We start from the raw sequence: 230,686 nt of genomic DNA, 5'->3' as shown, positions 1-230,686 counted from the left end.
ATGGTCAGGGTATTGCCCTCGAAGATTTCGCGGCTGAAGCGCAGATCGTCGGTGAAGCTTTCGATATCCTTGTCGACCGACCAGAGGCCGGCCACGATCACCTGCGTGTTCAGGTCGGTGATGGCCCCGCCGCCATTGGCGAAGCTGGCGCTGCCGGCCGTCGCGGCGGAACCGGCGGCGGCCAGCACGGCGGCATTGCCGTTTGCCGACGTGATGGTCTCATTGATGAAACTGCCCAGCGTCTGCGGGTTGGCGCCGGAGAACAGGCCGCGGGTATTCGCCTGGCCGCTCAGGTAGTTCATCTTGTTCGACACGGTCCATTCGCCGAATGTCAGGTCGAAGGTGGCGCCCACGATGCCGGCATCCACGCCGCGCCCCTCGCCGAAATCGCGGGAGATGGACTGGCCCGGCGCCACTTCCAGCACGACATTGCGCAGGTCGTTGCCCAGCAGCGTGCCCTTGCCGGGGCTGAAGCCGGGGAAGGCGCTGACATCCTTGCCGTTATTGCTGCTCATCAACGGAATGGCGGTGTAGAAGGCGTTCTTGTCCTTGGTATAGCGGCCATAGAAGGTCACCTCGCCATTTTCCAGGATCTTGGTGACATTGCCGCTGACCTGGCCACCCCGGTCGGCGGGATATTCGGTGTCGCGGATACCGTCAGAGGTGCGGTAGAAGCCGCCGACGGAGAACAGCAGATCCTGGTCCAGCTTGCCCTGGTAATAGGTGTCGACGCGGTACAGCCCCTCGTCACCCACGGTCAGCTTCATGCTGCCTTCCGGGTTCTCCTTGCCCTTGCGCTGGATGAAATTGATGGTGGCGCCGGGCTGGCCGTTGGAGAAGATGGGCGACGGGCCGCCACGCAGCACCTCCACCCGCTCCACCGTGTCGTCCAGGCGGAACAGGGAACTGTTTTCCAGGAAGGAAAGGGTCGGCGGCGGGAAGATGGCGGAACCATCCAGCTGCACCGTGATGAAGGGCGCATCACCATCGGCCGGGAACCCACGGACGGAAATGTTGGCGCCGGCCGTGCCGCTGGTGCTTTCCACCCACACGCCGGGGACGATTTTCAGGAGGTCGGCCGTGCTGCTCGGCTGCTGTTCGGCGATCTGCTCCGCCGTGGCGGTCGTGATGGAGAAGCTGGCATCCAGCTTCTTCATGCCGTCGGAACGGGCCACACCCGTCACGATGATCTCCTCCAGCATGTCGGCGCCGGCGGCATCCTGTGCGCGGGCAGCCGTCATGGCCGGCATCAGCAGGGCGGCAAGGGCCGCACCCGTCAGCAGCTTCTTCTGATAATTGGCAGTCATAGGGACCTCCCGTATGAGCATCACCCGGATGCTTCTTGTTGATGGGTTGGTTCGGGGGCCGGTGACCGCCCCTGACAAGGGGCGGGTCCGGGTTTAAGCCGGGCGGACGAAGCGGTCCAGCCGGAAGTCGCGGATATGGCCGATGACGGCATCAGCCTCTGTCAGGATGGCGGGATCACCGATACCGACGGCCGGCATGCCGGCCTGCCGGATGGCGGTGATGCCGGCCATGCTGTCCTCGATGCCCAGGCACAGGGGGGCCGGGACATCCAGGGCCCTGGCCACCGACAGGAAGATGTCGGGGGCGGGCTTGGGATTGGGGATGGCGCCCGCATCGGCGACATGGTCGAACAGGTCGATGATGCCGAGCCGGGTCAGCAGGGCGGGCGCGTTGCGGCTTGCCGAGGCCACGCCCAGCTTCAGGCCGGCCTGACGGGCCGACAGCAGCAGGTCGCGCACGCCCTCGAACAGGTCTTCGGGCGTGAAGCGGGCGATCAGGTCCTGGTAGTAGCCGTTCTTGCGGCTGGCCGCTTCCAGCTTTTCCGCCGCAGTCAGCATCTTGCCGGAACCGGCCAGGATACGTTCCAGGCTGCCCATGCGGTCGATGCCCTTCAGCGCCTCGTTCCGTTCCCGGTCGAACGGCACGCCCAGCTCGTCCGCCAGCCGCTGCCAGGCTTGGTAGTGACCTTCCGCCGTGTCGGTCAGAACGCCATCCAGGTCGAAGATCAGGGCCCTGACGGGCGCCGGAAACGGACCCGCGGCGACATGCCGGTCGCTGCCGACGGCCAGCATCACGGCGCCGCCATGATGGTGGATGGTCAACTCGTCGCCGGACAGCAGGCAGTAAGTGGTGCCGGCCGCATCCACGGCCACGCGCAGCCGGCGGCCGCGCCAGCGGATGCCGAATTCATAGCGCGCCCAGCCTGGCGGCAGCACAGGCGCGAACCGCAGTTCCCCGCCTTGCCAGCGCATCCCCCCGAAGCCCCAGGCGACTCCCAGCCAGCTTCCGGCCATGGCGGCCATATGCACCCCGTGGCTGGCATTGCCATGCAGGTCATCCAGGTCGATGCGGGCCGTTTCGGTGAAGTAACGAATGGCCTTATCACTGTCGCCCAGCTCGGCCGCCAGGATGCCGTAAGTGCTGGGAGACAGCGTGCTGTCATGTACTGTTACGGCTTCGTAATAATCAAAGTTCCGCTGCTTCAGGCCACGATCGAACCGGTTGCCGGCCAGCAGCATGGCCAGCACGACGTCGGCCTGCTTGCACACCTGGTGGCGGTAGATGGCCAGCGGATGGTAATGCAGCAGCAGGGGGTACCTGTCCGCCGGCGTATCCGCGAAAGGCCAGACGGGTTTGGAGAGGAAATCATCATCCTGCGGGCTGACCCCCAGATCGGGGTCGGTCGGCAGGTACATGGCCGCGGCGGCCCTTGCCCAGAGCGTCACCTCCGCCGCCGTCAGCCCGATGCGGGTCGCGACGGTGGCCAGTTCCGCAGGGGCCTGGGTCTCCATGCGCCGGTACAGGTCGGCGGCATGGGCCAGATGGGCGGCGGCCATGGCATTGGTGTAGAAGTTATTGTTCACCAATGCGGTATATTCGTCCGGACCCGTCACCTCGTGAATGGTGAAGGCGCCGCCCTTGCGGGCGTTGAAATGCCCGACCTGCGGCCAGATGCGTGCCGTTTCGAACAGCATCTCGGCAGCGTGGGCGTAAAGGAAGGCGCTGTCGCCCGTCGCTTCCTCATAAAGGCGGGTGGCAAAGGCGATATCGGCATTGATATGGTACTGTGCCGAACCGCTGGGATAATGGGCCGAGCATTCATCCCCGGCGATGGTGCGCCAGGGAAACAGCGCGCCGGCACGATGGCCCATGCCGCGTGCATGCGCCCGGGCGCGGTCCAGCCGGCCGATGCGATATTCCAGCATGCGCCGCGCCAGTTGCGGCGCCGTGAAGGCCAGCACGGGCAGAATGAAGGTTTCCGTATCCCAGAAATAATGACCCTCATAGCCTTCGCCCGTCAGGCCCTTGGCCGCGATGCTGGTCGCCCCGTCGCGGCCCGTGGACTGGTACAGGTGGAACAGGTTGAAGCGGATGGCCTGCTGCAGGCCGGCATCCCCCTCGATCACCACATCGGCATCGGCCCAGAACCGGGCCAGATCATCGGCCTGTTCCGCCGCGATCACCTCCCAGCCCGCTTCCTTCGCCGATTGCAGGGTGGCGGCTGCCTCCTGCATCAGGCGGTCTTCCACCGCCGCCCCGTCATTGTCCCTGTCGCCATCGGCCCAGGCATAGGCGGCGAACTTGACCAGCGTTACAACCCCGCCCGGCGCCAGGTCGGCGTGGAAGGCTTGGGAAATGCTGTCCAGTGACAGGAAAGGCTCTTCGGCGGTCAGGCCAGGACCAGCTACATGGTCCTGCCGCAACAGTGCCGTGCGCCGGGAAAGCCGGGCCGTCTGGCGGACGGCAACAGGCCGGCTTTCCGGCAGGATAGGCTGGAAATCGACACCGCCGCTGCCCAGCGACACCCCGATGCGCGGGTCATCACCCTGCCCTTCGGCCCGGCGGCCCCAGCGCAGGTCGGACAGGCAGGTGACGGGCCCCGTGTAATCAATGGACCGGATCGTCAGGCGCAGAGCCAGCAGGCCCGGCCGCGCGAAGCTGACCAGCCGCTCCGTTGCAATCTCCACCGCCCCGCCCTGTGCCGCCATGAAACGGTGCAGGGTGCGCAGGCGGCCCGTGGCCAGATCCAGCTCGCGGGTCAGCGGCGCGTCGGGGCCCGGTGCCACACCGACGGTTTCCCCGTTCAGCACGACGCGGATATGCTTGGCATCGGCCACCGGCACCCGCGTGTCGGTCGTAAAGGCAAAGCCCGTGAATTTCTCGTGATAATGGATGGGCGCCTGTTCAAAGAAGGCGGCCAGGAAGGCGCCATCGGTGGCGCTGTCGATCCCATCCACGCCACCACGAACGCCCAGCGCGCCATTGGCCAGCGCGAACAGGCTTTCGTCGCGCGCCGCCGTCGCCGGATCGAATCCCTGGACACGGATGGTCCAGCCATCCCCTGCATCGGCACGCACGTCACCGGCGCGGACGTGAGAGAGCCTCTCCGCCACGGTCATCCTCCCCGAAATACGCTTGATCCCCGCGCCCTACGCGGTGGTTGGCCTTTAAGCTACCATCAATGATATCGATGTCAAGATATCGATATCATTTTTCTGGCTACGTATGCGGGAAGGGTTGCACGGGGGGTCCCCTCTTGGAAAATGGCGGGCTTCATGCCAAGGTTGCGACCTCCAACCCATTGCGCCAACAAGGTTCCCCCGCGATGAGCAAACCTGCCGCCGAACGGCCCGCCATGCCGGACGCCAAGGCCCCGGCCGCTGCCGGCCGCCTGACCATGGCCGATCTGGCGGAACTGGCGCAGGTTTCCAAGATCACGGTGTCGCGCGCGCTGCGCAACAGCCCGACGGTGAAGCCCGATACGCGGGCCCGCATCCAGGCGCTCGCCAAGGAGCATGGGTACAAGTTGAACCTGTCGGCGCGCAGCCTGCGCCTGCAGCGGTCCAATACCGTGGCGGTCGTGGTGGAGATGAAGCCCAGCCCCGACCGGCCGCTGTCCGACCCGTTTCCCATGGCCCTGATGGGCGGCATCTGCCAGGAACTGACCAGCATCGGCTATGCCGTGGTGCTGACGACGCGGGACGGGGTGCAGGCACCGGCCGTGCAAACGGCGGACGGGATCATCCTTCTGGGCCAGGGCAGCCATGATGAGGCGGTGGCGCAGTTGGCCGATGGCGACGTGCCGCTGATCGTCTGGGGGGCGGAGGCGGCAGGCCACGATTATGTGACCGTGGGGTCCGACAACCGGCAGGGCGGCATCCTGGCCGCCCGCCACCTCCTGTCGTCCGGCCGCCGGCGCGGTCTTTTCCTCGGCGACACCAGCCATGCAGAGATCGAGCAGCGCCACGGCGGTTTCCGCGACGCCCTGGCACAGGGTGGCGGCATCCTGGCGGGAACCGTCTCCTGCCCCTTCGCCATCCAGGCAGGTTCGGATGCCATCGCCGGCTGGATCGATGGCGGGGGCGCCCCGTTCGACTGTCTGCTGGCGGCCAGCGACATGCTGGCCATCGGCGCCATGCAGGCCTTGCAGGAGCGCGGCCTGCCGGTGCCCGAGGCCGTGTCCGTCATCGGCTATGACGATACGCCGCTGGGGGCCTGCCTGACCCCGCCCCTGTCATCGGTCCATCAGGATTGGCAGGCGGGCGGCGAACTGCTGGCGCGCAACATCCTGGCCATGATCAACGGGGAGGATGTGCAGTCGGTCAGCCTGCCCACCCGTCTGGTCGTCCGCGGGACCTGACAGGGACCACCCGCCATCCAAGTACCCTTGTGCATCCGTATAGGATGGCCCGGTGCCCGAGCCCGGGCGTTTCGCGCTATGGACCTGTTTTATAAGTGTTTCCTTCCGGAAAATCATGACGCGCGCTGAAAAGCCTATCCCTCCGCATGAATAGGAGCCCCAACGCCGGTCGGTTAGCGTGAACCCATTGTCGGACAGGACGCCCTGTCCCGATCCGTCAGGGGTGAAGGCAATGCCGGTCGATATCGGAATGATCAAAGCCGCCACGGGAACGGCGCGCCGTTCCATCCTGGTGGTGGATGACATCCAGGCCAATCGGGCCGTGGCCCGGCTGATCCTGGAGGAGGCAGGCTTCGACGTGGGGGAGGCTCTCCACGGCGCCATGGCCGTGCAGATGCAGGTGGCCAGCCCGGCCGACCTCGTGCTGATGGACCTGCAGATGCCGGTGCTGAACGGCTTCGGCGCCACCGAGCGCATCCGCAGGGCCGAGAGCGTGGCGGGCCGGGCGCGGGTGCCCATCCTGGCCGTCACGGGCGTCACTCATGGCGGCATCCGCGAGGAATGCTTGGCCCGCGGCATGGACGACCACCTGCCCAAACCCTACGAGCCGGGCCAGTTGCTGCGCCTGGTGGTCCGGTGGACCGGGTTGCCGGTGCAGGGCGGGAACGGCGACTGCACAGGGACGACCAGCCAGGACCTGGATGAGCGCAAGCTGCTTGATCTGGCCGCCGTCCTGCCGGAACGGCTTTTCATCGAGCTGATCGGCGATTTCGTCCGTATCGGGCTGGAACAGGCCGACGCCCTGGCCCGCGCGGCGGCCGACGGGCGCGTCACGACCGCCCGCACCTTGCTGCACGATCTGGTGGGGACGGCCGGCAATGCCGGGTTGATGCTGGTCTCCCGGCGGGCGGGGGAAACCCTGCATCAGTTCCGGACCGGGCGGAACGAGGCCGGCCTGGCCGATGCCGCCGCCCTGGCCGTCCTGTCGGCCTGCGGCTGGCGCCTGCTGCGCGACCGGCTGCTGGACCGGTCGGCGATGCGCGCGGCCGGCTGATCCCCTAGCCCCAGGCCCCGGCCCTGGCCACCCCCGGCAGACCGGTCAGGCAGGGGTCCCCGGCACCATGATCTCCGCGAAATCCTCCATTTCGTAGAGGGGGCGGATCTCGATCTCGCTGGGTCCCGGCATGGGATTGGGGCAGCGTTTCACCCAGGCCACGGCCTCTTCCATATCCTTCACCTGCCAGAGCCAGAAGCCGGCGACCAGTTCGCTGGTGGCGGCGAACGGGCCGTCGATCACGCTGCGATCCGCTCCGTTGAAGGCCACGCGGCAGCCGTTTGCGGAGGGTTTCAGCCCGTCGCCGGCCAGGATGATGCCGGCTTCGGCCAGTTCGGTGTTGAACCTGCCCATGGCTTCCAGCAGGTCGCCGGGGGGCATGAGGCCGGCTTCGCTGTCCGCGGTCGCCTTGACGAGAACCATTACGCGCATTGTCGTGATCTCCTTTGCCAAAAGGTCCGGGCCGCGTGCCCTTTCCCTCCCCAGGACGTGCCGGCCGCCCCGGCACCGACAAGGGGGATGAGAAAACAGCCCCGGTGCATGCGCCCTGCGACAATGCGCGACGGGACAGGGCCGGGAATTGAATGTATGGATCGGACAATCGCCATACAAAACGGCATCAGGCGACCCATACAATGAGGATATCATGGCCGGCCACGAACGCACCCATTTCGCCAGCACGCCCCTTGGGCTGGGCCTGCGGGGCCTGTGCCCGTCCTGCCACCAGGGATCGATCTTCGACGGCTATCTGCGCCTGGCCAAGGCGTGCCCGCAGTGCGGGCTGGACCTGTCCTTCGCCGACCCGGCGGACGGGCCGGCCTTCTTCACCATGTCGATCGTCAGCATCCCGCTGACGGGCTTTGCCATCTGGCTGGAGATGGCGTTCCAGGCGCCCTATTGGGTGCATGCCTTCACGACGCTGCCGCTGGCGGTGCTGTCCTGCATGGCGCTGCTGCGGCCGCTGAAGGGCTGGCTGGTCTGCGCGCAGTACCTGAACAAGGCCGAGCAGGGCCGGCTGGAGGATGCGGCGGAGACGGACGGGCGCGGGCGCGGGGACGGGGAATGACGGGCTGGACCCCGCCGGACCTGCCGCAGGGCATCCCGCTCTACCGCGCCATCGCCGACGCCATCGCGGCCGACGTGGCATCGGGCGCGCTGAAGCCCGGCACCCGCCTGCCCACGCACCGCGCCCTGGCGGAGAGCATGGGCGTGGACCTGACCACGGTGACCCGTGCCTATGCCGAGGCCCGCGCCCGCGGGCTGGTGGCCGCCGCCGTGGGGCGCGGCACCTTCGTGGCCGAGCAGGGGGACCGCCCGCCACCCCCGCCCGTGCAACTGGACCTGTCCATGAACCTGCCGCCGCAGCCGCCCGGCGCCGACCTGGCAGCCCGGCTGGCCCGCGCCATGGCGGGTCTGACACGCCGGCCAGACCTGGCCAGCCTGCTGAACTACCAGCCCATCGGCGGGGGCGAGGCCGACCGGCGGGCCGGTGCGCGCTGGCTGTCGGCCGCCCTGCCCGACCTGCGGGCCGAGCGGGTGCTGGTGGCCGGCGGCGGCCAGGCCTGCCTGACGGCGCTGCTGTCGCTGCTGGCCTCGCCGGGATCGCATGTCATGACCGATGCCTTCCTTTATCCGGGATTCCGGCTGGCCGCCCAGTCGCGCGGCCTGTCGCTGCTGCCTGTGGAGGGGGACGCGGAAGGCATGCTGCCCGATGCCCTGGCGGCCGTGGCGCGGCACAGCGCGGCGCAACTGCTCTATCTGACGCCCAGCATCCACAATCCGACGACGCGCACCCTGTCGCAGGCCCGGCGCGAGGCGCTGGTGAAGGTGGCCCGCAGCTACGACCTGATCGTGATCGAGGATGACGCCTACGGCCTGCTGGCCGCCGACGCCCCGCCACCGCTGGCGGCCCTGGCCCCGGAACGGGTCTGGCATGTCGCCACCCTGGCCAAGGGCCTGACGCCCGCCCTGCGGATCGCCTATCTGGTGGTTCCCCAGGGCGGCGATGTCCGCGCGGCCAGCATCGCCCTGCGCGCCACATCACAGATGGCCCCGCCCCTGTCCATGGCCGTGGCCACGAGCTGGATCGAGGATGGCACGGCCCGCGCCATCCTGGCCGCCATCCGCGAGGAGGCGGCCGAGCGGCAGCGCATCGCGGCGCGCATCCTGCCGCTGGGGTCCTTCCAGGCGCATCCGAACGGCCATCACCTGTGGCTGGACCTGACACGCTCCTGGACCGACAAGGCCTTCGTGGAAGCCGCCCGCCGGGCCGGGGCCGCCCTGGTGCCGGGATCGGTCTTTGCCGTGGCCGGAGAGCCCCCGCCCCATGCCCGCGTATCCCTGGGCGCCGCTCCGGACCGCGCCAGCCTGACCCACGCCCTGGACCGGCTGGCCGTGCTGCTGCGCCACGGTCCACTGCCCGACGGGGAAGTCGTGGTGTAGAAGGCCTTTCCAGAATGTCTGGCGCCTCGTTTCACGAATGGGACCCCGGCCTTCGCCGGGGTGATGGTGTGAAGACACCCGGGGTGATGGTGTGAAGACATTGACATGTCGCGAAAGACGAAACCGTCCCGTACCGTCGGCGCGGGCCGCGCGGCGGCGGCGGCCGCCGTACCCAATTACGATAAGGTCCACTGATCGCGATTGGGTATCGTATCAGCCCTTGCGGGGGCCGTAGCGTTTGCGCGGTGCCCCGCGGAAGCCGGGGGGCGGCTTTCCCGGCTTGGAGCCGGCCGGCCGGCCGCCGCCGGGCTTGCCCAGCCGCTGACGCCGGGCCGTGCTGGCCAGCAGTTCGGCCAGGCGCCCGGCCACCTGGGCACGGCGTTCCTCCACCGGCTTGCGGTCGGGGAACAGGCGGGCGAACTTGCGGCTGGCCCAGTAATAGAGGTCGCAGGACCGCGACAATTCCTCCAGTCCGTAATCGTCCAGCCGGTCCATGCGCAGCGGCACGACCAGCCCCAGGGGCACGGGCTCGTCCTTTTCCACGGCGCGCAGCATCTGGTGGAAGAAGCGGGCATCCACCTCCTTTTCCAGGTCGCAGGGCATGAACAGCAGGGACAGCTTGTCCTCGAACGCGACATCGCGTTCATCCAGCGCCTGGGCCAGCCGGCGCAGCGACGACAGGTCGGCCACGCGGTAGGGGCTGCCCGTGGTCCGCGCCGCCGCGAAGCAATCGACCAGCAGCACCATGCTGTCCGTGCCGATGCGCGTCGCCAGCCGTGCCACCATGGCGCGGGTGGGCCGCACCGTCAGCGCCGTGCGCGGCCCGAAGGACGGATCGGTCCGCGTCCACAGCGTGCGGAGCTGGGCCGGCGTGCCCTTGCCGATCACGCCGAATTCCCCGACCTCGTGATGGCCATAGCGGCCGGCACGCCCGGCAATCTGCTTCACCTCCGCCGGAGCCAGCTCGCGCTGTTCCGTCCCGTCGAATTTCTCCAGCGTCGTGAACAGCACGCGGCGGATGGGCAGGTTCAGGCCCATGCCGATGGCATCGGTGGCCACCACGACATCGGCCCCCCCGCTGGTGAAGCGCTCCGCCTCCCGCCGCCGCACCTCCGGCGCCAATGCGCCATAGATGACGGCGGCCGTCAGCCCGAGCGCCTGCACCATGTCGCGGACCATGTGGACATTGCGGCGGGAAAAGGCGATCAGCGCGTCCCCCTTGCGCACATCCTCATATTCCAGCCGCTGTTCCAGCATGTGCAGCGGCTGCTTGCGGTCCAGGCGCACGACCTCCAGCGGTTCCCCCAGATAGGCGGCCACCCGTTCGATCAGGGGCAGCGCCTCCGGCGCGCCCAGCAGATAGACGGTGCGGGCCGGCACACCCATCAGCGCCGCCGTCCAGGCCCAGCCGCGGTCCTTGTCGGCCAGCATCTGCACCTCGTCGATGACGGCGACATCCACGACCTGCTCGGGGTCCAGCATCTCGATGGTGGAGGCCAGATGCCGGGCGCCGGGCACGCGGATCTCCTCCTCCCCCGTCAGCAGGGTGGTGGGTGTGCCCTCCCGGTTCAGCCTGTCCATCACCTCCAGCGCCAGCAGGCGCAGCGGCGCCAGATAGATGCCCTGCTCCGCCCCGTGCAGCGCCTGCATGGCGCGGTGCGTCTTGCCGGAATTGGTCGGGCCGACCACGGCCACCAGACGGCGCCCCAGGGCGCGGGCCGTGGGGAACAGCCGTTCGAACCGGGCGAAATCGAACTCGCTGTTCACGAAGCTGCGCCCGCGCGCCACGGCGCGTTCCCGCATCCAGGTGTCGGCCGTTTCCTCCCACCGGCGCAGGATGTCGTTGGGCTGATGGTTGGTCCGGGCGATGCGGTAGAGCCGCTGGACCAGATTCTCGAAGGTCCAGCTATCGTCGGCCTCGCCCGTCAGTTCCCGCAACTGCCACAGGCGGGCGGACACGTCCGACAGGGCCTGGTCCATGGCCTGACGCAGTTGCGGGTCGTCCACCAGCCGCTGCCGCAGCGTGTCATCCTCCAGCCCTGTCAGTTCATCGATATCGAAGCTGCGGGACACTTCCAGCCGCAGCGGGCCGGGCAGGTCGGGGAAGGACAGCGTGTCATGGGCCCGGGCGCGCACCCGCGCCTTGGCCTCCGCGGCCAGCAGGTCGACATGCGTGCCTTCCAGCGCGCGGCGCCCCTGCTGAAGCAGTTCCATGCGCCGGACCAGACGGGCCACCAGCCCCTCGATCTCCAGCGCCACGGCGTCCCGCCGTTCGGCCAGGACGACCAGATCGCGGCGGCCCGGTGGCAGCGGCAGGCCCAGCGGCACCATGCCATAGGCCGCCGCCTGTTCCACCCGGTCCAGACCCAGGCGCCCCACGCTGGTGATTTCCGGATGATGGCGGGCAACGGAAAAGACGAGGTCCGGTTCCATGGGGGCGGAGGGTTCCGGGGGCAGATTGTCCATGGAAGGGGGTCACCAAAGCCGATAAAGATATTTTCGCACCCGCACAATATGCGCCCGATCACGCCATTTGCCCAGAGGGGCACGGGCGGGGACAGGGGCGCGGGGCGGACAAGGCATCTGGAAATCACCGGCCGGCGCGATCATTATCGTCACCCCAAGCAGCGGTGCCCCGACAATGACCGATACACCCGCCTCCCCCGTACCCAACCACCTGGACGCGCCGCGCACCAACCTGCTGATGCGGTCGGGACGCTGGGTGAACCTTTACGACCCCTCCCCCGCCGATATCGTGCTGGAGGATTGGGTGACGGGGGCGTCGCGCGTGGCGCGGTGGGGCGGGCAGACGCGCGGTGCCGTGGCCTATAACGTGCTGCAGCATTCGGTGCTGCTGGAACGGGTGCTGGTCACGCTGCTGGCGCCCGATGCCTCCCCCATCCTGCGCCGCGCCGCGCTGATGCATGATCTGCACGAAGGCGGCGGGCTGGGCGATGTCGTCACCCCCTATGGCAAGCTGTTCGCCACGGCCGGGCTGCGCGAGGTGAAGGCCCGGCTGGACCGGGCCCTGTTCCTGGCCGCCGGCCTGCCCTGGCCCCTGCCGGAGCCGCAGGCCGCCCTGATCAAGAAGGCCGACCGCATCATCGCCGTGTCGGAAGCCATCCAGTTGATGGGCTGGCCCGAACGGCTGGCCCGCCGCGATATCGGCGGCAATTACCGCGGCCGGCTGTGGACCGACCCGATCGAGGTCGTGGACGAGGCGGGGGCCCGCGCGCTGTGGTGGGAAAGCCATCGCCGCATCGGTGACCCGTGATGCTGCCCGGTCCTTCCCCCTGTCGGAACCGGGAAGAACGGGGAAAGGGGAAGAACATTCATCGAAATGCAACCGGAAAGCGGTTATGGTGCGCCGCTGCCCGCCATCGGAGGTCCCCGCCGCATGCGCCTGTTCACCGCCCTTGCCCTGATGGCCGTGCCGCTGCTGGCCATGGTCCCCGCCCGCGCCATGGAGGTGCAGCCGGCCACGCAATGGAGCGAGCGGGTCTTTGAGCAGGGAACCCGCTTCGCCGACACCGTCTTCGACGGCCATCCCGCCCTGTCGGTCGAGGCGGACGGGGCGGGCACGATGAAGGGCGGACGGCTGGATGTGGACCTGCGGGCCCGTCCGATGGTCGATCTTCTGTGGGCCGCCACCTCCACCCTGGGCGGCAATGACGAGCGGTCGCAGGCCGGCGATGATTACGTGGCCCGGGTCATGTTCAACCTGCTCGACGAGGACGGAAGGCGGGGCGGCATCAGCTATGTCTGGTCGACGGCCACGCCGGTGGGCACCTGGATCGACAGCCCGTTCAGCGGCTCCCGCAACCTTGTCGTCCAGACGGGGCCCGCCCGGTCCACGGGCTTCTCGCGCGTCACGCGCGACCTGCTGGCCGACGCGCGGGCCGGGCTGGGCATGCGCAATCCGCGTCTGGCCAGCCCGGCCATCATGTCCGACACCGACCAGACGGGGGCCAGCACGCGCGCCTGGTACGGCCGCATCCGCTTCGAACCGCCATCCGCCCCGCCACGGCCCGCCGATGACGGGGTGCCGACAAGCTGAGGCGGGCAGGGAGGGGAAACCGCAGACAGGGGCGACTGTTTGCGGTAACATGGACGATGCCGCCAGCCAGTGGCCGATAATACCCTGTGCCCGGCGGCGCGGATACCGAGGGGTATTGTTCATGCCCTCGGTATAAGAGGTTGATAAGGCCGTCGCCCTGGCGCATCCTGAGTGGAAACAATCAGACAACGTTGTCCGACGGGGAGGACAGTTCAATGACGACAGCCCAGCTCAGCGTCGTTTTCTTCTTGCAGATGGCGGTGATCATCGCCGCCTGCCGGGCCGTGGGCTGGCTGGCCCGCCGCTATCTGGGCCAGCCGCAGGTGGTGGGGGAGATGATCGCCGGCGTCATCCTGGGCCCGTCGCTGCTGGGCCTGCTGGCGCCCGACATCCAGGCCATGCTGTTTCCCAAGGAATCGAAGAACATCCTGTTCGTGGGCGCGCAGCTTGGCGTGGGGCTCTATATGTTCCTGGTGGGGCTGGGGTTCCAGTCCAGCCATTTCCGCAGCAATGCCGGCAGCGCCGCGGCCGTGTCGCTGTCGGGCATGGCGGCCCCGTTCCTGCTGGCCATCGTCATCACGCCCTGGCTGATGGGCCATCCCGGCCTGTTCAATCCGGCTCTGTCCACGCCACAGGCCACGCTGTTCATGGGCGCCTGCATCGCCATCACGGCCTTCCCCATGCTGGCGCGCATCATCCATGAACGCGGCCTGTCGGGCACGCCGCTGGGCACGCTGTCGCTGTCGGCCGGCGCCATCGACGATGCCGGGGCCTGGGCCGTGCTGGCCATCGTGCTGGCCACGTTCGGCGACGGGTCCATCGTGGCCGTGAAGGCCATCGGCGGCGGGCTGGCCTTTGCGGTCTTCATGCTGACGCTGGGGCCGCGCCTGCTGGCGCCGCTGGGCCGCTGGGCCGAGCGGGAAGGCAGGGTGACCCATTCGATGCTGGCCGTGACCCTGGGCCTGTTCCTGCTGGCGGCCTTCACCATGGATGCCGTGGGCATCCATGCCGTGTTCGGCGGTTTCCTGCTGGGCGCCGTCATGCCCAAGGGTTTCTTCGCGCAGGAGATCCGCCGGCAGCTGGAGCCGTTCACCGTCGTGCTGCTGCTGCCCATGTTCTTCACCTATTCGGGCCTGCACACCCAACTCACGCTGGTGGACAATTGGGGACTGGCCCTGGTGACGCTGGCCATCCTGGCCGCCTCGGTGCTGGCCAAGGGCGGCGCCTGCTGGGCGGCGGCGCGCCTGACGGGGCAGGACAATGCCACCGCACTGGGGATCGGGGCGCTGATGAATGCCCGCGGGCTGATGGAACTGATCATCATCAATATCGGCCTGCAGAAGGGCATCATCGGCCCGGCCCTGTTCTCCATGCTGGTGCTGATGGCCATCGTCACCACCCTGATGGCATCACCGCTGTTCGAACTGGTCTATGGCCGCAAGGCCCGGGCGCGCGGCGAACTGGGCGCGCTGCAGGAGCAGGAGGGCGATGGTGCGGAACTGCGCACGGCGGGGGGCAAGGCCGGCTCCGCATAGCGCCAGCCTGCCGCCCCGCAGGGCCGGCGGCGATGGCCGCAGGCCGCCCATACGCCCGCGGTGTGCAGCCCCGCCCGTGCGGCGGCGGTGGCGCGTCAGGCCGCCCGTGCGAAGCGGGCCGCAAGGCTGGCCGCCAGGGCCTGCTGCTGGCCCTCGTCCAGCAGGAAGGCTAGGCCATTCTCCCCGCCATGCTTCGCCGCCGCCGCGGGGCCGTCTGTGGCAGCGCCATCCGTGGCAGTTGCCACGCGGAAGGCGATGGGGCCGGGCAACCCGGCCAGGACCAGGCGGCCCTGCTCTCCCACGGTCAGGCCCGCCCCCTCCACCAGCGCGCCGCCGGCAGAGATGTTGCGCAACCGGCCCTGGCGGGGGCCGGCGGCGGTTTCCACCGTCACCGGCTCGTCCACGGCGTGGCGTTCATCCTGGCGGCGGTCCACATCGGCCGTGGCCGTGCGCACCACGCGGACCAGGGTCTGGCGCAGTTCGCTGACCGATCCCACGATGCGGGTGGCCACTTCGCGCATGGCCACCGCCTTCTGCCCCGTGCTGCCCGCCTCCTGCGACACGGTTTCGATGCGGGTGGCCACCTCCTGCGCGGCTTCCGCCGTTTCCGTCACATTGCGGGAGATTTCCCGCGTGGCGGCGGCCTGTTCCTCCATGGCGCCCGCGATGCTGGCAGATACGTCATCCATGGCGCTGATGGCCCGGCCGATCTCCTCCACGGCGGCGACGGCGGTGGCCGTGACGTTCTGGATCTGGATGATCCGGGCCGATATCTCCTCCGTGGAGCGGGTGGTCTGGGTGGCGAGGTTCTTCACCTCCGACGCCACGACGGCGAAGCCCTTGCCGGCATCGCCGGCACGGGCCGCCTCGATCGTGGCGTTGAGCGCCAGCAGGTTGGTCTGCTCCGCGATCTCCCGGATCAGGCCGGCCACGCCGCCGATCTGCTCCACCACCTCCGACAGGCTGTCGATGGTGGCGCGCGTGTGGTTGCTGCGCTCCACCGCCTGGCCCGACAGGCTGGTGGCGTGGGCCACCTGGGCGCTGATCTCGTTGATGGAGGCCGTCAGTTCCTCCGTGGCACCGGCCACGGCCTGGGCATTGGCCAGAGCGTGCATGGCGGCCGTGGCCACGTTGGCGGCGCTGTCGCGCACCTGTGCCGCGCTCTCGGCCATGGCCGATGCCGCGCCATCCATGGCCCGCGTCTCCACCGCGATGCCGTCGACGCTGGCGCGGCTTTCCGCCTCCACCGTCTCGGCCATGTTGCGCAGGGCGCCGCGGCGCTCCCGCTCGGCCGCGGCCTCGCCATTGCGCTGCGCATCGCGCAGGCGGGCATTCTCCTCCGACCGCTCCCGCAGGCTGGCCACGGCATGGGCCATGTCGGCCAGCTCGTCACGGCGGCCCTGCATCGGCGGCACCGGCACATCCAGGTCGCCGCGCCCGATGCGGGTCAGCGCATCGGTCAACCGCACCAGCGGGCGCACGACATTCTGGCGCAGGGCCAGCAGCACCAGCCCGGCGATGGCCACCCCGATGCCGGCCAGCACCACCACCAGCCAGGCCAGCCGGGCCGCGATGCCCGCCGCTTCGTCCAGTTCGCGGCGCATGCCGGCGGCGGCCTTATCGGCCACCTTGCGCACATCCTCCACCACGGCGTCCAGTTCGGCCGTCATGCCGTCAGTCTCGCCCACGAAGGCGCCCATCAGCATGTTGCCCACCTCCGGCCCGCTATTGACATAGGCCTGCGCCATGGCCTTGCCCTTGGCGTAGAAATTGCCATAAAAGCCCTCGATGCGGGACAGCGACGCCTCAACCTCCGTAAGCCCCATGGCGGCAGCCTGACGGCGGGCGGCGGCCGTGTCGCGCAGCAGGTCGGCCTGAGCGCGCTCCGCCTCCTCCAGCCCGGTATCCAGCCCGTCCAGCCCGCGCGTGGCCGAGATGTCGGTCAGCCAGAGCTGCACCCGCATCACGCCGGAGCGGACATCCTTGATGACCGATACCAGCGCCATGGCATCCACCGCCGCGCGTTCCGCCGCCAGTGCCGCGACATCGACCTGGCGCTGCTGGCGGCCGGTGCCCAGCACCATGATGACGGCCGCGACCAGCAGCAGGGCCAGGATCGACAGGTTGGCGAGCAATATCTTCAGGCTGAGGCTGAGACGCACAGACCCTGTCCCCCATCGACCGGATGTTTTCCCACCCCGGTTGCGTAACATACATGCCCCCTGAATTGAAGCGTGCAGGGCGGCCGGGACCGATGATGGGGCTCGACCTTGGTCGCAGGCCGGCGTAACGTCGCGCCCAAGCCCGGCGATGACCGGGCATCCGGGGGGGACATGAGCGGGCGGTGATGCGGACATTGGGGCTCAAGGCCAAGCTCGGCTACGGGGTCGGGGATTTCGGCCTCAATCTCTACTGGCAGTCGATCCTGCTGTTCATCCTGTTCTTCCAGATGGATGTGCTGGGCCTGTCGGCCGTGGATGCGGGGCTGTGCTTCCTGATCGCATCGGTCTGGGATGCGGGCATGGACCCGCTGATGGGCATCATTTCCGACCGCACGCGCACCCGCCTGGGACGGTACCGACCCTTCATCCTGTTCGGCACCGTGCCGCTGGCCCTGTCCTTCTGGCTGTGCTTCACGCCGCCCGGCTTCCTGGACCCCGGATCGGTCGGGATGATGGTGTTCGCCACCCTGTCGCACATGCTGCTGCGCACCTGCTATGCCGTGGTGGGCATCCCCTATTCGTCGCTGACGGCGGCCATGACGCGCGACAGCGACGAAAGGGCCAGCCTGACAGGGTGGCGCATGCTGCTGGCCTTCGCCGGTGCCACCTCGGTGTCCGCGCTGCTGCCGCTGCTGGCCCGCTGGTTCGGCGATTACAGCCCCGCCGCCGCCTGCATCGGCGCGCTGGCCGTGCTGGCACACCTGGCCTGCGGGCTGAGCGTGCGCGAATTGCCACCCCCGGTGCGGTCGGAGGCGCCCGGACGCATGGATCTGGGCGCCGATCTGGGCGGGTTCCTGCGCATGGTGGGGCGCAACGGGCCGCTGCTGCGGCTGATGCTGGCCACCGTGGCACTGCACCTGTCGCTGGGCATCCTGATGCGCAACATGCCCTTCATGCTGAAATATGACCTGGGCGGCGATGCCGACCTGACGGCATCGGCCCTGACCTGGTTTTCCGCCGCCGGCGTGGCGGCCGTACCGGTCTGGGTCTGGACGGCGCGGCGCTGGTCCAAGGCGGCCGCCTGGCAGGCTGGCAGCGTCATGACCATCGCCGGCAGCCTTTTCCTGGCGCTGGTGCCACCCGGCGCGCTGTGGTCCACGCTGGCCTGCCTGACCCTGATCTCCTTCGGCCATGCGGCCCATGCCGTGGCCATGTGGTCCATGCTGCCCGACGCGGTGGATTACGCCCATTGGCGCCACCGCCGCCGCGATGAGGCCAAAATCTACGGCCTGTCCTCGCTGATCCTGAAATTGTCGCTGGGCGGCTCGGCCTTCGTGGGGGGTATCGTGCTGGACGGGGTCGGCTACCGGCCCGGCGGCGCCCAGGCGGCCGAGACGCTGGAAGGCTTCCGCCTGCTGGCGGGACTGGCGCCGGCCCTGGGGCTGGGCCTGTCCATGCTGGCCATCGCCGGATACAGGCTGGACGCCGCCCGGCACGGCCGCATCCAGGCCTTCCTGGGCCGCCGCGCCGTGCGGGAAAGCTGAACCGCGCCGGAACCCCATCGCCAGCCGATGCCCGCAAACAGGGGGGGCGCCCTGCGGCCCGTGATGGCCAGGGGCCGCTGCGCGGGACACTTTTCAGGGAGCCGCTGCGCGGGACACTTTTTCAGGGGGCCGCTGCGCGGCCCTGGCGCAGGGCCATGACGGGGGCCGTGGACTGGCGGCGGATCAGTTCGAAGGCCAGTTGCCGGGGGCCCGCCTCCCCCTCCCCGATCAGCAGATCGACGGCGGCGGCGGCCATTTCCATGGTCGGCTGGCGGATCGTGGTCAGCGGCGGCCAGATGACGCGGGCGATGGGGCTGTCGTCGAACCCCACGACGGACAGGTCGCGCGGCACCTGCAGCCCGTGCTTGTTGGCGGCCGCCACGGTGGCGGCCGCCATGTCGTCGTTGCAGGCGAAGATCGCCGTGGGGCGGTCCGGCAGCGCCAGCAGCGTTTCCGCCGCCGCAAAGCCGCCGGGAAAGCTGAAATCACCCTGCATGATATGGGCCGGCGCCGGCGTGATGCCATGGGCGGCACAGGCGGCCAGAAACCCCCGCTGGCGCAGTTCGGCCGCGCCATGGTCGGGATGGCCCAGGATCATGCCCAGCCGGCGATGGCCCAGCGCCACCAGATGATCGGCCGCCAGCCGGGCCGCCGCCTCGTCATCCATGTGGACATGCTGGGTGCGGCCGGGATCGATGCGCGGCGCGATGCGGATCAGCGGCACGCCCGCCAGGGCCACCGCGTCCAGCACATCGGCACGGTCGACCAGCGGCGGGGTCAGGATCAGCCCGTCCAGGCGGAAGCGGGTGGCCACCCCCACCATCAGCCGGGGCAGGCCGGGGTCCGTCGCCTCGCACGGTTCGGTCAGCAGGTGGTAACCGCGTTCCTGGCAGCGGCGGATGGCACCGGCCTTGATATCGGCCATGTAGTTGCTGGACGGATTGTCATAGAACAGACCGATCAGATAGGAACGGCGGCCCGCCAGGCTGCGGGCATTGGGATTGGGCCGGTAATCCAGATCGGCCACGGCGGCACGCACGCGGGCCAGCGTATCCTCCGCCACCCGCGCCTCGTTGTTCAGCACCCGCGAAACGGTCTTGGTCGACACACCCGCCAGGCGGGCCACGTCGAAGATTGTGGCGGGCCGCACGGACCCGTGCGGGGCTTCGGCATGCTGGTAATCGGTCAAGGATCACTCCCTATGGCCGGGGTCCGCTTTCCCTGGTGCCAGGATGCCATGGCGCCGCCCCGTTTCGCCCTTCGCATGTATCATACGCAATCCTATCTGACAACGTTGTCCAATCATTGGATGTCCGTCAGATGGACAGGAACGCGCCATCGGGTCCGAAGTGCAAGCCGGCGCCAGGGCCCGACATGTGAAACATCTTCGCATTGACACCGGTATCATCTATCCTCGCGACGTGAAGGGAACCGGGCCGGGGGGTGCAGGATGATGAGAATGACGCGGCGGTCGCTGCTGCTGGCCGGACCGGCCGGCCTGGTGCTGGCGGGCGCGGGGACGCCCCCGGGAACCCTGGCAGCAACGCAAGCGCGTCCCATCGTGCGGACCAGGGCGGGACGTGTGCGCGGGCGCACCCTGGACGGTGTGCATGTCTTCAAGGGTATCCGCTATGGTGCCGATACGGCCCCGCGCCGCTTCATGGCCCCGCTGCCGCCCGTGCCCTGGGACGGGATCGCCGAGGCCGCGGCCCCGGGCGCGGCCAGCCCCCAGACGGGACAGGAACCCGGCCAGTCTGAGGATTGCCTGTTCCTGAACGTCTGGACCCCCGGCCTGGGGGACGGGGCGCGGCGGCCCGTGATGGTCTATATCCATGGCGGCGCCTATGCCCACGGGTCGGGCGGCAACCCGCTTTACGACGGCACGCGCCTGGCCCGCCGGGGTGATGTCGTCGTCATCACCATGAACCACCGGCTGAACCTGTTCGGCTATCTGTATCTGGCCCGGCTGGCGGGGATGGACGACCCGGCCTTCGCCGACAGCGGCAATGCCGGCCAACTGGACCTGGTGCTGGCCCTGGAATGGGTACGCGACAATATCGCGGCGTTCGGTGGCGACCCCGGCAATGTCATGCTGTTCGGCCAGTCGGGCGGCGGCGCCAAGATCGCCACGCTGATGGCCATGCCGGCAGCCCGCGGCCTGTTCCACAAGGCCGCGACCATGAGCGGCCAGCAGGTGACGGCCGGCGGGCCCCGCAACGCCACGGCCCGGGCCACGGCCCTGCTGCACAGGATCGGCCTGACCCCCGACCGGGCCGGGGCCGAGGCGGCCCGCCGCCTGCCCGTGGCCGACCTTCTGGCCGGCATGAAGGCCACCGACCCGGTGGCCGGCACCGGCGGCGTCTATATGGGACCCGTGCTGGACGGGCGCGCCCTGCCCCGTCATCCGTTCTTCCCCGACGCCCCCGCCCTGTCGGCCGATATCCCCATGATCATCGGCAACACCCGCGACGAGACGCGCAACCTGATCGGCCGGGGCGACCCCGCGACCTTCACGCTGGACTGGCAGAGCCTGCCGGCAAAGCTGTTCCCCGCCCTGCGCGTGGACATCCCGCCGGAGATGGTGATCGCCGAATATCGCCGCCTCTATCCGCACTACAGCGCCTCGGACCTGTTCTTCGCCGCGACGACGGCCGGCCGGTCCTGGCGGGGCGCCGTGGAGGAACTGGAGGCACGGGCCCGCCAGCCGGCCGGGGCCGCGCCCACCTGGGCCTATCAACTGGATTGGGCCTCCCCCCTGGATGGCGGGAAATGGGGCGCACCGCACATGCTGGACATCCCGCTGGCCTTTGACAACATCGCCCAGCCCGAAAGCCTGACGGGCGTCTCCGCCCGCGCCCAGGCCCTGGCCGACCGGCTGGCCGATGCCTTCATCGCCCTGGCCCGCCATGGCGACCCCAACCATCCGGGGCTTCCACGCTGGGAGCCCTATGGGCTGGACCGGCGGCAGACCCTGCTGCTGGACGATGAATGCCGGCTGACCGACGATCCACGCGGCGCCGAACGCCGGCTGTTCGCCCAGGTCCCCTTCATCCAGTTCGGGACGTAAAGGCGGCCCACAGCGACCGCACCTCCGCCGCCATGCCCATCAGGTCCAGCGGCTTGGTCATGACGCCCGCCGCCCCCAGCGCCAGCAGCGACGAACGTTCCTCCGGCTGGTCACATGCTGTTACGAAGATGACAGGCGTTTCCACCGTGACCGGATACGCCCGCAGCGCCTTCAGCGTGGCCGGCCCATCCATACCGGGCATCAGCACATCCAGCAGCACGAGCTGCACCCCATGTTCATGCGCCAGGGCCGGTGCCGACGCCCCGTCATCGCACAGCACGACCCGCATCCCGCCGACCCCGGACAGGGCCAGTTCGGCCATGGCCCGCAGATCCGGGTCATCATCGACATACAGCACGGTTTCCAGCACGGACATGCTTTCTCCCTTTGCGGGCATAGCCGAATGTTCATATCCCGTGGCTCGACACGGCTCAACCCGATCACATAGGGTAAGCACAATATCCAAAAGAGAACATTTGGACACCCCTATGGCTGAGACGCCTACCCCGGCCGACATCGTCACACGGCACCGGGAAATCCGCGAACAATATATCGTCACCCTCCCGGACCGTCTGGCGGCACTTGCCAATGCCGCCACCCGGCCGGCGGAACTGGCCGCCCGTGCCCACGCGCTGATCGGTTCGGCCAGCACGTTCAAGCTGCTGGAACTGGCTGCGGCCGCCCGGCAACTGGAACATGTGGCCCGTGCGCAGGACGACGGCGCGCACGGCGGGGCGCCGGCCCTGGAAACCGCGCTGGCCCTGGTGCTGCGCCTGGGCGAGCAGGCCGCCAGCCTGCCGCCTCTGCCCGACCCGGATCTGGTGGTGCCGGACCTGTCCGACGAGACGCTGGTCTACCTGCTGGAAGACGATCCGGTCCAGGCGGGCGAGATGGTCGTGCAGCTTCAGCCCTATGGCTATACGCTGGTCAGCTTCGACGATCCCGACCGGTTCCGGGCCGCCGTGCGGCAGGACCGGCCGGCTGCGCTGCTGGTGGACATCATCTGCGGCGACAATCCCGATGCCGGCTGCCAGACCGTGGCCGCCATGGGGGCCGAAGGCACGCTGCCGCCCACCATCTTCCTGTCGAGCCGCGATGATTTCCAGGCGCGGCTGGGGGCCGTGCGGGCCGGCGGCCTGGGCTATCTGGCCAAGCCCGTGGACCCGGCCATGCTGGCCGAGCGGCTGGACCAGGTGATCGGGCGCGATCTGGCCCGGCCCTACCGCGTGCTGATCATTGATGATGACGAGATTGTCAGCGCCGAATATGCCACCGCCATGGGGGCCGCCGGGATGGAGGTGCGCACCCTGTCCGATGCGGCCGGCGCCGTGGAGGCCATCCGCGGCTTCCTGCCCGACCTGCTGGTGCTGGACCAGCGCATGCCGGGCTGCACGGGCCTGGAGCTGGCCGCCGTGCTGCGCCAGCAGGAGGGCATGGCGTCGCTGCCCATCCTGTTCCTGACAGCGGCAACCGAACTGGGCGACAAGCGGCTGGCCCTGGATGTGGGGGCGGAAGACCTGCTGCTGAAGCCCGTGGCGCTGCCATTGCTGGTCACCCAGGTGCGGGCCCGCATCCGCCGCGCCCGGCTGTTGCAGGCCATGATGGCCCGCGACAGCCTGACGGGCACCCTGAACCATGCCATGGTGCAGGACCATCTGGTGACCGAGGTGGCGCGCGCCCGGCGCGAGGGCAAGCCGCTGTCCTTCGCCATGATCGATGTCGACCGGTTCAAGCGCGTCAATGACGAGCATGGCCATGCGGCGGGCGACCGGGTGCTGCGCGCGCTCGCCCGGCTGCTGCGCCAGCGGCTGCGGCGCAGCGACATCGTGGGCCGCTATGGCGGCGAGGAATTCGCCGTGGTCCTGCCCAACACGACGGCGGAAGAAGCCGCACTGATCCTGGACGGGCTGCGCCGCGGCTTCCTGGCCATCGGGTTCCGCGGGGCCGATGATGCGCTGTTCCATGTGAGCTTCAGCGCCGGGATCGCCCCGCTGCGGCCCGACAGCGATGTGGCCTCGCTGAACCTGGCGGCCGACGCCGCGCTCTATTTCGCCAAGCGCGCGGGCCGCGATCGCGTGCATGTGGCGGGCTCCCTCTCATCGACCACGTGACCCCCATGGGCAAATAGCGTTAGAATCCTGTGCCGGTTGCCCTTAAAACAGGGCGAGCCAGACCCCGTTGCCCCGGCCGGGCGCGGGGATGCCGGCAATCAGGGCAGAGGATTTGATGAAGACGGACATGCCGCATCTCCTGATCGTGGAGGATTCTCCCACCCAGGCGCTGCAGCTTGAGCTGATCCTGGCCGCACAGGGCTGGACCGCCGATGTCTGCCCCACGGCGGAAGCCGCGCTGGAAAAGTTGAACGGCGCCCTGCCCGATCTGCTGCTGGTCGATTATCACCTGCCCCGCATGAGCGGGGACGAGTTCATCCGCCGCGTCCGCCTGAACGCCCGCACCCGCGCCCTGCCCGTCGTCATGCTGACCGACGAGGTGACGCAGGAAGCCGAGTTCAAGGGCATCGAGAGCGGCGCCGACGCCTATGTGCCCAAGACCGCCGACCGCGACGTGCTGCTGCTGCGCATCAACGCGCTGCTGCGGCGGACCAATGGGGGCGGGCACAACGACATCCAGGCCGCCGCCCAGGCGCTGCGAAGCTGCCGGCTGATGATCGTCGATGACAGCCCCACCTTCCTGGAATTCCTGCGCATCCTGCTGGAGGAGGAAGGGCACGAGGTCGACGCCCTGTCATCCGGGCTGGACGCGCTGGACCGGGCCGAGCGCGAGAGCTTCGACTGTATCATCGTCGATCTGCACATGCCGGAGATCGACGGGGTGGAACTGTGCGCCCGGCTGGACACGATCCGCCGCCGGCGCGAGGAACTGTTCCAGATCGTCATGCTGACCGCCAGCGACAGCAAGGCCGATCTGATGCGCGGGCTGGAGGCCGGGGCCGACGATTACGTCACCAAGGCCAACGATATCGAGATCATCAAGGCCCGCATCCGCGCGCTGTTGCGCCGCAAGCTGCTGCACGAGGAGAATCTGCGCATCTCCATGGAGTTCCGGCGCAAGGAACTGGAACTGGAGCGCGCGCGGGAAGAGATGCGGGTGGCCGAGGCCAAGGCCTCGCTGGTGGAAGCGCTGGAACGGTCCAACCGCGAACTGGCCGAGACCAACGCCCGCCTGACCCAGACCCAGGTCGAACTGACCCGCGCCAAGGACCAGGCAGAGGCCGCCAATCACGCCAAGTCGGAGTTCCTGGCCAATATGAGCCACGAACTGCGCACCCCGATGAACGGCATCATCGGCATGAACGCGCTGCTGCTGACCACCGACCTGACGGCCGAGCAACGCCACTCGGCCGAACTGGTCGGATCGTCGGCCAAGCTGCTGCTGAGCCTGCTGAACGACATCCTGGACATCTCCAAGCTGGAGGCCAACCAGGTCACGCTGGAGCAGATCCCGTTCGATCTGGCCGAACTGTTCGAGGAAACCGTGCTGCTGATGGCGCCCAAGGCCGCCGAGCATGGGATCGAACTGGTGCTGGACCTGGACGCCTCGGCCCGCCGCCACGCGATCAGCGACCCGCTGCGCCTGCGCCAGGTGGTGCTGAACCTGGTGGGCAATGCCATCAAGTTCACCAGCCGCGGCGGGGTGACCGTAGCCGTCGCCGCGCATGAGGACGAGGCCCGCTGCCTGACCCTGCATGTGCAGGTGATCGACAGCGGTATCGGCATCGCGCCCGACGCCGTGACGCGGCTGTTCGAGAAATTCGTGCAGGCCGACAGTTCCGTCAGCCGCCGGTTCGGCGGCACGGGCCTGGGCCTGGCCATCTGCCGGGAGACGGTGAGCCTGCTGGGCGGGCATATCGGCGTGGACAGCACCATGGGCCTGGGCAGCACCTTCTGGTTCACCGCCAAGCTGACGGCCGTGGCGGAAAGTCTGCCGGCCGGACCCGTGCCGGAACTGGCCGGCCGCCATGCCCTGCTGTTGGTGCCGGAAGGGCTGGTCCGCGCGCCGCTGGCCCGCGATCTGGCCCGGCTGGGCCTGTCAGTCGTGGCGGAGGAGCCGGCCGACGCGCTGGCCGAACTGGCCGCCGGACGGCTGCGGGCCGACATGGTGCTGCTGGACATGGTGCTGGTGGCCGACCCGGCCCTGAATGTCGTCAGCCACCTGCGCGCCGCCCTGCCCCATGCAAGGCTGATCATGCTGCGGCCCCTGACGGGCGCCGTGCCCGCCCCGCCCGACATCGACGGCACGCTGGACAAGCCCGTCCTGCGCCACAATCTGGCGGCCGTGCTGTGCGGTGCCACGGCCGGGCTGGCCCAGATCACCGGCATCAGCCCGCCAGCCGCCAAATCCATCTCACCAGCCGGACCGGTTACGGCCACCAGCGGGCGTATCCTGTTGGCAGAGGATAATTACGTCAATCAGCAGGTGGCGCTGCACATGCTGGCCGCGGCGGGATACGATGTGGCGCTGGCCAACCATGGCGGCGAGGCCGTGGAAGCTGTGGAGGCCGCAGATTACGACCTGATCCTGATGGACGTGCAGATGCCCGTCGTGGACGGGCTGGAGGCGACGCGGCGCATCCGGGCCATGGGCGCACCCGCGGGCACCATCCCCATCATCGCCATGACCGCCAATGCCATGACGGGCGTGGAAGCGACCTATCGCGCCGCCGGCATGGATGATTACATCTCCAAGCCCGTCGATCATCAGGAATTCCTGGCCAAGGTCCGGTCCTGGATCGGCCGCCCCCGCCGGGCCGATGCCGGCACGGCCGCCGCACCGCCCATCCCCGCCGCACCGGCCGACGAACTGGACCTGACCCCGGCCCGGCAACTGCGCCAGATGATGGGGGAGGAGGCCTTTGCCGGGCTGCTGGAACGGTTCCTGGTCAATTCCCGCAGCCGCCTGGCCCGCATCGATACCGCCCTGCAGGGCGGCGACCTGGCGCAGGTGAGCCGGGATGTGCATGACATGATCAGCACGTCGGGCGGCTTCGGCTGCCGCAGCCTTGTCAGCCTGGGCCGCGCCATCGAGCAGGCCATCCGCGAGAATGACGGCAAGGGGCTGAACGGCCTGTGCCGCCGGCTGGCGCAGGAAGCGCCCCTTGTGTGGGAACGGCTGCGCAACGGTCTGGCCGAAGCGGCATAGAAACTCTCTTTCCTTCTCCCTCACGCGCCGGGCACCGCCATCCGGCGGCTTGGGCTTGGCGCGGGCACGGGCCCGCGGGCCAGCGGTCGCTGGCCTGCAGGGGTCATGGGACATGACCCCTGGCGTCACACGAGGGAAACCAGCTTCGCGGCGATTTCCTGGGGGGGCAGGATGAAGCGGGCGCCGCCACGTTCGATGGCAACGCCGGGCATGCCATGCACGACGGAACTGGCGGCATCCTGGGCGATGGTCGCAGCGCCCAGCGCCCGCAACTGGCACATCTCGTCGGCGCCGTCGGCCCCCATGCCGGACAGCAGGACCGCCACCGCCCGCCCGCCATGATGGGCGGCCACGGCGCGGAACAGATGCGACACGGCGGGGCGCAGGCCCGCCTCCGGCGGTCCCTTCTCCAGCCAGATGCGGCCATGGGCGTCCAGGCCCATATGCCGGTCGTCGGGCGCCACATAGACGTTGCCGGGCAGCGGTTCCACCGCGTCGGTGGCCACATGCACGGGCAGCGCACTGCCGCCGCCCAGCCAGTTGGCGAAACCATGGACGAAACCATGGGCGATATGCTGCACGACCAGGATGGGCAGCGGGAAATCGGCCGGCAGCATCGACAAGATGGTCTGCAGGGCAAGCGGCCCTCCCGTCGAGGCGCCGATGGCCACGACGCGGGGCCGTTCGGTCTGGATGACGGTGCCCGGCAGCGAGGGCAGGCCCGGCCGGCGGGCCGTGGGCGGACGCTTCCAGCGCCGCACCACCTTCACCTCCGACATCAGGCGCACGGCCGTCACCAGGGCATCGGCCTCCGCCTCATGATCATCATGCCCCAGCCCGGCCGGCCGGCGCACGAAGGCCAGCGCCCCCGCCTCCACAGCCTTGAAGGTGGCCACCATCTCGTCCTGGACGGCCCCGCTGACGATGACGATGGGGACGGGCGACGTCTCCATGATCTCCCGCGTGGCGGCAAAGCCGTCCAGACCGGGCATGTGGATATCCATGGTCACCACATCCGGCTTCAGGCGCTGGACCTGCTCCACGGCGGCCAGCCCATCGGCTACGGCGGAAACCACCTTGATATCGGATTCGCTTTCCAGGATCGCGGCCAGAAAGGCCCTGATCGTGGGTGAATCCTCGGCGACTAATACCCTGATCAAAACACTGCCCCTCAGATCAGGCGACCGATGATCTCCAACAGGTCGCTCTGGTCGAAACTCTTCTTAACGATATAAGCACTGGCGCCAACATCAACCCCACGCTCCCTATCCTCTCGAGACTCCAACGATGTAATCAGGATGACCGGGATATCGGCCAGACGCGCATCCTGACGAATCCGTTCGGTCAGTTCGAACCCGCCCATCCTGGGCATTTCCACGTCGGACACGACGAGATCGAAAATTTCCCCGCCCAGCACCGTCCAGGCCTCCATCCCGTCCACGCAGGTGCGCACACGGAAGCCGGCGGCCTCCAGCACATGCTTGAACAGGGTCCGGGCCGTGATGCTGTCCTCCGCGATCAGGATGGACTTGCGCGCCGGCGCCAGGCTGGCCATGACGGGCCGCGCCGCCCGCACCTGGAATTCCGGGTTCAGCGCCGTGCGCAGCAGGTCATGCACGTTCAGCACGAAGCCCAGCCGGCCGGACGGCAGCACGATGGCCCCGCCCACCCCCGGCACGCGCGACAGCGGCCAGGCCAGCGGCTTCATCAAAATCTCCGTCTCGCCCTGGATCTGGTCCACCTCCACGGCCAGGCGCTGGCCGGCCGCCGACATGACAAGGTAATGACGGTAATCACCCGACGGCAGCAGCGGCGTGGAGAGGTGCAGCAGGTCCGACAGGCGCACCAGCCCGATGGGCCGCCCATCCAGCCGCAGCATCTCCCGCCCGTCGACCTGCTGCACATCCTTGCTGGCGATGCGGCCCACCCGTTCGATCCGGTTGGTGGGCATGGCATAGCAACGGCCCGCCACCTCGGCCATGACGACACGGAAGGCGGCCAGCGTGACGGGCAGCAGCAGGCGGAACGTCGTCCCCTGCCCCAGCCGCGATTCCACTGTCACCGAACCGCCCAGCCGTTCCACCACCTCCTGCACGATGGCCAGACCCAGGCCCCGGCCGGAAATGTCGGTCACGCTGCTGCTGGTCGACAGGCCCGACTGGAAGGCCAGGGACATCACCTGCTCGGGCGTGAGCCGGGTCGCCTCCTCCTCGTCCAGCAGGCCCAGGGACAGGGCGCCGGACAGCAGGCTGCGCATGTCCATGCCGCCGCCATCGTCGCTGATGGCAATCTCCGCCCGGCCGCCATCGCGCTGGATGACAGTCAGGTCGATCGTGGCGCGGGCTGGCTTACCCGCCGCCTGCCGCTGGGCCGGCGTCTCGATCCCGTGATCGACGGCGTTGCGGGCCAGATGCAGCAGTGCCTCGCGGAGTTCCTCCTGCACCCGCCGGTCCAGTTCCAGTTCCTGGCCCGACAGGTTCAGCAGCACATCCTTGCCCTGGGCGCGCGACAATTCGCGGATATCCTGGGCCACCGGCTCCAGCAGCCGGGCCGCCGGGAGCATCAGCACCTGCTTGGTCCCCGACAGCAGGTTGTCGACGCTCTTGGCCAGGGTGCGGACATCGTGGTCCGCCTCCCGCGCCAGGTGCGACAGGCGATTGCCGATCCAGGCCAGGGTCTGCGTGTCGTGCTGGCTCTGCGATGGCAGGTCCAGCCGCTGGCGCAGCCGGGTCCGTTCCAGCAGCCCCAGCCCGATCGACCGTATCTCCGCCAGCCGCTCGCTTCCCGACAGCTTGGCCGCGATCAGTTCTTCCGCCTGATGCAGCAGATAATCCAGCCTGTCGATGGCCACGCGCAGGGTCTGGCGGGTGGCCGGACGCAAGGGGCCCGGCTGTTGTTCCTCCACTGCCGCCGCTGGTCCGGTTTCCACAGCCGCCTGTGCCATGGCGCCCGCGGCGGCGGCCGGGACCGCCACCGGGGCCGCCGGAGCCGCCGGGGCCGGCGGCGGAGATGGCAGCGGCTGACCCCGGCTGACCCCTTCCAGCCGGGCGATCAGGGCGTCCAGATCCGCCACCGGGGGCGGATTCTGTCCATTCGCCTCGTTCGGAACCATCTGGCGCAGGGCCGTGAAGCCCTGGGCGAAGACCTCCACGACGGCGGGGCCCAGCTTCACCTCCCCCCGCTTGACCAGCGCCAGAAGCGTTTCCAGCGCGTGGCAAAGGGCGACCAGATGGGTCAGGTTGACGGTGCGGGCCGCCCCCTTCAGCGTGTGGACCTCGCGGAAGGTCTTCTCGACCAGCTCCTTGCCGCGCTGCTCGGTGACCCCGGCCTCCAGTTCCCGCAGGCTGCCGGCCAGCGAGCCTACATGCTCCTCCGCCTCCACCATGAACATGGCGAGCAGGCGCTGAAGAAGCTGTTCGTTCCGGCTGTTCATCGCGTCGGCTCCGGCAGGCGAATCAGGCCTTGTAGTGGCTGACCAGCGATTTCAGCTTATGCCCCAGCGCATTCAGGTTATGCGCCGCGGTTTCCGCCTGCTTGGTGGCGATGGTGTTCTGGCTGCTGGCCTGCCGGATGCTGTCCATGGCCAGCGCCACCTGATCGATGCCCACCTGTTGCTGCTGGTTGGACGCCACGATCTGGACGCTGGCCTGGGTGGCGACCGCGATGTTCTGGGCCAGCCGTTCGATGGCCTGCCCGGCCTCCTGCGCCTGGCGCACGCCGGCATCCACGGCCTTGCTACCCTGTTCGGCCGCCAGAACGGCCGTGGCGGTGGCCTTCTGGATGTCGCCCAGAATGGCACGGACCTGCGACGTCGCCTCCTTGGACTGTTCGGCCAGGCTTTTCACCTCGGCCGCGACGACGACGAAACCCTTGCCCTGCTCCCCGGCGCGCGCCGCCTCGATGGCCGCGTTCACAGCCAGCAGGTTGGATTGTTCGGCCAGATCATTGACCGATGCGACGATGGTGCCGATGGCCTGGCTCTGTTCGGACAGCTTGATCACGGCCTCCGCGATCGACCCGATCTGCTCTCGCACGGCCGTGATACCGGCAACCGACTGTTCCACCGCGCGCTTGCCCGTGGCGGAAATCTGCGCCGTGGCCTGGGCGGTGTCGGCCACATGGCGGGCCTTTTCCGTGGAAAGCTGGGAGGTCTTGCGCACCTCCTCCATGGTGGAGGAGGTTTCGGCCAGGGCCGTCGCCGTCTCTGCCGCGGAAGCCGCCACCTGGGCGGTGGTGGAGACGATCTGGCTGCCGGCCGTGCCCAGCACATTCACGCCTTCCGACAATTCCTGCATGAGCTGGCGCAGGCTGCGCGTCATGTCGCGGAAGGTGTTGGACAGGATGCCCACCTCGTCCTGACGGCCGCTGGTGGCGATGTCCGTGGTCAGGTCCCCCTTGCCGATACGCTCGGCCGTCTGGGTGATGTCACGCAGCGGGGCCGCGATATTGGCGCTGAGGAACAGTCCGGACAGCAGGACGATGACCGAAGCCGCCAGCGCGCCGCCGATGATGGCGGTATTGGCCAGTTCGACATTGCGGTCCTTGGCCGTTTCGCGCAGCGTCAGCAACCGCTGCTCCACCGTGCGCATCTCGGCCAGGACGGCGCGGAAATCATCCATCGCCTGGCGCCCGCGGTCACTGAGGATCAGGGCCTGGGCCGCGGCGAAACCATCCGCCTGACGCGCCTGGCGCGCCAGGCGCACCTCCTCCAGCTTGGCCTGCATGGCCCTTTCCAGCCGCTCCATGTTGCGCAACTGGTCGGGATTGTCGCGCAAGAGGGTGCGCAGGTCGGCCACGATGCCATCCACGCTGCGCAGCGCCGCCTCGTAGGGCTGCAGGTAGCGCACCTCACCCGTGATGACATAGCCGCGCTGGCCCGTCTCCACATCCTGCACGGCCGACAGCAGGTCGCCCAGCCGGGATTCGACGCGATGGGAATGGACGGTCCAGACGGACGCATCCGTCAGGTCGTTCATCGTCTTGAGCGAAACGGCCCCAACGCCCAGCAGGACGAACAGGACGAGGCACAGGCAGCCCCAGATCTTGGTTCCGACCATCATCTTCATGTCAACCCTCCGCCCCCCTGTCCCGGCCGCCAAGGCCGGGTAGGCCGTCTTCTTCGAAAAATCCCGCGCTGTCCAGCACCAGGGCCCCGCCGGGGGCAACCCCCTGGTAGTAGCGCCGCGTGCCCTGCACCGTGGCCGGCACATTCCCCATATCGCCGCGCGACAGGGCATTCAGCCCATGGATCGGTCCCGCCAGCAGCCCCAGGGCGCGATTGCCCTGGTGCAGCACGATGATATGCGACGCCTCGTCCCGGTCGGCGGTGCCGGCACCCGACAGCCTGTCGAAATCCACGACCGTCAGCACCTCGCCGCGCAGATAGATGACGCCGGCGACCCAGGCCGGCACATTGGGCACCGGCGCGGGCATCAGATCGGCGCAGACCTCCCGCACCCAGCGGCTGTCCACGGCCAGAACCCGGTCACCCAGCGCGAATTCCAGCAGGCGCATGTCACCCTGGACATCGCCTGCCGCCTCATCCCCGCGTGCCAGCCGCGCCGCACGCTCACGCAGGCGGCGATCCACCTCCGCGGCCCCCGGCTCGAACCCGCGTGCCAGCCCGGCCATGGCGGCCGCGACGCGGGCATGCATGCCCTGCCAGTCGATGGCCACCTGTCCCGCCTCCCCCTTGGGGGTGCCGCCTGCGCCCTGCTCCCCGGCCCCGCTCATACCCTCACCTCCGCACTGGCGACGCGAATGATCTCCACCAGGCGGCCCGCCGTCAGCCCGTCGCCTTCCGGCAACGTATCATCTGAATTGCATTCGCGCAGCAATGCCAGCGCATTGCGATAGCAGCGCCGCGCCTCCGACGGTTTGCCCTCCGCCTTGGCCAGCCCGGCCAGGGCGACATGAGCCAGGATGAAATCGGGGTCCAGGAACAGGGCACGCTTCAGCGATTCGGTGGCGCCGCGCGCGTCGCCGCATTCCTGCCGGATCATGGCCAGCAGGTAATGCCGCTCCGCCGACAGCCGGTCGATCAGCAGGGCCCGCCGGCACCAGTCGGCCGCGAGATCGAGCTGCCCCTCGTTGGCATAAAGCCGGGCCAGCAGCGTCTGGGCCCGCGCATCATCGGCCAGCGCGGGATCGGCCAGCAGCAGTGCGATGGCCCCCGCATTCTCCCCCTTCTGGTAAAGCCGCGTCGCCTCATCCAGCAGGGCCTGCCCCTGCTCGCCGGCCACCTGATGTGACGGCGGCGGCAGACCCGGATCCGGGGGTTCCGGCAGCAGGGGGGATGATGCCAGGGGCGTCGGGGGATGCGGCGGCGGGGACACCATGGGCAGGGTGAAGGCCGGCTGCTTGCGGTAGATGGTGGCACCCGGCGCGCCGGAATTGACCAGCGGCGCGAACAGTTCCGACGACCCTTCCACCGCCGCCGCGACCAGCCAGCCCCCTTCCACCAGCGAATGCTGCAGGGCCGCCGATACGCGGCGCGCCCGTTCCGCACTGAAATACATCAGCACATTGCGGCAGAAAATGATGTCCATGGCGTTGGTGTTGTTATGCACCGCCGGATACTGATCCTCCGCCAGGTTGTGATAGGCGAAGGTCACCATGCGCCGGATCTGGGGCGCGATTTCCCAGCGCCCGTCGCGCAGGGTGAAATAGGCGCGGCGGATTTCCGGATCGATACCGCGGAAGGACCATTCGCCATACCGCCCGTCGATCGCCTTGCGCAGCGACCGCGGATTGATGTCGGTGGCCAGCAGCGTGATGTTCCAGTGCTGGATGTCAGGGATCAGCCGGTGCAGCAGGATGGCCATGCTGTAGGCCTCCTCCCCCGTGGAGCAGGCGGCGCTCCATATCCGCAGATGGCGATGGGACGCCGCGCGCCGCTGTTCCAGCAGATCGGGCAGCACGCGCGTTGCCAGGGCATCGAAGCTGGCCGGCTCGCGGAAGAAATAGGTCTCCCCGATGGTGAGATAGCTGGCCAGCGTCTCGATCTGCGTCCGCTCCACCTGGGCGGACAGGAAATGCCGCATGCAGGCATCCGCATCGGCAAAACCCAGCTCTGCCGCCATCTGCGTGACGGCACGCTCAAGATCGCCCCAGCGCTCCGGCGGATAGTGCAACCCCATGCGGTGGGCCAGGAAGGCGCTGAAATCCGCCAGGCGCTGATGGCTCAGCAGGCTTTGCATCATGCGCCCGTCCCGTGCTCGCCCACACCCCGGGCCAGGGCGGCATCCAGTGCCTGTTCTTCTGCCAGCGACAGGAAACGATCCACGTCATGGATGAACAGGGGACCGTCGGGAAGCGCCGTCACGGCATCGAAATAGCCGCCGGCCGCAACCACCTTCTCCACGGGAACCAGGTCATCGGGCGCACGGCTGATGGTGCCGTCCACATGGTCGACCCACAGGGCGACGGACCGGCTCTGCAGGCGCACGATGACCAGCCCGTCCGTCAGCCGCGGGGCATGGACCGCCAGGCCCAGGCGGGCGCGCACATCCAGGACCGGCAGGAACCGGCCGCCCAGATTGATGACGCCCGCGACCACCGGCGGCGCACCCGGCATGGGCACCACGGCCGCCATGGCGACCACGCGCTCCACCCGGTCGATGCGGATCGCATAGGGCCGGTCTTCCAGCGAGAACAGCAACAGCTCGATCAGCGCATCGTCCGTCGCCATCGCCGCGGCCTGCACCGCGTCCATCCATCCCCCCTTCTTCATGGCCTCGCCCCCATCGGTGGCGGGTTCATTCCTGAAAGCCGTTTTCCCTAGAAACCGCAAAAAACCGCCGCCCGCCAGCCCTTTCATGATGAACCGACGAATAGCCTGTTCCATGATCGCCCGGTGCCCGCCGAGAGGGAGCCCCCGCGACGGTTCCACTGTGACCTGTGACCTGCCATGTCATCGTCAGCCCTTTCATCGGCTGTCGGGTGTCTGGCCTGTTTTCATTTTTCTGTCCCTGTTGCCTCAAACTACCCTCAAACCCCCTGTTCTGTGGATTCCCTTTTTCAGGATTCTTTGTTCAGGGAGCGGTTTCAGGTGTGATTGCAGGGGGTTGAGGTGCCTTTCTGTGCCGGGGGACACGGGTTTCTGTGCCATGGCTTGCGAGTCCCTGTGCCGGATTGGCCGGGTTCATGTGCCCTGGAATACGGCTTTGCGGGACGGATTGCACGGGGCATGCGGCTGGCTGTGCCGGATGTCACGGGCGGAGCGAAGGGTTTGTATTTTTATCAATGGGTTAATGGGCGGTCATCTTCTTATTGTGCCAGATTGCACGGGCACAACGCGGCCGGATGAGGGGGTGGCGCCCGTCGGCTTGCTTCATGTGCCGGATTGCACGGGTGGGGAGGGGCTGAGTGTGCCGGATCTCACGGGCGGGGTGCCGGGGGTCCGATCGGGGTGATTCCCCCCGTCGGACCTGCACTGGATGTGGAGTCGTGCATTCTGTACCCGATCTCACGGTTGCCGTGACCCTCAAGCCTTGTCATTGTGCCGGAATGCACGGGCGAGAATCGGCCAGATCACCCCTTTCTGTGCCTTCTTGTACGGGGCGGGTGATTCCCGCTTGATCCTGTGCCCCATCGGGTGATGCTGTGTCACAGTGACATGGGACAGGCTCTTTTGGCACTTAAAGCGTGTCGGGTGGGGGAGATGATGGTAGCGCAGGCCAATGCGGTGAAGGCGGACTTTGTCCGGCCGCGGATCAGCGGCAATGTGCTGGACCTGTCCACGGACCCCACCCTTCCCAAGCCCCGCACCCAGATCGAGGTGATGGAGACCGGCAACGGTCTGACCCTGGCCGATCGTAAGCTTTTCAATGTCTTGCTGGCCTATAGCTGGGACAGGCTGGCCGATCCCGATGCCCCCCTGCCCCCCTTCCGCGCGTCCACCGCCGATCTGCGGCGGGCCATCGGCGATGATACGGAAAGCAACAATGTGCGCCTGCGCCAGTCCTTCGACCGGCTGATGCAGACGCTGGTGCGCTTTCCGTACTGGAGCGAGGCGGACCAGCAATTGAAGGAAGGCGGCTCGCCGCTGCTGTCCTTCCGGGCGCTGCCGCGTGGTGCCGGCTATGCCGAGTGGGAGTTTCCGCCGAAGCTGCGGCCGCTGCTGGCCAAGCCGGGAGCCTGGGCGCGCATCCATCTGGCCATCTGCGCGCAATTCTCCTCCAAATATTCCCTGGCGCTGTACGAGTTGCTGAGCCTGCGTGTCAACCTGCGGGAGCCGCGCTGGGAAGTGGCGCTGAACGATCTGCGCGACAGTCTGGGCTGTGCCGACAAGATGCCCAACTATGCCCATTTCCAGCGCCGGGTGCTGGACCCGGCCGTCAGCGAGATCAATGAATTGTCGGGCCTGCTGATCGCCTATCAGGAGATCCGGTCCAACGGGCGCGGGCGCAAGGTCGAACGGCTGCTGTTCGACGTGAAGAAGAAATCCAACAGCGATCTGGTGGCCACGGCCCGCATGACGGAGTTCGCCAAGGCGCCCGTCGGCCGGCCCACCGCCGGCGGCACGCGCGACCAGGATACGCCTGATCTGGAGGATGGCCGCACCGACCGGGAGCGGGGGCCCGCCGGCACGCTGGGGCTGATCCAGCGCGTCTCCCTGTCCGTGATCGAGGAACTGGTGGCGCAATATCCCGATGTGGACATGCAGACAGCCATCTTCAGCTGGGCCGAATGGGCCATGCGGCAGAAGGAACCCTGTCGCAACCCTTCGGCGGCGTTCCGCGCCTGGCTGGAGAAACTGCACCCCGCGGCGTCCGGCCCGGTGCGGCTGGCCCCGGAAGGCGCCGAACCCCCTGCCCTGTCGCCGTCGGCACAGCGGGCCCTGCACTGGCTGACGGGCGAACCCTATGCCGTGCGAGCCCGCTGGTATCGCAAGGCCCTGACCCTGGGGGCCGCGGAGATGCGGGCGGCGACGGCGCCGGAGAATATCACCCGCTGGGTGGAACTGGTCGCCGAAGAGGTTGCGAAGGGGTTGCGGGGATAGGGCCGGACCCGGACGGGACGGACAATCGGCGTTAACGGGCGGCGTCATCCAGGCCGCCCGTTCTGTTTCTGCCCGTTCTGTTTCTGGAGGATGTTTCCGGCCACCGGAGACAGAGGCACCAAAGGTCAGCCCAGCAGGTCGCCCAGAGCCTGTTCATAGGCCGCCAGCTTGGCCTTCAGGGCCAGCAGACGGGCCCGTTCCTCCGGCTTCAGCTTGGCAGAGCCCTTGGCGGCGACGGCATCCAGGCCGGCCGACAGGCTCTCTTCCAGCTTGGGCAGGCTGGCCAGGAACTTCTTTGCTGTAACAAGTCTCACGGGGGCAGGAGAGACAGCCCCGGCCGGGCGCTGCAGGCGGGCCCTGGCCTCCCGAGCCTCTCGCGCGGTCAGCCCGTCCTTCTTGACCTTGAGCCAAAGGCTCAACTGGTCGGGCTCCTCCATGCGGGCCAGTTCCAGCAGGACGGCCTTCGGCACCTCGCTGTGTGACGTCACACATTCGTGACGCACGGTGGGATGCAGCTTCAGCAGGGTCAGGGTGGTGTTCACCTCCGTCCGGGAGCGGCCCAGCAGGTCGCCGACGGCTTCCTGATTGTAATCATGGGTTTCGATCAGGCGGCGGATGCCCTCCGCCTCTTCCACCGGAGACAGGTCGACGCGCTGCAGGTTCTCGATCAGGGCGATCTGATCGGTATTGACGTCGGTCGGCAGGATATGGGCCATGATCTTGGTCAGACCGGCCATCCCCGCCGCCCGCCACCGCCGCTCCCCCGCCACCAGCTGGAAGCGCTTGGGCTCCGTCGGGTGGGCGGTGACCAGGATCGGGGAAAGCTGCCCGACCTCCCGCAGGGAGAAGCTGAGGGCCTGCAGCTCCTCCTCATCGAAATGACGGCGCGGCTGGTAGGGATTGGGTTCCACATCCGTCAGCCGCAGCAGCACGGTATCGCGTAGCCCGTCGGCCGCGCCGAAGATCAGGTCGGCGCCCGGCCGTTCCAGCGTCTCCCCGATGCTGCGGGCCACCGGCTGCTGTCCGCCGGCCTTGCGCCAATTCTTAACCATTGACGATCTCCTGCGCCAGGGTGCGATAAACGGACCCGATCGGGTGGTTCTTCGACAGCATCTTCAGCGGCACGGCGCCGGCATAGGTGGCCTGGTCGATCTCCGTGGAGCGCGGGACGGGGGGGAAGATGCGGGCCTTGTCCCCCAGGCTTTCCTGCAGGTCGCCCAGCACCTGCTGTTCGACGGCGAAATTGCGGTTGAACATGGTGGGCAGGATGCCCAGCACCTTCAGGCTGGGATTCTGCCGCCGCTGGATCTTCGACACGGTATCGAAGATCAGGGGGATGCCGCGCACGTCGTAACGGCTGGCCTTGGTCGGGATCAGCAGGAAATCCGCCGCGATCAAGGCCGTCACGGTGATCAGCGCCAGTTCCGGCGGGCAGTCGATGACAATGAAATCATAGTCGCGCAGAATCTCGGTCAGCTTTTCCCGCAGGACATAGCGGCCATCATCGGGGTCCAGCAGGATCTTGATCTGCGCTTCGGCCAGGGCGATGGTGCAGGGCAGGACATCGAACGCATCGCGGTGGACGATGGCGTCATGGATGGCGGTTTCGCCGAACAGCACATCTTCCAGCCCGCCACGGCGGTCCTGAACCTCCAGCGGGTCCAGCCCGGCGCCTTCGGTGGCCGTCGCCTGCTGGTCGGCATCGATGACCAGCACCTTCTTGCCCAACTCCCCCAGGGCATAGCCGAGGTTCAGCGCGGTGGTTGTCTTGCCGACGCCGCCCTTCTGGTTGGCCACGGCGATGATGCAGGCCGTGCGCTGGCTGGCCGCGGCCAGAAATTCCGCCACGCGCACGGGCAACCGCTCCGCCCCCGATTCCCAACGGCTGATGGTGGCATTGTCATATTTGCGGCCCAGCTTGGTATTGACCCAGGCGGCGAAGGCGGCCTGGCTTTCGCCCCGGCGTTCGCGGAATTGGCGCAGTTCATCGGGTGTCATGGCACCGGCCCGTTGGGGAAGGGGAGTTTGAGGGTTTGAGAATTGGCTCAAATCGCCCCTGCCGTCAATGATTGTTGCGGCTGGCGCTCTCTGTGCCATATCGCACGGCCTTTCGAATGGGTTCATGTGCCGGAAATCACGGGGTACCGACGCCCTTCCTGTGCCGGATTGCACGGGGTCGCGGCGCCCCTGTGTGACGTCACACAGCAGGTCCGTGCCGCAAGGATCACGGCCGGGACGGGTTCGGCTGGGCGGATGGGGGAGGCCCGCCCGTTCCTGTCGTGGCGTGCCTTATCTTCAGCCGTTTCGGCTGTTGCCGCCTGTCATGCTGGAACCAACACGAGCATCAAGCCGAAAACCAGACGGAAAGGGATGATCATGGACATGCGAACCAGCCTGAACACCGATGCCATCAAGGTGGAGGAGCGCTGGTGCGCCCATAATTACAAGCCGTTACCGGTTGTCATCTCCCGCGCCGAAGGGGTGTGGATGTGGGACGCTGAGGGGCGGCGCTATCTGGACATGATGAGCGCCTATTCCGCCGTCAATACCGGCCACGGCCATCCGCGCGTCCTGAAGGCACTGGTGGAACAGGCGGGCCGCGTGGCCGTCGTGTCCCGCGCCTTCCATACCGACCGGCTGGGCCCCTTCCTGGCGCGCCTGTGCCAACTGGCCGGGCTGGACGGTGCCTGCCCCATGAATACGGGGGCCGAGGCCGTGGAAACGGCCATCAAGGCTGCCCGCCGCTGGGGCTATCGCGTGAAGAACATTCCTGCCGACCGGGCCGAGATCCTGGTGGCAGAGGGAAATTTCCATGGCCGGACCACGACGATCGTGGGCTTTTCCGCCGAGGCGGCCTATCGCGACGGGTTCGGCCCCTTCGCGCCGGGCTTCCGGCTGGTGCCGTTCGGCGATGCGACCGCCATGGAAGCCGCCATCACGCCCCATACCGCGGCCATCCTGGTCGAACCGATCCAGGGCGAGGCGGGGATCGTGGTGCCGCCCGCCGGCTATCTGAAGCGGCTGCGCGAGATGTGCGACCGGCATAATGTGCTGCTGATCCTGGATGAAATCCAGTCGGGTCTGGGCCGGACGGGCCGCTGGTTCGCGCACCAGCATGAGGAGATCCGCCCCGATGGCCTGTGCCTGGGCAAGGCGCTGGGCGGCGGCGTGATGCCGGTTTCCGCCTTTGTCGCGCGGCGCGACCTGATCGACATGTTCGTGCCGGGCAACCATGGATCGACCTTCGGCGGCAACCCGCTGGCCGCCGCCGTGGGGCTGGCCGCGCTGGAGGTGATCGCCGATGAGGGGCTGGTGGAACGGTCGGCCGAACTGGGCGCCCATATGATGGCGCGCCTGTCGGCCCTGAACAGCCCCGCCATCCGCGCCGTGCGGGGCCGGGGCCTGTGGGTCGGGGTCGATATCGATCCCGCCTTCGCCACGGCGCGGGCCGTGTGCGAACGGCTGATGGACAAGGGCGTGCTGTCCAAGGAAACCCACGAGACGGTGATCCGTTTCGCGCCGCCGCTGGTCATCAGCCGGCCGGAACTGGACTGGGCCATCGACCGTTTTGCCGAAACGCTGGACGGCATGGCGCGCTGATCCGGCCGCCGGAATTCCAGGATAAAGACAGGGAAGGGGAGGGCGCATGAGCGGATGGTACGGGCTGGTGGGGGCACCCACCGATGTCGGCAATGTCGATTGCGGGGCCGCGGAAGGGCCGGGCGCCCTGCGTGCCATGGGCCTGCCGCGCCGTATGGGCATGGTGGACCGTGGCGATGTGCGCGGCCCCGCCTATGATGGCCGGCCCGATGCCACGGGCAGCCGCAGCGTGCGCGAAACGGCTGCCTGGTGCGCCGCCGTGCGGGACGGGGTGGCCGGCGTTCTGGCCGATGGCGGGTTCCCCCTTATGCTGGGCGGCGACCATGCCATGGCGCTGGGCTCCATTGCCGCCGCCGCCGCCCATGCCAGACAGGAGGGGCGGAACTTCTTCGTGCTGTGGTTCGACGCGCATCCGGATTTCAACACGCCGGAAACCACGCCGTCGGGCAACACGCATGGCTATCCCGCCGCCCTGGCCTGCGGCATCGGCCATCCCGATCTGCTGTCGGTCGGGGCCTTTACGCCGCTGATCCGGCCGGACCGGTTGATCCAGTTCGGTGTGCGCGACATCGACGCCGGGGAGCGGGCCAACCTGTTGCGCATCGGCGTGGAATTCCATGAGATGGATGCCGTCCGCGAAAAGGGGCTGGAGGCGCTGGTCGCGCATACGATCGCCCGCATCCAGGCAGCCGGTGGCGGGCATGTACATGTCAGCTTCGATATCGATGCGCTGGACCCGGCCGCCGCCCCCGGCGTCGGTACGCCGGTGTCCGGGGGACTGACGCCGGCCGAGACCGTGGGGGCCATGCGGCTGCTGGGAGCGTCCGGGCTGGTCCGGTCGCTGGATATCGTCGAATTCGCGCCCCGCCATGACCGGGACGGCATGACCGCCCTGACCGTGGAACAGGTGCTGGCCGGTTTCATGGCGGGCCGGACCGGGCAGCGGGCGCTGGTGGCATAGCGGCCGCATACCTGAGGGACCGGGGCCGTGCCAGGGCAGTGTCATTCTGGACCCCGATCTTCGCCGGGGATAGATTGCCCCGACCCCCTATCCTTATCCTTGCCATCGGAACCCGACCCGCCATGCGCCGCCGCCTTGATCAGATCGACCTGCGCATCCTGGCCGAGCTGCAGCTCGACGGGCGCGTCACCAATCAGGCCTTGTCGGAGCGGATCGGCCTGTCGCCGCGGCCCTGCCTGGAACGGGTCCGGCGGCTGGAACGGGAAGGGCTGATCCTGCGCTATCAGGCCGTGCTGGATGTCCGTCGGCTGCAAAGCTGTATCACCGTGCTGACCCAGATCGCCATGGAGCATCATGGCCGGCATGGCCGGCAATTGTTCGAGCGCCGTCTGGCCAATACGCCCGAAGTGGTGGAGTGTTTCGAGGTCAGCGGCGAGTTCGACTATATCGCCAAGCTGATCTGTCCCGATGTGGACGCCTATCAGGAACTGACCCAGGGCTGGATCGACGATACCGAACTGGGCGTCAGCCGCGTGACCAGCAATATCGTACTGCGCCCCGTCCGCGATCTGGCGCCCACACCCCTGTTCGGGCGGGAGGAGGAATAGGCCGGCGGCTTTCCCGATAAAAAGTTCGGCGTCGATTATATCGTGCGAGATATTATCGCGCTTGCTATCTTGAACCGGCCGGGGTCGTGAAATATCGCCACTACACAGCAATCCTGTTGTGATTTCCCCGCCTGACCTATTTCCTGCACCCGGCATCCGCGCTAAACAAACGTCCGGTTTCCCCGGATGAGGGTGCGGCGGCATGAGCAAGGCCTGGGTCAACGAGAATGCGCGCGAAACGGCGGACGATGATGACGGCCCCGACGATCCGCGCCCCCTGCCGCCCGGCACCAAGAACCACATCACGCCACAGGGTTTCCACCGGATGCAGCAGGAACAGCAGCAATTGCTGCGTGTGGAGCGGCCAAAGGTGGTGGAGATCGTGCATTGGGCGGCCGGCAATGGCGACCGGTCGGAAAATGGCGACTATATCTATGGCAAGAAGCGGCTGCGCGAGATCGACAGGCGCCTGCGTTTCCTGTCCAAGCGGCTGGAAATCGCCAATATCGTTGATCCGGCCCAGCAGAAACATCGCGATCAGGTGTTCTTCGGCGCCACCGTAACCTATGCCAGGGAAGATGGGGCGGAAAACACCGTCACCATCGTGGGCGTGGACGAAACCGACATGGCCCCGGGCCGCGTGAGCTGGGTTTCCCCCATTGCCCGCGCGCTGCTGAAGGGGCGGGAAGGTGATCTGGTGACGGTCCGCACGCCGACGGGGCCGGAGGAACTGGAAATCCTGTCCATCCGCTACCCCCCGCCCGGTTAGAGCCCGTATTCCGCTGACCGGAAACAGGGGGGCCTCCAGCTTTCAGTTCCACCCAGCGCCGGGGCGGCTCTCTGGCCAAAGGAAAGCCGCTTCGGGCCATGTCCCGCCCCTGAAAGCGAGGCCATCCGACGTCGGATAAGGGGACATGTCTGGGTTTCCGCAGCGCCCCCCGACCTAACCTTCTGCACCCCCCCGCGGTGCGGTACATTTGTTAATCAAGAATGGTGTCCTGATGTGACGAACCCTGCCGGGGTCTCGATGCCCTTCGCGTCCAGAAGGTTGCCGCTCGTTTTCCTGATATCCCTCGCCCTGTTATGGAGCGGGGTGGGGTTCCTGCTGCTGCTGGAGCGCGACCGCGTCATGGAACAGGCGGAGCGCGATGTCGCCAATCTGGCCCTGGCGTTCGAGGAGCAGTCCTATTGGGTGCTGTCGAGCGTCGATAACCTGTTGCATACCGCGAAGGCGGAATATGAGGGCGATCCCGGCGGGTTCGATATCCCCGTCTTCCTGCGCGAGCATGCGCTGCCGGCCGGCTTTTCGGTGCAGATGTCCATCGTGGGGGCCGACGGTTATCTGCTGATGTCCAGCCTGGGCATGGGGCCGGACGCACGCATCACCAACTATCTGGACCGGCCGCACATCATTGTGCATGCCCACCAGGATACGGGCCGCATCTTCATCGGCGCCCCGATCGTGGGGCGGCTTTCCGGCAAATGGTCGCTGCCGATCAGCATCCGGGTCAATGATGGCCAGGGCCGGTTCGCCGGGGTCATCACGCTGGCCGCCGATCCCTTCTATCTGTCCGGCTATTACCGGCGGCTGGATCTGGGGGCAGAGGGGGCCGTGTCCATCCTGGGCACCGACGGGATATTGCGGGCCCGTTCCACCCCGTCCGCCAGCCCTGATGGCCCGGCGGGCCTGGGCCGGACGCTGAACAGCATGCCCGTTGCGCGCCTGACGGAACAGGCACCCGCCGCCGTACTGGAACAGGTCAGCGACCTCGACGGGATCGAGCGGGTCACGGCCATGCGCCGTATCCGGTCCTACCCGCTGGTGGCCACGGTGGGGCGCGGCGTGGACGAGGTGCTGCGCCCCTGGTGGTCGCTGGTCTGGCGGGCCGTGGGCGCAGCCGGGCTGGCCAGCCTGGGCCTGACCGGCCTGTTCTGGATGCTGTGCCGTGAGGCACAGCAGCGCCTGCGGCAGGATCGCGATATAGCAGAGGCCAACCGCCTGCTGCGCCTGGCCGAACAGGTGGCGATGGTTGGCCATTGGCGGCTGGAGATCGCCAGCCGCCGTCTCACCTGGTCGGACGAGGTCTATCGCATCCATGGCCTGTCGAAGGACCTGTTCCAGCCGACCCTGGAAAAGGCGCTGACCGCGTATCATCCCGATGACCGGGGGCGGGTGCGCGAACTGGTGGCAAGCGCCATGCAGACGGGCAGTTCCTATGAGATAGCGCTGCGGGTGGTGCGGCCGGACGGGGAGATCCGCCATGTCGTCACGCGCGGCGTGGTGGAATTCGGGTCCGGTGACCGGCCCATGGCCCTGTTCGGCGCGCTGATCGATGTCACCGACCGCACCCATCAAGAAGAGGCGCTGCTGGCCGCGCGGCGCGAGGCGGAGGCTGCTGCCCGCGCCAAGACCGACTTTCTGGCTACCGTCAGCCATGAATTGCGCACCCCGCTGAACGCCGTGATCGGCTTTGCCGACCTGTTGCTGACGGCCGACCTGCCGGAGGCCGAACGCCGCCGTTACATCCGCCTGCAGGCCGAGGCGGGGCGCACGCTGCTGACCGTCATCAATGATGTGCTGGACTTCTCCAAGATCGATGCCGGGCATCTGGCGCTGGAGGAGGTGGCCACCGATACGGTGGGCGTGCTGCTGACCTGTGCCGAGCTGGTCCGCCCCATGGCGCAGGAAAAGGGCCTGAACCTGCAGGTGGACCTGGCACCGGACCTGCCGCCCTGGCTGCTGCTGGACCCCACGCGGGTGCGCCAGGTGCTGCTGAACCTGCTGAACAATGCCACGAAATTCACGCAGGCCGGCTCGGTCTCGCTGACGGCCGGCGTGCTGCATGATCCGATCGGCGGCGACCGGTTGCGCTTCACCGTGGCCGACACCGGCATCGGCATCCCCCAGGACCGCCAGGCCCACCTGTTCGAGCCGTTCCATCAGGCCGATGCCTCCACGGCGCGCCGTTATGGCGGCACGGGCCTGGGGCTGGCCATCTGCCGCCGTCTGATCGGGCTGATGGGCGGGCAGATCGGCTTTTCCAGCGAAGTGGGGCGCGGCAGCCTGTTCTGGGTGGAGATCCCCCTGCGGCCAACGGAGCCGCCGGCCCATGCCCCAATGCTGCCGACACCAGGGGCAGGGGAGGCGACGGCGCCCGGCCGGCCCCTGCATGTGCTGGTGGCCGAGGATCTGCCCGTCAACCAGATCCTGGTCCGGGCCATCCTGGAACGGGCCGGCCACCGCGTGGATATTGCGGTCGACGGGCAGGCGGCCCTGGACGCCGTGCAGCGCCAGTCCTTCGACCTGATCCTGATGGATGTGCAGATGCCGGGCATGGACGGGCTGGAGGCCACGCGCGCCATCCGCGCCCTGCCATCGGCTGTCGGGCGCATCCCCATCGTGGCGCTGACCGCCAATGCCCTGGCGTCGGAGGTGGAGCGCTGCCGCAAGGCCGGCATGAACGACCATATCGCCAAGCCGATCGAAGCCGAGCACCTGCTGGTCACGCTGTCGCGCTGGTCGCAGCGCATCCATTCCGTGACAGGCGAGCCAGGGGACGGCGGCGACGGTGCGGATGTGAAACCGGGCGGCCCGCCCCGCCTCGCCGTGCTGTCCGCCGATCTTCAGGCCCAGTTGGAAACCCTGATGGGCCGGGGCGCGCTGCTGCCCATGATGCAGGAACTGATTTCCACCCTGCGCACCCGGTTGACGGTGGCGCTTGACCCGGCCACTCCGCTGGATGTGGTGCGCACCCACAGCCATGCCACGGTGTCCCTGGCCGGCAATTTCGGCCTGATGGAGCTGTCGGCCACGGCGCGCACGCTGGAACAGGCCATCGATAACGGGGAGGACCGTGCCGCCGTCACGCTTCTGCTGGACGGGCTGGCGCCGGTGGCCGAACGGGCCCTGTCCGCGCTGACCGCACGGATCGAGGAATTGTCGGCCCCGCTGCCGGCCGGGAGCTGATACCCTGTGCCTTTGATCTCGACGTAATCGAGATCAAAGGCTTTGGCGGAACAAGCCGCCGCGGCTTTGGCGGCACAAGCCGCCGCCGCGTCCGTCGGCGCGGATATCAAGGGGCATTCTCCATGCCCCCTGGTATGAAACCGGCCGGGCCGTCCAATCAAGGACTTGCCATCCGGCGCCGGAGCGCCCATGAAAGGGTGATCGTTCCGGGCCGGGAAGCAAATTGCGATGCTGACACAACGGGCCAAATACGCCCTACGCGCCTGTATCCATCTGGCAGACCATTTCGAAGACGGTACGACTGTCCAGATTGCGGAGATTGCGGCGGCGGAGAATATTCCCGCCAAGTTCCTGGAGGCGATCCTGCTGGACATGCGCAAGGCCGGGCTGCTGCAGAGCCAGCGCGGCCGCCATGGCGGCTACCGTCTGGCCCGCGCGCCGGAAAAGCTTTCCGTAGGCGACATCATCCGTGTGATCGACGGTACGCTGGCCCCCATCCGCTGCGCCAGCCGGCTGCGGTTCGAGCCGTGCGAGGATTGCGAGGATGCGGCGACCTGCGTCATTCGCTGGGCCATGCTGAAGGCCCGCGATGCCATGGCCACCGTGCTGGACCGCTGCACCCTGGCGGAAGCCTCCCGCCGCCGCCGGTCGATGAGCCATCCGCTGGATTTCGTGATCTGATCCCGGCGGCGGGGTCACGCCCCGCCATGGTGACGGTTCCACAGGCTGCGCACCTGATTGGCCAGGTTCATCGGCTCGAACGGCTTGGCGATGACATCGATGACGCCCAGCGCCCGGAAGGCCTCGATCTCCCGCGGCTGGACCTTGGCGGTGATGAAGATGACGGGGATTTCCGTGGTTTCCGGATCGGCCTGCAGCGCGCGCAGGGTGGACGGACCATCCATCCCCGGCATCATCACATCCAGCATGATCAGGTCGGGGCGGAAGCGCTTGGCGGTGTCAACGGCCTTGGTGCCGCTGTCGCAAAGCTCCACCGTGAAGTTGCCGATGCGGGTCAGGGCCAGATTGGTGACGACGCGCAACATTTCCTCATCCTCAACATAGAGGATACGGTCCAGCGCTGGGATCATGGTCCAATCTCCACTGAGGCCGAAGGTATGACGACACCTTCCGCAGGCGTCATCCTATGTATCAGGCTGCGGATGGTTTGAACCAGTTCTTCGTTGCGGGCGCGCGATTTCACCAAGGTGGCCGCCACCTGGCGGAGACGGACGGGTCCGGCATCGGCCGCCGTGAAGACGACGATGGGGACCGGCCCCCCCTCCGCATCGCGCAGATGGGGGATCACGTCCAGGCCGCAGCCATCGGGCATGTCGATATCGACGATACCCACATCGAACGGGCCGGCGGCGGCCAGGCGCAGCGCCTCGCCCAGGGTGGGCGCGGCCACCATTTCCGTCTGCCCGGACAGGAGATGGCGGACCACGGCGCGCACATCCTCGTCATCCTCCACATGCAGCAGGCGGGGGCGCTGTCCCGGCCGGGAAATGGCGGCTGCGCGGCGCAGGGCAGAGAGAAGGCGCGGCTCCTCGATCGGCTTGGTCAGCCAGTCGATGATCCCCACCGCATCCCCTTCCACCGCGGCGCGGCCGGCATCACCGCTGGCCGTCACCACGATGATGGGCAGTTCGCGCGTTTCCGCCCGGTCCCGGACGGCCCGGAACAGGGTCAGCCCCGGCAGGTCGGGCAGCATCAGGTCCAGGGTCATGGCATCGAACCGGTGCCGTTCCAGCATGTCCAGCGCTTCCGCCGCCGTGGAGGCCACGCTGGTGGCATAGCCCGCCCGGCCCAGCATCAGGGCCAGCAGCCGCCCGATATCGGGGTCATCCTCGCAGATCAGGACACAAGGGGCATGATCCGCCGCTGACGGTGGCAGGGCCGGCAGATGCAGCACGGGCGGCAGGGCCGCCGACGGGGCCGGTGGCAGGTCGATATGGAAACGGCTGCCGGCTCCGGGCTCGCTGTCGAAGCCGATGCGCCCGCCATGCCGCTCCACAATCTCGCGCGTGATGGCCAGCCCCAGCCCGGTGCCGCCCCGGTCGCGGCTGTCGGACCCGTCGGCCTGGGCGAAACGCTGGAATATCCGCTGGCGGAACGAGGGATCGATGCCGATACCCTGATCGGCAATCGTTACGCGAACGAAATGATCCCGAAGCGTTTCGGCCGACAGGGTTACGGTGCTGCCGGCGGGCGAGAATTTCACGGCATTGCCGATCAGGTTGGCGAAGGCCTGGGCCATACGGTCGGCATCGGCCCGTACACGGGTGCGGAGGCGCGTGCCCGGTTCCAGCCCCGGACCGGGCAGCAGCCGGATGCCGGCCTTCTCCGCCAGGGCATTGTTGTCCCGTACGGCCCTGTCCAGCAGATCGTCCAGCGCCTGCGGCGCCCAGTCGAAGCGCATCTTGCCCGAGGCGATCTTCTCGATATCCAGCAGATCGTTGATCAGGCGGATCAGGCGCTCGGTGCTGTCCTGCGCGATATCGGTCAATTGCCGTGCCTCCCCCGGCAGGGGGCCGAACAGGTCGGAATTCACCATCCCCAGGGCCGCGCGGATAGCCGTCAGCGGCGTGCGCAATTCATGGCTGACGGTGGAGATGAATTCCGATTTCAGCCGGTCCATCTCCTTCAGATGGGCGATGTCGTTGGCCACGCCGAGGAAACCCTGGATCTCGCCCCGCCCGTCGCGGATGGCCGTAACGGACAGCAGGACGGGCACCCGTTGCCCGTCGCGCGCGATATAGGTCCATTCACGCTGGTCCGGCTTGCCCTGCCTGGCGCGGTGGACCAGTGCCTCGAACGGATCGGCCACGGGCCGGCCCAGGCTGGCCACCAGCTTGGCGAGGGCCTCCGCGATTTCATTCTGGTCATGGAACAGTTTCGGCGTTTCCTTGCCGACAAGGTCCTGCGCCCGATAGCCCAGCATGCGCTCGGCCCCGCGATTGAAGGCCCGGATGATGCCGACGGGATCGGTCGCGATGATGGCATTGTCGGCGCTGTCGACGATGGCCTGAAGCTCCGCGGTCAGGCGCCTTGTCTCGGCCTCAGCCCGCTTGCGGGCCGTGACCTCCTCGGTGAACATCACGATGCCGCCGATGCCGCCATCCAGGTCGTGCCAGGGATGCACCTCCCAGCGCAGCCAGACGGTGCTGCCATCGGGTTGGGGAAACGGGTCCTCGGCCGCCGCCGCCTCCCCGGCCAGGCAGCGTTCCAGCACGGGCCGCCAGTGGGCGGCCGCGGCGGGAAACATGTCGTAATGGCAAAGACCTGTCAGGTCCCGGTCCTCCAGCCGGTAATCCTTCTGCCAGCGCCGGCTGACGGCCACAAAGCGCATCTGGGTATCCAGCATCGCGATGGCCGTGGGCGCATGACGGATGAACAGGTCCAGCAGCCGCTCGCGCCGGCGCAGCGCCTCGGCCAGGGCCTCTCCTGCCAGATGGACAGCACGGAAGGCGGTGGCCGCCCGCGTCAGGTCGCCGATTTCATCAGCCCGCGTGATGTGGGGCAGGGAGACATTGGTCTCGCCCCGGGTAATCTGCTCGAACAGGCGGGTGACCCCTGTGAGTGGTCGCAGCACACGGCCATGGACCAGCAGAAGCGCCGCCACGCCGCCCGCCAGGGCCAGCAGGCAGATGACGGCGCTGCGCACCAGCAAGGACGCGGCATCGTCGGACAGGGTGCGGGCCCGGTCGGTCACGACGCGCAGCGTGGCCGATTCCACCTGCCGCAGCGCATCCACGGCGAGGGAGGCGGCTGTATTCCATTCGTCCACCACGGTGGGATCATGTGCCCCGGACGCCAGCAGGGCGATGGCGCGCCGCCGCTGCGGTTCCAGATGGGTACCGATGAGCCTGTCGGCCCTTTCCACGGTCTGACGGACCAGGTTCAGCCCGTCCGCATCCTGCCCGCCATCGTTTCGTGCCACGCGCTGGCGCAGGCTGTCCCAGGCCAGGGTGAAGCGGGTGCCGCTTTCTGTCAGGGTCTGCAGGGTCGGCACGGCCCCCCGCGCGGTCAGCGCCCCCGTCAGCAGGGGGCCGGCCCGCTCCACCTGCTCCGCCGCGTCCGATGCGGCATAGCGCAACGCGATCTGTGCAGCCAGCACATCATCCATCACCACCGTGTGGTCATCCAGCATCTGGTGCAGCAGCAGGGCATGGCCGACCATGCCGTTCATGGCACCGAACCAGCGGTCGGCCCAGGCCTGGGGCCGGTCTTCCCATGGCAGGGTCAGGGTGTCGTCCATCTCCTCCCGCTGGGCGGCCAGACCGCGGCGCAGGCTCGCCAGCCCGGCCCGCAGGTCGCCGATCCCGGCTTCCGACAGTTCCGATGCGGGCAGACCGGCCGTCAGACGGTCCAGGGCGCCATCGGTACGCCGGCGCACCTCTTCCAAAGCAGGGAGATCAGGGATGTCCTCCGGCGACCGGTGGGCCAGACGGTCGTAGCCGTCGCGCCGTTCCGCGGCCATGGCCGAAACCGTTTCCACCAGCAGCGCATGCAACGGGTCGGCAGCCAGCGCGCGGTCGGCCGCATGTTTCAGCGCCCATTCCCGCGATAGCCCCAGCACGGCCAGCGCCGTCATGGCGCCAGCAAGCAGCAGGATCAGCAGCGGGATCAGCACACGAAGACGCATGAACGCCCGTTCCGGTCGGTGGGAGCTGCGGAATGCCGGCCTGGGGATGCCGGCTCCCGGTCCGACCCGTCCCAGGGACCATAAACCTTACCGACCGGCATACGCCAGACGAGAGGATGAACCCTATCCGGAAGCTTATGTCGTGCATAGGCGCCCAGGGCGCCCATGCGAGAAAAGGCCAGAATCCCTGAACCCGCAATCCCTGAACCCGCCGGGGGTGCGACCGCCGCCTGCGGCGTTATTCCAGGTAGCCATCCACCTCGGCCGCGGCCCGTTCCAGGGGCCAGTTCAGGCGCTCGATGATCTCGTCGATGGCGTCTTCCGCCGTCAAGGACCCCCGGCCCAGCCGTTCCAGGATGGCATCCAGGGTTGCCTCCTCCTTGGGGCTCGGACGTCCATAGGGCTTCAGAATCTCCAGAATACTGCTCATCAACTCCGCCTGTCCTTCAGATGGCCGGTTCCGGTTTCGCCGGAAGAGGGGGGAGATTACACAGGACCATCGCCGCTTGGCCAGAGAAGTTCGGACTGTTCCACCTGTGAATCAGCCCGGGGAAAGGTCCATCAGGTCCGGCGCCTCGCTGGCCAGCCGCTGCGACAGCTGCTCCACCCGCTCCAGCAGGCCGGCATCCAGGCGGCGCGCCACCGCCTCCTCCTCCTGCCGCAGGGCCACCAGCCGCTTCACCCAGCGTTCCGCCACGAAGCGCGTGCCGATGGGCATATGGGCGATGCCGGCAACCATGCGCTGCAGCCGCGGTTCCACCGCCGCCAGGTGCAGGTTCCACAGCGCCACGGTCAGTTGCGCCAGTTCCGCCTCCACCTGCCGGCGGCGCTCCTCCTCCATGGACCGGACATTGACCTGAAGGACCGAGGTGAAGGCGGCCACAGCCTCGAACGCAGGGGCCAGCGCCTTGAACTGCCGCAGTGCGGTGGTGACGTCCGGCGGTATGGGCAAGCCGGCGCACCGCCCCTGCAGACGGACCAGATCCTCCTGTAGCAGTGCCAATTGCAGCCGGATAGTCCGGTCGCTGGACTTCTTCTGCATCGGTCTATCTCCTTTGATATAGGTATAAACCGAATCGCCAGGATGTTCAGCGTAGAAATGGCGCGTGATGGCGACAGGCACGGCCAAGTAATGGCGACGGATGTTCAGCCGCCCGGCCGGCGCCGAGTGCCGTTGCGGCGCGGCAATGATGACGATTATGTGGTAGACCCCTGGGGGCAGCATTGCGCAGCCCGCTTCCGCACCAGCCACGCCATGCCGGGGGTTGAACATATATTTTCATTTATTTTCAATATGTTATATCATGTTTCCCGAGGAAACGAAAAACCCTTGCGCGCCCGTTGATTGTGGCTTTCCGGGCAGCCTTGTGGAAATTTCAACATCGCTTCTCTCAAGAACCCTCTCGCAACGCGAAAAAGAAATGGTATAAGGCTCAGCAGTCCAACCTCTGGGGAATTTTGCCAATGAAAAAGGAACTCCTGGCCCTGACGTTCGCCATCGCCCTGGGTGCCGCTCCGGGTGTCGCCAACGCACAGACCACGACTGAGGCCGCTCCGGCCGCCGCGTCCACCGCTTCCGGCTCCGCCGCCGGCGCTGGCGCTTCCGGTGTCGCCCTGGGTTCCCTGGGCACTGTTGCCGTTGTTGGCGCCGTTGCCGTTGCCGGCATCGTGGCCGCCGCTTCCGGTGGCGGTGATGAAGAGGCCCCGGGCCCCGGCCCCGGCCCCGGTCCGGGCACCCAGACCACCCCGCCGGCCACGGCGACGACGACAGCGTCGAACTGATCGTCGGTCGTTCCGCACAGGGTTCGCACCAAGGGGCTGTGGACTTGGACATGGAATTGGGACCTCCGGCGTCATGCCGGGGGTCCTTCCTCTTTTCAGGCCTGCCTCTCTTCCGCCGGTATCCTGCCGATCTTTCATGAGGGTCCTGGGTGAAGGTCCTGACCGACATGCCAGCGGATCGACACCGCAGGTCGATGCCGGAAACAGCATCTGGCGCATTCCTGTCGGGAATGCCGGTGGAACGGGGTCTTTCCTGCGACCCTGCAGGCCCGGCCCCGCTGCGGAAAGGCCCTGTCACCGGTCAGCCGGCGGGCTTCGTCACCTCGATATTGACGGCGCCGGTGCGGTCGTGGATGTGCTGGCGCGATTTCCAGCAAAAGCCCGTCTGCGGGTCGATCCAGTAATGGTTCTCGAACGGCTTCATCCCGGCGATCTCCACCTGCTCACGCAGATGAGACAGCCTGTGGGGCCGGTCCAGGATCGTCACCGTCTCCTCCCCCAGATCCGTCCATCGGCCGCGAACGGCAAGATCGAACAGGCCGGCCGCCTGGATGTCGATGAACCGGACCCATTCCTGACCGGCCAGCCGGCGCAGATCGGGCACCTTGTCATCGACAAAGCGGGTGCGGGACAGATCGCCGGGCAGGCCCACGGTCTGCACCAGGAACGGGCCGCGCGTCACCAGAACCTGGCGGGTCTGGCTATAGTAATAGTGTGCCCCATTTCCGCCGATTTCGCCCAACACCATGAAGGCCTTGCTGCTATCTTCCAGCCAAGCCAGAATCGATGCATAAGGCAGGGCGTCCGCCTGTTCACGGGTAACAGGCGACCCACCGCCCACACCGCCGACCGCCGCCACAGTTGCCCAGTACGGAGATTCAGTGTTAACCAGGGCACATCCAGACAGGGCGCTGGCCGGTAGCGTGCTGGCCGCGATCAGGCCCAGGCACTGGCGGCGGCTCAACCGGGCCGGAATGTCTGCCGGATTGTCTGCCAGAATGTCTCTGGGGTCGCACTTGGGAAGTGTCATGGAGAACTCGATGCGTCGTGTGTTCAGGGGGGCCGTCACCGGACGGCGCCTGGGGTTGGGTCTAGCATGTGCGGCCCTGCTTGTCAGTGTCGCGATGCCGGTATCGGCCCAGACCATCGAGTTGCCGAACGGCACCATCGATCTGCAGCGGCTCCAGGGACAACGCGGTGACATGGATGGGAACTACACTGTCCCGTCCGCCCTGGACCGTGCCCGGTCGGGCAGCCGGTATGACGATCCGCGCCTGACCGACCCGTCGCGCGGCACCCCGTCCCGCTTCGATACGCGCGACCCCGCCGGCTATTACGGGGCCGACACCGAGCTGGCGCGCCCGTCCGCCCTGGAGCAGCAATATTCCCAGCGCGCCGGCCGCAGGCTGGAACAGTTCGGCTATGACTGGCGCCATGACGGGCGGCTGGTGGCCACCGGCCTGCTGAACGGTGCCGTGCCTGAAGATTACGTGCTGGGAATCGGCGACGAGCTGGTCGTCACCCTGCGCGGCCAGGTCAACAGCACCAGCAGCGTGCGCATCGACCGCGAGGGCCGCATCGTGCTGCCCAACATGGCCCCGGTCACCGCCGCGGGCCGTTCGTTCGGTGAATTCCGCGACGATCTGACGGCCCAGGCCCAGGCGGCGTTCCTGCAGACCAACGTGTTCGTTTCCGTCGGTTCGGTGCGCAGCATCGGCGTGCTGGTCACGGGGGAGGTGAACCTGCCCGGCCGCTATACGCTGACCAGCTTCTCCAGCCTGATCGACGCCCTGACCCAGGCCGACGGCATCCGCAAGTCGGGCAGCCTGCGCAACCTGCGCATCATGCGCGGCGGCCGGACGGTGGCCATCGACCTTTACGACGTGCTGCTGGGCACGCGCACCGTCAACGACCTGCGCTTGCAGGACGGCGACCAGATCATCGTGCCCGCCATCGGCGACACGGTGGCGGTACAGGGCGATGTGGTCCGCCCCGGCATCTATGAATTGAAGTCCGGGCAATCCACCGTGACCGGCGTGCTGGAACTGGCCGGCGGCGCGCAGCGCGCCCGCGGCAACCGGCTGGATATCCTGCGGCTGGACCGGTCGGGCCGCAACCAGGTGCTGCGCAACGCGGCGCAGGGCGCCCGCATCCTGGCCGGCGACATCCTGCGCGTCGAGCTGCCGCGCGACGCCTTTGCCGTGGAAGGTGCCACGGAGCTGCCCGGCGGTCGTGGCCTGGCCGAGACCAAGACCCTGCGCGACCTGTTGTCCGATCCCTATGTGCTGACGGCCAACCCCTATCTGCCGCTGGCGGTGATCGAGACGGAGGACCCGGCCACGCGGCAGCGCCGTTATGTGCCCGTGGACCTTCTGCGGGTGCTGGACGGCTCGATGAACGTCTCGCTGCGCGAGCGCGACAGGGTGATCTTCCTCAGCCAGACGGATATCCGCTATCTGGGATCCGCCGATGTCCAGGCCGTGCTGCGCGGCGAACAGCCGCCCAGCCTGAAGCTGGCCATGGACAACCAGTTGATGGGCGAGAAGCTGGCCGTCAGCGGTGTGGCCGGCGCCGCCGGCGCGGCCTATCCCGGCACCGCGCAGGCGGCCGGGAACAATGGCGCTGCCAACCGCACGCGCGGCGAGGCGCAGCAGCAGCCATGGCGCGGCAGCGACGATGCCTATCGCGGCGACCGTCCGCTGGACCCGCTGCTGGTCAACCCCGATCTGGCGGCGGCGCGGTCGTCGCGCCGGCTGATCGGCACCTATGCCGACCCGCAGAATCCGGCGGGTATCCGGCTGATCGAATCCGATATCGAATGCGGCGGTCTGCAGACGCTGGCGGCGCTGGCGTCGGAGGGCCTGCAGCAGCGCTATTCCGTGGCCATGCGCTCCGGCGCGCGCCGGTCGGAAGACAGTTCGGTGATCGATGTCCGGGCCTGCCCCGCCGTCTTCAACCGCCATCCCGACCTGCTGCCCTTCCTGCTGGAATATGCCGTGTCCGTGGAAGGCGAGGTGCGCATTCCCGGGGTCTATCCCGTGGTTCCGGGCGCCCGCGCCGACAGCCTGCTGAAGGCCGTGGGCGGCGTGACGCTGGATGCCGACGGCGAGGCGGTGGAGGTCACGCAGGCCAATGGCCAGCGCGCCACGGGCATCAGCCTGCAGCAACTGGCCACCAGCACCGTCGGCCCCGGCGATGTGATCCGCATCAGCAGCCGCGTGTCCAGCCGCGAGGTCGGCGTGGTCCGCGTGGCGGGCGAGGTCGTGCGCCCCGGCCGGTATGACATCAAGCGCGGGGAGCGCCTGTCGGAATTGCTGCGCCGTGTCGACGGCCTGACGGCCGAAGCCTATCCCTACGGCGCCATCTTCACGCGCGAACGGGTGCGTCAGGCCGAGGAGGCCGGCTATCGCCGTGCCGCCCTGGAACTGGAACAGTCGCTGCCCAGCGTGCTGGCCGCATCGTCGGGTCAGGAGGCCGAGCAAGCCCGCCAGGCGCTGCCCTTCCTCCAGGGGCTGATCGGCAGCCTGCGCGCCGCGAAGGCGGTGGGGCGTGTCGTGATCGAGGTCGATCCCACGGTCCTGGCGGCCCGTCCGGAGCTGGATTTCGTGCTGGAACCGGGTGACACGCTGCTGATCCCCAAGCGGCCCTCGCATGTCACCGTCTCCGGCGAGGTGCTGAACTCCAGTTCGGTGATGTTCAGGAGCGGCCTGTCGGCCCGCGATTACCTGCGCATGGCCGGCGGTGCCACATCGGCGGCGGAACTGTCCGATGCCTTCGTCATCTATCCCAATGGCGAGTCCGAGCCGCTGCGCCTGGGCCGCTTCAGCGATGGCAGCGTTCCCATCCCGCCGGGGGCGACCATCGTTGTTCCCCGCGATCCGCAGCCCTTCAGCTTCATGACCATGACCCGCACGGTCGTCTCGCTGCTGAGCGATCTGGCCCTGACGGCCGCGTCGCTGGCCGTCATCAACAACAACTGATCGGGCGGAACATATTGTGAGGATCTATCGGTCCGGTGCGATGGCCACGGCCGCCATCGCCCTGATGGCGGTGGTGCCGGCGGCCAGCGGGCAGGAAAACCCTTTCCTGCCCTGGCGCCCGCCGGAAATCGTCAATGATTTCGGTGGCACGGGCCTTATCCAGACCCCGATCGCCCGCGCGGCGGAGGACGGGCAGGCCTATGCCGGCTTCACCTATGTCTGGCCCTACTCGCGTTACTTCATCACGGTGCAGGGACTGCCCTGGCTGGAAGCGACGCTGCGTTACACCAGCGTTGCCAACCGCTTTTACGGGCCGATCGATTTCTCGGGCACCCAGTCCTACAAGGATCGCGGCATTGACGTGAAGGTGCGGCTGGTGAAGGGCGATGCCAACTGGCCCAACATCGCCGTCGGCCTGCGCGACATCGCCGGCACGGGCCTGTTCGGGTCCGAATATGTCGTGGCCGACCAGAGCTTCGGCGATTTCGACATCTCCTTGGGCCTGGGCTGGGGCAACATGGGCACCCAGGGGCATTTCCGCAATCCGCTGAGCCTGTTCTCCAAGAAGTTCGACAGGCGGACGGACAGCTACACGCCGGGCGGCGGTGCCCTGTCGACCGATTTCTTCCGCGGCCGCGATGTGGCGCTGTTCGGCGGTGTCAGTTGGCGCACACCCCTGGAGGGGCTGACGCTCAAGGTCGAGTACGATCCCAACGATTACCAGCACGAGCCGCTGGAAAACAATCTGGCCCAGGACATTCCGGTCAATATCGGCATCGATTACAAGCCCTGGGACTGGCTTCAGGTCGGTGCGGCACTGGAGCGGGGCAACCGCGCCATGCTGCGCTTCGCGACCACTACGAATTTCCATAAGGCCAAGGGGCCCGGCAAGCTGGACCCGCCGCCCCCGCCCCTGATGCCGACAGGGCCGCAAGGCGGGCAGGCGACCACCGCCACCCCCCTGCCGGACAGCATGAGCCCGGCCGCCGCGGCACCCGTGGCGGGGGACGAGGCATCGGTGCGCACCGGCCTGGGCCGGCAGGCCGCCATGGACGGCATTTCGCTCCAGCATTTCGCCCGTATCGACGGAGAAATCCGGATCACCGTGGCCGGCACTCCGATGCGCGACGGGGCCAGTGTCGCCTATGACCTGGCCCGCCGTGCCGTGGAACTGGCGCCCGACTTCCAGGGCAGGGTGCATGTGACCCGGGTGGAATACAATCTGCCCTGGATGGAAGCCAGCTTCGACGCCGGCGCCCTGCGCGAGGGGATGCCGCTGGCCGCGGCCCCGGAAGCGGAGATGGTGCCGGCGGTGCAGGGTGCGGCCCCGGACGAGGAGGTGCGCCAGGAACTGGCCAGCCAGTTGCGGACCCAGGGTTTCTTCCTGTTCGCCGCCGACTATACGCAGCCGCGCGTCACCCTGTTCCTGGTCAATGGCCGCTATCGGCAGGTGCCCAAGGCCATCGGCCGGGCGGCCCGCACCGCCGCCGCCGTGCTGCCGCCCGAGTACCAGCAGATCCGCGTCATCTTCGTCGACAATGGCATGGAAATGCTGTCGGCCACACTCTACCGGTCGGACCTGGAGCGCGCCCTGTCGCCCCACGGCGGATCGATCGAGGAAGCCTGGATGCGCACCGAGATCGACCGGCCGGACATGCGCATGGAGGAGGCAAGCCATCCGGAGGAGATGAGCTTCCCCTCCTTCGCCTGGAACCTGCGTCCGGCCCTGCGCCAGACGCTGGGCCGTCCGGAAGCCTTCGTGCTGTATCAGGCATGGGTGCGCCTGAACGGCAGCGTCGTCGTGACCCCCGGCCTCAATGTCGCCGGTGGTCTGGGCATCAACGTTTCCAATAATTTCAACCGGATGCGCATCCCCTCGGACAGCCAGCTTCCGCATGTGCGGTCCGATATCAAGAATTACCTGCAGGAGGGCACCACGGCGATGACCTACCTGCAGGCCGACTATACCCAGCGCCTGGCCACCGACACCTATGGCCGCGTCTATGGCGGCTATCTGGAAGAGATGTTCGGTGGGGTCGGCAGCGAGGTGCTGTACAAGCCGTTCGGCCGGGAATGGGCCATCGGCATCGACGTCGCCTGGGCCAAGCAGCGCGATTATGACCAGTGGTTCAAGTTCCGCGACTATGATGTCGTGACCGGGCACATCACCGGCTATTATCATTACGAACCGATGGGCGTGGATGCGCGCGTCAAGGTCGGCCGTTACCTGGCCGGCGACAAGGGCGCGACGTTCGAGCTGTCGCGCACCTTCGACAGCGGCATCACGGTCGGCGCCTTCGCCACCTTCACCGATGTGTCGGCGGAGCAGTTCGGAGAGGGCCGCTTCGACAAGGGCATCTATTTCATCTTCCCGCTCGACAATCTCTATGTGAAGTCGACACGCGGCAGCCTGGGCTGGCTGTGGCGGCCCCTGACCCGTGATGGCGGCCAGACGCTGAACAACCGCCGGCCGCTGATCGGTCAGGTGTCGACAGCCGACGGCACGGCCTTGCGCCGCAACTGGAACCTGTTACTGGATTGAGGACGGGACCGGCCCGGGACCGGCTTGATTTAGCCGGGGCGTGTGGATCATGGTGGCCCGCCAGCCTGTTCCACACGCCCCGGAAATGGTTGATATCACACCGGGTGCCCGGGCACGGATGTTGATCATCATATCGGTTCCGGATCCACATCCGGGTTGAGCATTCGGTGTCTGAGCATGATCGAAATTCTCCTGGCCACCTACAATGGTGCCCGCTACCTGCCGGAAATGATCAGGTCGCTGGACGGGCAGGATGCACCGTCCTTCAGGGTGCTGGTGCGCGATGATGGCTCCACCGACGGCACCCAGGCGATCCTGATGGCCTGGCGGGACCGCTGCCCTGACCGGGTCGCCATTCTGGAAACAGGCGCGCCGACAGGATCGGCATCCGGCAATTTCCGCCGCCTGATGGAAGCCGCGTCGGGCGAATACATCCTGTTTGCCGACCAGGATGATTACTGGCACCCCGAAAAGATCAGCCGGACGGTGGCGGCGCTGCGCCAGGCCGGTGGTGACGGCAACCGGCCCGTGATGGCCTTCTGCGACCTGGTCGTGGTGGACGAGCAGCGCCGGCCCATCGCCGGCAGCTTCCGCCGCTTCCAGCAGCTTGATATCGGGCAGGGACTGACGCTGCCGCGGCTTCTGGTGCAGAATGTCGTGACCGGTTGCGCCATGGGGATCAATAACGCGGCCTTGCGGCTGGGCCGGCACGTGCCCGATGCGGCCCTGATGCATGATTGGTGGCTGGCGCTGATCTGTGCCGCCTGCGGAACCATCGTGCCCATGCCCGAGGCCCTGATCGATTACCGCCAGCACGGCGCCAACGTCGTGGGGGCCCAGGCCTACTCCACCAGGCGGACATTGCGAAGCTGGCTGACCGTCTGGCTCCGGTCGGAACGGCGCCATCGCTTCCAGCGCAACTATGCCCGCCTGATGGAGCAGGCTGCCGCCCTGGCTGAGAAACTCGGCTCCGCCTGCCCCCCGCAGGCGGCCCGCCAGATTGCCGGATTCCGCAGCCTCCCCATGGTCGATCCCGTGACCCGGCGGTTCCGCGCCCTGCGTGGCGGCTATCACCCATCAGGGGTATTGCGGGTTATGAGCTGGCTTGTAAGGATCTGAGAGGGCGCGTGTCCGGGCCGGGAGAATCAATCGCATGTGTGCCCGGCGCGGTGCGTCCCGTCCCCTGAAGGCTTCCGCCGGTTGCATCGGCATTGGCCGCAGGCCGCTTTTGCCGCCTGGTGTTGCATTTCAGCCAAGATTTTAGTCGCTTCAAAAAAAATCTTCGATATCAGTCGCTTGCGGGAATTTCTTAATCAAGGGCCGCTGATCAGCGAACCCATGTTAAAGAGTTGGTGAACATTTTGCGTGCCCCTTTGGATTTCCTTCGCATTTGCTGCTTGCATCACGCGGATAGCTCGCATAAAGAACCTAACGACGCATAACTTCGTGGGGGAGCGTTCTAGGGGCATGGTGTGGCCGAGCAAAATGTCTTCTGTCAGCTTTTTGCCTGTGCGCGCCGCCCAGATTTCGGCGGATGCCAACGTTTTATCCTATCCTTTGCGGACGGTGATTCGTCTGCAAATAGGCTCTTTGGCTCGCCGCATACCATTTTCCCAGAACACGCCTCTCTCAAGGTTAAGCGCGACCAAGCCTACTCACGGAGATTCATAGATGGCTGGACCCTCCATTTTCGTGTATAACGAAGCCTACTATCTGGCGCAGAACCCGGATGTCGCCGCTGCCGTTCAGGCTGGCGTGATCGAGAACGGTCTGCAGCACTGGCAGGCTTTCGGCGCGGCCGAAGGGCGGAAGGCTTCCGCTTTCTTCGATTGGGAAGTTTATCGCGACAACAACCAGGATCTGGTTGAGGCCGGTCTGACGACCGAAGCGGCCCTGACGCAGCACTTCAACCTGTACGGTCACAACGAACCCCGCGTGTTCCTGAGCTCGGCCGTCTTCGACGCCACCATCTATGCCGCTCAGAACCCGGATCTGGCCGTTGCCGGCGTGACCGGCGCCTATGCGCTGGAGCGTCACTTCGTGACGAACGGCGTGGGCGAGGGCCGCGTCGCGGTGGCCGGCCTGGACGGCGCCGCCTATATCGATTCCTTTGCCGATCTGAAGGCCCTGCTGGATGCCGGCGGGAACATTGCCGGCTTCACCGCCGCCCAGAAGGCCCAGGCCGGTATCTGGCACTATTACAATTACGGCATCTCCGAAGGCCGCCCGCTGCCGACGCCGGCGCCGGTCGTGACCATCACGCCGGCCAGCACCACCGTGCAGGAAGGCGCCGACCTGGTCTTCACCGTGAAGCTGTCCGTGCCGCTGACGACCGACACGGTGTTCACCTACAACATCACGGGCGATACCCGTGATGGCGCGCTGAACGCCGCCAGCCCGAACGACTTCACCTCCGTGACGGGCACCGTCACCATCCCGGCCGGCTCGACCAGCTATTCCTTCACGGTCACCCCGGTTGCCGACGGCATCGCGGAAGGCCTGGAAGGCTTCAAGGTCACGCTGTTCAACCAGAACCTCGTCGTGGTCAAGACCAGCGACGTGGTCGGCATCATCGACGCCCCGGCGCCGGTCGTTCCGCAGACCTTCACGCTGACCGCCGGCACCGACAATTTCGTCGGCGGCACCGCCAACGACACGTTCGTCGGCACGATCCGCACCGATGATCCGACGCTGTCCACGCTGAACGCGGGTGACACGCTGAATGGCGGTTCGGGCATCGATACGCTGACCGTCAACGTCGCCGGCAGTGGCACTGGCAGCCCGGCCATCTCGCCGACCCTGATCGGTGTCGAGCGCGTGCTGGTCTCCAACTCCGCCTCGTCGGGCACCGCCTCCATCGACCTGTCGCTGGCCGACAGCGCGCTGACCACCGTCGGCACGACCGCCTCGCTGAGCTCGGGCGTGAAGACGGAGTTCGTCGGTCTGAACAAGATCGTCGACGTGGTGGCCCGCGGCGCCGGTGACCTGACCGTGAACTTCGCCGCTGGCGTCGTTGCTGGTTCGGGCGATGCGCTGAACCTGTCGCTGAGCGGCGTGGGTTCCTCCGGTTCCGGCATCATCTTCGATACCAACGGTATCGAAACGCTGAACATCTCGTCCTCCGGCGCTGCGAACAGCCTGAAGTTCGGTACCGGCATCACCGGCACGGGCGGCACGCAGACCATCAATGCGTCGGGCGCTCAGGCCCTGACCCTGGACGGGATCGGCGGTGTCACGACCGTCAATGGCGCTGGTCTGACCGCGGCTCTGACTGTCAGCGGCATCGGCAGCGGCGGCGTCAGCATCACGGGTGGCGCTGGCAATGACGTGTTCGATTTCGGCAACACCTTCAACGCGGCGACCGGCACGGGCAATGACATCATTGCCGGTGGCGAAGGCACCGACACGCTGAAGATCACCAGCTCGGCTACCAACATCGCCGACGCTGCTTTCGCCAACGTGACCTCGATCGAAGTGCTGAACGTCGCCAGCGGCGGCACCGGCACCCTGACGCTGGGCGCCAACGCCGCCGCCGCGGGTATCACCACGCTGACCGAATCCGGCACCGGCGCGCTGAGCCTGACGGTTGCCAGCGGCTATACCGGCACCCTGACGGTCAACCTGAGCGGTTCCGGCAACTCGGTCTCGGTCGCTTCCGGCTCGACCGCCAATGTGGTGGTGAATGCCAGCGTCGCCAGTGTTTCCGGCCTGACCTTCGCCGGCTCCACCGGCACCGGCTCCACCGACACGCTGTCGGTCACCGGCACGGGCTCGGTCACGATCGGCACGGGCGTGACGGACATCGACGTGCTGAAGCTGACCAGCACGGGCGCGCTGTCGGTCACGACCAGCAACGCCAATGTCGGTTCCGGCCGCATCCTGTCGGTCGATGCCTCGGCGGTCTCCGGTTCCACCGGCACCGGCGCCAATGGCCTGACCTTTGACGGCACTGCCGAGAATGATGGCCGTTTCTCCATCACCGGTAGCGCCGTCAATGACAGCATCACGCTGAGCAGCGGTGCGCACACCGTTGTGGCCGGCGCCGGCAATGACACGATCGACGCCACGGCTGGCGGCAATGTCAGCCTGGATGGTGGTGCGGGCAACGACACCTTCGTCGTCGATCTGACCACGCTGGGCACCGGCGCCACCATCAATGGCGGCGAAGGCTCCGATACGCTGTACGTCCAGGGCACCGGCACGGTCACCTCGGCCAACCTGGCCAATGTGTCCAATGTCGAGCGTCTGGTGTTCGATGGCAACGCCACGCTGAACACGGCGATCCAGTTCTCCACCTTCGATCTGAGCGGCTCGACCGGCGCCAACACGCTGACCCTGGCCTCCGGCTACACCGGCGCCACCACGGTCACGCTGGGTTCCGGTGACATTGTCGACAATACCGGCGCGCGCGTCGACCTGACGGTCAATGTCACGGCGGCCGATTATGTCGCCACCAAGGGCGACGTGATCCGCGGCGGCAGCGGTTCGCACACCGTTACCCTGAACCTGGAAGCCAGTGTCGAAGGCACCGGCAGCCAGGTGGTCCTGGGGACCGGCGCCTATGTCGACGTGCTGAACATCGTCGATGGCGGTGACGTGGCCTCCGGCACCGGCGCCAATGCCGGCAAGGATGTCTCGGTCCAGCTGGCTTCGGGCTACAGCAACAACATCATCGTGAACGCCTCGGCGCTGGACGCCGGTACGTTCAGCACCGGTGGCTCGCCGAACGCCGACTTCGAGAACCTGCTGTTTGACGGTTCCCAGGCTCTCGGCACCATCGTCGCCACGGGCGGCGCCGGTAACGACACCATCTCCGGTGGCATGGGCAAGAACACCCTGCTGGGCGGTGACGGCGCCGACTACCTGTATGCCGGCAACGGCGGCACGGGCAGCTTCGACAGCATCAATGGCGGCAATGGCGACGACATCATCGTCTTCACGTCCGGCAATTTTGACGGTAACGACACCGTTGATGGCGGTGCGGGCAACGACATGCTGGTCGTGGCGCCGGGTACCGGCGGCATCCAGGATCTGGCTTTCCTGAATGTCAGCAATATCGAGACGCTGGGCCTGAGCGGTGGCGGCACCGGTACGGTCGTTCTGGATACCCGTGCGCAGGCTGCCGGCCTGACCGGCATCAAGCTTGCGGCGACCGGAAACTTCGTGGTCAACGCTGCCGGCTTCACGAACGGCCTGACCTTCGACGCCACCTTGAGCACCGGTGACGTCAGCCTGACCGGTGGCGCTGGCAACGACACGTTCGTCTTCGCCGGCTCCGGCCTGAATAACAGCGACCTGATCGTTGGCGGCTCCGGCACCAACAATCTCGTCCTGTCGAACAGCGGTGGCGGGGTCTCGGCCCAGATCGGCACCAACATCTCCGGCATCAGCGAGATCGTGGTCCGTGACGACGCGACCGGCACCGGTAGCACCGCCGGCGCCACCATCACGCTGAGCGGCTACACTGGTTCGGCGCTGAAGATCGATGCTTCGGCCCTGAACGCCACCGGCGAGACGCTGACCTTCACCAACAACACCAGCGTGGTCGTCACGGTGGTCGGTGGTTCGGGCAACGACATCATCACTGGTGGTTCGGGCAACGACGTCCTGTCGGGCGGCGCTGGCAATGACAGCATCATCGGCGGTGCGGGCAATGACCTGATCGTCGGTGGTGCCGGCAATGACACGCTGAGCGGCGGCGTCGGTGTCGACACCCTGACGGGTGGCGATGGCAACGATGTGTTCGTGTTCACCCCCGGTGATAACACCAGCACGGGTGCCGACGTCATCACCGACTTCGGTTCGGGTGACGTGATCGTCCTGAAGCACACGGTTGGCGCCAATGCGTCGATCGATGCGAACTACAAGGGCGCTGCCAACACCTACGCCGACGCCCTGTCGCTGCTGCAAGGCTCGACGGGCACCAACGCCGGCCAGTACGTCTACATCAACAGCCTGAACCAGCTGGTGATCGACGTGGACGGCAATGGCCTGATCCAGGCGAACGACCTGTACATCACCCTGCAGGGCACGAGCGGCTTCACCAGCGGTTCGGTGGCACTGGACCTGACCGTGACGGGCGCCGGCTCGACCATCTCCGGTGGTGCGGCGGATGACACCATCACCCTGTCGGGTGCCAGCTCGGCGACCATCGTCGGTGGCGCTGGCAATGACACGCTGAAGGTTGCCGGTTCGGGCAATACCGGCAGCTTCACGGGCGGTGCGGGTACCGGCGATGCCGTGATCTTCCTGAGCGGGGCCACCAGCGGCGCCGTGACGGTGACCACGGTGGAGACCGTTACCCTGGCGTCCGGTGCGGGCGCTGGCAATAACGTCACCTTCGGTGCCACCGGCAGCAGCCTGACCGTGTCCAACCTGAACGGTACGGGCACCTTGCTGACCGTCAATGGCTCCACCGGTGCGGACAGCCTGACGATCGCCTCGGGCAGCAGCGGCGCTGTCGGCGTCATCAACACCGGCGGTACCATCACGGTGACCGGTTCGGATGGTAACGACTACGTTGCCTTCCGCGGCACGGGTGGCACCATCAACCTGGGCAGCGGTGACGATACGCTGCTCCTGACGGGCGCCAGCTCCGTCACGATCTCCGGTGTCGAGCACGTTTCCGGCGCCACGGGCACCGGTGACATCTTCACCGTGACCCTGGGCAACACCGGCAGCGATGTTGTCCTGCTGGGCGGTGCGACCGGGTCGGGCGCCACGGTGTCCTTCAGCGGCTTCAACAGCGGTGACACCATCGACCTGGGTGCTTCCGGTGGCAGCGACACTGTGGTGTTCGGCACGGGTTCCACGGGTTCCGGCCCGGCGATCTCGAACTTCGACGCCGGTGCCAGCGGCGACGTGCTTGACTTCTCCGCGCTGAACGATGCCGGTTCCATCAACAACATCGGCGCGGCCTACAACCTGTCCGGTACGGGCGCCGACCTGTCGGTCGGTACCGGTGACGGTGTCGTGCTGGTGTATGGCAACGGCGGCGTGCTTTCCGAGGCCGATTTCACGGGGGTGGCGGGTGCAAACTCCGCGCTGGTTGTGGATGCGGCCAACAAGTTCATCGTGCTGTCCGCGGCTGACACCACCTCCACGTCGCTCAACGTCTACCTCGTTGATACGTCGCTGGCTGGTGGCGGTGCGACGGTCGATGCGGGTGATGTCCAACTCATCGGGACTATCAACCTGCTGACCGGTGACAACATCAACAGCTTCGTCGCAGGCAACTTCGGCGGCATCGTCTAAGTCGTCGGTTTGTTCACGAAGACTGAGTGACGTTTCTACCTCCGCCGCCCCTTACCGGGGCGGCGGATTTTTTTCGAGATGATGACGGCGGGTGCCGGTGGCGGCCGCCGACCAAGAGGTTTTCCGCATGCAGGCTTTTCTTCCCAGCGAGGACCATACGCTGTCGACCAACCGCTTCGTCCGTCATTATGTCGGCGGCAGCATCGACAAGGAGGTGCCGGTCGATCGGTTGATCATCGATATCGGGGGAGAAGCAGATATCCTGAAGAAGGCGCTGCTGCAGGCCCACAAGGAGCGGCATGCAAAGGACGAGGTCCTGCAGATCGGCAGCGGAGAGGCCGGCACGGCGGCGTCCGGTGCCGACGCGGCGTCCGGCGCTGCCGCGGATGGTTCCGGCGCTGCCGATGGGGCCACGGCCGATCAGGACGCACCCAAGGTGCATGTTGTGCAGGAGCATATGCTTCTGCCCTGGAGCGCCTTCCCGCCGCGGCTTGGCCGGGTTTCAAGCCGTTACGTCAATGACGGCCTGTTCCGGCATCCCGATGAGGGGGATGTGCTGTCCGGGCAGTTGACCGCGCTGAAGGCCCGCCATCCGGCCAAGAAACATTTCCGCCTGGCGGTCGTGAATGCCTTCGGCACCAATCTTGGCGACTGCATGCTGGGCATGACGGCGATGCGGCACATTGCCGGATATCTGCGCCGCCACCTGGACAGCGTGACCATCGATCTGCTGCTGGGCGCCAATTCCGGGGCCACCAATTTCGACATTGCCGGACATGAGGACTGGGTCGGCGAGCAGCACCTGCTGGGGCCGACACTGAATGATTTCGCCCGGTATGATGCCTATTTCGATTTCACGGGGCTGATCGGCCTGCCCCGGATCACCGAGCTTGCCATCGGCGACTGGTATCTGTGGTGGAGCGGCCTGGACCCGGCGACGGTACCCGTCCAAGAGAAACGCAACATCATGTATCATTCCTGGCCCGTCTGGCAGGAGGTGAGCCAGCACCTGCAGGGGATCAAGGGTCGCAAGGTCTTCTTCAACCCCAAGGCCAGTGTGCCGCTGCGCACCTTCCCCGACGAGCAGGCGGCCAAGTTCGTCAAAAGCCTGCTGAAGGCAGCACCCGAGTTGCATATTGTCGTGGACCGCGAGTTGAAGGTGAGCCACCCGCGCCTGATCGACCTGTCGAAGGAGATCAACTCCGCGACCAAGTTCGCGGCCCTGGTGGCCCAGATGGACGGCATGATCAGCGTCGACAGTTTCGCGCTGCACGCCGCCGACGCCGCCTCGGTGCCCAGTGTCGGGCTGTTCGCGTCCATCGATCCCTACGCTTATCCCTACTATCCGCATCACAAGGGGCTGCTGATCCCCGGCGGGGAAACGCTGCCCGCCTATAAGCGGTTCAAGATCGATGACGAGCAGGAATGGGCCAAGATGAAGGATGCCTATACCGGCGCCTGGGCCCAACTGAAGGCGGCCGATGTGCTGTCGGTTCTGCAGGACCGGATGAACGCCCGCAACGGCGTGCCCACCCATAATGGCATCCGGTTCGCCAATACCCCCCACGCCGTGCGTCGCCATGTGGAAACACCGCAGGGCCGCACGCCGCCGCATGAGAACGTGCCGGAGATCTGGCAGAAGGGGTACAATCGGGTGATGGAGATCGCCCGCACATTGGTGCGTCCCCGCACCAATACGATCCTGGTGACACCCGGTTCAGCCCCGCTGGCCGTTCAACTGGCCAACAATGCCGGCCTTGAAGGCCAGTTGCATATTTTCGAGCCGCGCCGCTTGCGCCGGGAACTGCTATCCCTCGACCTGATGGAGCGGGCATCGCAGGCGCGGGTGCATTGGCACGACACCATTCCCAGCAATGCCGAGCTGTTTGGCATGCCGCTGGATGACGAACTGTCGGAGACCAGCCCCGCCGCCTGGGGCAATCTGCGGCAGAAGCGGCAGATGGTCGGTGGCAGCATCGACAAGCTGGGGCTGACACCGCTGAATGCCATCATCATGGTGGCGCCCATGGCCTTCAAGATGGGGCTGGAAACCGCATTCCAGTCCTTGGAGACGTATCAGCCTGCCATCCTGTGCGGCCCGATCATGCAACTGGACGAGGTGCGCCAGATGGCGGCAATGCTGCATCCCCGCAAGTACCAATGCTGGATCGAGCAGATGCAGGCCGGCAACGCGCAGGCGTGCATCATGCTGGCTGTTGCGGCACATGTGAAGGTGCAAGGCCTGAAAAAGGTGCAACTGGACTGACCCGGCGGGCCGATCCCGTCTGACCATGGAGTTGAGTACATGTCCGCGAACTGGACCGATATTCCGCAATTGCCCGTCGCCTGGGGCGAGGTCTTCGACAAATGGACCATCCTTGTCATCAAGGAGGAGCGCATCGGCGATGCCGCGAAAATGCGCAATGTCCAGCGGGAACGGGTGGAGATCGAGAAGGTGATCGGCGACCGCACCCGGTTTCCCGCCGGGCTGGACGGGCTGGTCGAGGGGCTGCACGCGATCAATGCCGCGCTGTGGGATATCGAGGATGGCAAGCGCCGCTGCGAGCGGGAGAAGCAGTTCGATGACGGCTTCATCCAGCTGGCCCGCCAAGTCTATATGAAGAATGATGAGCGCGCCCGCCTGAAGAAGGAAATCAACCTTCTGCTGGGCAGCGCCATTGTGGAGGAGAAATCCTACAAGCCCTATTGATCCGGCCCGGCCCGCCGGGCCCTTTTTTCGTCCCCGTCGGGAGCCGACCCGTGCCTGCCAATACCGCAATCCTGTTTCATCCCGAAGCCTTCGACACGAACAGTCCGACGCTGATGGGCCGGCATGCGGCGGGCGAGGGTTTCCTGAAGGCATGGGCCCGGCATGCAGGGCATGAAAGGCTTTACTGCTATATCCAGCAGGCTCCCCATGCCGACGCATTCTTGCAGGTAGCAGCAAGCGCCGGCTGGCGGGGCCAGGTGGAGGGGATCGGTTGGGACAACCCGGCCGCCCTGGCGGGGCCGGGCGGTCTTTTCATACCGGGTCCCGGTCTGGACCGGCAGGCGTGGTTCCGGCATAGCCATGGCCTGTCGCATGCCTATTCGCTGGTCGGGATCACCCATACGACCGCCTCCGCCATGGCGCTGGACGATATCGGCAGCCTGCTGACCGGACCGGTGGAGGAATGGGACGCCGTCATCTGCACATCCGAGGCGGTCCGGTCGATGGTGGAACGCACCCTGACGGACCAGTTGAACCATCTGCGCCAGCGGCTGGGTGTCACCGGCACCCCGTCCGCCCCGCGCCTGCCGCAACTTCCCGTCATCCCGCTGGGCGTGGATTGCGATCAGTTCACCCCCCGGCCCGCCGCCCGTCAGGCCTGGCGGGAACGGTTGGGTATCGCCGCTGCGGATGTGGCCGTGCTCTTCATGGGCCGCCTCAGCTTCCATGCCAAGGCGCATCCGGTTGCCATGTACAAGGCCATGCAGGCCGCACTGCCGTCGTTGCCCGCCGGTGCCCGCCTGCACCTGATCGAAGCGGGCTGGTTCGGCAATGATGCGATCCGCGAGGCCTTCGACGCGGCCGCAACCCTGCACTGCCCCAACATCGTCCGGCATGTGGTGGATGGAAGGCAGGCGGATGCACGGCAGGAGATCTGGCACGCGGCCGACATCTTCTGTTCGCTGTCCGACAATATCCAGGAAACCTTCGGGCTTACACCCGTGGAGGCCATGGCGGCGGGTCTGGCCTGTGTCGTTTCGGATTGGAACGGTTACAAGGAAACCGTGCGCGACGGCATTGACGGGATGCGCATCCCCACCTGGATGCCGCAGGCGGGAATGGGTGCGGATTTCGCGCTGTACCACGCCATGGGTTTCCTGGAGTACGACCTTTATTGTGGTGCTGCCTGTCAGTTCGTGGCGGTCGATATCGCACGGGCCACCGACGCCTTCCGCGCACTGATCGCCGATCCCGCCCTGCGCCGGCGCATGGGGGAAGCAGGGCGTGCCCATGCCCGTGCCCGTTTCGACTGGCGGGTCGTGATCCCGGCCTATCAGACGCTGCTGTCCGGTCTGGAAGCACGCCGGACGGCAGCGCGGCAGGCCAGGGGCGAGGGGCCGCGGCGGGCCGGCACTTGGCCGTTGCGCGCCGACCCTTTCCATGCCTTCGCGCACTATTCCACCCATCATCCCGACGCCGATGTGCGGGTGGCCCTGGCACCGGACAGCACCACCGCCGATCTGGACGGGCTGCTGTCCGGTGCCATGGTCCGATATGCCGCCCCCCTGTTGCCGAAACGGGCCGACATGGCGCATGTGATCGCCACGCTGTCGGCCGCCGGTGGCATGATGACGGTGGCCGGTCTGCTCAACACCGTTCCAGCGGGACGCAAGGGCTTCTTCCTGCGTTCTCTTCCATTCATGGCCAAGCACGGCCTGTTGCTGTTGGCCCCACCCGACGGGCCGAGGGGACCCGCCTGATGCGCATACTTTTCGTCCACCAGAATTTCCCGGGACAGTTCAAGCACCTGGTTGCCGCCCTGGTCGATACCGGGCATGAGGTCGTCGCCCTGGCCATTACCGGCCAGAACATGCCCGGTGTCAGACTTGTCGACTACAAGCCCACCCGCGGCACCACGCCCGGCATGCATCCCTGGGCCGCCGACACGGAGACCAAGGTGATCCGGGGCGAGGCCTGTGCCCTGAAGGCGCAATGGCTGAAGGAACAGGGCTTCACACCCGATGTGATCGTCGGGCATCCGGGCTGGGGGGAGATGCTGTTCCTGAAGGATATCTGGCCTCGCGTGCCGCAACTGCATTTCCTGGAATTTCACTACAGCCCGGCCGGCGCCGATGTCGGTTTCGATCCGGAATTTTCCCAGCAGGGCTGGCGGGCACAGGCCCGCATCCGGGCCAAGAACGCCGTCGGCCTGCTGTCGCTCAACAGCATGGACGCGGCCTACAGCCCCACCCAATGGCAGAAATCGAGCTATCCCACGCTGTATCACGGCAAGATCGATGTCGTGCATGACGGCATCGACACCGATGCGCTGACGCCCAGCCCGCAGGCATCCGGCAAGCTTGGGGACCTGCCGGTCCGCGCCGGGATGGAGATTGTCACCTTCGTCAACCGCAACCTGGAACCTTATCGCGGCTATCACAGCTTCATGCGCGCCCTGCCGCGGATGCAGGCCCTGCGGCCGGAGGCGATCTTCATCGTTGTGGGGGCGGACGGCGTTTCCTATGGTGCTGCCGCGCCGGCAGGCCAGACCTGGAAGAACATCTTCCTGGAGGAGATGGGCGACCGTATCGACCGGTCCCGCCTGTTCTTTCTGGGCACTGTGCCCTATACCGCCTTCATCACCATCCTGCGCATGAGCGCCGTCCATCTCTATCTGACCTATCCGTTCGTACTGAGCTGGTCGATGATGGAGGCCATGAGTTGCGGGGCACTGGTCGTGGGCAGCCGGACGGAGCCCGTGGAAGAGGTTCTGGAGCATGGGCATAACGGCCTGCTGGTCGATTTCTTCGATTATGACGGCATCGCCGACACCGTGGCCGAGGGGCTGGCCAACCCCCAGCGGTATCTGCCATTGCGCGCCAACGCCCGGCAGACCATCATTGACCGCTATGACCTGCGGCGGCATTGTCTGCCGCGCCAGGGCAAGCTGATCGAGAAATTGCTGGCGTGACCGGCTGGTGCGGGTTTCAGGTGCTGTATGGATTTTTTTGAGGCGACGGCCATCGACATCCGCTTCCTGGTCGAGGAAGACCGGATGCATTTCACCCTGCGCACACCGGAGCAGGCGATCGACCTGCTGATGACCCGGCGTCTCACCCGGATGATGCTGGGCGGGATCGTCGAATTGCTGATGCGGTCCAATGTCGATATCGCCAATGCGGCCGCCACGCATCGCAACGATGTCCTGCTGTTCGAGCATATGTCGGCCGCCACCGCCTGGGAGCGGCAGAGTGCCGCGGCAGGGGCGGTTGCCGGCACGCCGGATACCGTCCCGGAACCTGGCCCCGCCGCCCCGTCCGCGATGGCCGGCAGCCCGCGCCTGATCACCAAGATCGACCTGACGGTCAAGGGCGGGGGGCTGAATTTCGTCTTCCACGACGCCGATGGTCCCCGCAGCACCATCGATCTGGTGCGGGATAAGGCCCATCACCTGCTGTCCTTCCTGCTGGAACGGTCGGTGGAGGCGCAATGGGACCTGCAGGAGCTTTACTGGCTTCACCGCCGCACCCATATCGTGGTTCCCGACAGGCCGCACCTGTGCTGACACCCATGCATGGCGTATGGGGGAGGGCACGAAAGTGCCGATGGATGTCAGTGAGTCACTGATGTTGCTCCGCACTATGCGTGGCTGTAAGATAGGATTTGTGTAGCTGTATGCCGCGGACCCGCGGCGCTACGTTTCAAAGCAGGCGATTGCAATGAAGATAAACATGCCCAACCGTCCGGCTGGCGCCACCTCGCCGTTGCGACAGGCGCTGCAGAAGTCGGCCCGGGCTTTCGCGTTTGTTGGCGTGTTCAGCTTTTTTGTGAACCTGCTGATGCTGGCGTCCCCCATCTACATGCTTCAGGTCTATGATCGGGTGCTGACCTCGCGCAGCGAGGCGACGCTGCTTTATCTCAGCCTGATCATCGCGGGCATGATGCTGGTGATGGCGATCCTGGAGGTCATCCGGTCGCGCGTGCTGGTCCGTGTTAGCGGGCGGCTGGATCAGGCGCTGGGCGGCCGCGTGTTCGACAGCATCTTCGCCCTGAACCTGCGCAGCCCCGCCGCCAATCGCAGCCAGTCGCTGCGCGACCTGGACAATCTGCGCCAGTTCATCACCTCGCAGGGACCGTTCGCCTTCTTTGATGCACCCTGGGCGCCGATCTTCATTGCCATCGTCTTCGTTCTGCATCCGATGCTGGGGCTCGTGGCCCTGGGCGGTGCGGTCATTCTGTTCGTGCTGGCCTATCTTCAGGAAGTGTCGACCAAGAAGCCGCTGTCGGATGCCAGCGGTCATGCCATCCGCGCCGCCTCCTTCGCGGAAGCCAGCCTGAAGAACAGCGAAGTGCTGGCGGCCATGGGCATGCTGCCCGCCATCCGCCGCCGCTGGCGCACCGCGCACAACAAGGCGCTGTACCTGCAGGCCGTCGCCAGCGATTCCGCCGGCACGATCTCGGCCTTCACGAAATTCTTCCGCCTGGCCATCCAGTCGGCCATCCTAGGGCTGGGTGCGTTCCTGGCGCTGGAAGGGCAGATCACCCCCGGTGTGATGATCGCCGCGTCCATCATCATGGGCCGTGGTCTGGCCCCGGTGGAACAGGGTATCGGCTCCTGGAAGCAGTTCATCAACGCCCGCGGGTCCTATGCACGGCTGAATGACCTGCTGATGGCTTTCGGTCAGGAGACCGAGGCCATGGAACTGCCGCCGCCCAAGGGCAACCTGACGGTCGAGCGCGTGGTGGCCGTGCCACCCGGCGGTACGAACCCGACGATCAAGGGTGTCAGCTTCGCCCTGGCCGCCGGCGAATCCCTGGCCCTGGTCGGCCCCAGCGCCGCCGGCAAGTCGACGCTGGCCCGGCTGCTGGTGGGCGTGTGGCCGCCGCATTCCGGTTCCGTCCGTCTGGACGGGGCCGATGTGTTCGCCTGGAAGCATGAGCAACTGGGCCCCTATATCGGCTATCTGCCGCAGGATGTCGAAATCTTCGACGGCACGATCAAGGACAATATCGCGCGCTTCGGCGAGGTCGATCCGGCCAAGGTCGTGGATGCCGCACAGTTGGCCGGCGTGCATGACATGATCCTGCGCCTGCCGCAGGGGTACGACACGCTGATCGGGCCGGGCGGTATCGCCCTGTCCGGCGGCCAGCGTCAGCGCATCGGCCTGGCCCGCGCCGTCTATGGCAACCCGCGCTTCCTGGTGCTGGACGAACCCAATTCCAACCTCGATTCCGAGGGGGAGGCGGCGCTGGTCCAGGGGCTGGCCAAGCTGAAGGAGCGTCAGGCCACGGTGGTGCTGATCTCCCACCGCCCCAGCATCATGAACCATGTCGACAAGATCCTGGTTCTGCGTGACGGCATCGTGGAGATGTTCGGGCCCAAGCAGGAGGTGCTGAGCCGCCTGACCCGGCCCGTGGCCCAGCCGCAGGTGCAGCAGGCAGCCGCCCCAGGCCAGATCGCCCCCAGCGCCGGCAAGGGCGCCTGACGCCGGTTGTCCCTTCAGAAGGTGAAAGTCCGTACCATGTTCAATCTTCTCACCAGTCCCAAGGGCAACCTGCCGGCCAAGACGGACGGACAGACGGAGGAGGGACAGAACGTCGTCCCCACCGACGATACGGCCGTCATCCGCGCGGGGCTTCTGGTCATTGCCATCGCGTTCGGCGGCCTGCTGATCTGGTCGGTATTCGCGCCGATCGCCAAGGGCGTCGTGGCGCCGGGATCCGTCGTGGTCGACACCAACCGCAAGACCATCCAGCATCTGGAGGGCGGCATCGTCGCCGAGATCCTGGTGCGTGATGGCGATCAGGTGAAGGCCGGACAGGTGCTGATGCGCCTGGACGAGGTGACGCCCCAGGCCCAGCGCGACGTGCTTTATGGCCAGTACCTGACGGCCAGGGCCCAGGAGGCGCGCTTCATCGCCGAACGCGAAGGCGCCAAGGCCGTGACCTTCCCCGAGGAACTGACCGGCGAAGGCGTCCATGGCCGCAATGCCGCCATCCGCGCCACCGAGGAAGAGGTCTTCCGGTCGCGGCGCGAAGCCATGAACGGTCAGCTTTCCATCTATGAACAGCGCATCCGCCAGCTTCAGGAACAGATGAAGGGCATGGAGGCGCAGGTCGAGGCCAATACCCAGCAGATCACCCTGATCGATGGCGAGCTGGAAGGCCTGCAGCAATTGTTCGAGAAGGGCTATGCCTCCAAGACCCGGCTGCTCCAGCTTCAGCGCGAGCGGGCCGAACTGGACGGCAACCGCGGCAATTACGTGGCGGAAATCGCCCGGTCGCGCGTCGCCATGGGCGAGGCGCAGTTGCAGATCCTGCAGATCCGCCGGGCGTTCGAGGAGGATGTGGCCAAGGGCATGCAGGATGCGCGGTCCCGCATCTATGATCTCCAGGATCGGTTGACCAGCGCCAACGACGTGCTGAGCCGGCGGGAGGTGCGCGCGCCCGGTGACGGCATCATCGTCAATTCACGGGTCCATACCGTGGGCGGCGTGGTTCGGGCCGGCGACCCGCTGATGGAACTGGTGCCGATGGAAGATGAGCTGATCATCGAGGCGCATGTCTCACCCATCGATATCGACGTGGTCAGCGTGGGCATGATGTCGGAGGTCCGTTTCTCCGCCCTGGCCCAGCGCAACATGCCCACGCTGATGGGCACGGTCATGACCGTGGCGGCCGATGTCACAACCGACCAGAACGGTGCCCGCTACTATGTCACCCGCGTCCGGGTGGACGAGGATGAAATGGTTAAGCTGGGTGACCAGAAGCTGGTGCCCGGCATGCCGGCCGACGTGCTGGTCAAGGCGGGCGAGCATTCGGTCGTGGCCTATCTGCTGATGCCGATCGCCGACGGCGTCTTCCGCGCCTTCAAGGAGATGTGAGACTGGGCGTATCGACCGCGATGACGGCCGGACAGGGGCCGTCGGGACTGATCTGGCGTTTGCAGGCGGCCCCGCGTGATCTGGCGCGGGGGCTCGATATCTGCGGGCTTTCCCCCAATTGCCTTGTCGTGCCCGATGCCACCTGGATGGACATGGTGCCCGATGCCGCCTATGTCGAATGCCCGACCTATTTCCTGGAGGACAAGGCCGGCTTCGTCGCCATGCTGGCCTTCTTCGTGACCAATGCGCTGCGCTTCCGGCTTTATGCCCGCGCGCCCAGCAGCGAGGCGGAAGGCCTGCTGATGGCTTATCCCCGCCTGGATGACGCGACCCTGGACATGCTGCGCCAGTTCGATCCACGGTCCGCATCGCAGATCGCGCTGCTGTGGGAGCGGCTGGAAACCTTCCTGGGCCGGATTTCCCGGCAATTGCCCTGGGACGAGGATTGGGAGTGAGACCAGGGGCATGAATTATGCCCCTGGTATGGGCCGGCGACTGCCGGCCCGGCGCTTGAGGTGCCGGAAACCTTGACCTTCGGCGGTTTGGTGGCCGCCGGATGGCAGCGCCCGGCACATGAGGGGCGCCTTGAGGTTGACCGACGGTCAGCCTCAAGGCGGATTGATATGATCAGGAGGGCCCCGGACTTGGACCCGGTGCCCGGCCGGCCTACTGCACGAGGATGCGGGGCATCTTGTCGATGGGGGCCAGGGTGATGCGGCGGAAATAGGTCACCGCCCCTTCCGACTGGAACTGGATGCGGCCGCGGGTCAGCGGCTCGCTCCCACCATCGGGCAGCAGACGGACGATGCCGGTCACTTCCATGACGGGCACGCCGTTGACCACATGGATCGCCCGGTCGCCCAGCACGTAGAGATCCAGGACATTCCATTCACCCACGGGCTTTTCCGCATCCGTGGCGGCCTCCACATTCCAGACGGGCGGCTTCACCGTGACGGGGCGCCCGCCGACCATGAACCGCCGCTGCAGCTCGACCAGCTTGGGGTCGCGCCCGACCTCGGTGTCGACCGTCACCGCGGTGCCGACGGGAACGACCATGCCCGTCGAGCCATACATGATCTCGAACTCCACCGATGGCATCCAGGTGCCGAAGACCGACCCCTGCTCCCCATGGGAGTGGTAGAGAAGGCCGTTATTCTCCGGCAGGTCGAGGCGGGGGGCGTAGCGCTCCCCGCTCCATTTGAACTCCATGCGCAGATGATAATCGCCATAATCGCCGCGATGCACGATGGCGCCCCAGGTCTTGCCATCCACGCGCATCGCCGGTTCCCCATCCTCCACAACCACCGTGAACATCGGGTCGCCGTCCGGGCGCGCCCCGATGGGCTTCGCCGGGTCGGGCAGGAAGGTCAGGGCCGGGTCCTCATACCCCAGCCAGATGTCCCAATCGGCCAAGTCGCGGCCGTTGAACAGGCTTTCCGCCGGGCCCGTATGGGTGGGGATATCGACCAGGACCAGCCGCTGCGGCGTGAAGGCCGGATCATCCGCCATCACCTGTTCCACGGTTTCCTCGGCCATGGCCTGAATGGGGGATATCATCAGCAACAGGGCCAAAAGGCCCGAACCCTTCATATGTCTCATGCAACTGCCTCCCTGTTTTGTTGCGGTCATTAGGCCCTTCAATAGACAGCGCTGTCAATCCCCTCGGCGTATCGATGGCGGGATAAGGGTTTTGCTTGGCGGCGCGGCCCGGTTGAAGGAAGGTGAGGGGGATCAAGATCACAGCCGGTTCGAGCATGCCCATGAAATCCGTCCTGTTCGTCTGCACCGGCAATATCTGCCGTTCCCCCACGGCCGATGGCGTGTTCCGCCAGATGGTGGCGGCGGCGGGACTGGCGGGGCGGGTGCGGGTCGACAGTGCCGGCACCCATGGCTATCACATCGGTGATCCGCCAGACCCGCGCACCGTGCGTGCCGCCGCGACACGCGGCTACGACCTTTCCCCGTTGCAGGCCCGCAAGCTGATGGCGGCCGATTTCGACCGGTTCGACCTGCTGCTGGCCATGGACCGGGGGCATCTGGACATCATGCGGCGCATGGCGCCTTCCGGCGGCACGGCCGAACTGGCCCTGTTCACGGCCTGGGCCCCCGCGCCCTTCACGAACCGGGATGTGCCGGACCCCTATTATGGCGGTGATGCCGGGTTCACCGAGGTGCTGGACATGGTGGAGGCCGGGGCTCGGGCCTTGCTGCGACGGGTCGTGGACTAGGGTTGCCGGCGGGACCGGCCCCCGGTCGGCACCCCTGCCGCGCGGTTGTCCTTCATGCTATCAAGGGTGCTTCCGGTTTCAACCAGATGCGGGGGGGCATTCGGGCATGGAAGGGGAGCGGCGCAGGGCGGCGACGGGCCTGCTGGATGCGGTGGCGGATTTCCGCGCCGCCACGGACAAGGCGGACCTGTGGTCGCGGCTGGACAGGCATCTGGCGCCCTTCGGCATCGGGGGCAGCATCTATGGGGCACAGGCCATCGCCTGCCATGACACCACGCTCAACCATATCGCCAACAGCATCCGGACCGACTGGCTGGACAACAAGTTCGCGCAGGACCTGTTCTATTGCGATGATTTCGTGCGCCATGCCCGCGTGGCCCACCAGCCGACCCTGTGGGCCGATGCCAGCCGCCTGCCGCACCTGACGCCGGAGGCATTGCGGTCGCTGGAGATGGATTACGATTATGGAGTGGTCACCGGCGTCACCATTCCCATGCGGTTTGCCGACGGATTGGGGGTCAGCGCCCTGGGCTGCCACGCGCCGGACCTGTCCTTCGCGGCGTTCGAAGCCGTCTGGCACCGCTGCCGGACCCGGATATCGCGGGTGGCCAGGGCCTTCGACCTGTGCCTGCGATGCCGCCTCAAGGAGGAGATGTTCACCTTGTCCCTGCGGGAGAAGGAATGCCTGCTGCATGTCGCCGCGGGGCATCGCGCCGCGCGGATCGCCGCGCGCATGGGCCTGACGGAAAAGCAGGTGCGGGCCGTGGCGGGCCACGCTTGCCGCAAGCTGAATGCCACCACGCTGTGTCAGGCCGTGACGGTGGCCCTGGTCTTCGATCTGATCCTGCCGTGAGGGGATCAGGCCGGCTCCTGCCCGTTCTCCTCCATGCCCGGGGTGTCGGGATGCAGGGATTGCGGGGCGATCAGCCGTTGCATGACGGCGATGGCCACCGCCTGCTCATTGGTCAGCGCCCCCAGCCGTTTGCGCGCGTTGCGCAGCGTTTCGTCGATGGTCTTGCGGGCGATGCCCAGCCGGGTTTCGATCTGTCCGATCCGCAACCCGCATGCCAGCAATTCCAGACATTGCCGTTCCCTGGGGGGTAATCGCGGCCGGGCCGGGGGTTCTTTCGTCGGTAAGGCATTGGTCATCGGAAAGGGCTTCTTGCTTGGGAGGGGCCGGCCGGTTCACCGGAATGGCCGACCCGGCAGGCAGAACATTATTCCGGCAGCCGGTCTTCCCGCCATTAGGGCATTTTTCCCGGCCGCCTGGCAGGTCAGGGGGTGATGAGGCCGAAAATCAGCGCCGTTGCGATGGCCTGTTCCGGCGAGGCGGCCCGCAGCTTATGGATGGCCCCGGCCAGCAAGGAACGGATCTGCCGTTCCGTCCGCCGCATCCCGTGGGCGATCTGCTTGATACGGCTGCCCGTGGCCAGATATTCCAGGCAGGAGCGCTCCGCCTCGTCCAGGGGGAAGATATCCGCCGCGAACCGTTCGCGCAGGGCCGTGTCGAAGGCATGGACGATGGCGCTGATCGTCCGGCCATGCGCATGCCACATCGCATCGAACTCGGCAAAAGAGGTGCCGGCCGCATGGCAGCCGATGCTGCTGCCCCCCAGCCCGCCGGCGAAGCGCATCGGGATGGTGACCCCGGCCAGGATGCCGTGATCGAAATCCAGTTCCACGGAAGCCCGCGCCGCCGGCGACAGGTCCGACAGCAGGGTCGTGTCGCTCCACAGCACGGGTGAGGGCTGGAACCGGGCCACGCTGACATACTGGTCGCAATAAAACAGGTCCTGGTCGATCTTCTCCGCCAGCCAGCCGCCCTGGATGGAATTGATGATCAGGCACGCCTCCTTGTCCCGTTCGGGGAAGGCGTCCGTCCCGTAAAGGCTGCCCGTGATGCCGAAGCCGGCCAGATGGGCATTCAGCGATGTCCACAACCCGTCCCTGTCGCGCACATCCGCGAAATCCTGCGCCGCGTCCAGGGCCGCGTGCGTCGATGGAGATGCCCGTTTCCGCATGCTCCTGCCCCCTCTCTCATCCCATCCCCGCCTGATCGATCCCCTTCCCCCGTCAGGGATCGATCAGGCCATAGACCAGTGCCGTGGCGACCGCCTGTTCCTGCGTCAGGGATTTCAGCTTGCCCCGCGCCCTTGTGGCGATTGCCCGCATCTGCCGTTCCGTGCAACGCATCCGGTCGGCGACCTGCTTGATCAGCAGGCCGGAGGCCAGATATTCCAGGCAGGATTTCTCCTGCACGCTCAACCCGAACATCTGTGCCGCGAAGCCGGTGCGCAAGGTGGCGTCGAAGGCATTGACGATGGTGGTGATCGCCGTTCCCTGCTGCCGCCAGAGATGCGCGAAACCGGCCAGCGACAGGCCCGCCGCATGGCAGCCGATGCTGCTGCCGCCCAGCCCGTCGCAAAAGCGCATCGGCACCGTCACGCCCGTGATGATGCCGTAATCATAATCAAGCGCCAGCGAGCGGCGGGCCGCATCGTCTATATCGTGCAGGTTGTCGATGGCGTCCCACAGAACCGGCGTCGGGTCGATGCGGGCGACACGCACATACTCGTCGCAATAGAACAGTTCGTGGGCGAACTTGTCGCCCAACCATTCATGGCCGATGCTGTTCAGGATGAAATTCGCTTCCCGCCCGGGACCGGGCAGCGCCTCCGTCCCATAAAGGATGCCGGTGATGCCGAGCCGGCCCAGATGCGCGTGGAGAGCCTGCCACAGCCCGTCGCTGCTACCGGCCGCCCGGAACGCCTCGATTGCCGGTAACAAAGGGCTCATGCCCGGACACCCCCCAAACCGCGCCACGGCAACAGGATGGCGCAGAACGCGGCCAGCAGCAATGCGGCGCTGATGAACAATCCATCGGGCGGCCATGCATCCATTGCCAGCCCGTGGGCCAGCGGCCCCAGCAGGGCGCCCAGAGCATAGAGCGTGCCGAACGTGGCATTGCCGGCCGCCAGTTCCGGGCCGGAGAACAGATCGGCCAGCAAGGCCAGCGACACGACATAGAGCGTGCCCGCCACCCCGCCCCAGGCCAGCATCATGGCAGCCAGCAGGACGAAATCCGTGCCCGCCGCGGGCACCAGCACCGCCAGGGCCAGGGCACCGGCCGCGCACAGCGCCAGGACCCGCCGTTTGCCCAACCGGTCCGCGGCCAGGCCGAGCGGCACCAGCAGCAGCACCTGTCCCAGCAGGAAGGCACTGGCCAGCCAGGCGGCCTCCGTCTCCGCCAGACCGGCGCGCACGGCATGCACGGGCATCAGCGTATAGGGCACCGCCTCGAACATGCCGAACAGCAATGCGCCGGCCATGGCGACCATCCCCAGGCCGGCCAGGGCGCGCAGGGGCATGGCCGGTGCCCGTTCCACGGCCGGCGGGCCGGAACGCAGGGCCGCGAACACCGCAAAACCGGCTGAGGCCAGGGCCAGCATGAACAGCACGGGTGGCCATCCCGCCAGACCCACCAGAGGCAGCACACCGGCCCCGACCGCGGCCCCGCAGCAGAAACAGACGCTGTAGATACCGACATTGCGGGCGCGGTGCCGGCTGTCGGAGCCGGCACTGATCCAGTATTCCACCAGCCGGAACACCATGCCGCACCCGCCGCCGAACAGGAAACGCAAGGCCAGCCAGGCGCCCTGATGATCGGTCAGGGGAAACAGGCAGACCGCCAGGGCCGCCACCCCCAGCAGCAGCAGGACCGCCCGCGGCGGGAACCGCCGCAGGGCCCAGGGCATCAGCGGTGTGGCCAGAAGCCAGCCCAGTGCCGGCATGGCGCCGTTCAATCCGATCGCCGCGGCCGTGGCGCCCATGCGGTTCAAGGAAAGGTCGACATAGGCGTAGGACGCGCCGACCGAGGCAGCCAGAAGTGCCGACGCGACGCAAAGTGCGGGCAGGGGCAGACGTGCTGGATATTGCATCGCGTCCACAGTGATATACGTTTTGGGCAGTTCCCGGACGGAGGAAGCCGGAAAACCCTTAGGGGAGAAAATACCGGGATATACTGCGGCCCCGTTCTGGGCAACAATGGATTGGGGTGAGTGGAAAATAAACCGCCGGCCATGTCGCATGCGCGGAAGGTAAAAATCCCCTAATTGACCGATTGCGTCGGTCCAGTATATTTTTATTTCTCCGGATGCAGAATTTCGCAAATATAAATCCGGGATAGAAAAACAATCCAGGATGCGGAGAGATTCCATGAAGAAGAAAATGGGATGTTTAAGTGTAGCGCTGGTCGGCGTCTCTATGCTGTTTTCGCCGGTGGCGGCCAGTGCCGCCACCATTATCTCCGCCGCCAATCCCCAGGCGATCTATGAAGTGGCGCGGGGGTTCGGCGCAGCGGAGATGGGCAAGGATTCCACTGGCGATCCGAAGATCACGGGGATGATCGAGGGCCGCAAATACAACATCATCTTTTCAAGCTGCAAGAATAACAAGGATTGCAAGGTCATCCAGTTCTGGGCCGCCTGGAGCGCCAGCAATGTCACGCAGTCCCAGATGAACGAATGGAACAAGGGCCGCGTCTTCGGCAAGGCCTATCTGGACAGTGACAATGACCCCAATCTGGAACTGACCGTCAACCTGAAGGGTGGCGTCACCAAGGAGAACCTGGAGGATACGTTCGACTGGTGGCGGGTGGCCCTGAAATCCTTCGCCAGCTTCATCACGGATTGATGCCGGGCGCCTGTCTTTCCGGCTGATCCGCCCTTGTGGGGAGGGCGGGGCAGCTGGGACCGTGACGGGCACGACGGCCCTTTTCGGAAGGTTTCGCAGCACGGATGCCGGCCGGCCTGGCCGGCATTTCCGTTTCCGCATTTCCGTTTCCGGCGGAACCTGTCCGCAGGCACTGCTGGCGGGAGGCCCTTCGCGTCCCGGCCCTATCCCTGCCCGCGCAGGGCTGCCAATGCTTCGGGAAAACGGCGGGACAAGGGGGCTGACTGCCCGCCCGACAGGGTCAGGGTCTGGTCACCCGACCCGTCCGGCGCCACGGCCCGGACATGCGCGGCATTGACCAGCCATGACCGGTGCGTGCGCAACAGGCCATGGGCCGACAATTCCCCCGCCAACTGGGTCAGTGTGGACCGCATCAGCAGCCGGCGGCCATCGGCCAGCAGAAATTCGGCATAATTGCCGGCCGACCGTACCGCCAGGATGTCGGCCACATCCACACGCCACAGCCGGGCCCCGTCGCGGATATCGAAAAGGGGCGGCCCCGGCATTGTTTCCTGCGCGCGCGCCGGGTTCGGCGCCGGCCCGGCTGTGCCCGCTATCCCTGCCGCGTCCGGTGCCCCGCCCGGCTCCGCCAAGTGTGCCGCCGGCCGGCCGTGGCCGAACAGCAGGAAGATGCCGGCCAGCAGCAGATAGGTCATGAAATCCTTGCGCGCTTCATAGACCAGCACGCCGCCCGTGATGGGAAAATCATATCCAAGGTCGAACAGGGCCGATGCCCCCTCCCGCAGCAGGCCCATGCCGGCCGTGTGCAGCAGGGTGAAGGCCAGGAAGGCCGGCCCATGCACCAGCGGCACCCGCCACCAGGGCCGGCCCAGCGGTGCGCGGGCCAGCGCCAGCCCCGGCAGCCAGGCCAGTGCCAGGATGACCACGCTGCTGCTGGTCTCGGTCAGGACCGGCAGCCAGACCGGCCAGTTCCGGTCATCCCAGGCCGACAGGATGTTGACCAGGCAGAAGGCCAGCGTCAGCAGCACTATCATCAGATAGGGCATCAGATAGGGCATCAGATAGGGCCGCCAGCCGCCCGTCCCGGATGGGGTGCCGTTCGTCCCGGCCGCGTCGCCGCGGGTGCCGTCCGTCACCGGCACCTTGCCCCGCCGGTGCCGGCGCCGCCAGAAGCGGGAGCCGGCACCCGTTTCCCGCGAACCCGATGATGATGAAGATGACGACGACAAGCCCTGCCCCATCCGTCACGACCGCCAGCGGCCAGCGCCTGCCCTTCCTGGACTGGGTCCGGGTCGGCGCCTTCGGCCTGCTGATCCTTTACCATGTCGGCATGTTCTATGTGAGTTGGGACTGGCATGTGAAGAGCCGCCATGCCGGTCCGACGCTGGAGCCATTGATGCTGCTGTCCAGCCCGTGGCGCCTGTCATTGCTGTTCCTGGTGTCGGGCGTGGCCACGCGCTTCATGGCCGACCGCATGGGACCGGGCACCCTGTCGCGCACCCGGCTTTCGCGCCTGGGCATCCCGCTGCTGTTCGTCATGGCCGTGCTGGTCGTGCCGCAACCCTACTTCGAGGTCGTGGAGAAGCTGGGCTATGCTGACGGGTTCGCCGCCTTCTGGGTACGCTATCTCAGCTTCGATCAGTCCTTCTGCCGGGGGGAGGATTGTCTGATTCTGCCCACCTGGAACCATATGTGGTTCGTGGCCTATCTGCTGGTCTATACGCTGCTGCTGGCCTTGCTGCTGTCGCTGGGCGCCGGGCGCTGGCTGGCGCGGCTGGGACAGGGCGTCCGCCTGCGGGGGCCTGGCCTGCTGCTGGTGCCCGTCATCGTCCTGGCCCTGCTGCGCATCGCCCTGCTGGACCGGTTTCCCATCACGCACAATCTGGTCTGGGACTGGTACAATCACGCCCTTAGCTTTGGCATGTTCGTGACCGGATATGCCATTGCCCGTAACGCGGACCTGTTCGACAGGCTGGCCGTGCTGCGCTGGGCCAGCCTTGGCCTCGGGCTGCTGGCCTGGGCGCTCTATGTCTGGTACGCGCTGACCTTCTGGCATGACGCCGCAGAGCCGCCGGGCGAGGGGCTGCGGATGGCCAGCCGCGTGGTCTATGCGGTCCAGCAATGGTGCATGATCCTGGCCGTGCTGGGCTTTGCCCGGCGCCACCTGAACCGGTCGGGCCCCGTGCTGCGCTATCTGTCGGCGGGGGTCTTTCCCTTCTATATCATCCATCAGACGGCCATCGTCGTGGCGGGCCACATGCTGACGCCGTTCGCCCTGTCCGGGGTGGCCGAGTTGGGCCTGATCATCGCCGCCACGCTGACGGCCTGCCTTGCCACCTATGAGCTGGCGCGGCGGGTGGGGGTGTTGGGCCCGTTGCTGGGCGTGCGGTGATAGCCGACATCCATCAAGGGAATCTTTACACCTCGCCCCGCATGATGGGCACCGGCCGGTTCGGGGTTGGAACCGGCAATGGGCCAAGAACGGGGCCGGGGGAATGCGATCGTGACAGGCGTGGCCGACATGCAGGACAGGGCCGTTGCGCGGCCGGCCGGACCCGCCGGGGACCGGCGGTTGCGCGAACTGGTCGACTACTGGGCCGGCAAGCGCGGGCCGGCGGGGGATGCCCCCCGCCGTCACGATCTGGACCCGGCGGAGATGCGGCCGCTGCTGCCCTGGCTGATGCTGCTGGATGTGCTGGAGGATGACTATCGCTACCGGCTGGTGGGGACGGGCCTGGACGGGCTGTTCGGCCGCCCGCTGACGGGGCTCACCCTGCGCGCGGCGTGGCCGGCGCGGCTGGGCGACCATTGGCGCCACTGGATGGACCATGCCAGCCGCACCGCGACCCCCGTGGCCACGTCGGCCACGCTGCATGGGCCGCGCGGGCCCCTGCGGCTGGATGCCGTGTTCCTGCCTTTGTGCAACCGGCCCGGCCGGGTGGACATGCTGCTGTCGGGCATCAGCGGCACCTGCCTGCGCCGCGCCACACCCATGCTGCTGCTGCGCCCCGGGGTGGAGGTGCTGGAAGATGCGGTGACGGGCTTCACCGCGGAAACGCTGACGGTTTGATGCGGGGTGCATCCCGGTGCTAGGGTGGCGGCCCTTCCCGGCACCGCAGATGATCCCCCGCCCGTGACGACCAGCAGCAAAACCCGTTCCGATGGCGGCTCCGCCGCCGCCATTTCCCCCATGATGGCCCAGTATCTGGACATCAAGCGGCAGCATCCCGGCTCGCTGCTGTTCTACCGCATGGGCGATTTCTACGAACTGTTCTTCGATGACGCGGTCCAGGCGGCCGGCGCGCTGGATATCACCCTGACGCGGCGCGGCCAGCACCAGGGGGAGGATATCCCCATGTGCGGCGTGCCCGTCCACAGCCATGAGCAATATCTGTCCCGCCTGATCCGGGCCGGATTCCGCGTGGCCATCTGCGAGCAGACCGAGGATCCGGCCGAAGCCCGCAAGCGCGGCGGCAAGTCGGTGGTGCGGCGCGACGTGGTGCGCGTCGTCACCCCCGGCACCATCACCGAGGACGGGCTGCTGGATGCCCGGTCCAACAATTACCTGGCCGCCCTGGCCGAGGCCGGGGGGGAGGGCGGCCTGGCCTGGCTGGACCTGTCCACAGGCGAACTGACCCTGTGCCCCGTGGAAAGGGACGGCCTGGCCTCGCTGCTGGCCCGGCTGTCGCCGGGGGAACTGCTGTTGCCGGAACGGCTTTTCGCCGCCGAGGGGATGGGGCCGCTGTGGGATGAATGGCGCGCGCGCCTGACGGTGCAACCCAATCCCCGGTTCGACAGCGAGAACGGGCGCAAGCGCCTGCTGTCGCTTTACAATGTCGGTACGCTGGACGCCTTCGGCGCCTTCAGCCGGGCCGAGGTGGCGGCGGCCGGCGCGCTGGTCGATTACGTGGAGCTGACGCAGAAGGGCCGCCTGCCGCGCTTCGACATCCCCCGCCGCCAGCCCGCCGGCCAGGTGATGGAGATCGACCCCGCCACGCGCCGCAACCTGGAACTGACCCGCACCCTGACGGGTGACCGCAAGGGCAGCCTGCTGGCCGCCATCGACCGGACTGTGACGGGGGCGGGCGCGCGGCTGCTGGCCGGCCGGCTGTCGGCCCCGCTGACCGACCCGGCCCGCATCGACCGACGCCTGGACATGGTGGCCCATCTGGCCGGCGAGACGGCGCTGCGCGTCGATATGCGTGAAGAACTGCGCCGCACGCCGGATGTGGAGCGCGCCCTGTCCCGCCTGACCCTGGACCGCGGCAGCCCGCGCGACCTGGCCTGTGTGCGCGATGCGCTGGAACGCGCCGTGTCGCTGCGCGGGCGCCTGGCCTACGGCGATGGTGGCCTTGCCATGCCGCTGCCGCCGGGGCTGGCGCGCATCGCTGTCGGCCTGGCCGGCGGTCCGGGTGCCGATCACGAGGGGCTGATCGCCCTGCTGTCGCGCGCGCTGGGACCGGACCTGCCGTTGCTGGCGCGCGACGGCGGGTTCGTGGCGTCCGGCTATTCCGCACCGCTGGACGAGTTGCGCATGCTGCGCGACGACAGCCGCCGCCATATCGCCAACCTGCAGGCGCAGTATGTCGAGCAGACGGGCATCCCGTCCCTGAAGATCCGGCACAATAACGTGCTGGGCTATTACATCGAGGTGACGGCCGTCCATGCCGACAAGCTTATGTCGGAAAAGCACAGGGCCGATTTCATCCACCGCCAGACCATGGCGGGGGCCGTGCGGTTCACCACGGTCGCCCTGTCCGAACTGGAACGCAAGGTGGCGGAGGCCGGTGACCGGTCGCTGGCCCTGGAACTGGAGATTTTCGCGCAACTGGCCCGGGCGGTGATCGATCTGGCCGATCCCATTGCCGTGACGGCCCGCGCGCTGGCCACGCTGGATGTCACCACGGCGCTGGCCGATCTGGCCGTCGATGCCGGGTGGTGCCGGCCCGAAATGGCCGCTGACCTGTCGTTCGAGATCAGGGGCGGCCGGCATCCCGTCGTGGAACAGGCCCTGGCCGAGGCCGGCGGCGGCCCCTTCGTGGCCAATGATTGCGACCTGTCGCCGGGCGGGCGGCTATGGCTGCTGACCGGCCCCAACATGGCGGGTAAATCGACCTTCCTGCGCCAGAACGCGCTGATTGCCGTGCTGGCGCAGATGGGCAGCTTCGTGCCCGCCCGCGCCGCCCGCATCGGCACCGTCGACAAGCTGTTCAGCCGCGTCGGCGCCGCCGACGATCTGGCCCGCGGCCGGTCGACCTTCATGGTGGAGATGGTGGAAACGGCCACCATCCTGAACCAGGCGACCCGCCATTCCCTGGTGATCCTGGACGAGATCGGGCGCGGCACGGCCACATTCGACGGATTGTCCATCGCCTGGGCCTGCGTGGAGCATCTGCACGAGGCGGCGCGCTGCCGGGGCCTGTTCGCCACCCATTACCATGAGTTGACCGCCCTGTCCGCCAAGCTGCCCGACCTGTCCTGCCACACGATGCGGATCAAGGAATGGAAGGGCGAGGTGATCTTCCTGCACGAGGTGGCGGCCGGCGCGGCCGACCGATCCTATGGCATTCATGTCGCGCGCCTGGCCGGATTGCCACAGGCAGTCATTTCGAGAGCGGAACAGGTGTTGCAGATACTGGAGAAGGGGGATCAGGCCAGCGCCGCCGCCCGCCTGGCCGAGGACCTGCCGCTGTTTGCCGCCATGGGGGCGCGGCCGCCGCCGCGGCAGGTCGTATCGGAACCGGAATCATCATTGGTGGAGGCCGAGCTGCGCGATATCAATCCGGACGAGTTGACCCCGCGTCAGGCGCTGGACGCGCTGTACCGGCTGCGGGGCCTGCTGGGAGCCGGCGGGGGTGGCCAACCTGCTTGACAAGCGTCGGGCGGGAAAATCATATGGGGATTGCAAGGATTGCCGGCGCCGACATCCGTCGGCTTGGCTTCACGCGACATGGGCCGCGCGGCGGCGGTCGCCGCCATGCCGAGCGTCGATGAGTTCTACTCATCGACGCTCGGCATGAGCATCTCAGAATGGGCGATTGCATGACGCAAACACAGAAAATCTTCCAGGACGTTTACAAAAGCGAGATTTGGGGAAAAGACAAATCCGGATTTTGCAGCGGCCTGGGCAGTGTCGACCCGGATATCGTGCTGCCTTATTGCCGGGCCGTGCTGTTTTTCCTCAACGCCATCGGCCAGAAGCAGAGCGTGGTCGATTTCGGCTGCGGCGACTTCAAGGTCGGTTCCAGGCTGCGTCCCTATTTCGCGGCATACACGGCCTGCGACATCGTGCCGGAACTGATCGAAAGCCATAAGCAGCAGTACAAGGATCTGAATGTCGATTTCCGTTGTATCGATGCGACAGTGGAGGAATTGCCGCAGGCGGAAATCATCATCATCCGCCAGGTGCTTCAGCATCTGAGCAATGCCGATATCCTGAAGCTTCTGCCGAAGTTCAAGAAATTCAAATATATCATCTTCACCGACCATACACCGGTTCACCGGAAATTCACGCCCAACCTGGATATCACGACGGGCGGCTATACGCGCATGCAGGCCGGGAGCGGGCTGGACCTGCTGTCCCATCCCTTCTATCTGGAACCCCGGGTCGAATATCTGCTCTGTGCCGTCCCGTCGGAAAGCGGCATCATCAAGACCAGCGTCTATCAGATGCATTGAGCGGGTGCAGCGCGGCTTTCGGCTTCGACCCTGCAGGATCAAAGCCGGAAGCCGCTGCCTTCATGCGGTTTTCAGTACCGTGGCGGCCGCGCGCAGTGCCATGGCGGCGATGGTCAGCGTGGGGTTGGCCGTGGCGATGGTGGGAAAGGTGGAACTGCCCAGGATATAGAGATTGCGATGGTCGAAGCAGCGCAACTCGCTGTCGACCACGGCTGTCTTCGCATCGTCGCCCATGCGGCAGGTGCCGACGATATGGCCGGCCCCCGAATAGGCGTATTTCTGGCCATTATAGGTGAAGGTCTGCGGCCCGTCGGCGGGGTTCTTGTCGGTCGCCTGCTCGGCCCCCATCCAGTCGAACAACTGGTCTGCCGCCTTGCGCGCCGCCTCGAACCCCTTCTTGGTATAGTCGGACAAGCTGTAATGGATTTCCGGGCGGGGCAGGCCCAGATGGTCGCGGTACTGCGCCGACAGGGTGACGCGGTTGTCGGGATCGGCCGTCTGTTCGACCAGGAAGCCGATGCGGAACTGCTTGGTGTAGAGCCCGTTCAAGGCCGCGACCAGCGCCGCCCCGCCGATGCCGGGGCCCGTGCGGTTGCCCTGATTGTCCTGGCCCGTGACCAGTTGCATCAGCGACCGGTCGGGGTCGCCATAGGGGAAATTCCAGCCCTCGTTCCCGATCTCGATCCGGAAGGCCGCCCGATCCTTGCGGAAGGCGCCGTCGCGCAGGCTTTCGATGCCCGAGGTCGAAAGCGGCCCGCGATAGGGATAGATATCCGACGAGGCCTTGGCCCAGGCCAGATAAAGCGGGTGGTCCATCAGATTGCGGCCCACCTGATCGCTGCTGTTGCCCACCCCGCCCGGCGTGCGGCCGCCATTGGTGGACATCAGGAGCAGTTTGGGCGTTTCGATGGCATGGGCCGCCAGCACATAGGTATGCGCCGTGGCGGTGCCGCGGGCCACGACGGGACCGCTGGCGCCATCATAGCGCACCCAGTCGATGCCCGTGATGTCCTGGCCATAGCCGCCCGTATTCACCGATACGGCGACACTGTTGTACTGGATCGTGACATTGCCCGTCTGCAGCGCCGCCTTCAGCGTCACGGACGGGTCATATTTGGCCTGGATGGGACAGATGGGGATGCAGTTGGTATTGCCGCCGCAGGCCCGCCGCCCCTGATAGGGGCGGGAATTGCGGGCGGCGGGCGTGATGGTGACCTTGACCGGATTGCCGTCGAGCGTCTTGCCATCCACCCCGGCGGCCACATACTGATCCACCATCGTGTTGGGCAGGGCCGGCATGGGATATTCATAGCCGGCCGGAAAGGTGATGCCGAGATAGGTCTGGTCCGCCTTGTCCGCCGAAACCCCGATCTCCCTTTCCGCCTCGCCGTACCAGACGTCCAACTCGGCATAGGTGACGGGCCAGTCGGTTTCCACGCCATAGGCCGTCTTCATCTGGAAATCATTGGGCACGTGTCGCAGGCAGGTGCCCAGCCAGTGCCGCGCGGTGCCGCCATTGATCCGTTCATAGGTGCTGCCGAAGGCCAGCGGCCCCTTCTGGATCAGATAGGCCTGCCGCGCATTCTGCCAGTTGCGGGCCCCGTTGGTCAGCACGGTCGGCCGCGGCGCGTTCAGCGTGGTGGGATCGGTCAGCGTGAAGGTGGCGTTATCGCTGAACAGGTCCGGCGTATAGGGCGATTCCGGCACCTTCGCGGGCGACAGGAAGAACCGCTCCATATAGTCATTAACGTTGGGCGGCATCTCGTCGCCCGCTTCCAGGATCAGGACCTTCCGGCCGGCCAGGGCCAGTTGCTTGGCCATCATGGCCCCGGCGATGCCGGACCCGATGATGACGGCGTCATAGGCGGGGGTGGCGGTGCTGTTGCTGCTGTCGGTCATCTTGCGGTCTCCCCCTGGCGTCACGACGTGACCGTGATGAAATCGGACAGCGGCGGCGGCGGGCTGTTCCAATAGCCGAACGGATAATCGGCCGAGCCCATGGGATGCGCCTGCGCCACCTGCCACATGTAGCCGGCCGTATAGGCATCGGCCGACAGGACATAGCTGATGCCGCCCTTGTACAGGCCGGCCGGCCGGTGCCATGTCCCGCTGTACCAGGCCAGGATGATCGATCTGGCCAGCAGGCCCCTCGGTCCCGTGTCGCTCAGTATCTTTTCCACAATCGCCGCGTCACTCATGTGGGTGGCGCGATCGATCTTGAAGACATCGATCAGCAGCTTGTAGACCATGCCGTCGGACCGGGCCGCATTCATGATCTGCAGGTACACGTCGTTGACAGGAAAGGCCGGCTTCAGCAGGCCCGGATCGATACCGGTCAGGACACCCGACAGGGCGATGAAATCATCGATCTCCGCCGGGGTTGGGGGAGTGGAACTGGTCATGTGGGGGCTCTCCGTCGCGCATCGGGGCGTGGGGGTGTGACGGGAACGCGCGCGGGCTCAAGGGGCCGCGCGCTCCAGGATATAGGTGAAGTCGGACGGCGTGCCGGCCGTGTCCACGGCATTGTTGTGGCAGAAGATGCAGGAACTGCTGCTCTGCGGCACGGTGCCCTGGATGTAGGTTTCCATGGTCGTGTTGGCCAGGAATTGCGGGAAGGGGAAGCCCGTGGGGTTGGCCTTGTTGTTCTGCTGCGTCGGCCATTGCGTGCCGATCAGCATATAATGGGCCCAGACCGACCCTTTCAGCGGTGCCTGCCATTTGGCATTCATCTGCTTGTAGGCCTCCACCAGGGCGATCACACGGGTCACCTGGCTCTTGTACCCGTTGGGGAAGGGCTGGACGGCGGGGTTCCAGGGGTGCGGCGGCGGCTTGTTCACGGGACAATCCGCCGGCGAACAGCCGACACGGTAGAAATTGAACGTGTCCGTGGATTTCAGGCGCGCCACATCATCGGCCTGCGGGACGTTGCGCACATGTTCGAACGTGGACCAGACCCATTGCGGGAAGCGCTGGACCTTATTGCCGATATGCAGGCCCACCAGCCCCATCTTCTGCTTCTGGCAGGTATCCTTGTCCGGTGTGGCGCCCTTTGTGTAGACCAGCGCATCCATGGTGTGGAAGGTGGCGGGATCATCGGTGCGGCCCATCACCTTCCAGGCCAGCTTCAGCATGACGGCACCGTCATAGCCGGGGGCGGTGGCCACGGGCTGGCCCGGCGTGACGGACCCCGTCACCAGCCCGCCGGGAAAGGTCATCATCGGCCGGGTGGCATTGGGCGGTGTCTGCGTCGGCTTGTAGGCGGCCTGCCCGGCGCGGGTGTTCAGCTTGTTGCCGATGATGAAATCGTACATCGGCTTGTTGATCAGGATCTGATAGCGGACGTAAAGCCCGTTCTGGTCGATCAGGGGACCGGTGTCGAAGGGCTGGTCGGCCGCCTCCAGCAGATCGGGGGTCTTGCCAACCATGCTCATCATCGGCGTCGTGCCGTCCACCAGCGCCGCGCAGGCGGCCGGCGGCGGCGCCACCTGTCCCCAGGCCGGCGGGTCGGGCGTCATGATGGTCAGCGCATCGGCCCAGCCCTGCCACGCGGCGGGCGCATCACCGCCGGGGCCCGCCCCCTGGCCGATCGCCGTCCGTCCATCCAGCGGCGAGGCGAGCGCCACGAAGCTCTGCCAGGAGAAGGTGTCGAAACTCTGCTGGATCAGCGTCGGGTCGTTCTTGTCGCCGCTGGTCGGCACGTCGCAGGGCATCAGCGGCGACAGGGCCGCCGGGTCGGCGCGCGTGTTTGCGTTGCAGGTCGCCGGCTGGGAATAAGGGTCGGGCGTGCCGGCCGCCAGGGATGCGGCCGGGCCGGACAGCAGCAGCCCCAGGCCCGTCAGGGCCAGGGCCGGCAGGTTGAGCATGCGCACCTTCGTTCCCTCCGATGGATTGGATATACGAAAGGTGGCATGAATAAGGGGATATATGCAAGTTTAGCGTTTAAATGGTTTTATGATTATTCAAACCCTTTGTTGTTGATGTGGAATCATATGAACCCGATTCCGGCCCATGGCGCCATGGCGGGACGTACCGCAGCCGGGCCGCCGCCGGCCAGCAGCACCGTCAGCAGCAGCCGTGCCTTGCGCGCGTCCAGGTTGCCGCCATCGATCAGTCCGCTGGCCAGCAGATGCGCCGCCGTGCCCGTGCCCCGGTAGGTGCCATGCGGGTCGGTGTCGCCCTGGGGACAGCGGCTGACCAGCAGCACCGGCCGGGTCGCGGCAATGGCGGCCAGCGGGGCGGCCAGCGCCTCGGGCACATGGCCGGACCCCATGGCTTCCACCACCAGCCCGCCCCAGGCGGGGTCCTGGAAGGCGGCGGCGTGCAGCGCATCGGCGTCCAGCGTCACCGATAGCAACCCCACACGCGGGATGCGGGCACCGGCCGGCCAGGATAACGGGCCGGGCGCCGGCAGAGGGGCCTGGGACAGGCGCAGCCGGCCTGTGACGATGGTGCCCGCGGGGCCGAAGCCGGGTGATGCGAAGGCCCCGACCCGCCCGGCATCCATCTTGCGCACGAAGCGCGCCGCGTGCAGTTCACCGGCCATGCAGACGAAGGTGCCGGGCAGGTGCCGGGGCAACGTCCGGGCCGCGACCAGCGCGTCGCGCAGGTTGCCGGGCCCTTCCGCCCCCGGCGCATCCGCCGTGCGCATGGCACCCGTCAGCACGATGGCCGCATCGGCCGGGACCAGCAGGGACAGCAGGAAGGATGTTTCCTCCATCGTGTCTGTCCCCTGCACCACAACGAAGGCGCGTGCGCCGGCAGCGTGCCGGTCCGCGATGTCGGCGGCCAGGCCTGTGATGTCGGCCAGGGTCAGGTTCTGGCTGCCCACGGTGCGCCGGGGCACGATGGTTACATCCGCATCGTCGGGACCATCGGCGGTGACGCCCGCCGCCCGCAACAAGGGCGCGCTGTCGGCCGGGCTGGCGCTGCCGGCCACCGAAAGGATTGTGCCGCCCAGAAGGTAGAGGATCGTCGGTCCGGCCTGGCCGTCCATGATAAGGGGGCTCCCCATATAAGCGGAAAGTGGCTTGTTTGTCGGACAGTATGACAAAATAAGACTAAAGGCCAGCGCGCGGGCCGTGGAAACCTGCCGGGCCGGCACCCTCATCCACCGGTGCCCCGCCCCAATGTCTCTTCAGGCGGGGGCGGGATCACCGCCGGCCACACGGTTGCGGCCGCGGGCCTTTGCCTGATACAGCGCGCGGTCGGCATCGGCGACAAGCGTATTGGCATGGGAGGTCCACGCCTCTGTGCCGGCCAGTGGCGGCAGCATGGTGGCGACCCCGATGGAGACCGTGACATGCCCCTTGCCCGGCCGCGCGGCATGCGGCAGGGCAAGGTCGCTGACCGTGCGGCGCAGCCCCTCCGCCATCGTCCGGGCCTGGGCCGGGTCGCACCCGGGCAGCAGCACGGCGAATTCCTCTCCGCCGAAACGGGCGACCAGATCGCCGGCCCGGCGGGCCGTGCCGGCCATGGCGCGGGCCACGGCGCGCAGGCAGTCATCCCCCGCCTGATGGCCATAATGGTCGTTGTAGAGCTTGAAATGGTCGACATCCAGCAGGGCCAGCGACAGCGGCGCCGTGCCGCGTGCCAGACGCCGCACCTCCTGCACCAGCACGGCATCGAACTGCCGGCGGTTGGCGATGCCGGTCAGCCCGTCGATGGTGGCCAGCCGCAGCAGGGCGTCGCTGCGCTGCTTCAAGGTCAGATGGGTGCGCACGCGCGCTTCCACGATGCGCGCGTTGAAGGGCTTGGCGATGAAATCGACCGCGCCCGCCTCCAGCGCCCGCACTTCCGATGCGGCGTCGTTGTGCGCCGTGATGAACAGGATGGGCACGCCCTCCATTCCCGGCATAAGGCGCAGAGCCGCGCAGGTCTCGAACCCGTTCATCCCCTCCATCTCTGCATCCAGCAGGACGATGTCGGGGCTTTCGTCGCGGGCGGCGGCCAGGGCATCGGCCCCGCCCGTGGCGAAGACGACATCACCCAGCCCCGTAACGACCTGGGCCAGCAGACGGATGGTGCCGACATCGTCATCAACGATCAGGATGCGGGATCGCGGTGCGGCACCGTGCGCCATGAAGAGAAGGGCGGTCACAGGGAAAACTCCGCGTCCAGCAGGGCCAGCGCCTCGCCATAGCGCAGCCCGTCAACAAGCTTTGACAAGGCTTGCACCTTGTCGGCGCCCAGCCGATCGGTCAAGGCATGTTCCTGTCTGGACAATATATCCAGGGCTGAAAGACTGCGCGACCGCAGGGAAAGCCGCAGCGCATCGAGGTCCAGCGCGGCATCCCCGGCGGGGACGGCCGGCGGGGGGCGCTGAGCCCTGGGGCGGGCGCGGATGGCCTTGCACAGCGCCTCCATCTCCAGGATCAACCGGTCGGTTGCCGGTCCCAGCTCGCTGTCATGGGGATCCCGGCGCAGCGCGGTTTCCAGCAGCGATGCCTGGCGGCTGATCTCCACGGCGCCGATATTGCCCGCGGCACCGCGCAGGTCATGCAGCTTGCGTGCGGCCTGTTCCCAATCCCCTTCGGCCAGCCTGCCCTTCAGCCGCCCCCCAAGGCTGCTGAACCGTTCGGCGAAATGGTCCAGGACGCTGTCCAGCAGCGCACGGTTGCCCAGCACGCGGCCCATGGCCTGTTCCAGGTCGATGCCGGGAATGACGGGGGACGCGGCCGGCTGCTGTCCGGGTTCCGGTGCCGGCTCCTGGCCCCCCGCCGGCGGGGCCTTGGACCCGGCATCCCCGGCTGTACCGGAAACGCGGACAGCACCAGCCAGCCAGCGGCGCAGGGTGGACAGGAGTTGCTCTGGCGCGAAGGGTTTGGGGATGTGGTCATTCATCCCGGCGTCCAGGCAGCCCTGCAATTCGCTTTCCTGCACGGCCGCCGACAGGGCCAGGATAGGGATCGCCTGACCGTTGGGCAGGGCGCGGATGGCACGGGTGGCCTCCAGCCCGTCCATGCCGGGCATCTGCACATCCATCAGGATCAAGTCGAACGCCGCACGGGTGACGCAAGCGATGGCCGCGGCCCCGTCATCGGCCAGATGCACCTCGGCACCGGCCTGCTGCAGAAAGCCGCGTGCGATCATCTGGTTCAGTTCGTTATCCTCCACCACCAGGATGCGCGCACCGGATAGGACATCGGCAGCGGCGGGAGCCGGTGGCAGCGGGGCCGGATCGGCGGCGACGGGCAGGCTGAGATCGATGGTGAAGCGGCTGCCCTGGCCCTGCCGGCTGTCGACACGGATGCTCCCACCCATCAGCACAACCAGCCGGTAGGTGAGCGCCAGACCCAGCCCGGCGCCGCTATGGTTGCGCTGGTGGCTGGCGTCGCCGGGGTTGAAGGGCTGGAACAGGCGGGCCGTCTGGTGCGCGCTCATCCCGATGCCGGTATCGCTGACCTGGATGGCAAGCCCCACCCGGCCGCCGGCGCGGCCCGTCTGGCGTACCCCGATGGCGACGGATCCGGTGTGGGTGAACTTGGCGGCGTTGCCGACCAGATTGTCCAGGATCTGGCGCAACCGCCTGGCATCACCCGTGACATGACCCGGAAGGGCCGGGTCCAGGTCCAGTTTCAGCGCGATGTTGCGGGCCTTCAGGTCCGGTGCGACCTGGTCGACGACGCCGTCCAGCGGGTCGCGCAGGCGGAACGGCTCGTCATTCAGCCGCAGCAGGCCGGCATCGATGCGCGAATAATCCAGGATGTCGTTGATGATGGCCGAAAGGGCCGTGGCGGACCGCAGAATATTGCCGGCCAGCACATGCTGGGTACTGTCCGCAGCCGCCTCGCGCAGCAGCAGGTGGGACGATCCGACGATGCCGTTCAGCGGCGTGCGGATCTCATGCCCCATATTGGCCAGGAAGGCGGATTTGGCCCGCGCCGCCGACTGGGCGGCGGTCAGCGCCTCACGCAGGCGTTCGGCCACCTGCCGCTGGGCCGTCAGGTCGCTGATGACGGCCAGATAGCCCGTGACGGTCCCGCCGCCGTCCCGCAGGGCCGTGGCGGCCAGCAGCACGGGCACGCGCAGCCCGTCCTTGCGCAGCAGGGTCCATTCCCGTGTATCCGGCCCGCCCTGTCCGGCCCCGGCCATGAAGCTGCCGGGGCCCTGTGCCGGGTCGATCCGCCGGGCCGACAGCTCGGCCGGGTCGCACAGCATGGCTGGTGTCGCCTTGCCCACCAGTTCCCCGGCACTGTGACCCAAAAGCCGCTCAGCGGCCGGGTTGAACAGGCTGATCGTGCCCGACCGGTCGGTCGCGATGATGCCGGACCCGGCATGTTCCAGCACGGCGTTGCGCAGAGCGGCCAGGGACTCGATCTCCTGCGTGCGGTCGCGCACCTGCTGTTCCAGCCGTGCGTTCAGCATCCGGATGTTCTGCTCGGCGGCGACCTGCCCCGTGATGTCACGGATGATCATGGCGGCGCCCGACACCCGGCCCTGGTCATGGACCGGGCTGATAGACACGCTGACATCGATGATGCGGCCGTCGGTATGCCGGCGGCGGGTGGTGAGGTCCAGCACGGGCGTGCCGCGGATGACCTGGTTCAGCGCATCCGCCTCCTCCCCCGCCAGGGCCGGGGGGACGATCAGATCGGTCGTGGCCCGGCCCAGGGCACGATCGGCCTTGATCCCGAAAAGGGCGGCGGCGGCCGGGTTCCAGCTTGTCACCTCGCCGTCGCGCGACAGACCGATCATGGCGTCGTGCGCACTTTGAACGATGGCGCCCAGCCAGGCGTCGCGAGTGCGTGAACGCCGGCTGCGCTGCGCCGACCCCCGCCAGAAACCCAGCAGCAGGCCGACCACCCCGATCAGGATCACCCCGAAGGTGACGACCCACAGGCGCGCAGTCTGTACGTCGGTTTCGATCATGGCATCGGGGACCGCCACGGCAATGGTCAGGAAGCGGCCGGGGTCATTGTCGTCCAGCGCCACACGGTGACGCACGGCATGCACGAGGCCGTCCGGCGTCTCGTAGCTGACCATGGCCGATCTTTCGTTCAAGGCATCCACGGGACGGAACTCTTCCGTCCAGCGGTGGGGCTGTCCGAAGGCCCAGCCGAAGGTCTGTGCGGCATCGGGATGGATCAGGAAATCCTCCCGCGCGTTCATGGCATAGAAACGCAGTGAGGGGTTCAGGTCGGCCGTTGCCTCCGCCATCAGGCGGCGGGCGTCGATGGCGATGACGAGGACGCCATACATGTTCCCGTCCGGGCCGGGAACGGCAAGGGCCACGCGCAGCAGCGGCAGGCGCGGCAGATCCACCGCTTTGTTGCGCCTTGCCAGCTCCAGGTCGGATACGAAGGCGTCCCGGCGGTCGCGGTGCAACAGGTCTGGTATCAGATAGGCATCGCCATCCCCGCCATCGGCCATGCCCATGTCCATGTCCGAGGCATCAACACGCACCAGTTCGGCCCCGGTCGCCGTGGCGATGTAGCTGATGCGCACCACGCCCTGCCGCGAGGCGACAAAGCCGGAGAAGATGGCGCCGAGCCGCTTTCGCCATAAATCCGCGCTGCTGTGCTCCTGTTCGTCGAACCCGTTGCTGGCGGCGGCACGGGCAAGGCCGGCCACGGGGGGCGTCAGGGACATGAAGCGCACCTGACTGCGCCAGTCATCGATGGTGCGGACCATCTGGTTCGCCCGCTGCTGGGCCAGAACGCGCAGACGCTGTTCCGTTTCCGCCAGGCGCTTTTCCCGGACGGCGTGACCGGCCAGCCCCGCCGCCGCCAGAACCAGGAACAGCAACCCGCCCACCAGCAGCAAGGTGAGGCGGGGGCTGACCCCTTCCTCGTCGATACGCCTCAGAAAACGCACAACACCATCCCCCGCATCCGGTGCCACGCCCCGGCCGCCAATCGTCCATGATCACTACCCATGGTCACAAGGTGGCGCGAAAACACGTCGAAGGGTAGATATCCGGTGGGCTAGGATCGGGTTTCGAAAATGTCGACCGCCCCCCAGTCAGGCGCCGGCCGCCAGCAGGCCGGCCAGCCGCCGGATGGCGGGATGGTCGGCGCCGTCCTGCCCGGCGGCCAGCCGTGGCAGCGCCACGGCCGGCACATCGGGCAGGAAGGGGGCCAGCGCCGCCAGCGTGGCATCCACCGGCACGGTGGCCCCCGGGGTGGTGCCCGGCGTTTCCGAAAGGACAAGGGCGGCAACCCGCAGCCCGCGCCCGGCCAGCACGGCATGGGCCGTCAGGATATGGCTGATGGTCCCCAGATAGGTGCCGGCCACCAGCAAGGCGGGCAGTCCCAGGTCGCCCATCCAGTCCAGCACGGTGCGACCATCATCCACGGGCGCCATCACGCCGCCCACCCCCTCGACCAGCAGCATCCCGTCGGTGCGGGCCAGCCGGCGGCGGCAGGCGGCCAGGACGGCCGGATAATCCACCTGCCGCCCTTCTGCCCGTGCCGCCATGTTGGGTGCCAGGGGGGCGGCGAACCGCCAGGGCGACATGCTGTCCAGGTCGGCCTGCGACGACGGGTCCCGGCCCAGGGCTTCCAGCAGCACCGCCGGATCGCTGCCGGCCGGGTCGGCGGGGTCGATGCCGCTGACCAGCGGCTTGAACGCATCGGCCGGCACACCGGCCGCGCGCCAGTGGCGCAGCAGGCAGCTTCCCACGAAGGTCTTGCCGATATCGGTGCCGGTGGCGGTGACGAAAAAGGCGGGCATGGGCTTTCCCTCCGAAACAGGTCACGGCATTCATGGCGATGACGGGGCGCGCCGTCATCTTCCCCTGCGCTCAACCCTGGCATACGTCATTTGACGGATCAGCGGTGAAACAAGTCTGTGCGGGCCACGTAACAGCCATTATACCACTACCCGGAACTTCGACCGTCCTTGTGGGAAGGGAACAGACATGAGCATCGCGTCCTTCGCCGAACACGCCGCCCAGGCCGGCAATCCGATCCGCACCGATTGGACGCAGGCCGAAGTGGAGGCGCTGTTCAACCTGCCCTTCATGGACCTGCTCTATCGCGCCCAGACCCTGCACCGGCAGTTTTTCGACCCCAACGAGGTGCAGATTTCCACGCTGCTGTCGATCAAGACCGGCGGCTGCCCGGAGGATTGCAACTACTGCCCGCAATCGTCGCAGTTCGATACGGGCCTGAAGGCATCCAAGCTGATGCAGGTGGAAAAGGTGCTGGCCGAGGCGCGCGCCGCCAAGGAGCAGGGTGCCTCGCGCTTCTGCATGGGGGCCGCCTGGCGCTCGCCCAAGGACCATGATCTGGAGACGGTCTGCGCCATGGTGGAGGGCGTGAAGTCCATGGGCATGGAGACCTGCGTCACGCTGGGCATGCTGCGCCCCGATCAGGCGCTGAGGCTGAAGGATGCGGGGCTGGATTACTACAACCACAACCTGGACACCTCGCCCGAGCATTACGACAAGGTCATCACCACCCGCACCTACCAGGACCGGCTGGACACGCTGGATGCCGTGCGGTCGGCCGGCATCAATGTCTGCTGCGGCGGCATCATGGGGCTGGGGGAAGGGCGGTCGGACCGGGCGGGCCTGATCCGCACGCTGGCCACGCTGCCGCAGCATCCCGACAGCGTGCCCATCAACCTGCTGGTCAAGGTGGAGGGCACGCCGCTGGATCAGGCCGACAGTGTCGACCCCATCGAATTCGTGCGCACCATCGCCGTCGCCCGCATCACCATGCCGGCCTCGGTCGTGCGCCTGTCGGCGGGGCGTGAGGACATGAGCGACGAGATGCAGGCCCTGTGCTTTGCCGCCGGTGCCAATTCCATCTTCTACGGCGAACGCCTGCTGACCACGCCCAACCCGGCACAGCAGCGCGACGGCCTGCTGTTCGACAAGCTGGGCCTGCGTCCCATGCAGGTAGAGGCGGGCGGCGAGGAATGACGGGGCCGCTGTCCGCGCCCGGCTGGCTGACGGACGGGATGCGGCATGTCTGGCTGCCCTATTGCCAGATGAAGCATGCCGACCCGCCGCTGCCCGTCGTGGCGACGGCGGGCACCCGCCTGCATCTGGCCGATGGGCGCGAACTGATCGACGGCATCGCGAGCTGGTGGACGGCCTGCCACGGGTACAACCATCCGCACCTGCGTGCCGCACTGGAGCGCCAGGCGGCGACGCTGCCGCATGTCATGTTCGGCGGCCTGGCGCATGAACAGGCGTTGGTGCTGGCCCAAAGGCTGGCGGCACTGCTGCCCGGCGATCTGGAGCGCGTGTTTTTCGCCGAAAGCGGGTCGGTCGCCGTGGAGGTCGCCATGAAGATGGCGACGCAATACTGGCTGAACCGGGGGGAGCGGGGCCGGACCCGCATCCTGTCCTTCACAGGCGGCTATCACGGTGACACGATCGCCACCATGGCCGTGTGCGACCCCGAAGAGGGGATGCACAGCCTGTTCACCGGCCTGCTGCCCGAACATCATGTGCGCCCCCTGCCGCGCGACCCGGACAGCCTGGCGGCGCTGGAGGCGTTCCTGGAGCGGCACGCGGGGGAGATCGCGGCCATCCTGGTGGAACCGCTGGTCCAGGGTGCCGGCGGCATGCTGTTCCATGATGGCGCGGTGCTGCGCCGCCTGCGGGACTTGGCCGACCGGTACGGGCCGCTGCTGATCTTTGACGAGATCTTCACGGGCTTCGGCCGCACGGGCACGATGTTCGCCTGCGAGGCGGCGGGCGTGGTGCCCGACATCGTCACCCTGTCCAAGGCGCTGACGGGCGGCACGCTGCCGCTGTCGGCCGCCGTGGCGCGGACGCGCGTCTTCGATGCCTTCTGGTCCGACGACCCCATGGCCGCCCTGATGCACGGCCCCACCTATATGGGTAACGCGCTGGCCTGTGCGGTTGCCAACGCCTCGCTGGACCTGTTCGAGCGGGAGCCGCGGCTGGCCCAGGTTGCCGCCATCCATGGCTGGCTGTCGGCGGGGCTGGAACCGTGCCGCGGCCTGCCCGGCGTGAAGGATGTGCGCACGCTGGGTGCCATCGGCGTCGTGCAGATGGAGCGGATCGGCGACCTTCGCGCGCTGAAGCGCCGGCTGGTCGCAAAGGGCGTGTGGGTCCGGCCCTTCCGCGATATCCTTTACCTGACGCCGGCCTTCACGGCGACGCAGGAGGATGTGATGCGGCTGTGCGGGGCCATCACCGATGTCGTGCGGCAGGGTGTGCCATGACCGGCCCCGCCGGCCTGCTCGACATGGCGGCGGCGGCGGCGCTGTCCGCGCTCGACAGGGCCGGCCGGCGGCGCGTCCTGCGTGCCTATGACCGCGACGGCATCCGGCTGCGCCTGCCCGACGGGCGCGTGCTGGTCGATGTGGCCTCCAACGATTATCTGGGCCTGGCGCAGGACCCCGGCATCATCGACCGTGCTGCGGAATTCACGGCCCGGTACGGCGCAGGCAGCGGCGCCTCCCGCCTGGTCTGCGGCACGCTGACGGCGCACCGGGAGGTGGAGGAGAAGCTGGCCGCCTTCCTGGGGACGGAGGCGGCCCTGCTGATCGGCACGGGATATCAGGCCAATGCCACCCTGCCGGCCGCCCTGGCCGAACTGCTGGGCGGCGATGTCGATCTGCTGGTCGACCGGCTGGCCCATGCCAGCCTGTTGCAGGGCTGCTTCGGCCAGGGGCTGAAGGCGCGGCGCTTCCGGCACAATGACCTGGACCATCTGGAGGATCTGTTGCGCACCTCCACGGCGGCCGCCCGGATGGTGGTGACGGAATTGGTGTTCAGCATGGATGGCGATGCGGCCGACCTGGGCGCGCTGCTGGATCTGGCCGACCGCCACGGCGCGCCCGTCTATCTGGACGAGGCGCATGCCATCGGCGTGCTGGGGCCGCAGGGGCGGGGGCTGGCCGCGCATTTCCCCGGCCGGGTGGCCGTCACCATGGGCACGCTGGGCAAGGCGTTCGGCGGGTTCGGCGCCTATGTTGCCGGTTCGCGCCTGCTGATCGATTATCTGGTCAACCGCTGCGGCGGCGTCATCTATACCACGGCCCCGCCGCCGGCCGTGCTGGGCGCCCTGGATGCGGCGCTGGACGTGATGCCTTCACTGGACATGGAGCGCATGCGGCTGGCCGGCATGGGCGATGCCGTGCGCATGGCCGTGCGCGGCGCCGGATATGACACGGCGGCCAGCAGCACGCAGATCATCCCCGTCATCGCCGGTGCCGAACAGGCAGCGCTGGACCTGCAGGCGCTGCTGGAACAGGCGGGCTTCCTGGCCGTGGCCATCCGCCCCCCCACCGTGCCCGCGGGCACCGCCCGGCTGCGGCTGTCACTGTCGTCCGCGCTGGACGACCAGACGGTCGGGCAGTTGCTGGGCGTCCTGACCTGCCTGCCGCCGCGGGGGATGGACGGGGTACCATGACAGGGCCGCTGCTGCTGTTCGTCCATGGCTGGGCCGGCACGCCCCGCCTGTGGGACCCCGTCCGCGCCGCCTTGTCGGCGCGCGGGGTGGACTGCGCCGATATGGCCTGTGTCGACCTGAACGGGCTTTACGGGACGCTGCCGGCCGGCGGCATCCGGTGGGACGGCCAGGGCGATCATGAGGGCCGGCCCGTCATCGGCATCGGCCATTCACTGGGCAGTGCGCTGCTGCTGGCCCATGGGCCGGTGCTGGCCGGGTTCGTGGCCCTGAACGGCTTCACCCGTTTCACCAGCGCGCCGGACTTTCCGGCCGGCACCCCTCCGCGTGTCCTGGCCCAGATGCGCCGGCGGCTGCTGGCCAATGCGCCCGCCGTGCTGGCCGATTTCCACGCCCGCGCCGGCCTGCCCCCACCCGCCGGCCTGCCGGGGGCGGATGTGCTGGCATCCGGGCTGGACCTTCTGGGCGGGATCGACGCGCGGACGGCGCTGGCCGCGCTGGACGTGCCCTGGGTGGCGCTGGGCGGTGCCGATGACGCCATCGTGCCGCCGGACCAGTCGCGCGCCAGCTTTCCCGCGGTACTTTTGGTGCCGGGTGGCGGCCATGCCCTGCCGGTCCTTCAGCCGGACCTGTGTGCTGCGCATATCCTGTCGGTGGCGGCACGATGCTGAAGCCCGCCGACAAGCTGGCCGTGGCGCGGCGCTTCGGGGCCGCCGCCGCGCAGTACGACGCCTCGGCCCGGGTGCAGGCCCGCATCGCGCAGGCCATGGCCGACCGGCTGGCCGCCCTGGCCCTGCCGCCCGCGGCACGGGTGCTGGAGATCGGCTGCGGCACGGGCCTGCTGACGGCGGCCGCCCTGGCCCGGCTGCCCGGCGTGGGCGCCTGGCTGGCCAGCGACATCGCGCCCGCCATGGCCGGCGCCTGCCGTGCCCGCCTGGGCGGCGATCCGCGCCTGATGGCCGCCGCGATGGACGGGGAAGTGCCGGCCGTGACCGGTCCGTTCGACCTGATCTGTTCCAGCCTGGCGCTGCAATGGTTTCCCGATGCCGGGGCGGCGCTGGCCCGCTGGCGCGGATTGCTGCGGCCGGGCGGGGTCCTGTGCGTGGCCACGCTGGGGGCCGGCACCTTCAGCGAATGGCGGGCGGCCCTGGCCATGGCCGGGGCGCCGGCTGCGGGGCCGGCCTATCCCGATGCCGCGACGCTGGCCGGCTGGCTGGGGCCGCAGGGCCGGGCGGAGCGGCAGGGCTTCGTGGAACATCACCCGGATGCGCGGCACTTCCTGCTGTCGCTGCGGGGCATCGGGGCCGATTACGCCCCCGGCCGCCTGTCCGCCCCCGTCCTGCGCCGCGCCATGCGCGCGCTGGAGGCGGCGGGGCCGGTCGGCGTGACCTATGATGTCTGCTGGCTGACGGTTCGCGGGTAACAAAGCGTCGCCGGGGTGACGGTGTGAAAACAGGCATCCCATCGGCCTGCTTTTCGGCCTGCCTTGACGCAGGTCATGGCCGGGCCATTGTTCCGCTGCCACAATGCCGGTGTCATGCCCGTCCGGAAGGGAGATGCCGCCATGCCCGATGGACTGTCCACGCCACCCGTTCCCCCCTGTTCCGACGGGGAAGGGGAGATGCCGGCCCCCGCCGGGGCCACCCTGTCGGTGCTGGACCGGCTGGTCCATGCCTGGATGGGGCGCCTTTCCGGGTCCATATCCCCGGCCGCGCTGGCGCTGGCCTGGGCCGACTGGGCCATCCACCTGTCGGTTTCGCCCGGCAAGCAGGCCGAGCTGGCCCACAAGGCCGTGCGCAAGACGGCGCGGCTGGCCCAGTATGCGGCCCGCTGCTGCGGTACGCAGCCGGTGGGCGGGCGCTGCATCGAACCCCTGCCGCAGGACCGCCGGTTCGAGCATCCCGACTGGATGCTGCCGCCCTTCAACCTGATCCATCAGGCGTTCCTGTTGCAGCAGCAATGGTGGCACAACGCCACCACAGGCGTGCGCGGCGTGGAACAGGGGCACGAGGCGGCCGTCACCTTCACGGCGCGGCAGTTGCTGGACATGGTCTCCCCCACCAACTTCCCCATCACCAATCCCGAGGTGCTGCGCACCAGCGTGGAAGAGGGAGGGCAGAACCTGGTGCGGGGCTGGCGCAACTGGATGGAGGATCTGCGCCGGCAGGCCGGCGGCCAGGGACCCGCCGGGGTGGAGGATTTCAGGGTGGGGGAGAATGTGGCCATCACGCCGGGCCGCGTCGTGTTCCGCAACCGCCTGATCGAACTGATCCAATACGCCCCGGCCACGGGCGGGGTGCGGCCCGAGCCCGTGCTGATCGTGCCGGCCTGGATCATGAAATATTACATCCTGGACCTGTCGCCCGACAATTCGCTCATCCGGCATCTCGTCTCCTGCGGCTATACCGTCTTCTGCGTTTCCTGGAAGAACCCGGATGCCGGGGACCGCGACCTGTCGATGGAGGATTACCAGCGTCTGGGGGTCATGGACGCGCTGCGGGCCATCGCGACCATCGTGCCCGGTGCGCGGACGCATGCGGTGGGCTATTGCCTGGGCGGCACGCTGCTGTCCATCGCCGCCGCCACGATGGCGCGCGACGGTGACGACCGGCTGGCCAGCATGACCCTGCTGGCTGCCCAGACGGATTTCACCGAGGCGGGGGAACTGACCCTGTTCATCGATGAAAGCCAGCTCACCTATCTGGAGGACGGGATGTGGAGCCAGGGCTATCTGGACACCACGCAGATGGCCGGTGCGTTCCAGTTGCTGCGGTCCAACGATCTGGTCTGGTCACGCATGGTGCGCGAGTATCTGCTGGGCCGGCGGGAGCCCATGTCCGACCTGATGGCCTGGAACGCCGACAGCACGCGCATGCCCTATCGCATGCACAGCGAATATCTGCGCCGGCTGTTCCAGCACAATGACCTGGCCTCCGGCCGTTATCGCGTCGATGGCCGGCCCGTGGCGCTGTCGGACATCCGCGTGCCCGTCTTTGCCGTGGGCACGGAGACCGACCATGTGGCCCCCTGGCGCTCCGTCTATCGCGCGCGACTGCTGCTGGATACCGACCTGACCTTCTGCCTGACCAATGGCGGGCACAATGCCGGCATCGTCAGCCCGCCTGGCCATCCCCGCCGCCGGCACCGGATCGAAACCATCCCCCATGGCCAGCCCTTCACCGATGCGGAAGGCTGGCTTGCCGCCAATGAGCCGCAATCCGGGTCCTGGTGGCTGTCCTGGGTGGAATGGCTGGACGCGCATTCCGGCCCGTCCGTGCCGCCTCCGCCCATGGGCCGCCGCGACGCCGGCCTTCCGCCGCTGGACGCGGCACCGGGCCGGTATGTCCATGGCCGGTAGACAGGCGGGGTCGGTAGACAGGCGGGGCCAGCCAGCCGGATTGCCGGATCCGCTATGCCGCCTGTGCCGACAGCCAGGCGGTGAAGGCGGACAGGGCGGGGCCGGGCATCCGCGATTTGGGCCAGGTCAGCCAATAGCGCCCCGTGCCGATCCGCGTGGGGAAGGGCTGGGTCAGCCGCCCTTCGGCCAGCAGCCGCGCGAACAGCATGACGGGGGCCAGGGCCACCCCATGCCCCTGCAATGCCGCCTCCACCATGATCCAGGAACTGTCGAAGACGGGGCCGCGGATGGGCGGGCAATCGCAGCCGGCCGCCGCGAACCAGGCCGGCCATTCGTCGGCGCGGTAGGAGCGCAGCAGCCGTTCGCCCGCCAGATCGGCCGGCCGGTGCAGACGGGCCGCCATGGCGGGCGTGCAGAGCGGCGCCATCGGCGCCTCGAACAGGGGTGCTGCCTCCATCCCGTGCCAGGCGCCGTCGCCAAAGCGGATGGCGGCGTCCAACCCCTCCGCCTGGATATCGACACGGTTGTTGTTGGTGGACAGCCGCAGGTCGATGAAGGGATGGGCGGCCAGGAAACCATCCAGGCGCGGCAGCAGCCATCCCGCCGCGAAGGTGCCCACCACGCCGACCGACAGCATTTCCGTGACCGGGCCGGTGTCGAACCGGTGCAGCAGCCGGGCAATCTGGTCGAAACTGTCGCGCAGGCCCGGCAGCAGGGCCAGCCCCTCATCTGTCAGGGCGAGGCCCCGGGGCAGGCGGCGGAAAAGCGGCACGCCCAGCCGCGCCTCCAGCCCCTTCACCTGATGGCTGATGGCGGCCTGCGTCACGCAAAGCTCGATCGCGGCGCGGGTGAAGGACAGGTGGCGGGCCGATGCCTCGAAGGCGCGCAGGGCGTTCAGCGGCAGGTGGGGACGGGTCATGGCGGGACGGCCATCCAGGGGGGCGGTGGTGGAAACTATCCCCGATCGATAGGCCGGCCCGCCCCCGGCCGCAATTAAAAATCCCCCGCCCGGCGGGCCGGGCGGGGGTTCAGGCTGGAACTGCCCGATGAAGGTGTTCGGAAGGGTTGGAATGTTTACTTTGCAGCGATGGTGACGGTGACGGTGTCGGCATAGTCACCGGCGATATACTGCTCGGAAGCGGGGATGGTGACCTTGAGGTCGGCCTTCTTGTTGAACTGGGCGTTGGCGCGGTCGATGACCATCTGGCTGTTGAGGTTGCCGCCATGGCCATCATAATTGACCTGATAGGCGATCTCGAAATTGCCGGACTTGAGCTTTCCGGCATTGGTGGAGGCCAGGGTGATCTTGTAGCCGTTGCCGGCGTTGCAGCTTTCGGTGACGGAGCCGATGGTCTTGTTGTTCTCGCCATTCTTCAGGGAGAGGTTCTGGCCCTGGTCCTGGACGGTGATGGTGCAGGACTGGGCGACATTGCCGCGCAACTGGATGGTGCCGGTGGCGTTCTGTGCGAAGGCGGGTGCGGCGATGGCGGCGACCAGCAGGGAGGCGGCGGCGGTCTTGGCGAAGAACTTGTTCATGATCGGGCTCCGTCGGTTCGTTGTGATGCGGCGTTGTCGCCGTCATGCCGAGGGAGGAGAGCAGGATCGATGCCAAGTTGGTGATTGACGTTGCGGTTGAGGGAAACTGCGCCTTTCCGGTATGTCCAAGCGGGTGTGGGCCATATTGCACTATGCAAAACTGCGAAATGCATAACTCATAATGCAACGACCATTGCCATCTGCAACGGTCGCCGCACCGCCAGCACAACCTAACCCTTTGTATGGTGATGATGGGCCGGCGCCCTGAAGCCTCTTGCCCAAAGCCCCTTGCCATGTGGCGGCAAGCCGTCCATTCCATCTTCCAACGGACGACAAGAAAGGTGTGAGGCAATCCATGGGTATCGACAAAGGCTGGCGCCGCCATATGGCCGGGGCCGTGGGGGCATTCGTTCTGCTGGCGGGCACGGCGGGTGCGCAGACGACGCTGATCCATGCCGGAACGCTGCTGGCCGTGCCGGGGCAGAAGCCGTTGGCCCGGCAGACGCTGGTCGTGACCGACGGCAAGGTCGCGGCCGTGCGCGCGGGCTATCTGGACGCGGCGGCGGCCGGGGTGGCGGGCGATGCCCGCATTATCGACCTGAAGGACGGGTTCGTGCTGCCCGGCCTGATCGATTGCCATGTCCATCTGATGGGCGAGTTGGGACCCGGCAGCATCCTGGCGGAAGTGCGCGACGATCCGGAGGTCGCCGTGCTGGAAGGAGCGATGTACGCCCATCGCACCCTGATGGCGGGCTTCACCACGGTGCGCGAACTGGGGTCCCCGGCGCGCACGGCCTTCGCCCTGCGCGACGCCATCGCCAAGGGCGAGGTGGAAGGCCCCACCATCCTGGCGGCCGGCCAGATGATCTCCATCACGGCCGGGCATGGCGATGCCAACGGCTTCAACGAGGCGGTGACCCACGCGCTGCGTCCCGAAAGCGTGTGCGACGGCGCCGATGACTGCCGCCGTGCCGTGCGCGAGCAGATCCGCAAGGGAGCCGACGTCATCAAGCTGGCCACGACGGGCGGCGTGCTGTCGAACATCGCGGCCGGCACCGGGCAGCAGATGTTCGATGACGAGGCCAAGGCCGTCATCGACACGGCCCACATGATGGGCAAGCGCGTCGCCAGCCATGCCCATGCCGCAGCCGGCATCAACCTGGCCCTGCGCCACGGCGTGGACAGCGTGGAACATGGTTCCTACCTGGATGCGGATTCCATCGCCTTGCTGAAGCAGAAGGGCGCCTATCTGGTGCCGACCCTGCTGGCCGGGCACACGGTGGTGGAGATGGCCCGGTCCAGCACCACCCTGACCCCGGCCCAGGCCAGTAAGGCGCTGGAGGTGGGCGAGCAGATGCGCAACAGCTTTGCCGGTGCCGTGAAGGCCGGCGTCAAGGTCGCCTTCGGAACCGATAGCGGCGTCAGCCGGCACGGCGACAATGCGCTGGAATTCAAGCTGATGGTCGATGCCGGCATGCCGGCCGCCGATGCCATCAAGGCCGCCACGGTGAACGCCGCCGACCTGCTGGATCGCACGGCCCGCATCGGCACGCTGGAGCCCGGCAAGGATGCCGACATCATCGCCGTGGCCGGCAATCCGCTGACGGATGTGACCGAACTGATGCGCGTGCGCTTCGTCATGCGCCAGGGCGTGCTGCACAAGCAGGATGGCGCGCCCGTGACCTTTGTGCCGGGCGGGCGGTGAAGAAAGCAGGGGAGAGGGGCGGGGATGGCTGTTTTCCGCGACGATGACGGAAGCCTGTACTGGAGTGACCGCAGCGCGCCCGTGCTGGTCCCGGCCGCCCCGGCGCCAGAGGGGGTGCCAGAGGGGGTGCCAGAGGGGGTGCCAGAGGGGGTGGGAGCGGGGGCGGCCAGGCCTGGCGCAGCGAAGACCGACACGCCGGTGGCCGGCCTGCGCCTGATCCGGCCGGACCGCTGGGCCGCCGTCGCCCACGGCAGCCTTTATGCCGCGCTGACGGGGCTGGGGCTGGGCGCTGCCGGTTTCGCGCTGTGGCTGGCCGGGCATCCGGCGGCGGGCCTGCCCGGCGGGCTGGGTTTCCTGGTGCTGGTACTGACCTCGGTCGCGGTGCAGCGGCTGGGCACCAGTCCCGCCGCGCATGACCGGCCGCTGACCCTGCTGCGCCCCCAGCCGGTGGGACCCGCACTGCTGTACCATCTGCGGTCGCTGGCGCTGCCGCTGCTGGTGTTTCTGGTGCTGCATGACTGGATGGGGCGCACCGAACTGGACAATACCCGGCTGCTGCTGGCCGCGCTGGGCGCCCTTTTCGCGCTGGCCTCCACCATCGTGGCGGTGCGCCAGTTGCGCGAACTGATCCAGGCGCTGCGCACACCGCCCTGATCAGGGCACCGCACCGGGGCCGCGCAGCCAGTCCACGAAGGCACGCAGCGGTCCCGGCAGGTGGCGGCGGCTGCTGTAGTAAAGGAACGGGCCGGAAAAGCGCAGGCCCCAATCCTGCAAGGCCGGCACCAGCGTGCCTGCGGCCAGATGCGGTTCCAGCAATTCCTGGAACGTGTAGATCCAGCCGAGCCCGTCCAGCGCCGCGCGCAGCGACAGGGCGCTGTCGGCACTGACCAGCGGCCCCGACGGATGCAGCTTCACCGTCTGCCCCGCCTTCTCGAACTCCCACGGCACGATGGCGCCGCCCGGAAAGCCCTGGCGCAGGCAGGGACGGGCCAGCAGGTCCGTCGGATGGGCCGGCATCCCGTCGCGGGCGATCCGCGCGGGTGCCGCAGCCAGGAGATAGCGCTGCTCACGCGGGCCCAGCGGCACCGCCACCACATCCTGGGCCAGCGCCTCCTCATACCGCACGCCGGCATCGAAGCCGGCCGCGAAGACATCGACCAGGGCATTGTCGGTCGCCACCTCCAGCGTGATGCCGGGATGGGCGGCCAGAAAGGGCGCCACGATGCCGGGCAGCACCAGATGCGATACGATGACCGGCACGTTCAGCCGCAAGGTGCCGAACGCGGTACCGCGATAGGGACCCAGGCTGTCCAGTGCCGCCGTCACGGCCGCCATGGCCGGCGACAGGCTTTCCACCAGCCGCTGCCCGGCCTCGGTGGGCGTGACGCTGCGGGTCGTGCGGTGCAGCAGGCGCACGCCCATCGCCTCTTCCAGGTTGCGCACGGCCTGGCTGAGGGTGGAGGGCGACACGCCCCGCTCACGCGCGGCGCGGCGGAAATTGCGATGGCGGGCCACGGACAGGAACGCATCCAGATCGGCAAGGGCATAAGGCGGCATTGTACGGATTTCCGAACAGAGCATACGGTATATGCAGGATTATCGCATAATCCGGACCATGGCAGCATTCCTTCCATCGTCACCATCCCTTGAAGGAAGCCTGCCATGATGATGCATCGCACCCTGGGGACCACCGGTCCCCTCACCTCCGCCCTGGGTCTTGGCTGCATGGGCATGTCCGACCTTTACGGACCCGCCGACCGGGCGGAAGGCATCGCCACGATCCATGCCGCCCTGGATGCTGGCATCACCCTGCTGGATACGGGCGATTTCTATGGCATGGGTCATAATGAGATGCTGATCCGCGAGGCGCTGCACGGGCGCCGGCGCGACAATGTGCTGCTGAGCGTCAAGTTCGGCGCCCTGCGCGGGCCCGACGGGCAATGGGCCGGCTATGACGCCCGGCCCGTCGCCATCCGCAACTTCGTCGCTTACAGCCTGAAGCGGCTTGGCACGGACCATATCGACATTTACCGCCCCTCCCGGCTGGACCCCGACGTGCCCATCGAGGACACGATCGGCGCCATCGCCGATCTGGTGAAGGAAGGATATGTCCGCCATATCGGCCTGTCGGAAGTGGGGGCCGACACCATCCGCCGGGCCGCCGCCATCCACCCGATCAGTGACCTGCAGATCGAATATTCCCTGATCAGCCGGGGGGTCGAGGAGGCCATCCTGCCGGTCTGCCGGGGACTGGGCATCGGCATCACGGCCTATGGCGTGCTGTCGCGCGGGCTGATCAGCGGGCATTTCACGGGCACCGCCGGAGGGACGGATTTCCGCAGCCACAGCCCCCGTTTCCAGGGCCCGAACCTGGACCATAATCTGGCACTGGTGGACACGCTGCGCCGTGTGGCCGCCGATATCGGGGCCAGTGTGGCGCAGGTGGCCATCGCCTGGGTCGCCTCCCGCGGGGCGGACATCGTGCCGCTGGTCGGCGCGCGCCGCCGCGACCGGCTGGCCGAAAGCCTGGGGGCGGCCAGTCTGGTCCTGTCGGCCGCCGAACTGGCCGCGATCGAAGCGGCCATCCCGCCCGGCGCCGCAGCCGGTGACCGCTATCCGGAGGCTCTGCTGGCCCATATGGACAGCGAGCGGGGGTGAGGCCGGCGGGGCCGCCCGGTGCCCGTTCCCGATGGGGCGTACTCACCGGGAACGGGCAAAATAGCATTATCCGCGTCCGTCACGTGCCTGCTGGCGAAACTCGCGCGGGGTGGTGCCGAAGGCGGCGCGGAAGGAACGGCTGAACTGCGAGGCGTCGGCGAAGCCGTTCTTCATGGCGATCTGCGTCAGGGACAGGCCGTCACAGCCCACGGCCGCCAGATCGGCACGGCAACGCTGCAACCGCCGCTGCTTGATCCATTCCGACACGGTCATGTCCGTCGCCTCGAACAGCCGGTGCAGATAGCGGGGGGAGAAGCGGAAGGCCGCCGCGATGCTCTGCGGCCCCAACCCGGGGTCGCCGGCCTGCGTGTTGATGTAATCCTGCACGCGGGTCAGCAGGGCGCGCTGGAAGGCCGATCCGTTCAGCCGTTCCAGTTCCGGCCGGAAGGCGATGGCCGCCAGTTCCACCGTGGCGCGCAGCATGGCCGGCCGGTCGGCGGGATCGATATTGTCGATGGACCGGTGCAACTGCCGCAGATGGGCCAGCAGCACGGCACCCACCCCGCTGTCGCCGCGCACCTGCAGACCGCACATATCCTCGATGCTGGGCAGGGCCGACAGGGCGGCCTGGCGGGGGATCAGCAGGGAATATTGATGCTGCACCTCCCGTGCGGCGAAATAGGCCGGCCGCGTGCTGTCCCACAGCGCGATGCTGCCCGCCCCCAGTTCGGTCTGGTTGCGGCCCTGTTCCAGCAGCGTGCGGCCCTGTTCCAGGAACAGCAGGCAGAAATACCCCGCCTGTGACTTGCGGATCTCGTCCGCCCGCCGCCACCCGGCCAGCGGGTCGGCCACGACATGGGTGAAGACGAATTCATCCACCGGACGGCGCAGCACCTGCGCGCTGTAATTGTCGCCACGGTCGACATGCAGGTCCCAATGGAAATGGGTGCGGTCCAGCACATCCTGGAACCCGCGGAAGCGGCGGTTGACGGGCATGGATTGCGACGACCAGCTTTCGGTCCCGGCCAAAGACATGACACCTCCCACGGATTGATCTTGGTCTTGGGCCCGATCCGTTCGGGTACCGCATAGTAAACCGCATCCTCCCCGCTGACGAGCCGCGGCATACGAAGCGATGCGCGCAGGAACAAGAATAAGGTCGCTGCCGCGCAAGTCGCCGCGCGCCCCGCGCTGTGGCGCATGAGTTCTGACGCTCAGCGCAAAGTCACGGGCCCGGTGGCCGCGATAGGGTCCCGCCATCACAGAAGAACGCCCGATCGAAGGGACAAGGGGGAGGAAAAACATGCAGTTCAGAAAAGGGGCGCGCACGGCGCTGGCCCTGCCGCTTCTGGCCGCGACGGCGGCAGCGGTCCCGGCCGGCGCACAGGAAGCCATCGAGGAGATCGTGGTCATGGCCCAGCGCCGGGCCCAGAACCTGCAGGAGGTGCCGGTCTCCGTCACGGCCCTGGGCGGGGCGCAGTTGCAGGAAAGCGGCCTGTCCAACAGCCTGGCCATCGGCGACATCGTGCCGAACCTGGAGATCAAGACCTTCGGCGGCGTGCCGAACATCTTCATCCGCGGTGTCGGCAACAATGATTTCAACTCCTCCTCCGTCGGGCCGGTCAGCATCTATCGCGACGATGTGGCCGTGGCCTCGACGGGCAGCCAGAGCTTCTCGCTGTTCGATCTGGACCGGGTGGAGGTGCTGCGCGGGCCGCAGGGCACGTTGTTCGGCAAGAACACGACGGGCGGGGCCATCGTCTATGTCTCCAAGCTGCCGGATGGCCGGCAGGAGGGCTATTTCCGCCTGGGCTATGGCCGCTTCAACCTGTTCGAGGCGGAGGCCGCAGCCTCCATGCCGCTGGCCGAGGGACTGTCGGCGCGCGTGTCGGCCACCTTGCGGCGCGGCGACGGCGAACGGGTGAATCTTTTCACCGGCGAACGCGCCATCGATGTGGACGAAGGGGCCGTGCGGGCCATCCTGCGCTATCATCCCGACGGCGACCGTGATGTCGATGTCAGGCTGGCCGCCGGCACAGGCCGCGACCGCAGCGACTATTTGCAGCCCAAGCCCGACGGGCAGATCAACGGGGGCGACCTGTTCGGTTACCGCGATCCGGCACCGGGCGAGGTGAAGATCCTGAATTTCAACGGCGACAGCCGCAACCATTCCGACAATCACTGGGTCTCGCTGACCGCCTCCTTCAGCCTGTCCGACACGCTGTCGGTGAAATCCATCACGGGGTACGACAAGGGCGACGTGGATAACCGCGTGGATGTGGATGGCGGCCCCCTGCGCATCGACCAGATCAAGTTCCTGACGGAGACCGAGCAGAAGTCGCAGGAGCTGCAGGTCGCCTATAATGGCGGCGGCATCCAGGCGCTGATCGGCGCCTTCTATTTCGACGAGGATTTCATCTCCCACTCGGAAGCCGATCTGGTGGGCGAACTGTCCTTTGCCGATGGGGCCGTGCCCCTGGTCACCGATGCCACGCGCCGGAACAAGAGCTATGCCATCTTCGGGCAGACGACCATCGATGTCGCCGAGGGCCTGCGCCTGACGGCGGGCGCGCGCTATACCTGGGACAAGGTGCGGGCCACGCACCAGGGCGTGCTGATCCCCGGCTTCTTCGATGCCGATATTCCCGACGGCGCACCCGTGGCGCTGGTGCCATATGCCGCGATGGGCGACACGTTCAAGGCATCGTCCTGGCGGCTGGCCGCCGATTACGACGTGACCCGGGATGTCATGGCCTATGGGTCCGTCACACGGGGTTTCAAATCGGGCAATTTCAATATCGGCATCATCACCAGCGTGGCGGAACGGACCAAGGTCGATCCGGAATTCCTGACAGCCTACGAGATCGGTCTGAAAAGCACCCTGCTGGATCGCCGGCTGCGCGCCAATATCGCCGCCTTCCTTTACGATTACAGCGACCTGCAGGTTCTGTCGGTCAACCAGCAGGGCAGCGGCGTGCCCACCCTGGGCCTGGACAATGCCGCCGACGCCCGTATCAAGGGGCTGGAGGTGGAACTGACGGCCATTCCCGCCGACGGGCTGGACCTGGGCCTCAACCTGGGCCTGCTGGATGCGCAGTACCGTAACTACACTTCCGGTGCCATCGATCCGGCCACGGGCCAGGCCCGCGACTTTTCCGGCAACAGGCTGCCCGGCGCGCCGAAATTCACCCTGTCCGGCTTCGCGCAATACCGGGTGCCGCTGACCGCCGCCTATGGCGCGGCCTTCCGGGCCGAATATAATTACACCGCCAAGAAATACTACAACAACGCCCAGGATGATCTGGTCAGCAGCCGGGGCGGCCATGGTCTCCTGAACCTGCGCGTGGCCCTGTCGTCGCCCGATGCCGATTGGGAACTGGCCTTCTGGGGCCGCAACGTCACCGACAAGGCCTATATCGTCGATGCCACCGACCTGCGCGATTTCGGCGTGATCCCGCTTTACTACGGTGAGCGGGCGAGCTGGGGCATCGAATTCACCCAACGTTTCTGACCGATGAAAGGACGGGACGCATGTCCACCGATGAAAGCCTGATCCCGGCGGAGGAAAAGCCGTGGGTTCCCCTGGCCGACGGGATCGATTTCCGCCTGCTGTTCACCAGCCTTGAAACAGGCCGCTGGACCGTGCTGCTGCGCTGCCAGCCCGGCAGTTCCTTCGGCCGGCACAAGCATTACGGCGCCGGCGAATATTTCGTGGTCAAGGGCCGCATGGAATACCGCATGGGCGTCGCTCTGGCCGGCACCTGGGGCTATGAGCCGCTGGGCACCATCCATGAATGCACCAGCTTTCCTGAATATACCGAGTTGCTGTTCACCAATCACGGACCTGTGATGTTCATCGAGGAGGATGGAACCATCCAGTCCACCCTGGATGGGGAATTGCTGCGCGGCCTGATCGCGGACAATGCCGTGACGGGGCCGGCGGGCTGATAGCGGCGCCCCTTGGGACCGGACCCCCGCCGGGGGCACCTCTCCTCCCAAGGGTCCGGTCCGGTGCCACAGAGCCTTCTGCATGCGGAAAATATCGGCGGCCCGTCCCGCTTGCCCCGTTGCGGGCCGTGATATATGCCCCAATATGTCGAACTTGTTTGACAGACGGAGCATCCGCTTGATCCCGCTTTCCGAGGCCCGTGCCCGCATCCTGGCGGCGGCGACGCTGCTGCCCGCCGAACAGGTCCCCATCACCGAGGGGCTGGGGCGCGTGCTGGCCGCCGATGTCGTGGCCCGCGTCACCCACCCGCCCACCGCCGTCAGCGCCATGGACGGCTGGGCCGTGCGCACGGCCGACCTTTCCGTCTTCCCCGCCACCCTGTCCCGCATCGGGGAGGCGCCGGCCGGCCGGCCGTTCGACGGCGTGGTCGGCCCCGGCCAGGCCGTGCGCATCTTCACCGGCGGTGCGCTGCCGGCCGGTGCCGATACCGTGGTGGTGCAGGAGGATGCGGAGGATCACGGCGCCACCGTGACGCTGAAGGATGGCGGCGGGCCCGGCCGCTGGGTCCGTCCGGCGGGCCAGGATTTCGCGGCGGGTGACATCGGGGTGCCGGCGGGCCGTCGCCTGACGGTCCGCGACCTGGCGCTGGCCGCATCGATGAACGTCCCCTGGCTGCGGGTTCGCCGCCGTCCCCGCGTGTCCATCCTGGCCACGGGTGACGAGGTGGTGATGCCGGGCGACACGCTGGCGCCGGGCCAGATCGTCAGTTCCAATTCCCTGGCGCTGGCGGCCCTGGTGCGCCAGTTGGGCGGCGAGCCGGTGGATCTGGGCATCGCGGCCGACAGTGTGGACAGCCTGTCCGCCCTGGTTTCCGCCGCGTCGGGCACCGATCTGTTGATCACCATCGGCGGTGCGTCGGTGGGGGAACATGATCTGGTGCGGTCCGTCCTGGGGGCGGCGGGGATGGAACTGGATTTCTGGAAGATCGCCATGCGGCCCGGCAAGCCGCTGATCTTCGGGCGCATGCATGGCGTGCCCATGATCGGGCTGCCCGGCAATCCCGTTTCCGCCCTGGTCTGCGCCTGGCTTTTCCTGCGCCCGCTGTTGCTGGCCATGCAGGGACTGCCGGCGGATGACGAATTGCGTGACGCCGTGCTGGGACGTGACATGGGGGGCAACGACGCGCGGGCTGATTTCATCCGTGCCCGGCTGTCCACCGATGGGGAAGGCCGCCTTGTGGCCGAACCCTTTCCCAAACAGGATAGCGGCATGCTGAGCCGCCTGGCCTGGGCCGACTGCCTGATCCTGCGCGCCCCCCACGCCCCGCCGGCCAGGGCGGGGGACCGCGTGCGGGTAATGCCGCTCGACGCGCTCTGACGCCGGTCGCCCTCTGACACCCGTCGCCGCGTGGGCGCTCCGGCCGCCGGGTCAGGCCCCGATACGGGCTGCTTCGGCGGCAGCGCGTTGCATGCTGGTCGACATGTCGCCGGCAACAGCGCTCTGCTGCGACACGGCGGCGGCGATGGAACTGACATAGTCGCTGACCTGGCTGATGGCGCCATGGATACTGTCGAGCGTCTGCACGACCTCCGTCGCCGTCTCCCGCAGGCTGCCGATATCATCATTGATACGGTCGGTGGCGGCGCGGGCCTGGTTGGCCAGGTTCTTCACCTCCTGCGCGACGACGGCGAAACCCTTTCCGGCCTCCCCGGCGCGCGCGGCTTCGATGGAGGCGTTCAGGGCCAGCAGGTTGATCTGTCCCGTGATGCCGGAGATCAGGTTCACGATCTCGACCATGCTGTCGGACAGCGAACTGAGGCGTGCCGTCACGGCACCGGCCGCGTCGACGCGGCGGTTGGCCGATTCGGCCTCGTCGCGGGAACGGGCCATGTTGTGAGCGATCTCGCGGATCGAAGCGTTCATCTGCTCCGCGCCGGCGGCAACATTCTCCATCATGCTGCGCACATGTTCGCTGCGCTGACGGGCCAGCACCTGCCGCGTCACGTCGCTGGCATATTTCACGACCTTGTAGGGCTTGCCATTCAAATCCAGGACGGGATTGTAGGAGGCCTGAATCCAGACTTCCTGCCCGTTGCGGCCGATGCGCCGATATTCGCCGGCCTGATATTCACCGCGGCCCAGCCGTTCCCAGAACTGGCGATAGGGGGCGCTGTCGCGCTCCTCCTCCGGCATGAACATGCGGTGATGCCGGCCCTGGATCTCCTCCAGCCGGTATCCCAGCGTGTCGAGGAAATTAGCATTGGCCGTGATGATCGTGCCATCGAGGTTGAAGGCGATGACCGCCTGGCTTTTGCTGATGGCCTGGATCTGGCTTTCGAAATCGGCCGTGCGGCGCTTCTGTTCCGTGATGTCGGTGGCGAATTTCACCACTTTCTCCACCCGCCCGTCCTCGTCGAGGATAGGGGTGTAGGTGGCCTGGATCCAGATGTCGTGCCCATCCTTGCGCACGCGCCGGAACTCCCCGCCATTATGTTCCCCGGCGGCCAGTTGCCGCCAGAACTGGAGATAGGCGGTGCTCTCCCGCTCCTCCGCGGGAACGAACATGCGGTGATGCCGGCCCTGGATCTCCTCCAGCCGGTATCCCAGCGCGGACAGGAAATTTTCGTTCGCCGTCATGATCTCGCCGCTGGACGTGAACTCGATCACGGCTTGTGACCGGCCGATGGCGGCCACCTTGGCGGCGAGATCATTTCGCAGGTGGATGGTTTCCGTAATGTCTGTCGCCAGCTTCACGACCCGGACCACCTGACCTGCCCGGTTGAAGACAGGATTATATGTGGCGCGGATCCAAATTTCCCGACCTTCACGGGTGACCCGGCGGAAAACGCCGGTCTGGAATTTGCCCTGCTTCAGCGTATTCCAGAAATCGCGATATCCTTCACTTGCATGTTCTTTGGGAAGAACGAAAATTTTATGGTGTTTCCCAATAATATCTTCACGATGATAGCCGAGAGATGTCAGGAAGTTCTCGTTTGCATCTAGTATATATCCGTTAATATCAAATTCAATGACACATTGAGAGCGATCGATAGCATCCCTTAAAGCGGAAAGTCGACGGGTTTCCTGAGAAGGCTTAAAAATACGCACCGGCAATTTCCTTATTGGAAAATTAGCTATATAAATATTTATAATGATTTTGATGGTGCTGCCACCTATCCTTTCGTATATGTGGTTTCCGGGATGTTTTCTCTAAGAAATTTTTAAATGTGCATGTTATGTCAGGTGAAACTTGATGAATACCTATCCAACATCCATAGGCCGAATGTTATAAGTACATTTTTGGTGTGGCTATATCCCCCTATAGTGGTGTCGGCGGGACGGATTGCGTGCTGATGGACATTGTGAAAGCACGAACCAAAATAGAACATTGATTGACGTTCCGGGATTGTTCTATAGTCGGACCGTATCATGCCGCTGCGTGGATGGGCGACGGGCGGTTGCGGTCAAGGGGATGCCATGCTGACGCGCAAGCAACAGGAACTGCTGTTCTTCATCAATGAGCGGCTGGAACAGGGTGGGGTCTCCCCTTCCTTCGATGAAATGAAGGATGCGCTGGGCCTGAAATCGAAATCGGGCATCCACCGGCTGATCACAGGGCTGGAGGAGCGGGGCTTCATCCGCCGCCTGCCGCATCGCGCCCGCGCGCTGGAGGTGCTGCGCCTGCCGGAGAAGCCGGCGGCCAAGGCCCGCCCGGCCGCCGCACCGGCGTCACAGCCGCCGGCGGATGTGACGCCGCGGTTCAAGCCCAATGTCATCAAGGGAGATTTCCGGGGCGCCCTGCCGGGGCGTCCGGCCAGCAACGACGCCGAAGCCGTGGCCCTGCCGCTTTACGGCCGGATCGCCGCCGGCCTGCCGATCGAGGCGATGCGCGACAGTTCGGTGACGATCGACATTCCCGCCAGCATGGTGGCGACGGGCGATCATTACGCGCTGGAAGTCGCCGGTGACAGCATGGTGGATGCCGGCATCCTGGATGGCGACACGGTGATCATCCAGCGCTGCGAGACGGCGGAGAATGGCGTGATCGTCGTGGCGCTGGTGGATGGGCAGGAGGTGACGCTGAAGCGCCTGCGCCGCAAGGGGAATTCCATCGCGCTGGAACCTGCGAACCCCAATTACGAAACGCGCGTGTTCGGGGCCGACCGGGTCAATGTGCAGGGCCGGCTGGTCGGGTTGATCCGCCGGTATTGACGGCGGCCACTGCCGCAATCGCGACACGGACATGCCGCGCTTTTGCCCGGACCGGGTGCCAGGGTGCCAGTCATCGAAACGGTTTGAAAGATGGCTGGTCACCCATGTCCGCCCTGTCGTCCGTCGCGGCGCGTGCGCTGCTGTTGCTGGTGCCGCTGTCGTTGGCCATGTCGGGCTGTGCCAGCCCCTGTGACCGTATCAATGCCGAAATGCGCCAGTTGAACGCCGATACCATCCGCGACCCGACCATGGCGGGTGACGGGCGCTATCTGTCCCGGTTTCAGGAACTGGCGGCGCAGTCGGTGGAACGGGGGTGTCTGGGGCCGGAACGCTGACGACCGGCAGGGTGCCGGCCGTCACAGCCGGGCCGGGGGGCGGGGATGGATCGCCATGCGGTGGCGGGCGCCGCAGCACCGGCCGCAGCACCACTCGTGCGGCGTAGCCAAGCCATTGGCATGTTGGCGCCCGGCATGTTGGCGCCGGCGCTTGAATGCGGTGATCGGAACCAACAAGGTCCGATCACCGCAGAATGGGAATGGTATGAACGGGCGCCACCGGCGCGGTGAATGAGTACGACCCGGATCAGGCTCAGCGCTTGTCCACGAAGCCGGGGGGCCGCAGCTTGACCAGATGGTCGGGGTCGGCCGGGCTGCCGTCCGGCAACAGCCCCAGATAATAGCTTTTCTGCCATTTGGCTGTGCGGGCGTCCGATCCGGGCTGGCTCAACTCCTCATTGAAGCGGGTGCGGCCCTGGGCCCAATCCTCGAACCGCCGGGCCAGTTCGGGATCGTCCGACAGGTTGCGGATTTCCGGTTCCACGCTTTCCAGCAGGCGGCGCTGCACGGGGAAGATCGTGCAGAAAGGTTCCATGGCGTCGAACCGGACGGTCCGGCCCGGCGCCGTGAATTTCCAGTTCATGGTGAAGCTGTAGGGTGCCCAATCCGTCTCGATGATGCCCGACAGGGCGGAAATACCATCCTTGGGCCGGTTCACGGGGCCCTGCGCGCACAGGCTCCACCCCGGCTCGGTGCGGAACACGGCTTCGATATGGAAGGTCAGCACACCGGAGCCGAAATGGCTGATGGCCGGGGCCGTCGTGCCGGGATCGGGCGTGATGCTGATGCTGTCGATACCGCTTCCGCCATCCCAATGGGCCGTGAAGCCACTGCGGTTCAGCAGTTCCCAGCCATGGGCATTGGCGATGTTGAGCGGCAGGCAGCGATAGGCATAGGCCTGCGGGGTGCCGTCCATCCAGTCGCGCGTGGCCGGTGCCGGACGGATCAGGGGCGGATCGCCATGAATGGCATAGCAGATCAGCTTCATGTGGGACCGGGGCCCTTATGCCCGGATCGGATTCAGGATGGCACCGACATCGATGCCGGGCTGGTCGGAAATCTGCATCAGCAACTCGTCCACCTCCCGTTCCGCGGTGTCGGCATAGCGGTCGAACAGGGCCTCCAGCACGACCTGCTGGTATTTCTCCCGCGTGCAGTTGCCGGCCGCATATTCAATCTCCAGCGCCATCTGCTGGGCCGTGCGGAAGGGCGCGGTCAGGGGGCCGGGAATGGCCGCCGCGTCCATCAGGCAATGCAGCCCCAGCACGCCATCATCCCAGGCCAGGATGCCGGCGGCCTGCGGCGTGATGTTGGCCCGTGCCGCCATGCCCGCCACGAACAGTTCCAGATCGCCCGCGCACAGGGCCCGGAACAGTACCTGCGGGGTCAGCCGGCCCTGGCGGTAGAGATGCTTGGCCACCATCTCCGCATCATCGGGGGAGACCAGCAGGGGCTGCAGGACGCGCAGCGTTGCGGCCTCCCGTCCCCCCTCGGCCAGCCGCTTGGCCAGGGCCGGCTCGATCTTGTGGTCGCGGATCAATTGCTGGCGCACATCCTCCGACACCAGGGCGATCATGCGTTCCACGATGGCGACGGTGACATCCGGCCGGGCGGCGACGCTGTCGGCAACGATCCGGAACTGCCCGAACCGTTCCGCCGCACGGCTCAGCGTCGCCTCCCGCACGGCGGCACCGCGATTGCGCAGCAGATGCACGACGGTGACGACATTGCCCGTTTCGACCAGGGCGGCCGACACGGCTTCCGACACGGTGCGGCGCCCGGCGATGGCTAGCTGCTTCTGCGGATCCCGCTCGGCCACGATCTCCAGCAACAGGTTCTCCGGCAGACCATCCACATATTTCAGGATGGGCACGGCCACCTGTGCCACGTCGCGGGCCAGCTTTTCCGCCATGTCGGCGGTCAGGATGGGGCTGTTATGGATCTGCCAGGCCACGGCGGCCCGCACCTCCATCTCCGCATCGGAGGCGAAGGCGCGCAGCACATCGAGCGCCAGCCGCTGTTCCTTGGCCGTCAGTCCGCCTTCCTCCATCTCCATGACCAGCTTCGTCATGGTATCGATGCGCGCGCCGCTGCCAGGCTGCTTCAGCAGCCGTTCCACGTCGCTGCTGTTCAGGCGGGCCCGGAGGACGGGTCGCGCCGGGGCCGCGGGGTCCCCGGCCGTCGGGGTCATCATCATGGGGTCAGTCCTGGCCACGGCTGTCGTAACGGACGACATCCCCCCAAAGCCGTTCCAGGCGGCGCAGCATGTTATATGTGGTCTCCAGGTCCCGGACATCGGATGCGGTGTGCAGCAACTGCGCGGCCTGCCGCTCCTCCAGCTTCTTGATCTCCGCACACAGCCATTCGCCCTTTTCCGACAGGCGCAGGCGGGCGGCCCGGCGATCGCGGGCCGAGGCCCCGCGGTCGACATAGCCCTGTTCGACCAGATGCTTGAGATTGTAGCTGGCGTTGGACCCCAGATAATAGCCGCGCTCCATGAGGTCGCGGACGGTCAGTTCGTCACCGCCGATATTCAGAAGCATCAGCACCTGCATGGGGCTGATGTCATCCACGCCGATCCGGCCCAGTTCGACGCGGACCACATCATGCAGACGGCGCTGCATATGGTCCAGCACGCGGGCAATGTCGCCATAAAGCGAAATCTCGCTTACCGGGGCCGGCTGGCTCCGGTCGGGGAAATGTTCCACCGGCGCTTCGCCGATGCGGGTCAACCTGATCATCCTGCCAATCCCCCACCCTTCATCACCCGCCATCATCGCTCGCCTCATGGCAGAAAGCCGGCCGGAGAAGAAAGCACTCGTCCCGCCCTTCCCCTACATTATCGTCTGTGGCGGCGACCGCAAGTGCAACCGCACAAAAATACCCCTCTCCGGCGGTATAGGCCCTTTGGATGGAGGGGGGCGACCTCAGCGGGCGAAGATCATGGCTTCGTCGCGGAACGCCTTGAATTCCAGGGCGTTGCCGGACGGGTCCAGCAGGAACATCGTCGCCTGTTCCCCCGGCTTTCCGGTGAAGCGGATGCCGGGTTCGATGATGAAGCGCTGGCCCGCCGCGCGCAGCCGGGCCGCCAGCATCTCCCAATCCGGCCAATCCAGGATCAGGCCGAAATGCCGGACGGGCACGTCATGCCCGTCCACGGGGCTGGTATCGCGCGCGCCGCATTCCCCCGGCGCCAGATGCGCCACGATCTGGTGACCGTGAAGATCGAAATCCACCCATTGAGGGGAACTGCGCCCCTCCGCACAGCCCAGCAGGCCGCCATAGAAGCCGCGGGCCGCGTCCAGGTCATGAACGGGAAAGGCCAGATGGAAGCGTGGCCGCGTTGTCATGCCGGGTTCCTCCGGGATGGGCGGGATGGGCGGGATGGGCGGGGAGGGGTAGGGAAGGTTATTTGGCGGCGATGCTGATCGTCACCGTATCCTCGTAATCGCCGGCCTGTCGGTTGGTGCCGGGCGGGATGGAGACGGACAGCACGGTCTGCCGCGCATTGCCGGACACGCCGCGTTCGGCGGCCAGGGTGCCGGTGCTGCTGTTGGTGTCCCCGTAATGCAGGGTATAGCCGATATTGGCCCCGCCGGCCGACAGGGCGCCGCCATTCTTGGACACCATGCTGACCGTATAGCCGTTGGAGGCGTTGCACCGCTCCTCCACCGTGGCGACGGGCAGGTTGGTGACGCCGGCATTCAGGTCCAGCGTGGCGCTGGTGGTGGACAGGGCGACGGTGCAGCTTTGCGGCATGCTGGCGCGCAGGGTCAGTGTCGCCTGGGTCGATCCCTGCGCCTGCGCCAGAACGCCCACCCCGGCGCACCCGGCCAGGACCAGCAGGGCCGTGACGCGGCCGATGGCATTGCGCCTGAACTGATTGGCCATATCCCACCTCACTTCCACCCGTTCTGGGCATTCCGGCAGCCCCCTGGGCGGGGAAGCGCCGTGCCGGCCATTTGGCCGGCAATAAGGATATTATTCGGTCGTGATCGTTAAGATCAAGTTGTCATGGTAGGTGCCGGCCAGCGCCTGCGGTGCCGCGTCGCTTTCCACCCGCAATTCGTAATTGCCGGCGCCGCCCAGCCCCACCGTGGTGCCGCTACCCAGCGACACGGCTCGGCCACCGACATAAAGCCGATAACCGATGCCCGACGGGCTGTCGCGGGACACCAGGCGGCCGGCATTCTCGGAGGAAAGCGACAGCGAATAGTCGCCATTGCCGCTGACCGACAGTTCGAACCGGCCGCTGCCGCCGCGCGTCAGTTCCCCCATGTCCAGCGTGCCGACCGATCCGGACAGCGGCCGCGACACCCCGTCGACCACCACGCTGGCGCTGACCACGGACCGCACCTTGGTACGCACCTGGGCCGTGCGGGACGCGATGGGGCCATAGGGCGTCCCGTCCCGCAGCTCATAGACATTGACGGTGACGCGGTCCTGATAGGTGCCCTTGGCGACAAGCTGTCCCGGCTCGATATAGCTGAAGACCTGCAGGCGGGCGGTATCCTGCTTGGCGCTCATGGCCAGGGGGAACATGGCCGATTCGTTGCCACGGATGTCGCCGACCCGCTGGCTCAGCCGGGCATCCTTGTAAAGTTCATAGACCAGCCGGTCCTTGGCGCTTTCCATGACGCGGGTGCCGTTGCCCCCGTCATCGATGCCGACCAGCAGCGCGCAGGCGCCGCCATCCTTGTGCCGCAGCTCGATCTCGTTATAGCCCGTGGCGCCGCCGCCATAGGGATCATACTCAGCCGTCGGCTCGATCCGGTCGATGGACCGGATGTCGATGTCGCACCGGTCGCTGTCCTTGGCCATAGCCGGCAGGGTCCCGGCCAGCAACAGCAGCACGGGCAGGAACGGCAGGCGCTGGAACATCGGGGGCATCGCACGTCTCACCCTGTCCGGAAGCTTGCAGAAGCGTGCAACCGACAATGCCAGCATCGGCCACCCGTCTCCAGACCGCCTGGTGCGAATTCGTATAAAGGCCCCGCACCGTCCGGACAGCCTGATCCAGGCAGACCAAACATACAGGCAGGCCAATACAAAAAGCGTCGCCGGAAATGTCCGGCGACGCTTTTGCGCGTGCCTTGCGGCCAAGCAGCTTACTTCAGGCCGAAGCTCTGGAAGCGCTTGTTGAACTTGGCGATCTGGCCACCGGTATCCAGCAGCTTCTGCACGCCCGTCCAGGCCGGATGGGACTTCGGATCGATGTCCAGACGCAGCGTGTCGCCGGCCTTGCCCATGGTGGTGCGGGTCTTGAAGGAGGAACCGTCGGTCATGACGACGGTGATCTCGTGATAAGCGGGGTGGATGTCAGGCTTCATGGTCGGCAGTCCCTAAATCGAAGCCGCGCTTATATACAAAGCCTGGGGCGGTGGCAACCCCATCCGGCCCCGCATCGCTGCAAGGCAGGGCTGATACACATGGGCGCGGCAGCTATGCCACCCGGGCGTGGATATTGCCCTGGCGCGGCCATGCGGTTACCACGGGTGCGTGTGGATTTCATCAGCTTTCTTCCTGCCGGAGCGACTTCCTTGGTCTTTCGTGACAGCAGTGCCGGAACGGGCGGCCCGGATGGCCGCAACCGCCGCGATCTCAAGCCCCTGCGGCTGCTCTGGCCCTTTTTGAAGCCCTATGGCATGGCCATGGCGGGGGCCACGCTGGCCCTTGTCGTGGCGGCGGGCACCGTGCTGGGCCTGGGGCAGGGGCTGAAGGCCCTGGTCGATCGCGGATTCGCGGCCGGCAATGCCGACCTGCTGAACCAGGCGCTGTTGGTCATGCTGGTGGTCATCGTACTGCTGGGGGTCTCCACCTTCACCCGATTCTATCTGGTGTCCTGGATCGGGGAACGGGTGGTGGCCGATATAAGGCGCAAGGTGTTCGACCATCTGGTCACCCTGTCGCCCTCCTTCTTCGAGACGACGCGCACGGGCGAGGTGCTGTCGCGCCTGACCACCGATACCACGCTGCTCCAGCAGGTGATCGGCACCAGCGTATCCATCGCGCTGCGCAACGCGCTGATGCTGGTCGGCGGCCTGGCGCTGCTGGCCCTGACCAGTGCCAAGCTGACGGGGCTGGTACTGCTGGTCGTGCCGCTGGTCGTGGCGCCCATCGTGGTGTTCGGGCGCAAGGTGCGCACCCTGTCGCGGGCCAGCCAGGATGCGGTCGCCGATATCGGCAGCACGGTGGACGAGGTGCTGGGCGGCATCCGCACGGTCCAGGCCTTCGGCCGCGAGCCGATGGAGGTGCGCCGCTTCGCCGACCGGGTGGAGGAGACGGTTGCCGTCTCCCTGCGGCGCATCCGCGCCCGCTCCTGGCTGACCATGCTGGTCATCGTGCTGGTGTTCGGGGCCATCGGCATGGTGCTGTGGATCGGCGGGCATGATGTCATCGCCGGGCGCATCAGCCCCGGCCAGCTTTCCGCCTTCATCTTCTATGCCGTCATGGTGGCGGGCGCGGTCGGCGCCCTGTCCGAGGTGGCCAGCGACCTGTCGCGCGCGGCCGGCGCCACGGAAAGGCTGTTCGACCTGCTGGCCACCGTTCCCGACATCCGCGCCCCTTCCCATCCGCTGCCCCTGCCGGTGCCGACGCGGGGGGAGGTCGTGTTCGATGGCGTGTCCTTCAACTATCCCTCCCGCCCCCGGGACAGCGCGCTGTCGGGTCTGGATCTGGTCATCCATCCGGGCGAGCGGGTGGCGCTGGTGGGACCCAGCGGGGCCGGCAAGACCACGATCTTCCAGTTGCTGCTGCGTTTCTATGACCCGCAGGCCGGCGTGATCCGGCTGGACGGCGTTGACATCGCCCGGACGGACCCGGCCGACCTGCGGGCCCGCATCGGCATCGTGCAGCAGGAACAGGTGATCTTCTCGGCCAATGCCATGGAGAATATCCGCTATGGCCGGCCGGGGGCCACGGATGCGGAGGTGCGTCAGGCCGCCATCGCCGCCCATGCCCTGGATTTCATCGAAGCCATGCCGGAAGGGTTCGACACCTTCCTGGGCGAGAAGGGGGTGCGCCTGTCCGGCGGCCAGCGCCAGCGCATTGCCATCGCCCGCGCCATCCTGCGCGATGCCCCCGTGCTGCTGCTGGACGAGGCGACATCGGCGCTGGACGCGGAAAGCGAGCGCGCTGTGCAGGCGGCGCTGGACGGGCTGATGAAGCGGCGGACCACCCTGATCATTGCCCACCGGCTGTCCACCATTGTCAATGCCGACCGTATCGTCGTGCTGGAGGCGGGCCGCGTGGTGGAGACGGGACGGCATGAGGAACTGATCCGCCGCAACGGCCTTTATGCCCGGCTGGCCGCGCTCCAGTTCGACCGGGGCTGACGCGCAAGGCTTCTCCCGCTTCCCCTCCCCCGTGTGACGTCACACACCCTGTCACACAGGGGGGGCGCGCGCATGGCTGCCGGCAACGGCGCACCGCGCCTGCCGTGCCCTCCCCCCACACGGGATGGTCGGGCGTGCTTGTCCGGAAATCCGCACGCGCGGCCCTGGAAATTGTCCGGATTTCCCGACAGACCGGCAGCCGGCCGGACGCCAAGTCCTTGAAAAGATGAAGACCACCCCTCTGGCACGCGACGTGCTCTGAAGGGGGCACGAAGGGCGGGACGGGGCCGGGGGCTCCCAACCCACCGATGGTCAACATCGAAACGGGAGAAGCGACATGGCCCAGGGTGCCAGCGTCACGGCCGCGCCGGTGGCGCGCGGGAAATTCTATCACAGCCTTTATGTGCAGGTGCTGGGCGCCATCGCCATCGGCATCGCGCTGGGCCATTTCTATCCGTCCATCGGCGAGAGCATGAAGCCGCTGGGCGATGCCTTCATCAAGATGATCAAGATGCTGATCGCCCCGATCATCTTCTTCACCGTCGTGCATGGCATCGCCGGGATGGAGGACATGAAGAAGGTCGGTCGCGTCGGCCTGAAGGCGCTGATCTATTTCGAGGTGCTGACCACCGTCGCCCTGATCCTGGGCATGGTGATCGTCAACCTGTGGCAGCCCGGTGCCGGCATGAATGTCGACCCCGCCGCGCTGGACACGAAGTCCATCGCCGCCTATGCCGCCAAGGCGCAGGAACAGGGCACGGTGGCTTTCCTGATGCATGTCATCCCCACCACCGTGGTCGGCGCCTTCGCCGAGGGGGAGATCCTGCAGGTGCTGTTCATCTCCGTCCTGTTCGCCTTCGGCCTGCACGGCCTGGGGGATCGCGGCCGGCCGCTTCTGCACATGATCGACCAGGCGTCGGGCGTGTTCTTCCGCATCGTCGCCATCCTGATGAAGGCCGCCCCCATCGGCGCGTTCGGCGCCATGGCCTTCACCATCGGCAAGTACGGGGTGGAGACGCTGGTCTCGCTGGGCCAGTTGATGGCCGCCTTCTATGTCACCTGCCTGATCTTCATCTTCGGCGTGCTGGGCATCGTGGCACGGGCGGCGGGCTTCTCCATCACCCGCTTCATCCGCTACATCAAGGAGGAGCTGCTGATCGTGCTGGGCACCTCCTCCTCCGAAAGCGCCCTGCCGCGCATGATGACCAAGCTGAACAGGCTGGGGGTGGAGAAGTCGGTCGTGGGGCTGGTCGTGCCCACGGGCTATTCCTTCAACCTGGATGGCACCTGCATCTATCTGACCATGGCCGCCATCTTCCTGGCGCAGGCGACCAATACGGACCTGACCATCTGGCAGGAACTGGGCATCCTGGCCGTGCTGCTGCTGACCTCCAAGGGGGCGGCCGGTGTCACGGGATCGGGCTTCATCGTGCTGGCGGCCACCCTGGCCACGGTCGGGCATATCCCCGTCGCCTCCATCGCGCTGATCCTGGGTGTGGACCGTTTCATGTCCGAAGCCCGCGCGCTGACCAACCTGATCGGCAACGGCGTCGCCACGCTGGTGGTCGCCAAGTGGGAAGGTGCGCTGGATACCGACAAGCTGGCCGCCGAACTGGCCAACCCGACCGGGATCGAGGAGGCGGAGCGCCCGCGCGCCGTGATGGCCCCGGCGGAGTGACGCCGGGCGCCGCCACCCGGCGGCCGGCTGGAGATAGAGCTTTCCGGCCGCGACGGCCTTGCCCTATCCTGGACCTGCCATGAGCCAACCCGAAACCGATCGTGCCAGGAACAGGGTGAAGACCGGCCTGATCGCGGCGGCCTTCGCCCTGTCGGCGTTCCTGCTGGCCTGGGCCGGTGGGGCGCTGGCCGCGCGGCTGGCCCGTGACAATCTGGCCGAAGCGGCGGGCCCGCGCCGCGCCCTTTATGTCGCCGGCCTGCGCAGCGAGCTGACGCGGCACGAGACGCTGCCCGCCATCCTGGCCCTGTCGCAGACCCTGCGCCGCGTGCTGCATGCGCCCGATGATCCCGCCGCCGTGGCGGAAGCCAACCTCTATATGGAGCGGATCGCCGACCGGACGGGGGCGGCGGCGCTTTATCTTCTGGATACGGGCGGCACCACGCTGGCGGCCAGCAACTGGCGCCGGCCCGACAGTTTCGTCGGCCGCAATTTCGCCTATCGTCCCTATTTCCGCGAGGCGCTGGCCGGCGGGTCGGGACGCTTCTATGGCATTGGCACGACCAGCCGGGAGCCCGGCCATTATTTCGCCCGCGCGCTGGAGGATGGCGCCCTGACATTGGGCATCACGGTGGTCAAGGTGTCGCTGGCGCCCGTGGAGCGGTCCTGGGCCCAGGCGGCCGACCCGATCCTGGTGGTGGACGCCAACGGCGTCGTCATCCTGTCTTCCAACCCGGACTGGACCTTCCGCATGCTGGCGGCCCCGACGGCGGCGGAGCAGGTGCGGCTGGCCGATACCCGCCAGTATGAGGGGGTGCGGCTGCGGCCGCTGGACTGGCGCCCGGGACCGGACGGCACGGCATCCCTGGCCGGCCTGCCCGACCGGTATCTGGTGACCGGCAGCGCCGTGGAGGGGACGCCGTGGCGGCTCTACCTCCTGTCCAGCCTGGACGGGGTGGACCTGGCCCGTGACATCGGCCGCACGGCCGGGGTCGGGCTGACGGCGCTGCTGGCGCTGGCCTGGCTCTATTGGCGGCAGCGGCGGCGGACGCGGCTGGCCTGGCGGCGGGCGGCGGCGGCGCTGGAGGGGCAGGTCGCGGCCCGCACGGCCGAACTGGTCGCCGCCAACCAGGACCTGCACCGTGCCCAGGACGGGCTGGTGCAGGCGGCCAAGCTGGCGGCACTGGGCCAGTTGTCGGCCGGCATCACGCATGAGCTGAACCAGCCGCTGGCCGCCTTGCGCACCTTTTCCGACAATGCCGCGACCTTCCTGGAGCGCGGCCGGCTGGACCGGGTGGCAGAGAATCTGCGCCATATCGCCGGGCTGACCGAACGCATGGCGCGGATCACCGGCCAGCTTCGCACCTTCGCCCGCCGGTCCGACAACCGGCCGGAGAATGTGCCGCTGGCCCGCGCCATCGATAATGCCCTGACCCTGCTGGTGGAAAAGACGCGGCGCACGGGGGCGGTGATGGTGATCGACCTGCCAGAGGGGCTGCCGGCGGGCGGACAGGTGCGCTGCGACCCCCTGCGGCTGGAGCAGGTGCTGGTGAACCTGCTGGGCAATGCGCTGGATGCCGTGGCCGGGGCGCCCGTCCGCCGGGTGCGGGTGACGGCCGGGCCGGCGGCGGCGGCCGGGCGGCTGCGCCTCGACATTGCCGACAGCGGCCCCGGCATCGCACCCGCCGACATGCCCCGCCTGTTCGAGCCGTTCTTCACCACCAAGGCGCCGGGACTGGGCCTTGGTCTGGGGCTGGTGATTTCGGCCGGCATCATCCGCGACCATGATGGTAGCCTGTCGGCGGCCAATGGTCCCGATGGCGGGGCGGTCTTCAGCGTGGAGTTGCCCGTGGGGGAGCAAGCATGAAGGACAGCGCGCCGCGCATCCTGCTGGTGGAGGATGACGACGCCGTGCGCCTGGGCGTGGAACAGGCGCTGGAACTGGCCGACCTGCCCGTCACGGCCTTCGCCGCGGCCGAGCCGGCGCTGGCGGCGCTGGGCCGGGAGGGCGGCGACCTGCTGGTCACCGATGTCCGCCTGCCCGGCATGGATGGGCTGGCCCTGCTGCGGGCCGCCCTGGAGCATGACCCGGACCTGCCGGTCATCCTGATGACGGGGCATGGCGATATCGCCATGGCCGTGGGCGCCATGCGGGATGGCGCCTATGACTTCATCGAGAAGCCCTTTGCCTCCGACCGGCTGGTGGCGACCGTCACCCGCGCGCTGGAAAAGCGCCGGCTGGCGGCAGAGGTGGGGGTGCTGCGCCGGGCGCTGACCCGGCAGGACGGGCTGGACGCCGTCCTGCTGGGCCGGTCCCCCGCCATGATGGCCGTCAAGCACCTGATCCGCCAGGTGGCCGATACGGGTGCCGACGTGCTGATCCTGGGGGAGACGGGCAGCGGCAAGGAGATGGTGGCCCGCGCCCTGCACCAGTTCTCCAACCGCGCCGCGAAGCCCTTCGTCGCCATCAATTGCGGCGCCATTCCCGACAGCATGGTGGAGAGCGAGCTTTTCGGGCACGAGGCCGGCGCCTTCACCGGGGCGGCCAGGACCCGCATCGGCAAGCTGGAATTCGCCGATGGCGGCACCGTCTTCCTGGACGAGATCGAAAGCATGCCACTGGCAGCACAGGTGAAGCTGCTGCGTGTCCTGCAGGACCGGCGCGTGGAGCGGCTGGGCGCCAACCGGTCCATCGCGCTGGATATCCGCTTCGTGGCGGCGACGAAGGAGGATCTGGGAGCCCTGTCGAAGCAGGGCCGGTTCCGCGAGGATCTCTATTTCCGGCTTAATGTCGTGCCCCTGGCGCTCCCGCCGCTGCGCGACCGGCGGGAGGATATCGCCCTGCTGCTGGACCATTTCCTGCTGCTGGCCGCCGACCGGCTGGGCCGCCCGCCCGCCCTGGTGCCGGCCGCCGACCGGCAGGCCCTGCTGGCGCATGACTGGCCCGGCAATGTGCGCGAACTGCGCAACGCCGCCGACCGGGCAGCGCTGGGCCTGCCGGCCCTGATGCGGGGGGCGGCCGTGGTGGAGGCGGGGCTGGCCGCCCAGGTGGAGGCGTTCGAGCGCCAGTTGATCCGCATCGCCCTGATGGAGATGCAGGGCGATGTCGCGGCGGCGGCGGACCGGCTGGGCGTGCCCCGGAAGACGCTTTACGACAAGCTGAAGCGGCTGGCGATCGATATGGACGATTTCCGCCCGTCACGCCCCGTCCGTTGAATCGCGGCGCACCAGCTTGTAGCCCAGCAGCTTCTGTTCCGGCCCGTCCCCGGCGCGCGGCGCCTGGGACCGGGTGCGCAGGGCATTGGCCAGCACCATGACGGCGGCCTTGCCCATGGCGGCGATGGGCTGGCGGATCGTGGTCAGGGCGGGCCAGACCGTGGTGGCGATCAGCGTATCGTCGAAGCCGGCCACGGCCACGTCGCCCGGCACATCCAGACGCAACCGGTGCGCCACCGAAATGGTGGCGGCGGCCATGTCGTCATTGGCGGCGAAGATGGCCGTGGGCCGCGGATCGGCCGCCAGCAGCCTTTCCGCCGCCATCAGGCCCGAGGCATAGTCGAACTGTCCCTGTTCGGTCAGGATGTCGGCATCGCCGATGCCGGCCGCCTGGCAGGCATCCAGGAACCCGTGCAGGCGCATGTCGCTGGCCGACTGGTTGCGGTTGCCCTTGATGAAGCCGAGCCGCCGGTGCCCCTGGCCGATCAGGTGTTCGGTCATCTGCCGGGCGGCGGCGTAATTGTCGATGCGGATGGTCGGCATCGTGGGGTTGGGACGCCCCGTGGCCACGGCCACGGCCAGCACGCCCGCCGCCTCCAGCAGGGAGAGGATGGGTTTGGACTCACAGAGCGGTGGCGGCAGGATGAAGGCGTTGACGCCGCCCTGCAGAAGCCGGGTGACGGCGGCAGCGGCCTTGGCCGTGCCGGCGCATTTCTCCACGACGAGCTGATGGCCCTCCCGGCTGCTCTCATCCAGCGCGCCCACCAGGAATTCCGACAGATAGGCGGATGACGGGTTGGAATAGAGCAGGCCGATGCGCAGCACCTCCGACCCCGCCAGCCGGCGGGCGGCGGGATTGGGGGTGTAGTTCAGTTCGCGGATGGCCGCTTCCACCAGGGCGCGGGTATTGTCGTTGACCTTGTCATCCTTGTTGATGACGCGCGACACGGTCATGGACGAAACGCCGGCCCGTGCCGCCACCTCCCGGATGGTGACCGCCTGTGTACCCCGCCGCCGCTGTCTTTCCGCCATCGCCTGCCCCTGAACCCGAAACGCCGGAGTTCCTTATCCGCCCTGTGCGGGTGTTAGCGCAACCGTTCAATGGTTCTGTCCGGGGTGTGGACGGCGCGGGCTCCAGCTTTCAATCCCCGGAAAGGAAGGACAATCTTTCAAACCCTTCGGGACTGGCTTTCAAACCCTTCGGGACCGGGCGTCCTCTCCCCCCCCCCGTACACCAGTTGCCGGCCGTTTTCGAAATGGCCGTCGGACAGCGGATCTGCCGCACAAAAGCCGGTGGCATCGAGGTCAGATCAACTGTGGCTGTCTTTGGCTGATAATGGCGGCGTGATTTTTCGCCCCTTCCATGCTGTGCCCCCATGGGGGCGCTGATGTGTTGAGCCTGGGTTGGGCGGGCTTATACCGTTTTGCGATGATCAGAACCTGTTGGCTCTAATCATCGCCCTCAGCGCCCGCCGCGGGCAGCACGAAATCGGTCAGCAGACGTTCGGACAGGCCGTGGGCATCCCGGACCCGGAAATTCGTGGTCGTGATGGTCACGACGATATGCAGCCGGGGGAATACCACGACCTTGTTGCCGCCCATGCCATTCATCAGCCAGGCGAGCTCCTCGCCCTGTGCCGTCTTCAGGCGCTTGATCCACCAGAGATATCCGTAGTCCGTCTGGTCATCGACCTGGGCCTGGGGGCTGGTCGAGGCGCGGACCCAGTCGGCGGAGATCAGGCGCTGGCCCTGCCAGATGCCGCCATCCAGATAGAGCTGCCCCAGCTTCAGCAAATCCCGGCTGCGCAGGCCCAGGCCGCCGCCCGTCATGGCGTCGCCCTTGGGGGTGAACTGCCACTCGACCGGGCCGAACTGCATCGGCCCGAACAGGCGCTGCTGGGCATAATCCTGGACGGTCTTGCCCGTGGCGCGCTGAATGATCGGCCCCAGCGTCGTAGCGCCCGCCGTACAATAGCTCCAGCTTCGCCCATGCGGCGACCGGGCCGGCGGCGACTCCCAGGCAGGGAAACCCCTGATCGGCAGGTCGAGCGTGAACCTGACCCAATCCTCGATCAGGTACATCCGCTCCTCGTTCCCGCGGGAGTAGGAGTTGCTGTCATTGCATTCGAGCAGCGAGCTCATGGTGAGGAAATCCTCCACCGTGATCCTATCCTTGCGCGGATCGGGATTCTGGAGGGGCTGCAGCTCGGGAAAGAAGGCGGTGACCGAGGATTTGACACTGGTCAGCGCCCGGTCGCCGATCGCCAGACCCACAAGCATGCCGGTGACGGTCTTCGTCACCGAGCGCGTGTTCCGGCGGGCGTCGCGGCCACCCTCATCGAAATAATGTTCATAGACCAGACGCCCGTTGCGGGCGATGACGACGCTGGTGACCCTCTGGAAGTCACCCTTTTCGATGGCGGCCGTCATGGCATCCAGACGTGCGGGGTCGAGGCCCCCGGATTGTGCATCGACGACCGCCCAATCCTGAGCAGGGGATTGCGCCAGGGCCGGCGCCATGGAGAAGAGGCACAGGGCAATGAGTGCCCATCTGGAAACCCGCCTGTTCATGCTTCCCCCCCTGGTCGTGCCATCGCGATGCATGGCATATTGTTGGCCATAGTCGGACGGCAGGCACCAGGGCCAATTCAAGGCTTGCGGGTGAACCGGTCGGCCGGGGCCACGCTCTGCCCTCCCAAGTTTCCGGCCAGACTCTTATACTATTTTGCGGTGATCAGAACCGACGGTCCTGATCAATGCTGCCCTTGTACCAGCGGCCGAAAACCCTGACCGGTGGTCAGGATTTTCGGCACCTCAATCGCCGGTGCCCCCATCCGTTGGCGTGGCTATGCCGCATCAGACGACCGTCAGCGCCACGGGCTTCAGATCCACGCTGTCGAAGCCGGTGCTGATGGTGAACAGGCCGGGTTCCACCTCGCGCTTCATGTCCATGTTCCAGATCGCCAGATCGTCCGGCGTCAGGGTGAAGCGCAGGGTGGTTTGTGCCCCGGCATCCAGCGTCACACGCTGGAACCGTTTCAGTTCCTTGATGGGGCGGGTGATGCTGGCCTCCTCGTCGCGCAGATAGAGCTGGACGACCTGATCGGCCCGGCGCCGGCCGGTATTGCGAATGGTGACGGACACCTCCACGCTGTCCCCCACGGCGATGGAGGAACGCGACAAGGACGGGGTGTCCATGTCGAAGGTGGAATAGGTCAGGCCGAAGCCGAACGGGTATAGCGGCGTGATGTCATCGAACAGATAGCCGCGCCGCGCCGACGGCTTGGCATTGTAGTAGACGGGCAACTGGCCCACGGAACGCGGGATGGTGATGGGCAGCTTGCCGCCCGGCGACACCCGGCCGAACAGCACATCGGCCACGCCGTTGCCCGTCTCCTGCCCCAGATACCAGCCTTCCAGCAGGGCATGGGCTTTTTCCGCCAGGCGGTTCACGGCCAGCGGCCGGCCGTTCAGCAGCAGCACGATGACGGGCTTGCCCAGCTTGAACATCTCCTCGGCCAGTTCGGACTGCTTGCCGAACAGGTCCAGGCTGGCGCGGTCGCCCAGATGGTTGGTGGCCCAGGCCTCACGGCTCAACTGCTCGTTCTCGCCCAGCACCAGCAGGATGGCGTCGGCGTTCGCCGCCTTGGCGACGGCTTCCCGGATCAGGGGGGCATTCTCCTCGTCCGGGACGGGGATGACCTCGTCCTCCTCCCATACCCGGGTGCGGGTCAGACGCACGCCTTCGGCATAATCGACTGTCAGCGCCGGGCCGGCAGCGGCCTTGACGCCTTCCAGCACGGAGACGACATGGCGCGGCACCTCCGAATAGCCGCCGATGGGCGTGTCCACGGCGTGGGTGCCGACCACCAGCAGCCTGCCGGCCCTGCCGGGATCAAGCGGCAGTGTCTGCTGCTCGTTCTTCAGCAGCACGATGGACCGGGCCGCCGCCTCACGCGCCAGGGCGACGGCGTCGGGCAGGGCGGTCAGCCGGTCGGCGGCCTTCGGATCGACATAGGGTTCCTCGAACAGCCCCGCCTCGAATTTCAGGCGCAGGATGCGGCGCACGGCCTGGTCGATCCGTTCCTCCGCCACGCGGCCGGCGCGGACCAGTGCCGGCAAGGCGGGGAACGCCTCCCCATCCGGCAATTCGACATCCACCCCGGCTTCCAGCGCCCGGACGGCGCCCTCGTCCAGGTCCCTGATCATGTGGTGGACCGTCTTCAGTTCGCGGATGGCGAAATAATCGCTGACGACGGCGCCCTCATACCCCCATTCGCCGCGCAGCACATCGGTCAGCAGCCATTTGCTGACATGGCTGGGCACACCGTCCACCTCGTTGTAGGAGGCCATGACGGACCGGATGGGCAGGGTCTTCACGGCCCGTTCGAAGGGCAGCAGGAAATTCTCGCGCAGGGTGCGTTCCGAAATGGGCGCGGGACCGACATTGGTGCCGCTTTCCGGCTGGCCATGGCCTGTCAGATGCTTCAGCGTGACCAGGACCTTGTCCTTGGCCAGCGGCAGGGTCGTGCCCTGGAAACCGCGCATGGAGGCCAAGCCCATCTCGGCCACCAGCCACGGGTCCTCGCCATAGGTTTCCTCCGTCCGGCCCCAGCGCGGGTCGCGCACGATGTCCACGACGGGCGACAGGGCCAGATGCACGCCGCGCAGGCGCATTTCCCGTGCCGCCACGCTGAAGATGCGCTCCACCATCTCGGTGTCGAAGGAACTGGCCAGCGCGATCGATTGCGGGAAGCTGGTGGCGCCGCGGCCCACGAACCCGTGCAGCGCCTCCTCGTGAAAGATCAGCGGGATGCCGAGCCGCGTCTTCTCCACGGCCCATTTCTGGGCGGTATTGGCATAGGTGGCGGCCTCCAGCCCCTCCCGGTTGACGATATTGGCCTTGGCCCCGGCCGCGATGGGGGCGCCATCGCGATCCACGGCGCCCACACGGTCGCCGGGACGGGAAAGCTGGCCCAGCCCGTTGGGGAAATTCTTCGATGCCAGGCGGGCATCGAAGCCGCCCTTGGCATTGTGGACCTTCTTCTTGTCCTGCCAGATGCCGATCATCTGGGCGACCTTCTCCTCCAGCGTCATGCGCTTCAGCAGGTCCTCCACCCGGTCGGCGATGGGCAGCGACGGGTCGCGATAGGGTTCGCGCCCGCGCGCGAACGCCATGCCGGCAGGCACGGAAGCGGCGGAGGTGAGCGCCAGCAGGCTGGCGCCGAACAGTCGGCGGGACAGCTTGGGGGTCGTCGGCAAGGTTTCCTCCCTGGGAACGTCAGCGTTGAGGTCGCCCTCTTCTGGAGCGATGGTAGCGCTATCATTGTGGCAAGTGGCGGGGATGTCAATGCAAGTCGGGCCGGACGGGGTGCTTTTCGGTCCGGCCTATCGCACCGGCAGTTCGAACGGGCCGGCCGGCAGCCGCGCCTCGTCATAGAGCGTGCAGACCGGGCTGTCGGCCCAGCAATAGCGCACCCGCACGGCCGGCCCGTCGCCCACCGCCAGCGCCACATTGTCGCCCGCCAGGGTGGCGTCGACATAGCGGCAGGTGCCGGGTGCGGCGTCACACAGTTCGAACCCGACGGGCCGGTGGCTGGACAGGGATTGCAGGGTGCCGGTGATGCCCGTGAAACGCACCGTCACCGTGCCGCCCTGGCGCGTGGCGTCCAGCGGCAGGGGACCGGACGGGGCCACGTCCTGGCCCAGCAGCAGGCCGCGCGCCGCATGCGCCAGACGGCGGGCCACACCCTGCTTGTTGGCGGGGTGGATGTCGTACCAGTCACCCAGCCCCATGGACACGGCCAGTGCGGCATTGCCGTCCGCGTCCACGGCTGCGCGCTGCGACCAGCGCAGCCGCGCCCAGTTGCTTTCCACGGGCTTGCCGGCGGCCGGATAGCCCCATTCGGGCAGTTGCACGATCAGGAAGGGCAGGTCCTGGCCGAACTGCCGGCGCCAGCCGGCCATCATGCCGGCCAGCAGCGACCGGTATTGTTCCGGCCGGGCCCAGTTGCTCTCGCCCTGGTACCAGATGGCGGCCCGCAGCCCATAGGGGCCGATGGGCGCCACCATGGCGTTATGGATGCGCGACAGCCCGTCCACCGTGCCCCAGGGCGCGCGGGGCACCGCGGCCGTGTCCACGGGCGTCGGTTTGTATTCCCAGGGGGTCCGCAGCGGGAGCAGGGTGCCGTCTGCCAGTTCGATGGCCTGCGCCTCGGCCGATCCGTAAAGGCCGCCATCGCCATAGCCGTCCAGGATGGCCAGGGTGATGGTGTTTTCCCCCGGTTTCAGCAGGCCGGCGGGCAGGGGATAGCGGCGGGGGTCGCCCGGCCCGTACTGGCTGCCCAGCGGCTGGCCATTCACCCAGGTGACGTCCAGATCATCCACGGGGCCCAGCCGCAGGGCGACCGCATTGCGGGCCTGTTCGGGCATCAGCGTGACGCCGGCCCGCATCCAGGCCAGGCCGTTATAGTCGGCCATTTCCGGCACGCCCCAGCTTTCCCAGGGCTTGAAGGTGGCGGGGGCGGTGCGCCATCCTTCGCCGCTGCCCAGGGGTTCGGCCCAGGGCTGCCCGGTGCCCGTGCGGCCCCACCAATCCTGCCACTCCGTGATGAAGCCGCGCACCCCCGCGACGTCGCCGCGCACAAACCGGGCCTGATGGTCCAGCGCGGCGGCATAGTCACCCTGGCGGCGCAGGTCCTGCGTGCCCATCCAGGCCTCGATCATCGAGCCGCCCCAGGCGCTGGCGATCAGGCCCACGGGCACATTGGTCAGCTTGCGCATCTCGCGCCCGAAGAAATAGCAGACGGCCGACATGTCGGGCACCGTCTGGGGCGTCACGGCCCGCCAGGCGACGGGCTGGGCGAAGCCATAGGCCGGCGCGTCCGCCACCATCTTGTCCACCGCCAGATAGCGGATATGCGGATGGTTGGCGCGGCCCGTCTCGCTCCAGGCATCCAGGGAACGATGTACCTGCATTTCCATGTTGGACTGCCCGGCACAAAAATAGACGTCTCCCACCAGCATGTCGGTCGCCGATTGCTGCGCGGTGGCCGTGCGCGCCGTCAGCGTAAAGGGGCCGCCCGGTGCCAGGGCCGGCAGGGTGGCCTGCCAATGGCCGTCGCGCCCCGCCCTGGCCGTGGCACTGGTCTGCGCGGCACCGGCCTGCCCGATGCCCACCGTCACCGTCTCCCCCGGCCGTGCCGTGCCCCAGACGGGGACCGGCCGGCCGTGCTGCAGGACGCCGTGATCCTGGAACATCGGGTGCAGCAGCGGGGCCGGCGCATCGGCCGGGGCGGGCAGGGGGGCGAGCAGCAGGGCGGCCAGCCCGAAACCAAGGGCTGCGCCTGCGTATCTGCGCGAGGAACCATTGCCGGTCATCGGCCGTCTCCCGGTGCGAAGGGGAAGGAAAGGGACTGGTAGTGGGAAAGGGGGTACGGCGGCGGGGCCTCCCCCGGCGGCAGGGGTAGCCCGTTGATCGATTGCCAATAGGCGACGCTGGCATCCCGCCACCATTGCGCCTCCTGCCGCTGTATGGCGAGGAAGGTCGACACCTCCTTGAAGCGGGCGGCGTCGATGCGGCCTTCCAGCCCCTGCCAGCGGGTGATCATGTCGTCGACGGCGGCGATGCCGCGACCGTACCGGTGCAGCAATTCCGCCCAGACGGTCCGGCCCGTGGACAATTTCCGGTCCCACCGCAGATGGTGGAACCAGAGCAGCAGGTCCGGCGGCGTGGTTTCCACCTTGTCGAACCGGTCGGCAACCGGCCCGGCATATTGGGAGACGGCATCGCTGCCCCGGCGCGTGCGGTCGAAGCCGATCCCGTCCTTCGTGGCGCGATGGAAATAGACGGATGTCCAGTCGGCGCGCGGCCCGCCATCGACCCAGGGACCCGGCCCGTAATGATGGCCGCGGCCCATCAGGTGGTGCAGGCCGAGCGGCGTCATGTAATCCACCACGGCCTGATGCGACGGCAGCATCATGGCCAGCACCGGTTCCAGCACGGCCGGGTCGGGGCTGAAACTGGCCGCGATCCATTCCCGCGCGATGGCTTCCGATGACAGCCCATGGTTCCAGGCCAGCCGGCCATAGGCGTACCAGTTGGCCTGATCGAAGGTGGAACCGGACCAGTTGCGGTCGCTGCCGATATTGGCCACGCCGGCCATGGCCGACAGGCCGTGCCCGTCCAGGCTGCCATCCGCCACCCGGGCCACCGTGGACCCGCGGGCGGGACGGAACGTGTCGGCGTCCAGCGCCTCCTTGTACATCGGGGCCAGATAGGCCAGATGCGTGGCGAAGCCCAGATATTCCTTGGTGATCTGGAATTCCATCATCAGTTTGGTCTTCGGCATGGCGCCGAACAGCGGATGGAAGGGCTCCCGCGGCTGGAAATCGATGGGGCCGTTCTTGACCTGCACCAGCACATTGTCGCGGAACGACCCGTCCAGCGGCACGAACTCGGCATAGGCCTGCTTGGCGCGGTCGTCAGGCACCTCGTCGCTATAGACGAAGGCCCGCCACATCACGATGCCGCCATGCGGGGCCAGGGCGTCGGCCAGCATGTTGGCCCCGTCGGCATGGGTCCGGCCATAATCCTGCGGGCCGGGCTGGCCTTCGGAATTGGCCTTGACCAGGAAGCCGCCGAAATCCGGGATGCGGGCATAGATCTCCGCCACCTTGGCCCCCCACCAGGCGGCGACGGCCGGGTCCAGCGGATCGGCATGCGGCAGGCCGCCGATCTCCTTGGGCGCGGAGAAGCGGGCCGTCAGATAGACCCGGATGCCATAGGGCCGGAAAATGTCGGCCAGGGCTGCGACCTTGTCCAGGTAGGGGGCTGTCAGGATGGTGGCGTTGGCATTGACATTGTTCAGCACGGTGCCGTTGATGCCAATGGAGGCGTTGGCGCGGGCGTAATCCTCGTATCGCGGGTCGTGCCAGTCGGGCAGCCGGTGCCAGTCCCAGATCGATTGCCCGGCATAGCCGCGTTCCACATACCGGTCCAGATTGTCCCAATGGTTCAGGATGCGCCGTTCGATCCGCGGGACCTCCCGGATGTTCAGCGTGTCCAGCCGGGCGCCCGTCTGTGCCAGGCGCAGCAGATGATAGGCGCCATAGAGCAGTCCCGTTCCCCCCTGTGCCGCCAGCACGGTGCGCGGGCCGATAGTGCGGATGACATAGCCGTCCGGCCCCAGGTCCGACAGGTCCAGCCGCAGGGCCCGGATGGCCGGGTCGTCGCCGGTGCCGACCAGCAGCGGCCCCTCGGTGCCGATCGGCACCGCCCGTCCCAGCAGGCCCGACAGGCCGCGCGACAGTTCGGCTGCCGCCAGTCCCTCCGGTGCGGTCGTGGCGATGGCCGAAAGCCGCGCTTCCGCCCCCGCCAGGGCCGTGCCCGTCAGCGGGCGGAAGCGCAGCCAGAGATCATAGCCATCTTCGGCCAGTGCCGGGGCCGACAGGCCGATGACCAGCAGCAGGCCCGCCATAAGGCGTCGAAACATGCTCAATCCAACCTCCCATTCCTTCGGCCCCGGTTTTGTGGAAGACGGGCCGTTCCTGATGGTTTTCGGCACCTCAAGCGCCGGAAGCGCGGCTGCCCGCTCAGAGCCGGTAGGCCTTCTTTGCCAGCCCATAGGCCAGGTCGCGGGCCAGTTCCGCTGCCTCCGCCTCGTCCAGCCGGTGTTCGGCCACCAGCCGCGCCAGGAAGGCGCAATCGGCGCGCCGGGCCACGTCATGCCGGGCAGGGATGGAGGGGAAGGCGCGGGTGTCGTCGTTGAAGCCGACAATGTTGTAGAAGCCCGCCGTCTCCGTCATCTGCTCGCGGAAACGGCGCATGCCTTCGGGACTGTCATGGAACCACCAGGGCGGCCCCAGACGCAGCGCCGGGTAATGCCCGGCGAGCGGCGCCAGTTCGCGGGCATAGGTCGTCTCGTCCAGCGTGAACAGGATGATGGTCAGGTCCCGCTCGTTGCCATAGCGCGCCAGCAGCGGCCGCAGGGAGCGCACGAATTCCGCGGCCGCCGGCATGTCGTCGCCCCGGTTGGGGCCGAACCGGCCTGTGACCAGCGGATTATGGTGGCGGGCGACGCCGGCATGGATCTGCATGACCATGCCATCCTCAAGGCTCATGCCCGCCATCTCGGTCAACATCTGGGCCCGGAAAAGCTCGGCGTCGGCCGGATCGAAGCGCCCGGACAGCACCCGCGCGAACAGGGCGGCCGCCTGGTTGGGCGACAGGTCCGCCGTGGCCGGCGTGGGGTGGCCATGGTCGGTGGCGGTCGCCCCGCAGGCCCGGAAATCCCGCCGCCGCTGGCGCAGCGCATCCAGGAAGCCGGCCCAGCCTTCCGTGTCCTGACCCGTCATGGCGCCCAGTGCCTGCACATGGGTCCGGAAGCCCGGCTGGTCGGGGTCGGTCACCTGATCGGGCCGGAAGGTGGTGATGACCCGCCCGCGCCAGCCGCTGGCCGCCAGCGCCTTGTGATGGGCCAGGTCGTCCAGCACCCCTTCGGTGGTGGCCAGCACCTCGATGTTGAACCGTTCGTACAAGGCGCGGGGCCGGTATTCCGGCCGGCCGAGGCAGGCGGCGATATGGTCATGGACGGCAGCGGCATTGCCGGGCGACAGCACCTCGTCCACGTCGAACAACTGCTTCAGCGACTGTTCCCACCAGAGGCGGGTCGGCGTGCCCCGGAACAGGTGCCAGTGGGCCGACACCGTGGCCCAGATGCGCCGCGAATCCGCCTCCACCGGCGCACCATCCAGGCGGGGAACGCCAAGAGCCTCCAGCGGCACACCCTGGCTGTAGAGCATGCGCAGCAGATAATGGTCAGGCGTGACCAGCAGGCTGGCCGGATCGGCGAAGGGCGCATTCCCCGCGAACCAGGCCGGGTCTGTATGGCCATGCGGGCTGATGATCGGCAGGTCGCGGATGTCGGCATAAAGCCGCCGCGCAATGGCGCGGGTACCCGGATCGGCCGGGAACAGGCGATCTTCGTGCAGCAAGGCGGTTTCCCCCTACCCGTCGGCGCCGGTGTTGGCCCCGGTCGCCGGTCGGGGATGCGGCGCATCCCGGAAGGATCATGGTAGCGCTATCAATTTTATGCAAGGGGCTGCCTGATCCATACTGGTATGGTAGTATGGATCGGTCGCGGCGGCAACGCCCTTGTTGCCGCCCCCTTGTTGCCGCCTATGACCGAACCAGGGCCAGCAGCGGTTCGAAGGCGTAAAGGGCGGGGCGCCGGCCCGACGCCGGTTCCACGATTTTCAGGAGTCCTGCATCGGCGAGGACTCGTGTGAATTTGTGGGCGGTGGGGACCGGTATTCCGGACCGGCTGGTGAAAGTGCTGTTGCGGAACACAGGACGGGTAAAGATGAAATCCAGGGCGCTGATGGTCCATTTGGAGGATAGGATGTCCCGGAACCGCTCCTTCATCGCCTCATAAAGGAGGGCTATCCTTTCCGCTGTTTCCAGATTCTGCCGCGCCTGGGTTTCAAGGGCGGAGAGGAAGAACAAGACCCATTCATCCCAAGCGCCCGACGCCGATGCCGCCCGCATACGGTCGATATACTCATCCTTGTTTTGCTCGAAAAAGTCGCTGATGTAGAAGTAGGGCTGACTGATGACGCCGGCCTTCCACAGCATCAGGGGAATGATCATGCGGCCGATGCGGCCGTTGCCATCCTTGAACGGGTGCAGTGCCTCGAATTCCAGATGGGCCAATGCCGTGCGGATCAGAATTTCCTGATCATCATCCGCCATATATCGGAACAGCGCCTCCATCCCGTCATTCAGGAATTCCGGACTGATCGGTACGAAAAGAATTTGTCGACGCAACCGGTCGGCCAGATAGTTCTGTTCCGTCTTGAATTCGCCAGGCGATTGATGAGCGCCCCGGCCAAAGCCTAACAGGACCCGGTGCGCTGACCGGACCAGCCAACTGCAGATCGGCAAGCCATCCTGGATGCTTTTCTGAGCCATGTCCATGGCGCGGCTGTAAAGATAAACCTCCACCGCTTCGCTTCGCGCGTTGCCATGGGCCGCATCCGCATCCTCGTCATATTCAGCTTCGATGCGCAGAACCTCGTCCAGGGTACTGACCGTTCCTTCCATGCGCGACGAGATGACGGCTTCCTGGCTACGCAGCGGTGCCAGCAGAATATCATTGTTATGCATGCTTTTGAGCATCTGGTCATAACGCGCCAGTGCTGCGGTTGCTCGCGTCAGCGGCTTCATGATCCGTGCATAGTCGCTGATCGCCGGGGGGAACTTCCCATAATGATACTGGACCGCTTCACCAAGGTCGTATCCGTTCGGAGTCTTGCTTCCCGTCATCACGTGCTTCCGTGTTGCATCCTGCCGACTGTATCTGCGGGAATATCGATAGACTATGGAGTTTGTGTGTGAAAAATCAAAGAATATGATAGACAAGTGACCTTGTCTGTCGAAAATGAGAGCCAAACTGGCTTGTCTGTCAAAATTCCCGGTTTTCGACAGACAAGCCAGTTTGTGTCACCAGATCGATAGCCAAACCGGCTTGTCTATCAAAATTCCGGCTTTCCGATAGACAAGCTGGTGTGCGCCCCTTGGCCCAGCCGTTTTTACCGCTAACATTATGCTTGACCCTTTCTGGTATGGTAGTATACATGAATGGTAACGGCAGCGACATTGCTATGATTGCCGCCGATCTCCACCCTTGAACGGGTGCCGGGGGATCGGGAATGAATTTCAGGGGGGTGAACGCTTGGAACGGGACCAGCAAAGGCCCGGCCTGCGGCCGATCGACATGGACAGCAGCGAACCCGTGGCGCGCCGCGTCTTTCGGGAATTGCGCCGTGCCATTGTCCGCATGGCCTTCCTGCCGGGGCAGGCCCTGTCGGAACAGGATATCGCCGACCAGCTGGGCGTGTCGCGCCAGCCGGTGCGGGAGGCCTTCATCAAGCTGTCGGAGGCGGGGTTGCTGCTGATCCGGCCGCAGCGCGGTTCCTTCATCGTGAAGATCTCGGTGCGGCAGGTGTTCGATGCCCGTTTCGTGCGCGAGGCGGTGGAGGTGGCCGTCGTCGCCCGTGCCGCGGCCGAGGCGGCGGCGCGGCATATTGATGAGTTCCGCGACAACCTGAAGCAACAGGCCGATGCCGTGGCCGACCGCGACCATGGCCGTTTCATGGAACTGGATGAAGCCTTTCACCGCGCCATCGCGTTATCCGTGGGCTGCGACTATGCCTGGCGCGTGGTGGAGGAGACGAAGGCCCAGATGGACCGGGCCCGCTATCTTTCCATTGCCGACACCACGCCCCTGCCGCGCCTGATCGCGCAGCACACGGCTGTGGTGGATGCCATCGCCGCGCATGACGGCGAGGCGGCCCAGGCGGCCATGCGCACCCATTTGCGGGAAATCCTCACCTCCCTGCCGGAGCTGGAGAAACGTTTTCCCGCCCTGTTCAACCATGATGTTCCGGAGACGCCGTAAACCTTGCGCGTTCCGGGGGAGCCACCCATGCGCATCACCAACGCCTATTGCATCGTCACCTCGCCGGGGCGCAATTTCGTGACGCTGAAGATCGTCACGGACGAGGGCGTGTACGGCATCGGCGACGCCACGCTGAACGGCCGTGAACTGGCCGTCGCCTCCTATCTCAACGACCATGTCATCCCGTGCCTGATCGGCCGCGATCCGCAGCGGATCGAGGATATCTGGCAATATCTGTACAAGGGCGCCTATTGGCGGCGCGGACCCGTCACCATGTCGGCCATCGCGGCCGTGGACACAGCATTGTGGGATATCAAGGCCAAGGTGGCGGGCCTGCCGCTCTATCAGTTGCTGGGCGGGAAAAGCCGTGACGGGGTCATGGTCTATGCCCATGCCAATGGCCGCGACATCGAGGAGGCGCTGGACCGCGTCGATTACTACCGGGAGAAGGGATTCAAGGCCATCCGCGTGCAGACGGGCGTGCCCGGCCTGGACAAGGTCTATGGCGTCCAGAAGGGGGAGGCGTATGAACCCGCCATCCGGTCAGCCGCCCCCGACGAGACGCTGTGGGCGACCGAGCCCTATCTGGATCATGCGCCCCGGCTGTTCGAGGCGGTGCGCGACCGGTTCGGCTGGGATCTGCACCTGCTGCACGATGTGCATCACCGCCTGACCCCCATCGAGGCGGCGCGGCTGGGCCGGTCGCTGGAACCCTTCCGCCTGTTCTGGATGGAGGACCCGACCCCCGCGGAAAACCAGGAGGCCTTCCGCCTGATCCGTCAGCACACGACCACGCCCATCGCCGTGGGGGAGGTGTTCAATTCCATCCATGATTGCCGGGAACTGATCCAGAACCAGTTGATCGACTATATCCGCGCCACCGTGGTCCATGCCGGCGGCATCACGCATCTGCGCCGTATCGCCGGCCTGGCCGAACTCTACCAGGTGCGGACCGGCTGCCATGGTGCGACGGACCTGTCCCCGGTCTGTATGGGGGCGGCCCTGCATTTCGACACCTGGGTCCCGAATTTCGGGGTGCAGGAATACATGATCCATTCGGCGGAAACCGACGCCGTGTTCCCCCATGCCTACAGCTATGCCGACGGTGCCCTGCATCCGGGCGAGGCGCCGGGGCATGGCGTGGATATCGACGAGGAACTGGCCGCGAAATACCCCTATACCCCCGCCTATCTGCCGGTGGCCCGCCTGCGCGACGGCACCATGTGGAACTGGTGAGGCCAAAGCGGGGGCCATCGCCCCCGCCGCCAGGGGCCGGTGAAGAGTGATTTGTAAGGTCGCGCGCGCGGGGAGGGTTGAGTGGCCCGCCGCGCCGACCGGTTTCGAGTAGCCAATCCCGCAACGCTGCCGCCGGCGCCCGATGGGCCGGTGAAGCCCCCGCTTTGCCTGAAGGAACGCATCCGCATGCCCACGGACAAGAGCATAGGCCGGCGCTGGATCGTCGTGGCGCTGCTGTTCACGGCCACGATCATCAACTATGTCGACCGGCAGATGCTGGGGCTGCTGAAGCCGTCCCTGTCGGAGGAGTTCGGCTGGACGGAGACGGATTACGCCGACATCGTCTTCGCCTTCCAGGCCGCCTATGCCGTCTTCTACCTGCTGTTCGGGCGGTTCATCGATGTCATCGGCGCGCGCTGGGGCTATGCGCTGGCCTTCACGGTCTGGAACCTGGCCCATATCGCGCATGCCGCCGCCGCCACGCTGGTCCAGTTCATGGTTGCCCGCCTGTTCCTGGGTGCAGGCGAGGCGGGGAATTTCCCGGCCGGGCTGAAGGCCGTGGCCGACTGGTTTCCCCGGCGCGAACGGGCCCTGGCCGTGGGCATCTTCAATGCCGGGGCCAATATCGGCGCCATCATCACGCCGCTGATCGTCCCCGTCATCGCCTATAAGTGGGGCTGGCAGGCGGCGTTCGTCATCACGGGCGTGCTCAGTTTCGGCTGGCTGGTGGCGTGGCTGGCTTTCTACCGCACGCCCGAACAGCATCCGGGCGTCAGCCCCGCCGAACTGGCCCATATCCGGTCCGACGCGGCGGAGGCGCCGGGCAAGGTGGCCTGGGCGGTCCTGTTGCGCCGGCGGGAGACCTGGGCCTATGCGCTGGCCAAGTTCCTGACCGACCCTGTCTGGTGGCTGTTCCTGTTCTGGCTGCCCGACTTCCTGCACCGGTCCTATGGGCTGGACCTGAAGGGGTTCGGGCCGCCGCTGGTGGCCATCTATATCCTGTCCGATGTGGGGTCGGTGGCCGGCGGCTGGTTCTCGTCCCGCCTGATGCGGGGCGGCATGGGGGTGAATGGCGCCCGCAAGCTGGCCATGCTGGCCTGCGCCGCCTGCGTGCTGCCCGTCATCTTCGCCACATCGGCGGAAAGCCTGTGGCTGGCCGTGCTGATCCTGGGACTGGCCACGGCCGGGCACCAGGGCTTCTCCGCCAACCTGCTGACGCTGCCGTCCGACCTGTTTCCCCGTGCCGCCGTGGCGTCCGTGGTGGGCATCGGCGGCATGGCCGGGGCCGTCGGCGGCATGCTGATGTCGAAATTCACGGGCTGGGTGCTGGATACGTCCGGCAGCTACACGCCCATCCTGCTGGTGGCGGCGGGGGCCTATCCGCTGGCCCTGCTGGCCGTCCACATCCTGTCGCCGCGGCTGAAACAGGCGGCGGTCGGCAACGGGTGACGGGCCGGTTCATCCCGCCACCCCACCGGTACCCATGACCCGCCCAGAGCGGGGCCATGGCGCCCAAAAATGGTAGCGCTATCAAAAACCAAGCGCTGGAACCCGCACGTGATCAGCCAAGCGCGGCCCGCAGCGGCCGCCTCAAAAGGGAGGGAGTGAACATGCGTGAGCAAACAGACCGGACCGGCCGTGCGGCCGGACGGGGCCGGGGGATGCCTGTCAGGGCGATGCTGCTGGTGGCGACCTGCCTGTCGGCGGGCGCCATGCTGCCGGCCCAGGCCCAGACCGTGACGGGCGGTGCCGGTGCCGACACGCTGGAGGAGATCGTGGTCACCGGCTTCCGGTCCAGCCTGGCCAACTCCACCAACGCCAAGCGCAACGCCACCGGCTTCCAGGACGCGATCTTCGCGGAGGACATGGGCAAGTTTCCCGATACGAACATCGCGGAAAGCTTCAACCGCGTTCCCGGCATCACCATCGCCCGCGAGGTGACGGGCGAGGGGCTGAACATCGCCATCCGCGGCCTGGGCACCAATTTCACCCGCGTGCTGCTGAACGGCGCCCCCGTGGCCGTGGCATCGACGGGCCGCACGGACGCCCAGAGCACGAACCGCGAGGTCGACCTGGACATGTTCCCCACGGAACTGTTCACGCAATTGACCGTATCCAAGTCGCCCCAGGCCAGCATGGTCGAGGGCGGGGCGGCCGGCACGGTCGACATGCGCAGCGCCCGCCCGTTTGATTATGATGGCCAGCGCGCCAGCTATTCGCTGCAGACGACCAAGAGCAGCAAGGCCGGCAAATGGGGCGGCCGCGGTTCCTTCCTGGCGTCGGACACCTGGGGCAAGTTCGGGGCGCTGGTCGGCGTCGCGGCCGTGCGCAATCATGTCAGCACACCGGGCTTCGAGACGATCGGCTGGACCAACGCCAACCTGACGGCGGCACAATGCGGCGGCGCCTCCCACTGCATCACGGGCACCGGCAGTACCAGCATCGGCGGCAACAACTGGTCCATCCCCGGCACGGTGCCGGCCAATGCCGGCAATGGCCTGACGACGGGCGCCACGCTGGACCGCGCGGCGCTGCTGGCCCTCAATCCCGGCCTGACGATCGAACAGATCGACAATGCCATGATCCCGCGCCTGGGCCGCCCCGCGGAGATCTTCGGCCGGCGCGACCGCGTCAATTCCGTCGCCTCGTTCGAACTGCAGGCCACCGACGACCTGCATTTCTTCCTGGACGGCATGTATGGAAAGAAGGCCAACGACCTGCAGCGTGTGGACATGAACTGGGTCGGCCGCAACGGTGCGGCCATCCCGCTGAACATGAAGGTCGATCGTGACGATTGCTCGCTCGGCTGCGTGGTGACGGAGGGTACCTTCGCCAATTCCCAGTTCTTCCTGGAATATCGTCCCTTCATCGAGGATACCGAGTTCTGGGGCATCAATCCGGGCTTCGATTACCAGATTACCGACAATCTGAAATTCGATGTGCAGGCCAATTACACCAAGTCCAAGTTCCACCGGGAATCGCCCACCTTCCTGGTGCTGACGCCCGCCAATTCCGGTGTCACGGTCGAATACAGCAATGATGGCGGCATCCCCAGCATCGTGCCCAACGTGGACCTGAATGATCCGGCCCAGTTCGGCTGGCCCGGCGGCCGCGTGAACATCCAGGACGAACGCCGCGAGACCCGGACCAAGGGCGTGCGGGGCAACCTGACCTGGGGTGACAGCGATCTGAACCTGCGGGTCGGCGCTGCCTGGGACGATGTTTCCCGCTATATCCGCGCCTATGACAACAGCGACGCTTGGCAGGCCGCCGTTTGCGGCAACAACCCGTCGGTCTTCATTCCCCGGCCCAACAGCCAGCCGCCCTGCAACGGGCTGAACCAGCCCGGTGCGGCGCCCGCCGGCTATCCGACATATCCGGGTTATGGCACGGGCTACACGGCGGGGGCGTCCGGCCAGATCAGCTATGGCGGATCGCTTATCCCCAACAGCGCGATTGCCAGCTATCTGCGTCCGGGCAAGTTCGGCTTCGTCACCGTGGACTGGGACCGGTTCAAGGCCGACAGCAAGTATGACCAGTTCCATGGCGACGCCCCGGAATCGGGAGCGTCGAATACAGGCGCGTCCGGCGGCTTCATCTGGGAGAAGACGCTGGGTGCCTATGGCGAGGTGAACGGCATCCAGGAGGTCGATGGCAACAACCTGCGCTTCAATCTGGGCCTGCGCTGGGTCCAGACCGACCAGAAGGTCGGCGGCCGGGTTTCCCTGACCGATCCCCGCAACACGCCGGTGGCGGGGGGGCCGTCGCTTCCCGACGGTGCGCAATATCCCTCCATCGTCAATGTCGTCTATGTGAAGAACACGTATGACAATTGGCTGCCCTCGGCATCGGCTGCCTATAATGTCGCGGATAATGCCGTGGTCCGCGCGGCCCTGTCCAAGACCATGACCCGCCCGGACCCCAATGCGCAGTTGCCGGGCCTGAATTTCAGCACGCCGTCGGCCGATGTCGGCTCGGTCGGCAATTCGGCCCTGTCGCCCTATATCTCCGAGAATATCGATCTCGGCTTCGAATATTATACGGGCCGTGAGGGCTATATCGGTGTCGCGGCCTTCCGCAAGTCGATCACGGGCTTCACCGTCAATGGTTCCCGCACGGTGGCGTTCGGTGCCCTGGCCCAGTATGGCGTCACCTACGAGACGCTGACGGCAGCCCAGAAGACCGCCATCGATGCCCGCGGCGGGCCGGGGTCGGCCACCGTCGTCCTGCAGCAGCAGGTCAATGCCGAAGGCCGCCTGACGGTCAACGGGCTGGAATTCAACTGGGTGCAGCCGCTGGACTTTCTGCTGGAAGACGTGGTGCCGGGCCTCGGTTTCCTGGCCAATGCCACCATCATCGACCAGAAGGGCAAGGGTGCCGCCCCCGCCGTGGCCATCGGCGTCGCGGATTACACCTACAACGTCACGGCCTATTACGAACATGGCGGCATCTCGGCCCGCATCTCGCAGACCTTCACCAAGGGATCGCAGTCCAGCGGCACGAACCAGAACGGTATCGGCCGGGCCGCGATCTTCAGTGACGATTACCGTCAGTGGGATTTCTCCTCCAGCTTCGACCTGGACGAACTGACAGGTTCCAAGGGACTGCCGCAACTGACCTTCGACGTCATCAACCTGACGGCATCGGAACAGCGCAGCTACTTCCAGTTTGAAAACGCCACCTTCACATCTTACAAGCCCGGCCGCACCTTCCTGGTCGGCCTGCGCGGCCGGTTCTGACCGGACCGGCTTTCCATTTCCCTGCCAAGCCTTGGGGGGCGGTGCCACACACCGCCCCCCTTCTTTATCCGCGGGGACGATGGCGCCATCTGATGGCGGGATCAGGCGGTGGGGTGCTGTTCAAAGCCCGACGGGCCGGGGTCGGCCGCTTCCGACACCTTGACATTGATGACGATGGCCGAGGGGGGACCCCGCCAGCAGGCATCCAGCATGGCATCGACATCGGCGCCATGGCCGGCGAACAAGGCCTCCACGCTGCCATCGGTCCGGTTGCGGACCCATCCGTCCAACTGCCGGGCACGGGCCTGCTCCACGGTCCAGCCGCGATACCATACGCCTTGGACTCGTCCCGTGACGGTGACGCTGACGGCGCGCCGGTCTTCCATGTTGTTCGCCACTTTGTCTCGCATCATTGGCGCCTATCCAGCCTGCTGGCGCCCGGCTTGTCAATCATGCTCGCCAAGGCCGGGATTCTGGGGCAGCATGGCAGCGGATGCCGCTTGTCCGGAGGAGGGCCATGACCGCCAGCCTGATCCGTTCCGCCAGCCCCGCCGATGCCGCGGGCATCGCCGCCGTGCATGTCGAAAGCTGGCGCGCCACCTATCCCGGCATGCTGCCCGACCGCTATCTGGTGGGCCTGTCGACCGCCGTTCATGAACGGCGCTGGCGCGGGCTTTTGCAAGGGCCGCCACAGCGCGGCCGCCGCACCTTCGTGGCCCAGGCCGGGGGTGAGGTCGTCGGCTTCGCCTCCTGCGGGCCGCAGCGCACGGGCCTGCCCGGTTATGGCGGGGAGTTCTACGCCGTCTACCTGCTGGACCGGGTACAGGGCCAGGGGCTGGGCCGCCGCCTGCTGGGGGCGATGGCGCAGGGGTTGCTGGCCGACGGGCGCGGGGCGGCCGTGGTCTGGGTGCTGCGCGACAACCCGTCGCGCTTCTTCTATGAACGGCTGGGGGGGGCGCTTCTGGCCGAACAGCCGCTGTCCTTCGCCGGGGCCCGGCTGACCGAATGCGCCTATGGCTGGGCCGACCTGCTGCCCCTGGCCCGCTTGGCCGCCGACCCGCCGGTCAGTGGCTAAGCAGATTTTCCGAACGCCGCCCACAGATGGGCGGGCTCGGAAAATCTGCAAACCATGGAGTCGGCAGGTTCCTCCAGGCCGGGCCATGTATGGCCGATCTGGAGGAACCTGCTTAGGAGGTGTGGACTTCTCAGAAGGACGCGACGGACAGCAGCCCGTCCAGGTCCAGATGGGTTTCCACCGCCGCGGCGCAGGCATCCAGGGCCGCCTCCACCGCCTGCCCGTAGGACAGGGCGGAGGTGACGCCATGGCCGGCCAGGAAATGCCGGCGGAAGCTGTCGGCCGCGAACAGGCCATGGATGTAGCAGCCGGCGATACGGCCATCGGCGGACACGGCCCCTTCCGGCCTTCCGTCCGCCAGGCGCAGCAGGGGGCGTTCGCGGGCGGGGCCATCCGTCAGGCCGACATGCATCTCGTAGCCGGTGAAGCCGTGACCGCCGGAAAGATCCGTACCGGCCACAGCCTGCAGGGTCTTGGCGCCCGTCAGCATGGTATCGACCTCCAGCCAGCCCAGCCCGTCGACGCTGCCGGCGGGCCCCTCGATGCCGCCGGGATCGGCGATGCGACGGCCCAGCATCTGATAGCCGCCGCAGATGCCCAGCACGCGGCCGCCGCGCCGGATATGGGCGCACAGATCCACGTCCCAGCCCTGGGCGCGCAGAAAGGCCAGGTCGGCCATGGTGGCCTTGGTGCCCGGCAGGATGACGAGGTCGGCATCCCCCGGCAGGGCGCGGCCCGGCGGCACCATGGTCACGGCCACCCCCTGTTCCAGGCGCAGCGGGTCGAAATCGTCGAAATTGGCGATGCGGGACAGCATGGGCACGGCGATGCGCAGCCTGTGTCCGCGGCCCGCGTCACGCCAATGGTCCAGCACGACCGCATCTTCCGCCGGCAAGCGGGCGGCGGCCGGCAGGAAGGGCAGCACGCCGAAGCCCGGCCAGCCCGTGCGGCGCACGATTTCCGCCAGCCCGTCATCGAACAGGCGGATGTCGCCGCGGAACTTGTTGATGATGAAGCCCCGGATGGCGGCGCGGTCGGCGGCGTCCAGCACGGCATGGGTGCCGACCAGGCTGGCGATCACCCCGCCCCGGTCGATGTCGCCGGCCAGGATCACGGGCACGCCGGCCGCCAGCGCGAACCCCATATTGGCGATGTCGCGGGCGCGCAGGTTCACCTCGGCCGGGCTGCCGGCCCCTTCCACCAGGATCAGGTCGGCCCCGTCCCCCAACCGCTGGAAGCTGTCCAGCACGGCCGGCAGCAGCGTGCCGCGGCGCTGTTGGTAGTCGGCGGCCTGGGCCGTGCCCGTCATCCGGCCCTGTACCACCACCTGGGCGCCCGTGTCGCTCTGGGGCTTCAGGAGCACGGGGTTCATGTGGACGCTGGGCGCCACGCGGGCGGCGCGGGCCTGCAGCGCCTGGGCCCGCCCGATCTCCCCGCCATCGGCGGTGACGGCGGCGTTGTTGGACATGTTTTGCGGCTTGAACGGCCGCACGGCCAGCCCCCGGTTGCTGAAGGCCCGCGCCAGCGCGGCCACCAGCAGCGACTTGCCCACATCCGATCCCGTGCCCTGGATCATCAGGGCACGCGGTCGTGCCTTGGTTTCCGGCGCCATCAGGGCACCTCCTTCAAGGTCAGGGGCAGGCCTGCGGCCATGAACAGCACGCGCCGCGCGATGGCCGCGACATCCTGGTTCAGCCGTCCGGCATGGTCGCGGAACAGGCGCGACAGGGCGTCGCCGGGCACGATGCCCAGCCCCACTTCGTTGGCGACCACCACGGTGGGCACGGGCAGCAGGGATAATGTCCCCAGCAGCAGGCGGCATTCGGCCGGCACGTCGCGGCCGGCCAGGATGATGTTGGTCAGCCACAGGGTCAGGCAATCGATCAGCACGGGTCGGCCTGTGCCGCCGGCTGCCGACAGGGCGCCGGCCAGGTCCAGCGGCTCCTCCACAGTCACCCAGCCGGGTATGCGGCCGGCGCGGTGGTGGGCGATGCGGTCCGCCATCTCCGCATCCAGGGCGCGGGCCGTGGCGATATAGGTCCAGGGGCCGGGCAGGCCCGTGACCAGGCTTTCGGCCATGCGGCTCTTGCCCGACCGGGCGCCGCCCAGCACCAGCGTCGGCCCTGCCGTCACGGTGCCGGCCCGCCGGCCGGCATGTCCAGCCGCCGCCAGGGCAGAGCATAGGGCATGCCCTGATGCCCGCCACGCAGCAGCTCCACGCCATAGACCTGTTCGATGATGCCGCCATTCAGCAGGGGGACCGGGGGGCCGTCGGCCGCGACCCTGCCGTCGGCAGACAGAAGGCACAGGCGGGTGCAGTGGCGCAGGGCCAGCGACAGGTCGTGCAGCACGACGATGACGGCCATGCCGCCGCGTGCCAGCGCGGCCAGCAATTCCATGACCTGAAGCTGGTGATAGGGGTCCAGCCCGGCCGCCGGCTCGTCGGCCAGCAGGATGTCGGGTTCCCCCGCCAGGACGCGGGCCAGCATGACCCTGGCCCGTTCCCCGCCCGACAGTTTCAGCACGTTGCGGCCGGACAGCGCTGTGACGTCGCACCGTTCCATGGCGCGGGCGATGGCCGCCCTGTCAGCCGCCGTCTCCCCGCTCCACGGGCCGGCCCAGCCATTGGCATGGGGCAGGCGCCCCAGCGTGACCACGCGCTCCACGCTCAGCGGCCAGTGGCAATCGGCGCCCTGTTCCAGGAAGCCCAGCCGCCGGGCCCGCTGCGCCCGTGTCCAGGAGCCCAGCGGCTGGTCGTCCATCAGGACGGACCCGCCATCGGGTGTGGCAAGCCCCGCCATGATGGACAGCAGCGTGGACTTGCCCGCCCCGTTGGGGCCGATCAGGCCCACGCATTCCCCGCCCGTCACGGACAGGCCGGCACCCGTCAGCACCGGCCGGCCACCCCGCCGCATATGGATATCGAGGGCGGCCAGCCGCGTCATGGCACCACCCCTGTGCCATCCCAGGCGCCGGCAGCGGCGGCGGGCAGGGACCGGACGGGGGCGGTGCCGGGCCGCATCAGAAGGTCACCGTCACGCCGCCATAGGCCGACCGGCCCGGCGCACGGTAGGACCGGACCTCCTGATAGTCCTTGTCCAGCAGGTTTTCCACGCGGCCGAACAGGCTGAACCGGTCGGACACCCGCCAGCGGGCCGTGGCATCCACCACGGTGGAACCGGCCAGGATGGGGGAGGTGGCCGCGGCGGTGTCACGCTGCTTGCCGGCATAGCGCAGAGCCGCCCCCAGATCGATCCCGTCCACCAGTGTCCAGTCGATGCTGGCGTTGAAGCTGTCCTGCGGCCGGCGCGGCAGGTCGCGGCCCGTCAGCCGGTCCTTGGCGTCCAGATAGGTGTAGTTGGCCTGGATCAGCACGGCTTCCACGGGGCGCGCCTGGAAGCTCACCTCCACGCCCTTGGTCCGGGCGCTGGCCACGTTCACATAGGCGCTGGTGAAGCCGATCATGTTGTCATAGGTGTTGCGGAACAGGCTGGCCCCGAACGACAGGCGCCCGTCCAGCAGCTTCTGCTCGAACCCGACATCGACGCCCTTGCCATCCTCGGCCTGCAGGCTGGCATTGCCGTACCAGGGGGCATAGAGCTGGTAGAGCGAGGGCGCTTTGTTGGCCGTGCCGTAGGAGGCGCGCAGCACCGTGCCCGTGGCCGGCACCTGATAGGCGCCCGTGATGCGCCAGGTGGCCTCGGTGCCGAACTGCTCATGGTCGTCGATGCGGCCGCCCAGGGTCAGGGTCAGATCATCGGTCACCGCGGCCAGATACTGGGCGAAGGCGGACTTGGTCACAACCTTGTCGTCGATGTCGGTCGTGGTGGCCGTGGCCGTCGTATTGACGATCTTGGCGCTTTCCTCATCGACCGACAGGCCGATGGTGGCGACATCGCGGTCGCGCAGGCGCAGATTGCCCTGATAATCCAGCGCCTTGCGCCGGCTGTCATACTGGGAGAAGCGGTACCAGCCCGTCGGCTCGTCGAAATCGCGGTCCGTGCTGGCATAGGAGGCGGCCAGGCTGTTCTCGAACGCGCCGCCCAGCAGGGTCAGATTGGCGGCCGCGCGGACGTGCCAGTCCTCCTTCTCCAAGGCCGCGTCGCCGTCGGCGGCGAACGGATCATACTCGCTGTCCAGCCAGGACCAGCCGGCATTCAGGTCGAAGCGCAGCGTCTCCGACGCCTGATAGCCGACGCGGCCCGACACCGACCGCGCGTCGCTGCCATCCTTCTCGTTGCCCACGAAGGTGCGGGAAAAACCGTCGGTGTGGTAGTTGCTGGCCGTCAGGGCGTATGAGACATCCTGTTGCGCGCCCGTCAGCGACGCCTGCTGGCGGAAGGTGCCGAAGGCGCCGCCTTCCAGCGTGGCGCGCAGCGTCGGGGCGCCGGTGCCCTGGCGCGTGATGATGTTGATCACGCCGGCCATGGCGTCATTGCCATAAAGCGCGCTCTGCGGGCCCTTCAGCACCTCGATCCGGTCGATATCGACCGTCGACAGGCTGGCGAAGTCGAACTCGCCGCCGGTGGTGGAGGTGTCGTTCACCTCCACGCCATCGACCAGCACCTTGACCATGCCGGCTTCCGACCCGCGCAGCCGCAGGGTGGAGGTGCTGCCGAAGCCGCCCGAACGGGAAATGGAGACGCCGGGCACGCGCTTCAGCATGTCCAGCACCTGGACCTGCTGGCGCCGCTCGATCTCGGCGGCATCCACGATATCGACCGTGCTGCCTACCCGGTCCTGGGCGGTGGGCACGCGGTTGGCCGACACGATGATCTCGGCCACCTGCACGGGCTCGCCCTGTTGCGCCAGGGCGGCGGGCACGCACAAGGTGGCGCCGGCGCACAGCAGCGCACGGCGGAAAAGGTTATTGGCAGACACTTCGCACCACTCCGTTCCGTTCATCGACGAATTCGGATGGCGTGCGCCGGGCGCGGCTGTTCCTGACCGGAACGGCTGGCCGCTTGTCGAATGCATGTCCCGGTGCCGGGGCCGTCCGGCCCCTTCTTCCCCTGGTTCACCCGCGCACTCCTTCCGAAGCGCCAGCGCGAAACGGTGAACCGTCCCATCGGGGCACCCCGCCCAATGGCCGCGCGACGCATTGCCGATGGCAGGTCTCCTGGCTTGCGGGTCGCGGAGCTGCCCGGCCTTCCCAGTTTCCCAGTGGCCATGACGGGCATTTCTCGCCGCTTACAGTTGCGGGGGCAGCCGTGGCATCGACACCCTTGCGGGCGTCCCACCACGTTCCCTTTTCACCCCTTTCGAGGAACCATCGATGGCCCTCCCTTATCGCGGCTGTGAAAAGGGCGCAAGCGGCGATCCCCCATTCCCGCCATGCCGGAAACGGACATGTGGCACAATGGTGACGGCACGGATAAAAGCGCCAGCGGCCGGTAGCCGACAGGGACCGGGACATACGATCGAAGGTGGTATTTTTCGTGATCCTGCCCGCAAGATGACGGGTGAGCCGGCGGCATGCCCACCATTCCCCGCCGGCCGCAAAGCACATGGATGCAGTCACGTTTCCCACCGGATTTTAAGGGGAATGCCTATGATCCTGTCGCTGCGCTCCTCCTTGAAGACACGCCTGGTCCTGTCGGGGATCGGGCTTTGCCTGGGTCTGGGCCTGGCACTGACCATCGGTGCGGCCGTGCAGTCCCACCGCACCGCCGGCGAGCAGGTCCGCCAGGCCATGGCGGAATCCACGACAGGCTTCGCGCTGATCGCTGCGGACCTGATCGCCAAGGCTGTCGACAACGCCCATATCGTGAATGCCCAGGTGGAAGGCGGCCTGCGGTACGAGGGTTTCTCCCGCGCGATGCTGTCCGCGCAGGTCGCCGCGGCCGTGGCAGCCAATCCCGACATCATCGGCGTGACCACGGCGTTCGAGCCGAACAGCTTCAATGGCGATGACAGCACGGGCATCGGCGTGCCGGGGGCGGATGCCGCGGGGCGCTTCGTGCCTTACTTCTTCCGGGGGGCCGACGGCACGATCGGCACGGAGTCGCTGGTCATGACGGTGGAGGCCGGGATCAAGGAATGGTACCTGGACCCGCTGGCTGCCAACCGCACCATGCTGACCGTGCCCTATCTCTATCCGATCGAGGGCAAGGAGGTGCTGCTGGTCACCGTCAGCACGCCCATCCGCCGTGACGGCCGGCCCGTGGGCATCACCACCACCGACATGGCGCTGACCGCGCTTCAGCAGCAATTCGCCGCCTTTCGGCCGCTGGAGCGGGGCGATGTCCGGCTGCTGGCACAGAATGGCCATTGGGTCGTGCATCCCGACGGTGCCCGCCTGAACAGGCCGCTGGACGATAAGGGGCTGGCCGATCTGGTGGCGCAGGCCCGCCGCAACGGCCGCCCCACCCATGACACGCTGATGCTGGACGGGCAGGAGCGGCTGGTCTTCGCCACGCCGATCACCTTTCGCGGCGTGCAGGAACAATGGATGCTGGTCACCAGCGTGCCGACCGCCGTCATCCAGGAGGCGCTGCTGCGCAGCGTGGGCACGCTGGCCACCATCAGCCTGGTGCTGATCGCCATGGCCGCCGGCCTGTTCGCCTGGCTGGGCAACAGCCTGGCCCGGCCCATTCTGTCGCTGACCGCCGCCATGGCCGGCGTGCGGCGCGGCGACCTGGCGAGTGCCATTCCCGGGGCCGACCGCGCCGACGAGATCGGGCACATGGCCGAGGCGGTGGCCGCCTTCCGCGACGGGCTGGCGGCGGCGGAGCGGCTGCGCGCCGAGGCTGCGCGCAAGGAGGCGGAGACGGAGGCCAAGCTGCGGGCCGACCGTCTGGCACTGGCCGACCGGTTCGAGCGGGAGGTGGGCGCCCTGCTGCGCGCCGTGGCCGGCAATGCCGAGCGCATGGTCGATCAGGCCCGGCAGATGTCGGCCGATTGCGCCGACACCCAGCAGAGCGCCTCGATCGGCGCTTCTGCCGTGACGGAGGCGGCGTCCAACGTGCAGACGGTGGCGTCGGCGGCCGAACAGTTGCGCGCGTCCATCACGGAGATCGGCACCCAGGTCCAGATGTCGGCCACCATCGCCGCGCGTGCCGAAGAGGAGGCGGGCGGGGCCAGCACCACGGTCGATGCCCTGACCCGCAGCGCCGAGCGCATCGGCGACGTGGTCGGCCTGATCAGCGACATTGCCAGCCAGACCAACCTGCTGGCCCTGAACGCCACGATCGAGGCGGCCCGCGCCGGGGCGGCGGGCAAGGGGTTCGCCATCGTGGCGGCAGAGGTGAAGAACCTGGCGACCCAGACCGCCAAGGCCACCGACGAGATCGCCGAGCTTGTCGGGTCCATCCGCGGCAGTTCGGGCGATGCCGCCCGCGCCATGAACGGCATCATCGCCACCATCCGCACCATCAACGAAACGGCGACCGCCATCGCCGGCGCCGTGGAACAGCAGACCGCCGCCACGCAGGAGATCGCCCGCAACGTGAACGAGGCGGCCGGCGGCACGGACGACGCCTCGCGCGCCATCCAGGGCATCGCCGACAAGGTGCTGGCCGTGACGGAAGCCGCCGCCACGGCGCTGGACAATGCCAGCAAGGTCCGCGACAGCGCCGGGGCCGCCGATCAGGAGGTCACGCGCTTCGTGGCGCAGGTGCGGGAGGGATAGGTGCGGGCCCAGGGCCGAAGCCGAAGCCCATTGCACGGGCGGGTGCAGAACGGGTAATACCGTTTCCCGGTGATCGCCACCGATCACCGGGCTGCAATCGCCAGCGCCCCCGTCCGTGGGCTCGGGGCTACTGTGGGCTCGGCTATGCGCCAGGTGGCGTGCGGCGGCCGTCGCCGCCATACCGGTTCGCCCCGCCCCGCCCTTACAGGTGACTGCCCGCCCCATGCGCTTTCTGCACGCCGCCGACATCCATCTGGACAGCCCGCTGCTTGGCCTTGCCGCCCGCGCCGGAGAGCGGGCGGAAAAGCTGGTGGGGGCCACGCGCCGCGCGTTGGTGCGGCTGGTCGATACCGCGATCGGAGAGCAGGTGGCCTTCCTGGTCATTGCCGGCGACCTTTACGATGGCGACTGGCGCGACTTCATGACGGGCCTGTTCTTCGCGGCCCAGATGGCCCGGCTGGAAAGGGCCGGCATCCAGGTCTACCTGCTGCGCGGCAATCATGATGCGGAAAGCACGATGACGCGGCGGCTGGCCCTGCCGCCGAACGTGCATGTCTTCGATCACCGGCGGCCGGAAACCTTCCGGCGGGAGGATCTGGGCGTGGCGCTGCATGGCCGCAGCTTCCACACCCGCGATGTCACCGACAATCTGGCGCTGTCCTATCCGCCACCGGTGGCGGGCTGGCTGAATATCGGCGTGCTGCATACGGCGCTGGAAGGCCGGCCGCCGCATGCACGCTATGCCCCCTGCACACCGGCCGACCTGAAGGCCAGGGGGTATGATTACTGGGCGTTGGGCCATGTGCATGAGCGTGCCGTGCTGGACCGCGACCCCTGGATCGTCTTTCCCGGCAACCTGCAGGGCCGGCACGCCAACGAGGCGGGACCCAAGGGCGCCACGCTGGTCACCTGTGCCGCGGGCCGCATCGCGGACGTGGCGCACGTGGTGCTGGATGATGTGCGCTGGGCGCGGGTGGAGGTGGACCTGACGGGGTGTGGGGATGACCTGGACCTGGCCGACCGCGTGGCCGGCGCGCTGACGCGGGCCGTGCAGGAGGCGGGGGACCGCACCCTGGCCGTGCGGCTGGTCCTGTCGGGCGCCACGCCCCAGCACCGCCGGCTGAAGGGCGATCCGGCCCGGCTGGCGGCGGAAATGGAACTGGCGGCGGCGCGGGCCGGCGGTGACATCTGGATCGAGAAGGTCGCCACCCGGACCCGCGACATGGCCGAAGGCCCCGCCCTGCCGGGCGACGCCCTGTCGGAACTGGCCGACAGCCTGCGGGTGCTGAAGGACGACCCGCAGGCGCTGGCCCCGCTGATGGAGGATATCGGCCAGTTGCGGGCGCGCCTGCCCGACCGCGCGGTCGAGGCGCTGGGGCTGGAGGGGGAAGGCGCGCTGGCCGCCCTGCTGGACGATGCCGAGGCCCTGCTGCTGGACCGGCTGGCGGAGCGGACCTGATGCGTATCGACCGGCTGGATCTGGAACGCTACGGCCATTTCGAGGGGACGAGCCTGGACCTTTCGGATGGGAAAGCCCGGCTGCATATCGTCCATGGCCATAACGAGGCCGGCAAATCCACGACCCTGCAGGCCATCTGCGACCTGCTGTTCGGCGTGCCGGAGCGGTCGCGCCTGGGGTTCCGCCACGGCAACAGCGCGCTGCGCATCGGTGCCGCCCTGCGCCTGCCCGATGGCCGCGTGCTGGAGGTGAAGCGCCGCAAGGGCCGCACGGCCACGCTGCTGGACGGCGACGGCGTGGCGCTGCCCGACACCGTGCTGGCCCCATTGCTGGGCGGCATCGACCGCGCGGCGTTCGAGCGGCTGTTCGGCCTGGATCATGAAAGGCTGCGGGCCGGGGGCGAGGCCATGCTGCAGGCCGGCGGCGATCTGGCCCGCACCCTGTTCCAGGCCGGCAGCGGCCTGTCGGATCTGAATGACCGCCTGTCCCGTCTGGCCCGCGATGCCGACGAGATCGGCAGTCCCCACCGGCGGCAGGCCGGCAAACCCCTGTGGCAGGCCATCGACGCCCAGGCCGCCGCCGCGGCCCGCATGCGCAGCGAGGCCACGAAGGCCGAGGCGTGGGAGGCGGCGGAGGGCGCCGTCACCACGGCGCAGGCGCAACTGGCGGCCATCCGCGCCGCCCTGGCCGAGGCGCAGCGGACCCGCAGCCGGCTGGAGCGGCAGCGCCGCGTCCGTCCGCTGCTGGCCCGGCTGGACGAACAGGCCCGCCTGCTGGCTGCCGAGGGGGAGGGGCCGGACCTGCCCGATGATCTGGCCGACCAGTGGCGCCGGGCGGAAACCCACCTGATGACGGCCAGCCGGCAGGCCGAGCGGGCACGGGAGGAGGCGGGGGCCGCCACCGAGGCCCTGGAGCGGGCCGGGGAGGTGCCGGCCCTGCTGTCCCTGGCAGCCCGGATCGAGGCGTTGTACCAGCGGCAGGGGGAGATCGCCAAGGCGCGGGCCGACCTGCCGCGCCGCCGGCAGGAGCGCGACATCACGGCCGCCCGGCTGGAACAGGCGGCCCGCGATATCGGGCTGGATACCGACGATGCGGCCCGGCTGTCGCAACGCCAGCCCGACCGGCGGCTGGTGGCGCGCATCCGCGACCATATCCGCGCCCATGCAAGGCTGGACCAGGCCCTGGCCGATGCGCACCGCCGGGCGGACGCGGCGGCGACGGCCGCGCGCCAGGCCGACCGCCAGCCCGTGCCCGACGCCCCGGACCCCCGCGATCTGGCCCGCGCCGAGGCGGCACTGGCCGCCGCCCAGCGGCCGGGGGCCGTGGAACTGCATCTGGACCGGGCCGAACGCGCCCTGGCCGAGGGGGAGGCGCGCATCGCCCGGATGCTGTCGCGGCTGGGCCGTTTCCAGGGCACGGCCGCACAATTGGCAGCGCTGCCCCTGCCCGCCATGGATGCCGTGGAGACCCAGCGCCAGCAGGAGACCGCCTTGGAGAACCGCCGCCAGCGGCTGGAGGCGGACGCCCGCGCCATCGCGGAGGAGGGGCAGCGCCTGCGCCGGTCCTTGCGCGAACTGGCCGAGGGCGGGGAGGTGCCGACGCCGGCCGCCATCGCCGATGCCCGCCGCCATCGCGACCGGCTGTGGGCGGGCCTGCGGCCGCATCTGGACGGGCCCACCACCGCCCCGGCCGATGCCGTGCCCGGCTTCGAGCAGGCGCTGCACGGGGCCGACCGGCTGGTCGACCTGCGGGAACGCGAGGCCGCCCGCGTGGCCAGCTATATCCGGGCCGAGAGCGACCTGGCCGCCCTGATGGAGCGTGAGGCCGCCCTGGCGCGCGAGCAGGCGGCGCTGGAGGCCCAGGGCACGGAGATGGCGGCGCGCTGGCAGGCCCTGTGGGGCCCGGCGGGCGTCGGCCGGCCCGGCGCCCCGGCAGAGATGGCGGCCTTCCTGACCCAGGCCGATGCGGTCATTGCCGCCCATGCCCAGCAGGCGGAGCAGCGCGAGACGCTGGCCGCCCTGGCCGCGCAGGCCGGGCAATGCATGGATGAATTGCGGCAGGCGCTGGCCCTGTGCGGTGTCGCCATACCCGGCGACCAGCCGCTGGCCCGGCTGCGCGGGGAGGCGGAAGCGGCGGTGGCCACGGCGCGGCAGGCGCTGGAGGCCGCAACCCGCGTGGCACAGGAACGGCAGCGCGCCCGCGATGCGCTGGAGGCGGCGCGGGCGGAAAGCACCCAGGCCGAGGCGGCGATCGACGCCTGGCGGCAAGCATGGTCGGCCGACATGGACGCCATCGGCCTGCCCGCCGATGCCGGCCCGGCGGAGGCGGAGGCCGCCCTGCGCGGCTGGGAGGATATCGGCAGCGAACTGCGCCATCTGGCCGATCTGGATCACCGTATCGCGGCACTGGAGCGCGATATCGGGGGCCATGGGGCGGAAGGGGCGGCGCTGGCGGCGGCGGCGGCGGCCTTTTCGCCCGGCCTGGACCTGGATGTCGCGGCCGATGCCGTGCCCCGCGCGCTGTTCGCGGCGCTGGCCGCGGCGCGGGAACAGGCGGCCCGGCGCGACCTGCTGGCCGAGCGTCAGGCCCGCGCCGCCGAGGCGCTGGAGGCGGCGCTGCTGGCCGAAAGGCGGGCGGGTGAGGCGCTGGCCGATCTGCGCTGCCTTTACCGGCTGGCGGAGGGGGCCGACGTGCCGGCCCTGGTGGCAGCGGCTGCCCGGCGGCGGGCGCTGGTGGCGCAGGGGGCTGCCCTGAGGACCGAACTGGCCCAGGCCGGCGATGGCCATGACCCGGAGCAGTTGCGCGTGGAGGCCGATGCCGCCGACCCCGATGCCCTGGCCGCCGACGCTGCCGCCCGCACGGCGGAGATCGAGCGCCTGCAGGGTGAACTGGCCGACATGTCGGCCCGGCTGCGCGATGCCGAACGCGGGCTGGACGAGATGCGCGGCCGCGCCGGCATCGGCGGGGCGGCCCAGGACGCGGCCGATGCCGCGGCGCGGGCTGCCGAACTGGCCGGCCGCTGGCTGCGGCTGCGCGCCGCGGCCCTGCTGCTGACCCAGGCCGTGGAGCGGTATCGCGACCGCAACGAGCATCCCTTGCTGCGGCGGGCGGGGACCATCCTGGCTGCCATGGCGGTCGGCGGCGGCAACCCCGTCACGCGGCTGAAGGTGGATTACGGCGATGCCGACCATCCCGTGCTGGTCGGCGTGCGCCGGGATGGCGCCGACGCGCAGGTGGAGGATATGAGCGAAGGGCTGCGCGACCAGTTGTTCCTGGCCCTGCGCATCGCGGCCGTGGAGGCGCATGTCGCCCGCGCCACCCCGCTGCCCTTCATTGCCGACGACCTGTTCATCACGTCCGACGAGCGCCGCACCCGCGCCGGCCTGCTGGCGCTGGCCGAACTGGGCGGGGTGACGCAGGTGGTGCTGTTCACCCATCACCATTATGTGGTCGATGCCGGGCTGGAAGCGCTGGGCGACGGCGTGCGCATCCACCGGCTGGGCTAGGGCCGGGACGGCCTAAGCAGGTTCCTCCAGATCGGGCCACACATGGCCCGGTCTGGAGGAACCTGCCAACTCCATGGTTTGCAGATTTTCCGAGCCCGCCCATCTGTGGGCGGCGTTCGGAAAATCTGCTTATGCCTGTTGCCAGAGGCCCCGCACCAGATCCTTCAGCCGCTGCGCCTCCTGCCAGCGATCGGTCAGCTCCCGGCCCTGGCTGTCGACGACGGCATAGGGCGGTGGCCCCAGCTCGACCATGAAGCTCAGCGTGTCGCCGGCCGCGGCCCGTGCCCGCCAATGGTCGAACCCGCGCCGCCACCAGCCCGCGAACAGGTCCAGCCAGGGCTGGTGATGGCCGCCGATGGGGGCCTGGACCTGATGGGCCGTGGCGACACGCCCATGGAAGGCGTGCGCCCGGCGCAGCACCCGGTCGATGGCGGCGTGCTTTGCCGCGTCGATGGGCAGGTCCCATTCCCCGGCCACGACATAGTGGCAAAGGTCCGCCGTCAGCGGCAGGTCGGGCAGCGCGTCCAGCAGGCGCAGGAAGAAGGGCAGGTCCTGGCTCAGCCGCGCCCGGTGCGTCTCGTAGAAGACGGGAAGCCCGGCGGCCCGGCGCACGACCTCCATCCCCTCCATCAGCCGCACCGCGTCGGCCACCCGGTCCAGCGGCCCCCGGACCTGCACGTTCAGGTGATGGGCCCCCAGGCGGGCCGCCTCGTCGGCATAACGGGCCAGTTCGTCGGCGCTGCCGGCCAGCACCTGTGCCTCCCAGGCAAGGCCGCGTTCATTCATGAAGCGGGCGGTGACGGCCGTGCGCTCCTTGCGTACCAGATTGGTGCCGGCCCCGTCGAACCCGGCGTCGATGACGGCCTGCAGGGCCGTTTCCAGGTCGTTCCAGACATCGAAGCCGGGGCACTGATCCAGGCCCCAGATGGATTGCAGGACGAGAAGGCGGGGCATGGGCGGCATCCTGGCGGGCGGGGACAGGGGAGGGGAAACGGTATGAGGCATGGGCGCATCAGCGGACCATCAATGCGCCGTTCCTGTCTAGGTCCCGTCCGCGCAAGGGCCGATGCGCGCCGCTCATGACCCGCGCAGGCAGTCCAGCGCCTCCTGCCGCACGGCTGCGCGCAGCCAAGCGACGGGCGGCGGGGTGGGGCCGATATCGGGTTCCATCAGCGTGAAATCGAAGCCGATGGCCGGCGTCACGGGCCGCACGGGCAGCCCCAGCCGGCGATAGAGCCGGGCCGTGAACGGTTCCACGATGGCCAGGCCCAGCCCGGCCTCCACAAAGGCGTACATGGGCAGGGATTGCTGGCATTCGACATGGCGTTCCACATTCACCCCCGCCGCCGCCAGGGCGGCGTCGATGCCGTTCCACAGGGCATCGGCCTCGTGCATGGGCCCCACGAAGGCCTCTCCCGCCAGATCGGCGATGGCGATGGCGGACCGGTCCGCCAGCCGGTGCCCCGCCGGCAGGGCGCAGACATAATCGGCCCGTACCAGCAGGTCGGCGCGGACCCCCTCCCGCGGGGGGGCGGCGACGCCGATGCCCAGATCGGCCTGCCCCAGGAAGACCCGATCCTCGATCGCGTGCTGACCCACCGCCTCCACCGTCACCTTGACGTCCGGATGCTGCCGGCGGAAGGCGTGCAGGACGGGCGGCAGCAGCGAGATGGCGATATTGGCCAGGCAGGCGATGCGCACCGTCCCCACGGGATGGGCCCTGATGCGCCGCGCGGCCTGGGCCAGCAGGTCCAGCCCGGTGAAGGAGCGCTGCACGGCCTCGAACAAGGTCTCGGCCTGGGCCGTGGGATGCACCCGGCCGCCCCGCCGCTCGAACAGCGGGAAGCCCACCGAATGTTCCAGGTCGGCGATCAGCCGGCTGACCGATGGCTGGGAGATGTTCAGCAGGGAAGCCGCGGCGGTGACGCCGCCGCTCATCATCACGGCCCGGAAGGCTTCGATCTGTCGCATGCGCATGGGTTCATAGTATTCACGAATGAAGTGCTGATGCAATTCGATTGGATGCGATGGCCCGCGCCGCCGCAGAATGGTCCCCGGCATCAAACCGATTGGGGCCAAACCATAAGCGGGAGGAAAAGATGAAGTACGAACAGCAGCGCGAGCAGTTCCAGCGTGAAGGCTATGCCGTGTTCGAGCGGGTGCTGGAAGGCGAGCTTCTGGACATCCTGCGGGCCCAGTGCGGCCGCATGGTGGAACGCGAGGATGCGCGCCTGGATGCGCTGGGCGTGGATGTGGACGGCATCACCCATCGCGGCAACCGCTATTTCGCCGGCGAATGCCAGCGCGTGCAGCCCGAACTGCGCGAGATGCTGTTTTCCGAGGTGATGGCCGACATCTGCCGCGCCACCCTGGGCGACGACGCCTATTTCTTCTATGACCAGTATGTCGTGAAGGGTGCGGGCGGCGGCATGTCCTTTTCCTGGCACCAGGATAGCGGCTATGTCGTGGGCAATGGCGGACCGCCGGACCACAAGCCCTATCTGACCTGCTGGTGTACGCTGGACGACACCACCATCGAGAACGGCACCGTCCGCGTGCTGCCCTTCAGCCAGGTGCCCGCCACGCGCGACGGCATCGTTCCCCATATCCGCCAGCCCGGCACCAACGACCTGGTCGGCTGGTCCGGTGACGAGGAAGGCGTGGTGGTGGAGGTGCCGGCCGGCAGCGTGGTCGCCTTCTCCTCCCTGCTGCTGCACGCCACGGGGGCCAACCGCACCGACCGGATGCGCCGCGTCTATCTGGCCCAGTACAGCCCGGAAGTGATCCTGAACCCCGGCACGCGCCAGTTGCGCCGCAACGCCATCCCCGTGCTGCGCAATGGCCGGCAGGTGACGTTCTCCTGATCGGTTGGGGCGCGCGCCACATGGCGCGCGTCGGCAGTCGCCGCCGGTACCATACCAGTGGCCGAAAATCTTGACCGATGGTCAAGGCTTTCGGCACCTCAAGCGCTGGCGCCCACATCCGTTGGCTTGTGTTTTCGAAATGTCAGTAAGATGTGTGATCGCCGGCCGGGGCATGCCCCGGCCGGCGATCCGTCCGGAAGACCGCTCCGTGGAAAGGTAGATCATACACCGTAGCCAAGCATGGTTCTCCGGTCGGCCCCTTCATTGACCCGAACAGTTGCTTGGGGTTGCAGCCCCGTACGTGCAAGGCAGGGAGTATGAAGATGGCACAACAGGACTCTATCATCGCCCTGGACGTCAGCAAGGCCCGTCTGGACGGGTTGGATGCCGAGACAGGAGAGGCTTTCCAAGTCGAGAATGCCGAGGCTGGTTACAGTCTCCTTCGGCGACGGTGTGGCAAGCGCGCCGTGCAGGTCGTCCTGGAAGCCAGTGGTGGCTATGAGCGGCCGGTCATGGAGGCTTTATCGAAAGCCGGCATTCCCGTCCGCCTCGTCGATCCTCGCAAGGTCCGGCATTTTGCCAGGGCGCATGGACGCTGGGCCAAGAATGACCGGCTGGATGCCCGGATGATCGCCGCCTATGCCCAGGCGATCCCCGGAGCCGCCTACCAACCCGATCCGGAACGGGAGGTCCTGGCGGAACTGGCCACCTACCGGCGCCAGTTGCTCGACGAGCAGACCATGGTCAGGAACCAGGCCCAGACCCTGGCGGATCCGGAACTGCGCCGCTTGGCCAAGCGGCGCCTGGATGCCATCGCCCTGCTGATCCTGCGCCTCGACAAGCGCATTGCCGAGCAGATCGCGGCATCCAAAACCTTGAAGGTCAACGACAACCTGCTCCAGTCCATTCCTGCTGTCGGGCCGGTGCTGGCGGCCACCCTGCTGGCCCATATGCCGGAGTTGGGCACACTGACACGACATCAGGTCGCCGCCCTGGCCGGCGTTGCCCCGATGGATAACCAGAGCGGCAAACGCGATGGCCCGCGCAGCATCTACGGTGGAAGGCCCGTTGTCCGAACCGTCCTTTACATGGCTGCCGTCGTCGCCAGTCGGCGAAATCCACCCTTGGCCGCCTTCTATAAAAAACTCATCGCCGCTGGAAAGAAGCCAAAGGTTGCCCTCGTTGCCATCATGCGAAAGATCGTCGTCCTCGCCAATGCCATCATCCGCGATCAGAGAACTTACGCCGCATGAAAACAGTTGCTTGGCTACGCGCCACATGGCGCGCGGCGGCAGTTGCCGCCGGTACCCACGGTCAAATATTTCGACCGTGGGTATCAGTCCAGCGGGTGGTGGCAGGCGACGCGGTGGCCGTTGCCCAGCGTGCGATCCTGGGGCGGCACGGACCGGCACAGGTCACTGGCCGCGGGGCAGCGCGTATGGAAGGCGCAGCCGCGCGGCCGGTCGTAAAGGCTTGGCACCTCCCCGCCCAGGACGGGGCCGTCGGGGCGCCGCGCGGGGTCGATCGCGGGTTCCGACGCCAGCAGCGCGCGGGTATAGGGATGGCGGGGCCGTTCCAGCACGGCGCGGGTCGGCCCCGTTTCCACCAGATGGCCCAGATACAGCACCGCCATGCGGTGGCTGACATGGCGGACCACGGCCAGATTATGGGTGATCAGCAGATAGGCGACATCCAGGTCGCGCTGCAGGCCGGTCATCAGGTTCAGGATTTCCGCCTGTACCGATACGTCCAGGCCGGCCGTGGGCTCGTCGGCGATGACCAGGGCCGGTTCCATGGCCAGCGCCCGCGCCACGGTGACACGGCGGGCCTGCCCCCCGGACAGTTCGCGCGGATAGCGCCCGGCCATGTCGGGCGACAGGCCCACCATGGACAGCAGCCGTGCCGCCGCCGCCCGGCGGTCAGGCAGGGGGCGGCCATGGATGGCCAGCGGTTCCGTCACCAGATAACCCACGGTCAGCCGCGGGCTGAGCGAGGCGACAGGGTCCTGGAACATCAGGGCGGCACGCCGCCGTAACCGGTGCCAGCGCCGCTCCCGCCCCGTCAGGATGGCGTCCTGGAACCGGATGGTCCCGGCGCTGAAGGGTTGCAGGCCCATGATGGCGCGGGCCAGCGTGGTCTTGCCCGATCCGCTTTCCCCCACCAGGGCCAGCGTCTCCCCCTTGGCCAGGCCCAGCGACACGCCGCACAGGATTTCCAGCGGCTGCGGGCTCCGGCCGCGCAGCCGCTGCCACAAGGCACCGGGGGGCTGCACGCGCACGCACAGTTCGTTGATCTCCAGCAGGCCCGTCATGGCATGATCCGGTGGCAGGCGGCCCGATGCGCCGGTCCCACGGCGCCGGACGGCGGTGGCAGCGTGTGGCAGTGCGCCTCAGCCTCCAGGCAGCGCGGGGCGAAGACGCAGCCGCGCGGCGGATCGGTCAGGTCGGGCACGCGGCCGGGAATGGTGGGCAGGTCGGTGCGGATACCCTCCCGCCCGGGGACCGCGGCGGCGATGGCCAGATGCCCGGGATCGGCCGCGATCAGGCGGCGGGTGTAGGGATGGCGCGGCCGGGCGAAGATTTCCGCCACGGGCCCCGCCTCCACCACCGTGCCGGCATACATCACGATCACCCGGTCGCACAGACCCGCCACGGCGCCCAGATGGTGGGAGATGAACAGGATGCTGGTGCCGGTCTCGTCGCGCGTCTGGCGCAGCAGGCGCAGGATCTGCGCCTCCAGCGTCACGTCCAGCGCGGTTGTCGGCTCGTCTGCGATCAGCAGCGCCGGCCGGGTCAGCAGGGCGGCGGCGATGGCCACCCGCTGCAGCATGCCGCCCGACAATTGTCCGGGATAGGCGGCAAGCCGGCGATCCGGATCGACGATGCCGACACGGCCGAACATCTCCACGATGCGCTGCCGCTTCTGCGCTGCGGGAATCCCTGCCCGATACTGGAAATCCGTCAGCTGGCGGCCGATGGTCAGCACGGGGTTGAAGGCGGCCATGGGGTTCTGCGACACCAGGGCCAGCCCGTCGCCGCGCAGGGCGCGCATGGCCGGTTCGGGCAGGTCCAGCAATTCCCGCCCGGCCAGCCGCACGGACCCGCCCTCCACCCCGGCATTGCCGGCCAGCAGCCCCAGGATGGCGGCGATCAGCGTGGACTTGCCGCAGCCGCTTTCCCCCACGATGCCCGTGATCTCCCCCCGCCCCACGCACAGGTCCACGCCCCGCAGCACGCGCAGGGGCCCCCGGTCGGTGGCGTAGGAGACATGGAGGCCGCTGATTTCCAGCACGGGTTGCGTCATGTCATATCCGCCGTGCCGAAGGGTCCAGCCGTTCCCGCAAGGCTTCGCCCAGGAAGGTGAAGGCCAGGGTGGCGACCATGATGGGCAGGCCGGAGAACAGCACCAGCAACGGCGTGTTGCGGATGAAGACGAAGCCGTCGTTCAGCATGGACCCCCAGCTTGGCGTCGGCGGCTGGATGCCGATGCCCAGGAAGGATAATCCGGCCTCCAGCCCGATCACGACGGGAATGTCCATGGTCATCACCACCAGCAACGGGCCGATGACATTGGGCAGCATATGCACGAACAGGATGCGCAGCGGCCCCGCCCCCATCGACCGTTCGGCCTGGATGAAGGGGCTGTCGCGCAAGGCCATGGTCTGGGACCGCACCAGCCGCGCATAGCCGGGCACGGTGAAGAAGGCGATGGTGCCGACCAGCGTCCACAGCCCCGGCCCCAGCAGGGTCAGCACGGCCAGCGCGAACATGATCATGGGCAGCGAACTGATGGTATCCAGCACCAGCAGCAGCCCTGTGCCCAGCCAGCGCGGGCCATAGCCGGCCATCAGCCCCAGGGCCGTGCCGGCGATGACGGCGATGCCGATGGACAGCAGCGCCACGCCCATCGCCGTGCGCGTGCCCGTGATGATGCGCGAGGCCGTGTCGCGGCCCAGATGGTCGGTGCCCAGCCAGTGGGTTGCACTGGGTCCTTCCAGCCTGTGCGCGACATCGATGCGGGCGGGGTCGTGCGGCCGGATCATGTCGGCCGTCAGCGCCACCAGCGCGATCAGGATGCAGACAACCAGGCCGAACAGGCCGGGCCTGTCGATCCTGCGCTGGCCGGTGGCGGGTCGGGGCCGGGCTGGCGGCGGTTCAGAGGGCGGCATGGGTGCGGTGATCCAGCAGGCCCGTGACCAGGTCGGTCACCAGCATGGCAAGGGCATAGAGGGCGGCGGTCACCACGATGGCGCCGCTGACGACGGGATAGTTGCGGGCCAGCACGGCGTCATAGACGACGCGGCCGATGCCGGGCCGGGCGAAGATGATCTCTGCGAAGACCGATCCCGACAGCAGCGCCCCGAAACCCACCCCGATGATGGAGATGACGGGCACCAGCGCCAGCGGCAGCGCATAGCGCCACAGGATCAGCCAGGGCGGCAGGCCGAAGGCGCGGGCCGTTTCCACATGCTTCTCGCGCATCACCTCGATCAGGGAGGAACGGACGATGCGCGCGATATAGCCGACCCAGCCAAGACCCACGGCAAAGGCCGGCAGCACCAGCGCGTGCAGGCGGCTGGCCCAGTCCCCGGCCTCTCCCGCGCCGATGGCCGGGAACCAGTTCAGCGTCACCGCGAAGATCAACAGGCTGTAGATGGCCACCAGGAACGGGGGCAGGGCGATGACGCTGACGCTCAGCACCCCGATGGCATGATCGGTCAGGCTGCCGCGCCGTGCCGCCCCCAGGCAGCCCAGCCCCACACCCAGCAGCACGGCCGTGCCCAGCCCGGCGCAGGCCAGCGCCACCGTATGGGGCAGCGCATCCCACAGGATGGCGGTCACGGGCCGGCCGCTCCAGATGTCGGTGCCCAGGTCACCCCGCGCCACCCGCCCCAGGAAATGCCAGAGCTGGACGACCAGCGGCTGGTCCAGCCCCATCAGTTCACGGTAATGGGCCCGCATTTCCGCCGTGGCACGGGGGCCCAGCGCCACGGTCACCGGATCGCCGGGAATGGCATAGACCAGCAGGAAGATCGCCACCGTCGCCCCCAGGACGACGCCGAAAGCCAGGAACAGGCGGCGGATCAGGAAACCGGTCATCGACCGATGATCCCCGTCCCGCCGCCACGGGTCAAGCAGCCGGGCGGTTGCCGGTCATATCCTGTAGCCTGGCGCTGGCTGGCAGGCATCCCGCCTTCCTCCCCCCGGTTTCCCCGAAAACGTCGGACGACATTATTGATCGTTCGTTCAATACGAACAAGGGGTAAATGCCGTCCGGGGGCTGAAATATCGCGGCCGGTCAGTCCGCCGGCCGCAATACCGGTTGCAGAAGATGCAGCCAGCCCAGGGCCAACAGGTAGGATACCGACACCAGCGCGAACATGGGCGCATAGGTGCCGCCCGCCGCCAGGACCCAGCCGGCAAGCTGCAGGATGAACATGCCGGCCAGGTTGCCGCACAGGGCGCCGATGGAAATGACGGTGGCGATGCGCCGCTGCGGGATGATGTCGGTCGCCGTGGCGAACAGGTTGACGGAGAAGCCCTGATGGGCGGCCAGGGTCAGCCCCAGCAGTGCCACGGCCAGCCAGTAATTCTCCACCATCAGCACCAGCGGCACGGGCAGCACCAGCAACGCGCAGACCAGCAGGGTCAGCTTGCGCGCCCGGTTCAGGCCCACACCGCGGGCCAGCAGGTGGCCGGAGAAATAGCCGCCAGCCAGCGAGCCGATGGCCGCGATGGCATAGATGGTGGCCAGCGGCACGCCGAAGCCGCGCATGTCCAGCCCGAAGACCCGGATGAACAGGTCGGGCATCCAGAACAGCAGGAACCACCAGACCTGATCGGAGAAGACCTTGGCCCCGGCGAAGGCCCAGGTGCGCCGGTCCGACAGCACGGTGCGCCACGGCACCCGCGCCCCCTCCACCGCTGTGGCCTGCGTCGGCGGCGGGTTCTGGAAATAAGGGCTCCGGGTCAAAGCCCACCAGGCCAGGACCCAGACCAGCCCCAGCCCGCCCATGATGTAGAAGGCGGCCCGCCAGCCATAGGCAAGCGCGATGACGGGCACGACCAGCGGCGCGATGATGGCGCCGATATTGCCGGCGGCATTCACGAAGCCCAGCGCCAGGGACCGTTCCCGGGCCTGGAACCAGACGGCCACCGTCTTGATGGCGGCCGGCGTGCCCAGGGCCTCCGTCGCGCCCAGCGCCACGCGCACGGCGGTGAATTCCCGCATGGTCGTGGCCATGCCATGCACGATGGCCGCCATGCTCCAGGACCCGACGGCGACGGGATTGCCCACGCGCCAGCCCAGCCGGTCGATCAGCCAGCCCGCAAAGATGAAGGCCACGGCCGCCGCGAACTGGAAGGCGGCGACCAGGAAACCGTAATCGGCGTCGCTCCACCCCAGCTGTTCTTCCAGCATGGGTTTCAGCACGGCGATGATCTGCCGGTCGGTATAGTTCAGGATGCCGGCCAGCATGACGAGCGCCAGCAGCAAGGTGCGATGAAGGCCGAAACGCATGGGGGCTCGCCCTTTTCCGGGAAGGGGATGGGAATGCCGGTCGCCAGTGGGGCCGGCACCGCTGCGCTATCGCCCCGGCGCGCGCGCCGGGGCGGGGGGTTGCCGGGTCAGACCGTGCTGGCGACCGTGGTGATCCCCTGGAACAGCGCCGTCCAGTCGCTGCCCCGGCGGAAGAACAGCGGCGGCCGGCCCAGCGGGGCCGCCACGGTCACATCCTGCCCGCCCTGGTGCGTGGCGCCGGTCCAGACCTCCACCCAGTCGGTGCCGGCCGGCAGCCAGGTGGTCCAGCGGTCCACGCCCGGCTGGATGACCGGCGCCACCAGCAGGTCGGCGCCATAAAGATAGCTTTCCTGCTGCGTATAGGTGCGCGGATCATCGGGGAAATGCAGGAACAGCGGCCGCTGCACGGGCAGGCCGGTGGCCGCCGCCTCATCCGACAGGGCGCGCAGATAGGGCGCCATATGGACATAGAGGCGGGTCATGTACGCGAAATGGGCCAGGACCCGCGCATCCTCGTCGATCTGCACATTCTCCCGCGGGCGGTTGCCCTCGTGGCTGCGCATGACGGGGGTGAAGGCTGCCATTTCCGCCCAGCGCATCAGCAGTTCCGGCGTGCGGACATTGCCGAACAGGCTGGTGTAACCGCCGATATCGCTGTGATGGTAGGCATTGCCCAGCAGGCCGGACGACAGTGCCGCCGTGATGACGGTGCCGATCCCGTCATGGCGGGAGAAATCCACCGACTGGTCGCCGGCCCACAGCAGGGGGCAATGGCGCTGCACGCCGCTATAGCCTGCCCGCATGAAGAACAGGGCCTCCCCCGTCTTGCCCCGGCTTGCCAGGGCCCGGGCATTCACCTCCGCCCACAGCACGGGCCAGGCATTGTGCGCCAGCATGCCGTCGGTGCCGTCATGCAGGCGCACATCGGTCGGCAGATATTCGCCGAAATCGGCCATCCAGCCCGACAGGCCGAAATCCAGCATGTTCCGCCCGATGACCTTGTCGGCAAACCATTCGGCCGCGGCGGGGTTGGTGAAATCCACCACACCGCAGTCGAATTCCCCGAAATCGACGGTATAGACCTCGTCACTGTCCCGCTTCAGCGCCAGATAGCCGGCGGCCGCCGCCTCGGGATAAAGACTGCCATCGACGCAGAGATAGGGGTTCACATAGCCCAGGAAGCGGATGCCGCGCGCGTGAAGCTGCCCGATGCGCGCATCCAGGTCGCTGTAGCGCGCCTGGTTCCATTTCCAGTCCCAGAACAGCCGGTTGCCGAAGCTGGTGATGCGCAGGCCCACCCAATCCTCGCACCACAGGCCCGACAGGGCCGCCCCGGCATCGGCATATTTTTCCAGCCGCGTGAAGCTTTCATCCCCGTCCTTCAGGCCGATGATCGCACCCTTCAGCACCCAGTCGGGCAGCGGCGGCTGCCGGCCGAACCGGTCGGATAGGGCCGTGACCAGCCCGGTGAAGCTGTCATCCGCCCAAAGCTCGACCGTGGCCGGGGCGGCCCAGACCTCCAGTTCATGGAACCCGTCCTTGCGGAAGTCGAAGGCGCTGTAGGCCGTGGTGTCGATATGCAGCGCATAGCGGCGGGAGGACAAGTATGTCGGCTGGGGGTAGTTGGTCTTGTAATAGTCGCCGCCGGAATTGCTGCGCTGGTCCGCCTGGAAGGTGAGGAAGGAGGATTTGTCCCGCCCGACACCCGGTTCCGATGTCCAGAGGGGGAAACGCCGGCCGCGCATGTCGAAATAGGAAAGCTGCTCGCCCCCGCCCCAGACATGCTCCGCCTTTTCCGCCACCACGCGCAGCCACAGCCGGTTCAGCGCGGGGTCATGGGCCTCCAGCCGGATGGCGCCCCCCTTGTCGGAACCGGTCAAGATCAGGCTGGCCAACGGGTCCAGTCCCGCCGCCTGCGACAGGTCGATACGGGTCGCCCCGTCCTGCCGATCGATGCTCGCATGGCGCAGGCCCAGCCGTTCGACGATCTGGTCCTCGATGTCGAAATGGCCGTGATGCATCTCCACCCGCGGGTCGCCGTGCCCGACATAGAGGCAGGGCTCATCCTGCCGGTGGCGCAGGATGGTCCGTCCCGCCAGGGTCAGGTCGAACCCGCCCGCCGTCTCGATCAAACGCATGACATTCCCTTCCCTCATGATGTCGTTCCCGGCCCCGTGGCTTCGGAGGGGTGACTATCACTTCATTGATACTCTTATATCTAATATAAGACCTATAAGGACGCGCTGTCCAGACGCCAGGATGCGGCCGGACGGGAATGATGAAATGACAAGGGGACCGGTAATGGGACCAGCAGGGAAAGGGAGTGCCGCCATGTTCGGTCTGATGCAGGAATGGGGACTGACGGTCGACCGCATCATCGATCATGCCGCCCGCTGGGATGGCGGGCGGCCCGTCGTGTCGCGCCGGGTGGAGGCGTCGGCCGACGGGGCGCTGGCGCGCAGCGACTATGCCACCATCCGGCGCCGCGCGCGCTGCCTGTCGGCGGCCTTGCGCGGGCTGGGCGTGGCGCCGGGCGACCGGGTGGCCACCCTGGCCTGGAACAGCGACCGGCATCTGGAATCCTGGTTCGCCATCATGGGCATGGGGGCGGTGTGCCACACGCTGAACCCACGCCTGTTCCGGGACCAGTTGCGCTTCATCATCAACCATGCCGGCGACCGGGTGATCCTGGCCGATCCGGTCTTCGCCGATCTGGTGGCCGATCTGCTGCCCGACTGCCCGACCGTCTCGCATGTCGTGCTGTTATGTGCGGCGGGCGATATCGACCGCGCGCGGCTGCCGCACGCCATCGCCTATGATGAATGGCTGGCTGCCACCGACGATGACGGGGTGCCGTGGGGCCGGTTCGATGAGCGCATGGCGGCGGCCCTTTGCTATACGTCCGGCACGACGGGCAATCCCAAGGGCGTTCTTTATTCCCACCGTTCGACCATGATCCATCTGTGGATGAGCCTGCAACCCGATGTCATGGGCCTGTCGATCGCCGACGTGGCCCTGCCGCTGGTGCCCATGTACCATGCCAATGCCTGGGGCATCCCCCTGTCGGCGGCGGCGGTGGGGGCCAGGCTGGTGCTGCCGGGATCGCGGCTGGACCCGGCCTCCCTTCTGGACCTGATCCGGGGGGAGGGGGTGACCTTCGCGGCGGCGGTCCCCACCCTCTGGCAGGCCATGGTCCAGCATCTGGAACGTCATGGCGGCGATTTCGGACCGCTGCGCCGCGTCATCATCGGCGGCGCCGCCTGCCCGGAATCCGTGCTGCGCCGGTTGCAGGATTACGGCGTGTCGGCCCGCCATGCCTGGGGCATGACGGAAACCTCGCCCATCGGCACGCATTTCAAGCTGGTGCCTGAACTGGCCGGCCTGCCGTTCGAACAGCAGATGCCCTATCGCCTGCGCCAGGGACGGCCGCCGCTGGGCATCGATCTGGCGCTGCGCGGCGCGGATGGGGGGCTTATGCCCCATGACGGGCAGCAGATGGGGCGCCTGCTGGTGCGCGGCCCCGTCGTGGCCAGCGCCTATCTGCAGGGTGATGGCGGGCAGGTGCTGGATGGGGATGGCTGGTTCGACACGGGCGATATCGCCGATATCGACCCTCATGGCTATATGCGCATCGCCGACCGGGCCAAGGATGTGATCAAGTCGGGCGGCGAATGGATCAGTTCGCTGGAGATCGAGAACATCGCCTCGTCCCATCCCAAGGCAGCCCTCTGTGCCGCCATCGCCATGCCCGATCCCAAATGGGACGAACGGCCCCTGCTGGTCGTGCAACTGAAGCCCGGCACGCAGGCCACAACGGCCGAATTCCTGGACCATTTCCAGGGCCGCCTGTCGAAATGGCAGATCCCCGACGATGTGCGCTTCATCGACGCCATGCCGCTGGGCGCCACGGGCAAGATCGACAAGAAGGCGTTACGGAGCCTCGTCCTGCCCGCCGGCTGACGCGCGGTTGGGATAGAGCGTGGCGCGGTCATGGCTGTGCCCCGCCTCTGCCGGCCAGGCCACGGCACCGTCCGGCAGGTCGCGAACCTTGCGGGCCAGGATATAGGCATTGCCATAGCCGGGATTGACCGGCATCAGCGCGAAGGGGCCGCGCCGGTCCTCCGGATAGATTTCCATCTTGTTGACCATGCCGGCGGCCAGCACCTCGAACCCCGTTTCCGGTCCGAACAGCACCTTCAGCCCCTCATCGGAAAAGCGCCAGAAATCATTGGGCTGTTCATGCATGGGATAGGTCTGCGGGGCGGAATGGAAGACCAGCCCGCCCATGGACAGTGCCCGGTTGGTGGCCGCCGCCAGCAGCCAGGGATGGCTCAGATGCTCGATGACGGAGAAGGAGAAGACGGCGTCGATGCCGCCGCGCCCCACCAGCGCGTCGAGTTGGTGGGCGTCGCCCACGATATCGACGCCGGGCGCGGCATGGATATCGATGCCGATGAAACGGCGGGCGCCGGGGAAGTAATGCCGGCGCCCGTGGCTGGCATCCCCCACGACGCGGGCCCCGATTTCCGCCACGGTCAGATGACGCTCATTGATGACATCGACGAAGCCGCGCAGGTTCAGGAAGAAATCATTGACCTTGTCGACCTGCCCCTCGGTCCACGGGCCGGTCAGGACGCCGGCCTGTGGCAGGTCAAGCCGCAACCGGCCCCGGCCCGCATCGGTCAGCACCTCCAGTTCCACCGGCTGGCCGGGCCGCGCCTCCAGATAGGCCATGAAGCCGGCATCGGCGACGTGGTCATGATCTGGATAGAAGTTCAGCAGGTCGGCGCGGCGTGACAGCGCGGGGATGTCGTACCGGGCATCACCCACGATGATGGCGGCACGGGTAACCCGATGCTCGTTGCAATGGACCCAGCCCTGCACGAACACGCCGTGCCGGTCACACCAGAAATTGTCGATGCCATAGACGATGCGCAGGTCCGGCGCGTCCGGCGGGGTGGCCCGCACGGGCGGCGGCGGGGGCGCGGCAGGCAGGCGGATAGGCATGCGGCGATCCAGGCCCAGCGACCCGCCGGCCGCGGCCAGATCCGCCATGCAAGGCGGCTCGGCCCGCTGATGCACGAACAGATGCAGCAATTCCCCGGCATCATGGCGGAAGGGGGGAAAGGGCAGGGTCAGGCGCGACGGTTCGTCCATCCGCCGCCAGTCCTTGACGAAGACCTGCCGCACGTCGCCATTGCCCGGCCGCAGCAGGGACACGATCAGCGGCACCCCGTCGCGCAGCGGCTGGGCAGACAGGTCCAGATGCAGTACCGACAGGTCCGGGACATCCGTATGGAACCGTTCGGCGATGACCAGCCCGTCCAGCGGGGAAGGCGCGACAGCGGGTGCCGCACCGGGGGGGCGGGCGCCTGTCGGGCCGGCCGGGCGGAAAAGGGCTGCCAATCGGTCGCGTATCGCCATGCGGATGTCGCCCGTCCTTCTTCGATCCCTGGCCAGCCGGCCAACCGGCCGCGACTATGGGCAACCCCTTTGGCAGGCACAAGCCCTATATCCGTGCCGGAAGCGATGGAACATCCCGTTGCGATTGCCTGCGCCCGTGAATTTCCGTAGACATTGCAACCGTCGAACAGGGGTGTTCTTTCCAGATATTCACCCGGGGGGCCAATATGTTACGCCGCTGGCTGGTGCCGCTGTATCTTTTCTATGCGGTTCCGATGGTGTTTTTCGTGGCCATCAACATGCCCGTCTATCTGATGGCGGACGAAACCAACCATCTGATGCGGTCGGAGACGGCGCTGCACGGTCACATCATCGGCAAGCGCACCGATGACGCGCGGTCCGGCGGCTATATCGACGGCAACATGCTGGGATTGCTGCATGTCCATTGGCCCCTGCTGTCGGTGGTCGATCAGCGGATGACGACGGAGATCAAGCAGACCGGAGAGAGCGTGCGCTGGGGCGGACCGCCCGTCTTCGTGGACATTCCCAACACGGCCATCTATCCGCCCACGCTGTACGCGCCGGTCATCGCGGGGCTGGCGCTGGGCAAGGCGCTGGACCTGTCGATGGACCGCACCTTCATCCTGGCCCGCCTAGTGAACGGTCTGGTTTCCATTGCGCTCGTCGCCCTGGCCCTGCAGGTGGCGGCGCGCGGGCGGCTGGTGATCTTCGCCACCATGCTGCTGCCGATGAGCGTGGCGCTGATGGCCTCGGCCTCGCAGGATGCCTTGCTGCTGTCGGGGGCGGCGCTGCTGGTCGCGCTGGTCACCCGGCCCATCGCGCAGCAGCGGCCGGCCACCGATGCGGAGTTCATCGCCATGGCGGTGCTGATCGTCGCCCTGTCCATGTCGCGCCCCACCAATTTCGCCTTTCTCCTGCTGCTGCTGCCCCTGGCGCCCCGCCTGCGGGGGCGCATCTCGCTGCTGTCGGTGACGGCCATTTCGACTTTCCTGGTCGTGGGCTGGGTCATCCTGATGGCAGCCATCGTGCAGGTACAGCAGACCTGGGGTGATGTCGTGCCGTCCATGTCGGGACAGCTTCGCCACCTGCTGGCCCAGCCGTTCGACTTCTTCCGGGCGCTTTACCTGACCCTGTTCACGGGGGCGGGCTATTGGGGCACGACAGTGATGATGCTGGGGTGGATCGGCTGGGGACAGTTCAACATCACGCTGGCGCCCTGGTTCTATCCGGCGGCCCTGTGGATGCTGGCGGCGGCCTTGCTGGCGGAACTGCTGGGCGGCGCGCGCAATCCGCCGCGCCTGGCGGCGCTGGCCGCCGGCACCATCCTGATCGCCGCGGTCGGCATCTATTTCATCCAGTATCTGAGTTTTTCCGCCGTGGGCGGGATGGAGGTCAGCGGCGTGCAGGGCCGGTACTTCCTGTCGCTGCTGGCAGCGACGGGACTGGCCATGCCCTCCCTGGCGCACCGGCTGCCGCAGCCCTGGGCCGGCCGGGTGCGGCAGGGGCTGGTGCTGGGCGTGCTGCTGTTCCCGCTGGCCACGATGGCCGTGCTGCCGCCGACCATCATCGCCCGCGCCTATATGCAATAGGGTCCGGCCAAAAAAATCCCCCGTCACCGGAGGGTGGCGGGGGATCGGGAGGAAGATGCCGGTAGGCAGGCGCCGTGTTTGTACAGACCGAAAACACGGCGCCTGCTTTCAATCCCCCGAAGCGCCGGCGCCGCATCCGCGGCTGGGGCTTCAAGGGTGGGGACGGACGACCCGCCCGTCCCCGGACATTCCGGGTCAGAAATTGGCCCGGACGGAGGCGCCGAAGTACCGTTCAGCGTCGCGCGGCGTGATCTGGCGCATGAAGGCCGTGCCGTTCGGGATGCGGCCGATGACATAGTGGCGGTCGGTGATGTTCTTGGCGATCAGCGACACGCGATACTTGTCGTCATGGGTCACGAAGGACAGGACGGCATCCCAGGTGGCATAGCCGGCCTGGAAGGCATAGGGGTTCTGCGTCAGGTCGAAATTCTGCTTGCTGGTGAATTGCAGCGTGTTTGACAGCCGGGCATCCATGTCCGGCAGCTCGACGGGCAGGCGCCAGTCGGCCGTGACCGATCCCTTCCATTTCGGGGCGAAGGGCAGGGGCTTGCCGTTGATGGCGTCGGCGCAGGTCGGCTCCGTCGCCGGGCACTTGAACCGGTCGATCTTGGCCTTGGTATAGGCAACGCCGCCGTTGAACTCCAGATCGGACGTGGCCGCCCAGGTGAAGTCCGCCTCCAGCCCGCGGGTGGAGACCGAGCCGGCATTGGTCAGGCGGGTCACCACCTGGCCTTCCACCAGTTCGCGGGTATTGGCCTGGTAGCCGTTATAGGTGGTCTTGAAGGCCGCCAGGTTCAGCATCAGGCCCGCCTCGGCGAAGCGGGTCTTCAGCCCCGCCTCGTAGCTGTCCGCCTTTTCCGCCGAGATGGGCAGCGTATCGGGCCCGATCATGTTGAAGAAGACGTTGATGGCCGGCCCCTTGTACCCGCGGGTATAGGTGGCGTAGCCGATCACCTCGTCGGTGAAATCATATTGCAGGCCGGCATTGCCCGACACGCCGTCCTTCTTCGTCGACCCGTCGGCCGCGAAATAGGGGCGCACGCCGGGGAAGGCCGCCGTGGAGGTGGACCGCCGTTCGAAATCGAACGACACCTTGTCCTTGGTATAGCGGCCGCCGATGATGGCGCGGAAATCATCGGTGAAGTTCACCGTGGCCTGACCAAAGGCGGCATAGTTCTTCAGCCGGGTCGTGAAGTCGGCATTGCCTTCGTTGGTGACATAGGTGGACGCACCCGGCCGGCAGGGCAGCAGGCCGTTTTCGGCGGGCAGGGTGGTTGCCGTGCAGGCCGTGACCGTGCGGTTGAAGAAATCCACTTCCTTTGTGGTGTAATAGTAGAGGCCCGCCACATAGTCGATGAAGTTGTTGCCCGTCGACGCGATGCGCAGTTCCTGCGTGAACTGGTTGAAATCGAGATCGCCGCGGTCGTGGGAGCGGTTGTCGCCGGCCGCGACACCCGTGGCGACGTAGAGCGGCCCGTCGGAACGGAAATCACCGTCGCGCTGCTGGTAATTATACCAGTGGCGATAGGCGGTGATGGAGGTCAGCGCCACGGCGCCGAGATCGAAATCGGCCTGCAGGGACACACCGCTGTTGCGGTCGCGGGTGCGCGGGTCCAGGTCGTTGTCGATATCCTTGTTGCGCGGGCCGGGCGTCAGCGGGGCCAGCGATGGCAGGAAGATCTGCTGGTTGAAGGCACTGGGGAAGACCAGGCCGATGCTGTCGGCAAAGCCGTTGTCATTGGCCTTGGCATAATCGGCGATGGCCGTCAGGCGCACCGTCTCGCTGGCGTCCAGCACCAGCTTCATGCGCGCACCCCAGCGCTCGTAGCCGTTTATGTCATTGCCGTTGAAGACGTTTTTGCCGTTGCCGTCATATTTGCTGTAAAAGGCCGTGATCAGGCCCGACAGATTGTCGGACACAGGCCCGGAGACCCCGGCCTTCACCCGGTATTCGTTGCCTTCATAGTAAGAGGCCTCGATATGCCCGCCGGGGGTGGAGCCGGGGTCGCGCGTGGTGATGTTGACCACGCCGGCCGAGGCGTTCTTGCCGAAGATCGAGCCCTGCGGCCCGCGCAGCACTTCCACCCGCTCCAGGTCCAGGAAGTCGGCCGTCTGCTGCCCCGTGCGGGCATAGACCACGCCGTCGATCACCGTGGACACCGACGGCTCGATGCCCGAGGCGAAGGAGATGGTGCCCACGCCGCGGATGGAGATGGCGCTGTCCTTGTTGGTGTTGCCCTTGCGGAAGGTGATGGTCGGCACGCGCTGGAAAAGCTGTTCGGCGGAATTGATGTTGGCCTGTTCCAACTGTGCGCCCGTGACGACGGAGATGGCCAGCGGCACGTCCTGCAGGTTCTGCACGCGCTTTTGCGCCGTGACGATGATCTCTTCCAGCAGCACGCCGCCGCCCTCCTGGGCCATGGCGCCGCCGGTCAGGCCCAGCAGGCCGAATGCCGCCGTCCCGGCGGCCAGACGCAGTTTCAGCATAGGCTTGTTCATGTCGTTTCCTCCCTGACCCATGTTTGTCGGCTCCCCTTGTTTCGCGGGGCTGATGCGATTCCTAACGCAAGGTCTGCGGTAAGACAATAGTTGTGTCTTATATAAGAGTTATCATAGATACTCGTCTAGTCCCAAAATGGCGGCCGGCAGTTCCGGAACGACGGTCCCGCCGCCCCCTCCCATGTGAAGGAAACAAGGTCATGACCATTCCCGGAGCGTTGCAGCGCCAGCAATGTTTCATCGACGGCGCCTGGAAGGATGCCATAGGCGGCGCTACCATCGCTGTTTCCAATCCCTCAACAGGTGATGCGCTGGGGTCAATACCGCGCTGTGGCCGGGCCGAGACGGCGGTGGCCATCACCGCGGCGCACCGCGCCTTCCGGGACTGGCGGCACTGGACGGCGGGCGAACGGGCCGGCCTTATGATGAAGCTGCACGACGCCATCCTGGACAACCGTGCCGATCTGGCCCGCCTGCTGACATTGGAGATGGGCAAGCCCCTGGCCGAGGCGGCGGGGGAGGTGACGCTGGGGGCCGCCTATATCCGCTGGTTCGCGGAGGAGGCGCGGCGCATCTATGGCGATGTCATCCCCTCGCCCTGGAAGGGACGGCGCCTGCTGGCGGTGCGCGAGCCTGTGGGGGTGGTCGGGGCCATCACGCCCTGGAACTTCCCCAACAGCATGATCGCCCGCAAGATGGGTGCCGCCCTGGCCGCGGGCTGCACCCTGGTGGTCAAGCCCGCGACCCAGACACCCTATTCGGCCCTGGCCATCGCTGCCCTGGCCGAGCAGGTGGGCTTCCCGCCCGGCGTGCTGAACGTCGTGACGGGATCGGCGGCGGAGATCGCGCAGGAGATGTGCGAGAACCCGCTGCTGCGCAAGATCACCTTCACCGGATCGACGGCGGTGGGCAAGAAGCTGGCGGCCCAGGCCATGGCGCACATGAAGCGGGTGTCGATGGAATTGGGGGGCAATGCGCCCTTCATCGTGTTCGACGATGCCGATCTGGACGCCGCCGTGGCCGGGGCCATGGTGGCCAAGTTCCGCAATGCCGGCCAGACCTGTGTCTGCGCCAACCGTTTCCTGGTGCAGGACGGCATCCATGATGCCTTCGTGGAGCGGCTGGGCACGGCCATGGCGGCGTTGAAGGTGGGTGACGGCACCGAAGAGGGGGTGACGCAGGGACCGCTGATCGACATGGCCGGTGTCGCCAAGATCGAGGAACATATCGCCGATGCCCTGTCCAAGGGTGCGCGGCTGGCGGCCGGCGGGTCCCGGCATGCCCGCGGCGGCGGCTTCTTCCAGCCTACCCTGCTGACGGGCGTGACCCCCGCCATGGCCGTGGCGCGGGAGGAAACCTTTGCCCCGCTGGCTCCCGTCTTCCGCTTCGCCACCGAGGCCGAGGCGCTGGGCATGGCGAACGATACCGAATATGGTCTGGCCGCCTATGTCTATACCCGCGACCTTGGCCGGTCCTTCCGCATGATGGACGGGCTGGAATATGGCCTGGTCGGCATCAATGAGGGGCTGATCACGACCGAGGTGGCCCCGTTCGGCGGACAGAAGGATTCCGGCATGGGGGTCGAAGGGTCGCGCCATGGCATCGATGATTACACGGTGCTGAAATATGCCTGCATCGGCGGGCTCGGCTGAGGGCCGCCGCCCCCCGGCTGCGCGCCGGGGGGCGGCCACGCCCAAAAACCTTGCCGCGATGCGCGAAAATTGTTTTATCTTATAGAAGTCTTCTTTCCCTCCAGGATATCCCCCGCTGATGGAAGTCCCCGGTTACCGCCCGCTTTACCGCCAGGTCTACGACATCATCGTCAACAAGGTGGCCGATGGCGTCTGGCGGCCGGGGGAGGCCATCCCCAGCGAGCAGGCTCTGGCGCGTGAACTGGGTGTCAGCCAGGGGACCATGCGCAAGGTGCTGGATGCGCTGACGGCGGAAAAGCTGCTGGTCCGCCATCAGGGCAAGGGCACCTTCATTGCGGAAAATACGCAGGAACGATCACTTTTCCGGTTCTTCCGCATGGTGCGGCCGGGCGGCGAGCGGGTCACCCCCGCCATGGGGGAACAGAGCGTGCGCGTGCGCGTGGCCCGCGTCGCCGACCAGCAGCGGCTGGACCTGTCGAAGGGCAGCCGGGTCGTGGAGATCAACCGCGTGCGCCTGGTCGACAGCCGGCCCACTATCCGGGAGACGATCATCCTGCCATCGGCCCTGTTCCCGCGGATCGAGGACCGGATGCCGCTGCCCAACACGCTCTATTCGCTCTATCAGACGGAGTTCGGCATCAACATCGTGTCGGCCAGCGAGGAACTGCGCGCCGATATCGCCACACCGGATGACCAGCGCATGCTGGGTGCCCCGGCTGGTGCCGCCATCCTGTGCATCGACCGCATCGCGCTTTCCCTGCAGGAACGCAAGGTCGAATGGCGGACCAGCCGCATCTATGCCCGCGACCTCACCTATTCGGTGACGCTGAGCTAGAGCGTGTTTGCGCTGACCGGAAACACGCTCTAGGGAAATTCCCGGACGGCGCCTTGCAGGACCGATGCCGCTGCCAGTTCCCGGAACTGTTCCACCTGTGCCGCCTCCCATGCCGCATCGCGGCCCAGTTCGGCGGCCAGCAGGGTGGCGACGGCGGGGGCGGCATCGGCCGCCGCGCGGGCATCCAGCAGCAGGGCGCGGGTGCGCCTTGCCAGCACATCCTCCACCGTGCGCGCCATCTGGTGGCGGGCGGCGAACACCACCTCTCCCAGCCGGTAGGGCAGGCGGGGATGCAGGGGTGCGTCCCAGCCGGGCCGTTCGGCCAGCACGGCCCGCACAAGGGGCGCATCGCTGCCATGGGCCGCCAGCGGATCGGCGGGATCGGCCGGCTGTGCCCAGCCATGCAGGCGCAGGTCGCGCGTGGGGCACGGGCGCCGGGCCAGCCCGGCGACGGCGACGGCGGCATCCACCGTCTGTTCCGCCATCTCGCGATAGGTGGTCCATTTGCCGCCCGTGATGGTGACCAGCCCGCTGTCGGACCGCATCAGCACATGGTCGCGCGGCACGGCCGACGTGCCCGACACGCCCTTGGCCTTCACCAGCGGCCGGATGCCCGTGAAGGTGGCCAGCACATCGGCCCGCGTGGGCGGGCGCGTCAGGTATTGGGCGGCATGGGACAGCAGGAAGGCGATCTCGCTTTCCAGCGCATGCGGTTCCAGGCTGGGGGCGGGGATGGGCGTGTCGGTGGTGCCCACCACGGTCCGGTCCAGCCAGGGCAGCACGAACAGCACGCGGCCGTCCGCCGTCCTGGGGATCATGATGGCATCGTCGCCCCCCAGAAAGGACCGGTCCAGCACCAGATGCACGCCCTGGCTCAGCGACAGGCCGTCGGCCATGTCGGGCTGATCCATGCGGCGGACCTCGTCCATGAAGATGCCGGCGGCGTTCACCACCGCCCTGGCGGCGATCCGGTGGGTGGTGCCCGTTTCCATATCCTGCGCCGTGGCACCGGTCACCTTGCCGTCCCGCTTCACCAGGCCCGTGACGCGGACATGGTTCAGCAGGGTGGCACCGTGGTCGGCCGCACTGGCGGCGATCGACAACGCCAGGCGGGCATCGTCGAACTGCCCGTCATAATAGAGCACCCCGCCGCGCAGCCCGTCCGGCTTGACCATGGGCAGGCGCGCCAGCGTCCGGGCGCGCGACAGCAGGCGCGACCGGCCCAGCCCGAGCCGGCCGGCCAGCAGGTCATAGGCGAGCAGGCCCGCGCCGTAGAACAGCATGTCCCACCAGCGGTAGCAGGGCACGATGAAGCCCTGCCGCCGCGTCACCTGCGGCGCATTGGCCAGCAGCCGCCCCCGTTCATGCAGGGCATGGCGGACCAGATGGATATTGCCCTGCGCCAAATAGCGCACGCCGCCATGCACCAGCTTGGTCGATCGCGACGATGTGCCCTTGGCGAAGTCATGCGCTTCCAGCAACAGGGTGCGGTATCCGCGGGCCGCCGCGTCCAGGGCCGTGCCCAGCCCCGTCGCCCCGCCCCCGATGACCAGGATGTCCCATTCCGGCGTCTCGGCCAGCCTTTCCAGGCCGGCGGCGCGATCCAGCCCGCCCGTCATGCCTGCCCCTGTTCCGCGGCCCAGCCGCGCGAATGATCCACCGCCCGCGCCCATTGCCGGTAGAGCCGGTCGCGCTCGGCCGGCTTCATCCCCGGCTCGAACCGGCGGGCCGGCTTCCAGGTGGCCCTGATCTCCTCCCGGTCCTGCCAGATGCCGGTCGCCAGTCCGGCCAGATAGGCGGCCCCCAGGGCTGTGGTCTCCGCGATCTGCGGCACCTCCACGGGCACGCCCAGCAGGTCGGCCTGGAACTGCATCAGGAAACCATTGCCCACGGCCCCGCCATCGGCCCGCAGCTCCGTCAGGGTGATACCGGTCTGCGCCTCGATGGCGCGCACCACGTCGCCTGTCTGGTAGGCCATGGCCTCCAGCGCGGCACGGGCCAGATGCGCCCGGCCCGTGCCGCGCGTCAGGCCCGCGATCAGGCCGCGCGCATAGGGATCCCAGTGCGGCGCGCCCAGCCCCGTCAGCGCCGGCACGAAATAGACACCCTCATTATCCGGGATGGAGCGGGCCAGTTCCTCCGTCTGCGCGGCAGACGCGATCAGGCCCAGCCCGTCGCGCAGCCATTGTACCGCCGCGCCCGTGACGAAGATGGCTCCCTCCAGCGCATATTCCAGCGGCTCGTCGCCGATGCGCCAGGCCACGGTCGACAGCAGCGGTCCCGGATCGCGAAGCGTCTCCGCCCCCGTATGCATCAGCAGGAAGGAGCCCGTGCCATAGGTGTTCTTGGCCAGCCCCGGCCCGTGGCAGGCCTGGCCGAACAGGGCCGCCTGCTGGTCGCCGGCCACCCCGGCGATGGGGATGCCGGCCACGCCCAGGAACCCGTCCGCCGCCGTATGGCCCAGCACGGCCGATGATGGCCGCACGACTGGCAGGCCGCGGGCCGGCACGTCCATCAGGGCCAGCAAATCATCGTCCCAGCGGCCGGCATGAATGTCGAATAACTGGGTGCGGGCGGCATTGGACGGGTCGGTCACATGGGCCGCACCCCCTGTCAGGTTCCAGATCAGCCATGTGTCGATGGTGCCGAACAGGATGTCGCCCTTTTCCACCCCGGCGCGCAGGCCGGGCACATTTTCCAGCAGCCAGCGCAGCTTGGTGCCGGAAAAATAGGGATCGACGACCAGCCCGGTGCGGGACCGGATCAGGGCCGTGACCCCGTCGCGGGCCCGCAATTCGTCGCAGAAGGCAGCGGTGCGCCGGTCCTGCCAGACGATGGCGCGGTGCGCCGGCTCGCCCGTGTGCCGGTTCCAGGCCAGCACCGTCTCGCGCTGGTTGGTGATGCCGATGCCGCGCAGGTCGCGCGGCGCCAGCCCGGCCTGCTTCAGCGCGCGGGCGGCGGTGTCCAGCGTCACGCGCCAGATCTCCGCCGCGTCATGCTCCACCCGGCCGGGCTGCGGGTAATGCTGCGTGAACTCCGCATAGGCCCGGCCGGCGATCCGGGTTTCCCGGTCGAAGATGATGACGGTGGTGCCCGTGGTGCCCTGGTCGATCGCCAGGATATGGTCGGACATGGCCCTTCTTCCTTTTCCGGCGGATATTCTCGAACGGTCTGCCAATGGTCACACTATCCGCAACCGCCCGCCCCCAGGGAAGCGGGACCGGGCGGGCGGGCGCAAAATAATCAGCTCACCGTTTCCTCCCGCAGCGTCTTGCGGGCCATCCAGAACAAGGTGGAGGCGACGAGGCCGAACAGGGTGAAGAGGATCAGCGACCAGCGCACGCCTTCCGCGCTGCCCAGGCCCATGGGCCCGCTCAGCAGGTCGGAGATGGCGCCCACGCCCAGCGGTCCCAGGCCCAGACCGATCAGGTTGATGATGAACAGCAGCACGGCCGTGGCCGTCGCCCGCGTCTGCGGCCGCACCAGCCCCTGCACGGCGGCATAGCCGGGACCGTACCAGAGCGTGTTCAGCACGGGCGGGAAGGCCAGCATGGCCAGGGCCAGCGTCGTATTCTCCACCGTCAGCCCGACGATGTAGAAGGGGATGCCCATGGCCGTTGAGACGGCGGGGATCGACATATAGGCCCGCAGGTCCTTCGCCCCGTGCTTGTCGGCCAGGAAGCCGCCCAGCCAGGTGCCGACCGCCCCCGTCAGCCCCAGGATCAGGCCCAGCGCCACGCCCAGGAAGCCCGCGATGCCAAGCCCGAACCCGTCGGCCATGTCGGCCAGGCTTTCGGCGTGGTTGCGGAAGAAGAAGGGGGCCAGGAAGGCCGCCGCGCCATAGCCGATGAAGGCCTTGATGGCGGCGCCGAAGGCGATCAGCCAGAAGGCCCGCTTGGACCGCAGCTCTGCCCAGGCCTCGCCCAGGCTGGGGGCCGCCGCGCGGCGCGCGGCAAGGTCTGCGGCCAGCATCTGCCGCCGCGGCTCGCGCAGGGTGAAGGCGGCGACCAGGGCCATCAGCACCCCGGGCGCGCCGGCCACGATGAAGGCCATGCGCCAGCCCCAGGCATCGCCGATCAGCCCGCCCAGCAACATGCCCAGAAGTCCGCCCAGCGGCGTGCCCAGCGAATAGAAGGCCAGGGCCGAGGCGCGCTTCTCCCGCGGGGTGTAATCGCTGATCAGCGAATGGGCCGGCGGCGTGCAGCCGGCCTCGCCGACGCCGACGCCGATGCGGCACAGGACAAGCTGCGTGAAATTCTGCGCCATGCCGCACAGCGCGGTGAACCCGCTCCAGGTGCCCACGGCCGCCGCGATGATCAGCGGCCGGTTGCCCCGTTCGGCCACCCGCGCGATGGGGATGCCCAGGAAGGTGTAGAACAGGGCGAAGGCCAGCCCCGTCATCACGCCAAGCTGCCAGTCGGCCAGATGCAGTTCGTTCTTGATGGGCTCCGCCAGGATGGCGACGATCTGGCGGTCCAGGAAATTCAGGATGTAGATGATGAGCAGCACCCACAGCGCATAGCGGCGATAACCGTCGCTGACGGGCGGAACGGCGGGAACGGGAGACGGTCCCCCCGCGGCGCTTGGGGCCTTGCCGGCCCCGGCTTGCATGGTCTGCACAACATCTCCTCCCACTATTCTTTCCAACTGCCGGGGCCGGTTTTCCGGCCGCCTTCACGTGAACCGGCGGGCTTTCCCCCTGCCGGCGTTATCCGCCCATCTCGATCCAGGCCAGGACGAACAGGGCGATGAACAGGGTTTCCGCCACGACCAGGGTGATGGCGGCGCGGCCCACCGCCATGATGTCGCGCGCCGATGTCTTCATGCCCAGGGCTGCGACCGAGATCAGCAGCAGCCAGCGCGACAGTTCCGACAGGCCGGTCGCCACGGGGCCCGGCACCCAGCCCATGCCGTTGACGCCGGCCAGCAGGACGAAGGCGATCAGGAAGCCGGGAAGGGGTGTCACCCTGGCTTCCCCGTCGCCCGTACCCGCCGTGGCCCGCCGCCGGGTGGCCAGCACGGTGATGGCCACGACGACGGGCAGCAGCATGGCAACCCGCATCAGCTTCACCACCGTCGCCGTGTCGCCGGCCTGCGGGGACTGGCTGTAGCCGGCGCCCACCACCTGCGCCACGTCATGGATGGACCCGCCGAAGAAGCGGCCCGCCGCCTGCGCGTCCAGCCCCAGCCAGCCGCCGATGGCCGGATAGGCCAGCATGGCCAGGGTGGACAGGGTGGTGACGCAGGCGATCACGACGACGGTGTCGCGCTCGGCATCCTTGCGCGGCCAGGCGGCGGCGATGGCCATGGCGGCGGAGGCGCCGCAAATGCCCACGGCCCCGCCCGACAGCACGCCGAACCGCGTCCCGATGCCCGTGACCCGCGCCACCAGCCAGCCGAAGCCGATGGTCAGCGGCACGGCGCAGGCGACCATGGCGGCGGTGGACCAGCCCAGTTCACCGATCTGCGCGAAGGTGATGCGCAGGCCCAGCAACGCCACCGACAACCGCAGCAGCGTGCGGGCCGACAGCGCGATGCCGGGCGCGTAGCGCGGTTCCCCCGGCAGGCTGTTCAGCGCCATGCCCAGCAGCAGGGCGAAGACCATGGAAGGGGCATTGTAATGGTCGGACAGATAGGTCGCCGCCAGCGCCACCACCATGGTGGCCACCAGGCCGGGCATTGCCGTGCGCGCCCTGTCCAGCCGGTCCTTCACGCAGGCGGCGGCCGGGGCCATCATGCCTCCAGTTCTTCCAGTACGGCGCGGGCCGTCACCTCGCTGACCCGCGCATTGCTTTCATCCGTCACGCCGGCGATATGCGGGGTCAGGATCAGGTTCGGCACGTCGCGGAACAATGCGCCCGAGGCCGCCGTCACCGGCTCGGTGGCGAAGACGTCCAGCGCGGCCCCGCCCAGCCCGCCGGCCCGCAGCGCAGCGCAAAGGGCCGGCTCGTCCACCACCCCGCCGCGCGCCGCATTGATCAGGATGGCGTCCTTCTTCATGCGCGCGATGGCGGGACCGTCGATCATGCCCGTGGTGGCCGGTGTCAGCGGCACATGCAGGCTGACCACGTCGGCCGTTTCCAGCAGCGCTTCCAGCGACTGGCGTTCCACCTGCACCCAGGCCGGATGGCGTTCGGGCAGGTGCGGGTCGTAGGCCGCGACCGAAAAGCCCAGCGCGCGCGCCTTCTGTGCCGTCAGCCGGGCGATGGCGCCATAGCCCACCAGACCCAGGCGCTTGCCCGCCGCCTCGCGCCCGATCAGGTCCATGCGCGGCCAGGACCCGTCGGCCACGCAGGCCGACGCGAACCAGGACCGGCGCAGCAGCATCAGCGCGGCCGTGACGACATATTCGGCCACGGCCAGGTCGTTGGCGCCCGTGGCGGGCCGGACCTTCACATTGCGCGCGGCGCAGGCGGCCGTGTCGATATTGTCCAGCCCCACGCCCAGCCGGCCCACGACCTTCAGCCCCGGCGCCTTGTCCAGCAGATCCTGGCGCACCTGGGTCCTGTTGCGCACGATCAGGGCGCGTGCATCGGCGATGGCGGCGGCCAGCCTTTCCGGCTGGTCCACCAGCCGGGGATCGTAAAGCACGTCACGGCCGCCCAGCACGGCGGCGATGGCGGCCTCGTCCATGAACTCGGTGATGACGATCTCGGGCATGATGGTTCCCGTTTGAAGTGTGGATGTCCGTGAACATCGCCCCCGCAGGGCCTTTTCCACATGCGCGGGCAAGGCCCTGTGGGGCGCGCCGCCGTACCCGCTTTGCGTTGAGTTCCACTCAACGCAAAGCGGGTATCAGCCCGTCAGCCCCAGTATTTCCGCATGCAGCGCTTCGGGGATGTTCAGCCCTTCGGCCGCCGCCTTCCGCCGCAGCGCCAGCCTGCGGTCCCCCGGCAGGCGGGCGGGTGCCTCGCCATCCACGACGGCCAGCATGTGCGCCATCCGTCCGGCATAGTCCCCGCCACCGAAGCGGCCGGGATCCAGCACGACCAGCAACTGCCCCAGGTCGGGCGGTCCGCCCTCCCCATCAAAGAAGCCGCTGGCGTTCCAGCCGAAATTGCCGCCGACCAGGGCAGCACAGATCACCTCCACCATCAGGGCCAGGGCCGCGCCCTTGGCACCGCCGATGGGCAGCAGCGATCCGCCCAGCGCCGCCTTGGCGTCGGTGGTGGGATCACCCTGCGCATCCAGCGCCCAGCCTTCGGGAATGGGCTTGCCGGCCTTCGACGCGGCCATGATCTTGCCACGCGCCGCCACCGACAGGGCCATGTCGATGACCAGCGGGGCGCGGCCGGGCAGGGGGGCGGCGAAGGCGACGGGGTTGGTTCCCATCAGCGACCGCCGCCCGCCCGGCAGGGCCATGGCGGCGGGTGTGTTGGCGAAGGCCAGCGCCACCAGACCCGCATCGGCCAGCCGTTCCACATGCCGGCCGGCCTGGCCGAAATGGTGGGAACGGTGGATGGCGGCGGCGGCCACGCCGGTCCTGGCCGCCAGGGGCACCAGCCGTTCGATGGCCAGGTCGATGGCGGGGTAGGCAAAGCCGTTGGCCGCATCGATGCGGAGCCCGGCATCACCGGCCGGTGCGGCGGCGGGCACCGCATGGCCCGCCACCTTGCCCACCCGCGCGTGCAGCGCATAGGACGGGACGCGGGACAGCCCATGGCCCGCCTGCCCATCCACCTCCGCCGCCACCAGGGCGGCGGCGGTGGCGGCCGCATTGGCGGGGGAGACGCCGCTGGCGATCAGCGCCCCCTCCGCCAGTGCCACGGCCTCTGCCAGTGTGATGGCAACCATGCTCATGCGGACCGGTACAGCTTGGTCATGACGAACTCCCTGTGGCCCAGTGCCTCTGCCGCCGTCAGGCGGCCGTTGGCCGTGCGGGCGATCATGTCGATCAGGGCGTCGCCGGCCTGGTCGATGGTCATGTCGCGGCGGACGATGCCGGACACGTCGACATCCACATGCTCGCTCATCAGGCGCACGGTACGCGGGTTACCGGTGATCTTGATGACGGGCATGATCGGGTTGCCGATGACGTTGCCCTGCCCCGTGGGGAAGCAATGCACGACATAGCCGGCGGCCGCCTGAAGCGTGCAGCATTCCGCAGCAGCCGACGATGTGTCCATGAAATAAAGACCGGGGCCGCGGGCCGGCGCTTCCGCCGGTTCCAGCACGTCGATGAACGACGTCTTCTTGCCGATCTTCTCCAGGTTGCCCAGCGCCTTTTCCTCGATCGTCGTCAGGCCGCCGGCGATGTTGCCCTTGGTCGGCTGGCTGTCGGACAGGTCGGAGGTCTTGTGCGCCTCGATCACGTCGTCCTGGTAGGATTGCCAGGTCTTCATGAATTTGGCCGCCACGTCGGCATCGGCGGCGCGGGCGGCGGCCAGATGCTCGGCCCCCGTCAGTTCGGACGTCTCGCCGAAGCAGCCATAAAGCCCCAGCTCCACCAGCTTGTCATACATGTTGCCGACGGTGGGGCAGGAGGCCAGGCCCGTCGTCGTGTCACTCTCCCCGCACTTGGCGGCCACCCAGACATCGGTGAGGGGGCATTCGGTGCGCACCAGTTCCGACGCCCATTGGGAAAATTCCTTGGCCTTCCTCGATGCGGCGGCGACGGTGGCGATATCGCCATTGCCCTCGATCCAGAAACCCGCGACCGGCTTGCCCGTGGCGGCGATGCCCTCGACCACCTTCTGGGTCCAGCCCTCCTCGATGCCGATCACGATGCAGGCGGCCACGTTGGGGTTGGCGCCCGTGCCGATGATGGTGCGGAAATGCAGGTCCAGGTCGGCGCCGAACTGCAGGCGGCCATAGGAATGCGGCAGCGCGATGGTGCCCTGGATGTGGGCGGCAACGGCCTCGCAGGCGGCGTTCGAGATGTCGTCCAGCGGCAGGATGGCAACGTGATTGCGCACGCCGACGCGCCCGTTCTCGCGGCGATAGCCCCAGATTTTACGATCGGAATAGCCCATGATCCCCGTCCCCTTACCAGCGCTTCGTCTTGAGATTGTGGGTGTGGACGTGGGCGCCCTTCCCGATCGGCTGCACGACCTTGCCGATATCCTCCCCGTACTTGATGACCGTGTCGCCCGCCGCGAAGTCGCGCAGCGCGACCTTGTGGCCGATCTGGACGGGCTGGCTGACGGTCATCCGGAACTCGCTGTTATCCTCCGTCACGACGCACAGCATGTCGGTGCCGGCCTCCAACCCCTCCACGACGACGACGCCGACATTGTCGCGCCGGTCATGGACCAAAAGATGTGGTGCGTCCACAGGAGCCTCCCTCGTTCTAGGCAAGTCTGAAGTCTTATATAAGACACATATGTGCAGATTGCCGAACGCTTGGCAAGCGGGCTTTTTGATGATTTTCAGGAATGGCGGTATTCTGCCGATTTTTGCATTGACTTTACGTTTGAAAGGGCCATTCATGTCAGCGGTCTTATATAAGAGCAGGTGACATGTCCAACCCGCCATCCGACCGGAAACGCCCCCTGCGCAGCGCCCGCTGGTTCGCCTCGGGCGACATGCGCGGCTTTGCGCACCGCCAGCGCACCCAGCAGATGGGATTACGGCGGGAAGAGTTCATGGACCGCCCGGTGATCGCCATCGTGAACACCTGGAGTGAGATGAGTCCCTGTCACATCCATCTGCGCGACGTGGCCGAGGCGGTGAAACGCGGTGTGCTGCGGGCCGGCGGCTATCCCGTGGAACTGCCGGCGCTCAGCGTGGGCGAGGTGATGGTGAAGCCCACCACCATGCTCTACCGCAATTTCCTGGCGATGGAGACGGAAGAACTGCTGCGGTCCCATCCCATCGACGGGGCCGTGCTGCTGGGGGGCTGCGACAAGTCCACGCCGGGCCTGCTGATGGGGGCGATCAGCGCCGGGCTGCCTGCGATCTATTGCCCAGCGGGTCCCATGGCAAACGGCCAGTGGCGGGGCACCAAGACCGGGGCCGGCACCCATACCAAGAAATACTGGGATGAATTGCGGGCCGGCACGATCGGCCCCGCCGACTGGCTGGACCTGGAATCGCGGATGACGCGGTCCATCGGCACCTGCAATACCATGGGCACGGCGTCGACCATGACGGGCATCGTCGACGCCATGGGCCTGACATTGCCCGGCGCCTCGTCCATTCCCGCCATCGACAGCGGCCATCGCCGCATGGCCAGCCTGTGCGGCGAACGCATCGTGGCCATGGTGGACGAGGACCTGACGCCGGCGAAGATCCTGACGCGCGACGCCTTCCTGAACGGGGTGGTCGCCTATATGGCGCTGGGCGGATCGACGAATGCCGCCATCCATCTGGTCGCCATGGCGGGGCGGGCCGGGGTGGACCTGTCGCTGGATGATCTGGCCGCCGCCGCCCGCCGCATTCCGGTCTGTGCCAACCTGTTCCCGTCGGGCAACGCGCTGATGGAGGATTTCTTCTTCGCGGGCGGCCTGTGCGCGCTGCTGGCCAAGCTGCGGGACCATCTGCGGCCGGATTGCCTGACCGTGACGGGCCGCACCCTGGGGGAGAATATTGCCGATTCCGTCTGTCACGATGACGAGATCATCCGCGACCCGTCCAACCCCGTCGTGCCGCTGGCCCGCGGCGCGACGCTGGCCCTGCTGCGCGGCAATCTGTGCCCCGACGGGGCCGTGATGAAATCCAGCGCCGCCGATCCGCGGCTGCTGTCGCATACGGGCCGGGCCCTGGTGTTCGACAGCAATGCCGACATGCTGGCCGCCATCGACGATCCGGACCTGGATGTCGATGCCGACAGCGTCATCATCCTGCGCAATGGTGGGCCCGTGGGGGCGCCCGGCATGCCGGAATGGGGCAACCTGCCCATTCCCAAGAAGCTCCTGGCCCGGGGCGTGCGCGACATGGTCCGCATTTCCGATGCCCGCATGTCGGGCACGCATTACGGTGCCTGCATCGTGCATGCAGCGCCGGAGGCGGCGGTCGGTGGTCCGCTGGCCCTGGTGCGCACGGGCGATCTGATCCGGCTGGACGCGGCCGCCGGCCGGCTGGACATGCTGGTCGACGAGGCGGAACTGCAAGCGCGCCGGACCGCCTGGACCCCGCCGGCCAGCCCCTATGAACGGTCCTATGCCGCCCTTTACCGCGCCCATGTCACCCAGGCGCCGCAGGGCTGTGACTTCGACTTCCTGGCCGGCACGGCGACAGTGCCGGAACCGCCGATCTATTGAGGAACCGATATGCCTGTCCCCCTGAACCCGCTGAAGCCGCGGCTGGCCGATACGTCCCGCCTGCTGACCGGCACCTGGCTGATGTCGGGCGCCCCCAGCACCGCGGAAGCGCTTGGCCATTGCGGCTTCGATTTCCTGGTCGTCGATATGGAGCATGTGCCCATCGAGATGCCGGACCTGGCCAATATCCTGCGCGCCATCGAATGCACGCCGGCCAGCGCCATCGTGCGGCTGGCCTGGAACGACCAGGTGCTGGTCAAGCGCGTCATGGATGCCGGCGCCCGCACACTGATGTTCCCGTTCGTGGAAACGGTGGAGGAGGCGCAGGCCGCGGTATCCTATACCCGCTACCCGCCCGACGGGGTGCGGGGGGTGGCGGCCGTGCATCGCGGTTCCCGCTATGGGCGGGTGCCCGACTATCTGACCCGCGCCAATGCGGAGGTGGCCGTCATCGTACAGATGGAAACGCCGCAGGCGGTCGAGCGTGCCGGGGAGATGGCTTGTGTGCCCGGCGTGGATGCGCTGTTCCTGGGGCCGGGCGACCTGTCGGCCGCCATGGGCCTGATCGGACAGGTGGGCCATCCCGACGTTCAGGCCATGATCGCGCGGGCCGCCGCCCTGACCCGTGCCGCCGGCAAGCCCATCGGCATCGTCGGCCCCAACCCGGAGATGGTGGGCCGGTTCATCGATTACGGTTACAGTTTCGCGGCCGTGGCGTCGGACATCGCCATGATGACGGGCCGCGCCGTGGAATGGCAGGCCGCACTGCGCGGACAGGCGGCGGAAGCGCCGGTGGCGGCCGGCCCTTATTGAGGAGCGCGGTATATGAGCGGCGCTGTGGCCGTGCTGCCGGAGCGGTTTTCGGTCAGCCGGGAACCGCTTCAGCGTTACGTTGTCGTCTGATCTGGCATCCGCCAGCCGTTCCCGCCAGGAGGCGACCGCCATGTCCGATCCCATTTCCCTGGCCGCCGGTGCCCTGCGCGCCGTGATCGCGCCGGGCCTGGGCGCATCGATCCTGTCCTTCACGCATGCCGGCGGCGACATCCTGCGGCCCGCCACGCCGGCGGCGCTGGCGGGGGGGCAGGTGCGGCTGACGGGTGGCTATCCCATGCTGCCCTTCGCCAACCGCATTGCCGATGGCCGTTTCCTGTTCGCCGGCCGCTGGCACCGGATACGGCCCAATTTCCCGGATCTGGGGCCGCACGCCCTGCACGGATCGGGCTGGCAGCGCGCCTGGACACTGGTGGAAAGCGGGCCGGCGCATCTGTCGCTGACGCTGGCCCATATCCCCGCGGCGGAGGGCGACTGGCCCTTCGCCTTCACGGCCGGGCTGGAATACCGCCTGACGCCGGCGGGGCTGGATGTGGGCATGCGGCTGGTCAATGACAGTGCCGGCATGGCCCCGGCCGGCATGGGGCTGCACCCGAATTTCCGGCGCGTGCCGGGCGCCATGCTGCGCTTTTCAGCCCTGTCGCACTGGCGGCCGGGACCCGATGGGCTGCCGGCCAGCGTCAGCATGCCGCCCGATCCGGATTTCCGCCACGGTCGGCTGCTGGATGACAGCGTGCTGGACGGGGATTTTCCCGGCTGGGCCGGCATCGCCCATGTCACGGGTCTGGCGCCCGGCCTGCTGGTCAGCCTGCGGGCCGACAGGCTGTTCGGCACGCTGCGCGTCTTTACCCCGACGGCCCGCGATTTCTTCGGGCTGGAACCGGTCACCCATGGCGCCAACGCCATCAATCAGCCGGAACTGCCGCCCATGGCCATCCTGGCCCCCGGTGCCGCCCTGTCCGGCACCATCAGCATCCTTGCGGAGCCGATCTGATGCATCATGATGCATTCACCCCCGTCCTGCCCCTGCGCTGCGCCCTGGGTGAAAGCCCGGTCTGGGACGATGCGGCCGGCATCCTGTCCTTCGTCGATATCCTGGGCCGGTGCCTGCACCTTTATCGTCCGGACGACGGGACGGTGCGCAGCCTGGGTCTGCCCGAACATGTCGGCTGCGCCGTGCCGCTGGCCGGCGGCGGCCATGTCGCAGGCCTGCGCACCGGGATTTTCCGGCTGGGACCCGACGCTACTTCCACCGGCCTGCTGGCGGTAAACCCCACCGACCCGGCCGATACCCGTTTCAACGACGGACGGGTCGATCCGTCCGGGCATCTGGTGATCGGCAGCATCGACGAGCCGAAATCCGGTTCCCGCGGCGCGCTATACCGGTTGGAGAAGACGGGGCTGCGCCTTCTGTTCGGCGGGCTGCTCACCTCCAACGGGCTGGCCTTCTCCCCCGATGGCCGCACCCTGTACCATGCCGACACGCCACGCTTCGCCGTGCATGCCTATGATTACGACCCGGATAGCGGTGCGGTGGCGGGCAAGCGTCTGTTCGCGCAACTGGACCCGTCGGCCAGCGACCGCGGCCGGCCCGACGGGGCGGCCGTGGACGAGGATGGCTGTTACTGGACGGCGCTGTTTGCCGGCGGAAGGGTGCAGCGATACGATCCCGACGGCCGGCTGATGGCCGAATACAGGCTGCCCGCGCGGTGCCCGACCATGCCCTGTTTCGGCGGGCCCGACCGCAGGACCCTTTATGTCACCAGTGTCGGGGCGGGGCTGGACGGTCCGTTGGACGGTGCCCTGTTTGCCATGCCGGTCGATGTCGCCGGCCTGCCCAGCCCGCCCTGCAATCCGGAGAGCCTGCCATGAGCGCCGTTGCCCGTTATCCCAGCCTGGAAGGCCGGTCCGTCCTGATCACCGGCGGGGCCTCCGGCATCGGGGCCGCCATGGTGGAGGCGTTCGCCGCCCAGCAGGCCCGCGTCAGCTTCATCGATATCGACGCGGCGGCGGGCACGGCCATGGCGGCGCGTACCGGTGCCCGTTTCGTGCCCTGCGACGTGACCGACATCGCCGCCCTGCGCGCGGCCATCGCCGATACCGAAGCGGCGGCGGGTGGCATCGACGTGCTGGTCAACAATGCCGGCAAGGACGATCGCCAGACGGTGGACGGGGTGGAGCCGGAGAGCTGGCGGCGCATGCTGGCGCTGAACCTGGACCACCAGTTCTTCGCCAGCCAGGCCGTAGCCCCCGCCATGATGGCGCGCGGGGCCGGGGCCATCATCATGCTGGGCAGCATCTCCTGGATGCGCGGCCGGCCCGGCATGGTCAGCTATACCACCGCCAAGGCGGCCATCAACGGCCTGACCCGCACGCTGGCCCGCGAATACGGGCCGGGCGGGGTCCGGGTGAACTGCATCGTGCCGGGGGCCATCCTGACCGACCGGCAGGCGGCCCTGTGGCTGACACCGGAACTGAACCAGCAATTCATCGATCTCCAGGCGCTCAAATTCCGCCTGACGGCCGGGCATGTGGCCCGCATGGCCCTGTTCGTGGCCTCCGATGAAAGTGCGGGCTGCACCGGCGCCAACTTCATCGTCGATGCCGGGCTGACCCAGAACTGATAACATCGGCCATCATGGGGTGGCAGGGTTTATTCCGGAAGCGGAATGAACTCCGTCTCCCCCGGTACGGCTGCGAAACGACCGTTGCGCCAATCGGCTTTGGCGTCCTCGATCCGTTCCTTGGAACTGGAGACGAAGTTCCACCAGATATAGCGCGACCCGTCCATCGGCTCCCCGCCCAGCAGCAGCAGGCGGGTGCGGCATTCGGCCCTCACGGTCAGGGCGTCGCCTTCGCGCAGCACCAGCAACTGGCCGGCCCCACCCTCTGCCATGTGGATGTCGCCCGCGATGTCCACACGGCCATCGGCCAGGTACAGCGCCCGTTCGGGGTGGCTGGCCGGAATTTCCAGCCGCGCGCCCGCATCCAGCAGGATTTCCAGATAGATGGTTTCCGACAGGGTGCGGACGGGGGAGGTCTCCCCGAACAGTTCGCCTGCGATCAGGCGCATCCAGACGCCATGGTCACTGATGATGGGCAGCCCGTCGCTGGGATAATGCACGAAGCCGGGGTCGATCTCCTCGAACCGCTGCGGCAGTGCCACCCAGCTCTGGAAGCCGGCCAGATGGTTGCCATGGGCCCGAAGTCCGGCCTCGGTCCGTTCGGAATGCGCGATGCCGCGCCCCGCCGTCATCCAGTTGACGGCACCGGGGCGGATGGCCTGCACGCTGCCCAGGCTGTCGCGATGCATGATCTCGCCCTCCGTCAGATAGGTGACGGTGGACAGGCCGATATGCGGGTGCGGGCGGACATCCAGCCCCGTGCCGGCCGGCAGGAAGCCGGGGCCCATCTGGTCCCAGAAGATGAAGGGCCCGACCATGCGGCGCTTCGCCGTGGGCAGGGCGCGGCGCACCTCGAACCCGCCGACATCATGGCTCTTGGGCACGACCACCAGTTCGATGGGGCTGTCGGGCGACACACTCATCCTCATTCCTCCTGCTCCTCGGGGGGTATGGCGCGGGGGCGGCCATGGTCATCGATGGCCACGAAGGTGAACAGGGCCTCCGTCACCTTGAAACGATGCTCATCCTTGCGTGACCGGCGCCAGGCCTCCACATGGATCTTCATGGAGGTGCGGCCGATGCTGTCGATGCTGGCATAAAGGCTGACCTCGTCGCCGACGAAGACGGGCCGGTGGAACACCATCCCGTCCACCGCCACGGTGGCGCATCGGCCGCGGGCCCGGCGGGCGGCGGCATTCCCGGCGGCAAGATCCATCTGCGCCATCAGCCAGCCGCCGAAAATATCACCGGACGGATTGGTGTCGGCCGGCATGGCGATGGTGCGCACCGCCGGTTCCGTGGGACATCCGTCCGTGACCTTCTGTTCTCCCGTCATCCCGCCCTGCTGTTGGTTTTTCTGTTTGGAAAACAGCATGATGCACGGACCCGGCGGCCCTGTCGACGGTCAAGCCGCACGGTTTGGCGGGGCACCCATGTGTCCGGCTGCGGGCGTTGTCACTTGCACAGGGGGCGGCGCATGGTCAAATAGTCCTTTCCGAAGCAACGAGGCCGACCCATGTCAGCGCGTCCTTCCTCCTATTCGCAGGCCCCCCAGTCCCAGGCGCTGGCCAACCTGGACCCGATCTGGGCCGGCCTGCGCACGGAAGCCGCGCAGGCCGTGGCGGATGAACCGTTGCTGGCCGCCCTGTTCTATGGCGCCATCCTGAACCAGCCCTCGCTGGAAGCCGCCGTGATCCACCGGGTGGCCGCCCGGCTGGCCCATCCCGACGTGCAGGGCGAATTGCTGGTCCAGGCCTTTTCCGACGCGCTGAATGCCGAGCCGGAACTGGGCCAGGCCTTCCGGGCCGACATCGCCGCCGTGCTGGACCGTGACCCCGCTTGCTACCGCCATATCGAGCCGGTGCTGTATTTCAAGGGATATCAGGCGCTGGAAACCCACCGCATGGCCCACCGGCTTTGGCATATGGGCCGCCGCGACCTGGCGCTTTACCTGCAAAGCCGGTCGTCGGTGGTGTTCGGGGTGGATATCCACCCCGCCGCCCGTTTCGGCCGCGGCGTCATGATCGACCATGCCACGGGCGTGGTGGTGGGGGAAACGGCCGTGGTCGGCGACAATGTCTCCATGCTGCACGGCGTCAATCTGGGCGGCAACGGCAAGGATCTGGGCGACCGCCATCCCAAGATCGGGTCGGGCGTGCTGCTGGGCGCCAACGCCAAGGTGCTGGGCAATATCCATGTCGGTGACTGCGCGCGTGTGGGGGCGGGATCGGTCGTGCTGCGCAGCGTGCCGCCCGGCGTCACCGTGGCCGGGGTCCCGGCCAAGGTGATCGGCGAGGCTGGCTGTGCCAACCCCGCCCGCGTCATGGACCATGTGTTCGCCGACTACAAGGATGCCGGCGCCGATATCTGATACCACCCTGACAGCGGCCGGAAACCTTGACCGATGGTCAAGGTTTCCGGCACCTCAAGCGTCGGCGCCCACATGCGTGGGGTTGGCCTCCCGCGGGCGTGTTCCCGCTGACTGAAAGCCGTTCTAGCCGCGGTGCCAGTCGCGGTCCAGCCGGCGGGACGCCAGCAGCAGCAGGATGGCCGCGATCAGGTAGAAGCCCAGGCAATAGAGGATGGAATAGCGCAGGCTGTCCTGGCCGTATTCGGCCCGCAGCACGTCGGACAGCACGCCCAGGAACCAGGTGCCGAAGCCGATCCCGATCAGGTTGTTGATGAACAGGAAGATGGCCGAGGCGGTGGCCCGCATGCTGGGCGCCACCAGATGCTGCACGCTGGACAGCACCGGCCCGGCCCAGAGCAGGGACAGGGCCTGCGGCACGATGAAGGTGAAGAACATCAGGGTCTGGGACGAGACATTCACCCCGATGAAGAAGAAGGGCAGGGAAATCAGGAACGCCACCGCCGGCAGGCGGGCGTAATTGGCCTTGTTTCCCGCGCCCAGCCGGTCCCCCAGCCAGCCGCCCAGCCAGATGCCGGCCAGCCCGCCGATGAAGATGATGGCGCTGAAGAACAGGGTCGTGTCCACCAGCGACATGCCGTGGCTGCGCTGGAAGAAGGACGGTAGCCAGAAGGCCAGCCCATAGCCCATGATGGAGGAACTGGAGGCCCCGAAGGCCAGCAGCCAGAAGGACGGCTTGGTCTTCAAGGTGGCGATCACCTGTCCCAGGCTGGCCGGCTTCGGCTTGGCCACGACATTGTCCAGCCCGCCGCGCACCGGCTCGCGCACCGTCAGCTTCAGCAGGGGGGCCAGCAGCAGCCCCACCAGGCCGCAGATGATGAAGGCCCAGCGCCAGCCGATCTGATGCGCGATCAGCCCGCCGCCCAGCACCCCCAGACCCATGCCGATCGGGATGCCGAAGCTGTAGGCGGCCAGCGCCCGCGCGCGGGTGTGGGGCGGGAAGTAATCGGAAATCAGGGAATAGGCCGGGGCCACGCCCCCCGCCTCGCCCACACCGACACCCAGCCGGTAGAGGAACAACTGCCAGAAGCCGTTGGCCGTGCCGCACAGGGCCGTGAAGCCGCTCCACACCGCCAGCGAGACGGTGATGATCCAGGTGCGGCTGTACCGGTCGGCCAGCATGGCGATGGGCACACCCATCAGCGTGTAGAACAGGGCGAAGGCCCAGCCGCCCAGCCAGCCCAGGTCGCTGTCGGACAGGTTCAGTTCCGCCTTGATGGACGGGGCCAGGATGCCCAGGATCTGCCGGTCGATGAAGTTGAAGATATAGACCAGGATCAGGACGAACAGCACATAGGTACGGTAACCCTGGTTGCCCGTTTCACTCGCGTTCCCTGCCATGTTCCGCCTGTTCTGCTTTTTCTGATACCGTTTTGCACTGATCAGAACCTGTTGGTTCTGATCAGTGCCCTCAATTCCCGGCGCCAACAAGTGTTGGCCTGGCTACGCCGCCGAAGCGGCGCGGCGGCAGTCGCCGCCGTACCAAATGGCGATAAGGTCTACTTGTCGCCATTTGGTAGAAGAGGGTGCCACACCCCGTCGGCGCGTGGCACCCTTATAGATGGTATTATAATGAAAGTCACTCGGCGAAGCGGGCCGGCGGGTGGAAAAATCCGGCCCGCCGGTTCCCTGGCGGGGATCAGAACCGGTATTCGACCGTGGCCGTGACGGTGCGCGGCGGGCCGTAATAGCCGATGATGCTGTCCGCGAAGAGGGCGCCCGGGAAATTGTAGCCGCCGACGCGGTACTTCTTGTTGCCCAGGTTCTTGCCATGCACGCCGACGGACCAGTTGTCGCTGGCCGCCGTCCAGACGGCCGACAGGTCGAACAGCGTGTAGCCGTCCTGGTCCAGCGCCGGGTTGGGGAACTCGAACATCGAGAAGGCGGAACGGTGGGCGGCGGCCCCCGTCAGCGTCAGCAGCCCGGCATCGCCCATGTCGTGGGTATAGGTCAGGCCGAAGCTGGCGGTCCATTTCGGCGTGTTCTGGAACACGGCCTGGTTGGCAATATTGTCATATTGCCCGGTGGCGAGATTGTAGCGCAGGAACGTGTCGAATTCCGCGCTGATATAGCCGACCACGACATTGGCGGTCAGGTTGTCCGTCACGGCCAGCATGCCCTCGGCCTCCAGGCCCTTGATGCTGGAGGAACCGACATTGTCCACGAAGCTGGCGATGCTGGCGCCGGCCGGCACCTGCGTCGTCACCTGCTGGCCCTTGTAGTCGGAATAGAAGGCGGCCAGGTTCAGGGTGGCGCGGCCATCCCAGAAGCGGGACTTGGACCCGATCTCGTAGCTGTCCACCAGTTCGGGATTGTAGCCGTTGACGGTGTCCGGGGTCAGGATGGCGTCGCCGCGCATGTCGAACCCGCCCGACTTGAACCCCCGGCTGTAGGAGGCGTAGAGCGTGAAGTCACGGTCGGGCTGATAGGTCAGGCTGACGCGCGGTGTGAACTCGTCGAAGGTGCGGCTGTTGGTATAGTCAGACCGGATCAGGGTCGGGTTGCGCGGCGTGCCGCCGAACAGCGGGCTGGTCAGCCCGTCGTAATTGACGCGGTAGACGGAGCCCGTCTTCTTGTCTGAGGTGTAGCGCGCGCCGACCGATGCCTTGAACTGGTCGGTGATCTCATAGGTGAAATCGGCAAAGGCCGCGTAGCTCTTGGTGTCGACGGCACCGGCGGTCAGCGTGGTCAGGTTGGCCAGGCCGACGATCGTGTCGAAGGCCCCCTCGGCATGGGCATCCATGTAATAGAGGCCGGCGACACCCTTCAGGCGCTCGCCCTCATAGACAAGCTGAAGCTCCTGGCTGAACTGGTCATCCTCGTAATAGGCGGGGATGTCCAGGATCTTGCCCGGCAGATTGTCGAAATCGATGACCGTGTCGGACCGGCCGTCGCGATAGGCGGTGATGGATTTCAGCGTCACGCTGTCGCTGGTCCGGTATTCGATGATGCCCGAGACGCCCTGGTTCTTCACCTTCTGCTTGCCCGTCAGGCCGGCCTGCGTGTCATAGACGCTGTCCAGCACGGGGAAGCCAGCCGTCGGCAGCAGGCGGTAGCCATGGCGGGGATTGCTGTCATCGACGGTCTTGTCGGCCGCCACGCGGATGAACAGATCTTCGTTGGGCTTGAATTCCACCGACAGACGGCCGGCGGACACGTCCTTGTCGTAATGCTCCTTGCCCGTGGTCAGGTTCTTGCCATAACCGTCGCGGCGGTAGAGCGCAACGGCGCCCGACACGCCCACCGTCTCGGTCACGGGGGAAGAACCGGAGATGATCAGGTCGGTCTGCTTGTAGGAGCCGACCTGCGCCTTCACCTTCATATGCGGCTCGTCATCGATGCGCCGCGTCACGTACTTGACGGCGCCGCCGATGGTGTTGCGGCCATAGAGCGTGCCCTGCGGACCGCGCAGCACCTCGATCCGCTCGATATCGAAGATGTCCAGCACGGCGCCCTGCGGGCGGGCGATGTAGACATCGTCCACATAAAGGCCCACGCCCGGCTCGAAGCCCCAAAGCGGGTCCTGCTGGCCCACGCCGCGGATGAAGGCGATGAGCGTGGAGTTGGAACCGCGCGCCACCTGCATGGTCAGGTTCGGGGTCGTCTTGGTCAGCGAGGTGATGTCGGGCGTGCCCTGCATCTCCATCTGCTCGGCCGTGAAGGCGGAGATGGAGACGGGGACGTCGCGCAGGCTTTCCGCGCGGCGCCGCGCCGTCACGACGATTTCGCCCAGGGTGAATTCGCCGGCGGTCTCCTGGCTCTGCGCCTGCGCCATGGCCGGCAGGGACAGCAGGGGCAGGGTGGCCAGCGCGGTGCCGGCGCAAAGCAGGGCGGATGCGGACTTACCGAACGACTTCATGGTTCTCCCTTTCATTTTCATTGACTTCATTGGACCCCGGCGGGGCGGGTGCCGCCGGGGTTTGGTGGGTCGTCGCTTTCCGGCGGGGGCAGGGCTGCGGCGAACTGGATCAGGGTGCTGTTGAAAAGCGCCGGCTCCTCCAGGTGCGGGGCGTGCCCGGACCGGTCGAAACCCACGGTGACGGCGTGGGCCAGCAGCGCGGCCAGCGCCCGTGCCGTGGCGTCGGAATAAAGCCGCGACAGGTGGCCATGCGTGATCAGCACGGGCAGGGCCAGGGCCGGCAATGCGGCGCGGAAATCCTGGGCGATCATCGAGCCCCAGAGGCTGGCCATCGCGGCCGGGTCGCTGGCGGCAACCTCCGTGGCGGCCCAGCGGCGCAGGATGGCCTGTTCCACCTCCCGCCCCTCCGCGAAGATGCGGGCGGCGACGCGGGGGCCGATGGCGGGCCAGTTGGCCGACATGCCGGCCAGCGTCACCTGGGCGGAGCGCCCCGGATGGCTGCCGCGCAGGCCGTGGGTCCAGCCATCGCCATTGATGACGCGCGGGGTCATGTCGATGACCACCATGCCGGCCACCCGGTCCCTCAGCCCGTCCAGCAGCGCGCGCCACAGCACCATGGCGCCCATGGACCAGCCCACGACCAGCAGGTCGCGCAGATCCAGCCCGGCGGCCAGTTCGATGATGTCACGCGCCAGCCGTTCGATGGTCAGCGCACCGGTCGCCGGCCGCGAACGGCCATGGCCGCGCAGGTCGACGGCGATCAGGCGGAACTGTCCGGCCAGCCCGTCGATCTGGGGCGCGAAGAAGCCGGCATGCGTGGCCCAGCCATGGACCAGCAGCAGCGGGCGTCCTTCCCCCACATCGTCATAGGCGATCCGCGCCCCATCGGTGGCAAGCAGATACGGCATGCGCCGACACGTCCCCTTGAATGCGTTCCTTCCCGCGCCGTTCATTTTTCCCTGCCCTCCACCGATCGGATCGGTCATGAAGGGGCGGTTCGTTCTGGGGGGATCGCAACGATCTCCCGTCCGGCGTTATGCCCATGCTTGCGGCAAATCGAAACCTGAGTCAATATTCAAGTTGAAGCCAGGGAGGAAATCATGAGCGGCGAAGAGACGGCAACGTCCAAGGCCCCGCGCACCGAAAGAGGCAAGCGGACATTGCGCAGGCTGCTGGATGCGGCGGCGGCGGAATTCGGCGAGCGCGGCTATCACGAGGCGTCGATCAGCGGCATCACCCAGCGGGCGGGGGCGGCGCTCGGCACCTTCTATACCTATTTCGACAGCAAGGAGCAGGTGTTCCGGGCGCTGGTCGATGATATGGGCCGCCTGACCCGCCAGCATATTGCCGAGCGCGTGACGGGCAGCACCGACCGGCTGACGGCCGAGCGGCTGGGCCTGGAGGCCTTCATCGAGTTCGTGCGCGAACACAAGGACCTGTATCGCATCGTCATGGAGGCGCAGTTCGTCGCCGAGGATGCCTATCTCAATTATTACAAGGTTTTCGCGGCCGCTTACCGCCGCAACCTGGCGCAGGCCGCCGAAAGGGGCGAGATCCGGCCCGGGCATGAGGAGGAGCGCGCCTGGGCCCTGATCGGCATGAGTGTCTTCCTGGGCCTGCGCTATGCCGTGTGGAGCGACGACCAGCCCGCAGCCGAGATCGCCACGGCGGCGGCCGAACTGATCACCTATGGCCTGTCGCCGGCCGCGAAGCCGGAGGGGTCGTCATGATCCCCTGCCTGTTCGACATCACGGCCAGGCGTGCCGAACTGAACGGCGGCGACATCGCCATGGAGGAGGTGGCGACGGGCCGCACCGTCACCTATGCCGTGCTGGAGGAACGGGCGGCGCGGGCCGCCGGCCTGCTGGCCGCCATGGGGGTGGGGGAAGGGGACCGGGTCGCCATCCTGTGCCGCAACCGCATCGAGTTTTTTGAACTGCTGTTCGCCTGTGCCAAGACGGGCGCCATCCTGGTGCCATTGAACTGGCGCATGCCGGCGGCGGAAATCCGGCCCCTGCTGGCCGATTGCACGCCGGGCCTGCTGCTGTTCGGCGCGGAGGATGCTGCCGTGGCCGGCCAGTTGGCCGATGCCGTGCCGGCATCGCTGGCGCTGGATGGCGATTATCCGGCCCGGCGCGATGCCAGCCCCCCCGGCCTCTGCCGCCGCCAGTGGCCGGCCGGCGGCATCTGGTACCTGCTCTATACCTCCGGCACCACGGGCCGGCCCAAGGCCGTCATCTACAGCTTCACCATGGCCATGGTGAATTATGTCAACATCTCCCAGGCCATCGGCCTGACGGGCCGTGACACGACGCTGAATTTCCTGCCGCTGTTCCACACGGCCGGCATCAATCTGCATACCCTGCCCACCCTGATCGCGGGCGGGCGGGTGCTGATCATGCCGGGCTTCGATGCCGACGTGATGATGGATCTGGTGGCGGCCGGCCGGCTGGACGCCATCTTCGGCGTGCCCGCCATCTATCAGATGCTGTCCCTGCACCCGCGTTTCGGCCAGGTGGACCTGACGCGGCTGCGGTCCTGGGGTTGCGGCGGCGCGCCCTTGCCCGACGTGCTGGTACGCCGCTTCCTGGAACGCGGCGTGCGCGTGTGCAACGGCATGGGCATGACGGAAACGGGACCGACGGCCTTCATCATGGACCCCAACCGCGTGGCGGAGAAGATCGGGTCGGTGGGCAAGCCGCAGATGCTGTGCGGTGTGCGCATCGTCGGGGCCGACGGGCGCGATGTGGCGCCGGGCGCGGCGGGAGAACTGTGGTTCGGTGGTCCCGGCATCACGCCGGGATACTGGAACCGGCCCGATGCCACGGCCGCCGCCTTCTCGGCCGACGGCTGGCTGCGGTCGGGCGACATCGCCCGGTGCGACGCCGACGGCTATTACTATGTCGTGGGCCGGATCAAGGAGATGTTCATCTCCGGCGGGGAGAATGTCTATCCGGCGGAGGTTGAGAATGTGCTGGCGCAGCACCCCGCCATCCTGGAGGCCGCCGTCATTGGCGTACCGGACGGGAAATGGGGAGAGGTGGGCCATGCCCATATCCTGCCCCGCCCCGGCCTGGACCTGCCCCCGGCCGACGAACTGGCAGCGTTCTGCCGCGACAGGCTGGCGCCCTTCAAGGTGCCCAAGCGGTTCATCACCGTTGCCGATTTTCCGCGCACCGCGTCCGGCAAGGTGCAGAAGCACCGGTTGTAAGGGTGTCCCGCCGCCGCCGCCTCGCGCGCGATGGCGCGTGCCTTTCCATTACCGTCCCCCCCCCCGATCGAGGAAGATGACCCGTGCCGGACCATGCCAGCATCGAGTGCAGCCTGACCCAGGCGGAATTCGACCTGTTCGCCCTGTTGTCGGGCGATGACAATCCCATCCATGTGGACCCGGCCTTTGCTGCCCGCACCCGGTTCGGCCGCACGGTGGCCCATGGGTTGCATCTCTGTTCCATCCTGCGTGGGCTGGCCGGGCGGCTGCGGCCGGGGGCGGGGCTGGCGGGCCAGGATGTACGGTTCCCGGCCCCCACCTATGCCGGGGAGCCCATGCGGTTTTCCGCCATGGTGACGGAGGGCGGGGGCGGGAACGCCATGACCCGCGTGGCGGTGAAGGCGGAGCGGCTGACAGACGGCACGGTCACCTGCGAGGGGTTTTTCGAGATGGACGGTGCCGCATGATCCGCATCGGGGATGAGGCCAGCGTGACGCGCGCCTTCACGCAGCAGGATGTGGCCGATTATCTGTCGCTGGGCGGGGCGCCCCTGCCGGCGGGCCAGGTGCCGGAACCCCTGGTGGGGGCCCTGTTCTCCTATCTGCTGGGGGTCCGGGTGCCGGGGCGGGGGACCAATTATCTGAAGCAGCAGACGCGCTTCCTGTGCCCGGCACCGCTGGACCAGGCATTGACGGCGCGGGTCACCGTCACCCGCATCCGGTCCGACAAGCACCTGGTGGACCTGGAAACCACCTGTCACGGGCCGGACGGGGCCCTGCTGGCGGAAGGGCGCGCCCTGGTCTATGTGGAGGATGTGGCGGACAAGGGTTGGTAAGGGGGGGCTGGTGACGGCCCCCTTGCCAGCCCCTCAATCCCGGTAATCGGGTGACAGCCGGTCCAGCCGGCGCAACAGGGCCGGCCAGATGAGCTGGTTGGCCACGGGCGTGATGGCCATGCGGCCCAGCACCATATTCTTGTCGATGACGCTGTCCGCCGTGGGATGAAGCGGCCGGCCGGCCATGGACAGGGTGCGCACCTGCATGGTGCAGGCCCGTTCCAGGAAATACATGCGTGTGAAGGCCTCCGCCACCGTGGCGCCAACCGTCAGCGTGCCGTGGTTGCGCAGCAGCATCGCGGATTTCGTGCCCAGATCGGCCTGCAGGCGCGGCTTCTCCGCCTCGTCCAGAGCCACGCCTTCGTAATCGTGATAGGCGAGGTCGGCCAGGGCCAGTTGCGCCGTCTGGTTCAGCGGCAGCAACCCCTCGGTCAATGTCGAGACGGCCGTGCCATCGGGCGTATGCAGATGCATGACACAGCCCGCATCGGCCCGCACCGCATGCACGGCCGAATGGATGGTGAAGCCGGCCGGGTTCACCGGCCAGGGGCTGTCATCCAGCTTGTGGCCATCCTGGTCGATCCGCACCAGACTGCTGGCCGTGATCTCCTCGAACAGCAACCCGTAGGGGTTGATCAGGAAATGATGGTCCGGTCTCGGCAGCCGGGCGGAAATATGGGTGAAGACAAGATCATCCCAACCATGCAGGGCCGCCAGCCGATAGGCCGCGGCCAGATCGCGGCGGATGTCGGCCTCTCCCGCCGCGACTGCTCGCGCGCCGGTTCCGGCCAGCGCCGCCACTCCTTGCGCCAGCTTTCCCCGCACCTGTTCCTTTTCCGCCTTCTTGTCCGCTTCCTTGTCCGTCATCAACCGTTCCCTCCCGTAAAGGCACCCGGTAGCGGACAGGGTAGCGCAGGTGCTGCGCACACAATACAACACAAAAGTATTGTCTATTTTATTAATCCACAAAATCCTATTGACGTTATGGGGGATTGTACGCAATATCCGACGTGATGGTGGTTCAACCATCCGCGGGCATTTGACATGACAGCAGCTTGCGCCGCGTCACCAAACGCTAAAGCGCCACGATCCCTCGTGGTGTCCGGTTTTGATCAAGGAGACACCCGATGCGTTTCTGTCGAACCTGACCTGACGACGTGCCGGCGATCGTGTCATTTCAAATCGCGGGCCGATCGAATAATCCACGAACAAGGCTGGGGTCCGGTTGCCAGGGGGGTGGCCGGAGCGGGGGATTTCGCACCTTCCCGACGGAGATTTGAAGAAAGGGCCCGTGGTTGCGGCCCTTTCCCTCTCCCTGGCCGGCAAAAACCGCACATGAAGGGAAGTTCCATGAAATCGCTCCGTTCCACCGCCGCCGCCCTGCTGGCCGGCGCGGCGTTTTCCGCCCTGGCCCTGCCCGCGTCCGCCCAGGCGGCCTCGGAGGTAGAGGCCCTGCGGGCCCAGGTCCAGGAATTGCTGGGCCGCATCGAGAAGCTGGAGCGTGCGCCCAGCACGCCCGCCGGCCCGCCGGCCAGCAAGGATGCGCCGCTGGTCCCCGCCGATGCCTATAAGGCGCCGCAGGTGACGCAGTCGGGCAACGGCAAGGTGAAGCTGACCCTGTCCGGTCAGGTCGGCCGCATCGTCAGCGTCGTTAGCGACGGCTACGATACCGACGCCATCCATGCCGACAACGCCACGGCCTCCTCGCGCATCCGCCTGGCCGGTCAGGCCAAGCTGGACGACAACTGGACGGCCGGCACCGATATCGAGCTCGAGACCTCGTCGGCCTCGTCCCGCAACACGGGCATCGGCACCGACAGCGGCGCCTTCTCCATCAATGAGCGCAAGGTGGAGATCTGGGTTCAGCACAAGGCCCTTGGCCGCCTGTGGATCGGTCAGGGCGACACGGCCAGCAACCAGACGTCGGAAATCGACCTGTCGGGCACCGTCACGCTGCTGGGCTACAGCGATATCGGACAGGCCTTCGGCGGTGTCGCCTTCCGCAACAAGGCCAACCGCGCCAACGGCCCGACCGTCAACGGCGTCTTCAACAACCTGGACGGTCTGCACCGCGAGGATCGCGTGCGCTATGACACGCCCACCTTCGGCGGCTTCCAGCTTTCCACCAGCGTGACCGAGGGCGGGGCCACCGATGTTGCCGGCCGTTATGCGGGCAAGATCGGCGATACCGAGATCGCGGCCGCCATCGCCTATGCCGACAATGACAGCCGCACGGGCTTCGACACCCAGACCAATGGTTCGGTGTCGGTGAAGTTCGCCAGCGGCCTCAACCTGACGGCCGCGGCCGGCACCCGCGACCTGGGCCCGCGCAACAGTGATTTCTGGTACGGCAAGGTCGGTTACCTGGCCAAGCTGACCAGCGTGGGCGCCAGCTCCTTCTCGGTCGATTTCGGCAAGCAGGAAGATCTGGTCGTCGCCGGCGGCAATGCCAAGGCCTGGGGTGCCGCCTTCGTGCAGACGGTCGATGCCTGGGCCGCCGATTTCTATCTCGGCGTCCGCAATCACGAGTACAGCACCCGCACGGCCGACTTCAAGGACGTGTTCGGCGTGATCTCCGGCGCCCGCGTGCGCTTCTGATCCGCCCGGCAATGGGGGGCGGCTGCGCGATCACCGGTCCCCATTGCCGCTTTCCCCAACCCCACCCGGAGACAGGACATGACAGGCACCGTGCTGCCCATCGCCACCGCTTCCCATCGCGCGGCGCCGTTGTGTGTCGTGCCGGAGACACCGGCCTTCACGGTCGGTTCCGACCTGTCGCCGGAGGTGGCGGAGGTTGTGCGCATCATCGCCGGCAGCGCCGATGGCGGCACCGACCTGACAGAGGCGCGCCGCATCTTCACCCAGGTGCGCCGCGCCCTGGGACCGCCGCCGCCCGACATCGCATCGGTGCGGGAGGAGACGATCATCGGTCCCGGCGGGCCGCTGCGCCTGCGGCTCTACCGTCCCTCCTTCGGGTTCCGGCCGCTGCCGGCCCTGCTGTTCTTCCATGGCGGCGGCTGGACGCTTGGCGACCTGGACAGCCATGACACGCTGTGCCGGCAACTGGCCGTGGCCACGGGCCATGCCGTCGTCGCCGTGGATTACCGGCTGGCGCCCGAGCATCCCTGGCCGGCGGCCATCGAGGATGGCTGGGCGGCGCTGCGCTGGCTGGCGGCCTATGCGCCCCTGCTGGCCATCGATCCGCTGGCCATCGGCGTGGCCGGCGACAGCGCGGGCGGCAACATCGCCGCCGTCCTGGCCCTGAAGGCGCGGGATGCGGGCGGGCCGGCGCTGAAGACCCAGGTTCTGATCTATCCGGCCGTCGACCTGTCGGCCGGCCTGCCCAGCCATTTCACGCGGGCCGACGGCTATCTTTTGACCCGCCGGGCCTATGTCGCCTATGTCCGCCATTATCTGGCCGGGCAGGAGGTGGAGGGTGACTGGCAGGTCTCTCCCCTGCGGGCCGACCGGCTGGACGGGCTGCCGCCCACCGTCATCCTGACGGCCGGGTTCGACCCGCTGCTGGACGAGGGGCGGGCCTATGCCGGCCGGCTGGCCGCGGCCGGTGTACCCGTGCTGCACCGGCTCTATCCCGACATGGTGCATGGTTTCATCACCATGGGCGGCCGGCTGCCCGCCGCCAACCGGGCCATCAACGATATCGGCCGGGCGCTGGCATCCTATGACATCTATGCCTTCAGCGACGGGGGCGGCATCTGATACCGGGATGATGGCGGTGCTTGCCGGATGACGGGGACCGGGCCGGCATGGTAGGACCCGCGCCGACCCATCCGTTCCGGACCGCCGCCGCCATGCCGATCCCGCCCGACATCCTGGACCAGGCCCGCGACCTGCTGGCAGCGGGGCGCTATCGCGTCGTCCGGCGGCTTCTGGTGACCGGCGGGGTGCCGCCGGACGATGCGGCGGGGCTGGGCCTGCTGGGGGCGGCCCTGGTCGGGCTGAATGATCACCACGCGGCCCGCGCCCATCTGGAGGCGGCGCTGCTGCGCACGCCCGGCGATCCGGTGCTGCGCTTCCATCTGGCCCGGGCCCTGAACGGGCTGGGCATGATGCATGCGGCCGTGCCGATCCTGGCGGACCTGCACGGCGCCCGGCCTGCCGATGCCGCAGTGACGGAGGCGCTGGCCAATGCGCTGCGCCGCGACGCGCGCTACGAGCAGGCCATCGCCCTGGTGGATGCGGCAGAGGCGCAGGGCCGGCTGGACCACGCCATCCTCTATCATCGCGCCCTGTCTTGGCATGCGCTGGGCGACGCGGCGGCGGCCCTGGCGGATTTCGACAGGCTGCTGGCGGATGATCCCGGCCATGCCGCGGCCTGGTTCGCCAGCCATGCCTGCGTGCTGGACGGCCAGGGGCTGCCGGCGGCCCTGTCCCGGCTGCGGCATGCGGCTGCCTGCACGGGTGCCAACCGCAAATATGCCGCCTTCCTGGCCGCCTATGACGTTCTGACGGGCGGTGCCGGCACGGATGGGGCGGCGGCGGCCAGCGACGGCCGGGCCGCCATTCTGGACGGCGCGCGTGCCCTGGTGCCGCATCTGGCGCCGGAATCGCGCCTGTTCGGCCTGTCGGCCGACCTGCTGCGCTTCGCCCTGTCGGCGGCGTCGGTGCCGGGGCTGGTGCTGGAATTCGGCGTGCGGCGGGGCACTTCGCTGCGCCATATCGCAGCCGCCTGCGGGCAGCAGGCCCACGGCTTCGACAGTTTCGAAGGCCTGCCCGAGGGCTGGGGGAACGAACCGGCGGGCACCTTCAGCCTGGGGGCGGAACTGCCGGCCATGCCCGGCAATGTGACGCTGCACAAGGGCTGGTTCGCGCAGACGCTGCCGGACTTCCTGGCGGCCTTTTCGGGTGCCGTCCGTTTCGCCAACATCGATTGCGACATCTACAGTTCCACCGTCACCGTGCTGACGGCGCTGGCCCCCCGGCTGGTGCCCGGCACTATCCTGGTGTTCGATGAGTTCATCGGCAACCGCACCTGGGATGCCCATGAATTCAAGGCCTTCACCGAGTTCACGTCCCGCACGGGCATGGGTTTCCGCCATATCGCCGTCAGCCCGTTCACGGGCCAGGTGGCACTTCGCCTGGAATAGGCGCCCGAGACAGGAAAGGTCCGCCGCCATGAAACCGCCCGTCATGCTCTATGCCTGCCATCAGGTGGACCAGGACGCCTGGCTGTCGGCGCTCGCCGCCGCCGATCCGGGGCTGGAGGTGCGTGTCTGGCCCGATATCGGTGATCCGGCGGAAATCGATTACGCCTTCCTGTGGAAACAGCCGCGCGGCATCCTGGACGGGCTGGTGAACCTGAAAGCCATCTTCTCGCTGGGTGCGGGCGTGGACCATGTGCTGCGCGACGACAGCCTGCCGGACCATGTGCCGCTGGTGCGCATGGTCGACCCGACGCTGGTGTCGGGCATGGTGGAATTCGTGGTGATGCGGGTGCTGCATTATCACCGCCACATGCCCGCCTATGAGCGCCAGCAGCGCGACGGGTTTTGGCGTCCCCTGCCGCAGGTGCCGGCGGCGCAACGGCGGGTCGGCATTCTGGGGCTGGGGGAACTGGGCGCTGCGGCGGGCCGGGCGCTGGCCGGTCTCGGCTTCGACGTGACGGGGTGGAGCCGGACGGCCAGGGATCTGGCCGGCCTGCGCTGCGTGGCCGGCGCCGATGGTCTCACCTTTCTGCTGGAACAGGCGGAGATCCTGGTCTGCCTGTTGCCGCTGACCGATGATACGCGCGGCATCCTGAACCGGGACACCCTGTCCCGCCTGCCGCGCGGTGCCTTCCTGATCAACGCCGCGCGCGGGGGTCATCTGGTGGAGGCGGACCTGATCCCGCTGCTGGACACGGGGCACCTGGCCGGGGCCACGCTGGACGTCTTCGCGGTGGAGCCGTTGCCCGCCGGCCATCCGTTCTGGTTCCATCCCGCCATCACGGTCCTGCCGCATGCCGCCGCCGTCACCCATCCGGTCACGGCGGCACGCATCATCGCCGGCAATATCGCCCGCCACCGGGCGGGCCAGGGGCTGGTGAACGTCGTGGACCGGCAGAGGGGATACTGACCGGCCGCCGCCGTTCAGCCCGCCCCGGCCTCGTCCCGTACCGCCAGCATGGCAAGGGCGGCCACCAGCATGGCGGCACCGCCCAGCACCAGGGCCCAGATGGCCTGCCCGCCGAAGAAGCCGCGCAGCACCACGCCCAGAATGCTGGCGGCCAGCACCTGCGGCACGACGATGAAGATGTTGAAGATGCCCATATAGACCCCCATCTTGGCGGCCGGCACGGCGCCCGACAGGATGGAGTAGGGCGAGGAGAGGATGGAGGACCAGGCGAAGCCGACCCCGACCATGGGCAGCCACAGCCAGGCCGGATCGCCGATCAGCGGGAAGCAGGCCAGCCCCGCCCCGCCCAGGCACAGGCACAGCATATGCGCACCACGCCGGCCGATGGCGCGAGCCATGGCGGGCAGCAGGAAGGCCGCGACGGCGGCCACGCCATTATAGACGGCGAACAGCAGCCCCACCCAGTCCGCCCCGTCATTGAAGGCGCGGCTGGCCGGATCGGTCGTGCCGTAATGGTGCGCCGTGACGGCCGACGTGGTGTAGATCCACATGGCGAACAGCGCGAACCAGCTGAAGAACTGCACGATGGCCAGCCGGCGCATGACGACCGGCATGGCGAACAGATCCTCCATCACCGAGGAGAAGCCGCCCGTGGCACGGCCGGCCTGTTTCAGCCGGGCATGGACCAGCAGCGCAAGGCCGAAGACGGCTAGGCCGCCACCCAGGATATGCACCTCCTTTTCCAGGCCCGCCGCCCCGACCAGGGCTGTGATCAGGATGCCGGCTCCCAGGCACAGCAGCCCTGTCTGCCGGAACCAGGCGGCCGGCCGGTCGGCCCGGGCGGGCGGGGCCATCCGGCGTTCGGCCAGCCGTGCCGCCTCGAACGCGGCCACCTGTCCGGGGCTGTATTCACGGGTGGTCAGCACCGTCCACAGCACGGTGACCAGGATGGCACCCGCCCCGACATAGAAGGCGATATGCACGGTCAGCGGCACCTGGCCGGGGGCGGCCGTATTGTCCATGCCGAACCAGTGGGTCAGCATCCAGGGCAGTGCGGAGGCGCCGACGGCACCGACCCCGATGAAGAAGCTTTGCGCCGCAAAGCCCGTCATCCGCTGTTCATCGGGCAGCATGTCGCCCACGAAGGCGCGGAACGGTTCCATCGCGATGTTCAGCGAGGCATCGAGAATCCACAGCATGGAGGCCGCGAACCACAGCGCGGGAGAGGATGGCATGATCAGCAGCGACAGCGTGACCAGCACGGCACCCAGCAGGAAATAGGGCCGCCGCCGCCCCAGCCGCCCCCAGGTGCGGTCCGACAGATGGCCGATGACCGGCTGTACCAGCAAGCCGGTCAGCGGGGCCGCGACCCACAGGATGGCCAGATCGTCGATATTGGCGCCCAGCGTCTGGAAGATGCGGCTGGCATTGGCGTTCTGCAGGCCGAACGCCACCTGGATTCCCAGGAAGCCGATGGACATGTTCCATATCTGGATCAGGCTGAGCCTGGGCTTTTGCATTTCCGTCCCCTTGCCCCCGGGGCCCTTGTCAGCGGGCCGCCCTGTTTGCGCGGGACGATGCGGGCGGGCGTGGTTTGCCGTCAACGGCCCTGCCGCCGCCGCCGGGGTGAATACGTAGTCAAGGAAGGCGTGCGCCATGAAAGCGGCGGTGCCCAGTGAGAAACCTTTATCCGGCCCGCCCTGATCGCATAGGCTGGCCTTGACCCACCCGTCCAGACCAGAGGTTTTTGATGACCCGCCTGCTTCCCGATCGACGCATGCTGCTGACCGGCGGCGGTGCCGCCCTTTCCATGGCGTTCCTTTCGGGCTGTGCCGGTGGGCCGGGCCGTCCGGCGGCCCCCGGGATGGCGGCGGCCGGGCCGGTGCTGAAACTGCCGCCGCTGCGCACCGGGATCGATCACATCACCCAGATCACCGTCTGCACCCGTCCCTTCCGGCCGCAGGGGCCGCGGATCGAGCGGGAACGGCTGGGGGAGAAGGATGTCATTCACCATTACGGCCATGGTGGTGCCGGCTGGTCCCTCTCGTGGGGATCGGCGGCGGTGGCCGTGGGGCTGGTCATGCAGACCGGTGCGCGTGATATCGCCGTGATCGGCTGCGGCGCCATCGGTCTGACCACGGCCCTGGAACTGCAACGGGCGGGGGCCAGGGTGACGATCTATGCGCGGGAGATGCCGCCCTTCGTGCGGTCCTCCTTCGCGTCGGGGGTCTGGTCGCCGGAAAGCCGCATCTGCCTGGACATGCATGCCACGCCGGCCTTCAAGGCGCAGTGGGCGGCCATGGCGCGCGCCTCCTACGACCGGTTCCAGACGCTGCTGGGCCTGCCCGGCACGCCCATCGAATGGTATGACAGCTTTATCGTGCCCATGGCGGGCCAGACCCCGCGCCCGCCCGACCCGCGTCCCGCCTTCGCCCACGGGCTGACGCGGGAACTGACGCCGGAGCTTCGGTCGCCCCGCACGACCTATGCCGCCGGCCGGCATGATTTCGGTGATCGGGATGTCCGGGCCGATACGGGCATGATGTTCAATATCGCCTCCTACTCCCATTTCCTGATGTCCGGCTTTCTGGCCAATGGCGGGCGGTTTGAGGTGCGGGACTTCCACAGCCCGGCGGAATTCGCCGGTCTGGCGCAGAAGGTGCTGGTGAACTGCACGGGCTATGGCGCGCGGGCGCTGTTCGGGGATGACACGCTGGTGCCCGTGCGCGGGCAACTGGCCCGCACCATGCCGCAGCCCGATGTGACCTATGGCATGTACCACGACATGGTGTCCTTCGTGCCGCGGCGCGACGGTTTCGTTTTCCAGTATGTCGGCGCGGATGAATATTTCGGCTATGGCATCGACGACCCGACGCCGGACCGGGCCGAGGCGGAGCGGGCCGTCACGACCATCGCCGGTCTGTTCGCCGGCGGGCAGGTGTGAAAGCGCCGCTTCCCCGGCCGCATCCTTGCCCCGGCGAATGATTGATCCCCGTCAAGGCCGTGGCCGGCCGGCCGTGCCATAAGAGAGGCAGGCCAAGGGGGCATGATGGATGGAATGGTCTGGTCGCTGGCGGCGGCCATGTTCACCACGGGGATGCTGGGCGGGCTGTCGCATTGCGCGGGCATGTGCGGCCCCTTCGTTCTGGCCCAGGTCGGCGCGCTGCCGGCGGGGACGGGGCAGGGGGCCGGCATCGTTCTGGCGCGGGCCCGCGGATCGATGCTGCTGCCCTATCATCTGGGCCGCATCACGACCTATGCCGGGCTGGGCGGGCTGGTCGCGGCCGGGGGCGGAACCGTGACGCGCCTGGCTGGCGTTTCCTGGGGGCTGGCCCTCATCCTCATGCTGGCCGCGCTGCTGTTCCTGCGCCAGGGGCTTTTGGGTCTGGCGCCCTGGCTGCCGGCCGGGCTGCGGCGGTGGCTGGCGGCCGGTACGGGCGGCGGCTGCGTGCAAGGGCTTGGCCGGCGGCTGACGGTGCCGCTGCGGCCACTGTTCGCGCAGCCGGGCGGCATCAACGGCTATCTGCTGGGGCTGGTGCTGGGCCTGCTGCCCTGTGGCCTGGTCTATGCGGGGCTGGCATCGGCCATGGGCACCGGCGACCCGCTGGCCGGCACCCTCATGATGGCAGCCTTCGGCGCCGGCACGGTGCCGGCCCTGCTGGCCATCGGCCTGCTGGGCGGTGCAGCCGCCAACCGCTGGCGTCGTCTGGCGTTCCTGGCGACGCCCGTGCTGATGCTGGTGAATGCCGCGATCGTGGCGCGGATGGCCTGGCACATGCTGGGCTGAGCCCACCCTATCCCCATGGATGCGATGTTTCGGTGCAGGGGCCGGTGTGATCCCTGTCACAAGCATACAATTGTTTGATACGATCGGGGCCAAGGGGCCGCCGGCCGACCCGCATGACGGCCCCAGGACAGGAAGGGAAATGGCCATGACCACCACCATGACGCATGATTGCCTTCTCTACACCCGCCACGGTGCCGAAGGCGTGGCGGAGATCACCTTCAACCGGCCGGCCCTGATGAATGCGCTGGACCTTGACATGGCCGCCGCCTTCGCGGAAGCCGCGACCATGGCCGCCAACGATCCCCAGGTCCGCGTCCTGGTGGTGACGGGGCGGGGCACCAGCTTCATGTCGGGCGGGGATATCCATGCGTTCCACCGCCTGTTGTCCGCCCCGGCCGGGGAGCGGCGGGATTATTTCTGCCGCCTGATGGACTTCACCCATCAGGCCGTCACGGCCCTGCGCCGCATGGAAAAGCCGGTGATCGCCGGCATCCATGGCACGGCCGCCGGCCCCGGCATTGGCATCACGCTGGCCTGTGACCTGGTCGTGGCCTCCGACAAGGCTGTGTTCCAGATGGCCTATGGCCCGCTGGGCACCACGCCCGACGCCGGCGCCACCCATTCCCTGCCGCGCCTGGTGGGCGCGCGGCGCGCGGCGGAACTGTCTCTGCTGGACCGTCGCCTGACGGCGCTGGAGGCGTTGGAACTGGGCCTGGTCAACCGCATCTGCCCGGCACCCATGCTGGCGGAGGAGACGCGCTGCGTGGCCCGCAAGCTGGCTGGCGGGGCGGCGGCCGCCTCGGGCCGGACCAAGCGGCTGCTGTACCTGTCGCTTGAGCATAATTTCCAGCAGCAACTGGCGGCGGAGCGGGAGACGTTTCTGGCCGCCATCGACAGTGCCGAGTTCGCCGAAGGGATCACGGCCTTCGTCGAACGCCGCCGGCCCTATTTCGGCAATACCTGACCCGCGGGACCTGCCATCCGTGCCCTTGGCGCGCGGATGGCTTCGGTCGTCGATTTGCGTTTGCAACTAAGTCGCATATGAGATAGGACCCGTATGACATTCCATTGAGGATCGGTGACAATCATGCGGACAGGCATGCGATGGGCGGCGTGCGTGGCGGCGGTCTTGATATCCGCGCCGGCCCTGGCGGACCCCGTGATGGCGGGGCACAACCTGTCCCCCTGGGGCATGTTCATGGCCGCCGACTGGGTCGTGAAATCGGTGATGATCGGGTTGGGTGCGGCATCGGTGGCCACCTGGACCATTTTCGTCGCCAAGCTGCTGGAACTGTCGTCCGCCAAGCGCCGCGCCGCGTCGTCGCTGTATCTGCTGGACGGTGCGTCCGGCCTGGGGGAGGCCACGGCGCGGCTGACCGACCCGCGCGATCCGGCGGCCTTCCTGCTGCGCGCCGTGGGGGAGGAAATGGAACTGTCATCCGACCTGCCCGCCGATGGCGTGAAGGAGCGTGCGGCCAGCCGCCTGGAACGGATCGAGGCGGCCGTGGCGCGCCGGTCGGCCCGTGGCACCGGGGTGCTGGCCAGCATCGGTGCCACGGCGCCCTTCGTCGGCCTGTTCGGCACGGTCTGGGGCATCATGAACAGCTTCATCGGCATCGCGGAAAGCCATACGACGAACCTGGCCGTCGTGGCGCCGGGCATCGCCGAGGCGCTGCTGGCGACCGCCATTGGTCTGGTGGCGGCCATCCCGGCCGTGCTGGTCTATAATGCGCTGACCCGCGTCATCGGCGGTTATCGTGCCCAGGTGGGTGATGCCGCCGCCGCCGTGCTGCGGTTGCTGTCGCGTGACCTTGACCGGCGGGCGGCCGCCGCGGCCAAGCCCCGCCTGCGCGTGGCGGAGTAGGCGCCATGGCCGCGAAGCTGCGCACCGGCGGCGACGATGATCTGACGGAAAATCATGAGATCAACGTCACGCCCTTCATCGACGTGATGCTGGTGCTGCTGATCATCTTCATGGTGGCAGCGCCGCTGGCCACCGTGGATATTCCCGTCGATCTGCCGGCCGCCAGCGCGCCGCAGACCCAGCGTCCGCCCAAGCCCCTGTTCCTGTCGCTGCAGGCGGACCTGTCGCTGGCACTGGACGAAACGCCTGTGGCCGGGGGCCCCGATGCCCTGGTGGCGGCCCTGGATGCCGCGACCGGCGGTGACAAGGACCAGCGCGTCTTCCTGCGCGCCGACAAGACGGTGCCCTATGGCGACCTGATGGAGGTTCTGAACGGGTTGCGCGACGGCGGCTATCTGAAGGTCGCCCTGGTCGGGCTGGATGGCGCCGCCGTGGGAACCGCGCCATGAGCCTTCCGGCGCGCAGCCCGGCCGTCCCGTTGTCCGGTGGTGGGGTACGCTGGGGGCTGGCCTTCGCGCTGGCGCTGGGGGCCCATCTGGGCGTGGCCGGTGTCGTCGCACTGAAGCCGCAGGCGCCGCCGTCCCCGCCACCGCCGGGCCTGTCGGCCATCATGATGGATCTGGCCCCGCCGGCCCCACCGCCACCGCCGCCCGCACCGTCCCAGCCGGCCGTGACCCCGCCGCCGGCCCCCAAGCCGCCCCCCGTCATCGAGCGGGCGGAGGCGCGGCTGCCGCCTCCGCCACCCCGGAAGCCGCCGCGGCGTGAGCCGGTGCCTGAGATCGCATCCCGGCCCGTCATGGCGCCGTCCCCGGCACCTGCGGCCGAAAGCAGCGCCGACAGCGCCCCTTCGCCACAGCCTGTGCATGCCGGGCCGCCGCCGGCCGATGCGCTGGCCGCCTTCCAGGGCCGGTTGCTGGCCCATCTGGCCCGGCACAAGCGCTATCCGATCAGTGCCCGGCAACGGCGGCAGCAGGGCACGGCCTGGGTCCGGCTGACGCTGGATCGGGAGGGAAGGGTGCTGGCCCATCGCCTGGAGCGTGGCAGCGGCATCACGCTGCTGGACCGGGAGGCGGAGGAATTGCTGGCCCGTGCGCAGCCATTGCCGCCCCTTCCGCCCGAGTTGGGCCGGGACCGGATGGAACTGGTGCTGCCCGTGGAATTCTCCCTGCGCTGAGGCGCGGGCGCACGCCCCACTCGGGTCACATCAGTCCCGCCGATTTGAAGCTGACATATTTGCCGCCCTTGCCGATGATCACATGGTCGTGGATCACGACGCCCAGCGCGCTGGCGGCCGCGATGATCTGCTTCGTCATGTCGATGTCCGCCCGGCTGGGCGTGGGGTCGCCGCTCGGGTGGTTGTGGACCAGGATGATGGCGGACGCCCCCAGTTCCAGCGCGCGGCGCACCACCTCCCGCGGGTAGACGGGCGTATGATCGACCGTGCCGCGCTGCTGCACCTCGTCGGCGATCAGGGTGTTCTTGCGATCCAGGAAAAGCAGGCGGAACTGTTCCACCGGTTCATGCGCCATGGCCCCGGCGCAATAATCCAGCAGCTTCTGCCAGGAGGACAGGATCGGCTGGCCGATCACCTGCTGGCGCGCCATGCGCAGGCCGATGGCCCCGACGACACGGATATGGGCGATGGTGGCGTCGGAAAAATTGAAGCGGGCCTTCAGGCTTTCCGCCGGGGCCTGCGTGACGGCCCACAGGGTGCCGAAGGCGGACAGAAGCTCCTTGGCCAGCGGCTTGACATCGCGCCGCGGGATGGCCTGGAACAGCAGCAGTTCCAGCAATTCGTAATCCTGCAGCGCGTCCGGCCCGGAGGCCAGGAAGCGCTGCCGCAGCCGGTCCCGGTGGCCGTGATAATGCGGCTTGTCCGGCTCCGGCTCCGGCGGTTGGGGCCGTGACTGCCGGGCGGGGCCGGGTGCCGCGGAGGCGGGCACCGGCCGGCCGGCGACAAGGGCCGCCAGCAGGTCGTCATCCGTCAGCGGCGGCCCGGCCATGGCCTCGTCCAGCCGCTCCGCCTGTGGCATCAGCTTGCCTGCCCGTTTCACCGCCGCCGCTCCACATCCATGATGTGCATGACCCCTGCCGTCCACTCGCCTATAAGTGTAACAGCCGGGGGTTGGGCGCGCCAGACGGGAAGTGAGCCTGATCCGGCCCGCAGGTCAGGCGTAGGGTGGCTTTGTATGGCCGGCAGGGGACAGGGTGAATATCTCCGACCCGTCCTTGGTGACGCCGATCGAATGCTCGAACTGGGCCGACAGGCTCTTGTCGCGCGTCACGGCCGTCCAGCCGTCGGACAGCACCTTCACCTCGTACCGGCCGGCATTGATCATGGGCTCGATCGTGAAGAACATGCCTTCTTCCAGCACCGTGCCCCGGCCCTTGTGGCCGTAATGCAGGATCGACGGGGCGTCGTGGAACACCCGGCCCAACCCGTGCCCGCAGAAATCCCGCACGACGGAGAAGCGGAAGCTTTCGGCATAGGACTGGATGGCATGGCCGATATCGCCCAGCGTGGCGCCCGGCCGGACGACGGCGATGCCCCGCATCATGGCTTCATAGGTGACATCCACTAGGCGCCGCGCCTTCAACGGCACGTCACCCACCATGTACATCCGGCTGGTATCGCCAAACCAGCCATCGACGATCACCGTCACGTCGATATTGGCGATATCGCCGTTGGTCAGCCGCTTGGGCCCCGGAATGCCATGGCACACGACATGGTTGATGGAGATGCAGCTTGCCTTGGTATAGCCCTTGTAGCCGACCGTGGCCGACGTGCCGCCATTGTCCAGGACGAATTGCAGGATCCTGTCATCCAGTTCCCCCGTGACCGCGCCGGGCACGACGAAGGGGGTGATGTAATCAAGCGTCGCGGCGGCTAGGCGGCCGGCCTTGCGCATGCCCTCGAAATCCTCGGGCTTGTGCAGCTTGATGGAACGCTTGTCCTCATATTCTTCTTCGGCGAATTCGGCCTGTGTCATCGCGGTCTGATACTTTCCAACCATAAGACTGCCGGGGGCCTGACGCGCCCCGATCGATTTTCAGGGTCCAACTCTACACGATGGGGGCGGGGCGGGGCAAACACGCCGTCCCCGATGCCTGCCGTCCGGGCGGAGCATGGCCCGCCCGACAGGACGGCCCTGCGCAGCCACCCCCTGCCCAGATGCCCGCAGATCGGCTATGGTGGGGGCATCATGCAAGAAGACGACCTGATCCTTCCCGCCCCGCCGCCCCCGCCGGAACCCTGCGCGACCTGCGGCAAGCCCGATGATTTGTGCCTGTGCGCCAGCCTGGTGCCGGAGCGCACGCGCCTGAAGCTCCTGATCCTGCAGCATCCGCAGGAACAGGATGTGGAACTGGGCACGGCCCGCCTGCTGGCCGGCCAGATCGAGGGGGCGATCGTCAAGGTCGGCCTGTCCTGGCCGTCGCTGTCCAAGCTGCTGGGCCGGCAGGTCGACCCCAAGCGGTGGGGCGTGCTGTTCATGGGCTCCAAGGAGGAAGTGGCCAAGGTGCCGCGCGGCGCCATCGCCATATTCGGCCGCAAGGATGTCCTGCCCGACAGTGACCTGATCCTGGCCGATCTGGAAGGCATCGTGCTGATCGATGGCACATGGGCCCAGGCCAAGACCCTGTGGTGGCGCAATGCCTGGCTGCTGAAACTGCGGCGCATGGTCATCCATCCGGATTTCCGTTCCGCCTATGGCAATGTCCGCAAGGAACCGCGCCGCGAAAGCGTGTCGACGCTGGAGGCAGGTGCCTTCGTCTATGGCAGGCTGGAAGGCGATCCGGGGCTGCAGGACAGGCTGCTGAAGCCGTTCGACACGCTGCTGGACCGCTGGCGCCGCCGCCGCCGTCCGGTCAGACCGGTCTCCGCTGCCCGATAGCCCGCCCCCTTAGGCGGCGGAACGGCGCAACCGGACTAGAAATTTCCGAAGGGCCCGAAAAGCGAATAGAAAAGCCCCAGGGCCGCGAACACCGCCAGCCAGATGGCGATGTAGGGCAGTATCTTCCCCGGTGCGATATGGCGTCCCCGTCCCCGCAGGACGATGATCAGCACGAGGATCAGGGAAACAAGGGCCAGAAGCTGGTTTTCGCTCATCCCCGGCAAATGGGGTCGCAGGGCGCCGCCATCAAGGGGGCGCCGCGGCGCTGTCGCGGTTTCACCCAAGACGTGGCCCACACCGGTCCGGCCTGGGGGTTGCCTTTGACCGCGGGGCCGCATCGGGGGGCGACTGCCCGGCCCCGACATTAAGGATGCGGCGCTGGTGGTTTGCAGGGTCGGAAGAGCCGCGGGCCGCCGCCAAGGCGAGCCTGTGTGGCCGTCTCGCCCTCCCGCCCGGCAGCTTGTTTTCCGGGGACCTGTCACGGTTGATCAGGCAACCTGTGCCGCTTTGTTGGTGCTGCCATTGTATTGCGGACCTTGGATCGGGAACTTCCGTGCATCCCCTGCTATCGGCGGTTTCAGGTTACAGCAAGGGAAGGCAGGCATTATTGTAAGAAACCTGACATAACTTTCGTCTATGCCCCGCCGGACAATATTCACCCTTCCAGATGCATCTTCCAAAGGCCCCGTTTGATGCAGCCTGTGACTAATAACAGTTTCATCCTCCGGGGATTCGGGGTATGTGACGGTCGATGATGAACAGGCGGACGTGGCGAAACCGGTAGACGCAGCAGACTTTGATTGGAGTGCCCCGGTGGAAATGCCGGGAGTAGAACCGCTCAAATTCGGGGAACGCCGAGGGGTTTTCGACCCTGGCCAATCCCGAGCCAAGCCCGCCCCGGCGGGAAGGTGTAGAGACTAGACGGGCGGCACCTAAGGCCTTTCTCGCGAAGGCTATGGTGAAGGGATAGTCCAGACCACGAACACCCCCGGCCCCGGCCGGTGCGGCGGCGGCGGAAGCCGAAGTGGTAAGAAAATCTGCTTTCCACAGGAAGTGCGGGTTCGAGCCCCGCCGTCCGCACCATCATCCTGCCCGTCGAATGACAAATCTTCGGGATCGGTCTGGCTCATTGCCGCCGCCGCACCCCTGCGCGCGCTGCCGCTGGGACGGCGGGAGGGGGCCATCATCCGTTCTGTTCAAACATTCTGTTCAAAGGCGGGGTCTTTGGCGCGGCTGCGGAACCTTCCGTCATCCTGCGCGTTGGAATGGGTGTGACGACCTGTAGTGGAAGGAGATCGAAATGGCTTCCGTCAAGGAAAATGGTGATACGCTGAAGACCGGCAATGGTGCTGCTGCGGCCGCTGCGGCGCAGGATATCGAGGCGCAACTGGAGAAGCTGCGGGCCGACCTGTCGGCGCTGGCTTCCACGGTTGCGGCGAAGGGGGCGACCCAGGCCTCCAACTACAAGGCCCGGGTGCGTGAAATGGCCAGCGATGCCTTTGGTGCCTCGCAGGACGCCGTGAAGCATTTCGGTGACGAACTGGTTCATCTGGAAAAGAAGATGGAGCAGCAGGTGCGCGAACGGCCCGTGCGGTCGTTGGGCATTGCGGCTGCCGTCGGCTTCGCCCTGGCCCTGATCGCCGCCCGGCGCTGACGCGATGATCGGCCGCATTGCCGGCGTGCTGGCGCCCTTGCTGCTGCGCGAGGTGGTGGGCGGCACCGCGCGCCGCCTCGCTCATGACGTGGTCTGGTGGGTCGCGATCGGCTTCTTCGTCTTCGTGGCCTATGTCCTGGGCATGGTTGGCGGCTATCAATGGCTGGCAGAGCGGCACGGGTCGGCAGTGGGTCTGCTGGCGCTGGCCGGCATCAACCTGCTGGCCGGGCTGACCGCGCTGCTGGTGCGCCAGATCATTCAGCGCCGCAACGCGCGCAGGGAGGATGAGGAGGGCTTTCCGCTGCTGGACAATCTGGGGCCGGCCCTGGCCGCCCTGGCACCGCTGCTGCTGCGCTCGCCGCTGGCCGTCGCCATCCTGGTGGCGGTGGCGGTGGCCGGT

At 67.7% G+C, this 230,686-nt stretch carries 179 protein-coding genes and 1 riboswitch (2 of these 180 only partly in view); of the genes, 94 read left to right on the top strand and 85 right to left on the bottom strand.

All coding sequences use genetic code 11. From position 1 onward, the window contains the following. Both ABC728_RS01155 and pgmB read right to left on the bottom strand, forming a co-directional pair. Nucleotides 1–1,307, bottom strand: the 5' portion of a protein-coding gene (locus ABC728_RS01155; RefSeq protein WP_416618718.1) for a TonB-dependent receptor. The gene continues 1,135 nt to the left of window position 1, outside the view; 1,307 of the gene's 2,442 nt are visible here — the first part of the coding sequence; its start codon is at nucleotides 1,305–1,307; the stop codon falls past the left edge of the window. 93 nt (nucleotides 1,308–1,400) lie between these two features. Then, nucleotides 1,401–4,427 (bottom strand): beta-phosphoglucomutase, encoded by a 3,027-nt coding sequence (gene pgmB, locus ABC728_RS01150; RefSeq protein ID WP_445376300.1) that lies wholly within the window; start codon nucleotides 4,425–4,427, stop codon nucleotides 1,401–1,403. Between the two features lie 206 nt (nucleotides 4,428–4,633). On the opposite strand from pgmB, the gene ABC728_RS01145 reads away from it, so the two are divergent. Further along, nucleotides 4,634–5,668 (top strand): LacI family DNA-binding transcriptional regulator, encoded by a 1,035-nt coding sequence (locus tag ABC728_RS01145; RefSeq protein ID WP_416618721.1) that lies wholly within the window; start codon nucleotides 4,634–4,636, stop codon nucleotides 5,666–5,668. Between the two features lie 250 nt (nucleotides 5,669–5,918). Further along, nucleotides 5,919–6,722: a response regulator gene (locus tag ABC728_RS01140; RefSeq protein WP_416618723.1), complete on the top strand. Its 804-nt coding sequence runs from the start codon at nucleotides 5,919–5,921 to the stop codon at nucleotides 6,720–6,722. A 45-nt stretch (nucleotides 6,723–6,767) separates the two neighbouring features. On the opposite strand, the gene ABC728_RS01135 is transcribed toward ABC728_RS01140, so the two are convergent. After that, nucleotides 6,768–7,154, bottom strand: coding sequence for a YciI family protein (locus ABC728_RS01135; RefSeq protein ID WP_416618724.1), 387 nt, complete (start codon nucleotides 7,152–7,154; stop codon nucleotides 6,768–6,770). A 214-nt stretch (nucleotides 7,155–7,368) separates the two neighbouring features. Between ABC728_RS01135 and ABC728_RS01130 the strand changes: the two genes are divergently transcribed. Both ABC728_RS01130 and ABC728_RS01125 read left to right on the top strand, forming a co-directional pair. Continuing rightward, nucleotides 7,369–7,788, top strand: coding sequence for a DUF983 domain-containing protein (locus ABC728_RS01130; protein WP_416618726.1), 420 nt, complete (start codon nucleotides 7,369–7,371; stop codon nucleotides 7,786–7,788). After that, nucleotides 7,785–9,164 (top strand): aminotransferase-like domain-containing protein, encoded by a 1,380-nt coding sequence (locus tag ABC728_RS01125; RefSeq protein ID WP_416618727.1) that lies wholly within the window; start codon nucleotides 7,785–7,787, stop codon nucleotides 9,162–9,164. Before ABC728_RS01130 ends, ABC728_RS01125 begins: the two co-directional genes overlap by 4 nt. A gap of 213 nt (nucleotides 9,165–9,377) precedes the next feature. On the opposite strand, the gene ABC728_RS01120 is transcribed toward ABC728_RS01125, so the two are convergent. After that, a complete protein-coding gene (locus tag ABC728_RS01120; RefSeq protein ID WP_416618728.1) occupies nucleotides 9,378–11,630 on the bottom strand; it encodes a helicase-related protein in 2,253 nt (750 codons plus the stop codon). Between the two features lie 175 nt (nucleotides 11,631–11,805). Between ABC728_RS01120 and ABC728_RS01115 the strand changes: the two genes are divergently transcribed. The 3 genes from ABC728_RS01115 to ABC728_RS01105 all read left to right on the top strand — a co-directional run bounded on the left by ABC728_RS01115 (nucleotide 11,806) and on the right by ABC728_RS01105 (nucleotide 14,756). Further along, complete coding sequence (locus ABC728_RS01115) at nucleotides 11,806–12,438, top strand: hydrolase (RefSeq protein ID WP_416618729.1); 633 nt, start codon at nucleotides 11,806–11,808, stop codon at nucleotides 12,436–12,438. Nucleotides 12,439–12,561: 123 nt separating this feature from the next. Next, the gene (locus tag ABC728_RS01110) at nucleotides 12,562–13,221 is read left to right on the top strand and encodes a DUF3047 domain-containing protein (RefSeq protein WP_416618731.1); all 660 of its coding nucleotides are present in this window, start codon (nucleotides 12,562–12,564) and stop codon (nucleotides 13,219–13,221) included. Between the two features lie 215 nt (nucleotides 13,222–13,436). Continuing rightward, on the top strand, nucleotides 13,437–14,756 hold the full coding sequence (locus ABC728_RS01105) for a cation:proton antiporter (RefSeq protein WP_416618732.1): 1,320 nt from the start codon (nucleotides 13,437–13,439) through the stop codon (nucleotides 14,754–14,756). Nucleotides 14,757–14,851: 95 nt separating this feature from the next. On the opposite strand, the gene ABC728_RS01100 is transcribed toward ABC728_RS01105, so the two are convergent. Further along, nucleotides 14,852–16,918, bottom strand: coding sequence for a methyl-accepting chemotaxis protein (locus ABC728_RS01100; RefSeq protein WP_416618734.1), 2,067 nt, complete (start codon nucleotides 16,916–16,918; stop codon nucleotides 14,852–14,854). A gap of 185 nt (nucleotides 16,919–17,103) precedes the next feature. On the opposite strand from ABC728_RS01100, the gene ABC728_RS01095 reads away from it, so the two are divergent. Further along, on the top strand, nucleotides 17,104–18,462 hold the full coding sequence (locus tag ABC728_RS01095) for an MFS transporter (protein ID WP_416618736.1): 1,359 nt from the start codon (nucleotides 17,104–17,106) through the stop codon (nucleotides 18,460–18,462). 121 nt (nucleotides 18,463–18,583) lie between these two features. On the opposite strand, the gene ABC728_RS01090 is transcribed toward ABC728_RS01095, so the two are convergent. Then, a complete protein-coding gene (locus tag ABC728_RS01090; protein ID WP_416618737.1) occupies nucleotides 18,584–19,651 on the bottom strand; it encodes a LacI family DNA-binding transcriptional regulator in 1,068 nt (355 codons plus the stop codon). Between the two features lie 270 nt (nucleotides 19,652–19,921). On the opposite strand from ABC728_RS01090, the gene ABC728_RS01085 reads away from it, so the two are divergent. Further along, nucleotides 19,922–21,529 carry a carboxylesterase/lipase family protein gene (locus ABC728_RS01085; RefSeq protein ID WP_416618738.1) on the top strand — a complete coding sequence of 536 codons (1,608 nt, stop codon included), beginning with the start codon at nucleotides 19,922–19,924 and terminating at the stop codon, nucleotides 21,527–21,529. On the opposite strand, the gene ABC728_RS01080 is transcribed toward ABC728_RS01085, so the two are convergent. Then, nucleotides 21,510–21,905, bottom strand: a complete 396-nt coding sequence (locus ABC728_RS01080) for a response regulator (protein ID WP_416618740.1) — start codon at nucleotides 21,903–21,905, stop codon at nucleotides 21,510–21,512. The genes ABC728_RS01085 and ABC728_RS01080 overlap by 20 nt on opposite strands. Nucleotides 21,906–22,017: 112 nt before the next feature. Between ABC728_RS01080 and ABC728_RS01075 the strand changes: the two genes are divergently transcribed. Together ABC728_RS01075 and ABC728_RS01070 are read left to right on the top strand one after the other, a co-directional pair. Beyond that, on the top strand, nucleotides 22,018–23,640 hold the full coding sequence (locus tag ABC728_RS01075; RefSeq protein WP_416618741.1) for a diguanylate cyclase: 1,623 nt from the start codon (nucleotides 22,018–22,020) through the stop codon (nucleotides 23,638–23,640). A 127-nt stretch (nucleotides 23,641–23,767) separates the two neighbouring features. Continuing rightward, nucleotides 23,768–26,689 (top strand): response regulator, encoded by a 2,922-nt coding sequence (locus ABC728_RS01070; RefSeq protein ID WP_416618743.1) that lies wholly within the window; start codon nucleotides 23,768–23,770, stop codon nucleotides 26,687–26,689. 125 nt (nucleotides 26,690–26,814) lie between these two features. Here ABC728_RS01070 and cheB read toward each other — a convergent pair whose 3' ends face one another. The 6 genes from cheB to ABC728_RS01040 are packed head-to-tail and all read right to left on the bottom strand — an operon-like array spanning nucleotide 26,815 to nucleotide 34,421. Beyond that, the gene (gene cheB, locus ABC728_RS01065) at nucleotides 26,815–27,849 is read right to left on the bottom strand and encodes a chemotaxis-specific protein-glutamate methyltransferase CheB (protein ID WP_416618744.1); all 1,035 of its coding nucleotides are present in this window, start codon (nucleotides 27,847–27,849) and stop codon (nucleotides 26,815–26,817) included. An 11-nt stretch (nucleotides 27,850–27,860) separates the two neighbouring features. Further along, entirely contained in the window at nucleotides 27,861–30,122 is a 2,262-nt protein-coding gene (locus ABC728_RS01060) for a hybrid sensor histidine kinase/response regulator (RefSeq protein ID WP_416618746.1), read from the bottom strand. 22 nt (nucleotides 30,123–30,144) lie between these two features. Then, on the bottom strand, nucleotides 30,145–31,755 hold the full coding sequence (locus ABC728_RS01055) for a methyl-accepting chemotaxis protein (RefSeq protein WP_416618748.1): 1,611 nt from the start codon (nucleotides 31,753–31,755) through the stop codon (nucleotides 30,145–30,147). A gap of 1 nt (nucleotide 31,756) precedes the next feature. Continuing rightward, nucleotides 31,757–32,422 (bottom strand): chemotaxis protein CheW, encoded by a 666-nt coding sequence (locus ABC728_RS01050; RefSeq protein ID WP_416618749.1) that lies wholly within the window; start codon nucleotides 32,420–32,422, stop codon nucleotides 31,757–31,759. Next, complete coding sequence (locus tag ABC728_RS01045; RefSeq protein ID WP_416618750.1) at nucleotides 32,419–33,891, bottom strand: CheR family methyltransferase; 1,473 nt, start codon at nucleotides 33,889–33,891, stop codon at nucleotides 32,419–32,421. The genes ABC728_RS01050 and ABC728_RS01045 overlap by 4 nt, the downstream gene beginning before the upstream one ends. Next, entirely contained in the window at nucleotides 33,888–34,421 is a 534-nt protein-coding gene (locus ABC728_RS01040) for a chemotaxis protein CheW (RefSeq protein WP_416618751.1), read from the bottom strand. Before ABC728_RS01040 ends, ABC728_RS01045 begins: the two co-directional genes overlap by 4 nt. Nucleotides 34,422–35,351: 930 nt before the next feature. On the opposite strand from ABC728_RS01040, the gene ABC728_RS01035 reads away from it, so the two are divergent. Then, the gene (locus ABC728_RS01035) at nucleotides 35,352–36,692 is read left to right on the top strand and encodes a replication initiation protein (protein ID WP_416618753.1); all 1,341 of its coding nucleotides are present in this window, start codon (nucleotides 35,352–35,354) and stop codon (nucleotides 36,690–36,692) included. 125 nt (nucleotides 36,693–36,817) lie between these two features. On the opposite strand, the gene ABC728_RS01030 is transcribed toward ABC728_RS01035, so the two are convergent. Beyond that, nucleotides 36,818–37,744: a ParB/RepB/Spo0J family partition protein gene (locus tag ABC728_RS01030; protein WP_416618754.1), complete on the bottom strand. Its 927-nt coding sequence runs from the start codon at nucleotides 37,742–37,744 to the stop codon at nucleotides 36,818–36,820. Beyond that, nucleotides 37,737–38,690, bottom strand: a complete 954-nt coding sequence (locus tag ABC728_RS01025; RefSeq protein ID WP_416618756.1) for an AAA family ATPase — start codon at nucleotides 38,688–38,690, stop codon at nucleotides 37,737–37,739. The genes ABC728_RS01030 and ABC728_RS01025 overlap by 8 nt, the downstream gene beginning before the upstream one ends. 378 nt (nucleotides 38,691–39,068) lie before the next feature. Here ABC728_RS01025 and rocD point away from each other — a divergent pair, with 378 nt between their 5' ends. The 6 genes from rocD to ABC728_RS00995 all read left to right on the top strand — a co-directional run bounded on the left by rocD (nucleotide 39,069) and on the right by ABC728_RS00995 (nucleotide 46,509). Further along, on the top strand, nucleotides 39,069–40,292 hold the full coding sequence (gene rocD, locus ABC728_RS01020; RefSeq protein ID WP_416618758.1) for an ornithine--oxo-acid transaminase: 1,224 nt from the start codon (nucleotides 39,069–39,071) through the stop codon (nucleotides 40,290–40,292). A gap of 46 nt (nucleotides 40,293–40,338) precedes the next feature. Further along, nucleotides 40,339–41,253: an arginase gene (locus tag ABC728_RS01015; RefSeq protein WP_416618759.1), complete on the top strand. Its 915-nt coding sequence runs from the start codon at nucleotides 40,339–40,341 to the stop codon at nucleotides 41,251–41,253. 122 nt (nucleotides 41,254–41,375) lie between these two features. Next, the gene (locus ABC728_RS01010) at nucleotides 41,376–41,861 is read left to right on the top strand and encodes an Lrp/AsnC family transcriptional regulator (RefSeq protein ID WP_416618761.1); all 486 of its coding nucleotides are present in this window, start codon (nucleotides 41,376–41,378) and stop codon (nucleotides 41,859–41,861) included. Between the two features lie 202 nt (nucleotides 41,862–42,063). Continuing rightward, nucleotides 42,064–42,630: a transcription elongation factor GreB gene (gene greB, locus ABC728_RS01005; protein ID WP_416618763.1), complete on the top strand. Its 567-nt coding sequence runs from the start codon at nucleotides 42,064–42,066 to the stop codon at nucleotides 42,628–42,630. 279 nt (nucleotides 42,631–42,909) lie between these two features. Then, nucleotides 42,910–45,828, top strand: coding sequence for an ATP-binding protein (locus ABC728_RS01000; protein ID WP_445376299.1), 2,919 nt, complete (start codon nucleotides 42,910–42,912; stop codon nucleotides 45,826–45,828). Between the two features lie 228 nt (nucleotides 45,829–46,056). Next, nucleotides 46,057–46,509: an RrF2 family transcriptional regulator gene (locus ABC728_RS00995; RefSeq protein WP_416618765.1), complete on the top strand. Its 453-nt coding sequence runs from the start codon at nucleotides 46,057–46,059 to the stop codon at nucleotides 46,507–46,509. A 14-nt stretch (nucleotides 46,510–46,523) separates the two neighbouring features. On the opposite strand, the gene ABC728_RS00990 is transcribed toward ABC728_RS00995, so the two are convergent. From ABC728_RS00990 to ABC728_RS00975, 4 genes are all read right to left on the bottom strand, one after another. Further along, a complete protein-coding gene (locus ABC728_RS00990) occupies nucleotides 46,524–46,916 on the bottom strand; it encodes a response regulator (protein WP_445376315.1) in 393 nt (130 codons plus the stop codon). Further along, complete coding sequence (locus tag ABC728_RS00985) at nucleotides 46,916–50,476, bottom strand: response regulator (RefSeq protein WP_416618767.1); 3,561 nt, start codon at nucleotides 50,474–50,476, stop codon at nucleotides 46,916–46,918. The genes ABC728_RS00990 and ABC728_RS00985 overlap by 1 nt, the downstream gene beginning before the upstream one ends. A 238-nt stretch (nucleotides 50,477–50,714) precedes the next feature. After that, nucleotides 50,715–50,906 carry a hypothetical protein gene (locus ABC728_RS00980; RefSeq protein WP_416618768.1) on the bottom strand — a complete coding sequence of 64 codons (192 nt, stop codon included), beginning with the start codon at nucleotides 50,904–50,906 and terminating at the stop codon, nucleotides 50,715–50,717. 111 nt (nucleotides 50,907–51,017) lie between these two features. After that, nucleotides 51,018–51,518 carry a hypothetical protein gene (locus ABC728_RS00975; protein ID WP_416618769.1) on the bottom strand — a complete coding sequence of 167 codons (501 nt, stop codon included), beginning with the start codon at nucleotides 51,516–51,518 and terminating at the stop codon, nucleotides 51,018–51,020. A 42-nt stretch (nucleotides 51,519–51,560) separates the two neighbouring features. Between ABC728_RS00975 and ABC728_RS00970 the strand changes: the two genes are divergently transcribed. Next, nucleotides 51,561–51,821, top strand: coding sequence for a hypothetical protein (locus tag ABC728_RS00970; protein WP_416618770.1), 261 nt, complete (start codon nucleotides 51,561–51,563; stop codon nucleotides 51,819–51,821). Between the two features lie 119 nt (nucleotides 51,822–51,940). Next, a complete protein-coding gene (locus ABC728_RS00965) occupies nucleotides 51,941–52,258 on the top strand; it encodes a hypothetical protein (protein ID WP_416618771.1) in 318 nt (105 codons plus the stop codon). 301 nt (nucleotides 52,259–52,559) lie between these two features. On the opposite strand, the gene ABC728_RS00960 is transcribed toward ABC728_RS00965, so the two are convergent. After that, entirely contained in the window at nucleotides 52,560–53,288 is a 729-nt protein-coding gene (locus tag ABC728_RS00960; RefSeq protein WP_416618773.1) for a YjbF family lipoprotein, read from the bottom strand. A gap of 10 nt (nucleotides 53,289–53,298) precedes the next feature. Between ABC728_RS00960 and ABC728_RS00955 the strand changes: the two genes are divergently transcribed. The 12 genes from ABC728_RS00955 (at nucleotide 53,299) to ABC728_RS00900 (ending at nucleotide 76,083) form a co-directional block, all read left to right on the top strand. Beyond that, complete coding sequence (locus tag ABC728_RS00955) at nucleotides 53,299–56,238, top strand: SLBB domain-containing protein (RefSeq protein WP_416618775.1); 2,940 nt, start codon at nucleotides 53,299–53,301, stop codon at nucleotides 56,236–56,238. Between the two features lie 16 nt (nucleotides 56,239–56,254). Then, nucleotides 56,255–58,780 (top strand): YjbH domain-containing protein, encoded by a 2,526-nt coding sequence (locus ABC728_RS00950; RefSeq protein ID WP_416618776.1) that lies wholly within the window; start codon nucleotides 56,255–56,257, stop codon nucleotides 58,778–58,780. 177 nt (nucleotides 58,781–58,957) lie between these two features. Beyond that, nucleotides 58,958–59,899, top strand: coding sequence for a glycosyltransferase family 2 protein (locus ABC728_RS00945; RefSeq protein ID WP_416618777.1), 942 nt, complete (start codon nucleotides 58,958–58,960; stop codon nucleotides 59,897–59,899). A 552-nt stretch (nucleotides 59,900–60,451) separates the two neighbouring features. Beyond that, nucleotides 60,452–66,034, top strand: coding sequence for a beta strand repeat-containing protein (locus ABC728_RS00940; RefSeq protein WP_445376298.1), 5,583 nt, complete (start codon nucleotides 60,452–60,454; stop codon nucleotides 66,032–66,034). 127 nt (nucleotides 66,035–66,161) lie between these two features. Next, nucleotides 66,162–68,300: a glycosyltransferase family 9 protein gene (locus ABC728_RS00935; RefSeq protein WP_416618780.1), complete on the top strand. Its 2,139-nt coding sequence runs from the start codon at nucleotides 66,162–66,164 to the stop codon at nucleotides 68,298–68,300. A 39-nt stretch (nucleotides 68,301–68,339) separates the two neighbouring features. Then, nucleotides 68,340–68,744: a hypothetical protein gene (locus ABC728_RS00930; protein ID WP_416618781.1), complete on the top strand. Its 405-nt coding sequence runs from the start codon at nucleotides 68,340–68,342 to the stop codon at nucleotides 68,742–68,744. Nucleotides 68,745–68,794: 50 nt separating this feature from the next. Further along, on the top strand, nucleotides 68,795–70,504 hold the full coding sequence (locus tag ABC728_RS00925; RefSeq protein ID WP_416618782.1) for a glycosyltransferase family 4 protein: 1,710 nt from the start codon (nucleotides 68,795–68,797) through the stop codon (nucleotides 70,502–70,504). Further along, complete coding sequence (locus tag ABC728_RS00920) at nucleotides 70,504–71,715, top strand: glycosyltransferase family 4 protein (RefSeq protein WP_416618785.1); 1,212 nt, start codon at nucleotides 70,504–70,506, stop codon at nucleotides 71,713–71,715. The genes ABC728_RS00925 and ABC728_RS00920 overlap by 1 nt, the downstream gene beginning before the upstream one ends. 27 nt (nucleotides 71,716–71,742) lie before the next feature. Further along, a complete protein-coding gene (locus ABC728_RS00915; protein WP_416618786.1) occupies nucleotides 71,743–72,309 on the top strand; it encodes a hypothetical protein in 567 nt (188 codons plus the stop codon). 166 nt (nucleotides 72,310–72,475) lie between these two features. Beyond that, nucleotides 72,476–74,230, top strand: coding sequence for a type I secretion system permease/ATPase (locus ABC728_RS00910; RefSeq protein WP_416618787.1), 1,755 nt, complete (start codon nucleotides 72,476–72,478; stop codon nucleotides 74,228–74,230). Between the two features lie 36 nt (nucleotides 74,231–74,266). Continuing rightward, nucleotides 74,267–75,628, top strand: coding sequence for an HlyD family type I secretion periplasmic adaptor subunit (locus ABC728_RS00905; protein WP_416618788.1), 1,362 nt, complete (start codon nucleotides 74,267–74,269; stop codon nucleotides 75,626–75,628). 20 nt (nucleotides 75,629–75,648) lie between these two features. After that, complete coding sequence (locus tag ABC728_RS00900; RefSeq protein ID WP_416618789.1) at nucleotides 75,649–76,083, top strand: hypothetical protein; 435 nt, start codon at nucleotides 75,649–75,651, stop codon at nucleotides 76,081–76,083. Nucleotides 76,084–76,294: 211 nt separating this feature from the next. Here ABC728_RS00900 and ABC728_RS00895 read toward each other — a convergent pair whose 3' ends face one another. Continuing rightward, nucleotides 76,295–77,227, bottom strand: a complete 933-nt coding sequence (locus tag ABC728_RS00895) for a 3-keto-disaccharide hydrolase (RefSeq protein WP_416618791.1) — start codon at nucleotides 77,225–77,227, stop codon at nucleotides 76,295–76,297. A gap of 161 nt (nucleotides 77,228–77,388) precedes the next feature. On the opposite strand from ABC728_RS00895, the gene ABC728_RS00890 reads away from it, so the two are divergent. Beyond that, entirely contained in the window at nucleotides 77,389–77,856 is a 468-nt protein-coding gene (locus ABC728_RS00890) for a low molecular weight protein-tyrosine-phosphatase (RefSeq protein WP_416618792.1), read from the top strand. A 106-nt stretch (nucleotides 77,857–77,962) separates the two neighbouring features. After that, a complete protein-coding gene (locus tag ABC728_RS00885) occupies nucleotides 77,963–78,709 on the top strand; it encodes a helix-turn-helix transcriptional regulator (RefSeq protein ID WP_416618793.1) in 747 nt (248 codons plus the stop codon). A gap of 5 nt (nucleotides 78,710–78,714) precedes the next feature. Here ABC728_RS00885 and ABC728_RS00880 read toward each other — a convergent pair whose 3' ends face one another. The 4 genes from ABC728_RS00880 to ABC728_RS00865 form a co-directional block, all read right to left on the bottom strand. After that, nucleotides 78,715–79,005: a sigma factor-like helix-turn-helix DNA-binding protein gene (locus ABC728_RS00880; protein ID WP_416618794.1), complete on the bottom strand. Its 291-nt coding sequence runs from the start codon at nucleotides 79,003–79,005 to the stop codon at nucleotides 78,715–78,717. Nucleotides 79,006–79,130: 125 nt separating this feature from the next. Next, nucleotides 79,131–79,877 carry an autoinducer binding domain-containing protein gene (locus ABC728_RS00875; RefSeq protein WP_416618795.1) on the bottom strand — a complete coding sequence of 249 codons (747 nt, stop codon included), beginning with the start codon at nucleotides 79,875–79,877 and terminating at the stop codon, nucleotides 79,131–79,133. Nucleotides 79,878–79,929: 52 nt separating this feature from the next. After that, on the bottom strand, nucleotides 79,930–80,652 hold the full coding sequence (locus ABC728_RS00870; RefSeq protein ID WP_416618796.1) for an autoinducer binding domain-containing protein: 723 nt from the start codon (nucleotides 80,650–80,652) through the stop codon (nucleotides 79,930–79,932). Beyond that, the gene (locus tag ABC728_RS00865) at nucleotides 80,649–81,794 is read right to left on the bottom strand and encodes an MFS transporter (RefSeq protein WP_416618797.1); all 1,146 of its coding nucleotides are present in this window, start codon (nucleotides 81,792–81,794) and stop codon (nucleotides 80,649–80,651) included. The genes ABC728_RS00870 and ABC728_RS00865 overlap by 4 nt, the downstream gene beginning before the upstream one ends. Nucleotides 81,795–82,119: 325 nt before the next feature. Here ABC728_RS00865 and ABC728_RS00860 point away from each other — a divergent pair, with 325 nt between their 5' ends. Further along, the gene (locus tag ABC728_RS00860; RefSeq protein ID WP_445376297.1) at nucleotides 82,120–82,548 is read left to right on the top strand and encodes a YbjN domain-containing protein; all 429 of its coding nucleotides are present in this window, start codon (nucleotides 82,120–82,122) and stop codon (nucleotides 82,546–82,548) included. A 203-nt stretch (nucleotides 82,549–82,751) separates the two neighbouring features. Here ABC728_RS00860 and ABC728_RS00855 read toward each other — a convergent pair whose 3' ends face one another. Continuing rightward, entirely contained in the window at nucleotides 82,752–83,684 is a 933-nt protein-coding gene (locus ABC728_RS00855; protein WP_416618799.1) for a LytTR family DNA-binding domain-containing protein, read from the bottom strand. 80 nt (nucleotides 83,685–83,764) lie between these two features. Between ABC728_RS00855 and ABC728_RS00850 the strand changes: the two genes are divergently transcribed. From ABC728_RS00850 to ABC728_RS00835, 4 genes are all read left to right on the top strand, one after another. Next, nucleotides 83,765–84,940: an acyltransferase family protein gene (locus ABC728_RS00850; protein WP_445376296.1), complete on the top strand. Its 1,176-nt coding sequence runs from the start codon at nucleotides 83,765–83,767 to the stop codon at nucleotides 84,938–84,940. A 111-nt stretch (nucleotides 84,941–85,051) separates the two neighbouring features. Next, nucleotides 85,052–85,618, top strand: coding sequence for a PAS domain-containing protein (locus tag ABC728_RS00845; RefSeq protein ID WP_416618801.1), 567 nt, complete (start codon nucleotides 85,052–85,054; stop codon nucleotides 85,616–85,618). Nucleotides 85,619–85,738: 120 nt separating this feature from the next. After that, nucleotides 85,739–88,420 carry a DNA mismatch repair protein MutS gene (gene mutS, locus ABC728_RS00840; protein WP_416618820.1) on the top strand — a complete coding sequence of 894 codons (2,682 nt, stop codon included), beginning with the start codon at nucleotides 85,739–85,741 and terminating at the stop codon, nucleotides 88,418–88,420. A 170-nt stretch (nucleotides 88,421–88,590) separates the two neighbouring features. Beyond that, nucleotides 88,591–89,226 (top strand): class I SAM-dependent methyltransferase, encoded by a 636-nt coding sequence (locus tag ABC728_RS00835; RefSeq protein ID WP_416618802.1) that lies wholly within the window; start codon nucleotides 88,591–88,593, stop codon nucleotides 89,224–89,226. A gap of 60 nt (nucleotides 89,227–89,286) precedes the next feature. On the opposite strand, the gene ABC728_RS00830 is transcribed toward ABC728_RS00835, so the two are convergent. The 7 genes from ABC728_RS00830 to bioD form a co-directional block, all read right to left on the bottom strand. Further along, complete coding sequence (locus tag ABC728_RS00830) at nucleotides 89,287–91,125, bottom strand: GMC family oxidoreductase (RefSeq protein WP_416618803.1); 1,839 nt, start codon at nucleotides 91,123–91,125, stop codon at nucleotides 89,287–89,289. Nucleotides 91,126–91,145: 20 nt separating this feature from the next. Continuing rightward, on the bottom strand, nucleotides 91,146–91,628 hold the full coding sequence (locus tag ABC728_RS00825; protein ID WP_416618804.1) for a hypothetical protein: 483 nt from the start codon (nucleotides 91,626–91,628) through the stop codon (nucleotides 91,146–91,148). A 57-nt stretch (nucleotides 91,629–91,685) separates the two neighbouring features. Further along, nucleotides 91,686–93,095: a hypothetical protein gene (locus ABC728_RS00820; protein WP_416618805.1), complete on the bottom strand. Its 1,410-nt coding sequence runs from the start codon at nucleotides 93,093–93,095 to the stop codon at nucleotides 91,686–91,688. A 116-nt stretch (nucleotides 93,096–93,211) separates the two neighbouring features. Next, on the bottom strand, nucleotides 93,212–94,219 hold the full coding sequence (locus ABC728_RS00815) for an asparaginase (RefSeq protein ID WP_416618806.1): 1,008 nt from the start codon (nucleotides 94,217–94,219) through the stop codon (nucleotides 93,212–93,214). Between the two features lie 141 nt (nucleotides 94,220–94,360). Further along, complete coding sequence (locus tag ABC728_RS00810; RefSeq protein WP_416618807.1) at nucleotides 94,361–95,323, bottom strand: diguanylate cyclase domain-containing protein; 963 nt, start codon at nucleotides 95,321–95,323, stop codon at nucleotides 94,361–94,363. Beyond that, nucleotides 95,320–99,039 (bottom strand): PAS domain S-box protein, encoded by a 3,720-nt coding sequence (locus ABC728_RS00805; RefSeq protein ID WP_416618808.1) that lies wholly within the window; start codon nucleotides 99,037–99,039, stop codon nucleotides 95,320–95,322. The genes ABC728_RS00810 and ABC728_RS00805 overlap by 4 nt, the downstream gene beginning before the upstream one ends. A 147-nt stretch (nucleotides 99,040–99,186) precedes the next feature. Further along, a complete protein-coding gene (bioD, locus tag ABC728_RS00800; RefSeq protein ID WP_416618809.1) occupies nucleotides 99,187–99,897 on the bottom strand; it encodes a dethiobiotin synthase in 711 nt (236 codons plus the stop codon). Between the two features lie 187 nt (nucleotides 99,898–100,084). Between bioD and bioB the strand changes: the two genes are divergently transcribed. The 6 genes from bioB (at nucleotide 100,085) to ABC728_RS00770 (ending at nucleotide 106,917) form a co-directional block, all read left to right on the top strand. Next, on the top strand, nucleotides 100,085–101,092 hold the full coding sequence (gene bioB / locus ABC728_RS00795; protein ID WP_416618810.1) for a biotin synthase BioB: 1,008 nt from the start codon (nucleotides 100,085–100,087) through the stop codon (nucleotides 101,090–101,092). Then, on the top strand, nucleotides 101,089–102,369 hold the full coding sequence (locus tag ABC728_RS00790) for an adenosylmethionine--8-amino-7-oxononanoate transaminase (protein ID WP_416618811.1): 1,281 nt from the start codon (nucleotides 101,089–101,091) through the stop codon (nucleotides 102,367–102,369). The genes bioB and ABC728_RS00790 overlap by 4 nt, the downstream gene beginning before the upstream one ends. After that, the gene (locus tag ABC728_RS00785) at nucleotides 102,366–103,562 is read left to right on the top strand and encodes an aminotransferase class I/II-fold pyridoxal phosphate-dependent enzyme (protein WP_445376295.1); all 1,197 of its coding nucleotides are present in this window, start codon (nucleotides 102,366–102,368) and stop codon (nucleotides 103,560–103,562) included. The genes ABC728_RS00790 and ABC728_RS00785 overlap by 4 nt, the downstream gene beginning before the upstream one ends. Beyond that, on the top strand, nucleotides 103,559–104,230 hold the full coding sequence (locus tag ABC728_RS00780; RefSeq protein WP_416618813.1) for an alpha/beta fold hydrolase: 672 nt from the start codon (nucleotides 103,559–103,561) through the stop codon (nucleotides 104,228–104,230). Before ABC728_RS00785 ends, ABC728_RS00780 begins: the two co-directional genes overlap by 4 nt. Next, nucleotides 104,224–104,982, top strand: a complete 759-nt coding sequence (locus tag ABC728_RS00775; RefSeq protein ID WP_416618814.1) for a methyltransferase — start codon at nucleotides 104,224–104,226, stop codon at nucleotides 104,980–104,982. Before ABC728_RS00780 ends, ABC728_RS00775 begins: the two co-directional genes overlap by 7 nt. Nucleotides 104,983–105,123: 141 nt before the next feature. After that, complete coding sequence (locus ABC728_RS00770) at nucleotides 105,124–106,917, top strand: PHA/PHB synthase family protein (RefSeq protein ID WP_416618815.1); 1,794 nt, start codon at nucleotides 105,124–105,126, stop codon at nucleotides 106,915–106,917. Nucleotides 106,918–106,969: 52 nt separating this feature from the next. On the opposite strand, the gene ABC728_RS00765 is transcribed toward ABC728_RS00770, so the two are convergent. Further along, nucleotides 106,970–107,836, bottom strand: coding sequence for a LysR family transcriptional regulator (locus tag ABC728_RS00765; RefSeq protein WP_445376294.1), 867 nt, complete (start codon nucleotides 107,834–107,836; stop codon nucleotides 106,970–106,972). Between the two features lie 155 nt (nucleotides 107,837–107,991). Beyond that, complete coding sequence (locus ABC728_RS00760; RefSeq protein ID WP_445376293.1) at nucleotides 107,992–108,453, bottom strand: spore coat protein U domain-containing protein; 462 nt, start codon at nucleotides 108,451–108,453, stop codon at nucleotides 107,992–107,994. A 355-nt stretch (nucleotides 108,454–108,808) separates the two neighbouring features. Between ABC728_RS00760 and ABC728_RS00755 the strand changes: the two genes are divergently transcribed. Both ABC728_RS00755 and ABC728_RS00750 read left to right on the top strand, forming a co-directional pair. Then, nucleotides 108,809–110,158, top strand: coding sequence for a metal-dependent hydrolase family protein (locus ABC728_RS00755; RefSeq protein ID WP_416621446.1), 1,350 nt, complete (start codon nucleotides 108,809–108,811; stop codon nucleotides 110,156–110,158). A 24-nt stretch (nucleotides 110,159–110,182) separates the two neighbouring features. Continuing rightward, nucleotides 110,183–110,812: a hypothetical protein gene (locus tag ABC728_RS00750; RefSeq protein ID WP_416621445.1), complete on the top strand. Its 630-nt coding sequence runs from the start codon at nucleotides 110,183–110,185 to the stop codon at nucleotides 110,810–110,812. Here ABC728_RS00750 and ABC728_RS00745 read toward each other — a convergent pair whose 3' ends face one another. Then, nucleotides 110,813–111,715: a LysR family transcriptional regulator gene (locus ABC728_RS00745; RefSeq protein ID WP_416621444.1), complete on the bottom strand. Its 903-nt coding sequence runs from the start codon at nucleotides 111,713–111,715 to the stop codon at nucleotides 110,813–110,815. A 108-nt stretch (nucleotides 111,716–111,823) separates the two neighbouring features. On the opposite strand from ABC728_RS00745, the gene ABC728_RS00740 reads away from it, so the two are divergent. Next, on the top strand, nucleotides 111,824–112,816 hold the full coding sequence (locus ABC728_RS00740; protein WP_445376314.1) for an aldo/keto reductase: 993 nt from the start codon (nucleotides 111,824–111,826) through the stop codon (nucleotides 112,814–112,816). 66 nt (nucleotides 112,817–112,882) lie between these two features. Here the strand turns inward: ABC728_RS00740 and ABC728_RS00735 are convergent, their stop codons facing one another. Beyond that, nucleotides 112,883–113,851, bottom strand: coding sequence for a helix-turn-helix domain-containing protein (locus ABC728_RS00735; protein WP_416621442.1), 969 nt, complete (start codon nucleotides 113,849–113,851; stop codon nucleotides 112,883–112,885). Between the two features lie 268 nt (nucleotides 113,852–114,119). Between ABC728_RS00735 and ABC728_RS00730 the strand changes: the two genes are divergently transcribed. The 3 genes from ABC728_RS00730 to ABC728_RS00720 all read left to right on the top strand — a co-directional run bounded on the left by ABC728_RS00730 (nucleotide 114,120) and on the right by ABC728_RS00720 (nucleotide 118,142). Beyond that, nucleotides 114,120–116,327, top strand: a complete 2,208-nt coding sequence (locus tag ABC728_RS00730) for a TonB-dependent receptor (protein ID WP_416621441.1) — start codon at nucleotides 114,120–114,122, stop codon at nucleotides 116,325–116,327. A 20-nt stretch (nucleotides 116,328–116,347) separates the two neighbouring features. Continuing rightward, the gene (locus tag ABC728_RS00725; RefSeq protein WP_416621440.1) at nucleotides 116,348–116,764 is read left to right on the top strand and encodes a 2,4'-dihydroxyacetophenone dioxygenase family protein; all 417 of its coding nucleotides are present in this window, start codon (nucleotides 116,348–116,350) and stop codon (nucleotides 116,762–116,764) included. Nucleotides 116,765–116,942: 178 nt separating this feature from the next. Then, nucleotides 116,943–118,142: a molybdopterin molybdotransferase MoeA gene (locus ABC728_RS00720; RefSeq protein ID WP_416621439.1), complete on the top strand. Its 1,200-nt coding sequence runs from the start codon at nucleotides 116,943–116,945 to the stop codon at nucleotides 118,140–118,142. A 51-nt stretch (nucleotides 118,143–118,193) separates the two neighbouring features. On the opposite strand, the gene ABC728_RS00715 is transcribed toward ABC728_RS00720, so the two are convergent. Next, nucleotides 118,194–119,873, bottom strand: coding sequence for a methyl-accepting chemotaxis protein (locus ABC728_RS00715; protein ID WP_416621438.1), 1,680 nt, complete (start codon nucleotides 119,871–119,873; stop codon nucleotides 118,194–118,196). Nucleotides 119,874–120,242: 369 nt separating this feature from the next. On the opposite strand from ABC728_RS00715, the gene lexA reads away from it, so the two are divergent. Next, a complete protein-coding gene (gene lexA, locus ABC728_RS00710) occupies nucleotides 120,243–120,977 on the top strand; it encodes a transcriptional repressor LexA (RefSeq protein WP_416621437.1) in 735 nt (244 codons plus the stop codon). 104 nt (nucleotides 120,978–121,081) lie between these two features. After that, the gene (locus tag ABC728_RS00705; RefSeq protein WP_416621436.1) at nucleotides 121,082–121,312 is read left to right on the top strand and encodes a hypothetical protein; all 231 of its coding nucleotides are present in this window, start codon (nucleotides 121,082–121,084) and stop codon (nucleotides 121,310–121,312) included. A gap of 253 nt (nucleotides 121,313–121,565) precedes the next feature. Here ABC728_RS00705 and ABC728_RS00700 read toward each other — a convergent pair whose 3' ends face one another. From ABC728_RS00700 to rpmE, 7 genes are all read right to left on the bottom strand, one after another. Beyond that, nucleotides 121,566–122,300: a DUF6065 family protein gene (locus ABC728_RS00700; RefSeq protein WP_416621435.1), complete on the bottom strand. Its 735-nt coding sequence runs from the start codon at nucleotides 122,298–122,300 to the stop codon at nucleotides 121,566–121,568. 15 nt (nucleotides 122,301–122,315) lie between these two features. Beyond that, nucleotides 122,316–123,509, bottom strand: coding sequence for a DUF2336 domain-containing protein (locus tag ABC728_RS00695; protein ID WP_416621434.1), 1,194 nt, complete (start codon nucleotides 123,507–123,509; stop codon nucleotides 122,316–122,318). A 4-nt stretch (nucleotides 123,510–123,513) separates the two neighbouring features. Beyond that, a complete protein-coding gene (locus ABC728_RS00690; RefSeq protein ID WP_416621433.1) occupies nucleotides 123,514–124,053 on the bottom strand; it encodes a MarR family transcriptional regulator in 540 nt (179 codons plus the stop codon). A gap of 186 nt (nucleotides 124,054–124,239) precedes the next feature. After that, nucleotides 124,240–124,662: a VOC family protein gene (locus tag ABC728_RS00685; protein ID WP_416621432.1), complete on the bottom strand. Its 423-nt coding sequence runs from the start codon at nucleotides 124,660–124,662 to the stop codon at nucleotides 124,240–124,242. Between the two features lie 58 nt (nucleotides 124,663–124,720). Then, on the bottom strand, nucleotides 124,721–125,203 hold the full coding sequence (locus ABC728_RS00680; RefSeq protein ID WP_416621431.1) for a hypothetical protein: 483 nt from the start codon (nucleotides 125,201–125,203) through the stop codon (nucleotides 124,721–124,723). Between the two features lie 90 nt (nucleotides 125,204–125,293). Further along, nucleotides 125,294–126,202 (bottom strand): spore coat protein U domain-containing protein, encoded by a 909-nt coding sequence (locus tag ABC728_RS00675; RefSeq protein WP_416621430.1) that lies wholly within the window; start codon nucleotides 126,200–126,202, stop codon nucleotides 125,294–125,296. Nucleotides 126,203–126,420: 218 nt separating this feature from the next. Further along, nucleotides 126,421–126,642: a 50S ribosomal protein L31 gene (rpmE, locus tag ABC728_RS00670; RefSeq protein WP_416621429.1), complete on the bottom strand. Its 222-nt coding sequence runs from the start codon at nucleotides 126,640–126,642 to the stop codon at nucleotides 126,421–126,423. 210 nt (nucleotides 126,643–126,852) lie between these two features. Here rpmE and ABC728_RS00665 point away from each other — a divergent pair, with 210 nt between their 5' ends. From ABC728_RS00665 to ABC728_RS00650, 4 genes are all read left to right on the top strand, one after another. Next, nucleotides 126,853–128,646, top strand: coding sequence for an ABC transporter transmembrane domain-containing protein (locus ABC728_RS00665; protein ID WP_416621428.1), 1,794 nt, complete (start codon nucleotides 126,853–126,855; stop codon nucleotides 128,644–128,646). Nucleotides 128,647–128,983: 337 nt separating this feature from the next. Next, nucleotides 128,984–130,324 carry a dicarboxylate/amino acid:cation symporter gene (locus ABC728_RS00660; RefSeq protein WP_416621427.1) on the top strand — a complete coding sequence of 447 codons (1,341 nt, stop codon included), beginning with the start codon at nucleotides 128,984–128,986 and terminating at the stop codon, nucleotides 130,322–130,324. Nucleotides 130,325–130,403: 79 nt separating this feature from the next. Beyond that, on the top strand, nucleotides 130,404–132,188 hold the full coding sequence (locus tag ABC728_RS00655; protein ID WP_416621426.1) for a sensor histidine kinase: 1,785 nt from the start codon (nucleotides 130,404–130,406) through the stop codon (nucleotides 132,186–132,188). Continuing rightward, the gene (locus ABC728_RS00650) at nucleotides 132,185–133,537 is read left to right on the top strand and encodes a sigma-54-dependent transcriptional regulator (protein ID WP_416621425.1); all 1,353 of its coding nucleotides are present in this window, start codon (nucleotides 132,185–132,187) and stop codon (nucleotides 133,535–133,537) included. The genes ABC728_RS00655 and ABC728_RS00650 overlap by 4 nt, the downstream gene beginning before the upstream one ends. Here ABC728_RS00650 and ABC728_RS00645 read toward each other — a convergent pair. From ABC728_RS00645 to ABC728_RS00615, 7 genes are all read right to left on the bottom strand, one after another. After that, nucleotides 133,520–134,569 carry a LacI family DNA-binding transcriptional regulator gene (locus ABC728_RS00645; protein WP_416621424.1) on the bottom strand — a complete coding sequence of 350 codons (1,050 nt, stop codon included), beginning with the start codon at nucleotides 134,567–134,569 and terminating at the stop codon, nucleotides 133,520–133,522. The genes ABC728_RS00650 and ABC728_RS00645 overlap by 18 nt on opposite strands. 417 nt (nucleotides 134,570–134,986) lie before the next feature. Further along, complete coding sequence (locus tag ABC728_RS00640; RefSeq protein ID WP_445376313.1) at nucleotides 134,987–135,967, bottom strand: serine hydrolase domain-containing protein; 981 nt, start codon at nucleotides 135,965–135,967, stop codon at nucleotides 134,987–134,989. 426 nt (nucleotides 135,968–136,393) lie between these two features. After that, complete coding sequence (locus ABC728_RS00635) at nucleotides 136,394–138,799, bottom strand: glycoside hydrolase family 3 N-terminal domain-containing protein (protein WP_416621422.1); 2,406 nt, start codon at nucleotides 138,797–138,799, stop codon at nucleotides 136,394–136,396. A gap of 126 nt (nucleotides 138,800–138,925) precedes the next feature. Then, nucleotides 138,926–140,917, bottom strand: a complete 1,992-nt coding sequence (locus ABC728_RS00630; protein ID WP_416621421.1) for a sialate O-acetylesterase — start codon at nucleotides 140,915–140,917, stop codon at nucleotides 138,926–138,928. Beyond that, the gene (locus ABC728_RS00625) at nucleotides 140,914–143,031 is read right to left on the bottom strand and encodes an alpha-glucuronidase family glycosyl hydrolase (protein ID WP_416621420.1); all 2,118 of its coding nucleotides are present in this window, start codon (nucleotides 143,029–143,031) and stop codon (nucleotides 140,914–140,916) included. The genes ABC728_RS00630 and ABC728_RS00625 overlap by 4 nt, the downstream gene beginning before the upstream one ends. Nucleotides 143,032–143,131: 100 nt before the next feature. Next, nucleotides 143,132–144,532 carry a glucuronate isomerase gene (gene uxaC, locus ABC728_RS00620; protein ID WP_416621419.1) on the bottom strand — a complete coding sequence of 467 codons (1,401 nt, stop codon included), beginning with the start codon at nucleotides 144,530–144,532 and terminating at the stop codon, nucleotides 143,132–143,134. A 184-nt stretch (nucleotides 144,533–144,716) separates the two neighbouring features. Next, nucleotides 144,717–145,862, bottom strand: a complete 1,146-nt coding sequence (locus ABC728_RS00615; protein WP_416621418.1) for a Fic family protein — start codon at nucleotides 145,860–145,862, stop codon at nucleotides 144,717–144,719. A 409-nt stretch (nucleotides 145,863–146,271) separates the two neighbouring features. Between ABC728_RS00615 and ABC728_RS00610 the strand changes: the two genes are divergently transcribed. The 4 genes from ABC728_RS00610 to ABC728_RS00595 all read left to right on the top strand — a co-directional run bounded on the left by ABC728_RS00610 (nucleotide 146,272) and on the right by ABC728_RS00595 (nucleotide 152,972). After that, nucleotides 146,272–146,997, top strand: a complete 726-nt coding sequence (locus tag ABC728_RS00610) for a GntR family transcriptional regulator (RefSeq protein ID WP_416621417.1) — start codon at nucleotides 146,272–146,274, stop codon at nucleotides 146,995–146,997. 27 nt (nucleotides 146,998–147,024) lie between these two features. Next, nucleotides 147,025–148,233 (top strand): D-mannonate dehydratase ManD, encoded by a 1,209-nt coding sequence (manD, locus tag ABC728_RS00605; protein WP_416621416.1) that lies wholly within the window; start codon nucleotides 147,025–147,027, stop codon nucleotides 148,231–148,233. A gap of 186 nt (nucleotides 148,234–148,419) precedes the next feature. Continuing rightward, nucleotides 148,420–149,682 (top strand): MFS transporter, encoded by a 1,263-nt coding sequence (locus ABC728_RS00600; protein WP_445376292.1) that lies wholly within the window; start codon nucleotides 148,420–148,422, stop codon nucleotides 149,680–149,682. A gap of 161 nt (nucleotides 149,683–149,843) precedes the next feature. Next, the gene (locus tag ABC728_RS00595) at nucleotides 149,844–152,972 is read left to right on the top strand and encodes a TonB-dependent receptor (protein ID WP_416621414.1); all 3,129 of its coding nucleotides are present in this window, start codon (nucleotides 149,844–149,846) and stop codon (nucleotides 152,970–152,972) included. Between the two features lie 101 nt (nucleotides 152,973–153,073). Here ABC728_RS00595 and ABC728_RS00590 read toward each other — a convergent pair whose 3' ends face one another. Further along, nucleotides 153,074–153,382 (bottom strand): acylphosphatase, encoded by a 309-nt coding sequence (locus tag ABC728_RS00590; protein WP_416621447.1) that lies wholly within the window; start codon nucleotides 153,380–153,382, stop codon nucleotides 153,074–153,076. 107 nt (nucleotides 153,383–153,489) lie between these two features. Between ABC728_RS00590 and ABC728_RS00585 the strand changes: the two genes are divergently transcribed. Beyond that, nucleotides 153,490–154,047 (top strand): GNAT family N-acetyltransferase, encoded by a 558-nt coding sequence (locus ABC728_RS00585; protein ID WP_416621413.1) that lies wholly within the window; start codon nucleotides 153,490–153,492, stop codon nucleotides 154,045–154,047. Nucleotides 154,048–154,177: 130 nt separating this feature from the next. Here ABC728_RS00585 and ABC728_RS00580 read toward each other — a convergent pair whose 3' ends face one another. From ABC728_RS00580 to ABC728_RS00565, 4 genes are all read right to left on the bottom strand, one after another. Next, the gene (locus ABC728_RS00580) at nucleotides 154,178–155,659 is read right to left on the bottom strand and encodes a cobyric acid synthase (protein WP_416621412.1); all 1,482 of its coding nucleotides are present in this window, start codon (nucleotides 155,657–155,659) and stop codon (nucleotides 154,178–154,180) included. Continuing rightward, on the bottom strand, nucleotides 155,659–156,180 hold the full coding sequence (cobU, locus tag ABC728_RS00575; protein ID WP_416621411.1) for a bifunctional adenosylcobinamide kinase/adenosylcobinamide-phosphate guanylyltransferase: 522 nt from the start codon (nucleotides 156,178–156,180) through the stop codon (nucleotides 155,659–155,661). The genes ABC728_RS00580 and cobU overlap by 1 nt, the downstream gene beginning before the upstream one ends. Next, on the bottom strand, nucleotides 156,177–156,992 hold the full coding sequence (locus tag ABC728_RS00570) for an ABC transporter ATP-binding protein (RefSeq protein ID WP_416621410.1): 816 nt from the start codon (nucleotides 156,990–156,992) through the stop codon (nucleotides 156,177–156,179). Before ABC728_RS00570 ends, cobU begins: the two co-directional genes overlap by 4 nt. A gap of 76 nt (nucleotides 156,993–157,068) precedes the next feature. Further along, nucleotides 157,069–158,928 (bottom strand): TonB-dependent receptor plug domain-containing protein, encoded by a 1,860-nt coding sequence (locus ABC728_RS00565; protein WP_416621409.1) that lies wholly within the window; start codon nucleotides 158,926–158,928, stop codon nucleotides 157,069–157,071. A gap of 211 nt (nucleotides 158,929–159,139) precedes the next feature. Further along, a riboswitch (cobalamin riboswitch) is annotated at nucleotides 159,140–159,336 on the bottom strand. A 256-nt stretch (nucleotides 159,337–159,592) separates the two neighbouring features. Here ABC728_RS00565 and ABC728_RS00560 point away from each other — a divergent pair. The 3 genes from ABC728_RS00560 to ABC728_RS00550 all read left to right on the top strand — a co-directional run bounded on the left by ABC728_RS00560 (nucleotide 159,593) and on the right by ABC728_RS00550 (nucleotide 166,642). After that, nucleotides 159,593–161,677, top strand: a complete 2,085-nt coding sequence (locus ABC728_RS00560) for a methyl-accepting chemotaxis protein (protein ID WP_416621408.1) — start codon at nucleotides 159,593–159,595, stop codon at nucleotides 161,675–161,677. Nucleotides 161,678–161,900: 223 nt separating this feature from the next. Next, a complete protein-coding gene (locus ABC728_RS00555; RefSeq protein ID WP_416621407.1) occupies nucleotides 161,901–163,136 on the top strand; it encodes a metallophosphoesterase family protein in 1,236 nt (411 codons plus the stop codon). Next, nucleotides 163,136–166,642: an AAA family ATPase gene (locus ABC728_RS00550; RefSeq protein ID WP_416621406.1), complete on the top strand. Its 3,507-nt coding sequence runs from the start codon at nucleotides 163,136–163,138 to the stop codon at nucleotides 166,640–166,642. The genes ABC728_RS00555 and ABC728_RS00550 overlap by 1 nt, the downstream gene beginning before the upstream one ends. Before the next feature lie 129 nt (nucleotides 166,643–166,771). Here ABC728_RS00550 and ABC728_RS00545 read toward each other — a convergent pair whose 3' ends face one another. Further along, a complete protein-coding gene (locus ABC728_RS00545) occupies nucleotides 166,772–167,596 on the bottom strand; it encodes a hypothetical protein (protein WP_416621405.1) in 825 nt (274 codons plus the stop codon). 123 nt (nucleotides 167,597–167,719) lie between these two features. Beyond that, nucleotides 167,720–168,613, bottom strand: a complete 894-nt coding sequence (locus ABC728_RS00540) for a LysR substrate-binding domain-containing protein (protein WP_416621404.1) — start codon at nucleotides 168,611–168,613, stop codon at nucleotides 167,720–167,722. Nucleotides 168,614–168,741: 128 nt separating this feature from the next. On the opposite strand from ABC728_RS00540, the gene ABC728_RS00535 reads away from it, so the two are divergent. Together ABC728_RS00535 and ABC728_RS00530 are read left to right on the top strand one after the other, a co-directional pair. Then, on the top strand, nucleotides 168,742–169,506 hold the full coding sequence (locus tag ABC728_RS00535) for a phytanoyl-CoA dioxygenase family protein (protein ID WP_416621403.1): 765 nt from the start codon (nucleotides 168,742–168,744) through the stop codon (nucleotides 169,504–169,506). A gap of 317 nt (nucleotides 169,507–169,823) precedes the next feature. After that, the gene (locus tag ABC728_RS00530) at nucleotides 169,824–170,759 is read left to right on the top strand and encodes an IS110 family transposase (RefSeq protein WP_445376291.1); all 936 of its coding nucleotides are present in this window, start codon (nucleotides 169,824–169,826) and stop codon (nucleotides 170,757–170,759) included. Between the two features lie 83 nt (nucleotides 170,760–170,842). Here ABC728_RS00530 and ABC728_RS00525 read toward each other — a convergent pair whose 3' ends face one another. From ABC728_RS00525 to ABC728_RS00500, 6 genes are all read right to left on the bottom strand, one after another. Then, complete coding sequence (locus ABC728_RS00525; RefSeq protein WP_416620168.1) at nucleotides 170,843–171,817, bottom strand: oligopeptide/dipeptide ABC transporter ATP-binding protein; 975 nt, start codon at nucleotides 171,815–171,817, stop codon at nucleotides 170,843–170,845. Next, nucleotides 171,814–172,809, bottom strand: a complete 996-nt coding sequence (locus ABC728_RS00520) for an ABC transporter ATP-binding protein (RefSeq protein WP_416620169.1) — start codon at nucleotides 172,807–172,809, stop codon at nucleotides 171,814–171,816. Before ABC728_RS00520 ends, ABC728_RS00525 begins: the two co-directional genes overlap by 4 nt. Nucleotide 172,810: 1 nt before the next feature. Continuing rightward, a complete protein-coding gene (locus ABC728_RS00515; RefSeq protein ID WP_416620170.1) occupies nucleotides 172,811–173,674 on the bottom strand; it encodes an ABC transporter permease in 864 nt (287 codons plus the stop codon). Then, nucleotides 173,661–174,605, bottom strand: a complete 945-nt coding sequence (locus tag ABC728_RS00510; protein ID WP_416620171.1) for an ABC transporter permease — start codon at nucleotides 174,603–174,605, stop codon at nucleotides 173,661–173,663. The genes ABC728_RS00515 and ABC728_RS00510 overlap by 14 nt, the downstream gene beginning before the upstream one ends. A 199-nt stretch (nucleotides 174,606–174,804) precedes the next feature. Next, the gene (locus ABC728_RS00505) at nucleotides 174,805–176,025 is read right to left on the bottom strand and encodes an MFS transporter (protein ID WP_416620172.1); all 1,221 of its coding nucleotides are present in this window, start codon (nucleotides 176,023–176,025) and stop codon (nucleotides 174,805–174,807) included. 107 nt (nucleotides 176,026–176,132) lie between these two features. Beyond that, on the bottom strand, nucleotides 176,133–178,163 hold the full coding sequence (locus ABC728_RS00500; RefSeq protein WP_416620173.1) for an alpha-glucosidase: 2,031 nt from the start codon (nucleotides 178,161–178,163) through the stop codon (nucleotides 176,133–176,135). Nucleotides 178,164–178,356: 193 nt separating this feature from the next. On the opposite strand from ABC728_RS00500, the gene ABC728_RS00495 reads away from it, so the two are divergent. Next, nucleotides 178,357–179,985 (top strand): long-chain fatty acid--CoA ligase, encoded by a 1,629-nt coding sequence (locus ABC728_RS00495; RefSeq protein WP_416620174.1) that lies wholly within the window; start codon nucleotides 178,357–178,359, stop codon nucleotides 179,983–179,985. Here ABC728_RS00495 and ABC728_RS00490 read toward each other — a convergent pair. After that, on the bottom strand, nucleotides 179,956–181,449 hold the full coding sequence (locus ABC728_RS00490; protein WP_416620175.1) for a hypothetical protein: 1,494 nt from the start codon (nucleotides 181,447–181,449) through the stop codon (nucleotides 179,956–179,958). The two genes, ABC728_RS00495 and ABC728_RS00490, sit on opposite strands and share 30 nt — an antisense overlap. A 206-nt stretch (nucleotides 181,450–181,655) precedes the next feature. On the opposite strand from ABC728_RS00490, the gene ABC728_RS00485 reads away from it, so the two are divergent. Further along, entirely contained in the window at nucleotides 181,656–183,038 is a 1,383-nt protein-coding gene (locus ABC728_RS00485) for a DUF2142 domain-containing protein (protein WP_416620176.1), read from the top strand. A gap of 195 nt (nucleotides 183,039–183,233) precedes the next feature. Here the strand turns inward: ABC728_RS00485 and ABC728_RS00480 are convergent, their stop codons facing one another. After that, the gene (locus tag ABC728_RS00480) at nucleotides 183,234–185,537 is read right to left on the bottom strand and encodes a TonB-dependent receptor (protein WP_416620177.1); all 2,304 of its coding nucleotides are present in this window, start codon (nucleotides 185,535–185,537) and stop codon (nucleotides 183,234–183,236) included. A gap of 200 nt (nucleotides 185,538–185,737) precedes the next feature. Between ABC728_RS00480 and ABC728_RS00475 the strand changes: the two genes are divergently transcribed. Both ABC728_RS00475 and ABC728_RS00470 read left to right on the top strand, forming a co-directional pair. Beyond that, on the top strand, nucleotides 185,738–187,189 hold the full coding sequence (locus ABC728_RS00475; RefSeq protein WP_416620178.1) for an NAD-dependent succinate-semialdehyde dehydrogenase: 1,452 nt from the start codon (nucleotides 185,738–185,740) through the stop codon (nucleotides 187,187–187,189). 118 nt (nucleotides 187,190–187,307) lie between these two features. Then, nucleotides 187,308–188,024, top strand: coding sequence for a GntR family transcriptional regulator (locus ABC728_RS00470; RefSeq protein WP_416620179.1), 717 nt, complete (start codon nucleotides 187,308–187,310; stop codon nucleotides 188,022–188,024). A 29-nt stretch (nucleotides 188,025–188,053) separates the two neighbouring features. Here ABC728_RS00470 and ABC728_RS00465 read toward each other — a convergent pair whose 3' ends face one another. The 8 genes from ABC728_RS00465 to ABC728_RS00430 form a co-directional block, all read right to left on the bottom strand. Further along, nucleotides 188,054–189,643 (bottom strand): glycerol-3-phosphate dehydrogenase/oxidase, encoded by a 1,590-nt coding sequence (locus ABC728_RS00465; RefSeq protein ID WP_416620180.1) that lies wholly within the window; start codon nucleotides 189,641–189,643, stop codon nucleotides 188,054–188,056. Continuing rightward, a complete protein-coding gene (gene glpK, locus ABC728_RS00460; protein ID WP_416620181.1) occupies nucleotides 189,640–191,157 on the bottom strand; it encodes a glycerol kinase GlpK in 1,518 nt (505 codons plus the stop codon). The genes ABC728_RS00465 and glpK overlap by 4 nt, the downstream gene beginning before the upstream one ends. Nucleotides 191,158–191,267: 110 nt before the next feature. After that, nucleotides 191,268–192,635: a spinster family MFS transporter gene (locus tag ABC728_RS00455; protein ID WP_416620270.1), complete on the bottom strand. Its 1,368-nt coding sequence runs from the start codon at nucleotides 192,633–192,635 to the stop codon at nucleotides 191,268–191,270. 97 nt (nucleotides 192,636–192,732) lie between these two features. After that, complete coding sequence (locus ABC728_RS00450) at nucleotides 192,733–193,761, bottom strand: YeiH family protein (RefSeq protein WP_416620182.1); 1,029 nt, start codon at nucleotides 193,759–193,761, stop codon at nucleotides 192,733–192,735. Then, nucleotides 193,758–194,684: a hydroxyacid dehydrogenase gene (locus ABC728_RS00445; protein WP_416620183.1), complete on the bottom strand. Its 927-nt coding sequence runs from the start codon at nucleotides 194,682–194,684 to the stop codon at nucleotides 193,758–193,760. The genes ABC728_RS00450 and ABC728_RS00445 overlap by 4 nt, the downstream gene beginning before the upstream one ends. Before the next feature lie 135 nt (nucleotides 194,685–194,819). Beyond that, the gene (locus tag ABC728_RS00440; RefSeq protein ID WP_445376331.1) at nucleotides 194,820–195,818 is read right to left on the bottom strand and encodes an Ldh family oxidoreductase; all 999 of its coding nucleotides are present in this window, start codon (nucleotides 195,816–195,818) and stop codon (nucleotides 194,820–194,822) included. A 2-nt stretch (nucleotides 195,819–195,820) separates the two neighbouring features. After that, nucleotides 195,821–196,996 (bottom strand): UxaA family hydrolase, encoded by a 1,176-nt coding sequence (locus ABC728_RS00435; RefSeq protein ID WP_416620185.1) that lies wholly within the window; start codon nucleotides 196,994–196,996, stop codon nucleotides 195,821–195,823. A 13-nt stretch (nucleotides 196,997–197,009) separates the two neighbouring features. Continuing rightward, nucleotides 197,010–197,297, bottom strand: a complete 288-nt coding sequence (locus ABC728_RS00430) for a UxaA family hydrolase (protein ID WP_416620186.1) — start codon at nucleotides 197,295–197,297, stop codon at nucleotides 197,010–197,012. Nucleotides 197,298–197,482: 185 nt separating this feature from the next. Between ABC728_RS00430 and araD the strand changes: the two genes are divergently transcribed. The 5 genes from araD to ABC728_RS00405 all read left to right on the top strand — a co-directional run bounded on the left by araD (nucleotide 197,483) and on the right by ABC728_RS00405 (nucleotide 202,680). Next, on the top strand, nucleotides 197,483–199,225 hold the full coding sequence (araD, locus tag ABC728_RS00425; protein WP_416620187.1) for an L-arabinonate dehydratase: 1,743 nt from the start codon (nucleotides 197,483–197,485) through the stop codon (nucleotides 199,223–199,225). 9 nt (nucleotides 199,226–199,234) lie between these two features. Further along, the gene (locus tag ABC728_RS00420; protein ID WP_416620188.1) at nucleotides 199,235–200,038 is read left to right on the top strand and encodes an HpcH/HpaI aldolase family protein; all 804 of its coding nucleotides are present in this window, start codon (nucleotides 199,235–199,237) and stop codon (nucleotides 200,036–200,038) included. Between the two features lie 130 nt (nucleotides 200,039–200,168). Beyond that, a complete protein-coding gene (locus ABC728_RS00415) occupies nucleotides 200,169–201,050 on the top strand; it encodes an aldose 1-epimerase (RefSeq protein ID WP_416620189.1) in 882 nt (293 codons plus the stop codon). After that, nucleotides 201,050–201,928, top strand: coding sequence for an SMP-30/gluconolactonase/LRE family protein (locus tag ABC728_RS00410; RefSeq protein ID WP_416620190.1), 879 nt, complete (start codon nucleotides 201,050–201,052; stop codon nucleotides 201,926–201,928). The genes ABC728_RS00415 and ABC728_RS00410 overlap by 1 nt, the downstream gene beginning before the upstream one ends. Beyond that, nucleotides 201,925–202,680 carry an SDR family NAD(P)-dependent oxidoreductase gene (locus ABC728_RS00405; protein WP_416620191.1) on the top strand — a complete coding sequence of 252 codons (756 nt, stop codon included), beginning with the start codon at nucleotides 201,925–201,927 and terminating at the stop codon, nucleotides 202,678–202,680. The genes ABC728_RS00410 and ABC728_RS00405 overlap by 4 nt, the downstream gene beginning before the upstream one ends. Nucleotides 202,681–202,709: 29 nt before the next feature. On the opposite strand, the gene ABC728_RS00400 is transcribed toward ABC728_RS00405, so the two are convergent. Both ABC728_RS00400 and ABC728_RS00395 read right to left on the bottom strand, forming a co-directional pair. Continuing rightward, nucleotides 202,710–203,603 (bottom strand): pirin family protein, encoded by an 894-nt coding sequence (locus ABC728_RS00400; RefSeq protein ID WP_416620192.1) that lies wholly within the window; start codon nucleotides 203,601–203,603, stop codon nucleotides 202,710–202,712. Nucleotides 203,604–203,605: 2 nt separating this feature from the next. Next, on the bottom strand, nucleotides 203,606–204,016 hold the full coding sequence (locus ABC728_RS00395) for an acyl-CoA thioesterase (protein ID WP_416620193.1): 411 nt from the start codon (nucleotides 204,014–204,016) through the stop codon (nucleotides 203,606–203,608). Between the two features lie 180 nt (nucleotides 204,017–204,196). On the opposite strand from ABC728_RS00395, the gene cysE reads away from it, so the two are divergent. After that, entirely contained in the window at nucleotides 204,197–205,051 is an 855-nt protein-coding gene (cysE, locus tag ABC728_RS00390; protein ID WP_416620194.1) for a serine O-acetyltransferase, read from the top strand. 123 nt (nucleotides 205,052–205,174) lie between these two features. Here the strand turns inward: cysE and ABC728_RS00385 are convergent, their stop codons facing one another. The 3 genes from ABC728_RS00385 to ABC728_RS00375 all read right to left on the bottom strand — a co-directional run bounded on the left by ABC728_RS00385 (nucleotide 205,175) and on the right by ABC728_RS00375 (nucleotide 209,875). Further along, the gene (locus ABC728_RS00385; RefSeq protein WP_416620195.1) at nucleotides 205,175–206,449 is read right to left on the bottom strand and encodes a spinster family MFS transporter; all 1,275 of its coding nucleotides are present in this window, start codon (nucleotides 206,447–206,449) and stop codon (nucleotides 205,175–205,177) included. A 298-nt stretch (nucleotides 206,450–206,747) separates the two neighbouring features. Continuing rightward, on the bottom strand, nucleotides 206,748–208,967 hold the full coding sequence (locus ABC728_RS00380) for a TonB-dependent receptor (RefSeq protein WP_416620196.1): 2,220 nt from the start codon (nucleotides 208,965–208,967) through the stop codon (nucleotides 206,748–206,750). A 26-nt stretch (nucleotides 208,968–208,993) separates the two neighbouring features. Continuing rightward, nucleotides 208,994–209,875, bottom strand: a complete 882-nt coding sequence (locus ABC728_RS00375) for an alpha/beta fold hydrolase (RefSeq protein WP_416620197.1) — start codon at nucleotides 209,873–209,875, stop codon at nucleotides 208,994–208,996. A gap of 192 nt (nucleotides 209,876–210,067) precedes the next feature. Between ABC728_RS00375 and ABC728_RS00370 the strand changes: the two genes are divergently transcribed. From ABC728_RS00370 to ABC728_RS00355, 4 genes are all read left to right on the top strand, one after another. Beyond that, nucleotides 210,068–210,697, top strand: coding sequence for a TetR/AcrR family transcriptional regulator (locus tag ABC728_RS00370; protein ID WP_416620198.1), 630 nt, complete (start codon nucleotides 210,068–210,070; stop codon nucleotides 210,695–210,697). Next, a complete protein-coding gene (locus tag ABC728_RS00365; RefSeq protein ID WP_416620199.1) occupies nucleotides 210,694–212,178 on the top strand; it encodes an AMP-binding protein in 1,485 nt (494 codons plus the stop codon). The genes ABC728_RS00370 and ABC728_RS00365 overlap by 4 nt, the downstream gene beginning before the upstream one ends. Before the next feature lie 83 nt (nucleotides 212,179–212,261). Then, entirely contained in the window at nucleotides 212,262–212,645 is a 384-nt protein-coding gene (locus ABC728_RS00360) for a MaoC family dehydratase (protein WP_416620200.1), read from the top strand. Then, nucleotides 212,642–213,013 (top strand): hypothetical protein, encoded by a 372-nt coding sequence (locus ABC728_RS00355; RefSeq protein ID WP_416620201.1) that lies wholly within the window; start codon nucleotides 212,642–212,644, stop codon nucleotides 213,011–213,013. Before ABC728_RS00360 ends, ABC728_RS00355 begins: the two co-directional genes overlap by 4 nt. 33 nt (nucleotides 213,014–213,046) lie before the next feature. On the opposite strand, the gene ABC728_RS00350 is transcribed toward ABC728_RS00355, so the two are convergent. Further along, complete coding sequence (locus tag ABC728_RS00350) at nucleotides 213,047–213,880, bottom strand: class II aldolase/adducin family protein (protein WP_416620202.1); 834 nt, start codon at nucleotides 213,878–213,880, stop codon at nucleotides 213,047–213,049. Nucleotides 213,881–214,363: 483 nt separating this feature from the next. Here ABC728_RS00350 and ABC728_RS00345 point away from each other — a divergent pair, with 483 nt between their 5' ends. The 4 genes from ABC728_RS00345 to ABC728_RS00330 all read left to right on the top strand — a co-directional run bounded on the left by ABC728_RS00345 (nucleotide 214,364) and on the right by ABC728_RS00330 (nucleotide 219,088). Beyond that, complete coding sequence (locus tag ABC728_RS00345) at nucleotides 214,364–215,611, top strand: porin (protein WP_416620203.1); 1,248 nt, start codon at nucleotides 214,364–214,366, stop codon at nucleotides 215,609–215,611. Between the two features lie 78 nt (nucleotides 215,612–215,689). Beyond that, complete coding sequence (locus ABC728_RS00340; RefSeq protein ID WP_416620204.1) at nucleotides 215,690–216,733, top strand: alpha/beta hydrolase; 1,044 nt, start codon at nucleotides 215,690–215,692, stop codon at nucleotides 216,731–216,733. Between the two features lie 47 nt (nucleotides 216,734–216,780). Then, entirely contained in the window at nucleotides 216,781–218,121 is a 1,341-nt protein-coding gene (locus ABC728_RS00335) for a class I SAM-dependent methyltransferase (RefSeq protein ID WP_416620205.1), read from the top strand. A 28-nt stretch (nucleotides 218,122–218,149) separates the two neighbouring features. Beyond that, nucleotides 218,150–219,088, top strand: coding sequence for a 2-hydroxyacid dehydrogenase (locus ABC728_RS00330; RefSeq protein ID WP_416620206.1), 939 nt, complete (start codon nucleotides 218,150–218,152; stop codon nucleotides 219,086–219,088). Between the two features lie 14 nt (nucleotides 219,089–219,102). On the opposite strand, the gene ABC728_RS00325 is transcribed toward ABC728_RS00330, so the two are convergent. Further along, complete coding sequence (locus ABC728_RS00325) at nucleotides 219,103–220,608, bottom strand: MFS transporter (RefSeq protein WP_416620207.1); 1,506 nt, start codon at nucleotides 220,606–220,608, stop codon at nucleotides 219,103–219,105. A gap of 230 nt (nucleotides 220,609–220,838) precedes the next feature. Between ABC728_RS00325 and ABC728_RS00320 the strand changes: the two genes are divergently transcribed. The 6 genes from ABC728_RS00320 (at nucleotide 220,839) to ABC728_RS00295 (ending at nucleotide 225,913) form a co-directional block, all read left to right on the top strand. Further along, complete coding sequence (locus tag ABC728_RS00320; RefSeq protein ID WP_416620208.1) at nucleotides 220,839–222,032, top strand: FAD-dependent oxidoreductase; 1,194 nt, start codon at nucleotides 220,839–220,841, stop codon at nucleotides 222,030–222,032. Nucleotides 222,033–222,134: 102 nt separating this feature from the next. Next, a complete protein-coding gene (locus ABC728_RS00315) occupies nucleotides 222,135–222,875 on the top strand; it encodes a sulfite exporter TauE/SafE family protein (RefSeq protein ID WP_416620209.1) in 741 nt (246 codons plus the stop codon). 145 nt (nucleotides 222,876–223,020) lie between these two features. Further along, nucleotides 223,021–223,839: an enoyl-CoA hydratase/isomerase family protein gene (locus ABC728_RS00310; protein WP_416620210.1), complete on the top strand. Its 819-nt coding sequence runs from the start codon at nucleotides 223,021–223,023 to the stop codon at nucleotides 223,837–223,839. A gap of 198 nt (nucleotides 223,840–224,037) precedes the next feature. Continuing rightward, on the top strand, nucleotides 224,038–224,739 hold the full coding sequence (exbB, locus tag ABC728_RS00305) for a tonB-system energizer ExbB (protein ID WP_416620211.1): 702 nt from the start codon (nucleotides 224,038–224,040) through the stop codon (nucleotides 224,737–224,739). 5 nt (nucleotides 224,740–224,744) lie between these two features. After that, nucleotides 224,745–225,188, top strand: coding sequence for a TonB system transport protein ExbD (gene exbD, locus ABC728_RS00300; protein WP_416620212.1), 444 nt, complete (start codon nucleotides 224,745–224,747; stop codon nucleotides 225,186–225,188). Next, nucleotides 225,185–225,913, top strand: coding sequence for an energy transducer TonB family protein (locus ABC728_RS00295; protein WP_416620213.1), 729 nt, complete (start codon nucleotides 225,185–225,187; stop codon nucleotides 225,911–225,913). Before exbD ends, ABC728_RS00295 begins: the two co-directional genes overlap by 4 nt. A 25-nt stretch (nucleotides 225,914–225,938) precedes the next feature. On the opposite strand, the gene radC is transcribed toward ABC728_RS00295, so the two are convergent. Both radC and map read right to left on the bottom strand, forming a co-directional pair. Then, entirely contained in the window at nucleotides 225,939–226,793 is an 855-nt protein-coding gene (radC, locus tag ABC728_RS00290; protein ID WP_416620214.1) for a RadC family protein, read from the bottom strand. A gap of 114 nt (nucleotides 226,794–226,907) precedes the next feature. After that, nucleotides 226,908–227,729 (bottom strand): type I methionyl aminopeptidase, encoded by an 822-nt coding sequence (map, locus tag ABC728_RS00285; protein ID WP_416620215.1) that lies wholly within the window; start codon nucleotides 227,727–227,729, stop codon nucleotides 226,908–226,910. A gap of 213 nt (nucleotides 227,730–227,942) precedes the next feature. On the opposite strand from map, the gene ABC728_RS00280 reads away from it, so the two are divergent. Next, nucleotides 227,943–228,632: a tRNA-uridine aminocarboxypropyltransferase gene (locus ABC728_RS00280; protein WP_416620216.1), complete on the top strand. Its 690-nt coding sequence runs from the start codon at nucleotides 227,943–227,945 to the stop codon at nucleotides 228,630–228,632. A gap of 35 nt (nucleotides 228,633–228,667) precedes the next feature. Here ABC728_RS00280 and ABC728_RS00275 read toward each other — a convergent pair whose 3' ends face one another. Then, nucleotides 228,668–228,847 (bottom strand): hypothetical protein, encoded by a 180-nt coding sequence (locus ABC728_RS00275; protein ID WP_416620217.1) that lies wholly within the window; start codon nucleotides 228,845–228,847, stop codon nucleotides 228,668–228,670. Nucleotides 228,848–229,932: 1,085 nt separating this feature from the next. Between ABC728_RS00275 and ABC728_RS00270 the strand changes: the two genes are divergently transcribed. Next, nucleotides 229,933–230,286 (top strand): DUF883 family protein, encoded by a 354-nt coding sequence (locus ABC728_RS00270; RefSeq protein WP_416620218.1) that lies wholly within the window; start codon nucleotides 229,933–229,935, stop codon nucleotides 230,284–230,286. 4 nt (nucleotides 230,287–230,290) lie between these two features. Then, nucleotides 230,291–230,686, top strand: partial view of a hypothetical protein gene (locus tag ABC728_RS00265; protein WP_416620219.1) — the 5' portion only. 60 nt of this gene lie beyond the right edge of the window; 396 of the gene's 456 nt are visible here — the first part of the coding sequence; it begins with the start codon at nucleotides 230,291–230,293; its stop codon lies off the right edge, out of view.

The organism is Niveispirillum fermenti (assembly GCF_052474395.1).
Note: the sequence above shows the minus strand (reverse complement) of the source record. Positions and strands in the feature narration are given on the sequence as shown.

Excerpts from the sequence above, each read along its gene's own strand:
- pgmB (WP_445376300.1), bottom strand. The coding sequence starts at position 4,427 with ATGACCGTGGCGGAGAGGCTCTCTCACGTCCGCGCCGGTGACGTGCGT.
- ABC728_RS01145 (WP_416618721.1), top strand. The coding sequence starts at position 4,634 with ATGAGCAAACCTGCCGCCGAACGGCCCGCCATGCCGGACGCCAAGGCC.
- ABC728_RS01140 (WP_416618723.1), top strand. The coding sequence starts at position 5,919 with ATGATCAAAGCCGCCACGGGAACGGCGCGCCGTTCCATCCTGGTGGTG.
- ABC728_RS01135 (WP_416618724.1), bottom strand. The coding sequence starts at position 7,154 with ATGCGCGTAATGGTTCTCGTCAAGGCGACCGCGGACAGCGAAGCCGGC.
- ABC728_RS01130 (WP_416618726.1), top strand. The coding sequence starts at position 7,369 with ATGGCCGGCCACGAACGCACCCATTTCGCCAGCACGCCCCTTGGGCTG.
- ABC728_RS01125 (WP_416618727.1), top strand. The coding sequence starts at position 7,785 with ATGACGGGCTGGACCCCGCCGGACCTGCCGCAGGGCATCCCGCTCTAC.
- ABC728_RS01120 (WP_416618728.1), bottom strand. The coding sequence starts at position 11,630 with ATGGACAATCTGCCCCCGGAACCCTCCGCCCCCATGGAACCGGACCTC.
- ABC728_RS01115 (WP_416618729.1), top strand. The coding sequence starts at position 11,806 with ATGACCGATACACCCGCCTCCCCCGTACCCAACCACCTGGACGCGCCG.
- ABC728_RS01110 (WP_416618731.1), top strand. The coding sequence starts at position 12,562 with ATGCGCCTGTTCACCGCCCTTGCCCTGATGGCCGTGCCGCTGCTGGCC.
- ABC728_RS01105 (WP_416618732.1), top strand. The coding sequence starts at position 13,437 with ATGACGACAGCCCAGCTCAGCGTCGTTTTCTTCTTGCAGATGGCGGTG.
- ABC728_RS01095 (WP_416618736.1), top strand. The coding sequence starts at position 17,104 with ATGCGGACATTGGGGCTCAAGGCCAAGCTCGGCTACGGGGTCGGGGAT.
- ABC728_RS01085 (WP_416618738.1), top strand. The coding sequence starts at position 19,922 with ATGACGCGGCGGTCGCTGCTGCTGGCCGGACCGGCCGGCCTGGTGCTG.
- ABC728_RS01080 (WP_416618740.1), bottom strand. The coding sequence starts at position 21,905 with ATGTCCGTGCTGGAAACCGTGCTGTATGTCGATGATGACCCGGATCTG.
- ABC728_RS01075 (WP_416618741.1), top strand. The coding sequence starts at position 22,018 with ATGGCTGAGACGCCTACCCCGGCCGACATCGTCACACGGCACCGGGAA.
- ABC728_RS01070 (WP_416618743.1), top strand. The coding sequence starts at position 23,768 with ATGCCGCATCTCCTGATCGTGGAGGATTCTCCCACCCAGGCGCTGCAG.
- ABC728_RS01060 (WP_416618746.1), bottom strand. The coding sequence starts at position 30,122 with ATGAACAGCCGGAACGAACAGCTTCTTCAGCGCCTGCTCGCCATGTTC.
- ABC728_RS01055 (WP_416618748.1), bottom strand. The coding sequence starts at position 31,755 with ATGAAGATGATGGTCGGAACCAAGATCTGGGGCTGCCTGTGCCTCGTC.
- ABC728_RS01050 (WP_416618749.1), bottom strand. The coding sequence starts at position 32,422 with ATGAGCGGGGCCGGGGAGCAGGGCGCAGGCGGCACCCCCAAGGGGGAG.
- ABC728_RS01045 (WP_416618750.1), bottom strand. The coding sequence starts at position 33,891 with ATGATGCAAAGCCTGCTGAGCCATCAGCGCCTGGCGGATTTCAGCGCC.
- ABC728_RS01040 (WP_416618751.1), bottom strand. The coding sequence starts at position 34,421 with ATGAAGAAGGGGGGATGGATGGACGCGGTGCAGGCCGCGGCGATGGCG.
- ABC728_RS01035 (WP_416618753.1), top strand. The coding sequence starts at position 35,352 with ATGATGGTAGCGCAGGCCAATGCGGTGAAGGCGGACTTTGTCCGGCCG.
- ABC728_RS01030 (WP_416618754.1), bottom strand. The coding sequence starts at position 37,744 with ATGGTTAAGAATTGGCGCAAGGCCGGCGGACAGCAGCCGGTGGCCCGC.
- ABC728_RS01025 (WP_416618756.1), bottom strand. The coding sequence starts at position 38,690 with ATGACACCCGATGAACTGCGCCAATTCCGCGAACGCCGGGGCGAAAGC.
- rocD (WP_416618758.1), top strand. The coding sequence starts at position 39,069 with ATGGACATGCGAACCAGCCTGAACACCGATGCCATCAAGGTGGAGGAG.
- ABC728_RS01015 (WP_416618759.1), top strand. The coding sequence starts at position 40,339 with ATGAGCGGATGGTACGGGCTGGTGGGGGCACCCACCGATGTCGGCAAT.
- ABC728_RS01010 (WP_416618761.1), top strand. The coding sequence starts at position 41,376 with ATGCGCCGCCGCCTTGATCAGATCGACCTGCGCATCCTGGCCGAGCTG.
- greB (WP_416618763.1), top strand. The coding sequence starts at position 42,064 with ATGAGCAAGGCCTGGGTCAACGAGAATGCGCGCGAAACGGCGGACGAT.
- ABC728_RS00995 (WP_416618765.1), top strand. The coding sequence starts at position 46,057 with ATGCTGACACAACGGGCCAAATACGCCCTACGCGCCTGTATCCATCTG.
- ABC728_RS00985 (WP_416618767.1), bottom strand. The coding sequence starts at position 50,476 with ATGCGTCTTCGTGTGCTGATCCCGCTGCTGATCCTGCTGCTTGCTGGC.
- ABC728_RS00980 (WP_416618768.1), bottom strand. The coding sequence starts at position 50,906 with ATGAGCAGTATTCTGGAGATTCTGAAGCCCTATGGACGTCCGAGCCCC.
- ABC728_RS00975 (WP_416618769.1), bottom strand. The coding sequence starts at position 51,518 with ATGCAGAAGAAGTCCAGCGACCGGACTATCCGGCTGCAATTGGCACTG.
- ABC728_RS00970 (WP_416618770.1), top strand. The coding sequence starts at position 51,561 with ATGTTCAGCGTAGAAATGGCGCGTGATGGCGACAGGCACGGCCAAGTA.
- ABC728_RS00965 (WP_416618771.1), top strand. The coding sequence starts at position 51,941 with ATGAAAAAGGAACTCCTGGCCCTGACGTTCGCCATCGCCCTGGGTGCC.
- ABC728_RS00960 (WP_416618773.1), bottom strand. The coding sequence starts at position 53,288 with ATGACACTTCCCAAGTGCGACCCCAGAGACATTCTGGCAGACAATCCG.
- ABC728_RS00955 (WP_416618775.1), top strand. The coding sequence starts at position 53,299 with ATGCGTCGTGTGTTCAGGGGGGCCGTCACCGGACGGCGCCTGGGGTTG.
- ABC728_RS00945 (WP_416618777.1), top strand. The coding sequence starts at position 58,958 with ATGATCGAAATTCTCCTGGCCACCTACAATGGTGCCCGCTACCTGCCG.
- ABC728_RS00940 (WP_445376298.1), top strand. The coding sequence starts at position 60,452 with ATGGCTGGACCCTCCATTTTCGTGTATAACGAAGCCTACTATCTGGCG.
- ABC728_RS00935 (WP_416618780.1), top strand. The coding sequence starts at position 66,162 with ATGCAGGCTTTTCTTCCCAGCGAGGACCATACGCTGTCGACCAACCGC.
- ABC728_RS00930 (WP_416618781.1), top strand. The coding sequence starts at position 68,340 with ATGTCCGCGAACTGGACCGATATTCCGCAATTGCCCGTCGCCTGGGGC.
- ABC728_RS00920 (WP_416618785.1), top strand. The coding sequence starts at position 70,504 with ATGCGCATACTTTTCGTCCACCAGAATTTCCCGGGACAGTTCAAGCAC.
- ABC728_RS00915 (WP_416618786.1), top strand. The coding sequence starts at position 71,743 with ATGGATTTTTTTGAGGCGACGGCCATCGACATCCGCTTCCTGGTCGAG.
- ABC728_RS00910 (WP_416618787.1), top strand. The coding sequence starts at position 72,476 with ATGCCCAACCGTCCGGCTGGCGCCACCTCGCCGTTGCGACAGGCGCTG.
- ABC728_RS00905 (WP_416618788.1), top strand. The coding sequence starts at position 74,267 with ATGTTCAATCTTCTCACCAGTCCCAAGGGCAACCTGCCGGCCAAGACG.
- ABC728_RS00900 (WP_416618789.1), top strand. The coding sequence starts at position 75,649 with ATGACGGCCGGACAGGGGCCGTCGGGACTGATCTGGCGTTTGCAGGCG.
- ABC728_RS00895 (WP_416618791.1), bottom strand. The coding sequence starts at position 77,227 with ATGAGACATATGAAGGGTTCGGGCCTTTTGGCCCTGTTGCTGATGATA.
- ABC728_RS00890 (WP_416618792.1), top strand. The coding sequence starts at position 77,389 with ATGAAATCCGTCCTGTTCGTCTGCACCGGCAATATCTGCCGTTCCCCC.
- ABC728_RS00885 (WP_416618793.1), top strand. The coding sequence starts at position 77,963 with ATGGAAGGGGAGCGGCGCAGGGCGGCGACGGGCCTGCTGGATGCGGTG.
- ABC728_RS00880 (WP_416618794.1), bottom strand. The coding sequence starts at position 79,005 with ATGACCAATGCCTTACCGACGAAAGAACCCCCGGCCCGGCCGCGATTA.
- ABC728_RS00875 (WP_416618795.1), bottom strand. The coding sequence starts at position 79,877 with ATGCGGAAACGGGCATCTCCATCGACGCACGCGGCCCTGGACGCGGCG.
- ABC728_RS00870 (WP_416618796.1), bottom strand. The coding sequence starts at position 80,652 with ATGAGCCCTTTGTTACCGGCAATCGAGGCGTTCCGGGCGGCCGGTAGC.
- ABC728_RS00865 (WP_416618797.1), bottom strand. The coding sequence starts at position 81,794 with ATGCAATATCCAGCACGTCTGCCCCTGCCCGCACTTTGCGTCGCGTCG.
- ABC728_RS00860 (WP_445376297.1), top strand. The coding sequence starts at position 82,120 with ATGCTGTTTTCGCCGGTGGCGGCCAGTGCCGCCACCATTATCTCCGCC.
- ABC728_RS00850 (WP_445376296.1), top strand. The coding sequence starts at position 83,765 with ATGACGACGACAAGCCCTGCCCCATCCGTCACGACCGCCAGCGGCCAG.
- mutS (WP_416618820.1), top strand. The coding sequence starts at position 85,739 with ATGATGGCCCAGTATCTGGACATCAAGCGGCAGCATCCCGGCTCGCTG.
- ABC728_RS00835 (WP_416618802.1), top strand. The coding sequence starts at position 88,591 with ATGACGCAAACACAGAAAATCTTCCAGGACGTTTACAAAAGCGAGATT.
- ABC728_RS00830 (WP_416618803.1), bottom strand. The coding sequence starts at position 91,125 with ATGACCGACAGCAGCAACAGCACCGCCACCCCCGCCTATGACGCCGTC.
- ABC728_RS00825 (WP_416618804.1), bottom strand. The coding sequence starts at position 91,628 with ATGACCAGTTCCACTCCCCCAACCCCGGCGGAGATCGATGATTTCATC.
- ABC728_RS00815 (WP_416618806.1), bottom strand. The coding sequence starts at position 94,219 with ATGGACGGCCAGGCCGGACCGACGATCCTCTACCTTCTGGGCGGCACA.
- bioD (WP_416618809.1), bottom strand. The coding sequence starts at position 99,897 with ATGCCCGCCTTTTTCGTCACCGCCACCGGCACCGATATCGGCAAGACC.
- bioB (WP_416618810.1), top strand. The coding sequence starts at position 100,085 with ATGAGCATCGCGTCCTTCGCCGAACACGCCGCCCAGGCCGGCAATCCG.
- ABC728_RS00790 (WP_416618811.1), top strand. The coding sequence starts at position 101,089 with ATGACGGGGCCGCTGTCCGCGCCCGGCTGGCTGACGGACGGGATGCGG.
- ABC728_RS00785 (WP_445376295.1), top strand. The coding sequence starts at position 102,366 with ATGACCGGCCCCGCCGGCCTGCTCGACATGGCGGCGGCGGCGGCGCTG.
- ABC728_RS00780 (WP_416618813.1), top strand. The coding sequence starts at position 103,559 with ATGACAGGGCCGCTGCTGCTGTTCGTCCATGGCTGGGCCGGCACGCCC.
- ABC728_RS00775 (WP_416618814.1), top strand. The coding sequence starts at position 104,224 with ATGCTGAAGCCCGCCGACAAGCTGGCCGTGGCGCGGCGCTTCGGGGCC.
- ABC728_RS00770 (WP_416618815.1), top strand. The coding sequence starts at position 105,124 with ATGCCCGATGGACTGTCCACGCCACCCGTTCCCCCCTGTTCCGACGGG.
- ABC728_RS00765 (WP_445376294.1), bottom strand. The coding sequence starts at position 107,836 with ATGACCCGTCCCCACCTGCCGCTGAACGCCCTGCGCGCCTTCGAGGCA.
- ABC728_RS00760 (WP_445376293.1), bottom strand. The coding sequence starts at position 108,453 with ATGAACAAGTTCTTCGCCAAGACCGCCGCCGCCTCCCTGCTGGTCGCC.
- ABC728_RS00755 (WP_416621446.1), top strand. The coding sequence starts at position 108,809 with ATGGGTATCGACAAAGGCTGGCGCCGCCATATGGCCGGGGCCGTGGGG.
- ABC728_RS00750 (WP_416621445.1), top strand. The coding sequence starts at position 110,183 with ATGGCTGTTTTCCGCGACGATGACGGAAGCCTGTACTGGAGTGACCGC.
- ABC728_RS00745 (WP_416621444.1), bottom strand. The coding sequence starts at position 111,715 with ATGCCGCCTTATGCCCTTGCCGATCTGGATGCGTTCCTGTCCGTGGCC.
- ABC728_RS00740 (WP_445376314.1), top strand. The coding sequence starts at position 111,824 with ATGATGCATCGCACCCTGGGGACCACCGGTCCCCTCACCTCCGCCCTG.
- ABC728_RS00735 (WP_416621442.1), bottom strand. The coding sequence starts at position 113,851 with ATGTCTTTGGCCGGGACCGAAAGCTGGTCGTCGCAATCCATGCCCGTC.
- ABC728_RS00730 (WP_416621441.1), top strand. The coding sequence starts at position 114,120 with ATGCAGTTCAGAAAAGGGGCGCGCACGGCGCTGGCCCTGCCGCTTCTG.
- ABC728_RS00725 (WP_416621440.1), top strand. The coding sequence starts at position 116,348 with ATGTCCACCGATGAAAGCCTGATCCCGGCGGAGGAAAAGCCGTGGGTT.
- lexA (WP_416621437.1), top strand. The coding sequence starts at position 120,243 with ATGCTGACGCGCAAGCAACAGGAACTGCTGTTCTTCATCAATGAGCGG.
- ABC728_RS00705 (WP_416621436.1), top strand. The coding sequence starts at position 121,082 with ATGTCCGCCCTGTCGTCCGTCGCGGCGCGTGCGCTGCTGTTGCTGGTG.
- ABC728_RS00700 (WP_416621435.1), bottom strand. The coding sequence starts at position 122,300 with ATGAAGCTGATCTGCTATGCCATTCATGGCGATCCGCCCCTGATCCGT.
- ABC728_RS00695 (WP_416621434.1), bottom strand. The coding sequence starts at position 123,509 with ATGATGATGACCCCGACGGCCGGGGACCCCGCGGCCCCGGCGCGACCC.
- ABC728_RS00690 (WP_416621433.1), bottom strand. The coding sequence starts at position 124,053 with ATGATCAGGTTGACCCGCATCGGCGAAGCGCCGGTGGAACATTTCCCC.
- ABC728_RS00685 (WP_416621432.1), bottom strand. The coding sequence starts at position 124,662 with ATGACAACGCGGCCACGCTTCCATCTGGCCTTTCCCGTTCATGACCTG.
- ABC728_RS00680 (WP_416621431.1), bottom strand. The coding sequence starts at position 125,203 with ATGGCCAATCAGTTCAGGCGCAATGCCATCGGCCGCGTCACGGCCCTG.
- ABC728_RS00675 (WP_416621430.1), bottom strand. The coding sequence starts at position 126,202 with ATGCCCCCGATGTTCCAGCGCCTGCCGTTCCTGCCCGTGCTGCTGTTG.
- rpmE (WP_416621429.1), bottom strand. The coding sequence starts at position 126,642 with ATGAAGCCTGACATCCACCCCGCTTATCACGAGATCACCGTCGTCATG.
- ABC728_RS00660 (WP_416621427.1), top strand. The coding sequence starts at position 128,984 with ATGGCCCAGGGTGCCAGCGTCACGGCCGCGCCGGTGGCGCGCGGGAAA.
- ABC728_RS00655 (WP_416621426.1), top strand. The coding sequence starts at position 130,404 with ATGAGCCAACCCGAAACCGATCGTGCCAGGAACAGGGTGAAGACCGGC.
- ABC728_RS00650 (WP_416621425.1), top strand. The coding sequence starts at position 132,185 with ATGAAGGACAGCGCGCCGCGCATCCTGCTGGTGGAGGATGACGACGCC.
- ABC728_RS00645 (WP_416621424.1), bottom strand. The coding sequence starts at position 134,569 with ATGGCGGAAAGACAGCGGCGGCGGGGTACACAGGCGGTCACCATCCGG.
- ABC728_RS00640 (WP_445376313.1), bottom strand. The coding sequence starts at position 135,967 with ATGACGGCCGCCATCGAAAAGGGTGACTTCCAGAGGGTCACCAGCGTC.
- ABC728_RS00630 (WP_416621421.1), bottom strand. The coding sequence starts at position 140,917 with ATGACCGGCAATGGTTCCTCGCGCAGATACGCAGGCGCAGCCCTTGGT.
- ABC728_RS00625 (WP_416621420.1), bottom strand. The coding sequence starts at position 143,031 with ATGTTTCGACGCCTTATGGCGGGCCTGCTGCTGGTCATCGGCCTGTCG.
- ABC728_RS00615 (WP_416621418.1), bottom strand. The coding sequence starts at position 145,862 with ATGACGGGAAGCAAGACTCCGAACGGATACGACCTTGGTGAAGCGGTC.
- manD (WP_416621416.1), top strand. The coding sequence starts at position 147,025 with ATGCGCATCACCAACGCCTATTGCATCGTCACCTCGCCGGGGCGCAAT.
- ABC728_RS00600 (WP_445376292.1), top strand. The coding sequence starts at position 148,420 with ATGCCCACGGACAAGAGCATAGGCCGGCGCTGGATCGTCGTGGCGCTG.
- ABC728_RS00595 (WP_416621414.1), top strand. The coding sequence starts at position 149,844 with ATGCGTGAGCAAACAGACCGGACCGGCCGTGCGGCCGGACGGGGCCGG.
- ABC728_RS00590 (WP_416621447.1), bottom strand. The coding sequence starts at position 153,382 with ATGCGAGACAAAGTGGCGAACAACATGGAAGACCGGCGCGCCGTCAGC.
- ABC728_RS00585 (WP_416621413.1), top strand. The coding sequence starts at position 153,490 with ATGACCGCCAGCCTGATCCGTTCCGCCAGCCCCGCCGATGCCGCGGGC.
- ABC728_RS00580 (WP_416621412.1), bottom strand. The coding sequence starts at position 155,659 with ATGGCGCCGGAAACCAAGGCACGACCGCGTGCCCTGATGATCCAGGGC.
- ABC728_RS00570 (WP_416621410.1), bottom strand. The coding sequence starts at position 156,992 with ATGACGCGGCTGGCCGCCCTCGATATCCATATGCGGCGGGGTGGCCGG.
- ABC728_RS00560 (WP_416621408.1), top strand. The coding sequence starts at position 159,593 with ATGCCTATGATCCTGTCGCTGCGCTCCTCCTTGAAGACACGCCTGGTC.
- ABC728_RS00555 (WP_416621407.1), top strand. The coding sequence starts at position 161,901 with ATGCGCTTTCTGCACGCCGCCGACATCCATCTGGACAGCCCGCTGCTT.
- ABC728_RS00550 (WP_416621406.1), top strand. The coding sequence starts at position 163,136 with ATGCGTATCGACCGGCTGGATCTGGAACGCTACGGCCATTTCGAGGGG.
- ABC728_RS00545 (WP_416621405.1), bottom strand. The coding sequence starts at position 167,596 with ATGCCCCGCCTTCTCGTCCTGCAATCCATCTGGGGCCTGGATCAGTGC.
- ABC728_RS00540 (WP_416621404.1), bottom strand. The coding sequence starts at position 168,613 with ATGCGACAGATCGAAGCCTTCCGGGCCGTGATGATGAGCGGCGGCGTC.
- ABC728_RS00535 (WP_416621403.1), top strand. The coding sequence starts at position 168,742 with ATGAAGTACGAACAGCAGCGCGAGCAGTTCCAGCGTGAAGGCTATGCC.
- ABC728_RS00530 (WP_445376291.1), top strand. The coding sequence starts at position 169,824 with ATGAAGATGGCACAACAGGACTCTATCATCGCCCTGGACGTCAGCAAG.
- ABC728_RS00525 (WP_416620168.1), bottom strand. The coding sequence starts at position 171,817 with ATGACGGGCCTGCTGGAGATCAACGAACTGTGCGTGCGCGTGCAGCCC.
- ABC728_RS00520 (WP_416620169.1), bottom strand. The coding sequence starts at position 172,809 with ATGACGCAACCCGTGCTGGAAATCAGCGGCCTCCATGTCTCCTACGCC.
- ABC728_RS00515 (WP_416620170.1), bottom strand. The coding sequence starts at position 173,674 with ATGCCGCCCTCTGAACCGCCGCCAGCCCGGCCCCGACCCGCCACCGGC.
- ABC728_RS00510 (WP_416620171.1), bottom strand. The coding sequence starts at position 174,605 with ATGACCGGTTTCCTGATCCGCCGCCTGTTCCTGGCTTTCGGCGTCGTC.
- ABC728_RS00505 (WP_416620172.1), bottom strand. The coding sequence starts at position 176,025 with ATGCGTTTCGGCCTTCATCGCACCTTGCTGCTGGCGCTCGTCATGCTG.
- ABC728_RS00500 (WP_416620173.1), bottom strand. The coding sequence starts at position 178,163 with ATGCGTTTGATCGAGACGGCGGGCGGGTTCGACCTGACCCTGGCGGGA.
- ABC728_RS00495 (WP_416620174.1), top strand. The coding sequence starts at position 178,357 with ATGTTCGGTCTGATGCAGGAATGGGGACTGACGGTCGACCGCATCATC.
- ABC728_RS00490 (WP_416620175.1), bottom strand. The coding sequence starts at position 181,449 with ATGGCGATACGCGACCGATTGGCAGCCCTTTTCCGCCCGGCCGGCCCG.
- ABC728_RS00485 (WP_416620176.1), top strand. The coding sequence starts at position 181,656 with ATGTTACGCCGCTGGCTGGTGCCGCTGTATCTTTTCTATGCGGTTCCG.
- ABC728_RS00480 (WP_416620177.1), bottom strand. The coding sequence starts at position 185,537 with ATGAACAAGCCTATGCTGAAACTGCGTCTGGCCGCCGGGACGGCGGCA.
- ABC728_RS00475 (WP_416620178.1), top strand. The coding sequence starts at position 185,738 with ATGACCATTCCCGGAGCGTTGCAGCGCCAGCAATGTTTCATCGACGGC.
- ABC728_RS00470 (WP_416620179.1), top strand. The coding sequence starts at position 187,308 with ATGGAAGTCCCCGGTTACCGCCCGCTTTACCGCCAGGTCTACGACATC.
- ABC728_RS00465 (WP_416620180.1), bottom strand. The coding sequence starts at position 189,643 with ATGACGGGCGGGCTGGATCGCGCCGCCGGCCTGGAAAGGCTGGCCGAG.
- glpK (WP_416620181.1), bottom strand. The coding sequence starts at position 191,157 with ATGTCCGACCATATCCTGGCGATCGACCAGGGCACCACGGGCACCACC.
- ABC728_RS00455 (WP_416620270.1), bottom strand. The coding sequence starts at position 192,635 with ATGCAAGCCGGGGCCGGCAAGGCCCCAAGCGCCGCGGGGGGACCGTCT.
- ABC728_RS00450 (WP_416620182.1), bottom strand. The coding sequence starts at position 193,761 with ATGATGGCCCCGGCCGCCGCCTGCGTGAAGGACCGGCTGGACAGGGCG.
- ABC728_RS00445 (WP_416620183.1), bottom strand. The coding sequence starts at position 194,684 with ATGCCCGAGATCGTCATCACCGAGTTCATGGACGAGGCCGCCATCGCC.
- ABC728_RS00440 (WP_445376331.1), bottom strand. The coding sequence starts at position 195,818 with ATGGTTGCCATCACACTGGCAGAGGCCGTGGCACTGGCGGAGGGGGCG.
- ABC728_RS00435 (WP_416620185.1), bottom strand. The coding sequence starts at position 196,996 with ATGGGCTATTCCGATCGTAAAATCTGGGGCTATCGCCGCGAGAACGGG.
- araD (WP_416620187.1), top strand. The coding sequence starts at position 197,483 with ATGTCCAACCCGCCATCCGACCGGAAACGCCCCCTGCGCAGCGCCCGC.
- ABC728_RS00420 (WP_416620188.1), top strand. The coding sequence starts at position 199,235 with ATGCCTGTCCCCCTGAACCCGCTGAAGCCGCGGCTGGCCGATACGTCC.
- ABC728_RS00415 (WP_416620189.1), top strand. The coding sequence starts at position 200,169 with ATGTCCGATCCCATTTCCCTGGCCGCCGGTGCCCTGCGCGCCGTGATC.
- ABC728_RS00410 (WP_416620190.1), top strand. The coding sequence starts at position 201,050 with ATGCATCATGATGCATTCACCCCCGTCCTGCCCCTGCGCTGCGCCCTG.
- ABC728_RS00405 (WP_416620191.1), top strand. The coding sequence starts at position 201,925 with ATGAGCGCCGTTGCCCGTTATCCCAGCCTGGAAGGCCGGTCCGTCCTG.
- ABC728_RS00400 (WP_416620192.1), bottom strand. The coding sequence starts at position 203,603 with ATGAGTGTGTCGCCCGACAGCCCCATCGAACTGGTGGTCGTGCCCAAG.
- ABC728_RS00395 (WP_416620193.1), bottom strand. The coding sequence starts at position 204,016 with ATGACGGGAGAACAGAAGGTCACGGACGGATGTCCCACGGAACCGGCG.
- cysE (WP_416620194.1), top strand. The coding sequence starts at position 204,197 with ATGTCAGCGCGTCCTTCCTCCTATTCGCAGGCCCCCCAGTCCCAGGCG.
- ABC728_RS00385 (WP_416620195.1), bottom strand. The coding sequence starts at position 206,449 with ATGGCAGGGAACGCGAGTGAAACGGGCAACCAGGGTTACCGTACCTAT.
- ABC728_RS00380 (WP_416620196.1), bottom strand. The coding sequence starts at position 208,967 with ATGAAGTCGTTCGGTAAGTCCGCATCCGCCCTGCTTTGCGCCGGCACC.
- ABC728_RS00375 (WP_416620197.1), bottom strand. The coding sequence starts at position 209,875 with ATGCCGTATCTGCTTGCCACCGATGGGGCGCGGATCGCCTATGACGAT.
- ABC728_RS00370 (WP_416620198.1), top strand. The coding sequence starts at position 210,068 with ATGAGCGGCGAAGAGACGGCAACGTCCAAGGCCCCGCGCACCGAAAGA.
- ABC728_RS00365 (WP_416620199.1), top strand. The coding sequence starts at position 210,694 with ATGATCCCCTGCCTGTTCGACATCACGGCCAGGCGTGCCGAACTGAAC.
- ABC728_RS00355 (WP_416620201.1), top strand. The coding sequence starts at position 212,642 with ATGATCCGCATCGGGGATGAGGCCAGCGTGACGCGCGCCTTCACGCAG.
- ABC728_RS00350 (WP_416620202.1), bottom strand. The coding sequence starts at position 213,880 with ATGACGGACAAGGAAGCGGACAAGAAGGCGGAAAAGGAACAGGTGCGG.
- ABC728_RS00345 (WP_416620203.1), top strand. The coding sequence starts at position 214,364 with ATGAAATCGCTCCGTTCCACCGCCGCCGCCCTGCTGGCCGGCGCGGCG.
- ABC728_RS00340 (WP_416620204.1), top strand. The coding sequence starts at position 215,690 with ATGACAGGCACCGTGCTGCCCATCGCCACCGCTTCCCATCGCGCGGCG.
- ABC728_RS00335 (WP_416620205.1), top strand. The coding sequence starts at position 216,781 with ATGGTAGGACCCGCGCCGACCCATCCGTTCCGGACCGCCGCCGCCATG.
- ABC728_RS00330 (WP_416620206.1), top strand. The coding sequence starts at position 218,150 with ATGAAACCGCCCGTCATGCTCTATGCCTGCCATCAGGTGGACCAGGAC.
- ABC728_RS00325 (WP_416620207.1), bottom strand. The coding sequence starts at position 220,608 with ATGCAAAAGCCCAGGCTCAGCCTGATCCAGATATGGAACATGTCCATC.
- ABC728_RS00320 (WP_416620208.1), top strand. The coding sequence starts at position 220,839 with ATGACCCGCCTGCTTCCCGATCGACGCATGCTGCTGACCGGCGGCGGT.
- ABC728_RS00315 (WP_416620209.1), top strand. The coding sequence starts at position 222,135 with ATGATGGATGGAATGGTCTGGTCGCTGGCGGCGGCCATGTTCACCACG.
- ABC728_RS00310 (WP_416620210.1), top strand. The coding sequence starts at position 223,021 with ATGACCACCACCATGACGCATGATTGCCTTCTCTACACCCGCCACGGT.
- exbB (WP_416620211.1), top strand. The coding sequence starts at position 224,038 with ATGGCGGGGCACAACCTGTCCCCCTGGGGCATGTTCATGGCCGCCGAC.
- exbD (WP_416620212.1), top strand. The coding sequence starts at position 224,745 with ATGGCCGCGAAGCTGCGCACCGGCGGCGACGATGATCTGACGGAAAAT.
- ABC728_RS00295 (WP_416620213.1), top strand. The coding sequence starts at position 225,185 with ATGAGCCTTCCGGCGCGCAGCCCGGCCGTCCCGTTGTCCGGTGGTGGG.
- map (WP_416620215.1), bottom strand. The coding sequence starts at position 227,729 with ATGACACAGGCCGAATTCGCCGAAGAAGAATATGAGGACAAGCGTTCC.
- ABC728_RS00280 (WP_416620216.1), top strand. The coding sequence starts at position 227,943 with ATGCAAGAAGACGACCTGATCCTTCCCGCCCCGCCGCCCCCGCCGGAA.
- ABC728_RS00275 (WP_416620217.1), bottom strand. The coding sequence starts at position 228,847 with ATGAGCGAAAACCAGCTTCTGGCCCTTGTTTCCCTGATCCTCGTGCTG.
- ABC728_RS00270 (WP_416620218.1), top strand. The coding sequence starts at position 229,933 with ATGGCTTCCGTCAAGGAAAATGGTGATACGCTGAAGACCGGCAATGGT.